This is a genomic window from Brevundimonas sp. (assembly GCF_965227765.1).
Classification (GTDB): domain Bacteria; phylum Pseudomonadota; class Alphaproteobacteria; order Caulobacterales; family Caulobacteraceae; genus Brevundimonas.
The window spans coordinates 2305706-2497500 of the sequence record NZ_OZ245778.1 but is presented as its reverse complement, the minus strand read 5'-3'; the positions used below and the strand labels follow the sequence as shown (position 1 = coordinate 2497500).

The following is a 191795-nucleotide window of genomic DNA, read 5'->3' as shown; positions in this document are numbered from 1 at the left end:
AGTTCGACGTATGACGACCCGAAACTAGGTGATCTATCCATGAGCAGGTTGAAGGTAAGGTAACACTTACTGGAGGACCGAACCCGTGAATGTTGAAAAATTCTGGGATGACTTGTGGATAGGGGTGAAAGGCCAATCAAACCTAGACATAGCTGGTTCTCCGCGAAATCTATTTAGGTAGAGCGTCCGACGAATTCCTTAGGGGGTAGAGCACTGGATGGTTGCGGGCTGCGCGAGCGGTACCAATACTAACCAAACTCCGAATACCTAAGAGAAATATCGGGCAGACACACGGCGGGTGCTAACGTCCGTCGTGAAAAGGGAAACAACCCTAACCATCGTCTAAGGCCCCCAAGTACTGGCTAAGTGGGAAACGATGTGGGATTGCTTTGACAATCAGGAGGTTGGCTTAGAAGCAGCCATCCTTTAAAGAAAGCGTAACAGCTCACTGATCAAGCGATCCTGCGCGGAAAATGTAACGGGGCTCAAGCCAGTCGCCGAAGACATGGGTTTGCACTTTGTGCAAGCGGTAGCGGAGCGTTCCGTAAGCCGGTGAAGGTCAGGCGTGAGCCTGGCTGGAGGTATCGGAAGTGAGAATGCTGACATGAGTAACGATAGGAGTGTGAGAGACACTCCCGCCGAAAGACCAAGGGTTCCTGCGTAAAGCTAATCTGCGCAGGGTTAGTCGGCCCCTAAGGCGAGGCTGAAAAGCGTAGTCGATGGGAAGCAGGTAAATATTCCTGCACCAGCTGGAAGTGACGGATGGCGTAACTCGTCAGGGCTTATTGGATTGCTCCTGGCGGGGAAGTTGTCCCTGGAAATAACTCCAGCAGAGACCGTACCCGAAACCGACACAGGTGGTCAGGTAGAGTATACCAAGGCGTTTGAGAGAACTGTGCTGAAGGAACTCGGCAAATTGCACGCGTAACTTCGGAATAAGCGTGACTCTCCTTGCGCAAGCAGGTGAGAGTGGCACAAGCCAGGGGGTAGCGACTGTTTAGCAAAAACACAGGGCTCTGCGAAGCAGCAATGCGACGTATAGGGTCTGACGCCTGCCCGGTGCCTGAAGGTTAAAGGGAGTTGTGAAAGCGACGAACTGAAGCCCAGGTAAACGGCGGCCGTAACTATAACGGTCCTAAGGTAGCGAAATTCCTTGTCGGGTAAGTTCCGACCTGCACGAATGGCGTAACGACTTCCCCACTGTCTCCAGCACAGGCTCAGTGAAATTGAATTCCCCGTGAAGATGCGGGGTTCCCGCGGTCAGACGGAAAGACCCTATGAACCTTTACTATAGCTTCGCCTTGGCGTTAGCGACCGTATGTGTAGGATAGGTGGGAGGCTATGAAACCGGGGCGCCAGCTCTGGTGGAGCCATCCTTGAAATACCACCCTTACTGTCGTTGACGTCTAACCGAGGGCCGTTATCCGGTCCCGGGACATGGCGTGGTGGGTAGTTTGACTGGGGCGGTCGCCTCCTAAAGTGTAACGGAGGCGCGCGATGGTGGGCTCAGACCGGTCGGAAATCGGTCGTCGAGTGCAATGGCATAAGCCCGCCTGACTGCGAGACTGACAAGTCGAGCAGAGACGAAAGTCGGCCATAGTGATCCGGTGGTCCCGAGTGGAAGGGCCATCGCTCAACGGATAAAAGGTACTCTAGGGATAACAGGCTGATTTTGCCCAAGAGTCCATATCGACGGCAAAGTTTGGCACCTCGATGTCGGCTCATCACATCCTGGGGCTGGAGCAGGTCCCAAGGGTTCGGCTGTTCGCCGATTAAAGTGGTACGTGAGCTGGGTTCAGAACGTCGTGAGACAGTTTGGTCCCTATCTGCCGTGGGTGTTCGAAGCTTGAGAGGATCTGTCCCTAGTACGAGAGGACCGGGATGGACATACCTCTGGTGGACCTGTCATGGCGCCAGCTGTGCAGCAGGGTAGCTAAGTATGGAATAGATAACCGCTGAAAGCATCTAAGCGGGAAACTAACCTCAAAACAAGGCTTCGCTGAGGATCGTGGAAGACTACCACGTTGATAGGCCAGGTGTGGAAGTGGGGCGACCCATGAAGCTTACTGGTACTAATAATCCGATCGGCTTGATCGTTTCTCAGCAAAACTCATTCGATTTTCGAATACGACAATGTCTTCTCTCATTACAGTCTGATATCCGCCTGGTTGACCCGGTGGTTATGTCGGAGGTTCCCCACCCGATCCCATCCCGAACTCGGTCGTTAAGCCCTCCAGAGCCAATGGTACTATGTCTCAAGGCATGGGAGAGTAGGTCGCCGCCGGGTCTACCAGCCGGATATCTCACTGTAATGTCTCTCGAACATCTTCCTTCACACTACCGTTTGCCGCGGGATGGAGCAGCCCGGTAGCTCGTCAGGCTCATAACCTGAAGGTCGTAGGTTCAAATCCTACTCCCGCACCCAAGATTCTAACCCGCTATCCTCAAGGATAGCGAGTTTTTCTTTGACCAAATTCCAGACCCAAATCCCCCGCTGGAAGCCTCGGGGAAGCGGCAGGGCTTCAAACCCAGGCGGCGACGGGCCCAGATCACGTCTGCGAGAGGGCGTTATCAGCGCCGCCCTGCGTCGTACGGTCGCTCCCGGTCGCTAGAGGCCTTCACCCTCAGCGGCACATGTCGAAGCCAGCGAGATCTCGGTAAGACTGACTCTGGCTCGTAGAGGACGGTGGGAAGGTCCGCTTGCTCGATGGAGGTGCGGAAACGCTGTGCGCCGCCCTGCCCGCGACATTCCCGCTGGTCCGTCTCGGATGCTCAGCTCACCTCAACCGCAATCAGCGGTCGCTTGAAGTGGGGCTTTTGTTGCCGAGCCTCCGGATCTGTCGGCGTTTGATGCCGCCATCTGACCGACCTGGTCGATCGCTCTGATCGGCGTCAGTCCCGGATGAAGTGGGGCAGGAAGCGCGAGGTGTTGCGGGTGATCAGGCTGGTGTCCTCGCGCAGGCTCATGCCCGCAGCCTGATCGCCGACGACCCAGGAGCCGACGATGACGTGGTTGCCGTCGAAGCTGGGCGGGTTGCTCAGGGCCTGGCGGATGAAGCGTCCCTCGCCATAGCCGCCGTCGATGACCTCGGCGGTGCTGCGGCCCTGTTCGATCAGTTCGACGTTGGCGCCCTCGCGTGAGAACAGGGGCTTTCTGACATAGGAGGCGCCCAGCGCCGTGTGGGCCGGATCGTCCTCGAAATAGGCTTCTAGCAGGTTGGGGTGACCCGCGTGGCGTTCCCACAACAGGGGCAGGATGGCCTTGTTGGACAGGATGCTTTTCCACGCCGGTTCCAGCATCGTCACGTTCGCCGTCGGCAGGGGCGCGGCGTAGTCGTCGCGCAGCATCTGCTCCCACGGATAGAGTTTGAACATCGCCTGGATGACCCAGTTCTCGTGGTCCACGAATTGGCCCTCGGCGTTCAGGCCGATCTGGTCGATGGCGACGAACTGCGGCTCCAGCCCCGCCTGCTGGGCCAGGTCCTCGAGGAAGCGCACGGTCTGGCGGTCCTCGACGAAGTCGGCGTCCGAGCTGAAGTGGACGAAGCCGCCGTTGGGGAAGATGGCGCGGAAGCGGTCGACCAGCTTTTCGTGCAGGCTGTTGAACTGATCGGCGTCGGCGGGCAGGACGCCGGCCTTGATCTGATCCTCCAGCCACAGCCACTGGAAGACGGCGGTCTCATAGATGCTGGTCGGGGTGTCGGCGTTGTATTCGTACAGCTTGGCCGGGCCCGTGCCGTCATAGGCGAAGTCGAACCGGCCATAGAGGGAAGGGTCGCCCCGGTTCCAGCTGTCGGCGACGTAGTCCCGCATGGGCTCGGGGATATCGAGCTGCTCCATCAGCCGCTCGGACTGGACCGCCTCGGCGACCAGATCGAGGCAGAAGCCGTGCAGTTCCTCGGTCGGCGCTTCGATCCCGTCCTCGACCTCGGCCATAGTGAAGGCGTAGGCGGCGGTTTCGTCCCAATAGAGCTCGCCGCCGGTGTGCCGCCAGGTGAAACCCAGGCTGTCGGCCTGGGCGTCCCAGTCGGGGCGGGGATCAAGGCGCAGACGCTGCATGGATCAGGCCGGGTCCTTGTCGGGCGTGGATTGGCCGATGCGGGGGGTGACGATGGTCACGTCCTTTTGCGTCAGGCGCGCCAGAACGTCGTCGGCCGACGAATGGCCGGGCAGGATGCCGGCGTCGCGCAGCTTAGCGTCCAGATCGGCGCCGGTGCGGCGGTCGTCCAGGGCCTGGTTCTCGCGCAGCTTCTCTTCCTGCACGGCCTGGCGCTGCTTGATGCGTTGCAGGCTGTCGGCGGCCGAGCCGATGCGCGAGTTGGCGCCGGCCGAGTTCAGGGCGACCGAGGTCTGGGCGCGCTGGACGGACTCGTTGACCTTGACGATGTCGATCTCGCGACGAAGCGTCTCGATCTTCTGGTCGGTCGAGGCGATGGCGGTACGCAGGCGCGTCTCGGCCGTCTTCATGTCCTCGATCAGCGGGCCGCGGCTGTTGATCTCGACTTCCAGCTCGGCGATGCGCGAGGCGACTTCGCGGGCCAGATCGGTCTTGCCCTGGCCCAGGGCCGAGCGGGCCGAGCTTTCGTATTTGGCGATCTGGTCGTTGAAGCTGGCCATCTCGTTTTCGGCCATGCGGCGACGCGCCACCAGGCCGGCCAGGTCGTCGCGCGCCTTGCCCTGGGCATTGTCGGCGTCGCGGATTTCCTGGTCCAGGATCTTCAGCGCATTGGCGTCGACGACGCCCTGGGCCGCGTCATGGGCCGTGCCGCGGAACAGGGCGGAGAGTTTTCTGAGCATGGACATGGTCGTTTTCCGGGATCAGGCGGCGTCGGCGCCGAAGGTTTCACGCAGTTCAGTGGCGTCGATGGCGTTTTCCGCCAGGGTGCGCAACTCGATCAGGATGGTTTGCAGCGTCGTCTTGCACGACAGCTCGCCCATCAGCTCATAGACGTCCTCGCCGCCGACGTTGGTGATGGCGAAGTTCGACAGGGGCACCACGCGCTGGGCCTTGAGCAGGAACTCGTTGAAGGCGTGGCGGTCGGCCTGTTCGGCGACCGGCCACAGCAGGACCGAACAGACGATCTGGGCGCCGCCGACGCTGAGATAGACGGGCAGGTCGCCGTATTCATGCATGGTCGCCAGCAGCACAGGCTCGGCGCCTTCCAGCACGCGCAGGGTCATCTCGCCCTCGCGGACCAGGGGCGAGGCGTCCATGGCCTCCTTGATGGCCGGCACGGTCCAGGGGGTTTCGATCACGGCGTCCATGTGGTGGTCGTCTCCAGAGGGGATGGAATCAGAAGTGGGGCGGCGCGCCCGACCAGCAAGGTCTCGGCCGGCAAGATGGGGGCCGCGCGTGGAATCGGTGACGATGGCGCGGACCGCCGCCTTAACGTCGTCGCGGGCGGCCTCGGGCACCCAGAGCTCAAGCTTGATCAGCCCGGCCTCGCGGCGCGCGTGACGCCACGCACGGATGCGGTCGTTGGCCGTGGAGGAAGGGGCGGGGGACGAGGTCATGTTTCATGTAACGCGTAACATGAACGCTTGACAGCGGGCAAGATGGCATGGAATTTCGGACCATGAACCGCATCATTCGGTCGCAGCGTCCGTGTTCTCTCGCCGTCCGGCCTCGACGCGCCTAGATAGTCGCTCATGTTCAGGAAACTATTCGGACAATCGGACAAGGCGGCGCCCGTTTCGCCGCTGGCGACCGTGCGCAACATCACCGTGGGCCGCACGGTGGCGCTGGACCCTCTGGCCTGGCGCCGGCTGGGCGACGAGACCCATTTCACCCTGGATCGCGACGTGCTGAACATCACGGCTCAGGGACGCGTCAGTCTGGACGGCGGGCAGTACGTCCATCGCTTCTATACCGACGACCACGTCATGCTTCAGGCCATGAGCGACGACGAGGCGGGCGCCGAGGCCTATGACTTCAGCCTGTTCACGCCCTGGACTTCGGCCTATCCGCCGGGCGAGCGCGAGCGTCGCATCTGGCGCGACCGGCTGTCGGCGCCGGTGTTCCATGGCGCGGCGGAAGACCTGCCGGACTATCCGCGCTTCTGGTTCGCCGAGAGCGATGCGACCCAGCCGCCCGTGACCCTGTGGGAGACCATCTGGGACGACCGTGCGGCGACGACGCCCTACGCCAAGATTTTCCAGACCTGTATGCTGTACGCGCGCGATCTGGCGGGCGGGCGTGAACTGATGATCGCTCTGGAACAGCAGCCCGAGGGCGGCGAGACGACGCACGAAATCATGATCGGCATTCCGCTGGAAATGGCCGAGTTCCGCGCCTGACGGGCGCACACGGAGACGCAGACAATGTTCGACTGGTTCGTATTTCAGCAGGGGGCGACCGCCTTCCTGATCGCCTTTGCGGCGGCGGGCGTCTTCACCCTGGGCTTCAAGGTGATCTACCAGTGGGTCACGCCCTATCATGAGCGGACCCTGATCCGCGAAGGCAACCCGGCCGCCGCCATCGCCCTGGGCGGGGCGCTGATCGGCTATGTCTTGCCTCTGGCCTCGGCCCTGTCGCACACGGTCAGCCTGATGGAGTTCGCGGCCTGGGCGCTGCTGGCCGGGGTCATCCAGATCGTGGCCTTCGTCGTCACCAGCAAGCTGGCCTTCAAGAACCTGGTGACCCGGATCGAGGCGGGCGAGATCGCCGCCGCCATCTATCTGGCCGCCATCACCATCTGCGTCGGGCTGCTGAACGCCGCCTGCATGACGGCATGAGCAGCGCGATGACCGATCCCAAGGACCTGCCCCAAACCACGACCATGCGCCGGATGAAGCGTTCGCGCGTCCTGCACGTCAGCAGCCTGATGGCGACCGCCAGCTTCTCCCTGGCCGCCTGTGGCGCGCCTCAGCGCGCGGCGCCGGAGCCTGAACTGGCCCAGGTCTATACCTCGCTGGACGAATGCCGGGCCGCCAACGACATCACCGACGCCGAGTGCGACGCGGCCCAGGCCCAGGCCCAGAAGACCGCCGCCGAGACCGCGCCCCGCTACGCCACGCAGTCCGAATGCGAAGGCCAGTGGGGGCCGTCCCAGTGCCAACCGAACAACAGCGGCGGCGGCTCCTTCTTCACCCCTCTGCTGGCCGGGTTCGTGGTCGGCCAGATGCTGAACGGCGGCGGCTATCGCGGCGGCGGGGCCATGTACCGCGACCGCAACAACCAGTTCTCGAACGGCTATGGAGGGGGCTACGCCTACCGTGACTACCGCACCGGCAAGACCCTGACGAACGGTCGCGAGCATGGCGACGTCGCGCGCCAGGCGCCCAGCCGGGTGCAGAGCCGCACCACCGTGGTGTCGCGCGGCGGCTTCGGCGGCGGCGGACGCGGCTACGGCGGCTAAGGCTGCGCAATTTGGCGCCTTCCAGAGGTCGGTTTTTGCTTTCCAGCTATCGATCAGGCTCACGATGAAGTGGCCCGCGTGGCCCGTTGCCGCCGATAATTGACCTCTCCGGGCCAGCCGCTGTCGCGGGACCGTCATAGCGTTCGTCATCGCCGTTCGTTCTTGCGCCGGCGGATCGACATCTGGAGGGGATATCCATGACGACGAATGCACACCTTAAAACCGCCTTGCTGACCGGCGCGGCTCTGGCGCTGTTCGCCACGCCCGGACTGACGCAGACCGCAAGCTCGAACGAGCCGACCACCTTCCTCGACGAGGTCGTCGTCACGGCCAACAAACGGGCCGAGAATGTTCGCGACATTTCCGGTTCGATCAGCGCGGTCACCGGAGAGCAGCTGGAACAGATCGGCGCCCAGAGCTTGGCCGACTACATCCAGCGCACGCCCGGCGCCGTGTTCAACTCGTATCAGCCCGGCGTCTCCCACGTCGTCCTGCGCGGTATCGCGACCAGCTCGGGCAACGTCCAGGGCCAGGGCACGACGGGCTATTATCTGAACGACATTCCTCTGGCCGAGCCGGGCTTCACCATCGTGATCCCGGACATCGACGCCTTTGATCTGCAACGGGTCGAGGTGCTGCGCGGCCCGCAGGGTTCGCTGTTCGGCGCGGCCTCGATGGGCGGCGCGATCAACTATGTCGCCGCCCTCGCCAATGCCGACGCGTTCGACGCCGCCGTCGAAGTGACCGGCAGCCAGACCAAGAACGCGGACCTCAGCTTCGCCACCAAGGCGATGATCAATGCACCCCTGACCGACAATTTCGCCGTGCGCCTGACCGGGTTCCACCGCCAGGAGCAGGGCTATCTGGACAACATCGGCATCGGCAAGGACGGCTCCAACGAAGTGAGCCAGTCGGGCGGACGCTTCTCGGCCGTATGGACGCCGAACGACGACACCACCGTGACCTGGCTGAGCATGTTCCAGGAAACCGACGCTGCCGATAACTCCTATCAGCAGCCCGCTGTCGGCGACCTGAAGCGCGACACCGCGGTGCCGGAATACACCGACACCAAGGTCGAGATTCACAGCCTGCGCCTGGACCACGACTTCGGCTTCGCCAACTTCACCGCCCTGGCGTCGTTCCAGAAGAAGTCGCAGGACTGGCAGTTCGATTACACGCCGATCCGCGTCTTCTACAACGCCGACCTGGGCATCAACCTGACCAATCCCCTGTTCATCGAGAGCGGCGGTTCGAGCGAAGGCAAGAGCCTGGAAATGCGCCTCGCGTCTCCGTCGGGCAATCGGTTCGAATGGGTGGTCGGCGGCCTGTACTTCGAGACCGACAAGTTCCTGTACGAGCAGATCGGCGCGATGGGAGCCAGAGAGGCGTTCAACAACTCGACGCTGCCCTTCTACGCCGGAGGCGGCAATATCATCGCGCCGGAAGGGGACATCTTCAACGCCTTCATGACGACGGTCGACGGTACCGAAAAGGCCCTGTTCGGTGAGGCCTCCTATCACCTGACGCCGGAATGGAAACTGACGGCCGGAGGTCGTCTGTTCAAGACCGAGATCAGCACCCGCACGACCCAGGTCGGCTTCTCGACCTATCCGGGCGCGCCTGTCATCACGGGTGCGACGACGAAAGACGACGGCTTCTCGCCCAAGGTCGCGCTGACCTACACCCCGAGCGACGACCTGATGGTCTATGGTCTGGTGTCCCAGGGCTTCCGTTTCGGCACGCCCAACGTGCCCGGGATCACGGCGGATCCCATTCCGGCGGGATCGACCAGCGACGAGCTGACCAACTATGAGCTGGGCGTTCGCACCAACTGGCTGAACCGCAGCCTGCAGATCGACGCCACCCTGTTCTATGTCGACTGGAAGGACATCCAGCTTCGCCTGCCGACGACCGACGGCTTCAACTATGCCGCAAACGGCGGTTCAGCCGAGAGCAAGGGCGTCGAACTGTTCGTCGCCTGGGCCCCGACGTCGCAACTGGATCTGACCTCCAGCGTGACCTACACGGACGCCCAACTGACCGAGCCGTATTTCATCTTGTACTACGGTACGGCCCCGGACGGCGCGCAACTGCCGGGTTCGGCGGAATGGTCGGTGTCCAACACCCTGGCCTATCGTTTCCAGACCCAATACGACCCGACGCTGGTGCTGACGCATTCCTATCTGTCCGAGGGATACAGCGACATCAACTCGACCATCCCCGGCGTCGTGCCGAACCTGCAAGGGGACTACAATCTGTTCGACGCGCGTCTGAGTGCGCAGTTCGGCCAGACCCGCGTCACCGTGTTCGGCTCGAACCTGGCCGACGAGCGGGGCGTGACCCGGTCCGTGTCCGAGGTCAATGGTCTGGGGCAGGGCATCGTGCGTCCGCGCACCTTCGGCGTCACCCTGAACTGGTCCCTCTAGGCCTTCGGCCTGTAGAGACTTGGATACCAGTATCCTGACAGTAGCGACCCGCGTATCGGGTCGGGAGCGATAAGATGAACCGGCGGCAGCTTCTGATCACCGCGGCGGCCGCCGCGTTCTCTCCTCGCATAGCGCATGCTCAGGACGCCGGGGCCGTCGCGCCGCCCGTGACCGAGATCCGGCCGCACCGGATCGAGCAACTCGGGCGGGTGCGGATCGACAACTACGCCTGGCTGCGCGATCCCAACTGGGCCGAGGTTCAGCGCGACACCTCGAAGATGCAGCCCGATATCCGTGCCCATCTGGACGACGAAAACCGCTACGCCGATGCGGTGCTGGCCCCGACGCAGGCCAGGCAGCGCGCCTTTGCCGAGGCGATGGCGGCCATGGCCGTGGGCGACATCCAGGCTCCGGCCACGGTTGACGGACCCTGGGCCTATTACCGCTATGTCCGGCCCGGCGAGGATCATACGGTCCACGCGCGCCGGCCTGTCGGCGGCGGCGATGAGCAGATCCTGCTGGACGAGCAGGCCCGGTCCGTGGGGCAGGCCTATTACCGGATCCTTCAGCCGCAACACAGCCCGGACCACAGCCTGTTCGTCTGGGCCGAGGATACCGAGGGTGGGGACCGTCACCGGATCTGTGTCCACGACCTGACGACGGGCCAGGTCACCGTCTCCGACAACGCCGACGCCTATGGCTGGGAGGGTCTGACGGTGTCGCCGGACTCGCAGTGGCTGTTCTGGATCTGGCGCGATCCGCTCAGCCGGCCGGCCAAGGTCTTCCGCCGTCCGGCGCGGGGCGGCGAGGATGTGCTGGTCTATCACGAGCAGGATCCGGCGCTGTTCATGTCGGTGGGCCGGACCAAGGCCAAGAGCCATGTCACGATCCGCATCCAGGGGCCGGACCTGGACGAATGGCGGCTGATCCCCGCGGCGGACCCCAGCGCCGAACCCATGCTGGTCGAGCCGCGCCAGGTCGGGCTGCACTATCAGGTCGAGAGCTGGAACGGCGATCTGGTCATCCTGACCGACGCCGACGACGCCATCGACGGGCGTCTGATGCGCGCCTCCGTGGAGGCTCCGGGGCGGGCCAACTGGCGCGACTGGGTCGCCCATTCGGCCGGGACGCACCTGCTGGAGATGCACCCGTTCGAGAGCCATTTCGTGCGGCTGCAACGGCGTGACGGGCGACTGGAGCTGGTGGCCTCGCCCCGGGACGGCGGCGCGGATGCGCTGATCGCCTTCGACGAGCCCGCCTATGCCCTGTCGGTCGAGCCGGGCCAGGCGTTCGACAGCACAGCGCTGCGGGTCATCCTGCAGTCGCCCCGCCTGCCGCGTCAGTGGATCGACTGCGACCTGAGCGATGGCGAGCGGACGGTCGTCCAGACCCAGGGCGTCGGCGCCGGATACAATCCTGCCGACTATGAGGTCCGTCGTCTGGAAGCCCCAGCATCGGACGGCCAGACCGTGCCGGTGACCGTGCTGATGAAGCGCGGTGCGGCCCTCGACGGCGCGGCGCCCCTGCTGATCTACGGCTATGGCGCCTATGGGGTGAACAGCGAGGCCGAGTTCTCCATCCCCAACCTGGCCCTGGTCGATCAGGGCTGGATCTACGCCATCGCCCATGTGCGCGGCGGATCGGAGAAGGGCAGGGGCTGGTTCCTGGACGGGCGCCGGTTCAACAAGCGCAACAGCTTCACCGACTTCAACGCCTGCGCTGAACATCTGATCGCCCAGGGCTATGGCGCCAAGGGCCGGGTCGCCGGCTATGGCCTGTCCGCCGGGGGTCTGCTGGTCGGGGGCGCGGTCAATCTGCGGCCCGACCTCTACGGCGCCATCATCGCCCAGGTGCCGTTCGTGGACATGCTGAACACCATGAGCGACGCCGACCATCCGCTGGTCCCGGCCTTCCGTCCCGACTGGGGCGATCCGCTGGCCGACCCCGTGGCCTATGACTACATCGCTTCCATCTCGCCCTACGAGAACGTGACGGCCCAGGCCTATCCGCCGATCCTGGCGACGGCGGGCATCCGCGACAACCGGGTCAGCTATTGGGAGCCGGGCAAGTGGGTGGCGAACCTGCGGGCCCACACGACCGGCTCTGCGCCGATCCTGTTCCGCATCGACATGGCCGCGGGCCACCAGGCCGCATCGGGCCTGTCGGACCAGTTCCGCCAGATGAGCCTGTTCTGGGCCTTCGCCGACCAGAGCCTGAAGGCATGACGCGCGACGAGGCCTTCGTGCTCGGACGGCTGGACGGGCATGGTCAATCGGCCCTGATGCGCAGGGGCGAGGTCACGAGCAGCGAATTGGTCGAGGCCGCCATCGTGCGGATCGAGGCGCTGGACCCCCAGATCAAGGCCGTCAGCGCCAAGGACTTCGAGCGGGCGCGCACACGTGCGACAGCGCCCCAGCCTGATGGGCCTCTGGCGGGCGTGCCCTATCTGCTGAAGGATTCGCTGTCCTATCCCGGCATGGTCGGGCGAGGCGGCTCGGCCAGCACGTCGTCGCAGCCTGCGACGAAAGCCTGGCCCTATACCGAGCGTCTGGATGAAGCGGGGCTGATCCCCTTGGGCAAGTCGGCCATGCCGGAGTTTGGCCTGCTGGGCGTGACCGAGCCTCTGATCGGACCGATCACCCGGAATCCATGGCAGGCCGGGCGCTCGCCGGGCGGGTCCAGCGGTGGGGCGGCGGCGGCCGTGGCGTCGGGCATGCTTCCCCTGGCGCACGGTTCGGACGGGGCAGGCTCGATCCGCATCCCGGCCTCGGCCTGTGGGCTGGTGGGCTTAAAGCCTGGGCGGGGAACGACCGTGAGGGTGCGCTCGCGCCATGTGATCGAGGACCTTCTGGTCGGTGATGGCCTGATGTCGCGCAGCGTGCGCGACGTGGAGGCCGGCTTTGCCCTGGGCCATCCGGCGCGGCCTTCGGTGGTTGAGCGGGCGTCCTCGCGGCGGCTGCGCATCGCGGTCAGCACCCGCGCACTGTCGGGTGAGGTCTGCGCCCCCGAACTGGCGGCCGTCACCCAACGGGCGGCGGATTTGTGCGCCGATCTGGGCCACCATGTCGAATGGGCCGAGCCCGATATCGATGGGCCGGCGGCGGACGCGGCCGAACGCACCCTGTGGTCACACATCGGCGCAGACTGCGTCGACGCCGCGCGCGCGTCGGGCCGTGACCCGGAGGCGGTTCTTGAACCCTGGACCCTCTGGCTTGGTCGTCACGCCCACAGCCTGACGACGGATCAGCTCGAAGCCGCCTATGGTCAACTCGCGGCTCTGCCCCGACAGCTCGAGGGCTTCTTCCGGACGTTCGACGTGTTCCTGACCCCGACCCTCAGCCACCTGCCGCCGATGATCGGAGAGATGGCGCCGACCGTGGACGGCGAGCTGTTGATGCAGCGGATGTTCGGTTGGCTGGGCTTCACGCCCTTGCAGAATTTGGCGGGAACCCCCGCGATCAGCCTGCCACTGTTCGAGGCTGAGACCCTGCCCGCAGGCAGTATGTTTGCAGCGGATCGAGGCTGCGAGGATCTGTTGCTGGGCCTGGCGTTCGAACTGGAACAGGCGGCGCCCTGGGCCGATCGCTGGCCGGGACTGTCAGTCGGCCAGTCCTAGGTAGACTGTTCGAAGTAATGGCTGGGGGCGACGCCGAAGGCTCGGTGGAACATGGCGGTGAAGGCGCTGGGGCTGTTGTAGCCAACGTCAAAGGCCACTGACGTCACCGACCGTCCCAATGACAGCAGGGACAGGGCCTCGGCCAGCCGGACCTGCTGGCGCCATTCGCTGAAGCTGATGCCGGTTTCCTTGCGGAAGGTACGGGTAAAGGTCCGGCGCACCATGCCCGCGGCGTCGGCCAGCCTGTCCAGGTCATCCTCTTGCGCCGGGTCCTGCATGACGGCGCGGCAGACCTTCAGCAGGCGGGGGTTGCTCGGCATCGGGACGTGCAGGGCGGATGCGGGGTGTTCGACCGCCTCGGCGATCTCGTCCAGGATCAGCGCCATGATCCGCCCGTCGCGACCGTCCAGATCATATTCGACCGACAGATTGCAGGCTTCCAGGATCAGTTCGCGCAGCAGGGGCGATATCTTGAGCGTCTGACAGCGGTTGGGCAGGCGCGCATCGGCGCCGGGTTCGACGTATAGTGTCCGCAACGACACCGCGCCTCGGCACAACGCCTCGTGTCGCACGCCAGACGGCATCCAGACGCCGCGCTGGGGCGGGATGGTGAAGCTGGCGTCATCGGTCACGACCGACATCACGCCCGAACTCGCGTAAAGCAACTGCGCCCGCGTGTGCGAATGCGGAGGGTCGATGAAGTTGGCGGGATACTCGTCCACCAGCACCGCAATGGGCCGGGTGACGTGTTGATAATCCTCGCCTCTGGTGCTTCTGGGCATATGGCCCAATCTAGACGATTGCGGATCGGTTGGCGATAGCGCGCCAAGCGATGTCGGTTACACTGTCGCCTCTTGGCGAGCGACGAAGCCCGCGGAAATACAGGCGAAAATCTTCATGGCGCACGAGTGGGCGACGCTGAACGGCACGGATGTGGACCCCGATATTCGCCGGTTCATCGACGAAACCAGCGCCGAGTACGCCCGCCATCCGTTGCTGTCGTCCCTGTCCATCCCCGAAGCCCGCAAGGTCGCCGAGGCGGTTCGCGCGCCCTGGACCGCCGGTGGTCCGGTCATGCACAGCACTGTCGAACAGACTGTCCCCACGCCGCATGGTCCTGTCCGCGTGCGGATCCACAATCCTTCGGCCCGCGCCGACAAGCCCGCCCTGATCTATGTCCACGGCGGCGGCTGGACGCTGTTCAGCCTCGACACCCATGACCGGCTGATGCGCGAGTACGCGGCGCGCGCGGACGTTGTCGTGATCGGCGTGGACTACGACCTGTCTCCCGAGGTCCGTTTTCCCGTCGCGCTGGAACAGGTCGTTGCGGTGGTGCGCTGGGCCTCGAAGCAGGCCCAGACTCTGGGCATCGACGCCACGCGGCTGGCGCTGGGCGGTGATTCGGCCGGCGGCAACATGACCTTCACGGCCGCTTTGATGCTGCGTGACGCGGGCGAAGGCGGGCTGCTGAAGGCGCTGCTGCTCAACTACGCGGTGCTGAACGCCGAGACCTCGGACGAGTATCACGCCCGGTTCGGGGGGGAGGGCTATATGCTGGCCAGCGACGAGATGGAGGCCTTCTGGGCCAACTATCTCAGCGCGCCGTCCGACCGAGCCAATCCGCTGGTGTCGCCGATGCTGGCGGATGTCGCGGGACTGCCGCCGGTGTTTCTGGCCATCCCGGAATGTGACCTGCTGACGGGCCAGAGCCTGGACATGGAGCGCCGCCTGATCGCGGCGGGCGTGCCGGTCCAGTCGCGGATCTATCAGGGGGCGACGCACAGTTTCCTGGAGGCCGTGTCCATCGCCCCAGTGGCGGATCGGGCGTTCCAGGACGCCAGCGAGTGGCTGCGCGACACGTTGATTCAGGCTTCTCGCGGCTGAAGCTGCCTTAGGGCTTCGCATCCGGGGGTGAAGTCGCGCTAGAAGCGGTTCGCCCTTCGCCGAATGTTCGCCCATGCCTCCGATCCAGCCCATCCGTATCGCCGCCCTCTATCGTTTCGCCTCGATCGGCGACCGTGAAGTCGTGCGCGACCGGTTGGAGGCGGCCTGTCGGGACAATGATGTGCTCGGCACGCTTTTGGTGGCGCATGAGGGGCTGAACGGCACCATCGCCGGTCCGGCCGACGGGATCGCAGCCGTGCTGGCCGACATCCGCAGCCTGCCGGGGTTCGAGGCGACCGAAGCCAAGATGTCGAGCGCCGACAGCCCGCCTTTCCATCGGCTGAAGGTGCGGATCAAGGCCGAGATCGTCACCATGGATCAGCCGGACATCGACCCGGTCGAGGGCGTCGGCGCCTATGTCGCGCCTCAGGACTGGAACGCGCTGATCTCGGACCCCGCCACCGTCGTCATCGACACACGCAACGATTACGAGGGCGAGATCGGGGCCTTTGCGGGCGCCGTCCAGCCTAACACCCGCACCTTCCGCGAGTTCGCCGATTGGTTCCGGGGCGAGGGACGGGCGCTGCTGGATCGGCCCGAACCCGTGACGGTCGCCATGTACTGCACCGGCGGCATCCGTTGCGAGAAGGCGACGGCCTTCCTGAAGTCCGAGGGCGTCGCCGATGTGCGTCACCTGCACGGCGGCATCCTGCGCTATCTGGAGACCGTGCCCGAACAGGACAGCCTGTGGCAGGGCGACTGCTTCGTGTTCGACGAGCGGGTCTCGGTCGGTCATGGCCTGAGCGTCGGCGAGCACAGCCTGTGTCGCGCCTGCCGGATGCCGGTCAGCGCCGAGGGGCGGGCCTCGCCTCTGTTCGTCGAGGGCGTGTCCTGCGCCCGCTGCCACGCCGACCGCACCGACGCCCAGCGCCAGGGCTATGCCGAACGCCAGAAACAGGTGGCGCTGGCCGAGCAACGGGGCGAGGCTCACATCGCCGCCGCGCTTCCACCGGCCAAACCGGCGCCGGGCTGACAAGCGGAGCCTTTGGCGGCAGGCGGCGTTAGGTCCGCGAACAGCAGAGGTCGTCATGATCCCCACCCGCACCGCCGCAGCCCTGTCCTTTGCAGCCTTGTCCTGCGCCGCCATGTTGGCCGCCTGTTCTCCCGATGCGCCGGAGACGCCCGCGCCGTCGCAGGCGCCGCCCGTCGCAGCCCCCACGCCGGCGACACCCGCGGTCGGATACGCCTGCGAAAGCGGCAAGACCGTCTCGGTTCAGTATCCCGACACCTCCAGCGCCATCCTGACCTATGGCGGCCAGACCCTGATGCTGCAGACCGCCCGGTCGGCCAGCGGGGCGCGCTATTCCGGTTCGGGCGTCGAATGGTGGACCGCCGCGCGAGGCGGGCAGGAGACGGCCACGCTCAGCCGCCTGGGGCCCGATCAGGATGTCGGGGTCGCCGTGCTGGAGCGGTGCAGCCGACCGACGCCTGCGGCCGAGATCCCGGCTGGACCGCTGCCCACACCGATCCCTGCGCCGGGCGGAGTCCTGCCGGCCGCGACGGCCTGCACCAGCAATCAGCTCAAGCTCTCGGCCGAGGGCGGCGACGCGGGCATGGGCAATCGCGTTTCCGTGCTGGGCGTTCAGAACGTCGGCCCCCAGGCGTGCAGCCTGACCGGCTATCCGACCATCACCCTGCTGGACGGCCGCGGCCGGGCCATGACCGCCATCCGCAGCGAGCGTAATCCGGGCAACTATTTCCGCGCCGGAACCGCGCCCACGCCGGTCAATCTGGCGCCCCAGGCCAAGGGCTATTTCGATATCGCATGGAACGTGGTGCCGAATGAGGGGCAGGGCGAGACCGCCTGTCCGTCCGCCGCCACGGTGCGGTTCGCGGCGCCCGGCGACACCGCCGTCGTGACCCTGGCCCAGGCCTTCACCCCCTGCGGCGGGCGGGTCCGCGTCAGCCCCATCCGGCCCGTGCCCGAAGACAGCGGCGCTCCCGCCACCGCCTGAGGATCAGCGGCGTCTTCGACTGGCGCTGTCGCTGAAATGGGCGTAACCGGCGGATCAAACCGCGACGAGGACCCATGTCGACAGAATCCACGGATTTCCACGCCCGCATCGCCGCCGAACTGGCCGACATCGACGCGCAAGGCCTGACCAAGCCCGAGCGGATCATCGCCTCGCGTCAGGGGCCGGAGATCGAGGTCGGTGGGCGCAAGGTGCTGAACTTCTGCGCCAACAACTATCTGGGTCTGGCCGGGGCTCAACGGATCGTGGATGCGGCCAATGCGGCCTCCGAACGGCGCGGCGGCGGGACGGCCTCGGTGCGTTTCATCTGCGGCACGCTGGACATCCACAAGGAACTCGAGCGGTCGATCGCCGACTATCTGGGCTTCGAGGACGCCATCCTCTTCGCCGCCGCGTTCGACGCCAACGGCGGCCTGTTCGAGCCTCTGTTCGGGGCCGAGGACGCCATCGTCTCCGACAGCCTGAACCACGCCTCGATCATCGACGGGGTGAGGTTGTGCAAGGCCAAGCGCTATCGCTTCGCCACCTCGGACATGGACGATCTGGAGACCCAGCTGAAGGCGGCGCGGGCCGAGGGCGTGCGCAACATCGTCATCGCCACCGACGGCGCCTTCTCGATGGACGGCTATATCGCCAAGCTGAAGGACATCCGGGCTCTGGCCGACAAGTACGACGCCCTGATCATGGTCGACGACTGCCATGCCACGGGCTTCCTGGGACCGCAGGGGCGGGGGTCCTTCGCCCACCACGGCGTCGAGATCGACTTCCTGAGCGGCACCTTCGGCAAGGCCCTGGGCGGGGCCATGGGCGGCTTCATCTGCGCCTCGGCCTCGGTGGTGCAACTGCTGAAGCAGCGGGCGCGGCCCTATCTGTTCTCCAACGCCCTGGCGCCCAGCATCTGCGGCGCCTCGATGGAAGCCATCCGCATCGCGCAGGGGTCCGAGGGCGACGCCCTGAGGACGCAACTGACGGCCAACGCCCAACGCTATCGCGCGGCGATGACCGAAGCCGGTTTCGACCTGCTGCCCGGCGAGCATCCGATCATCCCCGTCATGCTGGGTGACGCCAAACTGGCCCAGACGCTGGCGGCGCGGATGCTGGAGCTGGGCGTCTATGTCATCGGCTTCTCTTTCCCGGTGGTGCCGCGCGGCGCCGCGAGGATCCGCACGCAGATGTCGGCGGCGCATACATTCGAACAGATCGATCGCACGGTTGCTGCGTTCAAACAGGCTGGCGCAGAATTGGGAGTGATCTAGATGTCGAACACCATGAAAGCCCTGGCCAAGATGCGGCCCGAGATCGGTCTCGAACTGATCGACGCGCCCATCCCCGTCGCAGGTCCCGAGGACGTGCTGATCCGGGTGAAGCGGACGGCGGTCTGCGGCACCGATATCCACATCTGGAACTGGGACGAGTGGTCCCAGAAGAACGTGCCGACGCCGATGATCACCGGCCACGAATTCTCCGGCGAGATCGTTGCCATCGGCTCGGACGTGAACCGGCCGCTGAAAATCGGTCAGCGGGTCTCGGCGGAGGGTCATGTCATCGACCTGAACTCGGAAGCCGCGCGCGCCGGGCATTTCCATCTGGACCCGCATACGCGCGGCATCGGCGTGAACCGTCAGGGCGCCTTTGCCGAGTTCGTCGTGGCGCCGGCCTTCAACGTCATCGAACTGCCCGACGACGTGTCGGACGATGTGGCCTCCATGCTCGATCCGTTCGGCAATGCGGTGCACACGGCCCAGCAGTTCGACCTGTTGGGCGAGGATGTGCTGGTCACGGGCGCAGGCCCCATCGGCATGATGGCTGCGGCCGTGGCGCGTCACGCCGGGGCGCGCACCGTCGTGCTGACCGACATCAACGACTTCCGCCTGGATCTGGCCCAGAAGGTCGCGCCGGGCGTCCGCACGGTGAACACGACCAAGGAAGATCTGCACGACGTCATGCACGAGCTGGGCCTCAAGGTCGGGTTCGACGTGGCGCTGGAGATGTCGGGCTCGCCCATCGCCTTCAAGCAGTGCGTCGACACCCTGATCATGGGCGGCGGCATGGCCATGCTGGGCATTCCGTCCAGGCCGATGGAGACCGATTGGGGCGCGATCATCCTCAAGGCCCTGACCATAAAGGGCGTCTATGGGCGCGAGATGTTCACCACCTGGCGCAAGATGCTGGGCCTGCTGAAGGCGGGTCTGGATCTGGAGCCGCTGATCACCCACCGCATGGCCTATGACCGCTACGCAGAGGGTTTCGAGGCCATGAAGTCGGGTCAGTCGGGCAAGGTCGTGCTGGACTGGGAGAAGGCGGCGTGATTTCAGCTTAAGCCATGCTGTCCGATACCGCCCGTTACGCCGTTCGCGCCCTGATCGTGCTGGCCCAGCGCGCGCCCGATTCCGTCTCGATCCTTGAGGTCGCGGGGGCGGCGGGCGCGCCGCGCAAATATCTGGAGGCGATCCTGCTGCGGTTGAAGCGGGATGACATCCTGTCCAGCACGCGGGGCAGGGCGGGCGGTTACCGCCTGGCGCGGGCCGCCGACCAGATCACCGTCGCCGACATCATCCGCAGCATGGACGGGCCGCTGGCCCTGGCGCCCTGCGCGTCGCGGACCCGCTACGCCGCCTGCAACGACTGCGTCGATGTGGAAGCGTGCCGCATCCGCGACGTCCTTCTGGAGGGCCGCGACGCTCTTGCCGAAGTGCTAGAGCGCCGCACCCTCGCCGATCTGGCGGAGACGCCCGCTAGTACCGTGCCCGTAGCGTAAGGCCGACCGTGCGCGGATCGCCGGGGTTGCCGATGACCAGGCCCGAGTTGCCGGACTGGACGCTGACGAACTGCAGATAGTCCTCGTCGAACGCGTTCTTGACGAAGACGAAGGCTTCCCAGCCGCTCTCGGCGCGGAAACCGGCGCGCAGGTTGACCAGCCCATAGCCGTCGATCTCGGTGTATTTCGAGGCCGAGGCGTCGGAGTTGTAGGTCGAGCGATAGCTGGCGTCGGCGCCGAAATAGGCCTCGCCCGGCCGGCCCAGCAGGGTGGTGTCGGCGTGGAACTCGCCGCCCAGCGAACCGGCCCAGGGCGAAACGCCGGGCAACTCCTTGCCGCTGAGATCGCAGGCCACGGTCGTCGAACCGATCAGTTCCAGCGGGCAGGGGCCGTTGGCGAAGGAGGCGTACTCCGCATCCGTCCATGACACATTGGCATAGAGGTCCAGGTGTTCGTTCGGCCGGGCGAAGGCGTCCAGTTCGACGCCGCGGATCTCGACCTTCTCGGCATTGGCCAGATAGCCGCGCAGCGAGCCCGGGCCGGTGTCGACGACATTGGCCTGATAGTCCTCGACCACGGTGTTGTAGATGGCGAAGTTTGTCGTCAGGCGCCGCTCGAACGCCTGGGCCTTGAGTCCGAACTCCCAGGTCTCCACGGCTTCGGGATCGACCACGGCGTTGGTCAGGGACGGCGACCCGTCCGGCAGGTTGGGGATGCCCGCCATGTTGATGCCGCCCGACTTGTAGCCCCGCGCATAGCTGACATAGGCCAGCACGTCGTCGGTCACGTCATAGGACAGGGCGACCTGGCCCGAGACGTCCGAGTCGTCAAAGGCGGCGGCATAGGCCTGGGGCCTGGCCACGCCCTTGCGGCGCGTGTCCTCGTTCGAGCCGGGGACCACGACCGAACCGCCGGTGACGGTGGCGGCGTATTCGCCTTCCTTGTCCTCATAGGTGTAGCGAAGGCCTGGCGTCAGATGCCAGCGGTCGGTGATGTTCCAGGTGAACTGACCATAGGCGGCGTAGGACTTGGTGTTGATCTTGGAGTCGTTGAACACCGTGTATCCGTCCAGCAGGGCGTCTGGCAGGCCCTGGGTCGGCAGCAGCCAGTAGCTGGCGTCGGCGCCGTATTCGGTGACGCCGTGGGTCTCCACGGTCTGGTCAAAGAAATACAGACCGGCGGTCCAGTCGATGCGGTTATTGCCGTTGGAGGACAGGCGCAGCTCCTGGCTGAACTGGTTCTGTTCGGACGGGTTGGCCGACTGACGGACGATGTCGAGGGCGGTGTAGTCGCGATCGTTCTCCGGGCCCCATTTCCAGTCGCGGTATGCGCTGATGGAGGTCAGGGTGAAGGCGCCGAAATCATAGTCGACAATCGCCGAGACGCCGCGGTGACGCTGGTCCGCCTGGATGCCGGAATCGACGTCCGAGATGCGGTCGCGCCAGTCCAGGCTGCCGGGCGTATAGCCGCGACCGGCGGCCAGGGCCTCAAACTGCTGGCCTGCGGGCTTCAGGGTCTCGCCGGCGGTGACAAAGACCTGCGTGCAGCAGACGGGCGACTGTTCCGAATAGTCGCCGTAGAGGCGGACCTGAAGTTGCTCTGTCGGCTGGTACAGCAGCTGGCCGCGCAGGCTCCAGCTGTCCTGCGAGTTCTGCGCCTCGCCGGTAGTGACATTGTCCAGCAGGCCGTCGCGCTCGGTCTTCACGAACGACAGGCGACCGGCCAGGGTCTCGGCGATCAGGGGACCGGACACCGTGCCCTTGAACTGGAACAGGCCATAGTCGCCAACCGTGACCTCGCCCTGGGCCTCGGGGGTGAAGGAGGCGGCGCGGGTGGTGATGTTCAGGGCGCCGGCGGTGGTGTTCTTGCCGAACAGAGTGCCCTGGGGCCCCCGCAGGATCTCGATCCGGTCGATGTCGACGAAGTCGAGCGTCGCGGTCGCCGGGCGGCCGTAATAGACCTGATCGACATAGATGCCGACGCCCTGTTCCAGACCGTCGTTGGCCAGGCCGTAGCTGGCGCCCAGGCCACGGATGGTGATGGCGGTGTTGCGCGGGTTGGAGGTCAGCAACTGCACCGAGGGGGCTAACTGGGTGACCTGGCCGACGTTATAGGCGCCGGTGCGGTTCAGCAGTTCCTCGTTCACGACCGTCAGGGCGATGGGCACGTCCTGGGCGCGTTCGTTGCGACGGCGCGCGGTGACGACGATGTCGCCGACGCTGGCGAAGCTGGGATCGGTGACCGGTCGTGCGCTCTGGGCAGGCGCATCGGGCGCAGTCGCAGCGATATCGGTCTCGGCAGCCGCAGGTGCGCCGATGGCGCAGATCGCGAGGGTGGACACCGCCGCCATCAGACCGGATCGGGGGGAGAGTTTCGAGATAGGCATGGGATTTCCTGCAGCCGCGTCGTGCGGCCCCATGACGGTCGCATTTAAATCCTATCTGTACAGTCGAGATTTACTGTCGAGTGATTGCAGTTTTTCGACAGACAGCGTTTTGGTTTTTGAAATCTATGACTTGAGGGCTTTCAGAAGCGCCTTTTCGAAGCCTGCGGTATCGGAACCCGGCAGGACCTGGCCGATGCGACCCGACTGATAGAGGTCGAACACCGCCGGGTGGACATAGGAGGCGCGGCAGACGGTGGGGGTGTTGCCCAAGAGGCCGGCGACAGCCTTCACGCAGACATTGAGCTTGCGCTTCGCGTCGGTGGGAGAGGTCGGCGGCTCTGCGTCGCGCAGGGCGCGGGCGGCCGAGACCGTGCCGGCCCAGGTGCGGAAATCCTTGGCCGAGAAGCCGTCGCCCATGGCGTTGTGGATATAGGCGTTCACGTCATCCGAGGTGATCGGACACAGCTCACCGTCGGGCGTGCGGTATTTGAAGATCTGCTGGCCCGGCAGTTCGCGCAGGGACCGGACCACGGTGGCCAGTTTCCGGTCGCGGACGCTGACCTTGTGCTCCACGCCGCTCTTGCCGCGAAACTCGAAGGTCAGGGCCGCGCCGTCCACGTCGAGGTGGCGCTTGTTCAGGGTGGTCAGACCATAGGAGCGATTGGCCTTGGCGTACTGGGCGTTGCCGACCCGGATCAGGGTGATTTCCAGCAATCGGACGGCGGTGGCCAGGACCTTGTCGCGGGTGACGCCGCGCCTGGACAGGTCGGCGTCAACGCGTTTTCTCAGGCGGGGCAGGGCGCGGGCGAAGGCGGACAAGCGGTCGAACTTGGTCTCGGACCGGGCCGTGCTCCAGTCGTCGTGATAGCGGTATTGCTTGCGGCCCTTGGCGTCGCGGCCGGTGGCCTGGATATGGCCGGAGCTGCGCGGGCAGATCCATACGTCGGTCCAGGCGGGAGGAATGGCCAGGGCGTTGATGCGGGCGATGACGGCCTTGTCCTTGATCAGGGCGCCCTTGGCGTCGTGGTAGGTGAAGCCCGAGCCGCTCTTGGAGCGGCGGATGCCGGGGCTTTCGTCGCTGCAATATGTCAGGCCCTTGGGCACCTCGCGGGGGGCGGCGGGCTGGGTCGCGGAGGATTTGTGGGCGGGCATGTCGTCGTCCGATCAAGGGCTTGCGCCGAACGACTCTTCGAGGCGGGCGGTTCCGGCCTTGACCCCGGCGCGTGGGCGGGGGACGAGCCGGGATGAACTATCGACACAGCTTTCATGCCGGAAACTTCGCCGATGTGGTCAAGCACGCCCTGGTGCTCTGGCTGCTGAAGACGCGGCAGGTCGCGGGTCCCGTGACCGTGCTGGACACCCATGCGGGGGCTGGCCTGTACGACCTTGCGGGCGACGCCACGCGGTCTCGCGAGGCCGAGGCCGGGATCGCGCGCCTGATGTCGGCGGATGCGCGTCCGCCTCTGATCGAGGCCCTGGCGGCCGAGGTCGCGGCGCTGAACAGGTCAGGCGATATGCGGTGGTATCCAGGCTCGCCCATGCTGGTCGCGCGCAACCTGAGGCCTGACGATCGCTACGCCGGGTTCGAGATCAGCGGCGACGTCGCCTCCCTGCTGGTCGACAGCCTGAAACGGTATCCGAATGCGACGGGCCGGCCCGGTGATGGCTACAAGGCCGTGCTGAGCGAGGCCGCCAGCGTGTCGGCGCCCCTGGTGCTGATCGACCCCCCGTTCGAGCAGCCGGACGACTATGTGCGGGCGGCGGAGACGACGCTGGCGATCCTGAAGTCGGCCCCGAAAGCGACCGTGGCGATCTGGACGCCGATCAAGGACATGGAGACCTTCGACGGCTTCCTGCGGCGGTTGGGGCCTGCGGGTCCGACGGTGGTGGCCGAGGCGCGGCTCAGGCCCTTGCTCAACCCGATGAAGATGAACGGCTGCGCCATGGTGGTGGTCAATCCGCCCGAGGGAACGGACGAAGCGGCGGTGGAAATCTGCGGCTGGGTGGTCGAACACCTGGGCGAACAGGGCGGCCGATCGGAAATCTGGCGGCTGTAGCGGCTCGCCCCCTTGCGTAACCGGACACTTGTGTCCACTTAGCCAGAATGAGCGAAACGGCCAGAACACGGGCTCCCCGAAAGGACGCGGTCGAACGCCGCGCGGCCCTGATCGACGCCGCCGCCGCCGAGTTCGCCGAGCGCGGCTATAACGTGCCCCTGGACGCCATCGCCGAGCGGGCGGGGGTGGGGCGGGCGACCCTTTATCGGAACTTCGCCGATCGCGGCCTGCTGGCCCTGGCCGTGTTCGAGCAGAAGCTCGAGGACCTGGCGACCGGGACGCGGGCGCGAGGCGACGATCCGCAGGCCTTCTTCTGGTTCGTGGACCAACTGGCCGACCTGTTGGGCCAGAACGCGGGCCTGGATGCGGCTCTGCGCGAGCATCAGGACACGGGCGCGATGGCCCCCATGCGGCACAAGCTGGTGACGGCCGGCGCCGCTGCGCTGGAGCGGGCGCAGTCCGCCGGTCTGGTCCGTGCTGATCTGCAGCCCCAGGATATCCGCGCCATCGCCATGGTTCTGGGCGCCGGAGCCAATCGGCCCAGCGTGGACGAGCGCGATGCCTTCGGTCGGCGCATTCGCGCGTTGTTGCTGGATGGGCTGCGGACACGGCCCCCGGAAGACCGCGCATGAGCAATCCGCACGACCTGCCCAACCCCCACGACCTGCCTTGGGAAGAGTACGAAAAGACTCTTCAGCCGCACGAAAAGCCCCAGATGATGGGCTCTCCGGCCACGCCCGACCATCCGTGGCGGCGGCGCCTGCACTATGGCGCCATCGGCATTCTGGTGGCGATGACGGGCAGTCTGGGCAATGCGGTGGTGACCGCCAATATCCAGAGCCTGGCCGGGCATCTGGGCGTCACCCTGGTCGAGGCGGCGTGGCTGCCGGTGGTCTTCGTCATGACCAATGCCTGCATGAACCTATTGCTGGTCAAGTTTCGCCAGCAGTACGGCCTACAGCTGTTCGCCAAGATCATGCTGGGCGTGTTCGTCGCGGTCTGCCTCGCCAACGTCTTCGCCAGCACCTTCCAGTCCGAGCTTCTGACCCGCGCCATCGCCGGGATCGCGGGGGCGGGGATGTCGACCCTGGGGTTCCTGTATCTGATCCAGGCCTTTCCGGCGGCGCACCGGCTGAAGGGACTGATCATCGGCATCGGCCTGTCCAGTTTCGCCCTGCCGGTGGCGCGACTGACGTCGTCCCATCTGCTGGATGTCGCGGGATGGGAGGGGCTCTATTTGTCGGAGCTGGGGCTGGCTCTGCTGTCGCTGGCGGCGGTGTTCAGCCTGCGACTGCCGCCGGCGCAACGGATCAAGGCCTATGCGCCGCTGGACTTCCTGACATTCGCACTGTTCGCGCCAGGCGTGGCCCTGCTGTGTGCGGTTCTGGGCCTGGGACGACTGGTCTGGTGGACCGAGGCGGCGTGGATCGGCTGGGCCCTGATCGGGTCGATCCTGTTGCTGAGCGCCGCATTTTTTGTCGAGTTCAACCGCTCCAAACCGCTGATCGACCTGAAATGGCTGGGCGGCGCCGACCTGATCCGACTGATCCTGGCCATCCTGCTGCTGCGGGTCGTGTTGTCGGAACAGACGTCGGGCTCTGTCGGGTTCCTGCAACAGATGGGGTTGGGGCTGGATCAACTGCACGGCCTGTTCTGGGTCATCCTGCTCGCCATGATCGCTGGCACGGCGGTCAGCGCCCTCAGTCTGAACATGGCCAAGCTCTACAAGCCGATCGCCATCGCCCTGGCCCTGATCGCGGTCGGAGCCTTTATCGACAGCCATGCGACAGTGCTGACGCGCCCTGCAAACCTGTATTTCAGCCAGGCCCTGCTGGCCTTCGCCTCGGCCCTGTTTATCGGTCCGGCGCTGATGATCGGCATCGTCCAGGTGCTGACCAAGGCGCCCCAGAACATCGTCAGCTTCATCGTCACCTTCTCGGTGGTGCAGAACGTCGGCGGCCTGGCTGGCGGCGCCCTGGTCGGGACGGTGCAGACCATCCGCGAGAAATTCCACTCCAGCCAACTTTCCGAGAGCATCACCCTGGGCGATCCGCAGGTCGTCCTGCGGTTGCAGCAACTGGGCGGCGCCTATTCCCGGACCCAGGGCGACGCCACGCTGCGCGCTACGGACGGGCTGCAATTGCTGCAGCAGCAGGTCAGCCAGCAGGCCCATGTCCTGGCCTACAACGACGTCTTCATGCTGATCGCCGCCGCCGCCGCCATCGGTTCGGCCTGGACGACCTTCATCCATTTCCGCCCCAGAATCGAAGCCCGCCGCGCCGCGCGAAACGCCGACACGACCGTCGCCGACATGAGCCACTGAGACACCCTATGACCGACGCTACAGAAACCACAGCCGCCCCCACGACCGCCCCGGCCGGAGTGGCTCCGACGCCTTCCGGTCCCGATCCGAAAAAGCGCATCATGATCGCTGTCGTCCTGGGCGGAGTGGCTCTGATTGGCATTCTGCTGGTGCTGTTCGCCTGGAAACTGCCGCCGTTCTCTGGCGCGATCCAGCGCACGGACAACGCCTATGTCCGCGGCCAGGTGACCATCATCAGCCCGCAGGTCGCCGGATATGTCACGGCGGTCCAGGTGCAGGACTATCAGGCCGTGACCCAGGGCCAGCTTCTGGCCACAGTCGATGATCGCATCTATCGCCAGCAGCTGGAGCAGGCGACGGCCAGCCTGCATTCCGCCGAGGCCGCCCTGGCCAACTCGGCCCAGACGCAGTCGTCGGCCCAGGGGACGGTGGCGCAACGCCGGGCCTCCATCGCCGGGGCCGAGGCCGCCCTGGTTCAGGCCCAGGCCAACGCCAACCGCGCCCGCACCCTGTTCGCCGGCGGTTGGGTGGCCCAGGCCCAGGTCGACACCACCCAGGCCTCATTGCGCGCGGCACAGGCCTCTCTGGCCGAGGCGCGGGCGGTGGAGGGCGTCGCCCAGACGGGCGTCACCTCCGCCGTCGTCGGGCGGGGCTCGCTGGAGGCGGCGGTCGAGAACGCCCGCGCCCAGGTCCGGCTGGCCCAGATCAACCTGGACAACACCCGGATCACGGCCCCCAGCAACGGGCGGCTGGGCGAGGTGTCGGTGCGTGTCGGCCAGTCGGTGGCGGCGGGCACGCAACTGACGACGCTGGTGCCGCACCTGACCTGGGTGGTGGCGAACATGAAGGAGACCCAGATGCGCGACATCCGGGTCGGCCAGCCGGTCGAACTGTCGATTGACGCCCTGGGCGGCCAGGTGCTGCGCGGCCATGTGGAGCGGATTTCGCCTGCGACAGGCTCCGAGTTCAGCGTCATTCGCCCCGACAACGCCACCGGCAACTTCACCAAGGTGGCCCAGCGCGTGCCGGTGCGGATCGCGATCGACCCCGGTCAGGCCGCAGCGGAGCGGCTGGCGCCAGGGATGTCGTTGACGGCGCTGATCGATACGCGGGGCGGGCGGTAGGGACGGCTTGCCGTACCGCAGAGCGGCTCCTTTGGGGGAGGCTCTGCCTTGAACTCCCGTCAGTTGTCGGCAAGGTCGTGCCGACGACAATGCTGGCGACCTTGCTAAAGGACATACCCTCCAGCAAGGTCGTCGAATGGTCGATGCGCATACGCTGAACATCCTCACCCATGTCGCGACCGGCGGCCTGGCGCTGCTCATCGGTCTCATTCCCTTATTCAGCCGCAAGGGCGGGCGCTTGCATCGTTGGTCCGGGCGGACGACCGCAGGTCTGGGGCTTGTGGTTCTTGCCAGCGCCATTCTGGCGGTAGTCCTTTTCAAGCCGCCTGCGCCGCTGGTCGCGGCGACTCTTACAGCTGGCTATCAGTATCTAAGCGGCCTGCGGACCCTGTCGCTGACCCGGCACGGACCACGGTTCCCGGATACCTTGCTCGCGATCCTGGGCGTGGGCATGGCTCTGCTCATTGCGTTTCAGATGGGCCAGGGCAATGCGTCGTGGACACCGGCTATCGGCTATACGACGATCGGCTACCTTTTGATCATGACCGCTTATGACCTGAGCCGACCCTTGTGGGTCGGGGTCTGGTATCGGCGCGTGCGACCGCTGGATCACGGCGTGAAGATGATCGGCTTCTACTTCGCCATGCTTTCAGCCGGAGCAGGAAATCTTCTCGCTGAATGGCAACCTCTGAGCCAAGTTCTGCCTTCCGCCATCGGAATGGCCGTGATGGTGGGCTTCATTCTTTGGTATAGCTTGCACCCGATCCAACGTGGGGTGGTCAGGCAGACTTGAGACCGCGGTCCACCGGCGGGCGATACTGCGCCGGCCTGTAGTGGGCGTTCAAAACCTCCGTCCGCCCCGCGCCTAATCCCTGTCCGGTGCGCCGAGCGGGAAGTAGTGGCGGAAGGGACGGGCTTCTTCGATGGCGCGGGCGAAGGAAGGGCGTTCCAGCAGGCGGGCGCGATAGGCCAGCAGGTTGTGATGTCGCTCGGGAATCCGGTGGGTCCAGTCGGCGTAGAACAATGAAGGTGCAGCGGCGCAGTCGGCCAGGGTGAAGGTCTCGCCCACCGCCCAGGTGCGTCCCTGAAGCCGCTGATCCAGCCAGGTATAGCTGGTCTCCAGCATCCGGCGCGCATCCTCGACGCCGGCGGGATCTCGGCTGTCGGCTGGGCGCATGGCGTCGACGACGAACTTGCCCTGTGGCGTCATGACGTAGTTGTCGAACACCCGGTCCATCATCCGCGCCTCGATCGCCAGATCACGATCGTCGGGGATCAGCCTGACCGGCCCAGGATGATGGACTTGCAGGTATTCGATGATGGTCGAGGTCTCCAGCACCACCCGCTCACCCTCGCGCAGAAGCGGAAACTTCTTGATTGGCCACAGCGACGCCAGTTCGTCGCCGACGCCGGGGTCCTCGACCATGCGGTAGGTGAAGGCGATGTCGTTCTCATAGAAGGCGATCAGCACCTTCATGCAGTAGGACGAGAACGGGTGGGCGAAGAGTTCGATACTCATGAGGCAGCCCCGGGTTCGCGGCCGTCGAGAACGGCGAGCATGTGTCGATATGCCGGTCTGAAGCGCGCGAATGTCAAGCGGCCGTACGGGCTGTCGATCCACAAGATCGTGAACAAATGCAGAACATAAAGTTTGAGCGCTCGTCCGCGCAGGTCTAATCTGCGCGCAGGAGGCAGGCTCATGCGCGACATTCGCACCGATTGGTACGTTCCCGAGGATCGAGAAAGCAGCGTCGGCGCTCGGCTGATCGTCGCCTGTGATGCGGCCTCGTGCGACCACGCGGTGCTGATGGACCCGCGCCCCCTTTTCGGGGCACGGCGGATGTGGCCGGTGGCGGGTCGGTCGAGCCGCTTTCGCTGTCGCTGCGGGTCGCGCGAGACCAAGCTGTCCTATACGGCCAATACCAGCCAGCGGGACGGCCCGATCTCGCCCGACGCCATCCGGCTTTGGACTTAAGGCCATGGACGCGAGGCCATCGCGCTTGTAGAGCGTCACGCCTACCGAATGCGGATGTGGCGGAACTGGTAGACGCACCAGATTTAGGTTCTGGCAAGCGACTTCCTTTTACTTAGTAACTTCAGTTATTTAACGCGAGAGTCTATCTCCTTTGTGTCTAACTTTGCGTCCATGGGTGCGTAAAACGAGTGATCGAGGAGCGAGGGGCGGATGACGATCGCTTGTATTGGCTGGGGCTCACTAATCGAGAATCCCGGTAGCCTTCCGGTCGTTAGCGTCTGGCGTGCCGACGGCCCAGATCTGCCCATAGAGTTCGCTCGCCAGTCCCAGGACGATCGGCTGACCTTGGTTTTGGTTGAGGGAGTTCCAACATCCAAAGCGCTGTGGTGTTCGCTCGATGCATCGACTCTCGAAGAAGCCGTCCTTGCTCTTCAAGCGCGCGAAGGGGCGAAGACAGGAAAGCACATCGGGCGTTGGCCGCTCTCGGATCCGGATGAATATCTAATGGCGAGCCAGATTGGCGAATGGGCCCAATTGAATGGCTTGCTTGGTGTCGTTTGGACAGCGCTTCCACCCGGAATGAAAAACAGTCGCGGCCAACTGCCGTCACTTGCAGAAGCGGTCGCCCACTTAGGCGGGCTCGATGCGGCCAGGTTAGACGCTGCTTCGAAATACATCCGTACTGCCCCCGCGCAGACCCAGACAGCTTACAGGGCCGCGCTCGAAGCGGAGCTCCTCAGGCTTGGATGCTAGTGTTTGTTGTTGTGGCTAAAACATAGAAGCCGGATGACTTTAGTTCTCGGTTCGATCTAGTCTTACTGTTCAGGCGATGTGTGACTGGTCGTCTCTGATGGAGGCGGTGCTATGAACAAGCAGGCTGTGAAACGCGACCACTGTTCCACTGGTGCCGGGCGGCGAGCCGCTTCCACTCTTTTTGGCAGTCGCGTTGTAGCGTCGGAAAGCACTTCGGCGAGACTGGCAGGGGCAGCATGACCCGTGTTGAGAAGAAAGGGACCTCGAAGCCGAAGCCGAAGCGGCAGAGGAAAGCTTCTGCGACAACCCGATCGACCGGGGGGCCAGGCTACCAATTTGAAGATCTAGTCGCCGCGCGCCTTCTGATCCAAATGCTGCTGGATCGGTCACTTCAGGGCATAGGTGCCGGTGCTGAACGGCTTCAGTTCCAAGCGGACGCGCTCGGTTGGCGGATCGACGATTTGCTGGTCACCGTTGGAGATGGGCCTTCGGAAAGCCGATTGGCTCTATCGTGCAAAAGTAGCCTCCAAGTCTCGGGTAACGGCTTCCCAAACGATTTCATTACTCGGGCGTGGGAGCTTTGGGATGGGGCGGACGCCGGCCCTATGAACCGTTCGTCCGATTTCTTAGGTTTGGTTACTCGAGGACGGCACAATGTGTTCGATCCACTTTGGGCTGACATCGTTCAATGGTGCAATGAAAGCCCCAACGCCGTCGCTTTGGCTCGCATCCGAAAGTCGGCAAAACACCAGAAGATTTTCGAGAGCGTCAAGCGGCCCTCTGGCGGTGTAGAGGCGAGCGACGAGGAGACGGTCGCATTGCTCCGTCGACTTCTGGTTATGCCGTTAGACTTCCAGCTGGAGCCGTCACGCGATTGGGACGACAGCATCGAGTTGAGCCGCACACTTGCTGCTTCCGGCAACCTCGACGACGCACGCGAGATTTGGAAGGAAGTTGTTGGCTTGGCGGCCTCAAAACGGGTCGTCGGCGGCGCGATTACGGTGGACGAGCTTTGGTCAAAGCTCCGAGCCAAGTTCGCCCTCACTCACCGACCAGACTACGCTGCTTCATGGAAAATGCTCGAAGCGGTCACCGATGAATACCGGGCTGGGATCGCTACAACCCTACAATCAGGCCACTCCGTCAGCCGCACGGCGGAGCGAGATCAGCTCGCAAGGCTGGTTGAAGGCCAGACTTTCACCCTCGTGTACGGAGACTCAGGCAGTGGAAAGTCAGCGCTCGTAAAACTTCTGCTCGACGAAAGGAGCGACCGGCAGGTTTGGCTTGGGCCGGAGCAAGTGGCCGTTATGACAAGCGAGGTTCATCGCTCAAAGCTCGGTCTTGCTTTTCCGCTGTCAGAAGTCCTCGCAACCTCGACTAGCGCTCCGAGCGTATTGGTTATCGATGCGGCCGAGAAGCTCACGGTCGCGTCCCTTACAAGTCTCAAAGCCATGCTTGAGAGGCTCGTGCCACTGGCCGCCGATCCGCTTTCTTGGAAGGTGATCATCATCACCCAAGCGGAGAGTTGGATTGATCGAGCGGCCGCTCTCCTAGGTCAACGGACAGTTACGCCTTTCGAGGTAATACCGATCAGTGCGGACGAGGTTCGCAAAGCGCTGCTGTCGACTTCTAATCTTCACTGGCTTGCGAACGACGCGCAGTCAGTCGAAGCGCTCCGCAATCTCAAGATGCTCAGTTGGGCTGTCCAGGCCGAGGGCACCCTGCATCTGGCGCAGGCAGACGTGACCTCCCCCTCCGCGCTAGCCGATCGCATCTGGGGACATTGGACGGCGGGCCGTCCCGACGTGCAACGGCTCTTAATGAAACTCGCCCAGCGCGAAGCGAACTTTGAACGCAGCTTTCCGATAGCTGATCTTGAGTCCGGCGATGCGACGGCTCTGTCAAATGCTCCGGATGTTTTGCCGCTTCGGCCAACCAATCGGAACCGGTTAGTCTTCGAGCACGATATGGCGGCTGACTGGTCGCGGTTTCAATGGCTCAAACAAGTCGCTGAGGACACGACGCAGTGGGCTCCTTTGGCCGTCAATCCGCTCTGGGCTGCGGCCCTCCGCATGCTCGGCCATTTTTTACTTCGGGAACCATCGGGCGCGGCCAGCGCGTGGGATGTCGCTCTGGAGGATTTGGAAAAGAGTGGGGACCGAGCGGCGAGTAGCATCCTACTCGATGCTCTCTGTCTAGATCCGGACGCCCACCGACTGCTCACGGAAAGGGCGCAGACGTTGCTGGCCAACGGCGGCGCAATGTTGGATCGTTTGCTAAAGCGCTTCCTGCACATCGCTACGGCACCAAGATTTCCTTCCGGTGCCCTTACCATCGAGCCGGGTCTTGCGCTCTACATCGAAGCTAACATTCGGCAGCCTATAATTGGGCGCTGGCCAGCTATGGCGGTTTTCCTCTACGCCCACCGCGAACGACTCGCTGAGCTCGCGTCTCCAACCGTGTCGAAGATTTGTGAGTTCTGGCTGACGACTATGCCGCCAGCACTAGCTGATGGCTCCGCGACGCCGTTTAGGAGGGAGTTTGCTGAAATCGCCCTCGCTAACGCCCGCACGGTACAGGTTCACAAGGGTTCAGGCGTTCTCTATCTGGGAGACGACTGGGAACCTCTCTATTCCGCTGCCCTTTCTGCGGCTCGCGATCTTCCCGAGGAAATAGGCGCTTGGATCATGGAAATGGTTCGACGGCGTCCACTCGCTGACGATGTCCGCGAACGTGTTTCCCAAGCCAAAGAACGAAAAGAGCAAGAGCGCGCCCAACAGCCAAAAACTGCTCAAGCTAAGAGGCCATCGCCCCCAATTTCCTTCCGCAACTCAAGGGACCTCCCAGCTTGGCCACTGGGACCCGACGGTCGCATCGACCATCAGTTTCACAAGGTTGCGGTCGTCCCGGCGGCACTTGTCCCGCTGATGCACGTGCGTCCCAAGCTGGCGGCCGAAGCACTTCTCGCCCTTCTTATCGAAGGGCGACCAGTCGAAGAATTCTCTCGGAATGCTTTGCACGAAAAGTTGGGCCTCGAATACGAGAGCACATCTTATCCAACTGCTTTTTGGAAAAGTCCCTTCTTCCAGTTTCTGCAGATCGAACCGGACACCGCACTTTCAACGCTTCTCCAGCTTGTGGATTTCTGCACCGACCGCTGGGTCGCCGGACGGGCGTCCGCCGGTGAGCATGCTCCACCCTCCGTTTCGGTACCGCTGCCCGACGGCCCAAAGGCCTTTCTCGGAAACTGTGCTGTATTCGACTGGACCCAGGACGACGATCACGGCTACGGACAGCTGAACTGCGCTCTCAATGCATTGGAACGTTGGCTTACTCTCCAGCTGGAGGTCGGTGTCGACATAGACGACTACATTTCGAGAATCTTGGCTGAGAGTAAGTCTGTCGCATTCCTCGGTCTGCTGACAAACATAGCGAAATTTCAGCCCGCGCTACTGAGAGGCGTTCTGCGGCCTCTGTTGGCGTCCGAGCCATTGTACTGGTTCGATAACTGGCGGCTCGGCATCGGCAACAGATTTGTTGCGTGGGCGTGGACACGTGAGGGCGATGCAGTATTTGAGATCGCAAAGGATTGGGCCCTCGCCCCGTACCGACAGCAACGTCTCATCGACCTGTCTGTGGCGCTCGTAAAAAGCTCCTCCGAGAGTGCGATATACGTCAAGGGTGCAATCGCCGAATGGCAAAGGCCCGATGAGCCTGATGAAGCCATTGATTTCGACAGTCTTTGCGCTGCTTTGGACCCAGCCAACTACCGGAAGATCCCGGACGAGGAAAATGGCTCCGACCGCGACGAGTTCGTTTTGCCAACCCGGCTAGCTGAAGACATTACGCGGAGAAACTCAGAGGACGCTGAAGCGCGGCGGGAGGCCAACCTTCCCATGCAGCTTTCAAACGTGCTCCGCAGCGCAGCACTGCTGGATGCTGAAAGCTCGGCTTTCCTTGCTGGAATGCTCGACGATAATTCGACCGACAAGCCCAACCCAAATCTTGTTGCTATCGCTAGCACCTTAGTTGCCCGCGCCGGCGACTGGCTGCTGGATCACCCAGATGCGGAGACCCAGGCGCACTCAGTCCTTCTTCAGGCGACGATCGAGGTCGCGGATGATCACGACAAAATTCGAAATGACCGGATAAGGTCTTCTCGCGGCGACATGGATTTCGCGGCCTTTGGCGTGGCGCACCTCTGGATCCATAACGGTGATGACGGCCGGTGGGATGAACCGCTTTTGCGCCTACTCACCAGCGGTCATTCCGCCGCGGTGCGCGTTATTGCAGTTGACGTGACCCCCGTTTCTCATCCAGCCATAACGAGAGTCCTTTGGTGATCTGAACTGGTGTTGGCGGGGTTGGCAATAGGCCGGTCTGAGCAGCCATCAACCAGCGCAGCAGACCGGCCGCTGTGTCCGGTGAGCGCCTGTGCGTAGGCCTTGGGCGTCAGCCATCCCAGCTTCGAGTGCGGCCGGGTTTCGTTGTAATCGCGCCGCCAGGCTTCGAGCACGACACGGGCGTGCGGCAGGGAGCGGAACAGCGTCTCGTTCAACAGTTCGTCGCGCAGCCGACCATTGAAGCTCTCGTTGAAGCCGTTCTGCTGGGGCTTGCCGGGCGCGATGTAGTGCCAGCCCACCCCGGTGTCGTCGGCCCAGGCGAGGATGGCGGTGGACGTATATTCCGTGCCGTTGTCGCTGATGATCGTGTCCGGCCGTCCCCGCCCCAAGATGATGGCGTCGAGCTCGCGCGCCACCCGTCGGCCCGACAGAGACGTGTCGGCGACGAGCCCGAGGCATTCGCGGGTGCAGTTGTCGATCACCGTCAGGATGCGGAAGCGCCGCCCGTCCGTCATCTGGTCGGAGACGAAGTCCAGCGACCAGCGCTGGTTCGCGACCAGAGGAATCTCCAGCGGACGCCGCGTGCCCATGGCGCGTTTGCGCCCGCCGCGCCGGCGCACCGTCAGATTCTCCTCGCGGTAGATCCGCTGGACCCGCTTCCTGTTGACCGCATGCCCCTCGCGCCGAAGCATCACATGCAGACGGCGATAACCGAACCGGCGGCGCTCCTGGGCGAGGGCCTTCAGCCGATCCCGCAGGGCGCCGTCGTCCGCTCGTGTCGCCTGATAGCGCACGCTCGTCCGATCCACGCCCAGCACCCGACAAGCCCGCCGCTCGCTCATCGCGTAGGCTGATTGCAGGTGCGCCGCCGCCGCTCGATGCGCAGCGGGCGTCACCACTTTTTTCCCAGCAGATCCTTCAGCGCGACGTTGTCCAGCATCGAGTCCGCCAGCATCCGCTTCAACTTGGCGTTCTCCTCTTCCAACGCCTTCAGACGTCGGGCCTCCGACACGTCCATGCCGCCATACTTAGCCTTCCACTTGTAGAAGGTCGGCGAGCTCAGCCCGTGCTTCCTGCACAAGTCTGCCACCGGAACACCGGCCTCCTGCTCGCGCAAGATTCCGATGATCTGCTCTTCCGTGAACCGTGATCGCTTCATTCTGTCCGTCCTTTCGAGGGGCGGACTCTAGCTATTCCTGGAGGAGTTTCAGGGGGTCACGTCACCGCCATTAAAAGCCTTCGCCAGCATGACCGGCATCGGATTCTGTCGGATCAATCGCACTCGCTCCCGAGGGGTGCCGGCGAGCATCCTTGGGGTTAGCTTTCATTGAGCGTCGCAGCACCGTCTATGTGGAAGTCGCCCTTCGTGAGGAGGGCGATTTTTATTTTGGCGGGAGCGCGCCGCCGGTCTCACTGAGCAAGGTGTTTGCCTGAGGGCCCCGTGGGAAGAAGCCAGAGGCTTGCAACGCCCCTTGCCGAACAGTTCGCTGACGATCGTGCAGCGCGGCGGTAAGGCAGACCCTCCCAACGAAGTTAAGGGGCCGATGCTTCCCATACATTGCAATGTATGGGTCATCTCCTGGGGCTTCCGGGGCGCGGCGAGCGGCCTCGGATTGCGTGCGGGACAACTCCCGCTCCGCCGCTGGGAGCTTGCATAAGCGGCGGATATGCCGGGGTCTGGGGGTGGCATCGGAACGCCCTCTGAGCCGCCCCATGCTGTGTTGCAGCAAAACCCCAACGAGTTGCAATGAGGGAAGCAAATGCAACCCTAAAGCGACTTACTTAGGTGGACACATTCGAAGAATGTATAAGTGCACCCATAGCTCTTTTCTTCCACTTCACTTCGCTTGCGACAAGAGATGGGGATTACTCGGGGTGGCGATCTACCATTTGCGATTAAAGGTCTTGGGACGTGCTCTGGGCCGGGCAGCACGGCCGGGTGGCGCAACGCGCCGGTCGGTCGTTGCGGCGGCGGCCTATCGCTCGGGAGAGCGCCTTTACGACGCGTCGCAGGGTCGCTGGTTTGAGTTCGACAACCCGACGTCGTGCATGCGGAGATCCTCGCGCCGGTCGGCGCGCCGGCATGGGTGTTCGACCGACAAACCCTTTGGAACCAGGTCGAGCGCTCTGAGAAACGCGTCGATGCCCAGCTCATGCGCGAGGTGGAAATCACCTTGCCGCGCGAGCTCGAAAGGGGCGACCAGATCGACCTCGTTCGGCGCTTCGTCTCGGAGCGTTTCGTCGCGCAGGGCATGGTCGCGGACTTCGGGGTTCACTGCCCCGACGCCGTCGATGGGAAGGAACAACCCCACGCCCATGTGATGCTTTGTCTGCGCCGGCTGGACCCGTCGTCAGAGACCGGGTTCGCCCGCACCAAGGAGCGCGACTGGAACGAGCGCGAAGACATTGCGCGCCTCGTGGCCGAGGCGCGCAAGAAGTTCAACAACACGAATGCGCCGGTCGACAAAGACGCGCTGGACGCGGCCGAGGCGCTGCGCAACGTCAACATCTGGCGACGAGAGTGGGCCGAATACGCGAACCGCGCGCTGGCCGATAACGGGTCGGCCGCGCGCATTGACCATCGGACGCTGGAAGCCCAGGGCATCTTCCGATTGCCGCTGCCGAACCTCGGCTTGGCGCGCCATATCGAGAAGGCGTACGACTATCTCAAGGACCGCGTGACGCAGTGGGTCGCGGTCAAAAAACGCGCGGCGTTTCACGCCGACGCGGAACATCTCAAGAAGCGCGATCCGGCAAAGCTGGCGGAGTTCGTCACGCGCCTAGGCGACATGGCCGAGAGTTTCGCTGCGCAATTTCGTCAGCCGGAACGAGCACCGGAGGTCGACCATGACCGATGAATTCGATCGGATGTTTGGCAGGGGAGGAGAGCGCCCTCGCCCGACATTTACGGACCGGGTGATTTCCGGCGAAGCGTTCGGCGGTCGCCACGATCCGCTCCAGGCCATGGCGGTCGAAGCTGCGTCCACCACGCCTGTGCCGGGCGAGTACCGTGCGTTCGGTCATCTACCCTCGGGCAACATCAACCTGTCCTGCGAAGTGCGTTGGTGGCTCGAAGGCACGTCGGTGCCTGAGGGTCTGGCGTTTCCCTACAGGCTACTGATGCAGGTCGGTTTCACCGGAGACGACACACTCCGGTTGATGCTTCCCGACACCGTCATCGAGGTCAGCGGTCGTCAGCTCGAACCGCTTCGTCAGGCCGTGATGCGCCAGCAGGTGCATTTCATCCAGCAGTTCAACTCGAAAGTCTGGTCGGCGAAGCCGAATGGCGAGACTGTCATCGACAGGATCGAGGCACTTCGGCCTTAAACAGCGGATAGGATATCAGCGCACTAATGTCGTTCAATCGGCATCGGCTGCCGATTGTGAAGCGGGGGTGATGCGGCGCTGTACTCACCTGACAATCTGATGCGGTCCACGGAGACCCTCACCCCGGCCAAAAAGCGGTCGAACGCCGATGCTTCGGTCGCACAGGTGTCAGCCAGCCGCTGCTGGGTCACGCTGCTAGTCGAAATCCGGTGAAACTGGACCTCAGTTGGCACTTCGATCCCATTGGCGAACAAGTCTGTGTTTTGCTGTCGGAACTGCGAGAACCGTCTGCGCGCTTCTTCTGGGCTGAAGGCGATAGTCGCGGTCTCTCCGGTCCTGCATTGCGCCAACGCAGACAGCCCCTCGTTTCTGAGAATGCGAACTGCGGTTTCAACATATTCCGCAGCGGAAAGCCGATGGTCGCCGTTTGCGTCCATCATCCGTGCAACACCAAATCTGTCAGGCATAAAAACTCTCCTATCAGCAGATTTTATCTGATTGCGCGAAACATATTGTTACAGTTTTGTTAAGTTACGGGGCGGGACATCTCTCATATTGTTGGCGTACGACTGGAGCAGTATCGCACTGATACTCGATAAACACTTCACAAACGTAGTGTTTCCCATCCAGAAACATGGGGCGGCAGCGGCAGCGGGACGGAATGATCCGCTCTTGGTCATAGGCGACTGATTGGGCATAGTCACCGTGGTACTTGTGACATTGACCATCAACCTTGCTCAAGCTGTTGTGCCAGCTTGCTGCAATCGCGCTGCATGCATTCCACTCGCTCATCGCCGTCGGTTGTGAACGGTCGGTTGCGATATATGGTCCATGGGTGAAGCGTTTCGTGACGCGGCGGCTGACAGTTCTCTGTTCGCGGTTTTGTAGTGCGGCGCTGACGAGATAGCTCAGACGACCTACGGGGTTGCCAGCCACGTATTCTCGTAACGGTTGGCATGCGTTGCTGTTCGCCAGGATTCGCTGATACGAGATATCCCCTGCCGCCAACGCTGCCGCGCGGTCACGGTCTGGTTCCTGATCCATCTCTACAGCTGGGTCCGGTTTGGGCAGGTCTCCGAACCTTGGCTCGTTGACACGCCACCAAGCCTTGTAGGTCGCATCGTCCCACCGGTTCAGCGACATTTGCTGCGGCAACTGGACGTCGAAGCCGATAAATCGGGATGTCGGCCGATCCATCTTCGCAAGGGAATGCCAATCGATATTTGGATCGAATGGAGCCGGCGTGCTGGAGATGCGCGGAGCCGCTGGTTTCGGCACGGCCTTTCGTTCCGGCCACAACGTAAAACGCGGAATGCGGACATGTTGCACAGGCGCGGGCGAATCTGCGCAGTGGCGGGCTGTGCCGAAAATCATGCACGCTGCCGTATCTTCAACACTCTCGCCGAATTCCGCCTGGTACCAAAGCGCAGCCAGCGTGAAGCCAATGCCGACAGCGAGGGCCGCGATAGCGGGTTTAAACCCTTTAGGCAGGCTCGATAGATTAATAGTGGAGAGTAAGATCCCGCTCAGCACCGCCAGGATCACAGCAAGAAGCGTCTTCATCGACCTCGCCTCGACCAATAGCCATGGCAGCTTCACCATTGGTACGGGTTCCGACGGGAACCACAAGAAGGCGGATGCAGATGCCTAGTTCGTGCCAGGCTTCATTAGGCGCAAACAATAGGTGGGCAGTTCCATCGTAGCTGAATTTAGGCTGGTCGAGTGGCGTGCGGCCGGAAGGCAAGCGCTGACCACAGCGGCCTCGCTAGTTTTACGGGCGGATGGCCCGCGAAGCATCCGGACGACCATAGTCAGGAACATGATCGCTGTTCCCACCCAGAACGCGAGGACGGCGAGGTTCATCGCCGGAGTGCTCTCGACGTCCTGAGACATCCAAACGAACCAGCCCCAAATGGCCAGGCCGATCGTGACCTTGATTACCTTGCCGCTCGGAGGCCGGAAGGTTCGCGGCGGCTTCCCGGCATTTTCCCAATCGCGCTGCCAGGCGGCGTAAGCACGGACGCGCTGAGCCGCCTTGGCGACGATGCTCGCCACGATTGCCGCGCACAGGGCCGCCAACCCCGACGCCTGCCCGATCATCCAGAGATAGCCGACATAGATCGCTCCAAGCATGAGCGGGACGCACAGGAAGACATTGCCGACGAAGGCTTCAAACGGGGTGGGACGGCTCATTGTTGGAAGCTCGCATGGAGGTAGTTGCGGCCACTGGCCTGGAACTGTCGACCGGCGCTGAACCAGAGGCCGGTGACACGGCCGCCATTCGCTTGTCCGCCAGTGACGAGGTCGCGGGCGAAAATCGCGGGCTCGATCTCGACATCCATCGTTTCGCTGTAGCCTGCGGAGTTTGAGGTGCCGCTATTCTGGCCGCGATTGCGGCCCCAATTGTCACCGCTTCCGGAGTTGCCGCCGCTGCTCCAGTTGCTCGAACTGTTGCCCTTACCATCGGTCGAGCCGCCATAGCTGTGACTGGCGCCCCGGTTCTCGTTCGCGCCGGAGTTCATGCCCAACGACCAGCCCGACGACTCCCCAGCGCTCTCGTTGTAGCACCGCTGGAGCGAGCGGCCGATCGTGTCGGACGCCCAGCGGTTCGTCGTGAAGTCGGCGTTGTTGTGGAAGATCTTCGTGACGAAGTTCGCCAGCAGCATGTCGGCCTGATGCTGCGGCTGCCCACCGCCCATTTTGGCGTAGTAGGTCGGCAGGGACTGCGACAGGTAGACGGTACACGCACGGGACGATCGGCAGGTCGATTGGTAGTCGGTGTCGTAGGAGTTCACGAAGTACTGCGCTTCGTCGGCCCAGAGGAACACGGGCCGGTCGCGGTGCCGCTGCTCAAGGGCGTTGCGCGCGAGCACCGCGCGCTGCCACATATATTTGAACAGCATATTTCCGATGATGCCGTCCTCGTTCCAGGTGAGTGCGGACATGTCCATGATGATGATCGCGCCGTGGAACGTCAGCTCGGGGACGAGCGTCGTTTCGGTGCAGAAGGCGCGATGCAGCCGGCCGCGATTGAAGCGGTCGAGCGAGGTCGACAAGCTGATGGCGATGTTCGACCGGGTCTTGTTATCGAGCTGGGCGAATTCGTAGCGCCAGTAGTTGGACGTCTTCTCGAAATCGCCAGGACTAATATGCGCGACGGGCCGGTCTTTGGCGGCCAGGAGCGCTTGGAACATGAACGATGACGCCTGCCAATCGTCGGTCTGGAGTTGCTCTACGCTGATGGGCGCGGAACTGACGAAACGGATGATGTCGGGCACACGCACCGTACCGGTGGCGGCGTAGAGCACCGGAATTGAGTTGCGCAGCAACTGACGGGTCGCGTCCTCCCAAAATGGCTCGCTCTTTCCGCCGTCGCCTTTCGACAGGCGGGCGGCTTCCAGGATGCGCATGAGGCATTCGACAACGCTGCCGATGCCGTCCGCTCCATGACGCGCGAGCTCGTAGGTGAGGAAGTTGAAGCCGCCGCCCCGGTCACCGAAAAGCACGACGGAGTTGGCGCGCCCCGCGTCTCGCGCGTAGCGAATCCAGAGTTCCACCTCGTCCGGCTTGGCGGCGAGGATGAGGCCTCCCATGCCCGCTCTCAAATAGGCGGAAGCGAGCGCTTTGCCGCTGCCGCTCGTCTTGCCGGAACCGATGCCGCCGAAGACATGCACGCCCTGACAGGCGTCTCGTAACGTGAAGTAGTCGGCTCCCGACAGCCGAAGAAGCTTGGTGTCGAGATCGCTCACATAGCCCATCTCGGAATCCCCCGATCCGCGAACAGTGTTCAACTGTGAAGCTAATGCGCTGGTAGGTCGCAAATCCAACGACATGCTACCCATGAGAGTCTTTGGCGGCGGGGATGCAGGCGATGGGCGAACGGGGCCTCTGGGGCGCGGCAGGCGATGCGATCGCCGACATCCGCACCAAGTTGATCGATGAAGGCTGGTTCGGCCGGCGCGCTGCGTCTGGTGGCCAGAACCTCGCTCAGGAGTGGGGCGGTCCAAGCATTCACGATACGCCCGGGGCAATGGCGGGCGGCTCCAGCTTCGAGGAAGCCTGGGCGGTGCGGGAGCCCACCAGCGACGGAGAACGAGCTCAAGAGATCGGGATCGACCGATAATCAACGGGGGTAAAAATGGGCTTTCACGGAATACCACTGCCGCTCTGGGCGAAGTTCGGCATTTGCATCGCGTTCGACCTCATCGACATGACGGTCGGTCGCCTGATGATCGGCGTCAGCCTTTTCAGCGAAGGGTTCACCACGCTGGTGATGTTCGCGCTCTGGGGCCCACTTGGCCTTCTCGCGGCGTGGGAAGCGGTCGATGTGACGGAGCAGCTCGACGGCTTCATCCCCACCAACACGCTCATCGCCTGGGCTGCGCATAAGCGGCATCAGCCCGCTAAGGAGAGTGGCCATGGATAATCACTTTCCGAAGGCACCGAGCCTCGGCATGTGGTTACTCGCGGGATCTGCGTGCGCAGTGACCTATGTGACCTTCCATCCAGAAGCCGAAACCTACGGCCTTGCCGTTTTCTTCGGCTGCGGTGCAGCGGCCTTCGTGACGATTGTCGTCTGGCTTATCCGGTGCCTCCTCGCGGGGCTCGGCGCTACGGCGCGTGAGTTTCAAGCGGGCTATCGTGAAGGCTACGACAAGGCGGAACAGCGTAAGCGCGCCGCTGAAGCCGGAACCGATCCGGTTAGTTGAGGGTCGGCAGGCGTTTCCACAGACGAACGGCGAAGCCGCGTTCCTCTTCGCCGACGACATCGACGTAGATGGCGGTCGATTGGAGGTCGGCGTGACCCATCCAGTCGCGCGTTTTCGTCAAAGGCACATGTGCCTGCACGGTCGCCACGCCGAAGCCGTGGCGCAATCCGCGTGGGGTGGCGTGAATGCCTGTGATCCCGGCCTCGGCCATCGCCCAACGCACGCGTCGCCATGCCGTCTGCCGGCACCAAGACCATAACGGCGCGCCAGACTCCCGACCTCGCGCCAGTCGCGCGAGTTCCTGTATCAGGACGCGTGGCACGGGGACCGCTCGAAACGCCCGTTTGCGCCGCTTCAACGTTTGAAACACGACCCGAGAGGTTTCGACGTCAAGGCGCTCGGATGTGAGGGCCAGGCCTTCGCTGATCCGGCAACCCGTGAAGGCGAGCAGCCTACAGAATGCGCGGCTTTCCGCGTCCATGCGGGAGGCAGCGGTGAGGAACCGCGCCGTCTCACCCTGTTGGAGGTATTTGCGTTGGCCTTCTGCGCTGAGAGCGCGGGACAGGTCATGCGAGGAAGTGAACCGGCGGCTCATACGGCGACCTCCAGCCGTGAGCCTGAAACGTTATGCGGGATAGTGTTGCAACCCCGGGGGACCCAGAAAGCTAGGCCAGCCGGGGCATTTTCGGCTGGTTCGCGTCTGAGGTTTCCAAGCATGCCGCATTCCAAAATCATGCCGATAGTCGTTTCAATTCAGAGCCTTTCAATCAACGGAATCCCGCACAATGTTACTTTTTCTCTGACGTTCAGGCTGAACGCAGGGGAAATCCGTGGCCCATCGGCATCTTATTGTAGGCTCGGCTATAGCCACCTTGATTGCACTGGGAGCCGATCCAACCTTCGCGCAAACAACGGCGCGTCGCTCCGCTCTGCCGGACACCTACGAAGCGGCCATGAAGTGTTTTGTTGCAAACGGTCGAGCCCGCTCAATTCGGCAACGCGCAGGCGATGCGCCTGCCGCTAGCCAGTATGAAGCCGGTGCCCGCTCATCTTTCGAGGCGGCTCAGGTCGTCGCAGGTGCGCTTGGATACCAGCAGAGATTCACCGCCGATCTGGATCGGGTTCGCGAACATGAGTTGCCGCTGATGGTGAACGACCCTGCATATTTCCGTTCCGCCGTGAGCACGTGCCGCGCGCTCGGGCTAATGCCGACCGCTTAGACTCCGACCGCCGGGCCAGGCTCCGTTGCTCTTTGGCGGGTCACGCCATGCCCGGAAGCGCTGGCGTCAGACATAACGGTTCCTGTGGATCGTAGAACGGCGATTATGTCCGGCGATACCAAAGTGCTTTCTGTGGGAGCAAGGGCGTCTTCTGCCTGCTGTTGAACAACCGGTTGCCGACCGGCCAGCGCTTGTTCAAGCGGCTGCTGTGCCGCGTCGATCCGGTTGAGCATGGGTTGGTAGTCCGGGCTGTCGGCTGCGCCGTACTTGCCAGCATCCACCAACTGCGCGCGGGAGATCTGAAGGGCACGAAGTTCTCCTTCGGGCGTCCCTTCCGCCCGCGCGGTCTCGATTGCCTTGCGTGATGCTTCTTCCCGTTCGCGATATGCGCGCTCTTCGTCCGCCGAAGCGAAATGCAGGTAGGGGTCGAAGATCTTCTTCTCATAGAAATCGCGCACGAAGTCGCCAGTCACGCGGTGAGCTGCCGCGCTCGCTTCGTGCAAGGCGGCTTCAGCGGCCTGCGCCGTCGTTGCCGACGCGCGCGCCCGCTGCGCCAACGTCTGCGACGCCGCGACCGAAGCCATGACTTCCGCGCGGATGGCGGCCAGTCCGCCGCCCTGGGCGCTCTCGATGCGGTGCTGCAATCCGGAAAGGCGGGACATCTGGTTTTGCGCAGCGGCCAAAGCCCCGCCATCACCACCCATCATCGCCGCGTGGCGAAGCGTCTCGATATCCGATTCCAGCGCAGCCTGCGCCCCGGCGATCTGCTCGATGAGCATCGCTCGAATGCTAGCATTCAGGTCAACGGGAAGGTGCCGTTGACCGTCTGAAACTGTAGGGTCGCCTGCTATAGGTTACCTCTAAGGCTGGTGTTCTCGGATATTATACCTACGCGCTCGTTAAGTTTTCGTTAAGTATAATGAATAGAAGGCCGAGCAGGTTTTTCTGCCCGGGCCTTCTGGTCCTTAGCGACTCCACAGGAGCTGGTGGCGTCCGTCATCGCCTTCGATCATCCGGCAGAAAATTGCTGCCGGGAAGCTCGGGTCATCCAGCTTGACGGAGAGATAGGGGCGCTCGCCTTTGCTGGTTTTCGACCAAGCCGCGCCAATCTCGATGCCGCCGGCATAAACCCGGTAGTCGGGAGCCGCGTCACTCACCTTGGTGTTGGGCTGAAGAGACGCCTTGGCCTTCAGAGCCAGGGTGGTGATGGCGCCGGTGAAGTTTGCGCCGTCGCGAGTGAAAGTTCCGATGTTTGCCATGGTGGCCTCCTTTGCGTTTGAAGCCGCACCGCGCGGCCTCGATGCGCACCGATCGGAGCTGCTGGGCAGCGCCCTCAAGCCGAAGGCGGTACGTGCATTTTGAAGCCACGCGTTCGCGAGGAAGCCCGCAGGGCAGGGGAAAATGCTCGTTGAAGGCGCTGGCCAAGGCTCCAGGTTGCGCGGATGGAGAGGCCGGAGGAGCGGCGACGGACAGGTGCCCGGCTATCGCGGCTTAGCGGGCGGCTCTTCGCGGTCGTCGATGTCTAGTCTCTGTCGAAGTTCCACACTGTCTTTCAGCCCACACACATGCGCAGCAGGGATCGGAGAATGGCATAGTCGGCGTTTCTCAAGGCGCTCGCTTCGGAAACCCTGCAGCTGCGCCCGCCCATGGCGGCTCTGGCCTTGGCGAAAAGCCTGATCCTCATGCCGAGGGCTCCTCATCCCGCGCATTCCGTGCGGGCAAAGGAGGACAGTATGAAACCAGCCAACATCGCCCTGCTGATCGCCGCAGTCGCCCAGCTCATCACCTCTCTGGCAACCGCCTTCTCGATTATCCGGGGCTCACCGTGACGACTGAGCCTCCGAGAGTTCAAAATCGCGCATTCCAGCGTTAGTGCGGTGGCTAATGGTAGCCGTCCTGCCATCGCCTGCGATGGTAAGGACGCCGGAAAACTCATTTCCAGTTCGGCTGAAATCCGTGACCTTGAATAACTTGCCAAGATTGGAGGACGCTGAAGCCATCTGGCGATTCAGTTCCTCAGCTCTCCACTCGGGGTTCTTCACGATGTGGCCTTGGAGGGAGTGGACGTAGTCCCCTAAGTACTCCTTAAGGACGGCGTCGAGGTCTACCGGCATTGCCGCTGGGAGTTCGGTAATTGCTTCAAACAACTCGCCATACCTACCTGCAAGCGAGCTCGCAGGCAACGTCGGCAGCGCGACCAGCTCTGCCGTCACGGCGCGACTTTTTGCGCTGTCTTGAAGACGGTAACGATCCCCGTCAAACAGCGGCAAGAAATGCTCCAAGGCACCTCCGGTTAGTATCCGGACACGTTTGGTAGCAAGCGCCTCCTTGACCTTGGAAAGCCGGCCCGATAGCTCGGCCGCCGCAGTTTTACCGATTACCTCCGTGACGGCCGGACGGTTCGCCGCCATTTCAACGAGGAGCGCCACGCGGGCTTGGTTGAGCGCTTTCTTATCTATGAAGAGGCGGGCTCCCTTATCGACGCCGTTGAGATAATCCGAAAGACTTTGGATTCCTTGGGGCACGGTATTCAGTGCCAAGATCACTTTGATCGCATCCGTTAGTCCCCGATCAAGCTCCCCGCAGACCTTGGTGAAATCCCCGCCAAGGCCAAGATCAGCCAAAAATTCTGAAACTTCATCGTCGTTGCGAATGCACGCACGAAGGTTGCCTGTAAACAGACTGTCCAGATCGTAGACAAAATGCGCTCGCTTACCCAAAAGTTTGCAGAGTTCGAGGTACTTTGTGACTTCCTCGCATCCTCCGGCATCAATGATGCAACTGCCCGCTGCGGCGACAGAGACGTTTCTCTTTTCCTGAATTGCTTCGATCAACTGCGCGTCGGTAATGCCTTCTACAAAAATCGGGTCATCAGCGAAGAATAGTTGCTTATGGTGGACATTAAGTCGCGGAACTAGAGTGCGCAGTCGCACAGACGCCTGATGATCGAGAACGCCTGCGTTCGCCGGTAGCTCGTGTTTTCCAGAAAACGAGTAAATCGACTGAAGATCTTCAACTGTTTTGATGTCGAGGATGAACGGGGAGTGGGTGATCAAAATGATCGCCTTGCGGCGCGCTAGTCCGCGGCCACCATCAGCGACCTGTCGGACTTCTTGCATAAAGAAGCTCTGAAATTGCGGATGGAGATTGAGTTCCGGTTCGTCAATTATTAGGCAGTCATGCTGGTCATCATAGAGCTGCGTCAGCAGGACAATAAGTTCTCTGATCCCGTGGCATTCGTCGCGATCTGCCCGATAGGTCTCTCCGGTGGCCTGCGAAATCGCCTTTGGCACCAAGTTTCCCGAGTCCCATTCGAGGCGAATAGTGCGCTTGAACAGGCTGCTGACGGTAGCTTCAACCAGCACCCGGATGTCTGGCCTCTCTTCAAGGATCACAAATGTGTCGATGCCAGCGCCCTGACTACGCCCTGCGTTCTTGAAGTGATCGAAATACTGCTTCGAGAGGCCAGCACTGAAGTTGTCACCCCACAAGCCAAAGCCAGCGCCACGACCTTGACCTTCGAGCCGATCGGTCCCGAGTAGGCGAGCGTTTGGAACCACTGCTTTTAGGGCTTCCGCGAAACGCGATTTACCGCTGCCATTTGGGCCTACGAAGTAGGTGAGAGACCCGAATGTCTGGAACTGAAACGTCCCGCCAGTCCAGGGTCTGGGAAGGGCGAACGAAACCGGCCCGAGGAGCTTGGCGTCGGGGGAAGTCTCCGTCGATTCAGATGCGCTTAGGCTCGTGTCCATATTCTTCTTCCCCAGTAGCGTTGCGATGGCTACGCCCGTTCGGGCGTTATTCGCCACCGGTTCGACCCGTACGGGTCGCTCCTTCGCTGCGCGCAGAGGACGGCCAGTGCTGGCCTTGAACCCCTGCGCTGGAAGGGTGGTGCGGCTAGAGGGACTCGAACCCCCACGGTCACCCGCTTGGACCTAAACCAAGTGCGTCTACCAATTCCGCCATAGCCGCGCGGTCGATCGTCTATAGCTGGCCGGTCAATTTGAGCAAGGAAATCATCAACCCGGCGCGTGGGTGTCGGGACCGTCAGGGATGGAAGGAGTTCGACGCCGGGACGATTTCCGAGCGGCGATCGGCCGTTGCATGTTGATCGAAGCCGCATCGATGCGGTCTTTGATGTGGGCGGCGTAAAACTGCTCGATCATCTGGACGCTGGTGCGACAGTTGTTCGCGATTTGATAGACGTCCGCTCCCTCCATGAGCCGCATCGAGATGTAAGTGTGGCGAAGGCTGTAGAGGGGCCGGACCTGTCCATCCCGATCATGCTTCAGGCCTTCTTCGCGCAGGATCGCGTTGAAGGCGTCGCGGTCATAGGGATTGAACAGTCGGTCTGTCGGCTTGAGCGCGCGCGGCTCTTGCGGGATCGGCGCAACGCGATGTTCCACCAGCTTTCCGAGTTTGCTGCGCTTCGGCCAAGCCTTGGGAGGGCTTTGGAGCTGCCGGGTACGTCGCTCAAGGATGCGGGTGAAGGGATGGACGGCACCGGGCATGCTCTTGCAGTAGCCGGTCCCGGTTTTACCCCGCACATCGATGACGAGGATCGTCTGCTTGGTCGAGTAATCATCCTCGATGGCCACGTCCCGGAACTCCAGCCGGAACGCCTCGTCGGGTCGGAGGCCCGTGTTGGCCATGAAGAGCACCAGGTCGTGGAGCTCTTGATAGTGCTCTTGCCAACCCACGCGCCCGCCTGAGGCTCCTCCCGCCTTCCGACCCGTCGCAGTGTAAAGCTGCTTGTATTCGTCAGGGGAGAACCAAGCCCGGCGTTGGCGCTTGGTCTGGGTCTTGTAAGGCATCTCAAGGTTCGGGAGATGGGTCAGCCAGCCTTTGCCCTCGGCGTGCTTTAGCACCTGCCGGATCAGCACCATTTCGTGGTCGATGGTGCTGCGGGCTGGCGGCTTGCCTTGGGCGGTGCGCCGGCGCTCGGCGCATTCCGCCACTACTTGAAGGATCTCCTGTTCAGAAGACGCAGCTGCCATCCCGTTTTTCTCATCGCGGTCTATCCGGCGGAGCGACTGCTCAAGGGTCTTGGCAATGGTGTCTTCGGCACGTTTCACCCGGTAGCTCATAACGAGCCCACGGTTGACCTCCGGCAGAGCGGTCTTGCTGAAGAACGGGTCCACATGCACCTTCAGTCGAAGATCCATACCCTCGATATAGGCAGGACTGCGGAGGCCAGCCGCCAGGACGCGGAAGTGCCGCATGTAGTCCTCGGCGGCTTCGCCAAAGGTCTTTTCCTTTTTGACGATCTGGCCATTCCGGAGTTGGCCCCTCAGACCGAGGTACCACTCCTCAGCGACGTCCTTCGCCCGAGCCAACTCGGTCTCGTGAGTGGATTCTCGAAAGCGCTCGCCCCCGACGCGGGCCGCGCATTGCCAGGTTTTGCCATCCGCCCGCCGGTAAACCTGCAAGCGTCCATCGAACATCGTGTGCGTAGTCACAGCGCCTCCTCGACCGGAAGCCCGGTCGGTTGAGAGTGATCAACGGCGCAGCTTAGTTGTGTCCACGGTGTGTCCAGCCAATGCAAGCACCAGACGAAAATACAGCGTTGATTTGACTGATATTTTCATCATATGTGTTGATCTAACACTCGATTTAGGTTCTGGCATCGCAAGGTGTGGAGGTTCGAGTCCTCTCATCCACACCATCTTTTTTTAGGGCGCTAACGCTCGCCGCGCGGCGGCTCGCTGCTTGAGCGCAGGTTGCTTTAGGGCGCTACCGCTTGCGACGCGGTCGCTCGCTGCTTGAGCGCGGGTTGTTTTAGAGCGCTACCCCTCGCGACGCGGTCGCTCGCTGCTTCAGCGCGCCCCCACTCTCTCATCGTCATCCTAGGCCTTGTGCCTAGGATCCAGAGACACCGTCTTCGCCTTAGTCGCACAGACGCTTGGCCCGCCTGTGCGGTTGTCCGCCGCTCGGTAGATGCCGCGCGTCTGGGTGCTCGGGGCAGGCCAGGGGATGAAGAGGCCGCCCATACGAAAAAGGCCCGGGATCGCTCCCGGGCCTTTCGTCTTTTGGACCGTCGATCAGGAGATCGGCGGGACCGGCGGCGGCGGTGCGTCGCTGTCGGTTTCGTGGACTTCGATCAGGCCGCGACCCAGGTGGCTCTTGCGATAGCCATACAGGAAGTAGACCACCAGACCGATGCCGCCCCAGATCGGCAGCACCATCTTGGCGTCGTGCGGCAGGTTCCAGAACAGAAAGGCGCAGCCGAAGGCCGACAGCGGGGCGAAGACCCACACCAGAGGCATGCGGAACGGACGCTTGCGGGTCGGATCCTTGCGCCGCAGGACCAGCACGGCGATCGACACCATGAAGAAGGCGAACAGGGTGCCCGAGTTCGAGATGTCGGCCAGTTGACCAACGGGGAACAGGGCCGCTGCGATGGCCACCGCGATGCCGGTGAAGGCGGTCACGATATAGGGCGTCTTCCACTTGGGGTGGATCTTGGTCAGGCCTTCCGGCAGCAGGCCGTCGCGCGCCATCACGAAGAAGATGCGGGTCTGACCATAGATCATCATCAGGATGACCGAAGGCAGGGCCAGCATGGCGGCCAGGCCCAGGGCGTTGCCCACGCCCGGCCAGTTGATTTCACGCAGGACGTGGGCGAGGGCCTCGTTCGAGCACACCAGCTTGTTGGTGTTCTCGGCCAGGGCGCAGGCGGCGACGAAGGCGGCCGAACCGGGCTGAACCGCTTCACCGGCGGCGCCGACGACCGGCTGGGCGCCGATGGCTCCAACGGCGCCGATGGCGACGAGGAGATAGAACAGGGTGCAGATGGCCAGCGAACCGATCAGGCCGATGGGCACGTTGCGTTGCGGGTTCTTGGTCTCTTCAGCCGCGGTGGAGACGGCGTCGAAGCCGACATAGGCGAAGAAGATCGACGCGGCGGCGCCGACGATGCCCATGCCCGACGACGAGCCGAACAGGCCGTTGGGCGCGAAGGGCGTGAAGTTGGCGGCATTCACCACCGGCAGGGTCAGGGCGATGAAGGCGGTCAGGGCGGCGATCTTGATCACCACCAGCACGGCGTTGACGCGCGCCGATTCCGTCGTGCCGATCATCAGCAGGCAGGTCACCAGCAGGGCCACGACGATGGCGGGAACATTGATGATGCCGGCCGAGAAATCGGGGACGGGCATCATGCCGTTCATGGCCCAGACCGGGCCGGCGGATAAGAGGTCGGGGAAGTCGAACCCTAAGGCGTTTTCTATCAACCCCAATACATAGCCTGACCAGCCGACGGAGACGGCGGAGGCCGCGACGGCGTATTCCAGAATCAGAGCCCAGCCCACGCACCAGGCCAGAAGCTCGCCCATGACGGCGTAGGTATAGGTGTAGGCGGAGCCGGAAACCGGGGCCATGGCCGCCAGTTCCGAATAGCAGAGCGCCGCAACTGCGCACACGGCGCCGGCGATGATGAAGCTGACCGACATGCCCGGACCGGCCTTCTGAGAGGCCGCAGCCGTCAGAACGAAGATCCCGGTGCCGATGATGGCGCCGATGCCGAGTAGTGTGAGTTGAACTGGACCTAGCGACCGGTGAAGTGATTTCTTCTCGGCCGTGGCCAGAATCGCGTCGAGCGATTTAACGCGCCACATGAATTACCCCTCGAAAGTTTTGCCCGACCCCTGTCGGTTTGCGCGGACGCTAACCATGGAATCCGGCATGCGCAACGCGCGATCAATGGGATGAGTGCGACACGACGGTTTCGTGATGGCGGCGGGCGGGACTAGAGCAGGGGTGATGTTGCCCATTCACGCCGTTCTGGAAGACCTGTCGCGCGCGCTGGCGAACCACGACGCCGTGGTGCTTGCAGCGCCGCCGGGCGCGGGCAAGACCACGGTCGTGCCCCTGGCCTTGCTGGACGCGCCGTGGCTGGCTGGGGCCAGGATCCTGGTGCTGGAACCGCGACGCCTCGCCGCACGGGCGGCGGCCGAGCGGATGGCTGCGACCCTGGGCGAAACGGCGGGCGAGACGGTCGGTTATCGCACGCGACTGCAAAGCCGCATTGGGCCCAGGACGCGGATCGAGGTCATTACCGAGGGCGTCTTCATCCGCATGATCCTGGACGACCCCGGCCTGGAGGGCGTGGGTGCGGTGCTGTTCGACGAGTTCCACGAGCGCAGCCTGGACGCCGACCTGGGCCTGGCCCTGGCGCGCGACAGCCAGGCCTTGCTGCGGCCGGACCTGAAGCTGGTGGTCATGTCGGCGACCCTGGACATCGCCGGGATCGCCCGCCTGCTGAACGGCGCGCCGGTGGTCGAGGCGCAGGGCCGGATGTTTCCGGTCGAGACCCGATATCTGGGTCGAAACGCCGCCGAACGGTTCGAGGACGCGATGGCCCGAGCCTGCCGGTTGGCCCTGGCCGGCGAGACGGGCTCGATCCTGGCCTTCCTGCCGGGGCAGGGCGAGATCCACCGGACGGTTCAGCGGCTGAAGGAGCAGGTGCGCGATCCGGCGGTGGACGTGGTCGCCCTGTATGGCGCGCTGGACAAGGGCGAGCAGGATCGGGCGCTGGACCCGTCGCCGCCTGGTCGCCGCAAGATCGTTCTGGCCACATCGGTGGCCGAGACCAGCCTGACCATCGAAGGCGTGTGCGTCGTCATCGACGGCGGCCTGTCGCGCGTGCCGCGTTTCGATCCGGCCGGCGGGCTGACGCGGCTGGCCACCGTGAGAGTGTCGAAATCCTCGGCCGAGCAGCGGCGGGGCCGGGCCGGGCGCACCGAGCCGGGCGTCTGCTATCGCCTGTGGGACGAGGAACAGACGCGGGGCCTGGTCCCACACCAGAGGCCCGAGATTCTGGAGGCCGACCTGACCGGGTTCGCGCTGGATCTGGCGCGGTGGGGCGCGCGGTCTGCCGACGGCTTGGCCCTGCTGGATCCGCCGCCGGCCGGGGCGATGGCCGAGGCCCGCAGTGTTCTGACGCGATTGGGCGCATTGGACGAGGCCGGGGCGCTGACCGAACATGGTCAACGGTTGACGAGCATCCCCCTGTCGCCGCGATTGGCCCATATGACGGCGGTGGCGTCGGATGCGGGCGACGCTCTGTTGGGCGCGCGGATCGCGGCGGTGCTGAGCGAGCCGGGCCTGGGCGGAAACGACGTGGATCTGCGCGACCGGCTGAAGGGTCTGGACCGCGACCGCTCGCCACGCGCCAACGACGCCCGCCGTCTGTCCGACCGCTGGGCGCGGGCGGCGGGGGGCGAAAATGGCGGTGCGGTCGATGTCGGCGCCATGGTCGCCGCCGCCTTCCCCGAGCGGATCGCACGGGCGCGGGGCAGGCCGGGCGAGGTGCTGCTGGCCAGCGGACGCGGCGCCTTTCTGGACCCCACGGAACTTCTGGCGCGTGAGCCGTGGCTGGCGGTCGCCGAAGTCGGGGGCGGTGATGCGCGCGACCGTATCCGCCTGGCCGCGCCGGTCGATCTGGGCGAGATCAAGGACCGGATCACCGTCGAGGACCGGCTGAGCCGCGAGCCCTCGGGAAGAGTAGTGATGCGCCGCATTCGCCGCATCGGCGCCTGCGTCGTGGATGAAAAGATCACCGGCGCGCCGGACCGCGCGGCCCTGACCGGCGCCCTGAAGGCCGAGGTCGAGGCGGGTGGCCCAGGCGGTGGACTGTCGGGACTGAAATGGGGCGAGCGTTCCGGCGGATTGCGGGCGCGGCTGGCGTGGCTGCACGGCATCGACGCGACCTGGCCCGACGTGTCCGATGCGGGCCTGGCGGCCGAGCGCGAGACCTGGCTCTGGCCCTTGCTGGACACGGTGCAGGCCCTGGACGGCATCGCGGATGGCTCGCTGGAACAGGGGTTGCGGACTCTCGTGCCCTGGGACCAGCAGCGGCTGCTGGACGAGGTCGCGCCGCCCCGGCTGACGACGCCGCTCGGTTCGACGGCCATCGACTATGCGGCGGAGGGCGGGCCGCGCGTGGATATCCGGGTGCAGGAATTGTTCGGCGTCACGGCCCATCCCACCGTGGGCGGGTCGGCCAAGGTCCCGCTGACCCTGGCCCTGCTGTCGCCCGCGCGACGGCCGGTGCAGATGACCAAGGACCTGCCTGGCTTCTGGGCCGGAAGCTGGTCGGCGGTGCGGGCCGAGATGCGGGGCCGCTATCCGCGACATCCCTGGCCGGAGAACCCTGCCGTCGCCGAGCCGACCAGTCGGGTCAAGCCGCGCGGAACCTGATCGTCGGGGAACGCCGGTCGTTATCGCCGACGCCCGCCATTGAGGTTTGGCGCGAACCGGGCATAACCGAAGCCATGAGACAAGCCCTGCGCATCACCACCCTGGCAATCACGCTCGCAGTCCTGAGCCTTGCGGGCGCAGGCCATGCGACGGTGGTCGTGCAGGATCAGGCCGAGATCGCGCCGGGCATCCCCCGCCTGGTCCGCACCGCATCCTCGGCCGAGGGCTTCGCGCCTGAAGGCTGGCGGGTCGAGCAGGCGGTTCAGGGCGACTTCAGCCGCGACGGCAAGGCCGACCTGGCCTTTGTCCTGCGCAAGACCGATCCGGTAGGCATCATCACGCGCGAGTATTTCGATCCGACGGACATCAATCCGCGCATCATCGGCGTCGCCCTGGGCAGCCGGCCCGGCGGGGGCTTCACCCTGGCGGCGCAGGATCATCGCCTGATCCCGACGCGCGACGCCGAGGGGCTGAACCTGGAGGACCCGTTCGAGCAGGGGCTGGCGATCAGCAACGGCTCGCTGGTGGTGCAGGTCTATCTGTTCATGAGCGCAGGCGGCGGCGACGCGGGCCCCTATAGTTTTCGCCTGCGCTATCAGGACGGGGCGGTGCGCCTGATCGGCTATGACCATGTCAACGTCCAGCGCATGAGCGGCGCGACCAGGACGATCAGCGTGAACTTCCTGACCGGCCGGATGACCACGGCGACGGGGTCCATCGAGACGGACAAGGAGACCACCGTCGTATCGCGCACCACCACCCCGCCGCTGACCCTGGACCAGATCGGCGACGCCTTCGCCTTTGAACACGACGTCCTGAACCCACCCGCAGAATGATGCCCGCGCAATGACCGACGCAGACCCGTTGATGGCCCCCAGCCGCACCTCCACGCGCCGGGTCCTGTTCGCCAGCCTGATCGGCACGACGATCGAGTTCTTCGACTTCTACATCTACGCCACGGCGGCGGTGCTGGTGTTTCCCGCCCTGTTCTTTCCCGGCGGCGACCCGACCACGGCCATGCTGTCGTCGTTCGCGACGTTTTCAATCGCCTTCTTCGCCCGGCCCGTCGGGGCGCTGGTGTTCGGCCATTTCGGTGACAAGGTTGGGCGCAAGGCGACCCTGGTCGCGGCCCTGATGACCATGGGCCTGTCGACCGTCGCCATCGGCTTCCTGCCGACCCATGCCCAGGTCGGGATCATCGCGCCTCTGCTGCTGGCCCTGTGCCGGTTCGGCCAGGGACTGGGTCTGGGCGGCGAGTGGGGCGGGGCGGTCCTGCTGGCCACCGAGAACGCACCTCCGGGCAAGAAGGCCTGGTTCGGCATGTTCCCGCAGTTGGGCGCGCCCATCGGCTTCATCCTGTCGACCGCGTCCTTCATCATCCTGACCTCGACCATGAACGAGGCCTCATTTGCGAACTGGGGCTGGCGCATCCCGTTCATCTCCAGCGCCCTGCTGGTCTTTGTCGGCCTGTGGGTCCGCCTGAAGATCACCGAAACACCCGAGTTCCAGACGGTCGTCGATCGCCATGAGCGGGTGAAGGCGCCTGCGGTGACCCTGTTCGCCAACCACAAGGCGGCCCTTGTGCTGGGCACCTTCAGCGGGGTGACCACCTTTACGCTCTTCTATCTGATGACGGTCTTCGCCCTGGGCTGGGCGACGACGGGCATGGGGCTGGTGCGGGCGGACGTGCTGCCTGTCCAGTTGATCGGCGTGCTGTTCTTCGCCGCCTTCATTCCGGTTACGGCGCTGCTGGCCGACAGGTATGGACAGGTAAAGGTGATGATCTGGTCGTCGGTGGGCATCGGCCTGTTCGGCCTGCTGTTCGCGCCGCTGTTCGGTCTGGGCCTGACCGGGTTGCTGATCTTCTTCTCTCTGGGGTTCGGCCTGATGGGTTGCACCTATGGGCCGATCGGCGCGGCGATGGCGCGGCCCTTCCCGACGACGGTCCGCTATACGGGGGCGTCGATGGCCTTCAACCTGGCAGGCATTCTGGGGGCTTCGCTGGCGCCCTTCATCGCCCTGAAGCTGGCGGGGACCTTCGGGCCTGGCGCGGTCGGAGGGTATCTGGCCGCGTCCGCCGTCATCAGCATCCTGGCCCTGTGGATGCTGGGCCGTGTCGCGCCCGAGACCGAGCTTTAGCCCGCGCCAATCCTTAGCTCGCGCCAGTGATTAGGCCGCATCCGTCACCGCATAGACCATGACGCCGGTGGCGACGGCCAGGTTCAGGCTGTCGGCGCGACCGCGCATGGGGATCTTGACGTTCACGTCGCAGGCGGCGGCCAGTTCGTCGGTCAGCCCGGCCTGTTCATTGCCCATCAGGATCAGGGCGGGCGTCTGGATCGCCGCGTCGCGATAGCCGGTGGTCGCATCCAGCCGGGTGCCGATGACGCTGCCCGGCCAGGTCTCGCGCCAGGCCAGAAACTCCGTCGGCGAGGCCTTCGAGATCGACACGGCGAAGACCGAACCCATGGTCGCCCGCACCGCCTCGACCGAAAACGGATCGACGCAGTCGCCGATCAGGATCACCCCGCCGCATCCGGCGGCGTCGGCGGTGCGGATGATGGTGCCCAGGTTGCCCGGATCACGCACCTGTTCCAGCGCCACCCAGCAAGGGGCCGATTTCGGGTTCAGGGCCGACAGGGGGGTGAAGTTCTGTTCGAACACCGCCAGCACCGTCTGCGGGTTCTCGCGGCGGCTGATCTTTTCCAGGATCGGATGGGTGACGACGACGATCTCGCCGCCCGCCGCGCGGGTCTCGGCCCTGGCGCGGTCCAGCAGGGGATGGGGCCGCGCCTCCATCCCGACCAGCAGGGTCCTGGGCGTGCGGCCCTGGTCCAGCGCCTCGCCGATGAACTTCAGCCCCTCGGCCAGGAATAGGCCGGTGGTCTCGCGTTCCTTGCGCATATGCAGGGCGCGCACGGCCTTGACCGTGTCGTTGGTCAGCGATGTGATCTCTCGCTCGGTCATTTGGCAGACCAGCGGGCGAAGAAGCTCAGGCCGATGGCGCGGGGATCGACGCCGTTCAGGGGCGCGTCCTCGGACAGGGCCAGTTCGCCCCAGTCGATGCGGCCACCGCGATCATGGGTGGCCTCGGCCATCAGATGGGCCAGGGACAGGCCCGAAATCCGCGCCGCATAGGCATTCAGCAGCAGGAAGGACGCGTCGTCGTCCAGCAGGGCGGCGCAGTCCTTAAGCAGGGCCGGCATGTCCTCGAACAGGCGCCAGACCTCGCCCGTCGGGCCGCGTCCGTATTTGGGCGGGTCCAGGATGATGCCTTGATATTTCGAGCCGCGCCGGACCTCGCGAGCGACGTATTTGCGCGCGTCATCGACGATCCAGCGGATCGGGGCGCCGCCCATGCCCGAAAGCTCGGCGTTGTCGCGGGCCCAGGCGACGGACTTCTTGGACGCATCGACGTGGGTGACCTCGGCGCCCGCAGCGGCGGCGGCCAGGCTGGCGACGCCGGTATAGCCAAAGAGATTGAGCACCTTGGGCTTGTTCAGGCTGCGGATCCGTCCATCCAGCCACTGCCAGTTGGCGGCCTGTTCGGGGAAGAAGGCCAGGTGGCGGAAGGGGGTGAATTTGCCGTGGAAGCGGACATCGCCCCAGCCAAGGGGGAACTGGTCGATGGGCTTGCCTGAGAACCGCCAGCGTCCGGCCTCGTCCTCGTCCTCGGGATCGAACACGGCGTCGGCGCGGCCGAAGGCGTCGGGATCGCGCGGTCGCCAGAAGCACTGGGGTTCGGGTCGCAGCACCGTGTGGCGGCCATACCGCTCCAGCTTCTTGCCATCGCCGCTGTCCAGCAGGGCGTAGTCGGACCAGCCGGTGGTCAGCAGGGTTTCGGGGGTAGTGGACAGTGTGGGGGCCATGCCCCGGTGATTAGGGTTCAGGCGGCCCGTCGTCCAGCGGCCAGTAGATCAGGCGCGGCGAGGCCGGCGTCGGTGTCTTCGACCTGAATGGGGTCGCGCTGGTGCGGGGTCTTGTCCCAGGCGTAGGGCTCGCGGATCAACCGCCAGGCGGCATGGGCGAAGGCCAGGCTGAGCATCGACCAATAGAGCGGGGCCAGGATCATGTCGGCGGCGGAATAGGGGGTATGGGCCTTTCGTGCACCGAGAACGCATTGTAGCCAGGCCGCCGCCAAGCCCAGGATCATGACGCTGAGGGAGAAGGCGCCGACCGTCGGCGGTGCGCCCGCCGCCACGGCCATGACCAGCGACATCGTCACCCAGGCCATGGCGACCGCGTGCATCCCGGCGCTGACCAGAGCCAGACCCAGGCTCATCACCAGGGCCGCGACGCCGCGCCAACCAAGGCCCGTGGGCGTGCGGGTATGAACGCCCCAGGTCTGCATATAGCCCTTCAGCCAGCGCGTTCGCTGGGGCAGCCATATCTCGACGCCATTGGGCGCGGACTCATAGGTTGGTCGGCGAATGACATCGAGACGCCAGCCCCTGCGCCAGAGGCGAAAACCCAGATCCGCATCCTCGGTGACATTATAGGCGTCCCAACCACCCAAGGCTCGCAGCACGTCCGTGCGGAAGTGATTGCTGGTCCCGCCCAGCGGAAAGGGCAGGCCCAGCCGCGCCATGGCGGGCAGGGTGATTTCGAACAGAGCAGCGTATTCCACGGCGAACTGCCGTTGAAGCGCATTGGGCCTGCCGCAGCGGCTGCGTATCCGCAGGGGCGCCTGCAGACAGGCCAGCCGTCCCGCGCCGTCGCCAGCGAAGCGCCCGGCCGCCTCTCGAAGTTGCAAGGGGTCAGGGTCGTCCTCGGCGTCATAGATGACGACCAGGTCGCCCGTGGCCCGGGCCAGGCCGTGGTTCAGGGCGCGGGGCTTGGTGCCGGGCGAGCCTGGGGGCACGACGATGACCTGCATCCAACGGGGCCGATCCGCCGCCATCACCGCATCCAGGGTCTCCAGATCGTGCGCTTCAAGCAGCAGAAGGGCCTCCAGCCGGTCGTGAGGATAGTCGATCTCGGTCAGACGCGAGATCAACTGATGCGCCACGTCGGCCTCGTCATGCAGGGCCGCCAGGATGGTGTAGCGGGGCCAGATGTCGGGCGCCGCAGCCAGAGGTCGCGTCGGGCTCGGCCGGGCGGCGACAACCAGCAGAACCCTCCAGACTCCACAGACCAAAAAGGCCAGATGGAAAGCAAAAACAGCGACATCCCACGGCAGTCGGGGCGAGCGTATCGCCATGGCCGCGACGGCCAGGGTCAGGCTGAGGATGACGACGATCTGGAACGGCGAGAGGCTGCGCCGCAGAGCACCGTGTGCCGACGCGTCACGGTAAGCCTCGCCTGTGCCCATGTCCGCGCAACCCATAGGTGCAACGGCTAAGCTCGAACAGGGTATCTCGCAAGTCCTGGGGTTTAAGTCCTGGTCGTGGCCACAGCGTGGAAATCCAGGTCTGAGGGCGCGACACTTGGCGTCGCCGCGTGAATGCCGCTATTCAGGACGTCCCTTCCCGGAGTTCGCGATTGTCCAGCGCTTCGACCCCGTCTGCCTTGTCCGAACCCGGCTCCCGCTCGGGGCGAAAGCCCAAGGGCGAGGGCCATGTTCGCCGTGCGGAAATTCTGGCCGCCGCCGAGCGGATCTTCGTCGAGCACGGCTATGAGGGCGCGACGATCCGCAAGATCGCAGACGAGGTGGGGCTGTCGTCCACGGCCCTCTACATGCACTTCTCCGAGAAGAGCGAAATTCTGCACGAGATCTGCCGCGGGGCGTTCGAACAGCTGATCAGCGGCAACCAGCGGATCATGGCCGATCATGGTCCGGCCCAGGATCGGCTGCGGGCGATGCTGGAAGCCTATGTCGATTTCGGTTTCGCCAATCCCAACGCCTATCGGCTGATCTATCTGACCCGACCGGTCGAGGCCCGCGACGGTGCGGAAAGCGCGGCCCAGCAGATGGGCGGCGAGCTGTTCCGCTCGTTCGAACAGGTGCTGGAAGAGATCGCCGCTGCGGGCAATCTGAACGCGGAGGCCAGCGTGGCGGCCCAGGTCCTGTGGGGCGGGGTCCACGGCATCGTGTCCCTGGTCATCACCAAACCCTATTTCGGCTGGGTCGAGCCGGCCGTCCTGACCCGGACCATGATCGACGCCCTGTTCGTCGGCCTGCTGCGGACGTGAGACCGGGACGGGTCATCCTTGCGGCTTTGATTGTCACCCTGCTCGCCGGCGCCGCCGAGGCCGATGCCGGCCTGCGCGTCATGTCGCTGGATCAGTGTGCGGATCAGTATGTGCTGGCTCTGGCGCCTCAGGCCGATCTCGCCCTGTCCACCCGCGCCGACGACCCGGACGCCTGGATGCGCGCCGAGGCGCTGGGGCGACGCCAGACACGCGCCACGCTGGAGGCCGCCGTCGCCTTTCGGCCGGACGTGGTGGTGCGTTACTGGGGCGGGGAACCGCGTCTGCTGATCGAGCTGGCGCGGCGTGGCGTCACGGTGCTGACCATCGATGACGCCACCGATTTCGACGGCATCCGAGGCAATGTGCGCCGGGTGGCGGCAGGCTTGAACGCCGGTGAAAGGGGCGAGGCTCTGGTCGCCGACATGAACGCCAAGCTGGCGCGGTCAAGTCGTGGCAAGCAGGCCTCGGCCCAGTATCTGACCGCAGGCGGGTTCACGGCGGGCGAGGGGACCTTGATCAATGCCATGTTCGCCGCCGCAGGACTGGTGAACGCCGCAAACCGGCCAGGCTATGGCCCGCTCAGCGTCGAGCGGATCGCCCTTCAACCGGCCTTGAAATTCGTGCTGGGCTTCTTCGACCAACTGCGTTCGGACTGGCGTGGGGCGGGGCGGCATCCGGTGGTGCGTCGGGCCAGCCGGACCCGCACGGTCGCCAGCCTGTCGGCGGCGGTCCTGACCTGTCCCGCCTGGTTCGCCGCCGACGGCGTGGCGATGATGGCCGCCAAGCCGTGACGGTCACGCGCCTGAACCTTATGTTGCTGCTCGCCATCCTCGGGGCCATCGCTCTGGCCACCGCCGGGGGCGAGGTGGCTTTGAGCGCCGCTCAATATTCTCAGGCCTTTTCTGAGCCGGGATCTGGACCTTGGCAGGTGCTGTGGGAAGTTCGAGCGCCGCGCGCGGTCTGCGCCGTCATGGTCGGCGCGGCGCTGGGGCTGGCAGGCGCGGTCTTGCAGGGGCTGTTGCGCAATCCGCTGGCCGATCCGGGCGTGCTGGGCGTGTCGGCGACCGCCGCCCTGGGCGCGGCCCTGGCCATCGTACTGGGCGCTGCCGCCTTGCCCGGAGCGGTCGAGATCTCGGCATTGGCGGGGGCTGGGCTGGCCGGGCTGATGCTGGTAGCGGCCCAGGTCCGACTGAGGTCGCCCGAGGCCCTGATCCTGTTTGGGGTGGCGCTGTCCAGTTTTGCGGGCGCCGTAACAGCCCTGATCTTCAACCTGTCGCCATCGCCGATCGCCCAGGCGGAGGTCATGTCCTGGCTCTTGGGGTCGGTGCAGAACCGCAGCTGGATCGACGTGGCCTGGGTCACCCCGCCGCTGCTGGTCGCCGGAGGCCTGGCCCTCCTGGCCGCGCCGGGCTTGCGGATGCTGGTGCTGGGCGAGGAGGCCGCCGCCGTGTCCGGCCTGCCGATGCGGCGGATGCGGATGCTGGCCCTGATCGCGGCGGCTGTCGCAGCGGGCGCGGCCGTGGCGGTTGCAGGGGTGATCGGCTTCGTCGGACTGGCCGCGCCGCATCTGGTGCGGGGGCTGGTGCGGGGCGATCCGGGGCGGTTGCTGCTGCCCTCGGCCTTGGCGGGCGGATTGATCCTGGTGCTGGCCGACCTGCTGGCGCGGATCACGCCGACGGATCAGGAGCTGAAGCTGGGCGTCTTCACCGCCCTGATCGGCGCGCCCCTGTTCGCGCTGATCGCCTGGCGCGCGGCGCGGGAATGGCGATCGTGATCCCGGTCGAGCTGACGGGCGCCGTCGCGCGGCTGAACGACCGTGTCGTACTGGACGGGGTCGATCTGAGCCTGAATGTGGGTGAAGCGGTGGCCCTGTGCGGTCCGAACGGCGCGGGCAAGTCCAGCGCCATCCGCGCGGCCCTGGGGCTTCTGCCTCTGAACGCGGGTCAGGCCCGGCTCGGAGGCGAGGACATCACCAAGCTGTCCGAGCGTGCTCGCGCAGAACGGGCCGCCTATCTGGCTCAGGAACGCCGCATCGCCTGGAATATGCCCGCCATCGAGGTCGCCGCCCTGGGCGCGCCCTTCCTGAGTGCGGCGGATGGTTTGCTCCGCGCTAAGGCGGCGCTGGATGAAGTCGGGGCCGGGCATCTGGCGGATCGCGGCGTCGCGGATATGTCGGGCGGCGAGCGCGCGCGCATTCTTCTGGCCCGTGCGCTGGTGTCCGGTGCGCCGGCTCTGCTGGCCGACGAGCCGATTGCCGGACTGGACCCGGACGCGCAGTTCCTGGTGCTGGACCGGCTGAAGGGGCGGGCGCGGTCCGGCCAAGCGGTTCTGGTCAGCCTGCACGACCTGACGCTGGCGGCGCGCTGGGCGGACCGGATTATCGTGCTTCAGGCGGGCAGGGTGGTCGCCGATGCGCCGCCGTTGGAAGCCCTGTCGCCCGAGGTGCTGCGCGATGTCTTCGGCGTCAGCGGGCGCTGGGTCGAGACGCCGTCCGGGCCGCTGCTGGATGCGACCCGGATCGGCTGAGGCCTATTGGTAGGGTCTGGGCCCGGGCAGGGCGCCGCGCGAGATGTCGTTCGACAGGGTCAGGGGCGCCGTGCCGCCGTTCAGCCGGGCCTTGTAGACGCTCATATTCTCCATCACTCGCATCATGTAGTTGCGCGTCTCGGTGAAGGGGGCGCACTCGATATAGTCGATGGCGGCCTCGGCGTTCTGGCGCGGATCGCCACAGCGGGCCACCCATTGCGGCGCGCGGGCGGGACCGGCGTTATAGCCGACGGTGGTCATCAGCATGGACCCGCCGAAATTCCCCATCAGCTCGCCCAGGTGATAGCTGCCCAGGGTCATGTTGTAGTCCGGGTCCCACAGCTGCTCGGCCGAATAGGACATCCCCAGGCGACGGGCGACGCCGGACGCGGTGGCGGGCAGGAACTGCATCATGCCGCGCGCATCGGCGCCGGAGCGGGCGCGGGGGTCGAAGCTGGATTCCTGACGGGTGATGGCCAGGGTGAACTCCAGCGGGGCGGCGCCCCCGACCGAGGGCGGGATGCGGATCGGATACATGCGCTCGGGCATCAGGACGCCGCGCTGGCTGGCCGCGCGACCGACCATCATGGCCGCGAACCCGTCGCCATAGCCGCGCGCCGTATCCATCAGTAGGGCCAGGTCGGTCGGGTTGGGAACGGTGTCGTCCAGCTGATAGGCGAAGACCCGGAACAGGCTCATCTCGCCGGTCTCGCCCAGGATGCGCATGGCGCGGACCACCTCGTTGTTCTCGAAGGCGGCGACGTCGGCGGCGGTGGGCTGGGGGTCGGCGGGCAGGGTGATCGAGGTGTAGCCCGCCTTCTCGGCCGCCAGCTGGCCATAGAAGGTCTGGATGTGCTGGGCGCCGGCCCGGTACCACTGCTGGGCGCCTGCCTGATCGCCCGAGGCCTCATAGGCGCGGCCCAGCCAGTAGAGGGCGCGGCCCTGGGTGATCGGGGTCGAGGAGACGTTGCGCAGGTTCTCGAAATGGGTGGCGGCCAGGCGCGGGTCGTTCAGCTTGGTCAGGGCGACCCAGCCGGCGAAGAACTCGGCGTCCACCTTGCGGTCGCCGCCGGGGAAGCCGTGACCGGCCATGGCGTCATAGGCCGCGCGCCAGTTGCGACGCTCCAGCGCATCGAGGAAATAGTTGCGGCGCTCGCTCCACAGGGTGTCCTGGCCCTCCTTGTGTGAAGGAGCGGCGGGCAGATAGCGCAGCAGGTCGAAACCTTCGCTCTGACGCCCCGCCGAGCGCAGGATGCGGACCCGCTCCAGCGCCACGGCCGGGTCGGTGGCCTGGGACGGGCTGAGGCTGGCGAGCATGGCGTCGGGGCTGTAGGCCGTGCGCAGGCCCATGACGGTGTTGGCGATGGCCGCCCGTTCCGGCGAGACGTAGTTGACCATGGCGCGCGTGGCCGGACCATGCGGGCCCAGCAGCAGCATGTTGAGGCGGGCCTCGTGGTCAGCCTGGCTGAGCCAGCCGCTCCAGCGGTTCAGGATGCGGCTCTGGTCGGCTTCCTCGAACGAGCGGGTCCGCCACCAGTCGGTGATCAAGGCGCGTGCCTCGGCTTGACGGCCGGTCTGTTCCAGCGCCGAGGCCAGGGCGATGGCGCCTGCCGAGGTCGTCGGCGCCGATCCCTGGAAGAAGGCGAGGGCGGCGTCGGGGCCCATACCGGCCCGGTCCAGAGCGATCTCGCCCGCCGAACGGCGTGTGTCGGCGCGCGGCCAGCCGTTCAGGGCCTGATTGTCCTGGGCCAGCTCGGTGTAGGACAGTTGCGAGGCCGAGGTGTCGACCAGGGCCCATTCGACCAGTTTGCGCGCGGTGGGGTCGTTTATGCCCGAGATGGCGTTGCGGGTTCCGATCACGTCTCGCGCCCGCGCCGCCGCCAGACCACGGCGGAAGGCGGCGGTGTCGGCGTCGCTCAGCACCCGCGCCTGATAGGTCCCGCCGCTCTGCACCGGGGTGGGCGCAGCCTCATAGGGGGTGGCTCCGTTCAGATAGGCGGTGGTGGATTGCTGCACGGGCGCGAGCAGGGCCATAGCGGCCGCCAGGGTCGTCACGAGCATGATTTTTCCAATCCCCATTCAACGCAGTTGCGGTACGACGACCGGCAACCTACCCTCTCGCGTCTCTCAATCGGCGCGTGTCGCCGACTCTCCACGCAGGTAACTTGTTCCAATGACCGCCCCCTTGTTCAAGGGCGTGATCACCGCCTTGATCACACCTCTTCGTGACGGAAACGTGGACGAAGATGCACTCATTCGTCTGCTGGAGCGCCAGATCGCCGCTGGCGTCCACGGCGTCGTCGCCGTCGGCACGACCGGCGAAGGCGGCGGCCTGACGATCGAGGAGCACAAACGGGTGACGTCGATCTGTGTCGAAACCTCGGCGGGACGCATCAAGGTCATCGCCGGCGCAGGCTCGCCCGCGACCTATGAATCCATCGACCTGGCCCGCCACGGCAAGACCTGCGGCGCCGACGCCTCCCTGGTCGTCACCCCCTATTACAACCGCCCGTCCCAGGCCGGACTGGTGGCGCATTTCGAGGCGGTCGCTGACGCGGTCGAGCTGCCGCTGATCCTCTACAATGTGCCGGCGCGCACCGGCGTCGATCTGTCGAACGAGAACGTCGCCCATCTGGCCGCCCATCCCAATATCGTCGCGCTGAAGGACGCCACCGGCGACATGAGCCGCGTCAGCTGGATGCACGCCAACATCGGCGCCAATGGCGGACAGTTCGACCTGATGTCGGGCGACGACCACAGCGCCCTGGGCCATATGGCGCATGGGGGAACGGGCGTGATCTCGGTCACCTCGAACGTCGCGCCCGAGGCCATGGTCGCGCTGTATAACGCCGCCGCCGCCGGGGACTATGCGACCGCCCGCTCGTGGCAGGATCGTCTGATCGGCCTGCACAAGGCCCTGTTCCTCGACGCCTCGCCCGCACCCGCCAAATACGCACTGGCCAAGCTGGGTCTGTGTTCGGAGGAGATGCGCCTGCCGATGCTGCCGACCTGTGACGCCGCCAAGCCGGGCATCGACGCCGCCCTGGTGGCGGCCGGAGTGATCTGATGGCCACGACCAAGGAGCAGGCGGCGGCCGCCGCCAAGGCTCCGATCACCAAAGCCAAGACCATCGCCGAGAACCGGCGGGCCAAGTTCGACTATTTCCTCGAGGACAATATCGAGGCGGGCATCATGCTGCTGGGCACCGAGATCAAGGCGCTGCGCATGGGCCGGGCCAATATCGCCGAATCCTATGCGGCGGTGGAGGGGCGCGAGATCGTCCTGATCAACGCCGACATCCCGCCCTATGCCCAGGCCAACCGCTTCAACCACGAGCCGCGCCGGCCGCGGAAATTGCTGCTGCACCGCAAGCAGATCGATAGGCTGATCGGCGCCGTCCAGAAGGACGGCCAGACCATCATCCCGATCCGGCTCTATCTGAACGACGACGGCAAGGCCAAGCTCGAGATCGCCCTGGCCAAGGGCAAGAAGCTGCACGACAAGCGCGAGGCCTCGGCCGACCGCGACTGGGCCAGGGACAAGGCCCGGCTGATGCGAGACAAGGGCTAGGTCGCGTCGAAGGTCCGTACGGACGGCGAGGGCGCGCTCGTCTTTGGCCGGACCCAGTCATCGCGATCCGTCAGGTCGATATAGGCGTCCGCCTGACGCCTCAGGTCGTCGGCGATCATCGGCGGCTGGGACTTCAGGGTCGAGACGACGGTGACCCGCACGCCCTTGGCCTGAACCGCCTCGACCACCCTGCGGAAGTCGCCGTCGCCGGAGAACAGCACCATGTGATCCAGGTGGGGCGCCATCTCCAGCATGTCGACGGCGATCTCGACATCCATATTGCCCTTGGTGCGGCTGTGGCCGGAGGCGTCGGTGAAGCGCTTGACCGGCTTGGTCACCATCCGGAACCCGTTGTAGCCCAGCCAGTCGACCAGCGGCCGGATGGGAGAGAACTCTTCGCCCTCGACCACGGCCGTGTAATAATAGGCCCTCACCAGGACGGCCTCTTGGCGGAACGATCCGAGCAGCTTTCTGAAGTCCAGATCGACGTTCAGCGCCCGAGCCGCCGAATAGAGATTGGCCCCGTCGATGAACAGGGCGACGCGATCGGTCGGATAAAGGGTCATGAGCAGCGCCTCGACGAATGATGAGGGTCCGGTCTCCGTCAATATCGACGGCGATGGGGATCTGGATGATGCGGTCATCGTCGCCCTGGGCTGCAATGACAAGGGCGTCTGGTCGTCCTGCCGCGAGGCGCTGGAGGCGGCCCTGGCGCGGTTCCGCTCCGAAGGCATAGACGTGGTGGCGCGGTCTTCGTGGTGGACTTCGCAGGCCTGGCCCGATCCGAACGATCCCTCCTTCCTGAACGGCGTCGTCATCGTCAGGACGGCGCACGATCCCCACGCCCTGATGGCCGCCCTGGGTCGGATCGAGGAGGCGTTCGGGCGCCAGCGCTCGACCCAGAACGCGCCGCGCACCCTGGACCTGGACCTGATCGCCTATGGTCGCGAGAGCGGCGACTGCAACGGCCTGATCCTGCCCCATCCGCGCGCCGCCGACCGACTGTTCGTCATGGGGCCGCTGGCCGAGATCGCACCGGAGTGGAAGCATCCGGGGGGCGGCAAGGCGTCTGTGCTGGCGAAGACGACGACCGTCGGCCTAGACGCCCGGCCTTTGGGAGATTGACGATGCTGTTGAAGCGCGCGTGTTGTTTCTGCGGTGACCTCATTGAGCGCACGGATGCCGCCGCTGTTGAAATCGTCCTCAGTAATCTCTGGCATCGCGACGCTGTTCAAGGTCTGCAAGCGCACTCCGTCTGCGCATCAATCGCATTTCCCGGTCGGGCCATGGTCGATCCGGAGTGCTTGATCGGCTGAGCCGCCTCAGATTCGCCGCCCTGTGATATCAGTGTGGCGTTGCACAAATCGGCTCTTACCTGTATTGGGCGCGGTTCTCCCGACGACCCCGAAGGATTCCCATGGCTCGCGTTACCGTCGAAGACTGCATCGAGAAGGTCCCGAACCGCTTCGGTCTGGTCCTGCTGGCCGGCAACCGTGCCCGCGCCATCGCCAATGGCGCTGCGCTGACGCTGGACCGCGACAACGACAAGAACCCCGTCGTCGCTCTGCGTGAGATCGCCGAAGAAACCGTTATTCCCGCCGAGCTGCTGGAGACCGTCGTGGTCGCCCTGCAACGCGTCGACGAGCGCACCGAAGCCGAGGACGAGGCTGAAATCGTTGGTCTGCTGGCTGAGCCTCAGCACATGAACATGGCCGAGCAGGAGCTGATCCGCGCCCTGCAGAGCGACCGTGACGGCGGCCAGGAGGAACGTTACTGACGGCGGAACCCGCCAACGGTATCACGATCCAACCGGCGCGGTCCGGCAAGACCCCGCCGCAGCAGAACGTCGCCAATAACAATGATCCCCTCTCGCCGCCCGGTCTTTCCCCGAATGGGGAAACGCCGGCGGCGAAACGCGTTCCGATCCTGCGCCAGTTCGAGCTGATCGAGGCGGTCAAGGCCTATGACCCCACCGCCGACGAGGCCTTGCTCAACAAGGCCTATGTCTATGCGATGAAGATGCACGGCTCGCAGTTGCGGGCCTCGGGCGATCCCTATTTCGCCCATCCGATCCAGGTCGCGGGCATCCTGACCGACTACAAGCTGGATACGGCGACCATCGTCACCGCCCTGCTGCACGACGTGGTCGAGGACACCTCGGCGACGCGCGACGACATCGCCGGCATGTTCGGCGAGGAGGTCGCCGTCCTGGTCGAGGGCGTGACCAAGCTGAGCCGGCTGGAGCTTCAGGCCGAGCACACCCGCCAAGCCGAGAACCTGCGAAAGTTCATCCTGGCCATCAGCCGCGACGTGCGGGTGCTGCTGGTCAAGCTGGCCGATCGTCTGCACAACATGCGGACGCTGAAATACGTCAAGCCCGAGAAGCGCGAGCGGATCAGCCGCGAGACCCTGGAAGTCTATGCGCCGCTGGGCCGCTCCATCGGCATCCATTCCATCGCCTCCGAGCTGGAAGAGCTGGCGTTCGAGCATCTGAACCCCACGGCCCGCACCGCCATCATGCGGCGGCTGGAGGCTCTTAAGCTGGAGCACGGCAGCGCCACCGAGGTGGTCGCTCACGAGATCGAACAGGTGCTCAGCGAGGCAGGCATCGCCGCCCAGGTGTTCGGCCGCCAGAAGACCCCATATTCCATCTGGCGCAAGCTGCAGAGGAAGACGGTGGGGTTCTCTTCCCTGTCCGACATCTATGGCTTTCGCGTCATCGTGCCGTTCGAAGACGACTGCTACCGCACCCTGGGGGTCATTCACCGCGCCTGGCCGATGGTGCCAGAGCGGTTCAAGGACTTCATCTCGACGCCCAAGTCGAACAACTATCGCTCGCTGCACACGACAGTGGTGGGGCCGGGCGGCCTGCGCATCGAGATGCAGATCCGCACCGAGGCCATGGACCGGGTCGCCGAGGACGGTGTCGCCGCTCACTGGGCCTACAAGAACCAGTCCTATGGTCTCGACAAGGAGGCCATGGAGGCCGGCGGCGGCCGCGATCCGCTGCAGAACCTGCGCCACCTCGTTCAGGTCATGGAGCATGGCGAGGGCGGTGAGGACTGGGTCGAGCACGCCAAGCTGGAGATGTACCTTGAACAGGTCTTCGTCTTCACGCCCAAGGGTCGGCTGATCAGCCTGCCGCGCGGCGGCATGGCGCTGGACTTCGCCTATGCGGTCCATACCGAGGTCGGCGACACGGCCGTGGGGGTCAAGGTCAACGGCGAGCTGAAGCCGATGCGGACCGCCTTGCAGAACGGCGACGTGGTCGAGATCATTCGCGGAACCAAGCGCGAGGCGCCCGCCGACTGGCGCTCCCTGACCATCACCGGACGCGCCCGGTCGGCCATCCGTCGACACATCCGGGGCGCCGAGCGCGACGAGTTCATGCGCCTGGGCCGCGCCACCCTGGAACAGACCATCGTCAAGGCCGGCAAGTCGCTGGAGGCAGTATCGCTGACACCTGTGCTGGAAGTCCTGGCCATTGCCAACGAGGCGGACCTGATGGAGGCCATCGGGCGCGGGCGCGTGTCGGCGGTGAAGGTCGCCGAGACCCTGTTCCCAGCCTTGATGGGCAAGATCAAGCCGGCGCATCAGAGGAAGTCGATCCAGGACGCCAAGGCCCGGCTGTTCGTGCGCGGGGGCGGACTGACCCCTGGCGTCAGCATCCATTTCGGCCAGTGTTGTACGCCTCTGCCCGGCGACCGGATCGTGGGGATTCTGGAGCCCGAGCGGGGGCTGACCGTCCACACCATCGACTGTCAGAAGCTGGCCGACTTCGCCGACGACGACAGTGTCTGGCAGGATTTGCAATGGACGCCGCAGGCCGAGCAGGGAGCGCTGGGTCTGGCCAAGCTGAAGGCCACGGTCCGCAATGGCGTCGGCGTGCTGGGCCAGGTCACGACCCTGATCGGCGAGGCGGGCGGCAATATCCGCAACCTGTCCCTCAGCCACCGCCAGGAAGACTTCTTCGACCTGAATTTCGAGGTCGAGGTCGAAGACGCCAAACACGCCACCATGATCATGGCCGCCCTGCGCACCAATCCCTCCGTCGATACGGTGGAGCGGGTCAGGGGCTAGCATCGCTCGGGGAACAGGGGCTATGACGCCCGCATGAACACCGAAGACGTCCTCAACGAGTTCCGAGCCGCCGGCGCCCTGCGCGAGGGGCATTTCGTCCTGTCATCGGGCCTGCACAGCCCGGTCTTCCTGCAGAAGAACCTGGTCTTCATGCACGCCGAACGCTGCGCGCGGCTGTGCAAGGCCCTGGCCGAGAAGATCACGGCGACGGTCGGCCCGGTCGATGTCGCCATCTCGCCGGCCGTCGGGGGCATCATTCCTGGCTATGAGACGGCGCGGCACCTGAACGTGCGGTCCCTCTACGTGGAGCGCGAAGGCGGCGAGTTCAAACTGCGTCGCGGCTTTACCATCGAGCCGGGCGAGAAGGTCGTGATGGTCGAGGACATCGTCACCACGGGTCTGAGCTCGCGCGAATGCATCGCGGCCATCCAGGCGGCGGGCGGCGAAGTGGTCGCTGCGGCCTGTATCGTCGATCGTTCGGGCGGGCGCGCCGACGTGGGCGTGCCCCTGGTCGCGCTGGCGACGCTGGACGTGCCGGCATACCCCGCTGACGCCCTGCCGCCCGAACTGGCCGCCATCCCGGTGCAGGATCCAGGCAGCCGCCGGATCGCAAGATAACCAACGCCCGCCCTGGCGGGGATGCGGAGTTTGACGTGCCAAACCCTCTGAGACTCGGCGTCAACATCGACCATGTGGCCACGGTGCGGAACGCGCGCGGCGGCCAGTATCCCGATCCCGTGCGGGCGGCTGAAGAGGCTCTTGCGGCAGGGGCGGACGGGATCACCGCCCATCTACGCGAGGATCGCCGCCATATCTCGGACGCCGACATCGACGGCCTGTCGACCCTGCTGAACGCCGAGGCGCGGCCGCTCAATCTCGAGATGGCCGTGACCCAGGAGATGCTCGACATCGCCCTGCATCACCGGCCCCACGCCGTCTGCCTGGTGCCGGAAAAGCGCGAGGAGCGGACGACCGAGGGCGGGCTGGACGTGGTCGGCGGCCATAACTGGATCACCCCCATGGTCGGCAAGCTGAACGAAGCGGGATCGCGGGTGTCGCTGTTCATCGGCGCAGACCCTGAACAGATCGCCGCCGCCCACCGCACGGGCGCGGCGGTGGTCGAACTGCATACGGGCGCCTACTGCGACGCCGTGCGCGAGGGCAGGGCGGACGAGGCGGCGCGCGAACTGGCGTCCCTGACGGCGGGTGCGACCCAGGCCGCCGGGCTGGGGCTGGAGGTCCACGCGGGCCACGGCATCGACTACGACACGGTCGCCGCCGTCGCCGCCATTCCCGAGGTCATGGAACTGAACATCGGCCATTTCCTGATCGGCGAGGCCATCTTCGTCGGCCTGGGTCCGGCGATCCGGCGGATGCGCGACCTGATGGACGCCGCCAGAGGCGTCGAGCCGTGATCATCGGGGTGGGCACCGACCTGTGCGACATCCGCCGCATCCAGACCTCGCTGGATCGCTTCGGCGACCGCTTCAAGATGCGCTGCTTCACCGAACTGGAACGCACCCGCTCGGATCGCAAGCCGGATGCGGCCTGGAGCTACGCCAAGCGGTTCGCCGCCAAGGAGGCCTGCGCCAAGGCCCTGGGCACCGGGATGCGGCGCGACGTCTATTGGCGCGACATGGGGGTGGTGAACCTGCCCAGCGGCCAGCCGACCCTGGCCCTGACCGGCCACGCGGCCGAGCATCTGGCCCGTCTGACGCCGGTCGGGCATGAGGCGAAAATCCACCTGACGCTGAGCGACGAACACCCCTACGCACTCGCCTTCGTGGTGATCGAAGCCTTGCCGATGGCTTAATCAGGCTATAGGTCCGCTCATGGTCCTCAGCGAGCGGGCCGGGGACAGGCCTGTCAGATGAGCGAAGAGAAAAAGCCCCACGAGGCCGACGCCGCGCACGATGCGCACGCCGCCGAGCCCGAGGCGCACACCCCGCACGTCGAGACCCATGACGCAGGGCATGAAGAGCCCGCCGTGATCTCGGCCGACGCCTCGGTCGTCGAACCGGCCCACGACGACAGCCATTCCGTCACCGAACCCGATCATGTCGCGCCCGCCGCGGCCGCCACCGCCGCCGCCCGCCCGATCTGGAGCGATCACGGCGACGCCCCCTTCGACGACGGCGACGAAAAGCCGATCCGGGAGAAGAACATCAAGAAGGCCAACATCAAGGCCCCGTCGCCCACCCGCAGCGAAGAGCCTCCGCGCTCGGCCGGCAGCGAGACGCTGGAGGTCATCAAGACGGTGGTCTTCGCCCTGCTGATCGCGTTCGTGCTGCGGGTGATGCTGTTCCAGCCCTTCACCATCCCCTCGGCCTCGATGGAGCCGAACCTGTATGAGGGCGACTACATCGTCGTGACCAAATGGTCCTACGGCTATTCGAAATATTCGAGCGGCCTGCCGGTCAACCTGCCGCTGGGCGAGGGACGCCTGTTCAACACCGCGCCCAAGCGGGGCGACATCGCCGTGTTCAAGCTGCCGCGCGATAACAAGACCGACTACATCAAGCGCGTGATCGGCCTGCCAGGCGACCGTGTGCAGATGATCGCCAACAAGCTCTATATCAACGGCCAGCCGGTCCAGGACGCCATCGTGGACGAAGGTCAGGTCGCCGACGCCTTTGGCCCGCGCTCTATCGTCCGCGCCCGCGAGACCCTGCCCAACGGCAAGAGCTTCATGACCCAGGACTTCGGTCCGGGCGGCGATCTGGACGACACCGGGGTCTATGAGGTGCCGGCGGGCCACTACTTCATGATGGGCGACAACCGCGACAACTCGATCGACAGCCGCGTGGCCGAATATGCCGGCGTGGGCATGGTCCCCGAGCAGAACCTGGTCGGCAAGGCGCAGATCATCATGTTCTCGTGGGAGCCGGGCGCCAGCCTGTTCAACCCGGTCAGCTGGTTCGCCAATATCCGGCCCAGCCGCTTCTTCCGCATCCTCGACTGATGGCGAATCCCCGAGCCGAGGCGGTGGCCGAGCTGGTCCGCCGACTGGGCCATGATTTCCGCACTCCCGCCCTGCTGGAGCGCGCCCTGACCCACGCCAGCGTCAGCGAAGGCGGTTCGCCCCAGACGTCGAAGGCGCCGCGCGACAACGAGCGGATGGAGTTCCTGGGCGACCGGGTCCTCGGCCTGCTGGTCGCCGACCGGCTGCACAACGACTTCCCCGAGGCCGACGAGGGCCAGCTGTCCTCGCGCCTGCACGCCCTGGTCGACAAGGCAGCCTGTGGCCGGGTCGGCGAACGGCTCGGCATCGGCCAGGCCCTGCGCCTGTCGCCCGGTGAGACCAAGTCGGGCGGCCGCCGCAAGGAAGGCGTCATCGCCGACGCCGTCGAGGCGGTGCTGGCGGCGGTCTATCTGGATGGCGGCCTGGACGCCGCCCGCCTGGCCTTCGACCGACTGTGGGCCGAGGAACTGGCGCGGACGCCAGAGCGCGGCCTGGCCAATCCCAAGTCCGCCCTGCAGGAATGGGCGCAAGCTCAGGGTCGGCCGCTGCCGACCTACCGGATCGCCGACCGCAGCGGATCCGACCATGCGCCGACCTTCACCATCGAGGTGTCGGTCGAGGGCGTCGAACCCATATCCGCCCAGGGACGTTCGCGTCAGGACGCGGAAAAGTCAGCGGCGATAGCAATGCTGAAACGAGAAGGCGTGATTTGACCGATATCGACCCCAACACCTCCGAAGCGGGCGTCCGCAAGGCAGGCTTCGCCGCCATCATCGGCGCGCCCAATGCGGGCAAGTCGACGCTGGTCAACCGGCTGACGGGGACCAAGGTTTCGATCGTCACTCAGAAGGTGCAGACGACGCGGTTCCCTGTGCGCGGCATCGCCATCGACAAGGACGCCCAGATCGTTCTGGTCGACACGCCCGGCATCTTCACCCCGCGCCGTCGTCTGGACCGCGCCATGGTCGCCTCGGCCTGGGGCGGGGCGTCGGACGCCGACGTCGTGGTCCACCTGATCGACGCGGCCTCGCACATCGCCTCGGAAGGCAAGGAGGGCACGCCCGCCGACCGCAAGTCCGCCGAGGACACCGAGACCATCATCGAGAACCTGAAGGGCTCGGGCTCGCAGGTCATCCTGGCGCTGAACAAGATCGACGGCATGCGCCGCGACACCCTGCTGGCCCTGTCTCACGCCCTGTTCGAGACCGGCGTCTATTCCGAGGTCTACATGATCTCGGCGGCGACCGGCGACGGGGTGGACGATCTGAAGTCGCGCCTGGCCCTGTCCATGCCCGAAGGCCCCTGGCTCTATCCCGAGGATCAGAGCGCCGACGTGCCGATCCGGGTTCTGGCCGCCGAGATCACGCGCGAGAAGGTCTATCTGCGCGTCCACGAGGAACTGCCCTATTCGGCGGCGGTGGAGACCACGGCCTTTGACGAAAAGGCGGACGGCTCGGCCCGCATCGAACAGACCATCTATGTCGAGCGCGAGAGCCAGCGGCCCATCATCCTGGGCAAGGGCGGCCAGACCCTGAAATGGATCGGCCAGAAGTCGCGCGAAGAGCTGATCGAGCTGCTGGACCGGCCCGTCCACCTGTTCCTGACCGTCAAGGTCGATCCGAAGTGGCAGGACAGCCGGGCCCTGTACGCCCAGTTTGGCCTGGACTTCGACGTCTGATCTTCGGCTATCTGGCTTCCCGAGTAGAGTAAGCGTGTTCACCGTCCCCAAGACCGCCGGCAATCATCCGCGGCTGTTCGCCGGCGTCGTCGCCGCCATCGTGCTGGCCGGTGCAGGCGCCGCCGCCGTCTTCAGCAGCGCGGCGCCGTCCCCGCCGCGTCCCGTGCGCCAGGCGCTACCGCCGCGCCCGCCGGTCGAGGTGGTGCAGGACCTGCCGCAACTGGCCGCCGCCATGCAGGCGCGCCCGCGCTTCATGGGCGGGGTGCTGGTGGCCAAGGGCGACACGGTGCTGTTTCGTCAGGTCTATGGCCCCGCCCATGTCGATCGGGGCGAGCCGCTGGCGCTGGACAGCGAGTTCCTGCTGGCCTCGATCAGCAAGCAGTTCACCGCCGCCGCCATCCTGAAGCTTCAGGACGATGGCAAGCTGAAGATCGGGGATCCGGTCTGTCACTGGATCCAGCCATGCCCGGCCGCCTGGGCGTCGCTGAAGATCCACCACCTGCTGTCGCACACCTCGGGCATCCCCGACCTTATGGCGCGGCCACAATGGGGTCTGGCGCGGGTCACGCCTGTGACGCTGGATCAACTGACCGAAGATTCAAAGGCATATGGGCTGCAGTTCGAGCCGGGTTCGAAGATCCGCTATAACAACGCCGCCTTCAACTTGGCCGCCGCCATCGTCGAGAAGGCCAGCGGCATGGCCTTTTCGGACTATCTGCAAACCACCTTCTTCCAACCCTTGGGCATGACCCGGACGGGCCTGGGCGACGGCGGCGAGACGGTCATGGGATACGCCAACTATCCCAGCGGTCTGGCGGCCCAGACCATTCCGAATGTCAGCGTCGTCATGGGCGCGGGCGCCCTGCATTCGACGCTGGACGACATGCTGGCGTGGGAGCTGGCCCTGCACAGGGGCCATGTGCTGACGCCCTATTCCTACGCCCAGATGACCGGCGACCACGCCCCGGCGGATACGCCCAGCGAGCGCGGGCGGCATCGGCGCGATTGGGGATACGGACTGTTCGCCAACAGGCTGGGCGAGCAGGTGTCGCCGTCGTTCGAAGACCGCCAGATCTATCACACGGGCAGTTGGGCGGGCTTCCGCAACCTGATCAGCTATCAGCCGGATCACGACGTGACGGTGATCGTCCTGTCCAACAACTATCACCAGCGCGACGAGGTCTTCCTGATCGTGCAGCAGGCCATGGCCGAGGCCCTGGGGCGCGACTTCCCCCAGGCGCTGAACCGCAACGGCCCGGCTAGAGGCTCGCCAGCCCCCCAGCCAGCAGACTAGCCCGACCAGCCAGGCTGAGTTCCAGCAGGGCGGCGGCGACCTGGGACACAGGCGCGCCGCAGGCCCTGGCCAGTTCATCGCGCGGCGTCGGCGTCGGCGACAGCAGGGCGGCGACCCGCTCGATCAGGGCGGCGTCGATGTCTTGGCCCATGTCGAAGGGCTCGGACGGGGGCTCGCCCAGATAGCGCAGGGTCTCGAAGGCGCGCACCACGTCGTCCACGCCCTCGCACAGGATCGCCCCCTGACGCAGCAGTTCGTTCGGCCCCCTGGAGCGTGGATCGAGCGGCGAGCCGGGTACGGCGAAGACGTCGCGGCCCTGTTCCCCCGCCAGCCTGGCGGTGATGAGCGAGCCTGAGCGCAGTTCGGCCTCGACCACGATCACTCCGCGCGACAGGCCCGAGATGATGCGGTTGCGACGGGGGAAGTCGCGCGCCTGGGCCCGCGCGCCCATTGGGCTTTCTGAGACGACGCAGCCCCGTTCGGCCAGGCGGGCGTGCAGGTCGGCGTGTTCGGGCGGATAGATGTCGTCCACCCCGCCGCCCAGGACCGCAACGGTCCCGGTCTCGATCGCGCCTTCATGGGCTGCGGCGTCGATGCCGCGCGCCATGCCGGAGACGACGACGAAGCCGGCCTGGCCCAGGCCCTGGGACAGGCCGCGCGCGATCCGCTGGCCGCCCGCCGAGGCGATGCGGGCGCCGACCACCGCTATGGCCTCTCGCGACAGCAGGGCTGGATCCCCCAAGGCCCACAGCACCGGCGGCGGCGGATCGACGGCGGCGAGGGCGGGGGGATAGGCGGCGTCGCCCAGCACGATCAGGGTCGCGCCCCGCCACTCGCCGGCCGCCAGTTCGGCGTCTATGCGGGCGGGATCGGGCAGGGCATAGCCGGTCGAGCCGCCGCGCCGGACCATGTCGGGCAGGGCGTCCAGCGCGCGCTTGGCGCTGCCGAACCGATCCAGCAACTGTTTGAAAGAGACCGGCCCGACGCGGTCGGCGCGGGCGAGACGGAGGCGCGCGATGCGTTCGGCCTCCGTCAGCATGGTCAGGCCTTCTTGGCGCCGATGCGGGGTTCGGCGCCCTTCAGCAGCCGGGCGATGTTCTCATGGTGGCGGATGAAGATCAGCACCCCGGTGAATATGGCCAGGACCACCAAAGGCGGCGCGACGGGCAGGCCCAGGGCCGCGATGGGCAGCACCGCATAGACGGGCGCCAGGGCGGCGGCGACCAGGGCCGCCAGCGACGAATACCTCAGACCGAAGGCCACGATCAGCCAGGTGGCGGCGGCCATCAGGCCCAGCGGCCAATGGGCGGCCAGCAACAGGCCAAAGAAGGTGGCGACCCCCTTGCCGCCCTTGAACCTGAGCCAGACCGGGAACAGATGGCCCAGAAAGGCGAAGGCGCCGGCGATGCAGCCGACCAGATCCTGGGTGGTGTTTCCCTCGAACAGGGCGCGGGCGATCAGCAGGGCGGCGGCGCCCTTGCCCGCATCCAGCAGCAGGGTGGCGATGGCCAGGTCTTTGCGGCCCGTCCTCAGGACATTGGTTGCGCCGATATTGCCCGAGCCGATGTTGCGGACATCGCCGACCCCGGACAGGCGCGTAATGATGACGCCAAAGGGAATCGACCCCAGCAGGTATCCGCCCAACGCCACGAGCGCGAGCGTGCCCAAAGCCGGCCCCACCAAGTCCTGCAACTGATTCTCTCCCCACGGTCGTGTTCGCGGCAGGATGCGTCCCAAGGTCGCTGCGGGCAAGCGTCGTGACACGACTTGACCGGAACCGGGCTAGGAAGAGACTGCAATCCCCAACCGGAGTTCCAGATGCGCCTTGTCCTGCCCGCCGTCATGACCGCCAGTCTCGCACTGGGCGGCTGTTTCGCGGTGTCGGACGCGCCGGCCGGCAAGCCCGAGCTGGCCGCCTATTTCGACTGCGTGCGCGAGCGGGGGGTGATGATCTCGGCCCATCGCGGCCAGTCGGCGGCCGATCAGCCCGAAAACTCCATCGCCGCCATCCTGGCGACCGGCCAGGCCATTCCCGGCGCCATCGTCGAACTGGACGTGGTCAGAACGCGGGATCGCAAACTGGTGCTGATGCACGATCCGTCGGTGGACCGGACCACCACCGGCCACGGCCATCTGGCCGAACTGACGCTGAACCAGGTGCGTCAGATGCGGCTGCGCGCGCCCAACGGCGACCTGACCGACGCGGCGCCGCCCACGCTGGACGAGGCCTTGGCTGCCGCCGGGCGTGTCGGCGCTATCGCGGCGCTCGACTTCAAGGCCGACGACGAGGAGGGCACGCTGGAGCTGGCCCGCGCCGTCATCGCCGAGGTGCGGCGCGTGAACGCCGCCGACCGGGTCATCCTGATCACCTATTCCGACACGGCGGCCCGCGCGATCGCGGCCCTGGCCCCCGAGATGATGATCTCGGCCGGAATGAGCCGGGCGACGGACCTGTCCGGGGTGGACAGCGACCAGATCCTGGCCTGGACCGGTTCGCGCACGATGAAGCCGTCCCAGTGGCGTCAGCTGAAGGCCGAGGGGATCGAAGTTCAGTTCGGCACCCTGGGCGCGCCCGGCGAACGGTTTGACGACCAGTTCGCCCAGGACGGCGATGTCGGCGAGTATCGCGAGCTGTGGCGCAAGGGCGTGACCATCATCGCCACCGACGCGCCTCTGGCCGTGAAGTCGGTCATGGGGCCGGAACTGGCTGCAGCCCAGACCTGCAGCCGCTAGGCGACGAACACCGTCCGCCCGGCGACGATGGTGCGCATCACGCGGCCCTGAAGCCGGCGACCGTCGAAGGGCGAGTTCTTGGATTTGGACTTCAGCTTGGCGGCGTCGATGACGACGGGGGCGTCGGGGTCGAACAGCACCAAATCGGCAGGCGCGCCCGCCTCGATCACACCGCTGTCGAGGCCCAGCAGGGATGCCGGTCCCTGGGTCAGCGGGCGAAGCAGGGTCAGCAGGTCCAGCCCGTCCTCGTGATGCAGGGTCAGGGTGGCGGCCAGCAGGGTCTCCAGCCCCACCGCGCCGGGTGCAGCCTCGGAGAAGGGGCGGCGCTTGTCCTCTGCGGGGGCGGGTGCGTGGGCCGAGGTGATGACGTCGATCAGGCCGTCGCGCACCGCCTCGATCAGGGCCTGGCGGTCGCTCTCGGCGCGCAGGGGCGGATCGAGCCGGTAGAAGGTGCGGTATTCACCGATGTCGAGCTCGTTGAAGCACAGGTGGTTGATCGACACCGAGGCGGCGACCTCCAGCCCCTTGCCGCGCGCGCGAGCCAGGGTGTCCAGCGCACCCTCGGTCGAGATCTGATCGACCAGGAACCGCGCGCCGGTCTGTTCGACCAGGGCCAGGTCGCGTTCCAGCTGGATGCGCTCGGCGATGGCCGGGGCGCCCGACAGGCCCAGGCGCGTGGCCAGTTCGCCCGAGGTCGCCACCGTGCCTTCGCTCAGCCAGGGATCGGCGGGACGGCAGGCGATCAGGGCGTTGAAGGCCCCGGCGTAGCTCATCACCCGTTGCAGGGTGCGGCTGTTGGCGATGACGCGGTCGCCGTCGGTGAAATACAGAGCGCCCGCCTCGTTCATCAGGCCGATCTCGGCCATGCGGACGCCGTCGCGGGCCTTGGTCGCGGCCCCTGCGGCGAAGACGTTGACCAGGTTCAGGGCCGCGCCGCGCCGCTGGATGAAGTCGACCATGGCCGGGTCGTCCACGGCCGGATCGGTGTCCGGCTGGACGACGATGGTGGTGACGCCGCCCGCCGCCGCCGACAGGCTGGCGGACTTCAGCGTCTCCTTGGGCTCGGCGCCGGGCTCGCCGGTCTTGACGCGGATGTCGATCAGGCCGGGCGACAGGCACAGGCCCTGGGCGTCGATGGTCTCGACCTCGCCAAAGCTTGTGGCGCCGCGCACGACTTCGGCGATCCGGCCATCCTCGATCAGGACGCCGCCGGGACCATCATAGTCGGTGGCGGGATCCAGCAGGCGGGCGTTGACGATGGCGAGGCGGCTCATCGGTCGTCTCCGATCCGGGCGGAGAGCGAGGCCAGCACGGCCATGCGGGCGGCGACGCCCATCTCGACCTGATCCTGGATCAGGGAGACGGACAGGTCGTCGGCGACATCGGAATCGATCTCGACGCCCCGGTTCATCGGGCCGGGGTGCATGACCTTGGCGTCGGGATTGGCCCAGGCCAGTTTCTCGCGGTCCAGACCCCAGAAGCGGAAATACTCGCGCGTCGACGGCACCAGGGCTCCGGCCATCCGCTCCAGCTGCAGCCTCAGCATCATGACCACGTCACAGCCGGCCAGGCCCTCGCGCATGTCGTGGAAGACCTCGCAGCCCCAGCGGTCGGCGTCGCCCGGCACCAGGGTCGGCGGGCCGATCAGGCGGACGCGCGCGCCCATCATGGACAGCAGGATGACGTTCGACCGGGCCACGCGGCTATGGGCGATGTCGCCGCAGATGGCGATGGTCAGGCCGCCCACGTCGCCAAAGGCGCGGCGCAGGGACAAGAGGTCCAGCAGGGCCTGGGTCGGGTGTTCGTGGCGACCATCGCCGGCGTTGACCACCGCACAGCCGACCTTTTGCGACAGCAGGTCGGCGGCGCCCGAGGCTCCGTGCCGGATGACCAGGATGTCGGGCTTCATGGCGTTCAGGGTGACCGCTGTGTCGATCAGGGTCTCGCCCTTGGCCACCGACGACGCCTGGACCGGCATGGTGACCACATCGGCGCCCAGACGCTTGGCCGCGATCTCGAACGAGGACGAGGTGCGGGTCGAGTTCTCGAAGAAAATGTTCACGACCGTGCGGCCGTGCAGCAGGTCAAGCGCCTTGGACGACTGGCGGTTCAGGTCGACGAAGACATCGGCCAGATCCAGCAGGGCCAGGGCGGCCGGCGGGTTCAGGGCGCCTGCGGACAGGAAATGCGGGCTCGGGAACGGGATCAACCGTTCGGAGATCAGGTCGGTGACGGCTGTGTCGGTCATTAAAGCCCGCCTATAGGGCGGATTCTCTTCGGATGAAACAGCGGGGCGTCATACCCATGTCGCCTGATCGCGCACCCGGTCCAGCGCGCCCTGCAGGATCCAGGCGGCGGCGGTGCGATCCACCACCTCGGCCCGGCGCTTGCGGTTCAGGTCAAGGTCCTCGATCAGGAACCGCTCGACCGCGCTGGTCGACAGCCGTTCGTCCCAGAAGGCGACATTGGTCGGGCGGATGCGATCGAGGTTGCGGGCAAAGGCGCGGCAGGACTGGGCGCGGGGCCCCTCGGTCCCGTCCATGTTGACCGGCAGGCCGATGATCAGGCCCGAGACGTTCCGCCCATTCATGATCTTGATCAGCCGCTCGACGTCCTGTGAGAACTTGACCTTGCGGATCAGCTCCAGCGGGCTGGCGATCATCCGGCTGGTGTCGGAGGCGGCGACGCCGATGGTCGCCTCGCCCAGGTCGAGGCCCAGCCACGCCGTATTGGGCGGGCAGGCGGCGGGGAGGTCGAGAAGGTCGAGAACGGGCACGGGCGCTGCATAGGCCAGGCCGGGCGCGATGTCGAAGGTTCAAACCTTGTGAATCCGGCTCTGGCCCGCTAGTCACCGGCCCTTGCACTTTGACTATCGGAGGGCCGCATGGCCATCGACGCCGCGACGGTGCGCAAGGTCGCACACCTCGCCCGGATCAAGACCCCTGACGACCGGCTGGAGCCCCTGGCTCAGGAGCTGAACGGCATCCTGAGCTGGATCGAACAGCTGCAGCAGGTGAACGTGGACGGCGTAGAGCCGATGACCTCCAACGTGGCCCAACCCCTGCGTCTGCGCGACGACGTCGTCACCGACGGCGCCAAGGTGGACGCTGTCCTGTCGAACGCCCCGAAATCGGCTGACGGCTTCTATGTCGTGCCCAAGGTGGTCGAATAGTCATGAGCGACCTGACCAAGCTGACGCTGAGCGCCGCCGTCGAGGGCCTGAAGGCCAAGACCTTCTCGTCCGAAGAGATCACCCGCGCCTTCATCTCCAACATCGAGGCCGCCAACCCGACCCTGAACGCCTATGTCGAGGTCACCGCCGACAAGGCGATCGACATGGCCAAGGCCTCCGACGCGCGCATTGCGGCGGGGCAGGGCGGCGTGTTGGAAGGCGCGCCCCTGGGCATCAAGGACCTGTTCTGCACCCAGGGCGTCCAGACGACCGCCGGCTCGAACATGCTGCGCGGCTTTGTGCCGCCCTATGAATCCACCGTCACCGCCAACCTGTGGCGCGACGGGGCGGTGATGCTGGGCAAGCTGAACATGGACGAATTCGCCATGGGCTCGTCCAACGAGACCTCGGCCTTCGGTCCGGTGAAGAACCCCTGGAAGTCCAAGACATCCAACGCCGAGCTGACGCCGGGCGGTTCGTCGGGCGGTTCGGCCTCGGCCGTCGCCGCCGACCTGTGCCTGGCCGCCACGGCGTCCGACACCGGCGGCTCGATCCGCCAGCCCGCCGCCTTCACCGGCACGGTCGGCATCAAGCCCACCTATGGCCGCGCCAGCCGCTTCGGCATGGTGGCCTTCGCCAGTTCGCTGGATCAGGCCGGCCCGATCGCCAAGACCGTCGATGACGCGGCCCTGCTGCTGAAGTCGATGTGCTCGTTCGACATCAAGGATTCGACCAGCCTCGACATCCCGACACCCGACTGGTCCGCCAGCGTCGGCAAGTCGGTGAAGGGGCTGCGCATCGGCGTGCCCAGCGAATATGTCGTCGACGGCATGCCCGAGGCGATCCAGAAGCTGTGGGCCGATGGCATGCAGTGGCTCAAAGACGCCGGTTGCGAGATCGTGCCGATCAGCCTGCCGCACACCCAATACGCCCTGCCGACCTATTACATCGTCGCGCCCGCCGAGGCCTCGTCCAACCTGGCCCGTTACGACGGCATGCGGTTCGGTCACCGGGCCGAGGGCACGACCAGCCTGACCGACCTCTATGAGACCAGCCGCGCCGAGGGCTTCGGCCCCGAGGTCAAGCGCCGCCTGATCATCGGCGCCTATGTTCTGTCGGCCGGATTCTACGACGCCTATTACGTTCGAGCCCTGAAAGTGCGTCGCCGCATCGCCGAGGACTTCGACAATGTCTGGGGCAAGGTGGACGCCATCCTGACGCCGTCGACGCCATCGGCTGCCTTTGAACTGGGCGTTAAACAGGTCGATCCGCTGCAGATGTACCTGAACGACATCTTCACCGTCACCGCCAATCTGGCCGGCCTGCCGGGCATCTCGGTGCCTGCGGGCGTGGACGCCGGCGGCCTGCCGCTGGGCCTTCAGGTCATCGGCAAGGCGCTGGACGAGGCGACCGTCTTCCAGGTCGCCGGCGCGCTGGAGAAAGCGGCCGGATTTACCGGCAAGGCGGAGAAGTGGTGGTGAGCATGACCGACACATCCAAACTGATTCAGGGCCGCACGGGCGCCTGGGAAATCGTCATGGGGCTGGAGATCCACGCTCAGGTGGCGTCGAACGCCAAGCTGTTCTCGGGCGCGGCCGTCGGCTTCGGCGCGGGGCCGAACGAGCAGGTGTCGCTGATCGACGCGGGCTTCCCCGGCATGCTGCCGACGCTGAACAAGCATTGCGTCGAGCAGGCGGTGAAGACCGGCCTGGGCCTGAATGCCCAGATCAATCTGAAGAGCCAGTTCGACCGCAAGAACTACTTCTACCCCGACCTGCCTCAGGGCTATCAGATCAGCCAGCTCTATTTCCCCATCGTGGGTGAGGGCGAGATCGAGGTCGAGGCGGAGGACGGTTCATTCAACACCGTGCGCATCGAGCGGCTGCATCTGGAACAGGACGCGGGCAAGCTCATCCACGACCTGTCGCCGACGGAAAGCTTCGTCGACCTGAACCGAGCCGGCACCGCCCTGATGGAGATCGTCTCCAAGCCGGACATGCGTTCGCCCGAAGAGGCCGTGGCCTATGTGAAGAAGATCAGGACCATCCTGATCTATCTGGGCGCCTGCGACGGGGACATGGAGAAGGGCAACCTGCGCGCCGACGTGAACGTCTCGGTCTGTCGCGAAGGCGGCTATGAGAAGTTCAAGGCGACGGGCGACTTCAAGCACCTGGGTACGCGCTGCGAGATCAAGAACGTGAACTCGTTCCGCTTCATCTCCCAGGCCATCAACCATGAGGCCCGCCGCCAGATCGAGATCCTGGAGGACGGCGGTTCGATCCTGCAGGAAACCCGCCTGTACGATCCGACCAAGAACGAAACCCGGTCGATGCGATCCAAGGAAGAAGCGAACGATTACCGCTACTTCCCCGATCCTGATCTACTGCCGCTGGAACTGGAACAGGCCTGGATCGACGCCATCAAGGCTGATCTGCCGGAACTGCCCGACGCCAAGCGCAAGCGGCTGATGGCCGACTATGGCCTGTCGCAATACGACGCCGTGGTGATCATCTCGGACCAGGCCAAGGCCGACTACTTCGAGGCGGCCGCCAAGGGTCGCGACGCCAAGCTGGTGGCCAACTGGGTGACCAACGAACTGTCAGCCCGTCTGTCGGCGGACCACCTTGAGTTCGACGCCAGCCCCCTGCCGGCCAGCCACGTCGCCGAACTGGTGGCCCTGATCGAAGAGGGGGTCATCTCCTCCAAGATCGCCAAGGAGGTGTTCGATCACGTCTGGAACGGCGAAGGCTCGCCGCGTCAGGTGGTCGAGGCGCGCGGTCTGGTTCAGGTCAATGACACCGGCGCCATCGAAAAGGCCGTCGATGAGTTGATCGCCGCCAACCCCGACAAGGCCGCCGCCGTCGCCGAGAAGCCTCAGGCCCTGGGCTGGTTCGTGGGTCAGGTCATGAAGGCCACCGGTGGCAAGGCCAACCCGGCCTCGGTCAACGAGATCCTGAAGGCCAAGCTGGGTCTGTAATCTTCAGCCCGGCCCTGGTCGGATGACTGGACGAAGAAAAGCCCGCCCGGATCGCTCCGGGCGGGCTATTTAATTCAGACTGTCGGCTTAGTTCGACAGCAGCGACAGGATCACGCCGGTGGCCAGGGCGGCGACCACGATGTCGCCGGTGTCCGTGCGGTAGTAGCCGTAGCCGCGCGGCGGGGGCGCATAACCGTAGCGGTTGTAGTCGCGAATGTACCAGTTCGAACGGTACTGATAGGGCAGGGTGCCGCCCCGGTAGTAGCGGCGCTGGTCCTGACGGTACTGACGATGGTCGTTGCGCCAGTCGCGACGCTGGTCGCGGGCATAGCGACGATGGTCGTTGTAGCGTTCACGTTGGGTGTAGCGTCCGCCGTCGTGGCGGTTGCGGTCGGCACGCCGCTCATGCCGCTCGTAGCGGCCGTCGCGATCCCGGTCGCCATGGTGCCGGGACTGAGCCGAGGCAGCCATGGGGGTTACAAGTGTCGCGGCCACGGCGGCTGCGATAATCATGGTCTTCTTGAACATATCTGCCTCCTTTGAGAAACCGCCGGGCCAAACGGCGAGATGGCCATTCGATCCGCGGGATATCCCGACTGAGGCTCCACTGTGGCTTCGCTCGCGTGAACCGAACTTGAACGGGTCGTTAATCAAGACACTTTTCAGATAAGCTTGGCCCAACGAAAAAGGTCCCGGAAACTGTGTTCCGGGACCTTTGCTATTCACGCCGTTACAGTAGCGCTTACCAGCTCCAGACGTCGCTGATGACCTCGACGATATAGCCGTCGCGCTCATCGATCAGGTAGACCCAGTTGTCGACCAGGACCCACCGTGTGCCGGCGGGCGGATAGCCCAGGCCATAGGTGCGATAGTCGTCAAGCCGATAGCGCCAGAACACCGACGGCAGATAGCTGCCCTCGTAATAGCGCTGGCCCCAATATTGGCTGGGAACGCTGTAGTAGCCGTAGTTGGGCGCGAAATAGTAGCCGTAGCGGAAACCGCTGTAGTTGCGGAACCGGCGGTCGTTGCGCCACCAGTCGTGCGACCGGCCACGGTTCCAGCCACGACGCCATTCGTCGCGGTCGAAGCGATTGCGGAACTCGCGCTGGCGATCGGCGCGATCATCACGACCGCCGCGACCGTTCCAGCCGCCACGGTCGTTACCGCGCCCGTCGCGATCACGGGCGCCGCCACGGCCGTCGTCACGGCGGTTTGGGCGGTCTCGCGTCTGGCCATTTCCGTCTGGGCGGTCCGGACGCTGCCAACGGTCCTGGCCGCCGGAGTTCCAGGCGCCGCCGCCCTGCGAACGGTCGCGATCTGGACGCGTTTCACGGCCCTGATTGGTGCGGCCTTGGCCGCGATCGCCCCGGTTGGTGTTGTCGCGGGCTTGGTCTCCTCGGCTCTGGCCGCGATCCTGACCTCGAGCGTCCTGACCTCGCGTTTGCCTTCGATCCTGCGTCCGATCCTGGGGGCGAGCCTCGCCCCCGCTGGGACGTTCAGGCCGGCTGGGGCGTTCAGCGCGTTCCGGGCGCTGCGTACCGCCTGATCCCTGACCGCCAGACCCGTCGGAACGCGTCGGGCGCGACCAGCCGCTGTCCTGGCGAGCGGACGGCCTTTCCGAGGATTGAGGCCGTTCTGCCCGGTCGGCCCGGCTGCCGCGATCACCGCGCTGGGGACGTTCCTGAGCCAGAGTGGCCATGGGCGCCAAGGCCGGTCCGACAAATGCGGCGATGGCGGCGAAAACCATCAGTGAGCGTTTCATGGTCTGTAAGTTCCCGGCACGTCCTTCTGGACGGCTTGGCTTGAAGATCGGTCCGGCCGCATGAACTGTGTCTGAACAGAATAGTCAGCCGGCAGGCGCGGGCAGGCGCCTGTAAAACAAGACAAAAAGCCCCGCACCGATACGCGGGACCTTTGACCGGATCGCGAGAGCCTCGACAGAGGCCGGAGGATCATGACGAGGTCGTCACCGGAATGGCGCGGGGTGCGTTCTCGCTGCCGTCGCCCGGCGACCAGCGGCTTTCGTAGCGATATTCACGCCGGTCGTTCTGGCGTTCCTGACGATAGTCGCGGCGGGTGTCGCGACGCTCTTCGCGGCGTTCCGGGCGGGCCTCGCGGCGTTCGTTGCGATTGTCCTGGCGATATTCGCGGTTGTTGCGATTGTCGCGCTCGGGCTCGGTCCGCCTTTCCTGGCGCGCTTCGTTGCGGTCGCGGGTCTGGCTGGCGTCATGGGCCTGGGCCGCCAGAGGCGCGGCGGTGGCGGCCAGAGCGATGGCGATGATGGCGGCGCGCGAGAAAGGATTCATGGGCTGTCTCCTGGGGCGCGCGCGGTCGGGGAGGTCGCGCGAAGCCGTTTAACAGGCCTGTACCTTTCCTGAACGGACATGAACTCTCGCTGAACAGACATCAGACTTCGCTTGCGCGTGCAGAGGGGCCACCCCAGATCAGGGTCGCACCGGCCTGTCGGCGTGCGTGAGGGGCTGAAGACATGACGCGACCGATCGAGCTCTGGTACTGGCCCACGCCCAATGGTTGGAAAGTCTCCATCGCCCTGGAAGAGATGGGTCTGCCCTACGAGATGAAGCCGATCAACATCGGCGCGGGCGAGCAGTTCGGGGACGCCTTCCAGAAGATCAGCCCCAATGGACGGATGCCGGCTATCGTGGATCCCGATGGGCCGGACGGAATGCCGCTGTCGATCTTCGAGTCCGGCGCCATCCTGCAGTATCTGGGCGCCAAGTCGGGCCAGTTCTATCCGCGTGACGCCCGCGGCAAGGCCGAAGTCGATCAGTGGCTGTTCTGGCAGGTCGGAGGTCTGGGGCCGATGGCGGGACAGACGCATCACTTCCGTCAGTATGCCCCGGCCATCGTCGCCGATCAGCGCCACATCGCCTATGGCGTGCGCCGTTACACCAACGAGACCAACCGGCTTTACGGCGTGCTGGATCGGCGGCTGGCGGATCGCGACTATCTGGCGGGGGACTATTCCATCGCCGACATGGCGACCTGGCCCTGGATCCTGCCGTCGCATCAGGGGCAGTCGCTGGACGACTTCCCGCATCTGGCCGCCTGGATGGAGCGGGTCGGGGCGCGGCCTGCGGTGCAGGCGGGCAGGGCGCTGGGCGAAGAGTTGCGGCGTAACCTGGCCGCTCCGGGCAAGGCCGCGGAGGAGGCCCGAAAGGTGCTGTTCGGGCAGCGCGCGCGTTAAACCGCGCGCGCCCTCAGGCTTTCGAAGCGCGTGTGAACGCGGTCTTACCTGCGTCTTCACAAGGTCTGAACGGGGTCTGCGGCGTTGGTAAAGCGTTTACACAAAAGGGGTTTTCGACCCCGGCGCCGTTAACTTTAACTTCAAACCGCGGGTATTTGATTGGGTCATCAAAGGCGGGTCCAGAATGGGCGTCGCGCTAGAGGATACGACGATGACCGCGCAAGAAATGGCGCCTGAATTTGTTGAAGCGGTTCTGCCGCTTCCCACCGCCGACATGGACGGTGACGCCCTGTTCCACCTGGGCATGATGTATTCCGCCGGTTCGGGCGGATGCCCGATGGACCGGGTATCGGCCCACATGATCTTCAACCTGGCCGCCATGAAGGGCTCGATCGAAGCCCGGGTCTATCGCCGCGAGATGTCGCAGGAGATGGAGCGCGAAGAGATCGCCGAGGCCCAGAAGGCCGCGCGCCGTTACATCGACGCCGGCGTGGTCAGCCTGGCCGCCTGACGCCTAGAAGTTGGCGAAGCCGTTGCCGTTCGATCCGTTGAACGAATAGCTGAAGCCGATGGGCAGGGCCGCCCTGAACTGGGTGAAAAAGGCCGCCAACTCGCCCAGTGTCGAACGCGGCACGAAGATGATGTCCCCGCGACGCAGCGCGACGACCTCGCCCCGGCGTGGCCGCAAGTCGATCTCGCGCAGCATTCGCGTGCCGCCGGGTCCGCGACGGATCAGGGCCACACGTGTCGATCCTGCGGTCGGCAGAACCCCGCCCGCCATGACCAGCGCCTGATAGGCGTCGATGTCGCCGGGCATGTCATAGACGCCCGGCGTCCGGACCTCGCCGTCCACCCAAACCTTCATCGGCCCCGCCTGCCTCAGCGTCACCTCGACCAGGGGGCGGATCAGTTGGGTGGAATAGAACTGGCTGACGTCGCGTTCCAGCTCGGCGATCGTGCGGTCCGCCGCCATCACCTGACCGACCAGGGGCAGGGCCACCCGACCGTCGGGGCCGATCTTCAGCGTGCGGGTCAGTTCCGTCGCCGTGGGGGTCGCGACCTCGATCTCGTCGCCGGGATAGAGCAGATACTCAGGCTCGGCGTCGGTCCAGTCGGCGAAACCGATGTCCTGAAAGCCGTCCCGCGTCACGCGCTCGCCGGCAGGAGCGCGGGATTGGGCCCCGGAGGAACCGGACGCGCATCCCGTCACCGCTACGGCTCCGAGGGCGAGCAGGATGTGGCGACGATCAGGGATCATGGGAATCGGACGGCCAAATAATGAGGTCTGAAACGCGAGCGTGGCGTCTTATGGTTAACTAGTGGGTAACGCCGCTGGGCGAAGGATCATCCATCGTAACGCCTTCCATGGATTCGCCCCCTCATGCGCTCGACGGCCTATGTTGCAGCCCGCCCGCGCTACGGCCTGCTCGACATCATCGGTCTGATGTTCCGCGAGCTGGGGCTGATGATCCTGATCTTCCTGCTGGTCTTCGTGCTGGGCGCCGCCGCCGTGATGACGGTCAAGAAGACCTATACGGCCGGGGCCAGCCTCTACGCCGGGACGGGCCAGGAGTATGTCTATGAGCCGCGCGTCGGCGGCATGCAGCAGCAGCAGTCGGCCGCGCCGCCCCAGGCCGGCGAGGTGGCCCAGTCCGAGGCGACCATCCTGGGCAGCCGCGAGGTCAAGCTGAGAGCCGTGCGCGCCCTGGGGGTGCAGACCTTCCAGAAGAAGCCCTCGACGGCCCCGATGGCCAAGCAGGAAGGCGACGCCATCAAGATCATCAACGACAGTCTGAAGATCGGCACCCAGCCGCTCAGCGCCATCATCGGCATCAGCTATGAGAGCGACAGCGCCGAGACTTCGGCCAAGGTCCTGAACGCGGTGATCGACGCCTATCTGGAATACCGCCGCGAAGTCTTCCGCGACAACGCCGGCGCCGTGATCGACAGCCAGCGGACCGTGTTCGAGAAGGAACTGTCCGATGTGGACGGGGCCTATGAGCGGTTCCTGTCGTCCAACGACATCGGCGACTTCGCCACGGCCAAGGCCACGGCGGCGGCGACCTATCAGTCCATATTCACCGACCGGATGTCGGTCGCGGCCCAACTGAGCCAGGCCAGTCGTCGTCTGCAGACCCTGATGGCCCAGCAGGTCGACACGCCTGCCGAGATCGCCTTGCAACAGGACCTGAACATCTCGGCCCAGGACCAGATCCTGACCCTGAGGACCGAGCGCGAGCAGTTGCTGGCCCGCTATCAGCCCGGCTCGCAACCGGTGCAGGACATTGAGGCCCGCATCCAGCAGCTTCGCGACTACGTTGCCGGTGGCGATACGGTCGGCCCCAAAGAGGTCCGCACAGGGCCCAACCCCGTCTGGACCGAGCTGGAAAGCAGCCGCATCAACGCCGCCGCCGACCGCGACGCCCTGGCCGCACGCCTGACCGCCCTGGACCAGCAGCTGACCATGCTGCGCGACCGCCAGGCCAACCTGACGCGGCTGGAGTCCGAGAACGCCATCCTGTCGGGCAACCGCGAGGTCCTGACCGCCTCGATCCGCGAGTTCCAGCAGCGCGGCTCGCAGAACCGAGCCGACAACGACCTGGTGGCCGGCGGGGCGGACAATGTGCGGGTCATCGAACGGGCGGCTGCGCCGTCGCGGGGCTCCAGCCTTAAGCTGCCGCTGCTGATGCTGGTCTTCCTGTTCGCCGGATTTACCGCTCTGTGCGTCGGCCTGTTGCGGGTGTTCACGCGCCGCGGTTTCGTCACCCCGGCCTCGGCGGGGCGGACCCTGCAGATGCCCGTTCTGGCGGTCGCGCCCATGAAGACCGCGTGAGCATGAAGAGGCTGACGAAACACCGTGTTAGGCTGAGGGCCGTGGTCAGCGCGTAACCGATTCGATGGTCGATCTCACATCTGAAATGGCAGGCCTCTGGGCCGCCCTTGGATCGCCCCCGGCGCATCGCGGGCGCGTGATCCAGTTCGCCTCGGCCAACAGCGGCGAAGGGGTCTCGACCGTGGCTCGCGAGTTCGCGCGTCTGGCCGCCGTTCGGGCGCGAAAGCCTGTCTGGCTGATCGACGCCGACCTAGCCAATCAGGGCCAACAGGAAACCATCGCCGCCGATGTCGAACGGTTCGGCCGGATCAGCCCGCCGGCCGCAGCCTCGCCTGACGGAACGATCTTCTATGCCGTGACGCCGCCCATCATGGGACGGGACGGCAAGCCCGTCGATCCCGGCCGGCTGATGACGGCCCGCGCCTGCCTGGGCGGGCGTCTGTGGGTCACGCGCTTCAGCACCGAAAGCCTGCGCTCGGGCCAGAAGGCCGAGCCCCTGTCGGATCCGCGCTATTGGGACGCCATGCGTCGCCACGCCGACACCATCGTCATCGACGCCCCCGCCGCCGACCGCAATGACGCGGCCATCATTCTGGCCCCCTATGTGGACGCCACCATACTGGTCGTCGCCGCCGAGACCACGGCGGCCAACGAGCCGGTCATCCTGCGCGACGAGATCGAGGCCGTGGGCGGGCGGATCGCCGGGGTCGTGGTCAATCGCTCGACCTACAAGGCGCCCGGCTTCCTGAAGCGACTGGTCGGCTGAAGGCCTACCGGGACGCGCGGGCCAGTTCGTCCGCTAGCGCCGCCGTCAGATAGCCGTCGGCCAGCCTTCCATTGGCGATCTGCCAGCGTTTCAAAGCCGCACGCGTATTTGCGCCGATCACCCCATCCACGCCCTGGGTGTCGTAACCTAGCCGGGTGAGGCTGGCCTGTGCGCCGATCCGCTGGTCGCGCGACATGGCGGCGTCTGCGGGCCAGGTCGCGACCAGACCGGGCTTGCCCGCTGCGCCGTCCGCCGTCAGGCCGATGGCCAGGGCGTAGGACACCGAGTTGTTGTAGCGGCGGATCACATAGTGGTTGGGCAGGGCCAGGAAAGCCGGTCCTCGCGCGCCCTGAGGCAACAGGATCGTCGCGCCCTCGGCCGCTTCCTCGCCGGTCGGTGCGCCGCTACGGGCCAGGGTGACGCCGCGTGCCCGCCAATAGGCCCAGGGCTGGCGCTCGCCGTCGGCCAGGCCGTAGTCGAAGCCCTGAGGCAGGACGACCTCATAAGCCCAGGTCTGGCCGCGCTTCCAGCCCGCCTGCGCCAGCAGGTTGGCGGCGGAGGCCAGGGCGTCGGAATCCGTGCCCCAGATGTCCACCTGGCCGTCGCCGTTCTGGTCGACGCCGAGGCGCAGGTAGTTGTCGGGCATGAACTGAGTCTGGCCCATGGCGCCCGCCCAGCTGCCTTTCAGGCCCGCACGGCTGCGACGGCCGTCGACGACGATGTTCAGGGCGTCGCGCAGCTGGCCCTCGGCCCATTCGCGGCGTCGGCCTTCGTAGGCGAGGGTGGCCAGAGAGCGAATCACGTCGCTGTTGCCCTGGACGCGGCCGAAACTGGATTCCTGGGCCCAGATGGCGACCAGGATCTCAGCCGGGACGCCATAACGCTGGGTCACCTCCCACGGGACGGCGCTGATCCGCTGGCGCGCCTCGGCGATTCGCTGGGCCGAGACGGCGTTCTGGACATAGGCCCCGGCAGGGCGGCTGAACTCGGGCTGGTTGCCGTCCAGGCGGATGACGTCGGGATCCGGCGTCAGCCCGGCCATTTCGCGCGCATAGGCGTCGCGGCGCGCACCGCCCATGCGGTTCAGGAAGCCTTCCTTCCAGCTGTCGAAGCCGGCCTCGTCGGACTGGAAATAGTTGCCCGGCTGCTGCTGGGGCCCTGGCTGGCTGGGGTAGGGCGTGGGATCGGGCGCAGGCGCGGCCGGTGTCGCCGACGGAAGCACCGGCGGCGGGGGCAGCATCGGCGCACAGGCTGCGACGCTGAGGATCAGGGCAAGTCGATAATCAAAACGCATTTGAATGGTCTAATGTCCCGGGACTCTTCCGCGCAATCACAAGCACGTCACAGGGGCGTAGCGCGTGACCGGCTCAAGCGTTGCCATGAGGGCGCTAATGGGGGTTAACGTCATCGGGGCGGAAGGCTGAGACAGCAGGCGGCTGCTGGTTGACGTATCCCGGGACGTTCTCTATACGCACCGCTCCGCCGCAGGCTCGATCTTGCGGCTCTTTTATTTTGATTTGCCTCAGGACATCCGACCATGAAGGTCCGTAGCTCGCTCAAAGCGCTCAAGACCCGCCACCGCGACTGCAAGGTCGTTCGCCGCAAGGGCGTCGTCTTCGTGATCAACAAGACCGACCCGCGCTTCAAGGCGAAGCAGGGCTGATTGTCTTAGGGCGCTAAGGCGTGCGACGCGGTCGCACGCTGCTTGAGCGCTGATCTATCGACAGGCTGCGGATTTTGTCCGCAGCCTTTTTCGTGCCTGCGGTTGAGCGCTCGCCCCCGACGTGGTTAGCGTCCGCACCCAAACCCACTCTCCGATCGCGCTCAAGCCGCGAGGCTCCGCGAGCCGAGCGACAGCGCCCCAAGAAAGATGCTCACCATGGCCGACGACGGCTCCTTCGACGCCAGCGGCGACATCCTGAACTCGGCCGCCCAGGGCCGCCTGCGCACCATCATCGAGCGCATCGAGCGTCTGGAAGAAGACAAGGCCGCCATCATAGCCGACCAGAAGGAAGTCTTCCTGGAAGCCAAGGGCGAGGGCTACGACGTCAAGATCCTTCGCAAGGTCATCCGCATCCGCAAGCAGGACAAGGCCAAGCGTCAGGAAGAGGACGCCATCCTGGACCTGTATCTGTCGGCGCTCGGCGAGATCTGACACTGAAGCGGACGCCCATCGACGGGGGTCCAAAGGCCGGCCCAGGCAAGATGGGCGGCGGCAAGCCGCTGACCCGCAAATCTGGTTTCAAGACACAGGCCGCCGGCTCGGGGATGACCCGGTCCGGCGGCCTTTCTGCATCCAAGCCCAAACCCAGCCCCTATGAGGCCGAGCGCGAGGCCAACCGCCGGGCGGCGCTGAACGCGCTGAAACGCGCGCGCCGGGCGGCGGACAAGGCGGGCATCGACCTGTCCGACTGGGAGGGCGAGTTCATCGAATCGGTCAGCGAGCGGATCCAGACCCACGGCCGCGCCTTCGGCGACCCCGAACTGGGCCGACCGGGTCAGGCCCTGTCGTCCATGCAGGGCAGGAAGCTCAAGGAGATCACCGCCAAGGCCAATGGCGAAGGGCCCAGGCGGCGGTGGGGGCGCAAGGCCAAGACGGACGAGCCGGAGACCTGACGCCGCGACCCCTTTGCAGGGCCACGGCGTCCGCCGAATCTAGCGCGCTGCGCGGGCGGCCAGCAGGCCCATGACCCGGTAGGCCATCTTGAAGCCCAGCGGCCCGACCACCAGGGTGAAGCAGAAGGCGATGGGCCAGGCGGTGATGAAGGCCTTGGGCCATTCCATCAGCCAGTCTCGGGTAGGGCCCAGCGCAATCAGGCTCATGACGCCGGACATGGAAAAGGCCATCATCATGGTGATGAAGCCCTGGGCCAGCAGGAGGACTTTTTTCTCGTTCACGTCGTTCTCGCGGTTGCGGACGGCGGCCGAGGATCGAACTTTCCCCGGGCGCCCTCCTGTTCAGAAGGCGCCGCGGGTTCGCGCAATGACTGCGCGACTAGATCTCGCTGAGCGAGGGCCGGAATAACCACACCGACCTGAAATCTTTTCGACGCGGTCTGGTAAAAACCGACTGCGGCGGGGTCAAGGCGAAGGCGACCGTTTGGACGGGATAAGTCCCCGGCCGTGCGTCAGCCGGCTTCCTTGATCGCGCCTTCCAGCCCCTGTTCGCGGACCTTGCGATACAGGGTCGAGCGGCCGATGCCCAGGCGACGGGCGATCTCGGACATGTGGCCGGCATAGACCTCGATGGCGTGCTGGATCAGGTCGCGCTCGATGTCCTCCAGCGTGCGCAGGTGGCCGCGCTCGTCGAGGATGCGGATCGGCTGTTCGGGCAGGGGCGGCAGGTCGGCATACGAAGGCTGTTCGCCCTGCACCGCCGCCGAGAGGTTGGCTTCCAAGGGCATGGCGACGCCCGAGATGGCGGGGAAGTCGTGCGGTTGCAGATAGGGGGCGTCGGCCAGGACGATGGCGCGATAGACGCTGTTCTCCAGCTGACGGACGTTGCCGGGCCAGTCGAAGGCGGTCAGCAGGTCCAGGGTTTCGGGCGAGGCGGCGACGACGCGCTTGCCCTCTTCGACGTTGAAGCGGGCGATGAAGTGATCGACCAGGGCCGGGATGTCCTCGCGGCGCTGGCGCAGGGCCGGGGCCTCGATCGGGAAGACGTTCAGGCGATAGAACAGGTCCTCGCGGAAGGCGCCGGCGGCGACCTGGGCGGCCGGGTCGCGGTTGGTCGCCGAGACGATGCGGACATCGACCTTGACCGAGCGCTTGGAGCCGACCGGGTCGATCTCGCCCTCCTGCAGGGCGCGCAGCAGCTTGACCTGCATATCCAGCGGCAGCTCGCCGATCTCGTCCAGAAACAGCGTGCCGCCATTGGCCTCGGCGAACTTGCCCAGGTGTTTGTCGGTGGCGCCGGTAAAGCTGCCCTTCTCGTGGCCGAACAGGATGGACTCGACCAGGTTGGCGGGCAGGGCGCCGCAATTCACCGCCACGAAAGGCTTGCCGGCGCGCTCGGATGCGCCGTGCAGGGCGCGGGCGATGACTTCCTTACCCACGCCGCTCTCGCCCGTGATCAGCACGGGGATGGCCGATTTGGCGGCGCGGGCGCCAAACGCCTTGACCAGGCGCATGGGCGGGCTCTCGCCGACCAGATCGTCGAAGCCGACGCGGCCCGCGACATGTTTCTTCAGCCGCCCGACCTCTGCGGTCAGCTGGGTCATCTGCAGAGCGTTGCGGATGCCGACCAAGATACGTTCGGGGCTGGCGGGCTTGATGAAGAAGTCCTGGGCGCCCGCCTGCATGGCCTTGACCACGGTCTCGATCCCGCCCGATGCGGTCAGGACGATGACGGGGGTGGTGACGCCGGCGGTGCGGATCTCGGCCAGGGCTTCCAGGCCGCTCATGCCGGGCATGACCATGTCCAGCAGGACCACGTCGGCGCCCCCGCCCTTGGTCAGGCGGTCGATGGCCTCGCCGCCGCTCTCGGCGTGGACGACGGCATAGCCTTCACGATCCAGAACTGCCTGCACGAGGCGGCGCTGGGTCGGATCGTCGTCCACCACAAGAACGGTCTTGGCCATCGGGCACCCTCGAGAATTCATCACCGTGGGCCGCCGCATCTCAGAAGCGCGACTGACCCGTTTCGGGACGTTTCTAGGCCCGATGCGGTGAAGATCGGGTTGTGGAGCGTGGTGTTCGAGGGGTTAAGGCGAGGGGCGAGCGTCCTCGCAGCGCGCCTCGGACCTCAGCCGCATGGCGTTGCGATTGCCCAGGTCGAGGTCCGGCCAGCGTTCCGTCATGGGCCTGATGGCGTCGGTCTTGAGCCGCTCGCGAGCGTCGTTGACCACGCTTTCGCCGGGGCACCGTTCGTCCTGATACTCGCCCTGCGGCGCCCACAGGTCATCCTCGCGGGCGAAGAGGGTGATTGTGTAGCGCTGCGCCAGCAGGACCTCGACCTGACCGTCGCCGTTAAGGTCGCGCATGACCGCGACGCAGGGGGCACTGGCGTCGCAGTCCTTGCGCGCATCCTTGTATATGGCTTCTGAGCCGAAGTCGGCGGGCAGGGCGGCATCTGCGGGCCAGGCGGAAATCGCGGGTCTCATGCGCTGAAGATTGTCCTGGGCTCCGACATCATATCGGCTGGTCGCCGCCTTAACCTTGGCGACGTTGGCGGCGACGACTGGGTCTTTGGACTGGCTCAGCCGCTCAAGCGCCTGTTCGCCGACCTTGCCGCTCTCGAAGCGGAGGAAGGCGTAGTCGAAGGCGGCGGGTGACACCGCGCCGCGCTCCAGCCGGCCCATCTGGTCCTTGACCGACATGCGCGCCGGGTCGGCCAGGGGGCTGAACAGGGCCAGGATGACGCAGACCTCCAGCACGGCGGCGGCGACGTTGGTCGGCTCCAGCGCCTTCATCCAGGGCGAGCCGCGGCGCACGAAGGGGACCAGCGCCCCCAGGCCATATCCGGCGGCATAGAGGGCGCCGATCAGGGCGCAGGCGCTGGCGATGATCCGGTCCGGCGTCAGCCCATGCTGACCGATCCGCAGCATCAGGCCCCAGACGGCGATGACGATCAGCGGCGTCAGCAGGACCGAGGCCACCCGCACCGCGATCCGCAGCACGGCCGGCGGCAGGTTGTCCTCGCGGCCGTCCTGATAGGCGGTGTTGATCAGGATGATCAGGGCGCCCGCCGCCGACAGCACCAGGGCCGTGGCGCTGCCCGTCTTCCACAGGCCTTCCAGGCCGGTGAAGGGCAGGGCGGCCAGGAAGCCCGCGACCAGCACGGTCAGCACCAAGAGCAGCCACGACAGCAGCATCAGGGCCACGGTCCGGACCCCCCGAATCAGGCCGTCGCGGACATCGGTCAGCTGAACCGCCGTGGCGAAGACCAGGCCGGTGACGGGGAAGGCGAACCAGCTTTCGGTGATCAGGTCGCCCAGGAAGGTCAGGCCGATGACCTTGAACAGGGCCGAGCCCAGGAACAGCAGCAGCCAGAAGGCGCCGGTGAAGCCGATCGACAGGGCCAGTTGCACGCCGGCCATCCAGGCGGCGTCGAAATAGCCGTGGTAATCGGCGATCAGCCGCCTCTGCCGGTCGGCGGGGACGATCAGGTGGTGAGCGATGAACAGGGCGGCGGCGGCGAAGACGAACAGGCCGGGCGTGAGGACCAGGTCGTCGCGTTCGGCGCCTTGGCGGGCGATGTCGTGCAGGGCCAGGCCGGCCAGTGTCAGGGCCAGGACGCCGGTCCAGATCAACAGGGTCCGCAGCCTCAGGCGGCCTATACCGGCCAGCACGACGATGGGCAGATAGGCGGCGACCAGCAGCAGGGGGCCGAACGCCAGCGGCTGGGTATAGGGCCAGGTCTCGTTGGCCCCGTCCGAGGCGCCGCCCGCGCTGCGAAACAGCCAGTATAGGGCAAGGCCCTGCACGAACCCGACGACCAGCCGGGCCAGGGCGGTTCGCCTCTGGGCGTCGTCGCGCCTCAGGCCCGAACGGCCGGCTGCGGCCTCGGCGTCGATGGTGCTCATGGCGTGGTCTCCCTGACCTCAGTCTGGACGGTTCGGCGTCATAGGCAATGGGGGTCGAGGCGTTGCGCCGGGCGGTCCGCCTCCCCACAACAGGAGCATGAACGCCCCCTTCAAAGCCCCCGCCCAGCCTGCCGATCCGTCCGAGCCGCCGCTGTGGGACCTGAGCGATCTCTACGCCGGCCGCGAGGATCAGGCGGTCGCCGCCGATCTGGAGCGGGGTCGGGCCGCTGTCGCCGAGCTTCAGACCCTGCAGGGCCGGTTGCTGGCCAGCCGGTCCGATCCGGTCGCGCTGGGCGTCGTGCTGGATCGCGCCATTGCCCTGTACGAACAGGCGACCAATGCGTTGGGCGGTCTGGGCGCCTATGCCTTCCTCGCGGCCTCGACAGCGCGGGACGACGCCAAGGCTCAGGGTTTTGAGGCCGACATCCGCGAGAAGGTCACGGCGGTCTCGACGCCCACCGTCTGGCTGACGCTGGAGATCAACCAGCTTGAAGAGGCCGAGATCGAGGCGGCCCTGGCGAGCGACTTGAATGCCGCGCGCTGGCGGCCCTGGCTGCGTCGCGTGCGGGCGGGCAAGCCGCATGAACTGTCGCAGGAGCTGGAGACTTGGCTGGCCGAGTATTCGCCGGTGGCCACGCAATGGGGTCGTCTGTTCGACGAGACCCTGGCGGCGATGCGGGTCGAGGTCGGCAAGGAGAAGCTGACCCTGGCCCAGGCGCTGAACGGCCTGTCCGATCCCAAGCCGGCGCGGAGGAAGGCGGCGGCCGAAGGCTTGAACGCGGCGCTGTCCGAACGGTCATCGACCCTGGCGCTGGTCCTGAACACCGTGGTGGCGGACAAGCAACTTGAGGACCGCAAGCGCGGCTTCGCCCGTCCCGCCGATAGCCGCCACATGGCCAATGAGGTCGACGGCGACGCGGTCGATGCGATGGCCCAGGCGGTGGGCGACGCCTATTCGAAACTGTCGCACCGCTACTACGCCCTGAAGGCCAGGGTTCTGGGCAAGGCCAAGCTGGATCAGTGGGATCGCAATGCGCCGCTGGACACCAAGGCGCCGCGCGGCTTCGACTGGGCCGAGGGCAGGGCCATCGTGCTGGACAGTTTCGGCGACCTGGGGCCCGAGTTCCGCGAGCGGGCCTCGGCCTTCTTCGACAATCCGTGGATCGACGGGCGGGCACGACCGGGCAAGCAGTCGGGCGCCTATTGCCACCCGGTGACGGCGACGCGGCACCCCTATGTCTTCATGAACTGGATGGGCGAGCGGCGCGACGTCCTGACCCTGGCCCATGAGGTCGGGCACGCCGTTCACAACAGCCTGGCCGCCGATCAGGGCACGCTGCTGGCCAACACGCCCCTGACCCTGGCCGAGACCGCCTCGATCTTCGCCGAGGGCCTGACGTTCGACCGGCTGCTGGCCACCGCGCCCAGGGCCGAGCAGCGCGGCCTGCTGGCCGGCCGCATCGAGGACGGGCTGAACTCGGTCATCCGCCAGACCGCCTTCCATCGCTTCGAGACCCGTTTCCACGACGAGCGGGCAGGGGGCGAGGTCTCCGCCGACCGTATCGGCCAGATCTGGCTGGAGGAGATGGGGGCGTCCCTGGGGCCGGCGATCACGCTGAACCCCGGTTACGAGCACTGGTGGAGCTATGTCAGCCACTTCGTCCACTCGCCCTTCTATGTTTACGCCTATGCGTTCGGGGACCTGCTGGTGGCGGCGCTGATGGAGACGCGAAGGAAAGACCCGACGGCCTTCACGCCCCTGTATCGCGACCTGCTCGCGGGCGGCGGGACGCGGACCTATGTCGAGGCTTTGGCGCCGTTCGGTCTGAACCCGCGCGACCCGGCCTTCTGGAGCATCGGCTGCCAGCGGCTGGAGCGGCTGATCGACCAGTTCGAGCAAACCGTCTGAGGCCCGACTTGAGCCTGACGCCGACCTCGCTATAAGTCGGCCAACTTTTCTCGACTCTCTGGACGAACTCTCCATGGCCGACCCGCACCACGCTACCGACGCCGCCGACGCGGACGCCCACGCCTATGTCCGTGGCGAGATGCAGATCAACGAGCAGGTCTCGACCTGGAAGCTGGTCCAGAATCTATTCTCTTGGGGCTCGCTGGCGCTGGCCTCGCTGCTGCTGTTCCTGGTGCTGTGGTTCCAGCCCAACGGCAGCTTCTTCGCCGGCCTGATCGGCGGCGTGGTCCTGTTCGTGGCCGGCTTCGTCTTCCTGCGGTCGGGCAAGAGCCACTAGCGGCGGATCGCCGATGCGATCGTGGCATGGCTTTCCTCGGTTTGGCCATTGCGAGCACGGCTTATGCGCAGTTTGAGGCCTTTGAGCCTTTGACGAGGCTTTCCATTCCATCCTAAGGGTCTCCTCACGAAACGTTTCTGGGGAGAATCGCTTGGCTGTCACTATCGCCGTGACCCGCGAACGCCGCGAAGGCGAAACGCGCTGTGCCGTCACGCCTGAGACGGTGAAGAAATTCGTCGCCATGGGCGCCGATGTCGTGGTCGAGGCCGGGACGGGCGCAGGCTCGTCCTTCCCCGACGCCGACTATGTCGCGGCCGGAGCGGTGGTGAAGCCGGACACCCGCGCGGTGCTGGATGGCGCCGATATCGTGCTGAAGGTGCGCGGTCCCAATGCCCAAGAGACCAGTGCCCTCAAACCCGGCGCGGTCGTCGTCGGCCTGCTGGACGCCTATCGCGACAAGGCCGGGGTCGCCGACCTGTCGAGCGCCAACGCCACCGCCTTCGCCATGGAATTCGTGCCGCGGATCACGCGGGCACAGGTCATGGACGCCCTGTCGTCACAGGCCAACCTGGCCGGCTATCGCGCCGTGATCGAGGCGGCCGCCGCCTATGGCCGCGGCTTCCCGATGATGATGACGGCGGCGGGCACGGTCGCCCCGGCCAAGGTCTTTGTCATGGGCGTCGGCGTCGCAGGCCTTCAGGCCATCGCCACGGCCCGGCGCCTGGGCGCGGTGGTCACGGCCACCGACGTTCGCCCCGCCACCAAGGAACAGGTCGAGAGCCTCGGCGCCAAGTTCCTGGCCGTCGAGGACGAGGAGTTCAAGAACGCCCAGACGGCCGGCGGCTACGCCAAGCCGATGTCGCCCGAGTATCAGGCCAAACAGGCCGTTCTGACCGGCGAACATATCAAGAAGCAGGACATCGTCATCACGACGGCTCTAATTCCGGGTCGCGCCGCGCCTGTCCTGGTCACCGCCGAACAGGTGGCGACGATGAAGCCGGGTTCTGTGCTGATCGACCTGGCCGTCGAGGCCGGCGGCAATGTCGAGGGCGCCAAGTCGGGCGAGGTCGTCACGACCCCGAACGGCGCGCAGATCGTCGGCATCGCCAACCTGCCCGGGCGGATCGCCTCGGATGCGTCGAGCCTCTACGCCAAGAACCTGGTCGCCTTCGTCGGTCTGATGCTGAAGGACGGCGTGCTGAACGTCGATCTGGAAGACGAGATCCTGAAGGCGGCGGTCGTCACCCACGGCGGGGCCGTGGTTCATGAAGGAGTGAAGGGCTGATGGAACACGTTGATCCCACGGTCTTCCGGCTGGCCATTTTCGTGCTGGCGATCTTCGTCGGCTATTACGTCGTCTGGTCGGTGACGCCCGCGCTGCACACGCCGCTGATGGCGGTGACCAATGCGATTTCCAGCGTCATCATCGTCGGCGGCCTGATCGCCGCAGCGGCGGTGTCGGGCGATGTCGCCGGTCCCAACGCCTGGATCGCCAAGGGCGCCGGCGTCGCCGCCGTGACCCTGGCCAGCGTCAACATCTTCGGGGGCTTCATGGTCACCCGGCGGATGCTGGCGATGTACAAGAAGAAGGAACGGCCCGCCAAGGTCGAGGCCGTGAAGGCCTGATGACCGCCGACGCGGCACAACTGGCGTGGACCGCGTCCTGGCTCGGCACCGGCCTGGGCGCGGGCCTGTGGCTGTGGAGCTGGGTACGGGTCAAGGATCCGATCCAGAAGCTGCGTTTCCTCGACTGCGGCACCGCCCTGGTGTTCGCCTCCATCCTGGTTCGGGTGGTGGTTCAAGACCGGGCCATGTCGGTGTTCGACTGGGTCTGGGTCGTGGTGTCGCCGCTGTTCATCGCCGGCGCCCTGTGGCGGCTGGCGCGGACCAGCGGGCCGCCGGACGGGAATTGACGATGCGGCGCGGGGTCATCGCGACGCTGATGCTGGCGGCGAGCGTCGTTCCGGCATCGGCCCAGACGCATCTGGGCAAGGATTGGCAGAGCGGCCTTCACTGGTCCGTGGCGGCGCCTCAGGGCGCGACATGGGCCCTGGAGTGCCGGTTCCAGCCGGTGACATACGAGGCCAGTCCGTATGATCTGCGGCACTGGTCCAACCGGATCCGCACCAGCGGAACCGGCGCCGACCGGGGGCGTCTGCCCGGACAGGACGGCCGCTGCGCCCTGACCAAGACCGGCGGCGCCGGTCCGGTCGGGATCGCACTGGTAAAGGGCGGTGTCGCAACCGCCCAAGGCACGAATGACCCGGCGCGACCCGCCGTGGTGACGGTATTCTGATGAGGGGATCAGCATGAACGCATCTTTAGCGGCGCTCGCCTATCTGGTTTCGGGCGTTCTGTTCATCCTGTCGCTGCGGGGGCTTTCCAGCCCCGAGACCAGCCGCCAGGGCAATATCTTCGGCATGGTCGGCATGGCCCTGGCCGTGGGCGTGACCCTGCTGACCCTGTGGGGTTCCGGCGCGGTCGATCTGGCCACGGCCGCCCTGATCATCGGCGGCGTGGTGGTCGGCGGCGGTTTCGGCGCGGGCATCGCGGCCAAGGTCAAGATGACCGACATGCCGCAACTGGTCGCGGCCTTCCACAGCCTGGTCGGCATGGCCGCCTGTCTGGTCGCCATCGGCGCCGTCTATGCACCCGAAGCCTTCGGCATCCTGAGCGCCGATGGCGTGGGCATCAAATCCCTGTCGATCGTCGAGCTGAGCCTGGGCGTGGCCATCGGCGCCATTACCTTCACCGGCTCGGTCATCGCCTTCGCCAAGCTGAACGGCAACATGAGCGGCGCACCGATCATCCTGCCCGCGCGTCACCTGATCAACATCGCCCTAGCCTTCGCCCTGGTCGCCCTGATCGGCGTCATGATCGCCTCGGGCGGCACGGCCATCTGGGCCTTCTGGGCCGTGTTCGTCCTGGCCCTGATCCTGGGCGGCACGCTGATCATCCCCATCGGCGGCGCGGACATGCCGGTCGTGGTGTCGATGCTGAACTCCTATTCCGGCTGGGCGGCGGCGGCCCTGGGCTTCACGCTGGAGAACGTCGCCCTGATCATCACCGGCGCCCTGGTCGGGTCGTCGGGGGCGATCCTGAGCTACATCATGTGCAAGGCCATGAACCGCAGCTTCATCTCGGTCATCCTGGGCGGCTTTGGCGGCGCGGACGCGGCCAAGGGCGGCGAAGGCCAGGCCGAGACGCGCCCGGTCAAGCAGGGTTCGGCCGAAGACGCCGCCTTCATCATGAAGAACGCCTCCAAGGTCATCATCGTCCCCGGCTACGGCATGGCGGTGGCCCAGGCTCAGCACGCGCTTCGTGAAATGGCCGACAAGCTGAAGGAAGAGGGCGTCGAGGTGAAATACGCCATCCACCCCGTCGCGGGCCGGATGCCGGGTCACATGAACGTCCTGCTGGCCGAGGCCAACGTCCCCTATGACGAGGTGTTCGAGCTGGAAGACATCAACGCCGAGTTCGCCACCGCCGACGTCGCCTTCGTCATCGGCGCCAACGACGTGACCAACCCGGCGGCCAAGACCGACCCGACCAGCGCCATCTACGGCATGCCCATTCTGGACGTGGAAAAGGCCGGTACCGTCCTCTTCATCAAGCGGGGCATGGCGGCGGGTTACGCCGGGGTCGAGAACGAGCTCTTCTTCCGCGACAACACCATGATGCTGTTCGCCGACGCCAAGAAGATGGTCGAGGGCATCGTCAAGGGTCTGTGATCCGTCTGGTCCGCCGAAAAGAAGGCGGACCCAGATGCGTTGCCCGACTCCGTGCGGGGCGTTAAGGCTCTCGCCTTCCTGAACGCCTGCCGAAAACCAGTCCCATGCACGACATCAAAGCCATCCGCGACAACCCCGCCGTCTTCGTTGCGGGCTGGTCGTCGCGCGGCGTCGCGGACGCCCAGGCGATCGTCGACCAGATCCTGGCCCTCGATATCGAACTGAGGGCGGCGCAGACGGCGGGGCAGGACGCCCTGGCCAAGCGCAACGCCGCGTCCAAGCTGATCGGCGCCGCCATGGGCAAGAAGGACATGGCCGAAGCCGACCGGCTGAAGGCCGAGGTCGAGACGCTGAAGGGCGAAATCTCCGCGCAGGGGCAGGTCGAGGCCGACAAGGGCAAGACCCTTCGCGACCTGCTGGCGGCGCAACAGAACCTCGCGGCCGACGATGCGCCGGACGGGGACGACGAGGCCGGCAATGTGGAAACGACACGCTGGGGCGCGCCGCGCCAGACCAATCTAAAGACCGACCACGCCGATCTGGGCGAGGCCATGGGTCTGCTCGACTTCGAGGCGGCGGCGCGGATGTCAGGCGCGCGGTTCGCGGTGCTGAAGGGCGGGCTGGCCCGGCTGGAACGCGCCATCGGCCAGTTCATGCTGGACCTACAGACGACCGAGCACGGCTATCTGGAGGTCAATCCGCCGTATCTGGTGCGGGACGAGGCGATGTTCGGGACGGGGCAACTGCCGAAGTTCTTCGATGATCAGTTCAAGGCGGGTGACGACCACTGGCTCATCCCCACCGCCGAAGTCTCCCTGACCAACCTCGTGCGTGAGCAGATCACGCCGGAGGAGGAACTGCCTCTGCGTCTTACGGCGCTGACGCCCTGTTTCCGGGCCGAGGCGGGGTCTGCGGGGCGCGATACGCGCGGCCTCATCCGCCAGCACCAGTTCCACAAGGTCGAGATGGTCTCCATCACCACGCCGGATAAGTCCGACGAGGAGCATGAGCGGATGACCACCTGCGCCGAGGCGGTGCTGCAGAAGCTGGAACTGCCCTATCGCCGGATGCTGCTGTGCAAGGGCGACATGGGCTTTTCGGCCAAAAAGACCTTCGACCTGGAGGTCTGGCTGCCGTCGCAGGACACCTATCGCGAGATCAGCTCCATCTCCAACTGCGGGGACTTCCAGGCGCGCCGCATGGATGCGCGGTTCAAGCGGAAAGAGGGCAAGCCCGAGTTCGTCCATACGCTGAACGGCTCAGGGCTCGCGGTCGGCCGCACCCTGGTGGCGGTGATGGAGAACTATCAGGACGAAAACGGGCGCATCGCCGTGCCCGCCGCCCTGCTGCCCTACATGGGCGGGCTGACCCATGTGGGGTGACGCAGAGTTGTTCGTCATTCCGGGGGCTTTCGTCATTCCGGGCGCAGCGCAGCGGAGACCCGGAACGGGGCGGCGCCGTAGCAAAGCGAAGGCGATCTTCACCACCCGATCCGCGACAGGTTCGCGCTCTCGCGCGCCGCTGGGTTCCGGGTCTGCGGCGCTTGCGCGCCTTCGCCCGGAATGACGAAAGCAAACATGAGAATACTCCTCACCAACGACGACGGGATCGAAGCCGAGGGCCTGGCCTGCCTGGAGCGGATCTCGCGGACCCTGTCGGACGATGTCTGGGTGGTGGCGCCGGCGACCGAGCAGTCAGGCAAGGGCAGGGGCATCACCCTGACCGAGCCGCTGCGCATCAACAAGCTGGGCGACAAGCGGTTCGCCGTGACCGGTACGCCGACCGACTGTGTCGTCCTGGCCTTCAGCGACATCCTGCCGGGCAAACCCGATCTGGTGCTGTCGGGGGTGAACCGGGGGCATAATGTCGGCGAGGATTGCTCTTATTCCGGCACGGTTGCGGGCGCGCTTCAGGGCATGGCCTTCGGCGTCCGCTCGATTGCGATCAGCCAGTCGCTGGAGCGGTTCCACGACGCGGTCGTCGCCCACTGGGAGACGGCCGAGACCTATGCGCCAGGCATCATCGCCAAGCTGCTGGCTCAGCCGTCCCAGCCGGGCGTGATCATGAACCTGAACTTCCCGGCCCGTCCGCCTGAAGAGGTGAAGGAGGTCGAGGTGACGGTCCAGGGTTTTCGCGACATCGGCGAGATGTTCGCCGAGAAACGCACCGACCTGCGCGGCCGCGACTATTTCTGGATGAGCTTTCGCGGCGCCAAGCAGGACCATGCCGCGGGCACGGACCTGCGCGCCATGGACGAGGGCCGCATCTCGGTCACCCCCCTGCACATCGACCTGACCCACAGGACCAGCGTCCACGACCTGAAGGGCGTGCTGGGCGGGGCGCCGCCCAAGGCGCACGTCGCATGACTTTGAGGGGCGCATGAACCTGAAGGACGATCGTGCGGGGCGGTTGATCCTGAGCCTTCGCAGGCAGGGGGTCACCGATCCAAAGGTGCTGGCGGCGATGGAAAGCATCGACCGCGCCGTCTTCGTGCACGAACGTTTCCTGGATCAGGCGTGGGAGGATCAGGCCCTGCCGATCGACTGCGCCCAGACGATCAGTCAGCCCTATATCGTCGGCCTGATGACCCAGGCTCTGATGGTCGAGCCGCGCCACCGGGTGCTGGAGATCGGCACCGGCAGCGGATACCAGTGCGCCGTGCTGTCGCGACTGGCCCGCTATGTCTATTCGGTCGAGCGGTATCGGTCCCTGATGCTAGAGGCGGAAGCCCGGCTGAAGACGCTGGATATCGACAATGTCATCACCCGCCATACGGACGGGGGTCTGGGCTGGCCCGAACAGGCGCCGTTCGACCGGATCATGGTCACGGCGGCATCCCCGACCGAGCCGACCGAACTGCTGAAACAGCTTAAGCCCGGCGGGGTGCTGGTCGCGCCGGTGGGACGAACCTCGGTGCAGATGCTGCATCGCTATACCGGCCAGCCAGACGGATCGTTTCGCCGCGAAAGCCTGTGCGAAGTGCGGTTCGTGCCCCTGGTCGAGGGGACGGCCAAGGAAGGCTAGGCGGGGGAAACCGGGGACCATTAACCTCTCCGCCCAACTTCTGCTGACTTTCCCAGCTTGGCTAATGGCGCGACGCGGGGCACACCATGCGGGGCAAACCGGGGCGGAATCTATGGAGCGCGGCATGAGCATCAATCGCTGGATCAAGGGCGTGGTCATCGCGGGCGCGGCGCTGACGGCGGCGGCCTGTTCGACCTATCCCGACGCGCCTCGCTATTCGACTCGACCGACGACGCCGGGCGTCCCCCAGATTCAGGGGCAGGGCACCAACGTCCCTGCCTATCCGACCAACCCCATGCCCGCGCCCCGGCCCTATGAGGCGCCGCCGCCCATCGCCGCGCCCTATGAACCCATCCAGGGCGGGGCCTTGCCGCCGCCGTCGTCCGGTTCCGTCGGCCCGACCTATCTGCCTGAGCGGCCGGTGGCGCCGCCGGTGTCTTCGGGCGCTTCGCTCGGGGCCAGCGGCACGGTCGCCTATACGATCCAGCCCGGCGACACGATCTCGGGCGTCGGGCGCCGGTTCCAGGCCCCGGTGCAGAGCCTGATCGACCTCAATAGCCTGGGTCCGCGCGGCGCCATCACGCCGGGGCAGAGAGTGATCCTGCCCGACAACGCCGTCGACCTGGGGCCTGATCCCTATGCGACTGGACCGGCCCCGATCGGGGTCGCCGTGACCAATGCGGGAACCGCCCCTCCGCCTCCGCCGCCGCCGCCCGCCATGGCGTCGGTCGCCCCACGTCCGGCGAATGTCGTGCCGACGACCCCTGCTGCGCCCGTCGCCAGCGCGCCTTCGACCCCGACCAGCGTGGCCCTGCAATGGCCGTTGCGTGGCGAGGTCGTGCGCCGCTTCGGCCCCGTCGGCATGGGCGAACGCAACAACGGCATCAATATCGCGGCCTCGGCCGGAGCGGAGGTGGTGGCTTCCGCCGCTGGACGCGTGGCCTATGTCGGCGACGATCTGGTGGGGCAGGGGCTGACCGTCCTGATCGTCCACCGCGACGGCTGGCGCACGGTCTATGGACACCTGGGCTCGGCGACCGTCGATGACGGCGACGACGTGCGCGCGGGCCAGCAGATCGGCACGGTCGGACTGACCGCCGGCGACGGACGGCCCTCGATCCATTACGAAACCCGCCGCATGTCGGGCGACGAACCGGTGGCCGTCGATCCGCTGACGGTCCTGCCGCGCTGATTTCAAGGGGCTGGGACGCGATCGACACAGGGTCGCGCTCAGCCCAAAAGGCCGCGTTGCATATTGGGACGACCGGCCCTAGGTTCCGCGCCTTGTTTTCAAAGGGCGCCCGACTGAGGCTCGCCCAAGTCGGGGAATACCGAAATGCCTGTTGGTGAAGGTGGTCTGATGGCCGCGATCGTACAGTTCCTGCCGTTCGTCGCGATCTTCGTCCTGTTCTACTTCCTGCTGATCCGTCCGCAGCAGAAGCGCGCCAAGGAGCACGCCAACCTGATCGCCGCCGTGAAGCGTGGCGACACCATCGTCCTGTCGTCCGGCCTGATCGGCAAGGTGACCCGCGTCGAGGACGCCGAGGTCAACGTCGAGATCGCGCCGTCGGTCAACGTGCGCGTGGTCAAGGGTATGATCGCCGAGGTGCGCAACCGCACCGCCATCGCCGCCAACGACGCCAAGCCCAAGGCCGTCACCAAGGCCTGACGTCCCTCGTCGTCGCATTCGGTAAAATAGACCCATGGTTCAGCTCTCTCGCTGGAAGATCATCGTCCTGGCGCTTTCATTGGTGCTGGGGCTGTTGTTCGCCTTCCCCAACGCCCTTTCGCCCGCTCAGCGAGAGGCGCTGCCCGGCTTCCTGCCCAAGAACGCCCTGAACCTGGGGCTGGACCTGCAGGGCGGGTCCTACCTGCTGCTGGAAGTCGACGTGCCGGCCATGCGCACCAAGCGGGTCGACAACCTGGTCGAGGACGTCCGGGTGTCGATGCGTGAGGCGCGGATCAACATCAACGCCCTTCAGCGCGAGGCGGGCGGCGTGGTCATCAGCCTGGCCGACCAGAGCCAGGCCGATGCCGCCTTCAAGGCCTTGCAGCAACTGGCGGGCGGACCGAACCAGCAGGGCGTGCAGGAGCGCACCGCGACCCGTCAGAGCGGCAACCGCATCCGCTACGGCTTCACCCAGGCCACGCTGGACAGCATGGGCGCGACCGCCGTCGACCAGTCGATCGAGGTGGTTCGCCGCCGGGTCGACAGCACCGGCACCAAGGAAATCTCGATCACCCGCCAGGGCGCCGAGCGCATCGTGGTCCAGGCTCCGGGCCAGAACGATCCCGCCGCGCTGGAACGCGTCATCGGCCAGACGGCTCAGCTGACGTTCCAGATGGTGGATTCGGAAAACTCGGTCGCCGACGCCATCGCAGGCCGCGTGCCGCCCGACGCCCAGTTGCTGTACGGCGACGACGGCATCACCCCCTATCTGGTCAAGCGCCGCATCCTGGTGTCGGGCGAGAACCTGACCCGCGCCTCGGTCGATTCGGATCAGGCGGGCCGTCCGGCCATCGGCTTCCGCTTCGACGGCGTCGGCGCCCGCCGCTTCGGTGAGGCGACGGCCGCCAATATCGGCAAGCCCTTCGCCATCATCCTGGACGGCAAGGTGATCTCGGCCCCGCGCATCAACAGCGCCATTACGGGCGGCAGCGGCATCATCGAGGGCGATTTTTCGATCCAGACCGCGTCTGAAATGGTCAATCTGTTGAACGGCGGCGCCCTGCCGGCCCCGTTGCGGGTCGAAGAGCGTCGTGTCGTCACCGCCGAGTTGGGGGCCGATGCGGTCGCCGCCGGCGCCCTGTCGACCGCGGTCGGTTTCGCCATCATCGTGGTCTTCATGATCCTGGCCTACGGCTTCCTGTTCGGCGGCATCTCGGTCATCGGCCTGGTCCTCAACGGTCTGCTGATTGTGGCCGCCATGTCGTTGTTCCAGGCCACGCTGACCCTGCCGGGCATCGCCGGTCTGGTGCTGACCTTCGCCGTCGCCGTTGACGCCAACGTTCTGATCTACGAGCGGATGCGTGACGAGGCGCGGGCCGGCCGCTCGGTCATCGCCTCGATGGACGCCGGGTTCAACAAGGCCATGGGCACCATCGTCGACGCCAACCTGACCACCCTGGTCGCCGCCGGGATCATGTTCTTTGCTGGCCAGGGACCGGTGCGGGGCTTTGCTTGGACCCTGACGATCGGGGTTTTCACCTCGATGTTCTCGGCCGTTCTGGTCGCCCAGGTCTTGCTGGCCTACTGGCTGAAGACGGCCCGGCCCAAGAAACTGCCCATCGCTGATGCGGAGACGGTCCGATGACCTGGTGGCCCCTGATCAAGATCCTGCCGCACAAGACGAATCTTCACTTCGTCAAATACTCGCGGGCGGCTGGCGTGATTTCGGTCGTGCTGTGCATCGCCTCGATCGTGGCCTGCTTCTATCCCGGCCTGAATATGGGCATCGACTTCCGCGGCGGCGCCGTGATGGAGATGACCAAGACCGATAATTCCGCCCTCGATATCGGGGCTGTGCGCGAAGCCGTCGGCGAACTGAACCTGGGCGATGTCGGGGTGCAGGGGATCGACAGCGCCGCCAGCGCCATCGTCCGCTTCCAGGTGCCGGATGGCGAAGGCCAGAGCGCGGTGGTCGAGCGGGTGCAGAGCGCCATCAGCGAGGCCGTGGGCGAGGTCCGATACTCGGGTGTCAGCGTCGTGGGTTCGAAGGTGTCGGGCGAACTGTTCACCTCTGGCCTCATCGCCCTGGGCTTGGCCATCGCCCTGATGTTCGCCTACATCTGGTTCCGGTTCGAGCCGCAGTTCGGCTTCGGCGCCGTCGCCGGCCTGTTGCACGACGTGGTCCTGACCTTCGGACTGATCGTGCTGTTCAAGCTGGAGTTCAGCCTGAACATGGTCGCCGCCATCCTGACCGTCATCGGCTATTCGATGAACGATACGGTTGTCGTGTTCGACCGCCTTCGCGAGAACCTGCGCAAGTACAAGTCCATGCCCCTGCGCGAGGTTATCGACCTGTCGCTGAACGAGACCCTGTCGCGGACGATCATCACCGGCGTCACGGCGGTCATGGTGTTGGCGGCCCTGGCCATCTTCGGCGGCGAAGCCCTGTTCGGCTTCTCCATCGCCCTGATGTTCGGCATCATCATCGGCACCTATTCGTCGATCTATGTCGGCGCGCCGATCATTCTGCTGTGGGGCGTGAAGCGCGGCGAACTGGCCGAAGACGCCAAGCCAATCAAGCTGGGCATGGCAAGCCGCCCCTAGCCGACCCAGCCTCCCTCATCCCCCTCGGGGGATGGTGGGCTCCCAGAGGGCAGGGGTGCTCGAGTCCTGGCCAGCGGGCGCGTTGGCCAGAGCGCGCGTTCATGCTTTGCATCAACGCCCCTCCCGCGACAGGGAGGGAGATGTATAGTGCCGGTTCAACGATTCACCCTGGGGAGGGCTGACACTTGGCCAATCTGCTTTCGAACTTTCGCAACACCATCATTCTGAGCCTGCTTCTGGCGGCGCTGATGATCTTCGCCTTTGGCCGCGTGGCGCCGGGCGGTTTCGACCTGGGCTTCTGGCAGGCGGTCCTGCGTTGGGCCCACGTGGGCTCCGGAATCCTGTGGATCGGGCTGCTCTATTATTTCAACTTCGTGCAGATCCGGGTCATGCCGTCGATCCCGGCTGAGCTGAAGCCCGCGGTTGGCAAGCATATCGCGCCCGAAGCCCTGTTCTGGTTCCGCTGGGCGGCGCTGGCGACCGTGGTCTTCGGCGTCGGCGTGCTGTTTACGCGCGGTCACGCCTATGCCGCCGAGGTGCTGAGCTTCGGTCTGGCCGGCGGTCTGGTCCAGGGCGACCAGGGCTTCATGCTGATGGGTGTCGGCGTCTGGCTGGCCATCGTCATGTTCCTGAACGTATGGGGCATCATCTGGCCGAACCAGAAGCGCGCCCTGGGCATCGTGGTCGTCGATGACGACAAGAAGGCCAAGGCCGCCCGCGTCGCCATGCTGGCCAGCCGCACGAACCTGCTGCTCAGCCTGCCGATGCTGACCTCGATGGCCATGTATCAGACCCTGTTCGGCTAGGCCGGATGACGGCGACGGGGCAGTCGAGAGCGGGCGGGCTGATGATCAGTCGGCTGGCGCTTGGCCTGCTCATCGTCGCCGAGGTCCTGTTGCTCGCCATGGTCGTGGTCGGCGGCGCCCGCTATCCCGGCTACGATCACGTCCTTCAGTTCATCAGCGAACTGGGGGCGACGGGGGCGCCGGACGGGTGGGCCGTCAGTTGGCTGGCCTTCCTGCCCATCGGCGTTCTGGTCATGGCCGCCTGTCTGTTGATCGCCTGGCGGATGCGGTCCAGCGCGCTGGCCCTGCTGGGTTTCCTTCTGCTGGCCTTCAACGCCTATGCCTACGTCAACAGCGTCTGGTTCCGGTGCGAGTTCGAGTGCGCCGGGACGTCGGTCGCCCAGGGGATGCACAACCTGATCGGCCTTCTGGGTTATCTGGCGGGATGTCTCGGCCTGTTGCTGGCAGGACTGTCGGCCAAGGGCCACCGGGGCTTGAGGGTCTTCGGGCTGGTGTGCGCCGGACTGGCCTTCATCGGCTTCATGGGTTTGGCCGCCACCGCCGAGACGGGCGGGCCGGCGGGCGCCTTCCAGCGTCTGACCGAGGCGGCGATCGCGCTCTTCATGCTGGCCTACGCCTGGGTTCTGGCGACGGGACGCGATCCGGTCGCAGCGCAATCCTGATGCCGGAGGATGCGACGCCCGCAGGGGGCCTTGATGCTCAGGTCCGCGCGGCCGATCCCGACCGCTGGCTGTCCAGCCGCTTTGTCGGAGACCTTCAGGCGCGTGGCGATCTGATCGCCCTCTACGCTTTCGAGGCGGAGCTGCTCAACATTCCCACCCGCGTCACCCAGCCGATGCTGGCCGAGATGCGCTACGTCTGGTGGCGCGATCAGATGGACGGCGTCTTTGCCGGTGTGGCGCGCAAGGGCCATCCGGTGCTGGAGGCTCTGACCGACATCGTGGCGCGGCGCGGGCTGCGGCGTGCACCCTTCGACGCCTTGATCGAGGGCCATATCGGCCGTGTCCAAGGCGAGCCGCATGATCTCGACGCCTTCTACGTCGGGCCGATGCAGACGGCGGTGCAGGTGCTGGCGGGGCCGGCGCATGAAGCGCGGGTGGTCGATGCCGGGCGCGTGTGGGGTCTGATCCAGGTCGGGCGGGCGGAGGAGGCGAGGGTCTTGCGCCCTGCAGCCAATGCAGCGCTGAAGGGCCTGCCAACGGCGGCCTTCCCGGCAGTGGCTCATGCCGCCCTTACAGGCTCTGAACGCGGTGAGGGCGGTAAGCGTCTGAGGCTGATGTGGGCCAGCCTTAGAGGCCAGGTCTAGGCCGTTCCGGCCTCACCTTGACGGCTGTCATCTTCCCCGTGTCAGATGCCCGCCTGACTAGCGTGGGGCGCATCAAGTGACATTCTCATTGAAAGATATCCTGCCATTCTGGTGGGCTTGGGCGTGGCGCTCGTTCTTACTCGGCTTTGCTGGCGGCGTCGTTCTGGGTTTTGTCGTGGGGTTCGTGCTCGGATTGTCCGGCTTGTCGGACCTCATTCCGCTTGCGAGCGGACTGGCCGGCTACGTCTGGGGGCTTGCAGCTTCGCTTCTCATGCTGGCCGTGGCGCTGCGCAAAAAATACAAGGGCATCAGCATCAACATCGTCGTTGGATCGCCAAACCAGGGCGTTAGCGATCCGGCCACGTCGTGATGTTGTCCGGCCAGACCTGACGGTTTGGCGAGCCGGTATAGACCCAGTCCAGGGTGCGCCGCATCGTTCGGGCGCCATTGCGGACCATAGGCGAGGCCTTGGGCAGGCGGTGCATCTGGCGAGCCCAGTCGGGCAGAAGGTCGGCGCCGGCCTTCATGATCAGGTCCGCAGCGATGTCCTCGCTGAAGCCGCCGACCTTCTGGCGCATGACCAGGGCGGCGACCTCGGTCGTGCGGGCGTCGGCCTTGAGCTGGGGCCGCATCGACTGAATGAGGGCCTCGGCTGCGGCGCGGTCGGTGGGGACGGGATCGGCGCCAAGGGCGCGCCCGACGCGAGCCATTTCGGCGAAATAGGCGTCCTGATCGGCCAGGGGCATGCCCGGCTCGGCATATCGGACCCAGGCGTCGAGGAAGCTGATTGTCTCGGTGACATGAACCCAGGCCAGCAACGCCGGGTCGCTGACGCGATAGGGCGCGCCGTCGGCCGTCGTCCCGGACAGCTTGTCGTGAATGCGCCGGACCTTGTCGATCACGGTCTGGCCCGCCGAGGCGTGGTCATAGGTGGTGACAGCGATGAACTTCGCCGTGCGGCGCAGGCGGCCGTGCATGTCGGCGCGGAAGTCGGAGTGGTCCCATACGCCCGCCAGCACCGCAGGATGCAGCATCTGCAGCAGCAGGCCGGATACACCGCCGATCATCATGGTGACGATGTCGCCATTGACCCGCCAGGCGACGGAATCGGTGGGGAACAGGGCGTCCGCGCGTCTCAGGGCCGGACGTTCGCCACGCTCATAGTCATTGAACAGCTGATTGATGCGCTGGCGGATGGCGACCTTGGCGAACTCCATCGCTCAGCCCGCGTCCCGCCATGCCTTCAGGCTTTCGATCGCCCGGATGCTCATCAGCCGCTTCTTGGCGCGGCCGCGTTCCTTCAGCGGAATCTTCTTGCCGTCCTCGTCGACCTTGGGCGTTTCGAGCGGCGGCAGCAGGCCGTAGTTGATGTTCATCGGCTGGAATTTCGAGCCGGTCAGGTGACCGCCCGTGATGTGTTCGACCAGGGCGCCGATGGCGGTGTGGGCCTCGGGCGCGTCCAGGGATTTGCCCAGCCGTTCGGCGGCGGCGAGACGTCCGGCCAGCAGGCCCGTGGCGGCGCTCTCGACATAGCCCTCGACGCCCGTGACCTGGCCGGCGAAGCGCAGGCGCGGCATGGACTTCATGCGCAGCTGGCGGTCCAGCAGATGCGGGCTGTTCAGGTAGGTGTTCCTGTGCAGGCCGCCGAGCCGCGCGAACTGGGCGTTCTGCAGGCCCGGGATCATGCGGAAGGTCTCGGCCTGCGCCCCGTGTTTCAGCTTGGTCTGGAAGCCGACGATGTTGAACAGGGTGCCGAGCGCATTGTCCTGGCGCAGCTGGACGATGGCGTAGGATTTCACCAGCGGATCGCGCGGATTGGTCAGGCCGACCGGCTTCATCGGGCCGTGGCGCAGGGTCTCGCGTCCACGCTCGGCCATGACCTCGATGGGCAGGCAGCCGTCGAAATAGGGGACGTTCTCCCACTCCTTGAACTCGGCCTTGGGGCCGTCGATCAGGGCGTCGATGAAGGCCTCGTACTCGGCCTTGTTCATAGGGCAGTTGACGTAGGCGGCGGCGTCTCCGCCTGGGCCTTCCTTGTCATAGCGCGACTGACGCCAGGCGATGTCGAAGTCGATGCTGTCCGCATGGACGATCGGCGCGATGGCGTCGAAGAAGCTGAGGCTTTCCTCGCCGGTCAGCTTCAGGATGGCCTCGGCCAGGGCGGGCGAGGTGAGGGGACCGGTAGCGACGATGACATTGTCCCACTCTTCGGGGGGCAGTCCGGCGATCTCCTCGCGGCAGATGGTGATCAGGGGGTGGGCTTCGAGCTTGGCCGTCACGGATTGCGAGAAGCCGTCGCGATCGACAGCCAAGGCGCCGCCCGCGGGGACCTGATGGTCATGGGCGCTGGCCATGATGATCGAGCCCAGCTCGCGCATCTCCTGATGCAGCAGGCCCACGGCGTTATGCTCCCAGTCGTCCGAGCGGAAGGAGTTGGAGCAGACCAGTTCGGCCAGGCCATCGGTATGGTGGGCGTCGGTCTTCACGCCCGGCACGCCGCGCATCTCGTGCACGATGACGGGGACGCCCGCATTGGCGATCTGCCAGGCGGCTTCGGAACCGGCGAGGCCGCCGCCGATAACGTGAATGGGTTTGAGGTCTGGGGACGTGGTCATGCGGCCTTCTAGGGCGACGCGAGGCTTTCGTCAGCAACGCTCTGGTCGCAGAGGCCGACTTCGGGTTAGGTTAATCCCGGATTTGCCGGGGGGCGCATGAGCCACGAACACGCGACCCCGCAGCGGGCGTCGAAACCCACCTTGAATCTGGTCGGTGCGCTGGGCGAGACCCTGCGCGGGCTGACGCCGGCTTGGTGCGGCGCGTGGGGCGCCATGGCCGTCTGCGCCGCCTTGATGGCGGCGATGATATTCCTGCCTGCCGGGAGTTGGAGCGGCGGCTGGACGTGGCTGGTGGGCCTGGCGGTGATCGCTTCAGGCCTGGCGCTGAAGGGCGGTCTGCTGAGAATCGCATTGAAGCAGCCATCGGGCCTGGGGCCGGCCGGTCTGCAACTGGGCAAGCCTGAGGCGAGGTTGTTGGGCGCGGCCCTGCTGTGCCTGCTGCTAATCGTCATGATCGCATCGGTGCTGGGGCTGGTTCTGCTGGCTGTCGCAGGCATGGCCGAGCTGGACGCCGACGCCATTGCGCGACGCAACTGGGCGGCCGCGGGCGAGGGCTGGAAACTGGCGGTCGTGACCCTCGCAGGACTGGCCACCGTGTTCGTCGTCCTGTCCCTGTTCGTGCGGCTTTCGCTCTATGCGCCGGCCACGGTGGCGCGCGGGCGAATGGTGTCGCTGGACAGTTTCATCATCGTAAGGGGCGCGGGCTGGCCCCTGTTCGCGGGACTGCTGCTGACCTCAGCGCCGGTCATTATCCTGGCCCTGCTGTCATCTGGGGGGATGCTGGAGGGGCCGGGGGGCGCACTGGTCTGGGCGCTGGTGCTGGCAGGCCTGCAGGCTCCGCTCACCACGGGATTTGTCGCGGCCGCCTATGGGCGGCTGGACAGGGGCTGACACGAGAACACTGATCCGGAACGTGAACCCTGGGGAGGGGGCGATATGGGACGAGTTTCAAAGCGTAGGTTTTCGATCGGAGAGGCGCTGAATGCGCCCTTTGCCCTGTTGAAGCGACGGCCGGTGACGATCTTCGTCTGGGGACTGTTGCGGTTCGTACTGGCCGCCGGAGTGCTGGCGGTGCTGGCGCCCGTCTTCATTCAGATCATGGGCACGGCCGAAACGGGCGTCGAGCCTGATCTGAGCCAGTTCATGGCGCTGGAAGCTGGCGTACAGGGCTTGAACCTTCTCAGCCTGGTGCTGGGCGTGGTGATCTTCACTGCCGCCATTCGCGCCACATTGGCCAAGCGCGGCGACGGTTTCGGCTTCCTGCGCCTGGGCATGGATGAGTTGCGAGTGGCCGTGACCAGCATCGCGGTCGGGGTCGGCGTCTATCTGGGCGTGATCGTGCTCGGTCTGGCGGGGCTGGCCCTCGCCGCCGCGATCTCCGGCCAGGGTGCGCAGGTCGTGATCCCGGTCATGGTCGCCTATGGCGGATTGGTTGCTCTGCTGGCGATATGGGTGCTGGCGCGGGTCATCCTGATCATTCCCGTCAGTGTGCTGGACAAGACATTCGCTTTCGAGCGGGGCTGGGCGCTGGGGCGTGGTCAGGCAGCCAAGTTGGCTGTCACCGGCTTCCTGGCCTGGGTCATCCAGATACTGATTCAGCTTGTGTTCTTCGCCGTCGCTGGCGGGGTTCTATTCGTGGTGGCCCATCAGGCGGGCGTGATCTGGCCGGACTTCGGCACGGCGACGCCGACCCTTGCCCAACTCACCGAGCTGGCGCGTCCCTTCGCGATCCCTGCCGCTGTGCTGGCCGTTCCGGCCATCCTGTTGACGGGGTTTTCGAGCGCCCTGTTCAGCGCCCCTCTGGCCAGCGCGGCGCGCCAATTGAGCGATAGCGGAACGCCGCCGCCCCCGGTCGTGGCGGATCCGCACGACGACGGCCTGTCACCCATCCTGGCCCCGACCGTAGCCGCTGCTGCAGCCACGCCGGCTCATGCCGAACCGGATCATGGTCATGCGGGGGATCATGCCGCCCAAGGTCCTACCGATTCGGCGCACGATGAAGCAGGGCCCACCCACCATGACGAGGCCCACCATGACGAGGCCCATCACGAGCCGGGACATGGCTCGGCTGAGCATCAGCATGATGTCCCGGCGGACCATGGCCACGACCAGGCTGGCGACCATGGCCATGACGACAGTGATCACCATGCATCGGGCCATGATGACCCTCCTCACGATGACCACTCTCATGCCAAGCCTGCCGACGGCCACTGAGCCGAAAGGATGGCGGGGGCTGCGCACGGCCCCCCGCCGCGCGCTAGACTGGTTTCAGCGACTCACGGAGCGACAAGATGAAGTTCTCGGCGACCGACGCGGCCTTCGAAGGGTTCCGCATCATGCGGCGCAACCCGGTGGCGGTGGGGCTGTGGGCCTTGGCCTATCTGGTCTTCTTCGGCCTGGTCTTTGCGGTGTTTGGCGGCTCCATCGCTCAGATCACGGCGGTGTCGGCGGATATGCAGTCCGGTGGCGAGCCGACCCTGCAAGACTTCGAGGCCCTGGGCCTGGGGTATGCGGTGATGGCCTCAGTGGTCGGGCCGCTGAGCCTGGTGCTCAGCGCGGTGCTGAGCGCCGCCGTGGTCCGCGCCGTCTTGACGCCCGACCAGAAGGGCTTCGGCTATATGGGGCTAGGCGGGGACGAGCTCCGTGTCCTGCTGGTCAGCGTGGTGGTGGTGATCCTGATCTCCCTAGCGGCGATCGTGGCCTTCGGCGCCGTCGGCCTGCTGGCCGGGTTCACGGCCGCGAGCGGGCTCAATATCCTGTGGCTCCTGGTGACCTTGCTGGGCCTGGCCGCCGTGGCCTTCGTAGTCTGGCTGTCGCTGCGGCTCAGCCTGGCCGTGCCGATCACCGTCGACGAGCGCCGCGTCGCGATCTTCGACTCCTTCGCAATGACCAAGGGGCGCAGCCTGCCGCTGCTGGGCATGATGATCATCGCCTGCATCATGGCCATGCTGTTGAGCGCGGTCAGCAGCATCCTCGCTCTTCCGCTGACGTTTGCAGCCGGCGGACTGGACAGTCTCGTTGCGCTGGAGGGGGAGCCGACCCTGACCGTGTTGCGGGCCGCTGGACCGGCCATCGCCGTATGGGTGGTGCTGAACGCAGTGTTTTCCGCCCTGCAGATGGTGGTGCTGTCCGCACCCTTCGCAGCGGCCTATCGCGATCTGAAGGGAGCGTCCGTCCATGGCTGATTCAAAAGGGCTAGAACTCTATGCCCCGCGCGGGTTGCGGTATCGGCGCACCTGGACGGCGGCGGCCCTGGTCCTGGCGGTGGTCTTCATCGCCCTGGGCCAGACCATTGCGGTCATTCCCGGCATCCTGCTGGGCTTCATCTCTCCACAAGGTCAGGGCATCGGCTGGCAGGGCACCGCTTGGACGCTGTTCGGGTTCGCGGCGATCAGCGCGCTTGTCGTGCTGTGGGTTAAGTTCTTCGAGCGGCGCAGCCTGAAGACGATCGGTTTCAACGGCTCGGGCCTGAAGCGGTTCGCGCGCGGATATGCCGTGGGACTGCTGTTCCTTTTGGGCGTCGTCGGGGTGATCGCGGCGTGCGGCGGCTATAGCGTGCAGGGCGGCGGCGCCTTTGGGACGGCCAATGTCGCGGGCGCCCTTTTCCCCATCCTGGTCCTGCTGTTGGGCTTCATCATCCAGGGCTCGACCGAAGAGATCGTCACGCGCGGCTGGCTGATGTCGGTCATTACGTCTCGGCACGGCCTGGCCTGGGGTATCGGCCTCAGCTCCATTCTGTTCGGACTGCTGCACGCCGCCAATATCAAGCCGTCGCCGGAACTGCTGACCGGGGTGCTGAACGTGGTGCTGTTCGGCGTCTTCATCGGTCTGTACGCCGCGCGCGAGGGCTCGCTGTGGGGTGTGTGCGGCTGGCACGCGGCGTGGAACTGGCTGCTGGGTCTCGGCTTCGGACTGGAAGTGTCCGGTCAGGTGGTGGAGACCACGCCCCTGGTCGTCGATCTGGCGACGCGGCCCGAGACGCCCTGGTGGATCACCGGCGCGGCCTTCGGTCCCGAAGGCGGCATCGTGACGACCGTCTTCCTGCTTGTCGGCTCGGCCGTGCTGATCTGGCGCGGCCGGACCAAGGATCACGGCGTGGTGGCGACGGGAGAAGCCTGATCCGAACGCTCGATCATCCCGGCCGCATGGCCGAGATGATCGACGGCCTCAGGCTGAGGCCTTGGTCTTAGCCTTCGAAGGTTTGGCCTCGGCGGTCAGGGCGGCGACCCGCGCCTTGCGACGCGTCTCGTGCCGGTCCAGCACTTCCTTGAGGTATTTGCCGGTCCAGCTGTCGGTGTTGGCCGCGACCTGTTCGGGCGTGCCGACGGCGACGATCTGGCCGCCGCCTTCGCCGCCCTCGGGGCCGAAGTCGAGCAGGTAGTCGGCGACCTTGATGACATCCAGGTTGTGCTCGATCACCACGATGGTGTTGCCGGCCTCGACCAGTTCCTGAAGCACCTCCAGCAGCTTGCGCGTATCCTCGAAATGCAGGCCGGTGGTCGGCTCGTCGAGGATATACAGGGTCTTGCCGGTCGCCCGTTTCGACAGTTCCTTCGACAGCTTGACCCGCTGGGCCTCGCCGCCCGACAGCGTCGTCGCCGACTGGCCGACCTGGACATAGCCCAGGCCGACGCGGGCAAGGGTCAGCATCTTGTCGCGGATCGGCGGGACGGCCTTGAAGAAACTGCCGGCCTCCTCGACCGTCATGTCCAGCACGTCACTGATCGACTTGCCCTTGAAGACGATCTCGAGCGTCTCGCGGTTGTAGCGTTTGCCCTTGCAGACGTCGCAGGTGACGTAGACGTCGGGCAGGAAATGCATCTCGATCTTGATCAGGCCATCGCCCTGACAGGCTTCGCAGCGGCCGCCCTTGACGTTGAAGCTGAACCGTCCGGGCCCATAGCCGCGCGCCTTGGACTCCGGCAGGCCCGCGTACCAGTCGCGGATGGGACCGAATGCGCCGGTATAGGTCGCCGGGTTCGAGCGCGGGGTGCGGCCGATCGGCGACTGGTCGATGTCGATGACCTTGTCGAAATTCTCCAGCCCCTCGATCCGGTCGAAGGGGGCAGGGGCGTCGGACGCATTGTGCAGGCGGCGCGCGGCGGCCTTGTACAAGGTCTCGATGGTGAAGGTGGACTTGCCGCCGCCGGACACGCCGGTGACGCAGGTGAACAGGCCGACCGGAATCTCGCCGGTGACGCTCTTCAGGTTGTTGCCGGTGGCGCCCGAGATCTTCAGCATCTTCTTGCGGTTGATGGGCCGGCGACCCTCGGGCGGCAGTTCGATCTCGCGCACGCCGGTCAGATACTGGCCGGTCAGGGATTTCGGGTTGGCCATGACCTGTTCGGGCGTGCCCTCGGCGCAGATCGTGCCGCCGTGGACGCCGGCGGCCGGGCCCATGTCGATGACATAGTCGGCGGTCATGATCGCCTCCTCGTCGTGCTCGACGACCAGGACCGAGTTGCCGAGATCGCGCAGGCCGCGCAGGCTTTCCAGCAGGCGGGTATTGTCGCGCTGGTGCAGACCGATGGAGGGTTCGTCCAGCACATAGAGGACGCCGGTCAGGCCCGAGCCGATTTGTGACGCCAAGCGGATACGCTGGCTCTCGCCGCCCGACAGGGTGCCCGAGGCGCGCGACAGGCTGAGGTAGTCCAGGCCGACATTGTTCAGGAACCGCAGGCGGTCGCCGATCTCTTTCAGGATACGCCGGCCGATCTCCAGCTGCTTATCCGTAAGTTGGTCTGGAAGGCTGGAGACCCAGGCGAAAGCCTTCTTGATGGAGAGGGTAGAGATGTCGGCGATGTCGGAGCCGTCGATCTTGACTGCAAGGGCTTCGGGCTTCAGCCGCTTGCCGTTGCAGGCGTCGCAGGGGGTCTCGGATTGGAACCGGCCCAACTCCTCGCGCACCCAGGCCGAATCCGTCTCGCGCCAGCGGCGTTCGAGGTTGGGCAGGACGCCTTCGAAGGTCTTGGTGGTCTCGAACTTGCGGGCGTTGTCGTCATAGACGAACTTGATCTTCTCTGATCCCGTGCCGTTCAGGATCACGCCCTGGGCCTTGGCCGGAAGCTCGCGCCAGGCCACATCCATCGAGAAGCCGAAATGCTGGCTCAGGGCCTGCAGCGTCTGGGTGTAGAGGGGCGAGGGGCCGCGCGACCAGGGGGCGACGGCGCCCTTGTGCAGGGTCTTGTCGCGATCCGGGATAACCAGGTCTGCGTCGAAGGCCAGCTTGACCCCCAGGCCGTCGCACACCGGACAGGCGCCGAAGGGGTTGTTGAACGAGAACAGCCGGGGCTCGATCTCGCTGATCGTGAAGCCCGACACCGGACAGGCGAACTTCTCCGAGAAGGTAATGCGGCGCGGCTCTTCGCCCTCTGACGGATTGGCCCATTCGGCCACGGCGATGCCATCGGCCAGGCCCAAGGCGGTCTGGATGCTGTCCGCATAGCGGGGTTCGAGGCCCGCCTTGGTGACGATCCGGTCCACCACGATGTCGATGTCGTGCTTGAACTTCTTGTCGAGCGTGGGCGCGTCCTCGATGGCGTAGAACTCGCCGTCGATCTTGAGCCGCTGGAAGCCCGAGCGTTGCCACTCGGCCATCTCCTTCTTGTATTCGCCCTTCCTGCCGCGCACGACGGGCGCCAGCAGCAGCAGGCGTTCGCCGTCGGGCAGGGCGGTCAGCTTGTCGACCATCTGAGAGACGGTCTGGCTCTCGATAGGCAGGCCGGTGGCGGGCGAATAGGGCACGCCGACGCGCGCCCACAGCAGGCGCATATAGTCGTGGATTTCCGTCACAGTGCCGACGGTCGAGCGCGGGTTCTTGGACGTGGTCTTCTGTTCGATGGAGATGGCCGGCGACAGGCCCTCGATCAGGTCCACGTCCGGCTTGCCCATCAGCTCCAGGAACTGGCGGGCATAGGCCGACAGGCTCTCGACATAGCGACGCTGGCCCTCGGCATAGATGGTGTCGAAGGCGAGCGAGGATTTGCCCGAGCCCGACAGGCCGGTCATCACGACCAGCTTCTCGCGCGGGATATCGACGTCCACGCCCTTGAGATTGTGCTCGCGGGCGCCGCGAACGCGGATGAAGTTGTGCTTTTCGGTCATGTGTTCCGGAAACGCGGGAGGGCCGGACAGGGTCCGGTGCGACGACGCTATATGGGGATGAATCGGCCGAGTTCAGCAAGAACAATGTGGGAACATTGTGGTCTTGTCAGGTCGAGAGGTCTCACGGGCGCAAGTAGCGCTCGTCGCTGCGCAGCAGGACGCCCGCGGCCCCTGCGATGGCGAGTTCAAAACTCTGGGCGATGCGCTCGGCGCGTTCGATGAAGTGATTGGCGGCGACGGGCGGGCACAAGGCTTGCGCCGTCTCGCGGAACAGTCTCAGCCAGCGGTCGAAATGACGGGCATCAATGGGCAGGGGGAGGTGCTTGGGCATGGGGCGACCCTGATAGGCGCCGGTCGACAGGGCCACCGACGACCAGAACAGCTTCATCTGGGCCAGATGCGGCGCCCATTGCGTGATGTGCGCGGCGAAGACGGGGCCGATCAGGTCATCGTCGCGCACCCGGGCATAAAAGCCCTCGACCAGGGCGTCGATCATCGGCTCGTCTATGCCTGTGACCTGGCGGATCTCCTGAGAGGCGGAGGCCCGGCGTGCAGCGGCGATGTCGAGGTCGCGTTCCATGCCCTTCCCTGTAGGGAAGGCCGGCCTATTGGTCGAGGAAGTCGCCGGCGTTGAAGGTGATGACGCAACGCGCATCGTCGCCCGCCTCGGTCGCGGAACAGTAGTCCGCCCCGATCAGGTTGCGCTGGACTACGGCGGTCGAGCGCCAGACCCGGCCCTGGGCTCGCCATTCGGAGCCGATCTGGGCGCTCCATGGGCCGAGCGCCGTGAACATGGCGTGGGCGGCGTCGCCGGTACAGGTGTGCAGCAGCAGTTCGTCGCCGCCCTCGGCGGCGCGGCGATAGGTCTGATTGCGGATCGCCTGGCCAAAACAGTCAGCATAGAGGCGCGCATTGGCTGGCGCGGGTTGGGTTGCGATCTCCGCATAGTCGGGCGGAGACGGCTGTGCGTCCGGCGTCGTCGCGCAGGCGGCCAACAGAACAGCCGGGGCGAGGGTCAGAAGGGTAATGCGGATCATGGCGGCGCCTCCGATCGCCAACCTGTCACGCGGTGGTGATGTCGCAAAGGTCCAATAGTCTTGCGCCTCGGGACGGCTGGACCCATGTTCACATCTTCGAGCACCCACTGGAGGCCTGACTGCCATGATCATCGCGCTGGAAATCGGTATCGCCCTTTCCCTCGTCGCCATGGTCGCTGGTTATGTCTCGTCCCTCCCCAAGCCGAAGCGCGTCCCCGTCCGGGTACGCAACACTGGACCGCGTCAGCGCTGATACGCCTGACGGAGTTCGCCTCCTCGACACTCTGAGCCTGGCCTTCGGGCCTGAGCGCACCGGCCTAGTGGGCCGCAATGGCGTGGGCAAGTCCACGCTGCTGCGCCTGATCGCGGGCCTGCAGGCTCCCTCGCAAGGGACGGTCGCGCGCGACGGCGCCATCGGAGTGCTGGAGCAACGCTACGAACCCGCCGAGAGCGAGCGGGTGGTCGGCACATTGGGCGTCGGGGCGGCGACGGCGATGGTCGAGCGTGTGCTGGCTGGCGAAGGCTCAGCCGACGACCTGGCCGGAGCGGACTGGAGTCTGCCGGAGCGGATCAGGGACGCTCTGGGGCAGGTGGGGTTGGGCGGGCTGGCGCTGGACCGGCTGTCCGCAAGCCTGAGCGGCGGTGAACTGACTCGGCTGCGGCTAGCGGGGCTGCTGATCGCAGAACCGGACCTGCTGCTACTGGACGAGCCGACCAATCATCTGGACAGCGAGGCCCGCAAGATCGTGGCCGAGGTTCTGGGGCGCTGGAAGGGCGGGGCGGTGGTGGTCAGCCACGACCGCGACCTGTTGCGGCGGATGGACCGTATCGTCGAGCTGTCGAGCCTGGGCGCCGCTGTCTATGGCGGCGCCTACGACCTTTATGCCGAGCGCAAGGCGGTCGAGCGGGCGGCGGCGGAGCGCGACCTGGCTTCGGCGGAACGCGATGTCGACCGCACCGCGCGCGAGAACCAGATCGCGACCGAAAGGAAGGCGCGCCGCGACAAGGCTGGGCGGGCCTTTGCCGCCAGGGGGTCCGAGCCAAAGATCCTGCTGGGGGGCATGGCCGAGCGGGCCGAGAACACGGGCGCGCGTGAGGGGCGGCTGGCCGAGCGGCGGGCGGAGGAGGCGGATGCGGTCCTGGCCGACGCCCGGGGGCGGGTCGAGCGGGTGCGTGGACTGGTCATCCCTATGCCGCCCTCACGTCTGGCGGCCGGGCGCACGGTGCTGCGGATGGACCGCGCGACGTGGGCGACGCCGCAGGGGCGACACATTCTCGGCCCCCTCGACCTGTCAATTACGGGGCCTAGACGCGTGGCTGTCACCGGGCCGAACGGTGCGGGCAAGACGACCCTCTTGCGGCTGGCGGTCGGTTTGCTGGAGCCGACTTCTGGCCGGGTCGAGCGGCCGGTCAGAGCGGCGTTGCTGGATCAGGAGACCAGCCTGCTGCACGCGGGCGAGACCGTGATCGAGGCGTTTCTGCGGATCAATCCCGAGGCCCGCCCCAACGGCGCGCGCGCGGCCTTGGCGCGCTTCCTGTTCCGCAATGTGGCGGGCGACAAGCGGGTGGAGGTTCTTTCGGGCGGCGAGAGGCTGAGGGCCGGGCTGGCCTGCGTCATCGGCGGCGAACGACCGGCGCAGTTTCTGGTGCTGGACGAACCGACCAACCACCTGGACCTGGACGCCATCGCGGCGATTGAGACGGCCCTGCAGGCCTTTGACGGCGCCCTCCTGGTCGTCAGCCATGACGCGGCGTTTCTGCAAGCCATCGGGATAGAAGAGACGGTTCACCTGTCCTGACGGGCAGGGCACGCAGGTCATCCGCGCGGGGGGCGTCTAGCCCCAGGCCTCGACCGTGCCGCGTCGCCGGATGGGCGCGACCGTCTGCGCGACGGTTCGGGGTTCGGCCTCGGCCTTGCCGAACAGCCAGCCCTGGCCGTAGTCGACCCCCAGGCCCTTCAGGATGTCGGCCGCGCCCTGGGTTTCGACGAACTCGGCAATGGTGGTCAGCTTCAGCGAGGCGCACAACTCGACCAGATGGGTGATCAGGGTGCGGGCCTTGGCGTCGCGTTCCAGGTTCTGGACGAACTTGCCGTCGATCTTGACCGTGTCGACCGCCAGGCCGTGGATATAGTCCAGAGAGGCGGCGCCAGCGCCGAAGTCGTCGATGCAAAGCTTGATGCCCGCTTCGCGAAGGGCGCCCAGGCGACGGTTGGCGGCGGCGAGGTCGGCGACGGCCGCCGACTCCGTGACCTCGATGATCAGGCGGCGGCGCTCGTCCGGGTTCGACGCGGTCATTCTCAACAGGCTGTCGACATAGGCGTCGTTGGCCAGAGACGCGCCGGAAACGTTGATGGCGATCTTCAACAGGCCCGAGCCGCGCTTTCTGAGTTGCATCAGGGCGCGTTCGGCGACGGCCAGATCGAAGGCCTCGATCAGGTCCAGCTCCTCGGCCATGCGGACGATGCCGGCCGGGCCGCCGTCGTTGGAGAAGCGCGCCAAGGCCTCGAAGTGATGCACGGCGCCGGTCTTCAGATCGACGATGGGCTGATAATGCAGAGCGAAGTCGCGGTTGCGAACCATGGTCTGGAAGCCCTCGGCCTCCTTGATCGTGCGGGCCAGGGCGGTTTCGAACGTCACATCCGGTCGGGCCAGGCCGCCGTCCTGCAGGCAGGCCTCGACGGCGAAGCGCATGGCGCGCAGGGCGTTCACGGGCGGCTGGGTGACGGTGGTGCTTGAGCCGATGACCTGGACGTCCAGACCCTCGGCCTTGGCCGTTTGCCGGACCTCTTCTTCAACATCGCGCTCGTTCGATCTGTCGCACAGCAGGGCGTAGCGTTCGGCGGTTAGACGGGCTGCACTGGCGCCCCCGACCGAGGCCGACTGCATGACGGATTCGATCCGGGCCGTCGCGCGTGCAGCAGTCTCTGGAGCAGCGGCCAGGCCCACGATGTCGATGAAGGAGACGGCGACCGATCCCCGGGCGGCTGTCTGCAGCACATCGCGGGCGCGAGCCAGCAGGGCGTCAGGCGTCAGGATCGGTTGCGCCGGCGCAACGGCGAAGGCAGGCCCCTCATAGCGGATCGAGCAGGAGGCGTTCGGCGCCAGTTCAGGCAGGAGAAAGGCGCTGAAGGCGGCGCGACGTTCCCGGCCTTCGCCGCAGTCCAGGGTGATCTCCAGCGGACCCAGCCTGGCGCCGGGTTTCAGGCCCTCGAGGCGAGAAGACAGGGCCGCGGCGCTGGCTAGCGTCAGGCGATCCGTGAAGGGTCGATTCTGGAATGTCTCCGGCCCCGTTGTCGCCGATGGGCCCGAGCCCAGGGCCATGGCGACAACGCCCTGCGGCGTCAGCTCGACCAGAAGGTCGGCCGAGGCGAAGGCGAAACCGAGCAGGCGCTTGCGGATGGGCATGACCATCGCTTAAGCCCAAGGTCTTAAGCGCAGCCGTAGCGGAAACGGTTAACGGCCGGGTTCCATTACGATTTCAGAGTTGTGGAAGCGACAGGGCTGAGCGTCAGGCGCTGCGGTTCAAGGTGATGGCGCGACCGTCGCCGGGGGCGGCATGACCCTTGGCGCCATAGCCCGTGCCCATGGCGCGACCGGCCGAGACCTCATGCGCAATGGCGCGGACGACGCCTTCGGAGACGATGCGGGCCGCCTCGACGGCCTGTGCATGGCGAGCCAGGACGGTCTCGAACCGACGTGTAGCCTCAATCAGAGAGGTCTTCTCCGCCTTGGACGCGGCGGCGATGACGCCGGGCGCGGCCTTCACCTGCGCCGAGTCGCGACGGTACTGGTTGGCCAGTTCCTGGGTCTGGGGCAGGCTGGCGACCACGTCTTGCGGGCGTCGCTCGGCGAAGGCGGCGGTCTCGGCTTCCAGCCGATCCGTCAGGCGGGTGGTCAGATCGGTCAGGCGGCGCGCCTGGATGCCTGCCGAAACCGGGTCGTTGGCGGGGATGTTCATGCGGCGGGCTCCGACTGCATCTTGATCATCTCGGCCATGACCGTATCGGCCAGGCCGACGCCGCCGGCGGAGACAGTCTGTTTGGCCATGGCGTCGATCATGAAGCTGCGCCACATCCCCTCGGCCTGACCGCCGCCGAAGGGGCCGTCGGTCTTCAGGCCCTCGAACATCGGCTTCATCATCTGCGACAGGAAGCTGGCCTCGAAGTCCTCGGCGGTCTTGCGCATCCGCTCGCGCTGGGCAGGCGAGACGGCCGACAGGGGCGAGGCGGCGCCGCCGCTGAGCAGGTCGGGAGAGACAGACAGGTCGGCCATTACATCACCTCGATTTCGGCCTGGAGGGCGCCGGCGGCCTTGATGGCCTGGAGGATGGAAATCATGTCGCGGGGCGAGACGCCCAGGGCGTTCAGGCCGTTGACGAGGGTGGATAGCGAAGTCGAGCCGTTGACGATGCGGATCTCGCGGCCAAGCTCCTCTTCCACTGTCACGGCGCTGTCGGGAACGACGACGGTCTGTCCCTGGCTGAAGGGGGCGGGCTGGCTGACCTGGGGCGTTTCCTGGACCGAGATGGTCAGGTTGCCCTGGGCGATGGCGACGGTGGAGACGCGCACCGCATCCCCCATGACGATGACGCCATTGACCTCGTCGATGATGACCTTGGCCGGAACATCGACGGCGACGGGCAGGTTCTCGACGCGGCTGATGAAGCCCGCCATGCCCATCTGCGGCGGCGCGCGCAGGGCGACGACCGAGCCGTTCTCGGCCAGGGCCGTGTTGGGGAAGGCGGTGTTGATGGCGGCGGCGACGCGCTGGGCGGTCGTGAAGTCGGGGTTGCGCAGGGTCAGGCGGACCTCCTGCATATTGCCGAACTGAAAGCCGGTCTCGGCCTCGACCGTGGCGCCCGAGGCGATGCGGCCGGCGGTGGGGACGCCGCGTGTCACCGACGAACCGGAACTGCCGGAGCCGGAAACGGAGCCGGTCTGCACGGACCCTTGCGCCACAGCATAGACCTGCCCGTCCGCGCCTTGCAGGCTGGTGACGATCAGGGTGCCGCCCAGCAGGCTCTTGGCGTCGCCCAGGCTGGCCACGCCCACGTCGATGCGGGCGCCCGGCGTGGCGAAGGCGGGCAGGTCGGCGGTGACCAGGACGGCGGCGGTGTTCTTGGTGTTGGCGTTGGCGCCGCGGATGTTGACGCCCAGACGCTCGGTCATGCCTTCCAGAGACTGGCGAGTGAAGGGCGCGTTGCGAAGGCTGTCGCCCGTGCCGTTCAGACCGACGACAAGGCCGTAGCCGACCAGTTGGTTCGTCCGCACACCCTCGATGGCGGCGATGTCCTTGATGCGCGACTGCGCCGCCACCGGACCTGAGAACAGGGTCGTGGCGGCGAGGGCGAACAGGACGGTAAGCAGCTTTTGCATCGAGGATGTTCCGAAGATCACGATCAGAAGGCGCGATGCGAGGATCATGCCGCTGGAAAAGCTATTTGATTTCAATGGAGGGCTGGCCGATTGGAGCGTCGGCCCCGGCAGTTTCTGCCCGGCCGTTAACCAAACGGTGACTCTCCTCGGCGAGGGTTGGCTCATGCACCGGAGCGTCCAGTCATGAAGGTCACCGGCCCTACCGGACCCGCCACGACCCCCGCGGCTCGGCCTGTCCGAACTGCAGGATTTTTCAGCGTGTCGAGCGCGGGCGCGTCCAGCGCTCCGGCCACGGCTTCCGCAACCTCATCCGCCGGCGGCGTCGCCGGCCTGTCCGCCCTGATGGCCCTGCAGGGCGTAGAGGATCCGCTGGAGCGACGGCGCCGTGCGATCCGACGTGGCGGCGGGCTTCTGGATCGGCTGGACGAACTGAAGCTGGCCTTGCTGGCTGGCGAGGCAGGCGAGGGCGTTCTTGATCGCCTCGGCCGCACCCTGCGCGAGGAACGAACCGACGCCTCGGATGAGGATACGGGCCTGAGCGGTCTGCTGGATCAGATCGACTTAAGAGCTGCGGTAGAGCTTGCTAAGGCGGAAGTTCGCCGCAGTGCAGCATAAAACCATTCGAAATCGTTGAGCTTTTTCGCCTGAAGCCACTTATGGTGATGAAGAATTGTCACGGTTCGCCGCTACAGAGCCCGCCTGTCATCACGGATCCGCGAACCGCGTTGCTCCGACTCTGATGATCGGACTATAGGCGGATTGCGCCACAGGGGGGCGTCTTGGTGATGAGCGTAAATGCGATGAACGCCGTAGCGTCCATTGTCGCCGAAGAGCCGGTCCAGTACCGGCCCACCGACGACGAGCCGTTCATGAACGAGCGGCAACTTGCCTATTTCAAACACAAGCTTATGGCCTGGCGCGATGACATCCTGCGCGAGTCCAAGGGCACGGTGGTCAACCTGAAGGCCGAAACCGAGAACCACCCTGATATCGTGGACCGGGCCTCTTCCGAGAGCGATCGGGCGCTGGAACTGCGGACTCGCGACCGTCAGCGCAAGCTGATCTCCAAGATCGAGGACGCCATCCGCCGTATCGAGGATGGCTCATACGGTTACTGCGAGGACACGGGCGAACCCATCTCTCTGGGCCGTCTGGAAGCGCGTCCGACCGCGACCCTGTCGGTCGAGGCCCAGGAGCGTCACGAGCGCCGCGAACGCGTCCACCGCGACGACTGATTGATCAGCCGCCGACCAGGGCCTTGCGCTCCTCGGCGGTGATCATGCGCCACTGGCCCTCGGGTACGCCGTCCAGGCGGATGGGGCCGATGCGGACGCGGATCAGGTCGATGACCTCAAGATCGACCATCTCGCACATCCGGCGGATCTGCCGATTGCGGCCTTCGCGCAGGATGAATTTCAGGCGGAAGCTTTCCATACGGCTGACATAGGCGGGGCGCAGTTGGCGACCGTCCAGCATCAGGCCGTGACGCAGGATCTTCAGCTTCTTCTCGGTCACGTCACCCGCGACGCGAACCAGGTACTCCTTGTCGAGGTCGCTGTCGGGGCCGATCACGGCCTTGGCGACCACGCCGTCCGACGACAGCAGCAGCAAACCGCGCGAATCCTCGTCCAGTCGGCCGATGGGGGGCAGGGAGGCGTCCTTTGCCGGCGCCGCGCCCTCGCCCAGACGGTTTTCCTCGGTCAGCAGTCGAACGGCTGGAATCTTGTCAGGCTCGGGCTGGCCCGAGACATAGCCGATGGGCTTGTGCAGCAGGATGGTGACGCCCGCCGCCAAGGTCTGGGACGCCGCGTCGGACAGGGTCAGGGTCTGGCCTGTCTCGATCTTGCGGCCAGCGTCGGCGACCACGACGCCATCGATGGAGACCAGACCGGCGGCGATCAGGGCGTCGGCCTCGCGTCGGGAGCAGATGCCCGACTGGCCCATCCACTTGTTCAGTCGCTGAGGTTCGTCGCCGTCATAGGTGCGGGTGATGGTCATGGCCGTCCGTAGCGGGTTCCTCCCGCGTGGGGCAAGCGGGTCGGGACAGGCGAAGCCCTATGGCAGCGTCGCGATGGCGATCTCGGCGATCTCATGATCCTGTGCCGCTGATCCGCCCGAGACGCCTATGGCGCCGATGACGCGGCCCTCGACGACGATCGGCACGCCGCCGCCCAGCGGAAGCGCTTCGGCCGTACCCAAAAGCACGATCCGGCCGTCCATGACTCTTTCTTGCTGGGTCATCGTGGCCTGGCGAAAACGAGCGGACGAGCGGGCCTTGTCCTGGGCGAGGGTAAGGGAGACGTACTGGACATCGTCCATGCGGGCGAAGGCCACCAGCTCGCCAGAGGGCTCGACGACGGCGATGGCCATCAGCAGGTCGGCGTCGCGAGCGGCCTGGAGGGCTGCGGTCAGCAGGGCCTGGGCGGTCTCAAGGCGGATGGGTTCGCCATAGGCGCGCAACGGCGCGGAGGCCTGGGCGGGGGTGGGCGATGGGGCAGTCTGCGCGCCGGCCGTGGAAGCGAGGCCGGACAGGGCTGCGGCAAGAATCACAGGCTTCATCGGCGTTTCCTCGTGGTCAGACATGGCGAAAGATCAGCGACAGGTTGTTGGCTGGCATTTCGATCCTGCGCGTCAGATGCAGGCCGTGACGGCGAGCCTCGGCGACGACGGCGTCGAGATCACGCAGGCCCCAGTCGAGGTTCCGAGCCTTCAGGCTGTCGTCGAAGGCGGCGTTGGAAGGCGCAAGGGGGATGCCCGCCTCACGATAGGGGCCATAGAGAAACAGGAGCCCGCCCGGCCTGCGCAGGACGGCTGCGGCGCCCGCCATCAGGCCCTGCGTCGCCGCCCAGGGGCTGATGTGGATCATGTTGATGCAGACCACGGCGTGGTGAAGCTCGCTCGGCCAGGTTTCAGGCCTAGCAGCGTCCAGATCGACGGCAGCGGCCAGGTTCGCGGTCCCGATCTGATCGCGCCAGGCGTCGATGCTGGCGCGGGCCTCTGTGCTTGGGTCGCTGGGAATCCATGACAGGCCGGGCAGGGCGGCGCTGAAGGCCAGGGCGTGCTCGCCGGAACCGGCAGCGATCTCCAGCACCTGGCCCGACGCCGGGAGGTGGGCTTTCAGCACGGCCAGGATGGCAGCTGTGTTGCGCGCCACGGCAGGCGAGGCCAGGGCGCCGGTCGGTGTCTGGGTGACGGAATCGAGGGTCTGCACGACCGAGGTTCTAACGCGCCGGGCCCTCGCTCAGGAAGGACAATCGGTCCCCCCAGCCCACGCAGGCCGCGAAACCACGGGTAAATTCATGCCGCAGTTGACGCAGGGGCCGGGCGCGTGGTTCTGAAGCCGTAACGATGCGTGAAGACACGTAACAATACCGCCTAGAGCGACGTCAGATCGCCGGGCCGCTTCAGGAGCTCAGCCGTTGTCAGCCGTTCAGGTCGAATCCCGCAATTCCGTACCGGGCCTTCATCCGGCCCCCACCAAACACAAACGCCTGGTCGCGTGGGTCGAGCATATCGCCGCCCTGACGCGACCCGACCGCATCCATTGGTGTGACGGTTCCGAGGCCGAGAAGGCCGCCATCGTCGCCGACCTGATCGCCAAGGGCACGCTGAAGGCTCTGGACCCGATCAAGAAACCCGGCAGCTTCTATGCCGTTTCCGACCCGCTGGATGTGGCCCGGGTCGAAAGCCGCACCTTCATCTGCTCTGATGACGAACTGGACGCCGGCCCGACCAACAACTGGGCCGATCCCATCGAGATGCGCGATCGTCTCGACGGCCTGTTCGACGGCTGCATGGTCGGCCGGACCATGTATGTCGTTCCCTTCTCGATGGGGCCGCTGGGCTCGAAGATCTCCGCCCTGGGCGTCGAGATCACCGACAGCGGCTATGTCGCCGTGTCGATGGGTATCATGACCCGCATGGGCAAGCCTGCGCTGGACGTGCTGGGCGAGGACGGCGTGTTCGTGCCCGCCGTGCACACCTTGGGCGCGCCTCTGGCCGAGGGGCAGGCCGATGTGCCCTGGCCCTGCAACCCCGACAAGTGGATCGTGCACTTCCCGGAAACGCGCGAGATCTGGTCCTACGGCTCGGGCTATGGCGGCAACGCCCTCTTGGGCAAGAAATGCTACGCCCTGCGCATCGCCTCGGTCATGGCCCGCGACGAGGGCTGGCTGGCCGAGCATATGCTGATCTTGAAGCTTACGAGCCCTGAGGGCGCGGTGAAATACATCGCCGCCGCCTTCCCCAGCGCCTGCGGCAAGACCAACCTGGCCATGCTGCAGCCGACCCTGGCCGGCTGGAAGGCCGAGACCATCGGCGACGACATCGCCTGGATGCGCTTCGGCGACGACGGCCGCCTGTACGCCGTGAACCCGGAGGCGGGCTTCTTCGGCGTCGCGCCGGGCACCAGCCATGCGTCCAACACCAACGCTATGGCGACGCTGGCCTCCAACACCGTCTTCACCAACACCGCCCTGACTGCCGACGGCGACGTCTGGTGGGAAGGCATGTCGAAGACGGCGCCGGAAGGCCTGACGACCTGGAAGGGCGCGGCCCACGACCCGGCCTCGGGCGAGCCCGCCGCCCACCCGAACGCCCGCTTCGCCTCGCCGGCGTCCCAGTGCCCGACCATCGCGCCGGAATGGGAAGACCCCAGGGGCGTGCCGATCGACGCCATCCTGTTCGGCGGCCGCCGCGCCTCGGCCGTGCCTCTGGTGACCGAGGCCTTCGACTGGGAGCACGGGGTCTTCATGGGCTCGACCGTGGCGTCCGAAGGGACCGCCGCCGCCGAGAACGCCATCGGGACCCTGCGCCGCGACCCCTTCGCCATGCTGCCCTTCTGCGGCTACAACATGGGCGACTATTTCAAGCACTGGCTGAGCCTGGGCGAGAAGGCCGACGCGTCCAAGCTGCCGCGCATCTATTTCGTCAACTGGTTCCGCAAGAACGAGGACGGCCAGTTCGTCTGGCCGGGCTTTGGCGACAACTCGCGCGTGCTGAAGTGGATCGCCGGCCGTCTGGACGGTCAGGCCGAGGCGGTGGACACGCCGGTCGGTCGCGTGCCGGCGCCGGGCGCGCTGGACCTGTCGGGCCTGGACCTGTCCGAAGCCGATCAGTCGATCCTGTTCGACGTCGACAGCGCCGTCTGGAGCGAGGAAGCCGCCCTGATCCCGGCCTTCTACGAGACCTTTGGCGACCGCCTGCCTGCGCCCCTGTGGCGTCAGCATGAGGCCCTGGTCGAGCGGCTGAACGCCGAGGGCGCACTGGCCGTGTCGGCCTGAGGCTCACAAGCGTCGGCCAGGGTGTCTTGAAATCATGGGACAGGCGGGGGAAGGGACGAATGTGCCTTCCCCCGCTTCCGTTTCCGCTCCGTTATCGACCGATGTCGTGATCGTCGGCGCGGGGGTGCTTGGCCTGTGCACGGCCGTCACCCTGAAGCGGCGAGGCCATCGGGTTGCGGTCATCGACCCGGGCGGGCGCAATGCCTCGGCCGTGGCGGCGGGGATGATCGCGCCGGCCCTGGAGGCCGCGCTCGATGATGTGACGCCCGAGCGCGCCGCCCTGTTCCGCTCGGCGCGGCGGGTGTGGGACGATTTCGGCGTCGATCTGGAGCCGGGACCTGCGGCCTGGCGCGGACCGGGCGGCGAGGCGGTCGCGGCGCGTCTGAAGGCCCTGGGGTTCGCTGTCCGTGTCGAGGGCGCCGACGTGCTGACGCCCGAAGACGTGCGGATCGAGCCGGAAACCGTTCTGGCCGCCTGGCGCGAGGATCTGCAGGAAGGCTGGATCCAGGACACTGCTCGTCAGATGGAGCGGGTCGGCGAGGGCTGGCGCGTGACCGGGGCCGACGGCGGCGTCATCGAGGCTCCCTTTGTGGTGCTGGCCAGCGGGACGGCGACGGCGCCTGGCGGGTCGCCTCGGGCGGTCGCGGGATTGATCCAACAACTCCAACCCATTCGCGGCCAGATCGGCTGGACGGCCGAACGGCTGAGCGACCGGGTGATGCGGGGCGAGGGGGCCTATGTCGCGCCAAGCCAGGGCGGAACCCTGATCGGGGCGAGCATGGAGGCGGGGCGTCGCGATCTGGAACCCGAGGCCGAGACCGGCCAGCGGTTGCTGGCGGCGGCCGGGCGTCTGGTCGGGCGCGACCTGTCGGGCACGGCGATGGACTGGCGCGTCGGCATTCGCGGATCAACGATTGATGGCCTGCCCCTGGCCGGCGCGACGGGCGAGGCGGGGCTGTTCCTGGCCCTGGCGCCGCGGCGCAACGGCTGGCTGCTGGGGCCCCTGATCGGGCAGGTGGTCGCCGATGGGATCGAGGGCCGCGCGACCTCTGTCGAAGCCGCCGCCTTCGATCCCCGACGATTCTTCTGAGCGTCAGTCCGCCAGGTTGAAGCGGATGGTGACGTTGACCGTGGCCCCGTCCACCGCCTGGCCGTCCACCGTGCGCGGGCTCATGCGGAAATAGCGGCTGAGCTGAACGCCCGCCCGACCGAAGCCCACGCCCTGGGGCGTTTCCGAAGTCGCCGCGCAGCCATTGAGCGTCCCGTCCACTTTCACGGTGCAGCGCAGGGAGGTCGAACCGGATAGGCCGCGATCTATGGCCCTTTGCGGATAGGCCCGCATCAGCTGGTCGGCATTGGGCCGGGCGACCCACTGGGGATTGGTGATGACCGAGGCTCTGGGCGGCGTCTCAGGCTCGGCCACGCCGGTGGGCAAGGCGTCGGGCACGGGAACGCTCAGGGTGATCGGGCCCGTGGCGGCAGGCGCGTCCGTGACGGCCGCCGTCAGCACCTCAACCGGCGTCGACGGCAGGGGCGTGCGGTGGACTGCCGTGTTGGGCCTGGGCGGCAGGGGCGAGGGGGTGGGATCGACCTCGACCGGCTTGGGCAGGTGCATGGTCACCAGAACCGAGGGCGGCTCGGCCAGGGGTGGCGCGCTGTCGGTCTGGACCTTCTGGTAATAGAGAGCCACGCCGACCGCGATATGGGCGGCGCTGACCAGACCGATGGCGATCCAGGTCTCGCGCTTGAGCGGCTTTCTGCGGTCTGCGAAGTCGATGGGGCTGACCAGTCCGGGTCCGCCCGCTGTCTGTATCATCATGGCCGTCACTCCGTATCGAAGCGCCGCTCCCCAGCTGGCCCGTGAAGACAGGATCGCGCGGCCTATGTGGCTGGTTTGAGGCGCAAAATGAGTGATCAAGCGTCACCTTGCGGGTGTGACATACGGGTCTCAGGTCGCTCGATATTAAGATTCAATTAACTACGTTCATCCAGCCTGCCGGCATTATGACCATCGGAGCGATTCCCTCTTCTGGCGGCGTGGAGGCGGCCATTCGGCGCGCCTCGAGCGCGACCGGAGTCGACTTCGATTTCCTGATGAAGACGGCGCGTCGTGAGAGCGCGATGAACCCCTCGGCGCGGGCGCGGACCTCTTCGGCGGCGGGTCTGTTCCAGTTCATCGAACAGACCTGGCTGGCGACGGTGAAGTCCTCGGGCGCCAAGCATGGCTATGGCCAGTACGCGGACCTGATCCACCGGGGTAACGACGGGCGCTGGCGCGTCGAGGGCTCGGCCCGGAACGTGGTGATGGACCTGCGATTCGACCCCCAGGCCGCCTCGACCATGGCGGCGGAGCTTACAGCGTCCAACGCCTCCTACCTGCGGGGCCGCACGGGGCAGGAACCTGGGGCCGGCGACCTGTACGCCGCCCATTTCCTGGGACCGGCCGGGGCGGCGCGATTGATGGAGGCCATGGGCAGTCGGCCGGGCGCCAGCGCCGTGGCCATGTTCCCAGACGCGGCTTCGGCCAACCGTTCGATCTTTTATCGCGACGGCCGGGCGGCGACGGTGGCGGAGGTGCACGCCAATCTGCAGCGCACGGCGGGGCAGGGCGCGCCCGCCGCCACCTCGGCAAGCCCCGCCACCCCGCCGACCGACGCTCAGCGCGACATCATGATGGCGGCGCGGCTGGACCGGCTGAAGCAGGAGCAGACCCTGTTGGCCATGCTGCTGGGCCAGGACGGAGAGGGCGGAAAGTCGGGCTTTGGCGGCGCCTTCGGACCCGACCCCGACCGCGCGTGACATCCGGTGTTTGCCCAGAGGGTAAACCGGGCGTTAAGCATGATGGCCCAGGGTTCGTGACACGCTTCCGATTCTCGCCAGAGCCTCATTCATGACCGCCTTCCGCGCCCGTCTGACAGAGATCGACATCCGCCGCCTGATCAAGGCGACGGACGACGACGACCGCGCCGCCGCCGCACACAAGCTGTGCCGCAGCATGGATCGCGGCGAACTGACCCAGGAGGACCGCGAGGCGGCCCAGAAGATCATCCGCGTCCTGGCCAACGACGCCGCCGAACTGGTGCGCCGGGCCATGGCGGTGACGCTGAAAGCCTCTGATCTGATCCCCAATGACGTGGCGCGGCGGCTGGTGCTGGACGTGGACAGTGTCGCCCTGCCGATCATCGGTTCTTCGCCGGCCTTCACCGACGACGACCTGATCGAGATCATCCAGGCCGGCTCGGCCGCGCGTCAGATCGCCATCGCCGCCCGGTCCAAGGTATCACGCGACGTGGCGGACGCCCTGAGCGTCGACGGCTGCGAGCCCGCCGTGCGGACCCTGGCGTCCAATGACAACGCCGATCTGTCGGAAGGCAGCATGGGCCAGATCGTCGACCGGTTCGGCGACACGCCCGAGATCATCACCGCCCTGGCCTATCGCCAGGTGTTGCCGCTTGAGATCACCGAGCGGCTGATCGCCCTGGCCGGAGAGGCTGTGCGCGAACATCTGGTCAGCCGCCACGCCGTGGCCCCCGAGACGGCGATCCGGCTGGCGACCTTTGCGCGCGAGCGGGCGACCATCGATCTGGTCGATCAGGCGGCGCAGAGCGCGGACCTGCCGCAGTTCGTGGCCCAGCTGAACGCCCGCAAGGTGCTGACCAGTTCGCTGCTGCTGCGGGCCCTGGCGCGCGGGCAGATGGTGATGTTCGAGCATGGTCTGGCCGAGCTGGCGGCGACGCCACACGCTCGTGCCTGGCTGATGATCCACGACGCCGGTCCGCTGGGGCTGAAGGCCATCTACGACCGGGCGGGAATGCCGCCGCGGCTGTTCCAGGCTTTCCGCGCTGGCGTGGATACCTGGCGCACCCTGCAGGCCGAGGGTGTCGATACCTCGGGCGACGCCTTTCGCCACAAGATGCTGGAGCGGTTCCTGACCCAGCGTCCCAATGCGCCGCGCGACGACCTGGCTTATCTTATGGAGCGGCTGGACCAGAAGCCCGCGCCGGTGGTGCGAGCTGCGAACGCCGCCTGAACCGGCGTGCGGGCTCGGCCCCAGCAATCGGGCCCAGCAATCAGCCCCAGTAATCAGCCTCTGTGGGCGGCGACCTGGGCTTCCAGAGCCTCGGCCAGGATGCGGCCTGTCGGGTGTTCGTCGGTCTTGATCTCGTCGCGAACGACAGCCTTGATCGCATCCACATGGGCGTCCAGCAGCACCGGCGGCACATCCATCCGGCGCGTTGAATCGTCGAGCAGCTTGCACAGCGATCCGGCCATGCGGGTCACCAGCGGATACTGGTAAGTCGTGCCCAGCCCCTTGAGATCATGGGCGCGAAAATAGAGGGCTTCGGCGGTGGCCGGGGTGAAACCTTCGGTGCGGATTGCGGTCTGGGCGGCGTCCAACTTGACGATCTCGTCCTGCAGCCACTGGCCGAACTGGGCCGACATGGCCTCCAGCGCAGCCTCAGCCTTGGCGATGGCATTGGCGTCGATGCCGCCAAAGCCGCCGCCGACCTTCATGCGCAGCATGTTGGGGGGACGGATCACCTGAACCGGATTGCTCACTGCAGACTCCTTCGACGAACCGCCGAAGGTTGCGCCAAGGGGTTTAAAAAACCGTGACCCGGTTAGGGTTAGCCGCTGAACTGTTCCGAGAGCACCCGTTCCTCGAACGAGCGGCCGGCTTCGAACAGCATGGTCAGGCCGACGTCGCGGCGCTCGCGAACTTCGACCCGAGCCACGCTGCGGACCTCCAGGCCGTCGGCGACGGCGCTGACGGGGCGTTTGTCTGGCTCCAGCACCTCGAAGGTGACCTTGGCCTCGTGCGATAGCAGAGCCCCCCGCCAGCGACGGGGCCGGAAGGCGCTGATCGGCGTCAGGGCCAGCACCCGAGCGTCCAGCGGGATGATCGGGCCGTGGGCCGACAGATTATAGGCCGTAGATCCTGCGGGGGTGGCGACCATGCAGCCGTCGCATGACAGGTCTTCCAGCCTGACCTTGCCGTCCACGCTGATGCGCAGCTTGGCGCTCTGGCGGGTCTGGCGCAGCAATGACACCTCGTTGATGGCCAGGCCGCTGACGACCTCGCCTGCCTCGGTCCAGGCGTCCATCTGCAGCGGGTGGATGATGGCCCGTCCGGCGCCGGCGATCCGCTCGACCAGATCGTCTTCCTCGAAGTCGTTCATCAGGAATCCGACCGAGCCCCGGTTCATCCCATAGACGGGCGTGCGCCGGTCCAGATGGGCGTGCAGGGTTTCCAGCATGAAGCCGTCTCCGCCCAGGGCGACGATGACCTCCGCCTCGGACGGCGGCACGGAGCCATAGCGCTGCATCAGGCGCTTGCGCGCGAACTGGGCCTCGGGCCGCTCACTGGCGGTGAAGGCGAGCGCGAGCTGGCGGGTCACGGAAAGAATGGGGTCAGGCGAGTGTTCACCGCGCCACGCAAGCCGAGCCGGAGGGCGAAGTCAAACCGTTCTCTGCGACAGAGGTCAGGCGGCGCCGATCAGGGCGCGGAATTCCTGCGCGGCGGCGGCGGGCGACAGGGTCATCTGGGCCCAGTTCGCGCCCTGTGTCTTTCCGGGCCAGCCATCGGTGAGCTTGCGGACCTCGTCCAGCACGGCGGGCAGCACGGCGCGGTCTATGCCGACGGCGTTGCAGGCCAGGCAGAGGGCGTCTGGCGAGGAGCGCATCACGGCGCTGCGCACCTGGGCCACCGAAAACCCGCCTAGGGTGGCCAGGCCGTGCTCGAACAGGGTCAGGCGCTTTTCGCGGATGGCGCGGATCAGGAAGCCGGCGCGCAACTGGCCCGCGCTCTGCAGCTTGGCGACCAGGCGTCGCTCCATCTCCTCGCGCTCGGCGACATTGGGTTCGTCGACCGAGACCGAAGGCGTCCTCTGCGGGCCGACGGACAGGACAGCGGCGTCGATGGCCTCGCCCACGGAGGCGTCATCGACGCGGAAACGTTCGCTGATCGCCTGGCGCAAGGCCTGGCCGACCCAGGAATAGAGCTGTCCAGCCAGCACATCGTTGAGCCGGGGGTGGCGGGTGAGGGGCGCGCGCAGGGCGGCGATGCGGCGCGATTGCTCGACCAGGCGGCGCAGGCCGTCTTCGCTGATCTCGGCGGTGCGGTTCGAGGCCAGGGCCGTCATGGTCGCCGGTTCTGCGGCGTCGATCACCGCATCGGCGACAACGCCCGACAGGCGAGGACGGCGTGCGACTTCGATATGGTGCTCCAGAGTCGCCTCGACGAGGATCTTCAGCAGGTCCCTATCTTGCAGCAGCGGGCTGCGGGCGATGATAGGGCGGGCGATCTCGATGTCGTCCAGCGCCAGCATATTGATCAGAGCGGGCGGCGCCCATTCGGCCGAGGCGAGGCTTTCCGACAGGCAGCGGCGAATATCGTGCTCGGCCTGTGCGGCCAGGGCCATGAAAATTTCGCCCATGACCGGCGAGACCTGACCCTGGGGCGGCGTCGCGTCGCACATGGCGGCCAGGGCCAGCAGCAGGCGTTGGCGATCATCGGTGGTACGGCTGCGCGCCAGACTCAGCAGGTCGGACGGCGACACGGCGGCCGCACGGGCTGCGCCGGTCGGGGCGGCCGGACGGGCGCTGAAGGTCTGCAACGAGGCGGCTGCGGTCACAGGCACGGTCCAGGTCGGAGGAGTCCGATTGCCCCAGAATGGGACCGCCTAGTGAAAACGGGGTTAACGAAGCCTGAAGCAGCTTTGCCGTGCCGCTTGACGCCGATCCGGGCCGGAGCGACCTTGCCGGACAGAACAAGAAGACGAGGAAAGCTCCATGGCCGACGGTTCAGCTCCATCCCTGAAGTCCCGGGTCTCCGACGCCGAATGGCAGGTTCGCGTCGAACTGGCCGCCCTGTATCGCCTAGTCGCCCTGCATGGCTGGGACGACATGATCTTCACCCACATCTCGGCCCGCGTGCCGGGGCCGGAGCATCATTTTCTGATCAACCCCTACGGCTGGTATTTCGAGGAGATGACGGCGTCTTGCCTGGTCAAGGTCGATCTGGACGGCAAGATCGTTCAAGACACCCAGAGCTTCATCAATCCGGCTGGCTTCACCATCCATTCCGCGGTTCACGCGGCGCGCGAGGACGCGCATTTCGTCCTCCACCTGCACACGACGGCGGGCGTGGGCGTTGCGGCCCAGCAGGAGGGCCTGCTGCCTATCGGTCAGAACGCCTGCCTGCTGCAGCATCAGGTCGCCTATCACGGCTATGAGGGTCTGGCGCTGAACCACGACGAGCGCGAGCGGCTGGTGGCGGATCTGGGCGACAAGCCCCTCATGCTGTTGCGCAACCACGGCACCCTGGCGGTGGGCCAGACGGCGGCGGCGGCCTGGATCGGAATGTTCTTCCTCGAGCGCGCCTGCGCCCAGCAGGTGGCGGCCCTCTCGGGCGGTCGCGAACACGTCCTGATCGCTCCGGATGCGGCGCAGGAGGAAACGAAACAGCAGGGCGGCGGGCTGCCGTTCGTCGCGGCCCTGGCCTGGCCGGGCGCGCTGCGGATGCTGGATCGCAAATCGCCGGGCTACGACGTCTGATGATCCGGGCGGCGCCTTTGACCGGCGCCGTTCTGATGATGGCCATCCTGTTCGTCCCGGCCATTGCGGCTGCGGGGCCATGGACCCTGCCCAAGGGCAAGGGGCAGGTGATCGTCAAGTATGAGGACATGCGGGCAGACGAGGGCTTCGATCCCTCTGGCCTTCGCTTGCCGCTGTGGGCCGAGCAGCGCGATCAAGCCCTGCGGTCCTTCACCGAATACGGTCTGACAGATCGGCTGACCCTGCAACTCAAGGCGGACTGGCAGGAGGGGGAAGACGCGTTTTCCAGCTATGAAGGACGGGGGCCCATTGAGGTCGGAGCCACCTGGCAGGCGTGGCGCACCGATCGGTCCGCCGTCAGCCTCTACGCCGGATACGCCTCGAACGGAGACGGCCGCAACGCCCTCTATGCCGAGCCTGGGGTAGGCGAGGATGATGTCGAAGTCAGGGTCTCGGCAGGCCGATCGTTCGACGGCGGCTTCGGTTGGAAGGGGCGGGGATCCCCGGACCGCAGCTTCGCCGAGATTCAGGCCGCCGCCCGGTCGCGCGACGGCCTTCCCGACGAGGTCCGCATCGACGCGACGTTTGGCAGTCATTTCGGAGATCGCTGGATGGTGCTGGGCCAGGCCTTTGGCGGGTTTGCCGATGGCGAAACGGGGGCGCGCTGGTTGTCGGTGGAGACCACGGTGGTGCGGCATTTCGGCGCCTGGAGTGTGCAGGCGGGGTGGCGACAGGCGGTTACGGGTCGCGAAGCTCCGGTGTCGCGAGGGCCGGTCCTGGCGCTCTGGCGGCGTTTCTGAAGAAATCTGCGCATTCAACGGCCGCGCGCGACGGAATACCGGGCCGGTAACGTTACAGACACGTCATTTGCCTCGGCGGCAGGACTCGTTAAGGCCACGCCATTCAGTTTTCGGAGTTCACCCCGCGTGATCAAACGCCACTTTTTCCTCGTCGCCGCCGGTATTATTCTGGCGCTGATGGTCCTGGCGGCTGTGCTGCGAGTGGTGTTTGCATCCAATGACGAAGGTGGGCCGGGTGGACCCGGCGGCGGCCCAGGTGGCGGCAGAGGCCAGGTGGTGTCCCAGGCTGTCATCGCCGACCGCCCCTTCAGCGACCAGATCCGCGTTCTTGGCGTCGCGCGGGGACAGCGATCGGTCAATATCACATCCTCGACCACCGAACTGATCACCCAGGTCCTGTTCACGGACGGCCAGCGTGTCGCCGCAGGCGCCCCTCTGGTCAGGTTGCAGGCGCGCGAGGAAGACGCCGGGATCATCGAGGCGCGGGCCAATGTCGTGCAGGCCGAGCGTGAGTACGAACGCTATCGCGTCCTGGCCGAGCGGGGCGTGGCCCCGCGCGTCACGGCGGAACAGGCAGAGACCTCGCTGGCGACGGCGCGGGCGTCGCTATCCGCCGCAGAGGCCCGGCTGGGCGACCGCACCATCCGTGCGCCGTTCTCGGGCGTGCTGGGCCTGACCTCGGTGACGGCGGGGACGCTGATCAACCCCGGCGCGGTGATCGCCACCCTGGACGACATCAGCGTCGTGCGCGTCGATTTCCCAGTGCCCGAGCGGTATCTGGGCGTCCTGCGTGCGGGCCTGCCCCTGACGGCGACGGCGGACGCCTATGCGGGAGAGGTCTTCTCTGGCCGCATCGCCCTGATCGACACCCGGATCAACGAGACCACCCGCGCCGTGACCGCGCGCGCCGAGTTCCCCAATCCCGGCGGTCGTATCCGGCCTGGCATGATGATGCGCGTGGCGGTGACCCAGGGGCTGCGCCAGAGCGCCGCCGTTCCAGAGGCTGCGGTCCAGTACGAGGGGCAGGGCGCTTTCGTCTATCGGATCGCACCCGGCGAGAAGGGCTCGACCGCCCAGCGGGTCGAGGTCCAGACCGGCGCCGTCGAGGGCGGCTTCGTCGAGATCCTGTCCGGCTTGACCGCCGGAGACAAGGTCGTCGGCTCGGGCTTGAACCGTATCCAGCCTAATGCGCCGATCCGGGTGAATGAGCCGAGCAGGGCGGGAACGGCCGGCGCTGCCTCCAACCCGGCTTCAGCACGATGATGTTGTCGGATGTGGCCGTCCGCCGGCCGGTGTTCGCGGCTGTGGCCGCGATCGTGCTGTGCGTCATCGGTCTGGCCGCCTTCTTCTTCCTGCCTGTGCGCGAACTGCCCGATGTCGATCCGCCGGTCGTCTCTGTCAGCACGACCTACGCCGGCGCCTCGGCGGAAGTCATCGAGAGCCGGATCACCGAGCCTGTCGAACAACAGGTGGCCGGCATCCAGGGTATCGAGCGGATCACCTCGGCCAGCCGTGACGGCCGCTCGAACGTGACCATCGAGTTCTCGCTGGACCGCAACATCGACGACGCCGCCAACGACGTGCGCGACCGTGTGGCGCGCGTGGTCGGCCGTCTGCCGGACCAGGCAGACCCGCCCGAGGTGTCCAAGGCCGACAGCGATTCCCAGCCCATCATGGTTCTGTTCCTGCGTTCGACGGGCATGAACCGGCTGGAGCTGACCGACTATGCGGACCGCTATCTGATCGACCGCCTGGCGACCGTCCCCGGCGTGGCCCAGGTCCAGATCTATGGCGAGCAGCGCTACGCGATGCGGATATGGCTGGACTCCAAGGCGATGGCGGCGCGTGGCCTGACCGTCTCCGACGTCGAGAGCGCTCTGACCGCCCAGAACGTCGAACTTCCGGCCGGGTCGCTGGAATCGACGGACAAGGACTATACCGTCCGCGTCGCCCGCACCTATGCGCGGGCCGAGGACTTCATGCAGTTGCCGATCGGCACGGCGGGCTCGGCCTCGACCACCAGCGCGGGTGGGACCAGCAACACCACCAACACCTCCAGCGGTACGCCGTCGGGCGCCGCGTCCGCCTTGCAGGGGCGAGCGACCTATGTGACCCGCCTGGGCGACATCGCCCGGGTGGAAGAGGCGGCTGAGGAATCCCGGCGCCTCTTCCGCGGCAATGGCCTGGATCAGATCGGCCTTGCCGTCACCCGCCAGGCCCAGTCGAACGACCTCGCGATCTCCGAAGGCGTGCGCAAGCTGATGACCGAAATCCAGCCGACCTTGCCGGCCGGGACCGAGCTTGCGGTCGGATCGGACAACTCGGTCTTCACCTCCCACGCCATTGACGAGGTCTGGATCACCATCGGCATCTCGATGGCGCTGGTCGCCCTAGTCAACTTCGTCTTCCTGGGCAGTCTCAGGGCGGCGCTGATCCCGTCGATCGTGGCGCCGATCTGCCTGCTGGCCACCTTCATCATCCTGGCGCCCCTGGGCTTCTCGCTGAATCTGCTGACCCTGCTGGCCCTGGTGCTGGCTATCGGGCTGGTGGTCGATGACGCCATCGTCGTGGTTGAAAACATTCAGCGTCGCCTGGATCACGGCGAGCCGCCGCTGATCGCCGCCGAGCGTGGCGCGCGTCAGGTCTTCTTCGCCGTCGTGGCGACCACGGTCGTGCTGCTGTCCGTGTTCGCGCCGCTGATGTTCCTGCCCGGATATGTCGGGCGGCTGTTCGTCGAACTGGCGGCCGCCATCGCCGCGGCCGTGGCCTTCTCCGCCTTCCTGGCGCTGACCCTGTCGCCGATGCTGGCGTCCAAGATCCTGAAGCCCGCAGGCACGGGCGGTTGGGTCGCCCGCCGCGTCGACAAGGCGATGGACGCACTGAAAGACAGCTATTCGCGGTCTCTGACTGCGATGGTCGGAAGCCGCGCGGCCGTGTTCGGCGTCGTCGCCCTGATCCTGGTGGTCGGGGGCGGGGCGGCGGCGATGTTCGTCCACCTGCCTGACGAACTGGTGCCGCCGGAAGACCGGGGCCGGGTCGGGATCCGCGTCTCTGGCCCCGAGGGCGCGGGCTTCGACTATACGCGCAAGATCATGCTGGGGCTGGAACCCATCCTGGCCGAATACAGGGATGGAGGCGAGGTCGACAGCTATCTGGTCTCGGCCCCCGGATTCGGCGGCGGCAGCTACAACTCCGGCAACGCCTCGCTGACGCTCAAGGACTGGTCCGAGCGCAGCCGCTCGGCCGACGAGATCGCTCGCGAGATCAACGGCAAGCTGCGAAGCCAGACGGACGCCCAGGTCAACGCCAGCGTCCCCGGCGCCTTCCAGCGCGGCGGCGGTGGCGGCGGCGGTTCCAACAGCGTCGAGATGATCGTCACCGGCTCGGAATACGAAGCCCTCTATCGCTGGCTGCAGCCCGTGCTGGCGGCCTCGCTGGAAAACCCCGGCTTTTCCCGCCCGCGCCTGAACTATGAGCCTAACTCGCCGCGCCTGCTGGTCGAGGTCGACCCGGAAAAGGCGGCGGCCCTGGGCGTGTCCTCTCAGGCGATCGGTCGCACGCTGGAGACGATGTTCGGGTCTCGCCGGGCCACGACCTACATCAAGGGCGGCCAGGAATATGACGTCATCCTGCAGACCGACCGTGAGAACCGGCGCGGCGTGAGCGATCTGGAGACCCTTTACGTCGCCTCGGGATCGGGGGCTCTGGTGCCCCTGTCCTCGGTGGTTACGACCAAGACCACGGGCGATACCCCGGATCGCCGTCGCCTGGATCGTCAGCGCGCGATCACGCTTCAGGCCGATCTCAACCCCGGCACCACAATCGCGGACGCCGTCGCCTTCCTCGACGCCGAGGTGGCCAAGCAGCCGCAGGGTGTGGCCACGGTGCGATGGGGCGGCGCCGCGCGCGATCAGCAGGAGGCGGGCGGCGCTGTCGCTGCGGCCTTCGGTTTGGCGTTGCTGCTGGTCTTCCTGGTGCTGGCGGCCCAGTTCGAGAGCTGGATCACGCCTGCGGTCATCATGCTGACCGTGCCTCTGGCGGCGGCGGGCGGGCTGTTCGGTCTGCTGATGGCGGGGTCCAGCCTGAACATCTATTCGCAGATCGGGCTGATCATCCTGATCGGGGTGGCCGCCAAGAATGGCATCCTGATCGTCGAGTTCGCCAACCAACTGCGGGATCAGGGGCGGTCGATCAAGGAGGCGGTGGTCGAGAGCTCGGCCCTGCGTCTGCGGCCCATCATCATGACCTCGATCGCCACGGCCTTCGGCGCCCTGCCGCTGGTGCTTTGGCATGGTGCGGGGGCCGGCAGCCGCCAGACGATCGGCGTGGTGATCTTCACCGGGGCCATGTTCGCGACCCTGCTGACCCTGTTCGTGGTGCCCGTGATCTATGGCCTGCTGGCGCGCTTCACCAAGTCGCCGGAATACACCGCCCGCAAGATCGAGGACTGGGAAGCCCAGGAGATCAAGTCTCCAGCGGGCGAGGATGTTTCGCCCAAGCCGACGGCCTGATCTCCCTGTCGGGCAGACTCAGGTCGGCGGCGCCGCGTCGACGCTGAGGAAGGCGATGACGTCGCGGCGGTCCGTGGCGTCAGGCAGGCCGGGGAAGGTCATCTTGTTGCCTGGCAGGAAGGTGCGCGGGTTCTGCAGCCAATGATCGATCCGCGCGTCGTCCCAGGCGAAGCCTGCGGCCTTCAGGGCGGGCGAGTATTTGAAGCCTGCATGGGTCCCGGCGGTGCGGCCGATGACGCCGTACAGGCCGGGGCCGGTCATATTTGGTCCGTTGGGCGTGATGGTGTGGCAGGACCGGCAGCGGGCGAAGACCCGGCGGCCATTCTCCAGATCGGCGGTGTTGTAGGGGGCGGGCAGGGCGGCCAAGGCCGTCGTGCGTTCCGCCGCCGTCAGAACGCGGGGGGGAGCAGCGGGAGGCGTGGCCTTGGGGGCTTCCGCAGGGCCGCAGCCTGCCAGCAGTCCTCCGATCATCGTGGCCGCCAGAATTACCTGTCGCATAGCATCCTCCCGTGTCGGTGCTGGTGATAGCGCAAGCGCCGCCGGGCGCAATCCGTCGCACCTTCGCGCGGTGGAACCTATGGACGCAGGCCTGTCGCACCTGATAATCAGTCACAGATACGGCGACGCCGCTTCGTGCCGCCTGCAAGTCGAGTGAGCATCCATGACGAACGTCATCAAGCTGAGCGAGGCCCGCGTCGGCCAGCGCGGCGTCATCACCGAGGTCGGCTCGCATTGCCATCACCAGGTCGAGGATGTCGAACTGGAACGCCGCCTGCTTGAGCTGGGCTTCGTTGAGGGCGCGCGCGTCGAACTGATTCATCAAGGCCTGTTCGGCCGCGACCCCATCGCCATGAAGGTGGATGACATGCGCGTGGCCCTGCGGCGCAAGGAGGCCGCCAGCCTGACGGTGGCCCTGGACGCCGCTCCGGACGTCTCCCTCCCGGAAGCCGCCGAATAATGGACATCGCCGTGCGCGCCGCCCGGATCGCCCTGGTCGGCAATCCCAACTCGGGCAAGACCGCCCTGTTCAACGCCCTGACCGGCGCCCACCAGAAGGTCGCCAACTACGCCGGGGTCACCGTCGAGCGGAAGGAGGGCTTCATCCGCTCGACCTCGGGCCGCAGCCTGTCGGTTCTGGACCTGCCCGGCACCTATTCCCTGCGCGCCCGCAGCCCTGACGAAGAGGTCACGCGCGACGCCGTCCTGGGCCGACTGGCCGGAGAAGCGGCGCCGGACGCGATCATCTGTGTCGCCGACGCGACCAACCTGCGGCTGGTGTTGCGGCTGGTGCTGGAGCTGAAACAGGTCGGGCGGCCGATGGTTCTGGCGCTCAATATGTACGACATCGCCCAGCGCCAGGGCCTGCGCATCGACCTGGAAAAACTATCGGCCTCGCTCGGCGTGCCGATCGTGACCACGGTGGCGACGCGCAAACGCGGCATCGACGACCTGATCGCCCAGGTTGAGGCCCTGACTTTGGACGCCATCCGCGTCGGCGGCGCCGAGGGGGAGTGGCACGCGCCCAGCGCCACCGAGATCCGCGAGGCCCACAAAAAGGCCGAACGCATCATGCGCGAATGCGTCCGCCCGCCCGAGCGTCCCGACACCCTGACGGGCCGGGTCGATGCGGTTTTGCTGCATCCGGTCGCCGGCCTGGTCATCCTGCTGAGCCTGTTGTTCGTGATGTTCCAGGCCGTCTTTGCCTGGGCCACGCCGGCGATGGACGGGATCGAGGCGGCGTTCGGCCTGCTGGGTTCGGCGGTAGCGGCGATCCTGCCCGACAGCGGCCCCGTCTGGCCTCTGGTCCAGAGCCTGATCGTCGACGGTGTGATCGCCGGCGTGGGGGGCGTGCTGGTCTTCCTGCCGCAGATCGTCATCCTTTTCGCCTTCATCATCCTGCTGGAAGACTTCGGCTATATGGCTCGCGCGGCCTTCCTGATGGACAGGATCATGGGCGGCGCCGGGCTGCACGGGCGGGCCTTCATTCCCCTGTTGTCCAGCTTCGCCTGCGCTATTCCGGGCGTGATGGCGGCGCGTGTGATCGACGCCAAGCGCGACCGGCTGACCACCATCATGGTGGCGCCTCTGATGACCTGCTCGGCGCGCATCCCGGTCTATACCCTGATCATCGGCGCTTTCATTCCGCAGCAGACGGTCTGGGGCTTCGCCAACCTGCAGGGGCTGGTGATGTTCGGCCTCTATGCGGCGGGGATCGTCAGCGCTCTGCTGGTCTCCTTCGTCATTCGCAAGATCTTCTGGAGAGGCGCGGTCGAGCCCTTCATGATGGAGCTGCCGACTTACAAGATGCCTGACCTCAAGAGCGTCGGCTTCAACCTGTGGCTTCGCGCCAAGATCTTCATGCAGCGGGCCGCTCGGATCATCCTGCCGCTGATGATACTGGTCTGGGCCGCCTCGACCTTCCCCTATCCGCCAGAGGGCGCGACCCTGCCGGCCATCGACTATTCCCTGGCCGGGATGATGGGTCACGCGCTGGAGCCGATCTTTGCGCCCATCGGCTTCAACTGGCAGATGGTCATCGCCCTGATCCCCGGCATGGCGGCGCGCGAAGTCGCCGTCGCCGCCTTGGGCACCGTCTATTCCATCGCCGACGCCGAAAGCGCGGGCAGCCTGCTGGGCGCGACCCTGGCGGCCCAGTGGTCGCTGGCCACCGGCCTCAGCTTCCTGGCCTGGTACGTCTTTGCACCCCAGTGCGTGGCGACCCTGGGCGTGGTCAAGCGCGAGCTGAACAGCTGGAAATGGATGTGGGTGATGGTCGTCTACATGTTCGCCCTGGCCTATGGGGCGTCGCTGGTGACCTATCACACGGCCGTGGCGCTGGGCTGGGGCTAGCGCCCCGTCACCAGCTTGACGACGATATGGGCCGTCGTGTCCAGGATCGTGTCGGGCGCGGTGTCGCCGCGTTTCAGCAGCTCGAACCCGGCGGCCATGCCCTCGACCAGGCTGGCCACCTCGTATGAGGTCAGGCGCGGGTCCAGCCCCTTGGCGTGATAGCCGGTGGCGTGGGCCTGGGCGATGCGCCGTTCCAGCGCCAGGTGAACGCGACGCAGGCGTTTGACGCGGCTCTCGACGAAGCCCGCCTCGCCCTTGTCGGCGAGCATATGCTCGATCCGCAGCATCGGACCATGCTCGTGCCAGAAGTCCAGCACGCCGACGATATAGGCGCGCGCGGCGACGAAGGCCTGTTCGCCAGACCAATCGCCATCCAGATGCCGGGCCAGGGGCTGGAAATCGTTCGAAGCCAGTTCACACAGGGCCAGAACGGGTTCCTCGACCGTCTTGTAGTAGGTGTAGAAATTGGTGGGCGACAGACCCGCCTCGGCCGCCACGTCGGCGACGCGGATCTCGCCCAGGTGCCGTCTCTGCAACAGCGACTTGGTCGCCTCCAGGATGGCGTCCCGGGTCTTGCCGCCGCGCGCACCGATCCGGTGTCCAAGCTTGTTGAGGTTGGCGGGCATGAGGAGCGGACGCTGGCTGATCGGGAGGACGGGATCGGCTCCAGGAATCGAACCGCGCCGTCCACTCTACAGCAAGGTGAAGCTGACTCAGCATTTTTCGTGGAGCTCAGGTGGTTTGAACCCTCCGCAACGGTGCTCTGGATGGCGGCGATATGTGAGCCCGCCTTTGACGCTGGGGGGCTGGGCGCCTAAGGCTTTGATGGCGAATCCGTTCAGGAATCGACCGCCGCCGTCAGCCTTCGGAGACGACACCCCGCACGATGCCAGTCAGCCTGCTCTTGATCATCATCCTGGTGCTGCCCTTCTGCGGGGCGATCATCGCCGCTGGCCTGCCGCGAAACGCCCGTACGGCGGCGGCTGTGCTGTCGTGGGTTGTTGCTCTCGTCAGCCTGATCTGTCTGGGCGCCCTGTGGCCACTGTTCCGGGACGGCGAGATCCTGCAGCACGAAATCCGCTGGCTTCCGTCCCTGGGTCTGAACCTCGTGATCCGGCTCGACGGGCTGTCGTGGTTGTTCAGCGCCCTGATCCTGGGGATCGGCGCGCTCGTCGTCCTTTATGCCCGCTACTATATGTCGCCCAAGGATCCGGTGCCCCGGTTCTTCTCCTTCCTGCTGGCCTTCATGGGCGCCATGCAGGGGGTCGTGCTGTCGGGCAACCTGATCCAGCTCGTGGTCTTCTGGGAGCTGACCAGTCTCTTTTCCTTCCTGCTGATCGGCTATTGGCACCAGAACCCGGCGGCGCGCGAGGGTTCGCGCATGGCGCTGACTGTGACGGCGGCGGGCGGCCTGGCCCTGCTGATCGGCATGGTCCTGATTGGGCAGATCGTCGGCAGCTATGACCTGTCCGTCGTCCTGGCCTCGGCCGCCGTGATCCAGGCCTCGCCCCTCTATGTGCCTGCGTTGCTGCTTGTGCTGGTCGGGGCGATGACCAAGAGCGCCCAGTTCCCGTTCCACTTCTGGCTGCCGCGGGCCATGGCGGCGCCGACGCCTGTCAGCGCCTATCTGCATTCGGCCACCATGGTGAAGGCCGGGGTGTTCCTGCTGATCCGCTTCTGGCCCGTGCTGGCGGGAACCGAGACCTGGCAGATCATCGTCGGGGGCGCGGGTCTTGCGACCCTGTTGCTGGGGGCCTGGTGCGCCATCTTCCAGCACGACCTGAAGGGCCTGCTGGCCTATTCGACCATCAGCCACCTGGGCCTGATCGTCCTGCTGCTGGGGTTGGGCACGCCGCTGGGGCTGATCGCCGCGGTCTTCCACACCGTCAACCACGCCACCTTCAAGGCCTCGCTGTTCATGGCTGCGGGCATCATCGACCACGAGGCCGGCACCCGCGACATGAGGCGGCTCAGCGGCCTGCTGAAATTCATGCCCGTGACCGGCGTCCTGGCCATGGTGGCGGCGGCGGCCATGGCGGGGGTGCCGTTGCTGAACGGCTTCTTGTCCAAGGAGATGTTCCTGGCCGAGACCCTGGCCAGCACCGGCGCCCACCCGCTCGGGTTCGCCCTGCCGGTCCTGGCCACGGTGGCCAGCGCCTTCAGCGTTCTGTACTCGCTGCGCTTCATCCATACGACCTTCTTCGGTCCCCCTCCGACCAAGCTGGACCGCGTGCCGCATGAGCCGCCCGGCTGGATGCGCAGGCCTGTCGAGGTGCTCGTCGGCCTGTGTCTGCTGGTCGGCGCCTTCCCGGCCGTGACCGTCGGTCCCTTTCTGAGGAGCGCAGCCGTCTCGGTGCTGGGGCCGGATCTTCCCTATTACAGTCTGGCGGTCTGGCATGGTTTCAATTTGCCGCTGCTGCTCAGCCTCCTGGCCCTGTGCGGCGGGGTCGGGCTGTATCTGGCCTTTGGTCGCCGGATCAACGCCAACTCGCGCGGCGGGCCCTGGGGCCTGAAGGTCCTGAACGGCGGCTGGCTGTTCGAGCGGACCATGACGAAGCTCTACGACGGGGCGGGGCGGCTGGTCGTGGTGTTCGGCACCGCCCGGTTACAGCCCCAGATCCGCGCCATCGTCCTGTTCGTCATGGTGGCGGCGGGAATCGCCCTGGCGGGCTCAGGCCTCGGCCCTCTGAGACTGCCAATCGGAGGCGTCCAACTGTCGGATGTGGCCTTTGCGGGATTGTGGACCGTGGGCGGGCTGTGCGCCCTGGCCGCCGCCTGGCAGGCCAAGTATCACAGGCTGGCGGCGGTAGTCCTGATGGGCGGGGCGGGACTGGTCAGCTGCCTGTCCTTTGTCTGGCTGTCGGCGCCGGACCTGGCCCTGACCCAGTTGCTGGTCGAGGTGGTGACGACCGTTCTGCTGCTGCTGGGCCTGAGGTGGCTGCCCAAGCGTCTGGAGGCCCTGACCGTCGCACCGCATCTGGAGGCCCGCGCTCGATTGAGGCGCAAGGTCGATCTGGTGATCGCCGGCGGGGCAGGGGCGGCGATGGCGGTCGTGGCCTATGCGGTGATGACCCGTCCCGCAGTTGACCGGCTGTCGCGTTTCTTCGTCGAGCACGCCTACTCCGACGCGGGCGGGCGCAACATCGTCAATGTCATCCTGGTCGACTTCCGCGCCTTCGACACCTTTGGCGAGATCACCGTCCTGGGCATCGTCGGGTTGACGGTCTTCGCCCTGCTGCGGCGATTCCGACCGGCGGGCGACACCCTGCCCGAGCCCAAGCAGAAGCGGGTCCAGGACGCCAGCGACCGCACGCGCGCCAATCGTTCAGAGGGCGACACCCTGCAGGAGACCATGCTGATTCCGCGCGTGGTCATGCGCTGGATGTTCCCCTTCATCGTGCTGCTGGCGGCTCACCTGTTCCTGCGAGGCCATGACCTGCCCGGCGGCGGTTTTGCAGCGGGGATCGCGGTCTCCATCGCCTTCGTGCTGCAATACATGGCCTCGGGCGCGCGGTGGGTTGAAGAGCGGCTGGCCATCGCCCCCATCTTCTGGATCGGCGCCGGCCTGTTGATTGCGGCGGCCAGCGGCGCGGGGGCCTGGATCTTCGGCTATCCCTTCCTGACGTCATGGTTCAGCTATGCCGACCTGCCGCTGCTGGGCCGTGTGCCCCTGGCCAGCGCCGTGCTGTTCGACCTGGGTGTCGTGGTCCTGGTCGTCGGAGCCACCGTCCTGACCCTGGTCGCCCTGGCCCACCAGTCGCTGCGCACGCAGCGCGGGACGGATGAGGAGGGACAGGAGCCATGATGGAATTGGTCCTCGCCCTGGCGATCGGCGTCCTGGCGGCCTCGGGGGTCTGGCTGTTGCTGCGCCCGCGCACCTTCCAGGTCATCATGGGGCTGTCGCTGCTGTCCTATGCGGTCAATATCTTCATCTTCGCCATGGGCCGGCTCAGGTCCGGCGCGCCGCCTGTGCTGATACCCGGCGTCGAGGACCCTGCGGCCTATTCGGACCCCGTGCCACAGGCGCTGGTTCTGACGGCCATCGTCATCAGCTTCGCGCTGACTGCTCTGTTCCTGGTGGTCATCCTGGCCGCCCGCGGGCTGACCGGCAGCGATCACGTCGACGGACGGGAGCCGGGCGCATGACCGATTGGCAGTCCCATATCGTCATCGGCCCCATCATCCTGCCCATGGCGGTGGCGGCGGCGATGCTTCTGCTGGACGAGCGCCGCCGCATCCTGAAAAGCGCCATGGCCCTGGCCGCCATGGCCGCGATTCTGGCTATGGCGTTGATCCTGCTGCACGAGAGCGCGACCGGCGCGACCGGCGGCGGGGACACCGCGCGGGTTTACCGGCTGGGCGCCTGGGCCGCGCCCTATGGCATCGTCCTGGTGGCCGACCGGCTGTCGACCCTGATGGTGGCCCTGACGAGCGTGCTGGGGGCCTGTTCTCTGATCTTCGCCATGGCGCGATGGGACCGGGCCGGACCGCGTTTCCATGCGCTGTTTCTTCTGCTGGTCATGGGGGTGAACGGCGCCTTCCTCACGGGAGACCTGTTCAACCTGTTCGTCTTTTTCGAGGTCATGCTGGCGGCGTCCTACGGCCTGGTCCTGCATGGGTCGGGCGAGGCGCGCATCCGGGCGGGCCTGACCTACATCGCTGTCAACCTGACGGCCTCGCTGCTGTTCCTGATCGGGGTCAGCCTGATCTATGGCGTGACCGGAACCCTGAACATGGCCGATCTGGTCGGGCAGGTTCGCCAGGTCGCGCCCGATGACCGCGGACTGCTGCACGCCGGGGCGACAATCCTGGGCGTGGCCTTCCTGATCAAATGCGCCGTCTGGCCGCTGGGCTTCTGGCTGCCGGTGACCTATTCCGCCGCCAGCGCGCCCGCCGCGGCGGTCATGGCCATCCTGTCCAAGGTCGGGGTCTATGTGATCCTGAGGCTCAGCCTGCTGCTGTTCAGCGCAGACGCGGGCGCCTCGGCCGGGTTCGGACAGACCTGGCTGCTGATCGGCGGCCTCATCACCCTGGTGTTCGGGACCCTGGGTCTGATCAGTTCAGGCGACCTGCCTCGCGCCGCCGGGTTCGCCGTCATGATCTCTTCGGGCACCATCCTGGCCGTGGTCGGTCTGGGTGGGACGGCGGTGCTGGGCGGCGCCCTGTATTATCTGGTCGGGTCCACCCTGGCCTGTTCGGTGCTGTTCCTGCTGGCCGAGATCCTCCAGCGCGGTCGCGAGCCTGACGCGGGCGGCGAGAGGGCTGTGTTCGACGACGAATATCGTGATCCGTTCGAGGACGATGAGCGCAACGAGCCGGGCCGGGTGATACCCGCCGCCGTCGCCCTGCTGGGCGGGGCCTTTTTGGCCTGCACCCTGATGGTCGCGGGCCTGCCGCCTCTGGCCGGATTTATCGGCAAGCTGGCCATGATCCAGGCCCTGATCGGCGATGGGCGAGCATCGGCCTGGGTCATCGTCGCCTGTCTGTCGCTGTCCAGCCTGGGCGCCCTGATCGGCCTGACCCGGCTGGGCGTCGGCGCCATCTGGGCTCGTGCGGAGGACGCGCCATCGGTGGTGGTGGGATCGGCGGAGTTGACGGCCATGATCGGCCTGCTGGGGGCGTGCATACTGCTGACCCTGTTCGGGGAGCCCGCCATGCTGTTCGCCCAGCATACGGCAGACTGGCTGGCGCGGCCCGAGGCCTATGTCAGCGCCACCCTGGGCGGAGGCGCACGATGAGACGAATCCTGCCTCACCCCATCCTGTCGGTCGGGCTGTTCGTGGCGTCGATCCTGATGAGCGCGTCCGTTGCGCCGCCCTCGATTGCACTGGCGGTGATCGCGGCCCTGACGGCGCCCTGGATCATGATCGCGCTTCGCGTGGACCCCATCCGTGTCCGGGCGCCTCTGACCATGGTTCAACTGGCTCTGGCTGTCGCCGCCGACGTGGTGCGGTCGAACTGGGCCGTGGTGCAGATCATTCTGGGCGGGCGCAAGCGCGAGCGGGTCTCGGGCTTCGTCCATGTGCCCCTGACCCTGCGCGACCGCTACGGTCTGGCCGTCCTGGCCATCATCGTCACCAGCACGCCGGGCACCCTGTGGGTCGAGTATGAGGCCGCGACCGGGCGACTGCTGCTTCACGTCCTCGACCTCGTTGATGAAGAGGTCTGGGTGCGGACGATCCAGGAACGCTACGAACGCCGGCTGAAGGAGATCTTCGAATGAGCGGGGCCGTGCTCGCCTGGGGACTGGGTCTGGCGCAACTGATGTTGATCGCCGCCATGGGGCTGTCGGCCTGGCGCGTCGTTTCCGGTCCGCGCGCCCAGGACCGGATCCTGGGGATGGACACCCTGTATGTGACGGGAATGCTCCTGGTCGTCGTCTTCGGCATCCGCACCGGCAGCGGGCTGTATTTCGAGGCGGCGCTGATCATCGGTATGCTCGGGTTCGCGGCCACGGTCGCCCTGGCCAAGTTCCTCATGCGCGGCGAGGTGATCGAATGACCGGCGCCGACCTGCCGCTATGGGCGGCGATCCTGGTGACCGCCTGCGTCTTGGCGGGCTCTGCCTTGACCCTGTTAGGGACGCTGGGGCTGGTGCGATTGAGTACCTTCTACGAGCGGGTTCATGCGCCGACGCTGGGCGCGACCCTGGGCATGGCGCTGATCCTTCTGGCGTCGATCGTCTATTTCACGCTGGCCGATGGGCGCTTCATGCCTCGCGAACTGCTGATCGGACTGTTCCTGACGGTGACCACGCCCGTGACCCTGATCCTGCTGTCCCGCGCCGCCCTGTTCCGGGATCGGACCGAGGGCGCCGAAGATGTGCCGGATCAGACTGAAGACGCCTGAGACCGGTCAGACGCGGATGATCCAGTTCCTGCGGCGCAGATAGGCCATGCACAGCCAGATGAAGGCGATGAACAGCGTGATCGGGATCAGGGCCGCTGCGGGTTCGCCGATGACGGGCCGGGCCATCTCGAACGGGGCGACCAGCGGCCGCCAGCCGACCATGGGCCCTGCCAGGGCGTGCAGCACATAGGCCGCGATGGCGTTGACGCCAAAGGCCGCCGGAATGCCGATGACGAAGGCGGCGGCTCGACCGTCGACTGTCTTGCCGTCCAGCAGACCATGCAGCCCCGCCAGCGCCAAGGTCGTCAGCCCGCAGGTCGTCAGGACGAAGCTGCTGGACCAGATGTCCTTGACGATGGGGAAGACCAGGCCCCAACCGATCCCGATTGCCAGCATAAGAGCGCCCGCCGCCGCAAGCCGCCAGGCCGCGCCGGTCCCCTGTCTGCGTGACAGGAACTCTCCGACCATGACGCCGATGAGGCCGTGGGCGATGGCGGGCAGGGTGCTGAAAAGCCCCTCTGGATCGTAGCCTGCCGGGCCTTTGACATAGTTGTGATCGCCCAGCAGGACCCGGTCCAGCGAGGCCCCGAAATTGTGCCCCGGCTGCCAGATGTCGGTGGCCAGACCGTCCAGTGAAGGCATCAGCGACAAAGGCCAGTAGAGGGCCAGAACCGCCACGATCAGGCCAAGCCTCACCTTCGGCCCTGTCAGGTGAAACAGGATCGCACAGGCGCCATAGACCAGGCCGATCCGCTGCAGCACGCCCCAGAACCGCCAGCTCATTCCATCCGGGTTCTGGATCCAGAACAGGTTGGACAGGAGCAGACCTAGCAGGAACAGCCGCGCGACACGCCACAGGATCGGGGCCAGTGGCAAGGGGCCGTGACGGCCCTCCGTGTTCTGAGCCATGGCCAGGGGGATGGAGACCCCGACGATCATCAGGAAGGCCGGGAAAACCAGATCGGCCAGGGTCAGCCCGGCCCATTGTGCATGAAGCAGCAAGGGATAGACCGCGACGCCGTCGCCGTAGTGCAGGCCGGCGGCGGCATTGACCATGATCATGCCGATCACCGTCAGGCCCCTGAGCACGTCGAGGGACAGCAGGCGGTGCGTGGTCTTCGCAGCCGAAGCCGTCGTCATTCGGCTCATGCCAGCAGTTGCAGGCGTCGGTCGCCCGTATGCACGAAGCCGCGCGGCAGGGCCTGGCTCAGAGCGGTTTCGTCGACGGCCTCTGGGGCCTTCACGGTGACGCAGATGCGGCCGGCTCGGCTTTGCGCAGCTTCGATGTTCGTCGAGCCGCCCAGCGCAGCCAGAAGATCGGCAGACAGGGTGGCCGCCGCACCCTTGGCGGGGGTGGCGATGACGGCGGGCTGACGGCCCAGGGCGTCGCGGATGTCCTGGGCTACGGCGTCGGCGATGGGACCCAGAACCACCTGCAGGGCCTCGGGCGATGGCGCGATCATGCCGCGCGCGCCGAGCCGTTTGAGCCCAGGCTCGTCGACCCGGTCGCGCGCCACGATCTCAAGCCTCAGGCGGGTGGTGCAGGCGGCGACGGCGCGCAGGTTGTCGCGACCGCCCAAGGCCGCGATGAAGGCCTCGCCACGATCACTGGACAGGCTGCCCGAGGCTGGGCTGGCGACTGCGACCCCTTCGTCGTCCTCGCGACCCGGCGTTTTCAGGTCGAACCAGCGGATGAACAGCCGGAACAGGCCGTAGTAGGCGAGCGAATAGACCAGACCGACCGGCAGCAGAAGCCAGGGCCGCGTCGACCTGCCGAAGTTCAGCACATAGTCGAACAGGCCGGCGGAGAAGGTGAAGCCCAGATGGACCTCCAGCAGGTTCATGATGACCATGGACAGCCCTGTCAGAACCGCGTGGACGGCGTACAGCACGGGGGCCAGGAACATGAAGCTGAACTCGATCGGCTCGGTCACCCCGGTCAGGAAGGCCGTCAGGGCCAACGAACCCAGCATCCCGCCGACGGCTTTGCGGCGCTCTGGCCGGGCGGCGTGGTACATGGCCAGACAGGCGGCGGGCAGGCCGAACATCATGACCGGGAAGAAGCCGCTCATGAAGGCCCCCGCGCTCGGGTCTCCGGCGAAGAAACGGTTCAGGTCGCCGGTGGCCCCGTTGAAGTCGCCGACCACGAACCAGGCGACATTGTTCAGGATGTGATGCAGGCCGGTGATGATTAGCAGCCGGTTCAGCACGCCATAGATGAACAGGCCGACCTCGCCCGAGCCGACGACGGCGCGGCTGAACACCTCAAGGGCCTGGTCGATGGCCCCGAAGGACAGGCCGATGATCGCCGCCAGCAACACGGCCGCGACGCCCGAGACGATAGGCACGAACCGACGGCCGCCGAAGAAGGCCAGATATTCAGGCAGGTCGACCCTGGAAAAGCGGTTGTAGGCGGCCCCGGCGATCAGGCCGCACAGGATGCCGACCGGAACCTCCAACCGCGTCATGGCGCTGTCGCGGAAGGCGGTCAGGGCGGCGGTGGCGGCGTCGGGGTCCAGCCCGGCCAGCACATCGGCGGGCGCCGCGATCAGGGGGTTGGCCGCCTCGATGGTGATCAGATAGGCGACCAGCCCGGCCAGACCCGCCGCGCCGTGGTTGTCGCGCGCCAGACCGACCGCCACCCCGACCGCGAACAACAGGCCCAGGTTGGCGAACACCGCCTGGCCCGCGGCCGACAGAAAGGCGATGTCCAAGAGATCCGGCTGACCCAGTCTGAGCAACAGCCCGGCCACCGGCAGGACCGCGATGGGCAGCATCAGGGCCCGGCCCAGGGGCTGCAGGCTGGAAAGGCCGATCTTCATGCGACAGCTCCATTAGCCGAACGAAGGACAGGGGCGGGCCGATGTTCGGCCACCAGGGCGCGGACGGCCTCGGCGCTGTCCAGTGTCAGGGCCTCGGCGGCCAGGGCCTGGCAATCGGCCAGGGTATGACTGCGCACAACGGACTTGATCTCGGCCGTCATCGACGGGGTGGTCGAAAGCTCGCGCACGCCCAGGCCGATCAGGATGGGCGCCGCCGCCGGATCCGAGGCCAGGCCGCCGCAGACGCCGATCCACTTCAGCGGCGCGTCCGAGACTGCCCCCGCGACGGACTGGGCGATCAGGCGCAGGACGGCGGGATGCAGGCTGTCGAGATCGGCGGCCAGGGCCGGATTCTGACGGTCCATCGCCAGCGTGTATTGCGTCAGGTCGTTGGTGCCGATGGAGATGAAGTCGATCGCGGGCGCCAGAAGGTCGGTGGTGACGGCGGCGGCCGGGGTCTCGATCATAATGCCCACAAGCGGCGTCTTCTCGGCCGTCGCGGCGGTCGCCATCTCTAGCAGGGCCCGCACCTGACGCACCTCGGCGACCGAGGCGATCATGGGCAGAAGGATGGCCACTGGGCCCTTGGAGCGAACGCGGCAGATGGCGCGCAACTGGGTCAGCAGAAGGTCTGGTCGGTGAAGGCCCGAGCGTACTCCGCGCAGGCCCAGCGCCGGGTTCTCCTCCGGCGGCGTCACCAGATAGGGCAGGGGCTTGTCGCCTCCGGCATCCAGGGTGCGGATGATCAGCGGCCGCCCGTCCAGGGTGTCGGCGATGGCCTGATATTGGGCGAGTTGCTCGTCTTCGTCCGGCGCGCTCTCGCGGTCCAGGAACAGGAACTCGGTTCTCAGCAGGCCGCAACCCTCGGCGCCGCCCGCGACCGCCGGCCCAGCCTCCGCCACGTCGCCCAGGTTAGCGAAGACCTCGATGCGGACGCCGTCGGCGGTGTGACAAGGATCTTGAGCCTGGGCCAGGGCGTCGGCGCGGCGACGCTGACGCGCAGCGAATGCGCTCTGGGCGGCGGCCTGCCGCGTGGCGGAAGGCGATGCGATCAGGCGGCGCGCATCGGCGTCCAGCACGACCAGGGCGCCGTCCTCGACCGCATCAAGTCCCTGGCCGACTGCGACCAGGGCGGGCACGCCCATGGCGGCGGCCAGGATGGCGACATGGGAGGTGGGGCCGCCGCGCGAGGTGCACAGGCCGGCAACCTTGACCGCATCCAAGGCCATCAACTGCGACGGCAGAAGATCGTCGGCGATGACCACCGATCCGGCGCCCAGCGCGGTCACGGGGGGCGCCTCTCCGGTCAGGGCGCTGAGCACCTGTCGCTCCAGATCCAGAAGATCGTCGGCCCGCTCGGCCATGCGGGGATCGCCCAGGGCGCGGAACAGGTCGGCGCCCGCGCGTGTCGCCTGTCGCCACGCGAACCCGGCGCTGCGACCCTCGCCGATCGCGCGTTCGGCCTCGTCGATCAGGCCGGGGTCGTCCAAGAACGCCAGGTGGGCCGCCAGGATGGCCTTGCGGTGGGCGCCGCCCGTCGCCGCCGCCTTTTCGACCCGCCCGCGCACCGCGTTCAGGGCGTGGCCCAGGGCGGCGGATTCCTCAGTCGCGCTCAGGCCGTCGGCGGGGACGGTGATCTCGATCTGGCGTAACCGGATCGCGCGCCCGATCACCAGGCCGGGTGCGGCGGTCACCCCGGTCAGGATCAGTTCGCCCGCCTCGGCGACCTCTGCGGGGGCTGACCGTGAAGGCGTTGCTACAGCGATAGGGGCGGGGGCGGCGGTCTCTTCCAGCCCGGCGGCGATCAGGGCGCAGACTGCATCAAGGGCCTCTGCGGCCTGAGGCCCGCTGGCCGTCAGGTGGAGCTCCTCACCGTCCTGGACGCCTAGTCCCATCATCGCGATCAGGCTGGAGGCATCGGCCTGACGGTCCTCGCGGCCCAGCGTGACCCGAGCGTCGAACGCCCTGACACAGGCGAGGATACGCGCCGCCGGGCGAGCGTGAAGGCCGTGGGGCAGGGCCGCGCGGAGGGTTCGGGCGAGGTTCGTCGTCGGGCCAGTCGCTGGGCCAGAGACTGGCCGGGTCGTTTGCAGACCCGCCGCCTTCTGAACGGCGACGGTCATGACGGGATCACCCGCCCTGACGCTGCGCCCCGGCGACAGGGGGCGAATGTCGGCGCCGCCCGCGACCACCACCATGGGCGAAATCAGGCTGGTCGCCATGGTCGCGATGAGGTCCAGGTCCAGCGTCAGCAGAGGATCGCCGGTGCGGACGTGAGCGCCCTGGGCGACATGGGCGGTGAACCCCTGACCGTTTAGGGCGACGGTCTCCAAGCCCAGATGGATCATGACCTCTACGCCTTCGGGCGACCGGATCGTGACGGCATGAAGGGTCCGAGCCAGACCCGCCACGACGCCGTCGAATGGCGCCCGGACCACGGTGTCGGTCGGGTCCAGGGCCACCCCTTCGCCGACCATGCCGCCGGCAAAGGCCTCGTCGGGCGTCTCGTCCAGCCGGCGAAGCCAGCCGTCCATGGGCGCGTGGACGGTCAGTTCGCTCATCGGGCGGCGTCCAGCGTGATCCAGTCGATGCCCCACATCGGGTCCAGCCCCGGTTGGGCGAAGCGCAGGCACAGGTCATGGCGCCCCTCGCGCGCCGGAAGCTCGCCGGTCAGGATGGTGACGCCCGGATCGGCAGAGGCGGCGGCCAGGGGCAGGACCAGGGCGATCTCGCCCTCGCAGCCGCCGATGCGGACCTCAAGCTCGCCCTCGGCCGTGCGTGGCGTGGGCAGGCGGATATTGTCGCGTGCTGCGCCGATCTGGAAGTTCCACGGCACCTGACCCACGGCGACCTCGAACGACACGGGCCGCGTCAGGTCGGCGGACTGATAGAGCCAGCAGGGGTTCATCACATCCATCACGAAGGCGGGGCGTTCACCCTTCAGCGGGTAGTCGTCGATCATCGACAGGCCCAGACCCTCGGTGCACATCTTCAGCTGGCGGCTGTAGCGACGCTCGCCGTCGGGCGGCGGGATGGTTACGGCGTCGCGCAGGCCGGTTTCGGCATAGCGGATGCCCAGGGCGCGATAGCGGGCCAGTTGCGGCTCCAGCCGGGCGCGGAAATCGGACCAGTTCAGCCGCTCGTGCGCGGTCCAGGCGATCTCGGCCAGGGCGCTGGCGCGGGGGAAGGCCATGTATTCGATCCGGCTTTCGTCGATCATGTGCTCGGTGAAGAGATTGGCCTGAACCCCCAGGACGTGACCGGCCTGTTCGGGCGTCATGGCGTCAGGCGTCGGGTCGAAGTCGTAGATGTCGCGCAACGACACCGCTGTGCTGCGACCAGGCGCGCCGTCGTCGGTGTTCTGGCGATAGTCGAAGTACAGGGTCGGTCCGGGCGTCATCACCGTGTCGTGGCCCAGGCGCGCGGCTTCGATAGCGCCTTCGACGCCGCGCCACGACATGACGGTGGCGTTGGGAGCCAGGCCGCCCTCAAGGATCTCGTCCCAGCCGATCAGGCGGCGATCACGCGCGTTCAGGCGCTTTTCCAACTGCGCGATAAACCAGCTTTGCAGCTCTTCCTCGTCATGCAGGCCCAGTTGGACCATGCGGGCCTGGGTGCTGGGCGAGGCCTTCCACTCGTCCTTCACCGCCTCGTCGCCGCCGACGTGGACATAGAGGCCGGGGAACAGGTCCATGACCTCGTCGAAGACCTTGGCGAAGAAGGTCAGGGTGACCTCGTCGGTGTTGAACAGGGTGGGATAGATGCCCCAGTCGGACGGCACGGCCGGAACCGCCGATCCCGGCGCATCAGTCACGCCCAGTTCGGGATAGGCCGCGACCGCAGCGCTGGCGTGACCCGGCGCGTCGACCTCGGGCACGATGACGATGTTGCGCGCCTGAGCATAGGCGACGATCTCGCGCACCGTGTCCTGAGTATAGAAGCCGCCGTACAGGCGCGGGCGGCCGGTCGCGGGGTCGATGTCCATCTGGGCGCCGGCGCCGGCGGGCACGCGCCAGGCGCCGATCTCGGTCAGGCGGGGATAGGCCTTGATCTCCAGTCGCCAGGCCTGGTCGTCGGTCAGGTGCCAGTGAAAGACATTCAGCTTGTGGATGGCCATCCAGTCGATGAAGCCCTTGATGAACTCGGGCGACTGATAGTGGCGCGCGGAATCCAGCATCATGCCGCGCCAGACGAACCGGGGCGCGTCCTCGACACTGACAGCCTGGATCGTGATCTCGCCCGGCTGGGTCGCGGCGGGGGCGCCGAGTTGCCACAGGGACACGCCGCCATACAGCAGGCCGCCAAAGTCGGTGGCCGTGATGACCGCGCCCTCGGCGCCGACCTCCAGCACATAGGCGTCCTTGGCATGGCCTGGGTCGCGACGCAGGACTATGGCCCCCGACCGGGGGTCGCCCTCGCTCGCTGTCAGGGTGACGCCCCAGGTGCGGGCCGCCAGCTCCGCGAACCGAGCCGCGGCCTGGGCGGCCTCGGCGTCTCCGACCGGGGTCAGGACCGGCGTTGCGGCCGTGATCTGGAAGGTTGTCGGGCCTGGTGTGACTCTTAGGGGCTGAGGGATGATGGCCGGGTTCGGGGCGGCCTGATCGGCGTGCGCCGGACCTCCCGTCAGGGCCGTTGTGGCGACGGCGATGGCAAGGAGGGGACCCATCATGAAGGTCGGGGCGATCCGGATCACAGGCGGCCTCGGCGGTTATGGAAAAAGGGCGCGTGGGTCCCGTCGTGCCACGCAGGTTCGGCCCTGACCGAACGCAGTGTCGGCTTTGGACCTGGGGAATGTCTCCACCGAATGAGGCGCGACGCAAGCCTGCGCGACCATCGGTCCCGGAACAGGGGGCGGGAACGACGTCGTCGTCCCCGCCCGCCGCATCAGAAGGAGACGCTGGCGGTCAGCATCAGCCTGCGCCCGGTGCGATACAGGCCGCGCACCAGCTTCTCGGTATTAGCCACGCCGTCGACCTGGGCATAGGTATAGTATTCGGAGTCCAGCAGGTTCATGCCGTCCAGCTTAATGCCGACCTGCTCTGTGACCTGGTAGCCCAGGCTGGCGTCCAGCGACTTGTAGTCGTCGGTGACCAGGAAATTCCCTCGATCCACCTGGGTGTAGTATTTCGAACGCCAGGAATAGCTGACGCGCGCGCTCCAGGGGCCGGCCTCATAGAAGGGGCTGATGCTGTACTGGTTTTCGGAGGTCCAGGGCATGGGGCCGCCGTTGTCAGACTCGGCATCCGAGTAGGTGTAGTTGGCCAGCAACCCGAACCCGTATGCCAGGTCCTGCTGATAGTTCAGCGACAGCCCCTTGATGGTCGCCGATCCCGCATTGTTGGGGCGCGAGATGGTGAACTCGGTGTCCGTCTGGGTCGACTGGTTGAAGTGGGTCTCGGTCGCCGTCGTCGTCAGGATGTAGTTGCCCACGTCCTTGTAGAAGAGGGTGCCGGCCAGGATCGAGTTCGGGGCGAAATACCACTCGGCCGAGACATCCAGGTTGGTGGATTCGTAAGGGTCGAGGTCCGGATTGCCGCCGCCGCCGGTCAGGGTCTGCGGACCCAGCCACAGGTAGTTGGACATATCCCCGTAGTTCGGCCGCGAGATCACCTTGGCCGCCGAGAAGCGCAGCACCAGATCATCGTCGAAGTCATAGGCGATGTTCAGGTTCGGCAGGACGTTTTCGTACTTCTTGACCACGCTGACGAGGTCGTAGCCGTCCGCGGCGCAGACCGTGCCGGTGGTGCACTGATAGCCCTGGCTGTCGGATTCGGTGCGGACGTAGCGGACGCCCAGATTGCCTCGGAAGCCGTTCCACTCGAAGTCGGCCTGGCCGTACAGGGCGGTGACATCCTCGGTGACCGTCCAGGTGTTGGCCACGAACGACGGATCGTTGAAGGTGCCGGGCTCGGGCATGGTCTGCCAGGGCGCCAGCCACTCGCCGCCCAGGATGTAATCGGCCAGGGCCCAGCCATCGATGGTGAAGCGCTCGGACAGGTCGCCGGTATCGCCGAAGCCGCTCAGATAGTTGTCAGGCAGGGAGCGCGGGTCGAACTGAGAGGCGCGTGGGTTGCCGTAGCCGGCGACGGAGGCCAGGGCCACGCCGGACATGGACTGGCCGGTCTCGTGCTCACGCCGCTTGGCGCCGAAGCGTACCTGGGTGACGGGACCGTCCAGGCGGATGCCGAAATCGACCTGGCCATAGGTCTCCTCGTCCCAGGTCGGCTTGCTGACGATATTGCCGCCCCAACCCGGGGCCCAGTTGGTCTCCGTCGGCGCATCCGTGTGCCACGGGCTGGCGTAACCGCCGTCGATCTGGAAGGCGTCGGGATTGATGAAGGGATTGGCGCCGGTGAAGGTCAGGCTGGGCGTGCCGCTGATGTCGTAGGAATAGTCGGCCCAGTTCAGGAACTCGCCGAAGACCTGACGGCCGGTGCCGCCCGTGGCCTTGGTTGTGCCGATATGGGCCGAGGCGAACCAGCTATCCTGGTCCCATTTGGCCTTCAGGTCGTAGGAATCGGTTTCGACCGTGGCCTGGCGGTTGATCAGGTCATAGGCCGTCAGGGCGTTCCTGAAGGTGCCGCCGGTGATGACTCCGCCGTCCACGGTGACGTCCGTCATCCGCATCAGGGCGTTGTAGGCGTTGCCGTTGAAGGCGAACATGGAGTGGCTGATGTTGTCGTAGCCCGCCTTGACCTTCAGGGCGTTGAACTCGATGTCGAGGTGGTCGTTGGGCCGGAACTGCAGGGCCAGGGACAGGGTGTCGCGCTTGCGCTCCTGTTCGAAATAGTGGGCGCTGATCGAGTTGGGACCCACCGCGTCCAGATTGGCCAGCAGGGTGGTCTCGCACTCACCGCCGCAGGTGCCGGGGAAGGTCTGCCACTCGCCGTCAGGCCCGGCCGGCAGGGACCAGTCGATCGGCGTATTGAACACCGAGCCGCCGCCACCCTGGCCATAGGCATAGTCGCGGCCGGTGACGGTGCCGTAGGATTCGATACCGTCGCGACGGATGTTCTCGGTCGAGGTCTGGGCCGAGAAGATGACGCCGAAGGTTTCGGCCTCGTTCTTCCAGCCGAACAGGATCGAAGCCTGCGGATCGCCGCTCTCGATCCGGTCATTGTAGATGTAGCTCACCTGGCCGGAAACCGTGGTGTGATCCAGGTCCAGAGGCTTGCGCGTATAGACGATGACGGTGCCGCCGATGGAGCCTTCGTCGATATAGGCCTCAGGCGACTTATAGACCTCGATCTTGCCCACCAGTTGCGGCGCCAGCAGCGAGTAGTTGAAGGTCCGCCCCGGCTGGTCGCTGATGAACCAGTCGGCTGAGGCCACGGTCTGGCCGTTCAGCAGAGTGCGGCTGAGCGCCGGGTCGGTGCCCAGGATCGACACCTTCTCGCCCTGACCAAAGGACCTGTCGATGGTGATGCCGGGCAGGGAGACCAGGGCCTCGGCCACGTTCGAACTTGGGAACTTGCCCACGTCCTCGGCGGTGATGACATCGATGATGGCGTTGGCGTTGCGCTTGGTTTCCAGCGACTGCGCCAGCGAGGCCCGAATGCCGGTTACGACGACTTCATCGACGGTGCTGACCGTTTGGTCGGCGTCCTGAGCGAAGGCGGAACCGGCGAACAGCGCCAGGGCGCTGACAGATCCCGCAAGCATGGCTTGGCGAAAACACATAAGAAATTCCCCTCGAAAGGTCTGCCCCCGCAGACCATGAAAAGCCCAATTAGATACCAATCAAGACTCTGCTTCCGGCGATGAATGCTTGAACTCGCCGTTTGCTGGCCTAGGCTTTCATCAATCTGTTGCACGATGCAAGACCAAAATGTAAATTGGGCCTAGCCAACTGCATATTGGCTCTGTATTGGTATTATTGCGTTCACGGCGAGCGAGGCGAAAGCGCTGTGACGGCAGATCTGGAGGGGGCGATGTCATTTGTCGAAGCGATCGGTCCGTTGGACGCGCAGCGTCCTGCGCCGCTGTATCAGCAGCTTCAGCACGCCGTCCGCGAGGCGATCGATCGCCAGGCGTTGAGGCCCGACGAGGCTTTGCCGCCGGAACGCGACCTGGCGCTGGATCTGTCGGTATCGCGCATCACCATCCGCAAGGCCTTCGACGGGCTGGTCGCCGAGGGTCTGCTTACCCGTCGTCAGGGGGCCGGAACCTTCGTGGCCGCGCGGGTCGAGAAGAACTTCTCCAAACTGACCTCCTTCTCGGAGGACATGGCGGCGCGGGGGCGCAAGGCGTCCAGTTCCTGGCTGAGCCGCAGCCAAGGCACGGTGACGCCTGAAGAGGCCCTGACACTGGGGCTCAGCCCCGGCACCGGCGTCTATCGCTTCAACCGGATCCGCTATGCCGACGGCCTGCCGATGGCGCTGGAATACTCGACGGTGCCGGCGGCCTGTCTGCCCAGTCTGGATTCGGTCGAGGCCTCGCTCTATCGCGCCCTGTCCGACAACGGCCACCGGCCGAACCGCGCGTTGCAGCGGCTGCGGGCCGTGTTGTTCGATGCAGAGCAGGCCCAGCTTCTGGGCACGGCCGACAGCGCCGCCGGCCTGCTGATCGAGCGCCGCGCCTTCCACAACGGCCAGGCGGTCGAGGTGACCAAGTCCTACTATCGCGGCGACGCCTATGATTTCGTCGCCGAACTGAACGACGGACCCGTTTGATGCGAGCGACACCTGTTTTGCGCGTCGAGGATACGCGGATGTTCGCCGAGGCCGCTGAGGTCCCGGCCATCGTCGCCGCCCAACTGCGCGACAACGCCGACATCATCGCTCGGGCCGTTGAACGGCTGCGCGCGCATCCGCCGACCCTGGCCCTGATCTGTGGCCGGGGCAGTTCCGACAATGCGGGCGTCTATGCCCGCTACCTGATCGAGACCCGGATGGGGGTCGTGACCAGCCCCGCGCCCCTGGCGATCAGTTCTGTCTATGGCGGTGCGCCCCGTGTCGACGGCGGCGTCTGCCTGGCCATCTCACAATCTGGCAAGAGCCCCGATCTGGTCGCCGCGGCATCGGCGGCCCGCTCGGGCGGGGCCTTCGTCATCGCCCTGGTCAATGCCGAGGGCTCGCCCCTGGCCCAGGTCGCCGACATCACCATCCCGCTGCGCGCGGGGCCTGAGCTGTCGGTCGCGGCGACCAAGAGCTTCATCACCAGCCTGACCGCCATCGCTCACCTGGTGGCCGAATGGTCGGGCGACGCGGAACTGAAAGCCGGCCTCGCCGCGCTGCCGGAGCAACTGGACGCCGCCTGGAAACAGGACTGGTCGCCCGCCTTGGCCATGCTGGAGGCGGCGACCAACCTCTATGTCGTCGGGCGCGGCGTGGGCTTTGGCGCTGCGCGCGAAGCGGCCCTGAAGCTGAAGGAAACCTGCGGCCTGCACGCAGAAGCCTTCAGCGCCGCAGAGGTCCGGCACGGCCCGATGGCCCTGGTTCAGGCCGGCTTTCCTGTGCTGGTCCTTGCCCAGTCCGACGTCACGCGCGACGACGCCGAGGATCTGGCGTCCGAGTTCGCGGCGAGGGGCGCGCAGGTCTGTATCTCAGGCAAGATCGCCGGTCCGCGGGTCATCTCCCTGCCGTCGACGCCTGGGCATCCGATGCTGGAACCCATCCTGCTGACCCAGAGTTTCTACGGCCTGGCGGCGCGGCTGTCCGTGGCGCGCGGATTCGATCCGGATCGTCCGCCCTATCTCAACAAGGTGACCGAGACGGTCTGATGCGAACCGAGCTTGTAAACGGGCGGGTCCTTACCGCTGCGGGCCTGCGCGACGACGTCAGTGTGGTCATCGAGGACGGCTGCATCGTCGCGGTCGGTCCTTTTGGCGACGCCGGGGATGCAGACATCCACGATCTTGAGGGCCAGACCCTGGTGCCGGGCTTCATCGACACCCAGGTGAACGGTGGCGGCGGCGGCCTGTTCAATGACGATCCCAGCCCAGACACCATCGCCAGGATCGGGCGTGCACATCGCCGGTTCGGCACGACGGGGTTTTTGCCGACCCTTCTCAGCGACGACCTTGAGGTCATCGACCGCGCCATCGACGCCGTGGATGCGGCGATCGCGCAAGGCGTGCCTGGTGTGCTGGGCATTCATATCGAGGGGCCGTTTCTGAATGCACGCCGCAAGGGCATTCATGACGTGTCCAAGTTTCGTGTGTTGGAAGATGAGGGGATCGAGCGGCTGACGCGACTGAAGTCCGGCCGCACCCTCATCACCCTGGCGCCGGAAATGACCTCGCCGGAGATGATCAGTCGCCTGACGGCTGCTGGGGCCATCGTTTCCGCCGGTCACACCGACGCCGACTACGCCACCACCCGCGCCGCCCTGAGCGCCGGAGTGACCGGCTTCACCCATCTGTTCAACGCCATGTCGGGTTTGCAGAACCGGGCGCCCGGCGTGGTCGGGGCCGCGCTGGAGGACCAAGACGCCTTCTGCGGCCTGATCGTCGACGGGCATCACGTCGATCCGGTGATGCTGAAACTGGCCCTGCGCTGCCGGCCGGTCGACCGTTTCATGCTGGTCAGCGACGCCATGCCCAGCGTGGGTTCGGATCAGGATCACTTCTATCTTCAGGGACGTCGCATCACCGTGAAGGACGGCACCTGTCGTGACGTCAACGGGGTTCTGGCCGGGTCCGATCTGGATATGTCCGCCGCCTTGCGCAACGCCATCGGCCTGCTGGACCTCGACCTGGCCTCGGCCTCGACCATGGCCAGCACGGCGCCGGCGGCCTTTCTGGGAATGTCGGCCAAGCGGGGGCGGATCGAAGTCGGTCAGGCCGCCGACCTGGTGCTGCTGGATGCTCAGCTGGCGGTTTCCGACACCTGGATCGCCGGTCAGCGCCTCGACTAGATCGAGGTTCTGGCGCGCCTAGAAGGCCTGGCTTCAGCCCGATCTCGCTGTCCATATCCGACGGCCAGAATGTCCGTTGGGCCCTGTGTGTCTGTGGCGAACCAGCGATGTCTGAAACTGCGGCAATCGGGACGGCCAGGGTTGCGGGAGTGCAATCGGTAAGCGTAACTGTTCCTGGGCGACAGGGAACTTCGGATGGCATTCTACCCCGTGATCATGTGCGGAGGGGCGGGGACGCGTCTGTGGCCAGCGTCACGTCCCTCGCGTCCCAAACAGTTCATCAACCTGGCGGGTAATCGGTCCCTGTTTCAGGATACCGTGGATCGCGTCGCCGGCCTGGCCGCAGGGGGCGGAAGTCTGGTCGTCATCGGCGGCGTCGCCCACGGCGAGACCATTGCGGACCAACTGGCCCAGATCGGGATAGAGGCTCAGGTCTTGCTGGAGCCCCAACCGCGCGATTCCGCTGCGGCCATGGCGGCGGCCTCAGCCTGGGTCGCGCGCATCGACCCCGAGGGCGTAATCGCCTTCGTGGCGTCGGATCACTACATTCCCGACGCCACGGCTTTCCGGCGCGCCGTGGTCGAGGCCGCAATGGACGCCCGGAACGGTCGCATCGTGACACTGGGCGTCAAGCCGACCGAGCCGTCCTCCGCCTATGGCTATATCAAGCCGGCCGGCGATCATCTTTCAGCCGTCGAGTCCTTCCACGAGAAGCCGGATGCGCAGACGGCCGCCGAACTCATGGCGTCGGGCTATCTGTGGAACAGCGGCAACTTCATCGTCTGCGCCAGCACGATGATCTGTGAGCTCGAGGCCTACGCGCCCGAGGTGCTGGACGCGGCATTGCGGGCCTTGCCGCCGCTGGGAGCATCGCCATCGACCCGGACCCTGGACGAGAGCTTCCTGGCCGCCCCCAAGATCTCGATCGACTATGCGGTGATGGAGCGGACCCGCAAGGCGTCGGTCCTGCCCGTCGACTTCGCCTGGTCGGATCTCGGCGCCTGGGATGCGGTCGCCGTCAGCGGGGAGGGCTCCACGGGCATCCGTATCCTGGAAGACGCCGAACGTGTGCTGACGCGCGCGCCTGACGGCGTCCTAGTCGCCGCGATCGGCGTCAGCGACATCGCCATCGTGGTCGAGCAGGACGCCGTTCTCGTCTGCAATCTGGATCGTTCTCAGGAGTTGAAGGGGCTGGTCGATCGTGTGCGGGCGATCTCTCCTCAGCATCTGGACTTCCGGGTTGAACCGCCTGAGGGGCTGGTCGAGGGCGCGCGAGGATTCGCAGAGTGGCTGCGGTTGAGGGCCCTGCCTCTCTGGTCGTCAGTCGGCTTGGGCGCGGATGGCGGCTTTCGGGAATCCCTGACCTTGCTCGGCAAGCCGACGACAAGTCCGCGACGCGCGCGGGTCCAGACCCGCCAGATCTTCGTCTACGCCAAGGCTGGCGAACTGGGTTGGCAGGGGCCCTGGCCGATCATCGTGCAGTCGGCGCTCAAGCGCTTGAGCGCCTCCTACCTCCGGCCCGATGGCGCATCCCGCGCGCGCCTTTCGGCGGACTGGAGCGTCCTGGACGATGAGCCCTCGGTCTACGACCAGGCCTTTGTCCTGTTCGCGCTTGCCGCCGCCCAGCGGTCGGGCAGTCATGAAGACGAGACGTTCGAAAAGCGCGCGGCCGATCTGCGCGACCTGATCGTCGCCCAGGCCTTGCCCAACGGCGCCATGCTGGAGGCCGGCGACCATCCGCAGCAGTCGAACGCCCATATGCATATGCTCGAGGCTGCACTCGCCTGGTCCGAGATCAGCGAGGATCCGGCCTGGATCGACCTCGCGAACCGCATTGTCACCCTGGCCCTGGATCGCTTCATTGACGCCGAGGGCGGATTCCTGCGTGAGTTCTTCACACCGGATTGGGCGCCTGCCGAGGGTGACGATGGCCGGATCGTGGAGCCCGGACATCAGTTTGAATGGGCCTGGCTGCTGGAACGGTATGGTCGGCGACAGGAAGACCCGCGCAGTCTGGCGGCGGCGCGGGCGCTGTACGCAGCGGGCCGAAAAGGGGTGATGCATCGGCCCTTGGTCGCGATCGACGCCATGGCCGACGATCTCAAGCCGCGCATTCGCCGCGCGCGCCTCTGGCCTCAGACGGAGTGGCTGAAGGCCTCTCTGATCCTGGCGGAAACCGCTCCGGAAGAAGAGCGCGCCGCTCTGCTCGAAGACGCGGCCTCGGCCTTGCGAGCGGCTAAACTCTATCTCCTGGACGACGGTCTCTGGCGCGACACTCGCCTGCCCACGGGTGAGTTTATCGACGGGCCGGCTCCGGCGAGCTCATTCTACCACCTGATCGCCGCGTTCGACCAACTGGCCAGGACCCTGAACATCCTCGAGCTCGATGGCGGAGATGCATTGAACCTGGCCTGAGCCGATGGCGGGAGTCCCGACCCGCTCCGAGCGCGGCTCGACGGATGCCGTCAGCAATCGCCTTTGAACCCTAGAAGAAGCGTTCGCCGATCCGGATCGTATCGCCCGGTGCGACCTGGGTCGCGGTGGTGAGCGGGAAGGGCTGTTCACCGATGCCGTCCGCGCGCTTGATGTAGACCCGACGAGTGTCGGCCCGGTAGGTGAAGCCTTCGGCCGTGGCGACCGCGTTCAGCACCGTGAGATTGTTGGTGTAGGGATATTCGCCAGGCTTGTTCACCTCGCCCAGAATGTAGAAGGGGCGGTAGTTGAGCACTTCGGCGCTGACGCGCGGCTCGTTGATGTAGCCCTGACGAAGGGCGATAGCGATTTCTTCTTGGAACTGGGAAATTGTCAGGCCGGCAGCCTGAATTTCACCGACCAAGGGCAGAGAGATCTTGCCGCTGCCGCCGACCAGGAACTCGCCGGTCAAAGCTTCCTCGCCGAAAACATTGACCCGCACCTTGTCGGCAGCGCCCAGGCGATATTCGGGAACCGTGCGAACCCCTTCGGCCAGAGCTTCGCCAGCCGAGGCCTGTGAGATGTCCGGCGCGGATGCGCAGGCTGTCGCACACAGCAGAAGCATGGTTCCGAGAAGCAGAGCGCGCAGCGAGCGGAGCATGGGCAATTCCTAGGTGTGACAAGGGTTCATAGCGAACTGAGCCGTATTTTCCAAACGCTACGCTGTCGGAGCGAGAAACACGAAAACAAGCTTAATTTGAAAGTAACCTTACCTTCCCAGCAACCAATTAGCTACACACGACAGCAACCTAGTTTGTAAGCCGAGTTTTATACTGAAGATGAGAAGTTCTCTCTAAGACGAGAGGACAAGAAATGTCGAAATCAAATGTTTGGCGCCGCGCGCTGGTGGCTGCTTTGATCACCAGTGGCGCCGCCGGCGGCACGGCGCTGGCGCAAGCTGCACCGTCAGCCCGGCAGCCTCTCATCACCTCTTCCTCCATGTCCTTGGGATCACCAACGTCGGCTCCACGCGGCTTTCTGGACTTCTGCCGTCGGCAGCCGGCGCATTGCGCCGAATCCGGCGCCGTTGCGTCGATCCAGGTTGTCGAGCAGCGGGCGAACACTCTGTATTGGGCCGCCGTGTTCAGCCCCACGCAGCCATCGACCGCCCCCGCAGCAACGCGCCGGGTTGGAAGAGATCGTGACGTCGACTGGGCGGCCGTGTTTTCCGAGCGCCCGGCGTCGCCCACAAGTTCGCACGCCCGTGCCGAAGTCCCCGTCTCCTCGGCGCCGCTTCCCGCACCCGTGTCGGCTATGATGCAGCGGCGGCCTTGGCCCGTAGGCGCGACAGGCGCTCACACGATTTCCTGGGCTCCGCGCTCAACTCCAACCTACGCTCAGCCTGCCTTGTTGACCGCAGAGACCCCCATGACGCGGGCCATGTCGGCCTATCGTTCGGCGGACCGCGACATCAGCCCAAAGCCGTTCCAACCCGCTGTTCGCCGCGTGGCTCCCTTGATGGTCTCCGGCGTCACGGGACGGCCGCTGCTGGCTGAACCTCAGCCGTCGAAACCCTTCATGAGCGACAGCTCCGTGGCTTCCTTGACGGGCGTCGCGCCGCGGGTTCTCGAAGTTCCGCCGGCGATCGTCGGAGACGAAGCTCTTGCAGCCCCCGAGGTTGTCGATATCGCCCCGCCGAAGGTCAGGCTCGACAGCGCCTTGTGGGCGGAGGTCAACCGGGTGAACCGCGAGGTCAATCGGCGCATCCGGCAGACTTCGGACGAACGCAACTTCGGTGTCGAGGACTTCTGGCAGTTGCCGGCCGGAGCCAATGCGCGGGGCGACTGCGAGGACTATGTTCTGGCCAAGCGCCAGGCCTTGATCGAACGCGGCGTCCCCTCGGGCGCACTTTCGATCGCCATCGCCAAGACCCGCTGGGGCGAAACCCACGCCGTTCTGCTTCTGGCGTCTGAAACGGGCGAATATGTCCTCGACAGCCTCAGCCCCTGGGTCTCCCGCTGGGACCGGGTCGACTACGCTTGGGAGGAACGCCAGGCGCCCGGCAAAGTGTTTGAATGGGTCCGGCTGTAGCGACCGATTGAGGTCGTCGTTGAGGGGTTTGCGAACCCCTTGACCCGTCGATCGGGCGCGGAGACCGTCGCCGACTGCCCGGCTGTGAGTGGCCTCAGCCTGCGGGGACGCTCGACTGTTCGAGAGCCTGCTTGATCGCCTGCGCGCGCCTGGCCTTTTCATAGAGCAGGACGGCGGCAAGACGACCCGACGGGTTGTTGATCAACTTGGGCCTGAAAGGCCGCTTGGCCATGATGAGGGCGTCAAGTTCCTGCGCCGCCTGTTGGCGCAGCGAGGGCGTGACCTCTCCCCAGTGCTCGAAGATGAAGGCGAGGCGCCAGTGCGCAGAGCCCGATCCAAACGGCTCAACGGTGTAGGAGCGCTCCAGCGCGTCCAGACTGGCCGCATCGAGAGGGGCTCCCGATCGGGTCTGGACATAGGCCTGGCGAAGATAGGCGTCCGTGTTGAGGGGAGAGGTTCTGAGCACGGCCGCGTTGTGTTCAAGGGCCAACGCCTGTCCGCCGGGTGTCTCGGCCAAGAGCCGGGCGCGCGCTTCGCGGGCCGGGGTCAGGTCGGACGCCAGCGGAATGTCCATGGTGGCCAGGCTGGCGGACAGCGCCGTTGCGCCTGCGCAGATCAGGGCGATCGCGCCGAGCGCCACGGCTGTGGCCAGTTTGATCCGGTATTTGAGCGCGGAGGTCATGATGTTTCCGGTTCTCGATCCAGCCTAGCTGCGGCTCTGGCCGAAGGCGAACTGGACGCCGAGGATCATGGCCCAGAAGGCCGCGATCGACGGCACCTGAAGGCCGAAGTCCGTTATGCCGTGGATGAGAATGACGAGATTGGACACGATGAGACCACGCATCAGTCCCTGGCCCGATCGCACGCGAAACGTCTGTTGGATCGCGCAGCCGATGATGAGCGCGATGAGCAGGAACATCGGCGTGGCCCCGATGACGCCGGCCTCTTCCAGCCATTGGAGATAGACATTGTGCGCCGCTCTGACGTTCCAGAGATCGCTATAGGTCTCGCCCGTCATGAGCAGGTGGTTGATCTTGTCGAACGACCCCAGGCCGTAACCCATCAGGGGGGAGGCCAAAAAAGCATCCCAATGGGCGCCGAAGATCGACGTGCGCACGACCAGGTCCTGGTTCAGGGTGTCGGCCCGCCGCCAGACGAGATCATTGCCGCCGGCAAGCAGGATGGGCCCCACCAGCAGCAGCGCGAGCCCGCCGAGCAGTATGGGAAGGCGGTTTCCTCGGGTCTCGAAGACTTCCCAGACAAGAAGAACCCCACAGGCGACGACGGTCGCGGCAAGACCCATTCGCGACGCGGTCAACAGCAGGCAGGTCATGAACAGCAAGAGACAGGCGGCCGGCGTGGCGACGCGGGACGTCAGCTCGCTGAACCCCAACCCGGCGCCCTGACGCCAGGCGCGGAGCACGGCGGTCAGGCCGAGAACGCTCAGGATGCCGAAGACCGTCGCGGCGCTGTTGGCGCTGAGAAAGCCGCCGCTGAGCCGGGAGCCCTGCATGATCTGCGCACCGGATAGGAAGGTGAGCAGCGCAATCGCTGCATACGCCGCGCCGATATAGACGATCAGATCAAAGGTCGCCCGCGCCCGATCGGGCCTGGCCGCCTGCAGGCAGCCGACCACGAAGACGCAGGCAAGGCCGAGGAGCTTGATGATCTCTATCAGGGTCGCCGATTGATCAATGGTCGAGGCGCCGACAGCCGCGCCCGCCCATAACCAGATCGGATGCGGCCCGCCGGGCACCGAGGGGGTCAGGGACCACAGAGCTATCGCGATGACGGCGAAGAACAGGATCGCGACCGGAGCCGTGGGACGTAAGTCAAACAGGCCGATGCGGGCCTGTGGAATGGCGATCGTGATCAGCAAGGCTGCGGCCAGGATCGCCGACAGCCACAGTGCGGCAAGCGTCTGGTTCGCGCCGTATGCCAGATGGGCGAGATACAGGATCGAGGGGACCAGCCCGAGGGCCGCCCAGGTGGCGATGCCGATCTTGACCTTGGCCTTGGTCGAGGGTGCGAAGGCCTTGGATCGACGCCGCCGTCGCGTGGAAGGGGAGGAAGATCCGTCGGTCATTTTGCTCGCGCCTCGACGCCCCGGCGCGGGATCAGCATCCATCGCAGCATCGGCGCATCGCATCGCGACAACCCGACGCGACCCGCTCCCAGTGAAGCGTGAAGCGGCTCGCGACCTGTTCTGAGCACAAACCGCGAGCTTCTTGGAAATTTCAAGATCACCCCGGACTAGGCGGCGTAGTATTTCTTGTAGTCGGCATAATAATAGCCGGCGTCGCCGTAGCCGTATCGGGCTTGAGCATTCATGTCGACTTGGGTCATGGCGATGCCAGCGACATGGGCGCCCGATTGATCGAGCAACTTGAGCGCGGCGGAGACCGCCTTCTCAGGCGTCTTGCGCCAACGGGTCAGGAAGACGGTCGCATCCGAACGGGCGGCCAGCACCCGGGTGTCGGCGACAGCCAGAACCGGTGCGGTGTCCAGGATGACGAGGTCGAAGGTCTCGCGCAGTTGCTGAAGAAGCTCGGTCATGGTCGAGGAACCGAACACATCCTTGGGCGTGAAGCTGTTCTTGGCCAAGGGCAGCACATAGGCGCCGGAGGCTTCGTCCAGATGCAGGACATCGTCCAGCTTGGCCGTGCGAGTCAGGACTTCCAGCAGGCCGCGTTCCGGCTCGATCCCCAACAGGCGGTTGACGTTACGGCGACGCAGATCGCAGTCCACGATGACGACGCGGGCCCCGGACTGAGCCGCGACCCGGGCCAGGCTGACCGATGTGGTGGTCTTGCCTTCGGCCGGCAGAGCGGAGGTCATGGTGATGACCTTAATCTCATGGCCGATCCGCGAGTAGAGGATGGACGCGCGGAGCGCTCGCACCGCTTCGCTGAAGCTCGAGAGTGGTCGTTTCAGCACATAGTCGACCGGGGTCTCGTCGCGGTCGACAGGGTCCGCCACGGAAGCCAGGGTCGGCACCGAGCCCAGGTGGGGCAGGTTGAACTTGCGCTCGATGTCTTCGCCAGTGGTCAGGCCCGAGTCGAGCATTTCGGCCAGGACGATACCCGCCAAGCCCGCGCCCAGGGCCAGAAACAGACCGAGAGCCAGGTTCAGGGGAATATTGGGCGAGCTGGGCTCTGTAGGAATGGCGGCGCGGGAAACGATCCGGGCGTCCGACTGCTGGATGCCTTCTGACGAGCTGGTTTCTTTGAAGCGGTCGAGGAAGCTCTGGTACAGGGTGCGCACGGACTCGGCGTTGCGAGACAGTTCGTTGAGCCGAACGCCCGCGGCGTTGTTGGCGGCCAATGTGCCCCGGGCGTTGCCCAGGCTGCCTGCCATCGAACCAGTGCGTTCGCGCGCCACCTGAGCCTCGGCTTCAAGATTGGAGATGATCCGGCGGATTTCAGCCTGGATCTGGGCGTCGATATCGGCAAGTTCGCGCTGCGCACGCAGCATATCGGGGTGGCGAGGGCCGTAGCGGCTCGACAGATCGGCCACGCGGCCGCTGACCTCTGCCCGGCGAGCACGCAACTGTTGAACCACGGCGGAGCCGAGCGCTTCCCCGACATCGTCGCCGGCGGACCCCGCCGCCAGTTGGGACCGCGCGGTGCGAAGACGGGCCTCGGACTCGGCCTGTTGCGCCCGCACTGTCGCCAGTTGTTGATTGTAGGCGGAAATCTCCTGTTCGGTCAGGGTCGCGCCCGACGAGCTCAAGAGGTTGTTCGCCGTACGGTACTGCTCCACCGCCGCCTCAGCCTGCTGGACCTCGGTGCGAAGTTCACCAAGACGCGTGTTGAGCCAGGTGTTCGCCTGACGAGTGGCGTCGAACTTGGCTTCAAGTTGCTCGAGCAGGTAGCGATCGGCGAAGGTGTTGGCGATCCGCGACGCCTTGGCGGCGTCCTCGGATTCGAAGCCTACGTTCATCACATAGGTCAGGCCGGCCCGACGGATCGAGAGGCGGCTGAGAACGACGTCGACGACGCGTTCCTTCTCTTTTTGCGCTTCAACTTCCGAGAGGCGGCTGCGCGCTGCATCCGGCGCGGCGGCGCCAAAGAGAACAGCAACCCCGCCGACGACGGATTTGATGGGGCCCGGCTTCTGCAGGGCGCGATTGAACTCGGGATCCTCGTCCAGGCTCAGCACCTCGACTACCCGCTCAGCGAGACGGCGCGACTTGAGAATCTCGACCTCGGTGTCGACCACGCCGGAATCTGCCGACAGGCCCGACAGCACGGCCTGGGTATCGACCACCTGCTCCGTGCGGGTGTCGATCATGATGCTGGCCGTCGCCGTGTAGAGTGGCGTGGCGCGCAGGGTCACGACGATCGTCACGACCAGGACCAGGATGACGATGGCCAGGAACAGCTTCAGCCGCCGCCGGAAGACGGCGATGAGGCGGTTCAGATCGATATGCTGACCCAGGCCTGTCTGCCAGCCGTCATCGGGACCATGACCCTCAGGCGGTCGCGGAGCAAAATCAGCACTTTGGGTCATGTATACTCAGCTACTCTCGGCGATGGCGAGGTCGAGTTAAAACTGGCCGACCAGCGAAACGGTCAAGCGGTTGACCGTGAAGTCGCGGCCGGGGGCGACGCCATCGGACGACTGGTCGAGCCGGCTGGCGGCGAGGCTCACGCCCAGCCTGCGGTTGACCAGATAGGTGGCGTTCGCAGACAGGTTCAGACGTTCGTCTTCACGGTCGATGTCTTCGTAATCGTCGAATGTGTAGCTCAGGCCGGCGCCGAGGATGATGTTTCGGCGCAGTTCGTGGTCGACGCGAACGCCGGCCGACGAGGCCAGGTAACCGCCCGCTCCATTGACGCCTGCATCTTCAACGCTGCGGCCGCCGGTAAAGGTGACCGTGGTCAACTGCGTCGGGAACCACTCGACCTGGGCGCGGGCCGCAAAGCCGTCGACGTCCGAGTAGGCGGCATTGTCGAAGTCCTGGCTGACATAGCCGACGGCGACTTCACCGCGCGACGTGGCCCCAAGCTCGAAATTGGCGCCGCCCAGGACTTCGTAGCCGGAAGAGTCGCGTGGCGCGAAGCCGGGGCCGCTCGCGTCGCCGTAGTCGCGTTCATTGCCGCCGACCTGAACGAACAGGGCGGTCGCCGGGCTGATGGCGTAGTCGACGCGGCCCGCCAGCGAATAGAGGTCGCGGTCGCGATTGTCCTGGTCGATCGGCAGTCCGGCAACAGTCTCGGCGTCTTGGTAGTCGAAGTTGCGCCAATCCGCGCGGCCGGAGAACTTGGTGCGGCTGAAGGTGCGCGCGGCGGCGAGATAGGTCTGCGCGGTCGAATACTCGATCGGCTCTGCGGCGCGGACATCGGTGCTGGCAGCCGAGCGCGGCTCGGTCAGTTCCGAATAGGACGCGCCTGCGTTGAGGATGGTGCTGCGGGTGACGTCGACGCGGCCGTCGAAACCCGTGGACCAGTTGTTGTGATCCTCGGAACCGAAGTCTTGGTAGCGGTTCAGCGCCGCTTCAGCGAACAGGTCGAGCGCATGGCGCGACCAGTTGGACACGACGGAAACGCTCGGCTTGGCGAAAAGGATTATATCGTCCTGTTCGCCGGTCTTCACCGCAAAGATGTTGTCGTTGAACTCGGCGCCCAGCTCGAGGCGGGGGAAGGCCATGAAGGCGCCCAGAGGAAGGCCAAGCGCTTCATATTCGGGGTGCGGGCGCTCGCGGACCGCCAGGTTGCGGTCTCGCGCAAACAGGTCGGCTCCGTTGCTCGCGCTGTTCACGGCGCTGCCTGCGGTCTGAGCCGACGCGGCGCTGGCGCCCGCAGCGGCGCCCAGAACGACAAAGGCCGTCAAACTCTTGGTCAGGATCGACATGTCCGTGTCTCGCACACAGGCGCAGGACGCGAACGCCCTGTCACCATGAATATCAGGAAGATGACAGCCCGTCCGCCGGACAGGCTGTCGTTTGCGGCTTAGCCGACGGGCGGCACGTAGTCCGAACCGCCGCCGCCGCCACCGCCGCCAGGGCCCGAGCCAATGGCAGCGCCGCCACCGGGAGCGCCGCCAGCAGCGGGAGCGCCGCCTGGAGTAAGCATTGCGGTCTTGACCTGACCCGACACCGCAGCGAAGGCGAGGGCTGCGGTTGGCGTCAGATTGCCTTCCGCCTGGAGCTGGGCGAGCGCCTGGGCCAGAGCCGCGTCAGCCACTTGCAGCGAAGCGCCGCTCGTGGCGACGGCGGCCTGGATAGCAGCCTCAATAGCGGCCTCGGTTTGCTCGGCCGAGTAGCCGTTCGTCGTAGCGCTCGCTTGTGCAGCCGCGGCAGCCGACTTGATCGACGCGACCAAGGAGGCCACTTCGCTCTGCGATTGAGCGACGGCGATTACTGGCACGGCGGCAAGCGACACAGCGCTCAAAGCAGCCATGCCCCGCACAGCCATCGCAACAAAAACTGATTTCGTCATCTGGGGTCCCCTCATCAGAGACCGCCAACGATCTCGCAACTGCGATCATGATCCTGGCAACGGCAAAGGTAAACACTGCTCGCCCACTTCGGGAAGTTTTGAAGCGGTTCGAGCGCGCCTGTGTCTCGGAAGACACTGTGATCTGAAAACTTGGAGGCCGGCTTTTGTCGGCGATAGAGCTGCAGTTCCATAAGGCTGGCTAGGTCCCGACGCCCGCTTTCGTCGATGGGGCTTGCGCGACTGTAACGCGCTAGGACTGTCAAGCCGCCTGGGTGATCTTAAGGATTGCTGCGCCTCGCGTGTATCCTGAGTGTGCGCCGCACCAAAATGAATCGCCCTTCTTCGACGACCTTGTTATGTAAACGCCGCAGCCCGTTGGATTGGCTGCAGTCGGGGGACTTATGCAGGCGAAACTAAACGGCAAGGTCGCGCTCGTGACGGGCGTGACGGGGCAGGACGGGGCTTATCTTTCGGAATTGCTTCTGGAAAAAGGATACATCGTCCACGGGGTCAAGCGGCGGTCTTCGTCGTTCAACACAGGCCGGATCGAGCATCTGTACCAGGATCCGCACGAGAAAGACCCGCGGTTCATCCTGCACCACGGAGATCTGACGGACTCCACCCATCCGACGAGCTCGGGAGCGTAGTTGAGCGCGACGATCAGGATGCGGAGTTGTTGAGCAGGCGCCGGTTGAAGACGCTCGGATACATCGACCGATAGCCCCGTGAGGCCCTGAACAGCCGAGGACGACGGAGCGAGCCTGGCGACACTATCCATTTTCGTAGGACCGCCACCATTGGACGAACCGCTCGAGTCCGTCCTTCAAAGGCACCCTGGGTGCGTAACCGGTCAGGGCGGACAACTTCGACACATCGGCGTAGGTGGCTGTGACATCCCCGGGCTGCATCGGGCGCATGATCTTTTCGGCCTGGCAGCCCAGCGCCGTTTCCAGCGTGCGGATCATTTCCATCAACCCGACCGGCTGGCTGTCGCCGATATTGTAAACCTCGTGCCCGCCCTGGGCTGGAGGGCGATCCAGGACCCCGACGATCCCGTCCACGATGTCGTCGATATAGGTGAAGTCCCGCGCCATGCGTCCTTCGCCATAGACCTCGATCGGCTCACCCCTGACGACCTTCCGGGTGAAGCTGAAATAGGCCATGTCGGGCCGACCCCAGGGGCCATAGACCGTGAAAAAGCGCAGGCCCGATTGCGGGAAACCGTAAAGGGTCGCGTAGCTCTGGCTCAGCAGCTCGCATGAGCGCTTGGTGGCGGCGTACAACGAGACGGGATTCACGGTGGGGTCGTCTTCGCGGAAGCCTGCGCCCTCCAGCGGACGGTCGCCATAGACCGAGCTGGACGAGGCATAGACCAGGTGGCTCACGCCATTATGGCGCGCAGCTTCCAGGATCGAGAGATGGCCCGCCAGATTGGAGCGCTGGTAGGCAAAGGGATTATCGATGGAGTACCGGACGCCGGCCTGGGCCGCGAGATGGACGATGCGGTCGATCTTGTTGACTGCGACAAGGTCCTTGATCTGCTCGTGATCGGCGATATCGGCTCGGACCATTCGGAAGCCCGGTCGGGCTTCCAAACGCGCGGCGCGAGCTTGCTTTAGTTGAGGGTCGTAATAGTCGTTGAAGTTATCGACCCCGATCACTTCCTCGCCCCGGTCGAGCAGGCGTTCGGCCGTGTGCATACCGATGAAACCGGCAGCGCCGGTCACAAGTATAGGCTTTGCGCCAATCGAAACCACAAAAACCCCCCTAGGCCCAAGCTGGGCCATATCCCTCTATACTGACATCTTGCCGCACGCGCGACTAAAATTGCTGCGGCGCAGTGTAGTGACGGTGGTATCGACATGGGGGCTTCCGGCTCATCGCCGCCGGGATGCTTTCGGCGCCCCGTGTACCGAAGTCCCCGCGATCTGGTTCGCGAGAGCGTCTCGACAATCTGCTCGCAAGATTGGCGTCGCAGCAAGCTGCATCCGCAGCGCACTAAGGGTGCTGCAGGCTCTTACACGCAAGATCGAGGTGAGGATGGTGCCGGCTGCAGGAATCGAACCCGCGACATCCAGTTTACAAAACTGGCGCTCTACCAACTGAGCTAAGCCGGCCCGGAGATGTGTCCGTGCGGTGCGCCTTATGCTGAGGGAATCCCCAGGGGGCAAGTAGCTCAACGCGCGCGAGCGATCTCTGAGCCACAAGTTTTCCCAGGAATGCCGCCTAATCCAGGGCGGCGGCGATGCGGGCGGCCAGCGTCTTGAGCTGGTCGGTGTCCGCCATCGGCGCGTGGCCATGGCCCTTGATCTCTCGGCCCGCCCAGCGTGGGATGATGTGGAAATGCAGGTGGAAGACGGTCTGGCCGCCAGCCTCGCCATTGAACTGCATGATGCTGAAGCCGTCGGGGTCGAGCGCCTTCACCACGGCCTTGGCCGTTCGTTGGGTCGCCGCCGTCAGCGCGGTCAGCACCTCGGGCTCGATCTCCAGCAGGTTTCGGGCGGTGGAGGTTTTCGACACCACCAGCACATGGCCCTCGGACTGCGGAAAGACGTCCATGAAGGCCAGGACCTGATCGTCCTGCCAGACCGTGACGTTGGGGATCTCGCCGCGCAGAATCCTGGCGAAGATATTGTCGGTGTCATAGGCGCCGGTCAGGCTCATGGGCGGTCTCCTTCAGCGGGCCCTGAGCTAGCAGAGGTTGCGCCTGAGGGGGAGGCGGTGTTTTGGCGCCGCCGGTCTGTGTGGGCGTCTTTGCTTCGCGTGCGTTGAACCCCTAAAGCAGCCTCAGTCCCAGGAGCCGACGCATGTCCGACAAGAACCCCACCGAAGCCGACCTCAACGCGCTCGACATCACCGACGCCGAAGCGGGGATCATCAACAGCATCGCCCAGCCCCTGGTGCCCGGCGCTGCGCCCGACGCCGACGACGACCTGGTCCAGATCGACGGAACGACGGACGGGGTGGTCTTCATCACCATCAACCGCCCGGCCAAGAAGAACGCCTTCGACGCCGCCGTCATCGCCGCCCTGCACGAAGCGTTCGAGACCCTGCATGGGGCCGACAATGTGCGTCTGGTCTTCCTGCGCGGAGCGGGCGGCACCTTCTGCGCCGGCGCCGACATCAGCTGGATGCGCGATGCGGTCGAGTGGTCGGAAAGCGACAACCGCGACGACGCCATGGGCCTGGCCAAGATGCTGAAGGCCCTGCACGACATTCCGGCCCTGACGGTGGCCCTGGTCGAGGGCGCGGCCATGGGCGGCGGGGCGGGCATAGTCGCCGCCTGCGACATGGCCGTGGCGGTCGAGGGCGCACGCTTCGCCTTTTCCGAGGTCAAGCTGGGCCTCATCCCGGCGACCATCGCCCCCTATGTCATCGACGCCATCGGCTCGCGCCGGGCGCGCCAGCTGTTCCTGACGGCCAACATCTTCGATGCCGACTATGCGGCCCACGCCGGGCTGATCGACATGGTCCTGCCCGAGGGGTCGATCGATGAGTTCATCTCCATGCTGACCGACAGCCTGACGATGAATGCGCCGGGCGCGATGGGCGACGCCAAGCGGCTGGTCAACGACATCGCCGGCAAGCGGATCGACCATGGGCTGATGGAGGACACCGCGCGCCGCATCGCCCGCGCCCGTGTTTCGTCTGAAGGCCAGGAGGGCGTCCGCGCCTTCCTGGAAAAGCGTTCGCCGAATTGGGCCGAATAGGGTGAGGGCTCCTCGCGCCTTCGCAGCCCTGGCCCTCGGTCTTGCGCTCGTGACATCAGGGCCCGTCGCCGCACAGCAGGTCGGCGATGCGGACAGGGCCGACCTGCAATGTCTGGGCGTCTTCATCTACATGGGCGGGCAGGGCGAGGATGCGGCGGCCAAGGCCTGGTTCACGGGTCAGGCCCAGCACTATCTCGGGCGGCTGGAGGGGCGCAGTCCGGGCGTCGTCTGGCTGGATCGCCTGACCGACTATTTCGCCGGGCCCTTCCCGCAGGAGTTCGAGGCCCAGCGCGCCCGTTGCGGGCCCGAGGCCGAGGCGCGCGACGACGCGCTGGAGGCCTGGAGCGTGGCCTTCATGGCGAGAGTGGCGGCGGCCCGATCGGCCGACTGACGCCGCCGCCTTTCCCCCGCCGCGATGGTGGGTGTATGGCGGGACCATGCGCCAGTCCTTTGATGAAACAACCGATCCTTCCTTTGGAGCCCGGCATCTGCCGCTGCTTCGCGAACGCCTGGCCGAACAGGGGCTGGACGGGTTTCTGGTCCCGCACGAGGACGAACATCAGAACGAATACCTGCCTGAGGCCAATGACCGCCTGGCCTGGCTGACCGGCTTCACCGGCTCGGCGGGCGCCGCTGTGGTGCTGGCGGATCGGGCGGCGGTCTTCGCGGACGGGCGCTATACGGTTCAGATGCGCGCCCAGGTCGATGCGGGCCAGTTCGAGATTCTCGGCCTCGAAGGCAAGGGTGTGTCGGCCTATCTGGTCAAGGCGCCCCAGGGCGCTGTGATCGGCTTTGATCCTCGGCTGCATAGCCCGGATTCCCTGGCGGCCCTGCGCAAGGCGGCGGCCGCAGCGGGCGCGACGCTGAAACCGGTCGAGGCCAACCCGCTGGATGCGGCCTGGGGCGCCGACCGCCCGGCCCAGCCCCAGGCGCCCGTCGTTCCCCACGAGGACCTCTATTCGGGCGAGAGCCATGCCTCGAAACGCGCCCGGATCGGCGCCGCGATCGCCGCGGCGGGTGCGGATGCGGCGGTGCTGACCGCGCCGTCCTCCATCGCCTGGCTGTTCAATGTGCGGGGCGGTGACGTGATCCGCTCGCCCCTGCCGCTGGGTCAGGCCATCGTGAAGGCCGACGGGTCCGCCGAGCTCTTCCTCGATCCGGCCAAGGTCACCAACCAACTGCCGGCATGGCTGGGCGACGATGTCGTGCTGAAGCCATCGGACGCGCTGGACGCCGCACTGGACGCTCTGGCGGACCACAAGGTGCTGATCGATCCGGCCCAGTCCTCCGCCTGGTATTTCGACCGGCTGGAAGCGGCGGGGGCGACGATCGTCCGCGCCATGGACCCCTGCGCCATCCCGCGCGCCGCCAAGAACCCCGTGGAGATCGAGGGCAGTCGCCAGGCCCATATCCGCGACGGCGCGGCCCTCAGCCGGTTCCTGCACTGGGTGGGCACGACGGCGCAGGAGACCCTGCCCGACGAGCGCGAGGTCGCCCAGACGCTCGAGCGGTTCCGTGAAGAGACGGGCGCGCTCAAGGACCTGTCTTTCGACACCATCGCCGGGGCCGGCCCCAATGGCGCCCTGCCGCACTACAAGCCCGTCGGCGACAAGATCCGCCGCATAGAGAAGGGCTCGCTGCTGCTGGTGGACGGCGGCGGCCAGTATCTGGACGGCACCACCGACGTGACCCGCACTATGGCCATCGGAGAGCCGACCGATGAACAGCGCCGCATGTTCACCCTGGTGCTGAAATCCCACATCGCCATGGCCGTGATCCGCTTCCCGGTAGGCACCAGCGGGCATCAGCTGGACGCCATCGCGCGCCAGCCGATGTGGATGGCGGGCCTGGACTATGACCACGGCACCGGCCACGGCGTCGGCTCATATCTGGGCGTCCATGAGGGGCCGCAGCGCATCGCCAAGGCGGTCAACAGCCAGCCCCTGCTGACCGGCATGATCCTGTCGAACGAGCCCGGCTATTACCGCGAAGGCCATTGGGGCATCCGCATCGAGACCCTGCAGGTGGTCACCCCGCCCGAGCCCATTCCCGGCGGCGAGCGGCCCATGCACGGGTTCGAGCAACTGACCTTCGCCCCGCACGACCGACGCCTGATCGAGGTTTCGATGCTGACCCCGGACGAGCGCGTCTATGTCGACGCCTATCACGCCGAGACCCTGGCCAAGGTCGGGCCGCTGCTGGACGGGGAGGCTCTGGATTGGCTGAAGGGCCAGTGCGCGCCGCTGTGACGCCGCCTTGCGGTTGACCCCCTGAGTGACGACCTGAGACCTGCACCCATCCAAGGAGATCGCCCATGAAGACCCGTCGTCTCGGCAAGAACGGACCAGAAGTGGGCGCTGTCGGTCTGGGCTGTATGGGGATGGCGTCCTCCTATGGTCAGGCCTCGGATCAGGCCCAGGTGGACGCCGTGATCCATCGCGCGCTGGACCTGGGCGTCACCCTGTTCGACACGGCCGAAATCTATGGTCCGCACGTCAACGAGACCCAGGTCGGCACAGCCCTCAGCGGTAAAGGAGGGGCCGGCCGGCGCGACAAGGCCTTCATCGCCACCAAGTTCGGCATCGGTTGGAAGGCGGACCGGTCGGGGCTGACGGTCGACGGCTCGCCCGCCAATGTGCGCCGCGCCATCGAGGGCAGCCTGAAACGGCTGAACGTGGATCACGTCGATCTCTATTACCTGCACCGGGTCGATCCCGACACGCCGATCGAGGACACGGTCGGGGCGATGGCCGAGCTGGTGAGCGAGGGCAAGGTCCGGTTCCTGGGCCTGTCCGAAGCGGCGCCCGCGACGATCCGCAAGGCCCACGCGACCCACCCCATCACCGCCTTGCAGACCGAATATTCGCTGTGGAGCCGTGACCCCGAGGACGAAATCCTGGCCACGGTGCGCGAATTGGGTATCGGCTTTGTGCCCTACAGCCCGCTGGGGCGCGGCTTCCTGTCCGGCGATATCAAGTCTATCGACGACCTGGCCGAGGATGATTTCCGCCGCTCGAACCCGCGCTTCCAGGGCGATAATTTCCAGAAGAACATGGACCTGGTCGAGGCGGTGAAATCCATCGCCCACGACCGGGGCGTCACCGCCGCGCAACTGGCCCTGGCCTGGGTGCTGCACCAGGGCGACGACCTTGTGCCCATCCCCGGCACCCGCCGCATCGCGACGCTGGAGGACAATATCGCCGCCGCTCGGGTCGTGCTGACGGCTGAAGACGTCGCGGCGATCGAGGCGGTCTTCCCGCGCGATGCCGCGGTGGGCGACCGCTACGCCGTCGCGGGGCAGGCGGCCTTGAACCGCTAGCCGATCAGGGCCAGCCACTCGTCCTCGGTCAGGACGGCGACGCCGTGCTTTTCCGCATCGGCCAGCTTCGAGCCTGCGCCCGGGCCGGCGACGACATAGTCGGTCTTCTTGGACACCGAGCCCGACACCTTGGCGCCTAGGCTCTCGGCCCGCGCCTTGGCCTCGTCGCGGGTGAAGCGCTCCAGCGAGCCTGTGAAGACGACGGTCTTGCCCGCGACCGGACTGTCGTTCCTGGGGCGTTCGGCGTCCTCGACGGTGGTCAGTTCGGCGATCAGGGCGTCGACGACCTGACGATTGTGATCCTCGTGGAAGAACTCGGCCAGGGCGCGGGCGGCGACGGGGCCGACGCCGGCGATCCCCGCGATCTCGCCCAGGGTCATGGACGGACCGTCCTCGCGCGCGATGCGGGCCAGTTCGACCACGGACGCCCAGTCGGTCGCCAGCAGAGCCAGGGCGCGGCGTGCGGGGGTGGCGACGCCGGGGAAGGCGAGGGCGAGCTTCTGGTCAATGGGGGCCTCGGGCCACGGATCGCCAACGGGCAGCCTGGCCTCGCACATGATCGCCAGGGTGCGGGCGGAAACGCCGTGACCTTCGGACAATTGGGTCCATTCTGGCGAGGGAATGCCGGACGCCGCCTCCAGTCCTGCGGCGTAGAATGCCGTCCATGAACCAAAGTGGCGGGCCAGCAGCAGCGAGGTCTGGTCGCCGATATCGCGGATGCCCAGGGCGAAGATCAGCCGTTCCAGCGAGATGACGCGCCGCGCGTCGATGCCGGCGATCAGGTTCTTCACGCTGGTCTCGCCATAGCCGTCCTCGGCGCGCAGAGCGTCGAGCTTTTCAGCGTCGCGGGCCAGGCGGAAGATGTCGGCGGGCTGAGTGATCCAGCCACGCTCATGGAAGGCGATCAGCTGTTTCTCGCCCAGGCCTTCGATGTCGAACGCCCGGCGCGAGACGAAATGCTTGAGCCGCTCGATCAGCTGGGCGTTGCAGATCAGGCCGCCGGTGCAGCGCCGACGCACGTCGTCGCCCTCGCGCACGGCCTCCGAACCACAGACGGGGCAGTGGGTCGGGAAGACGTAAGGCGCCGCATCGGCAGGGCGACGCTCCCGCACCACCTCGACGATCTGGGGGATCACGTCGCCGGCGCGTTGCAGGACGACGGTGTCGCCGATGCGAAGGTCCTTGCGGGCGATCTCGTCCTCGTTGTGCAGGGTGGCGTTCCTGACCACGACGCCGCCGACCGTGACCGGATGCAGCCGGGCGACGGGGGTCAGGGAGCCGGTGCGGCCGACCTGGATGTCGATGCCTTCCAGAACCGTCGTCGCCTGTTGCGCGGGGAATTTGTGGGCGATGGCCCAGCGGGGGCTGCGCGAGACGAAGCCGAGGCGGGCCTGCCAGTCCAGCCGATCGACCTTGTAGACCACGCCGTCGATGTCATAGCCGAGGCTGGCGCGGTCGGTTTCCAGCCCGCGATAGATGTCGATCAGGCCATCGGCGCCGTCCACGCGTTGCGATCGCGGATTGACCTTGAACCCCCAGGATTCGAAGGCCGCCAGAGCCTCGGCCTGGGTTTCGGCGAAGGGGGCGGACACCTCGCCCCAGGCATAGGCGAAGAAGTTCAGCGGGCGCTGGGCCGTGACCTTGGGATCGATCTGGCGCAGGGACCCGGCGGCGAAATTGCGCGGGTTGGCGTAGGTTCGGCGGCCTTCAGCCTCAGCGGCGGCGTTGAAGGCGTCGAAGCCCTCGTTGGGCGCATAGACCTCGCCCCGCACCTCGATCAGGTCGGGCCAGCCGGAGCCCGAGAGGCGGGCGGGGATGTCGCGGATG

General features: G+C 66.2%; 174 protein-coding genes, 3 tRNA genes, 2 rRNA genes and 1 pseudogene (2 of these 180 running past the window's edge). 110 read left to right on the top strand and 70 right to left on the bottom strand.

What is annotated here, in order from left to right; translation table 11 throughout:
• The 3 genes from ACO05L_RS12050 to ACO05L_RS12040 all read left to right on the top strand — a co-directional run.
• Positions 1-2097 (top strand): 23S ribosomal RNA (locus tag ACO05L_RS12050) (it extends 688 nt beyond the left edge of the window).
• 75 nt (positions 2098-2172) lie between these two features.
• Positions 2173-2287 (top strand): 5S ribosomal RNA (gene rrf, locus ACO05L_RS12045).
• Between the two features lie 61 nt (positions 2288-2348).
• Positions 2349-2425 (top strand) — tRNA-Met (locus tag ACO05L_RS12040).
• Positions 2426-2892: 467 nt separating this feature from the next.
• Here the strand turns inward: ACO05L_RS12040 and ACO05L_RS12035 are convergent.
• From ACO05L_RS12035 to ACO05L_RS12025, 3 genes are read right to left on the bottom strand one after another with little or no spacing between them, the layout of a single operon-like run.
• Positions 2893-4059 (bottom strand): glutathionylspermidine synthase family protein, encoded by a 1167-nt coding sequence (locus ACO05L_RS12035; RefSeq protein WP_421729410.1) that lies wholly within the window; start codon positions 4057-4059, stop codon positions 2893-2895.
• Positions 4060-4062: 3 nt separating this feature from the next.
• Positions 4063-4803 carry a PspA/IM30 family protein gene (locus tag ACO05L_RS12030; protein ID WP_421729409.1) on the bottom strand — a complete coding sequence of 247 codons (741 nt, stop codon included), beginning with the start codon at positions 4801-4803 and terminating at the stop codon, positions 4063-4065.
• Positions 4804-4818: 15 nt separating this feature from the next.
• A complete protein-coding gene (locus tag ACO05L_RS12025) occupies positions 4819-5514 on the bottom strand; it encodes a YjfI family protein (RefSeq protein ID WP_421729408.1) in 696 nt (231 codons plus the stop codon).
• Positions 5515-5649: 135 nt separating this feature from the next.
• On the opposite strand from ACO05L_RS12025, the gene ACO05L_RS12020 reads away from it, so the two are divergent.
• The 6 genes from ACO05L_RS12020 to ACO05L_RS11995 all read left to right on the top strand — a co-directional run bounded on the left by ACO05L_RS12020 (position 5650) and on the right by ACO05L_RS11995 (position 13400).
• Entirely contained in the window at positions 5650-6297 is a 648-nt protein-coding gene (locus ACO05L_RS12020) for a DUF2491 family protein (protein ID WP_421729407.1), read from the top strand.
• Positions 6298-6321: 24 nt separating this feature from the next.
• On the top strand, positions 6322-6735 hold the full coding sequence (locus tag ACO05L_RS12015) for a DUF350 domain-containing protein (RefSeq protein WP_421729406.1): 414 nt from the start codon (positions 6322-6324) through the stop codon (positions 6733-6735).
• Positions 6736-6743: 8 nt separating this feature from the next.
• Positions 6744-7358, top strand: a complete 615-nt coding sequence (locus tag ACO05L_RS12010) for a DUF1190 domain-containing protein (protein WP_421729405.1) — start codon at positions 6744-6746, stop codon at positions 7356-7358.
• 197 nt (positions 7359-7555) lie between these two features.
• The gene (locus ACO05L_RS12005) at positions 7556-9784 is read left to right on the top strand and encodes a TonB-dependent receptor (RefSeq protein ID WP_421729404.1); all 2229 of its coding nucleotides are present in this window, start codon (positions 7556-7558) and stop codon (positions 9782-9784) included.
• A 74-nt stretch (positions 9785-9858) separates the two neighbouring features.
• A complete protein-coding gene (locus ACO05L_RS12000; protein WP_421729403.1) occupies positions 9859-12009 on the top strand; it encodes a S9 family peptidase in 2151 nt (716 codons plus the stop codon).
• Positions 12006-13400 carry an amidase family protein gene (locus tag ACO05L_RS11995; RefSeq protein WP_421729402.1) on the top strand — a complete coding sequence of 465 codons (1395 nt, stop codon included), beginning with the start codon at positions 12006-12008 and terminating at the stop codon, positions 13398-13400. The genes ACO05L_RS12000 and ACO05L_RS11995 overlap by 4 nt, the downstream gene beginning before the upstream one ends.
• Here the strand turns inward: ACO05L_RS11995 and ACO05L_RS11990 are convergent.
• The gene (locus ACO05L_RS11990; protein WP_421729401.1) at positions 13397-14182 is read right to left on the bottom strand and encodes an AraC family transcriptional regulator; all 786 of its coding nucleotides are present in this window, start codon (positions 14180-14182) and stop codon (positions 13397-13399) included. The genes ACO05L_RS11995 and ACO05L_RS11990 overlap by 4 nt on opposite strands.
• 115 nt (positions 14183-14297) lie before the next feature.
• On the opposite strand from ACO05L_RS11990, the gene ACO05L_RS11985 reads away from it, so the two are divergent.
• The 6 genes from ACO05L_RS11985 to ACO05L_RS11960 all read left to right on the top strand — a co-directional run bounded on the left by ACO05L_RS11985 (position 14298) and on the right by ACO05L_RS11960 (position 20075).
• On the top strand, positions 14298-15284 hold the full coding sequence (locus ACO05L_RS11985; RefSeq protein ID WP_421729400.1) for an alpha/beta hydrolase: 987 nt from the start codon (positions 14298-14300) through the stop codon (positions 15282-15284).
• An 82-nt stretch (positions 15285-15366) separates the two neighbouring features.
• Positions 15367-16317, top strand: coding sequence for a rhodanese-related sulfurtransferase (locus ACO05L_RS11980; RefSeq protein WP_421731687.1), 951 nt, complete (start codon positions 15367-15369; stop codon positions 16315-16317).
• 55 nt (positions 16318-16372) lie between these two features.
• Positions 16373-17299: a DUF4232 domain-containing protein gene (locus ACO05L_RS11975; protein ID WP_421729399.1), complete on the top strand. Its 927-nt coding sequence runs from the start codon at positions 16373-16375 to the stop codon at positions 17297-17299.
• A gap of 74 nt (positions 17300-17373) precedes the next feature.
• The gene (locus ACO05L_RS11970) at positions 17374-18573 is read left to right on the top strand and encodes a glycine C-acetyltransferase (RefSeq protein WP_421729398.1); all 1200 of its coding nucleotides are present in this window, start codon (positions 17374-17376) and stop codon (positions 18571-18573) included.
• Positions 18574-18585: 12 nt separating this feature from the next.
• Complete coding sequence (tdh, locus tag ACO05L_RS11965; protein WP_421731686.1) at positions 18586-19626, top strand: L-threonine 3-dehydrogenase; 1041 nt, start codon at positions 18586-18588, stop codon at positions 19624-19626.
• Between the two features lie 14 nt (positions 19627-19640).
• Entirely contained in the window at positions 19641-20075 is a 435-nt protein-coding gene (locus ACO05L_RS11960; RefSeq protein ID WP_421729397.1) for an RrF2 family transcriptional regulator, read from the top strand.
• Here the strand turns inward: ACO05L_RS11960 and ACO05L_RS11955 are convergent.
• Together ACO05L_RS11955 and ACO05L_RS11950 are read right to left on the bottom strand one after the other, a co-directional pair.
• On the bottom strand, positions 20053-22461 hold the full coding sequence (locus ACO05L_RS11955) for a TonB-dependent receptor (protein ID WP_421729396.1): 2409 nt from the start codon (positions 22459-22461) through the stop codon (positions 20053-20055). The two genes, ACO05L_RS11960 and ACO05L_RS11955, sit on opposite strands and share 23 nt — an antisense overlap.
• 123 nt (positions 22462-22584) lie before the next feature.
• The gene (locus ACO05L_RS11950; RefSeq protein WP_421729395.1) at positions 22585-23613 is read right to left on the bottom strand and encodes a DNA topoisomerase IB; all 1029 of its coding nucleotides are present in this window, start codon (positions 23611-23613) and stop codon (positions 22585-22587) included.
• Between the two features lie 92 nt (positions 23614-23705).
• Here ACO05L_RS11950 and rlmJ point away from each other — a divergent pair, with 92 nt between their 5' ends.
• The 5 genes from rlmJ to ACO05L_RS11925 all read left to right on the top strand — a co-directional run bounded on the left by rlmJ (position 23706) and on the right by ACO05L_RS11925 (position 28758).
• A complete protein-coding gene (gene rlmJ, locus ACO05L_RS11945) occupies positions 23706-24518 on the top strand; it encodes a 23S rRNA (adenine(2030)-N(6))-methyltransferase RlmJ (protein ID WP_421729394.1) in 813 nt (270 codons plus the stop codon).
• A 47-nt stretch (positions 24519-24565) separates the two neighbouring features.
• Positions 24566-25150, top strand: coding sequence for a TetR/AcrR family transcriptional regulator (locus ACO05L_RS11940; protein ID WP_421729393.1), 585 nt, complete (start codon positions 24566-24568; stop codon positions 25148-25150).
• Positions 25147-26841 carry an MFS transporter gene (locus ACO05L_RS11935; protein WP_421729392.1) on the top strand — a complete coding sequence of 565 codons (1695 nt, stop codon included), beginning with the start codon at positions 25147-25149 and terminating at the stop codon, positions 26839-26841. Before ACO05L_RS11940 ends, ACO05L_RS11935 begins: the two co-directional genes overlap by 4 nt.
• 8 nt (positions 26842-26849) lie before the next feature.
• The gene (locus ACO05L_RS11930; protein ID WP_421729391.1) at positions 26850-27965 is read left to right on the top strand and encodes an HlyD family secretion protein; all 1116 of its coding nucleotides are present in this window, start codon (positions 26850-26852) and stop codon (positions 27963-27965) included.
• 136 nt (positions 27966-28101) lie between these two features.
• Positions 28102-28758 (top strand): hypothetical protein, encoded by a 657-nt coding sequence (locus ACO05L_RS11925; protein ID WP_421729390.1) that lies wholly within the window; start codon positions 28102-28104, stop codon positions 28756-28758.
• Positions 28759-28830: 72 nt separating this feature from the next.
• Here the strand turns inward: ACO05L_RS11925 and ACO05L_RS11920 are convergent, their stop codons facing one another.
• A complete protein-coding gene (locus tag ACO05L_RS11920; protein ID WP_421729389.1) occupies positions 28831-29484 on the bottom strand; it encodes a glutathione S-transferase family protein in 654 nt (217 codons plus the stop codon).
• 180 nt (positions 29485-29664) lie between these two features.
• Here ACO05L_RS11920 and ACO05L_RS11915 point away from each other — a divergent pair, with 180 nt between their 5' ends.
• From ACO05L_RS11915 to ACO05L_RS11905, 3 genes are all read left to right on the top strand, one after another.
• Entirely contained in the window at positions 29665-29940 is a 276-nt protein-coding gene (locus ACO05L_RS11915) for a hypothetical protein (RefSeq protein WP_421729388.1), read from the top strand.
• A 210-nt stretch (positions 29941-30150) separates the two neighbouring features.
• Positions 30151-30693 carry a hypothetical protein gene (locus tag ACO05L_RS11910; RefSeq protein WP_421729387.1) on the top strand — a complete coding sequence of 181 codons (543 nt, stop codon included), beginning with the start codon at positions 30151-30153 and terminating at the stop codon, positions 30691-30693.
• Positions 30694-30929: 236 nt separating this feature from the next.
• On the top strand, positions 30930-35036 hold the full coding sequence (locus tag ACO05L_RS11905) for a hypothetical protein (protein WP_421729386.1): 4107 nt from the start codon (positions 30930-30932) through the stop codon (positions 35034-35036).
• Here the strand turns inward: ACO05L_RS11905 and ACO05L_RS11900 are convergent.
• A protein-coding gene (locus tag ACO05L_RS11900; protein WP_421729385.1) for an IS3 family transposase occupies positions 35006-36195 on the bottom strand; the annotation gives its coding sequence in 2 pieces (ribosomal slippage) (positions 35006-35943 and positions 35943-36195; 1191 coding nt in all). The two genes, ACO05L_RS11905 and ACO05L_RS11900, sit on opposite strands and share 31 nt — an antisense overlap.
• An 886-nt stretch (positions 36196-37081) precedes the next feature.
• On the opposite strand from ACO05L_RS11900, the gene ACO05L_RS11895 reads away from it, so the two are divergent.
• Both ACO05L_RS11895 and ACO05L_RS11890 read left to right on the top strand, forming a co-directional pair.
• Positions 37082-37894, top strand: a complete 813-nt coding sequence (locus ACO05L_RS11895; protein WP_421729384.1) for a MobA/MobL family protein — start codon at positions 37082-37084, stop codon at positions 37892-37894.
• On the top strand, positions 37884-38363 hold the full coding sequence (locus ACO05L_RS11890) for a hypothetical protein (RefSeq protein WP_421729383.1): 480 nt from the start codon (positions 37884-37886) through the stop codon (positions 38361-38363). The genes ACO05L_RS11895 and ACO05L_RS11890 overlap by 11 nt, the downstream gene beginning before the upstream one ends.
• 23 nt (positions 38364-38386) lie before the next feature.
• Here ACO05L_RS11890 and ACO05L_RS11885 read toward each other — a convergent pair whose 3' ends face one another.
• The 4 genes from ACO05L_RS11885 to ACO05L_RS11870 form a co-directional block, all read right to left on the bottom strand.
• Positions 38387-38830: a hypothetical protein gene (locus ACO05L_RS11885; protein ID WP_421729382.1), complete on the bottom strand. Its 444-nt coding sequence runs from the start codon at positions 38828-38830 to the stop codon at positions 38387-38389.
• A 64-nt stretch (positions 38831-38894) separates the two neighbouring features.
• Complete coding sequence (locus ACO05L_RS11880; protein ID WP_421729381.1) at positions 38895-39926, bottom strand: hypothetical protein; 1032 nt, start codon at positions 39924-39926, stop codon at positions 38895-38897.
• An 84-nt stretch (positions 39927-40010) separates the two neighbouring features.
• Entirely contained in the window at positions 40011-40556 is a 546-nt protein-coding gene (locus tag ACO05L_RS11875; RefSeq protein WP_421729380.1) for a hypothetical protein, read from the bottom strand.
• The gene (locus ACO05L_RS11870) at positions 40553-42121 is read right to left on the bottom strand and encodes a type IV secretory system conjugative DNA transfer family protein (protein ID WP_421729379.1); all 1569 of its coding nucleotides are present in this window, start codon (positions 42119-42121) and stop codon (positions 40553-40555) included. The genes ACO05L_RS11875 and ACO05L_RS11870 overlap by 4 nt, the downstream gene beginning before the upstream one ends.
• A 104-nt stretch (positions 42122-42225) precedes the next feature.
• Here ACO05L_RS11870 and ACO05L_RS11865 point away from each other — a divergent pair, with 104 nt between their 5' ends.
• From ACO05L_RS11865 to ACO05L_RS11855, 3 genes are read left to right on the top strand one after another with little or no spacing between them, the layout of a single operon-like run.
• The gene (locus tag ACO05L_RS11865; protein ID WP_421729378.1) at positions 42226-42486 is read left to right on the top strand and encodes a hypothetical protein; all 261 of its coding nucleotides are present in this window, start codon (positions 42226-42228) and stop codon (positions 42484-42486) included.
• Positions 42487-42501: 15 nt separating this feature from the next.
• Positions 42502-42789, top strand: a complete 288-nt coding sequence (locus ACO05L_RS11860; RefSeq protein ID WP_421729377.1) for a hypothetical protein — start codon at positions 42502-42504, stop codon at positions 42787-42789.
• A complete protein-coding gene (locus tag ACO05L_RS11855; RefSeq protein WP_421729376.1) occupies positions 42782-43072 on the top strand; it encodes a hypothetical protein in 291 nt (96 codons plus the stop codon). The genes ACO05L_RS11860 and ACO05L_RS11855 overlap by 8 nt, the downstream gene beginning before the upstream one ends.
• On the opposite strand, the gene ACO05L_RS11850 is transcribed toward ACO05L_RS11855, so the two are convergent.
• The 7 genes from ACO05L_RS11850 to ACO05L_RS11820 form a co-directional block, all read right to left on the bottom strand.
• The gene (locus ACO05L_RS11850) at positions 43065-43667 is read right to left on the bottom strand and encodes a tyrosine-type recombinase/integrase (RefSeq protein WP_421729375.1); all 603 of its coding nucleotides are present in this window, start codon (positions 43665-43667) and stop codon (positions 43065-43067) included. The genes ACO05L_RS11855 and ACO05L_RS11850 overlap by 8 nt on opposite strands.
• Before the next feature lie 621 nt (positions 43668-44288).
• Positions 44289-45071 (bottom strand): hypothetical protein, encoded by a 783-nt coding sequence (locus tag ACO05L_RS11845; RefSeq protein ID WP_421729374.1) that lies wholly within the window; start codon positions 45069-45071, stop codon positions 44289-44291.
• Between the two features lie 186 nt (positions 45072-45257).
• The gene (locus tag ACO05L_RS11840) at positions 45258-45551 is read right to left on the bottom strand and encodes a DUF736 domain-containing protein (protein WP_421729373.1); all 294 of its coding nucleotides are present in this window, start codon (positions 45549-45551) and stop codon (positions 45258-45260) included.
• 561 nt (positions 45552-46112) lie between these two features.
• Positions 46113-48101 (bottom strand): ATP-dependent nuclease, encoded by a 1989-nt coding sequence (locus ACO05L_RS11835; protein ID WP_421729372.1) that lies wholly within the window; start codon positions 48099-48101, stop codon positions 46113-46115.
• 80 nt (positions 48102-48181) lie between these two features.
• Positions 48182-48264, bottom strand: a tRNA-Leu gene (locus ACO05L_RS11830).
• 47 nt (positions 48265-48311) lie between these two features.
• Entirely contained in the window at positions 48312-49751 is a 1440-nt protein-coding gene (locus tag ACO05L_RS11825; RefSeq protein ID WP_421729371.1) for a site-specific integrase, read from the bottom strand.
• A gap of 582 nt (positions 49752-50333) precedes the next feature.
• Complete coding sequence (locus ACO05L_RS11820; RefSeq protein WP_421729370.1) at positions 50334-51908, bottom strand: amino acid permease; 1575 nt, start codon at positions 51906-51908, stop codon at positions 50334-50336.
• Between the two features lie 145 nt (positions 51909-52053).
• Here ACO05L_RS11820 and hrpB point away from each other — a divergent pair, with 145 nt between their 5' ends.
• The 3 genes from hrpB to ACO05L_RS11805 all read left to right on the top strand — a co-directional run bounded on the left by hrpB (position 52054) and on the right by ACO05L_RS11805 (position 56631).
• Complete coding sequence (gene hrpB / locus ACO05L_RS11815; protein ID WP_421729369.1) at positions 52054-54492, top strand: ATP-dependent helicase HrpB; 2439 nt, start codon at positions 52054-52056, stop codon at positions 54490-54492.
• Positions 54493-54566: 74 nt separating this feature from the next.
• Positions 54567-55328, top strand: coding sequence for a hypothetical protein (locus ACO05L_RS11810; protein ID WP_421729368.1), 762 nt, complete (start codon positions 54567-54569; stop codon positions 55326-55328).
• Between the two features lie 10 nt (positions 55329-55338).
• Entirely contained in the window at positions 55339-56631 is a 1293-nt protein-coding gene (locus ACO05L_RS11805) for an MFS transporter (protein ID WP_421729367.1), read from the top strand.
• A gap of 30 nt (positions 56632-56661) precedes the next feature.
• Here the strand turns inward: ACO05L_RS11805 and ACO05L_RS11800 are convergent, their stop codons facing one another.
• From ACO05L_RS11800 to ACO05L_RS11790, 3 genes are read right to left on the bottom strand one after another with little or no spacing between them, the layout of a single operon-like run.
• The gene (locus tag ACO05L_RS11800) at positions 56662-57459 is read right to left on the bottom strand and encodes a TrmH family RNA methyltransferase (RefSeq protein ID WP_421729366.1); all 798 of its coding nucleotides are present in this window, start codon (positions 57457-57459) and stop codon (positions 56662-56664) included.
• Positions 57456-58361, bottom strand: coding sequence for a class I SAM-dependent methyltransferase (locus ACO05L_RS11795; RefSeq protein ID WP_421729365.1), 906 nt, complete (start codon positions 58359-58361; stop codon positions 57456-57458). The genes ACO05L_RS11800 and ACO05L_RS11795 overlap by 4 nt, the downstream gene beginning before the upstream one ends.
• A 17-nt stretch (positions 58362-58378) precedes the next feature.
• On the bottom strand, positions 58379-59803 hold the full coding sequence (locus ACO05L_RS11790; RefSeq protein WP_421729364.1) for a glycosyltransferase family 2 protein: 1425 nt from the start codon (positions 59801-59803) through the stop codon (positions 58379-58381).
• Positions 59804-59973: 170 nt separating this feature from the next.
• Here ACO05L_RS11790 and ACO05L_RS11785 point away from each other — a divergent pair, with 170 nt between their 5' ends.
• The 4 genes from ACO05L_RS11785 to ACO05L_RS11770 are packed head-to-tail and all read left to right on the top strand — an operon-like array spanning position 59974 to position 63150.
• Entirely contained in the window at positions 59974-60624 is a 651-nt protein-coding gene (locus tag ACO05L_RS11785) for a TetR/AcrR family transcriptional regulator (RefSeq protein WP_421729363.1), read from the top strand.
• Positions 60621-61415 carry an ABC transporter substrate-binding protein gene (locus ACO05L_RS11780; RefSeq protein ID WP_421729362.1) on the top strand — a complete coding sequence of 265 codons (795 nt, stop codon included), beginning with the start codon at positions 60621-60623 and terminating at the stop codon, positions 61413-61415. Before ACO05L_RS11785 ends, ACO05L_RS11780 begins: the two co-directional genes overlap by 4 nt.
• Positions 61412-62398 carry a FecCD family ABC transporter permease gene (locus ACO05L_RS11775; protein WP_421729361.1) on the top strand — a complete coding sequence of 329 codons (987 nt, stop codon included), beginning with the start codon at positions 61412-61414 and terminating at the stop codon, positions 62396-62398. The genes ACO05L_RS11780 and ACO05L_RS11775 overlap by 4 nt, the downstream gene beginning before the upstream one ends.
• Positions 62386-63150, top strand: a complete 765-nt coding sequence (locus tag ACO05L_RS11770) for an ABC transporter ATP-binding protein (protein WP_421729360.1) — start codon at positions 62386-62388, stop codon at positions 63148-63150. Before ACO05L_RS11775 ends, ACO05L_RS11770 begins: the two co-directional genes overlap by 13 nt.
• Before the next feature lie 3 nt (positions 63151-63153).
• Here ACO05L_RS11770 and ACO05L_RS11765 read toward each other — a convergent pair whose 3' ends face one another.
• Positions 63154-65211: a transglycosylase SLT domain-containing protein gene (locus tag ACO05L_RS11765; protein ID WP_421729359.1), complete on the bottom strand. Its 2058-nt coding sequence runs from the start codon at positions 65209-65211 to the stop codon at positions 63154-63156.
• 112 nt (positions 65212-65323) lie between these two features.
• Here ACO05L_RS11765 and dapA point away from each other — a divergent pair, with 112 nt between their 5' ends.
• Both dapA and smpB read left to right on the top strand, forming a co-directional pair.
• Positions 65324-66217, top strand: coding sequence for a 4-hydroxy-tetrahydrodipicolinate synthase (gene dapA / locus ACO05L_RS11760; RefSeq protein ID WP_421729358.1), 894 nt, complete (start codon positions 65324-65326; stop codon positions 66215-66217).
• Entirely contained in the window at positions 66217-66720 is a 504-nt protein-coding gene (gene smpB, locus ACO05L_RS11755; RefSeq protein WP_421729357.1) for an SsrA-binding protein SmpB, read from the top strand. Before dapA ends, smpB begins: the two co-directional genes overlap by 1 nt.
• Here the strand turns inward: smpB and ACO05L_RS11750 are convergent.
• Positions 66717-67286 (bottom strand): NYN domain-containing protein, encoded by a 570-nt coding sequence (locus ACO05L_RS11750; protein WP_421729356.1) that lies wholly within the window; start codon positions 67284-67286, stop codon positions 66717-66719. The two genes, smpB and ACO05L_RS11750, sit on opposite strands and share 4 nt — an antisense overlap.
• Here ACO05L_RS11750 and folK point away from each other — a divergent pair.
• From folK to ACO05L_RS11700, 10 genes are all read left to right on the top strand, one after another.
• Positions 67285-67845, top strand: a complete 561-nt coding sequence (gene folK, locus ACO05L_RS11745) for a 2-amino-4-hydroxy-6-hydroxymethyldihydropteridine diphosphokinase (protein WP_421729355.1) — start codon at positions 67285-67287, stop codon at positions 67843-67845. The two genes, ACO05L_RS11750 and folK, sit on opposite strands and share 2 nt — an antisense overlap.
• Positions 67846-68137: 292 nt before the next feature.
• Positions 68138-68497 (top strand): DNA-directed RNA polymerase subunit omega, encoded by a 360-nt coding sequence (gene rpoZ, locus ACO05L_RS11740; RefSeq protein ID WP_421729354.1) that lies wholly within the window; start codon positions 68138-68140, stop codon positions 68495-68497.
• Between the two features lie 236 nt (positions 68498-68733).
• Complete coding sequence (locus tag ACO05L_RS11735; protein WP_421731685.1) at positions 68734-70800, top strand: RelA/SpoT family protein; 2067 nt, start codon at positions 68734-68736, stop codon at positions 70798-70800.
• 33 nt (positions 70801-70833) lie between these two features.
• Positions 70834-71418, top strand: coding sequence for an orotate phosphoribosyltransferase (pyrE, locus tag ACO05L_RS11730; RefSeq protein WP_421729353.1), 585 nt, complete (start codon positions 70834-70836; stop codon positions 71416-71418).
• Between the two features lie 35 nt (positions 71419-71453).
• Positions 71454-72215: a pyridoxine 5'-phosphate synthase gene (locus tag ACO05L_RS11725; protein WP_421729352.1), complete on the top strand. Its 762-nt coding sequence runs from the start codon at positions 71454-71456 to the stop codon at positions 72213-72215.
• Positions 72212-72613: a holo-ACP synthase gene (gene acpS / locus ACO05L_RS11720; protein WP_421729351.1), complete on the top strand. Its 402-nt coding sequence runs from the start codon at positions 72212-72214 to the stop codon at positions 72611-72613. Before ACO05L_RS11725 ends, acpS begins: the two co-directional genes overlap by 4 nt.
• A 366-nt stretch (positions 72614-72979) precedes the next feature.
• The gene (gene lepB, locus ACO05L_RS11715; RefSeq protein WP_421731684.1) at positions 72980-73762 is read left to right on the top strand and encodes a signal peptidase I; all 783 of its coding nucleotides are present in this window, start codon (positions 72980-72982) and stop codon (positions 73760-73762) included.
• Entirely contained in the window at positions 73762-74475 is a 714-nt protein-coding gene (rnc, locus tag ACO05L_RS11710; protein WP_421729350.1) for a ribonuclease III, read from the top strand. Before lepB ends, rnc begins: the two co-directional genes overlap by 1 nt.
• Positions 74472-75440 (top strand): GTPase Era, encoded by a 969-nt coding sequence (gene era / locus ACO05L_RS11705; protein WP_421729349.1) that lies wholly within the window; start codon positions 74472-74474, stop codon positions 75438-75440. Before rnc ends, era begins: the two co-directional genes overlap by 4 nt.
• Positions 75441-75474: 34 nt before the next feature.
• Positions 75475-76734 carry a serine hydrolase domain-containing protein gene (locus tag ACO05L_RS11700; protein WP_421729348.1) on the top strand — a complete coding sequence of 420 codons (1260 nt, stop codon included), beginning with the start codon at positions 75475-75477 and terminating at the stop codon, positions 76732-76734.
• Here the strand turns inward: ACO05L_RS11700 and dprA are convergent.
• Together dprA and plsY are read right to left on the bottom strand one after the other, a co-directional pair.
• On the bottom strand, positions 76700-77773 hold the full coding sequence (gene dprA / locus ACO05L_RS11695) for a DNA-processing protein DprA (protein ID WP_421729347.1): 1074 nt from the start codon (positions 77771-77773) through the stop codon (positions 76700-76702). The two genes, ACO05L_RS11700 and dprA, sit on opposite strands and share 35 nt — an antisense overlap.
• Positions 77774-77775: 2 nt before the next feature.
• Entirely contained in the window at positions 77776-78426 is a 651-nt protein-coding gene (gene plsY, locus ACO05L_RS11690) for a glycerol-3-phosphate 1-O-acyltransferase PlsY (protein ID WP_421729346.1), read from the bottom strand.
• 126 nt (positions 78427-78552) lie between these two features.
• Here plsY and ACO05L_RS11685 point away from each other — a divergent pair, with 126 nt between their 5' ends.
• A complete protein-coding gene (locus tag ACO05L_RS11685; RefSeq protein WP_421729345.1) occupies positions 78553-79467 on the top strand; it encodes a glycerophosphodiester phosphodiesterase family protein in 915 nt (304 codons plus the stop codon).
• Here ACO05L_RS11685 and pyrC read toward each other — a convergent pair.
• From pyrC to ruvX, 3 genes are read right to left on the bottom strand one after another with little or no spacing between them, the layout of a single operon-like run.
• Positions 79464-80741 (bottom strand): dihydroorotase, encoded by a 1278-nt coding sequence (gene pyrC / locus ACO05L_RS11680; RefSeq protein ID WP_421729344.1) that lies wholly within the window; start codon positions 80739-80741, stop codon positions 79464-79466. The two genes, ACO05L_RS11685 and pyrC, sit on opposite strands and share 4 nt — an antisense overlap.
• Positions 80738-81715 (bottom strand): aspartate carbamoyltransferase catalytic subunit, encoded by a 978-nt coding sequence (locus ACO05L_RS11675; protein WP_421729343.1) that lies wholly within the window; start codon positions 81713-81715, stop codon positions 80738-80740. Before ACO05L_RS11675 ends, pyrC begins: the two co-directional genes overlap by 4 nt.
• 48 nt (positions 81716-81763) lie before the next feature.
• On the bottom strand, positions 81764-82243 hold the full coding sequence (ruvX, locus tag ACO05L_RS11670) for a Holliday junction resolvase RuvX (protein WP_421729342.1): 480 nt from the start codon (positions 82241-82243) through the stop codon (positions 81764-81766).
• A gap of 108 nt (positions 82244-82351) precedes the next feature.
• Here ruvX and gatC point away from each other — a divergent pair, with 108 nt between their 5' ends.
• From gatC to gatB, 3 genes are read left to right on the top strand one after another with little or no spacing between them, the layout of a single operon-like run.
• Positions 82352-82639, top strand: coding sequence for an Asp-tRNA(Asn)/Glu-tRNA(Gln) amidotransferase subunit GatC (gene gatC, locus ACO05L_RS11665; RefSeq protein ID WP_421729341.1), 288 nt, complete (start codon positions 82352-82354; stop codon positions 82637-82639).
• A gap of 2 nt (positions 82640-82641) precedes the next feature.
• Positions 82642-84120 (top strand): Asp-tRNA(Asn)/Glu-tRNA(Gln) amidotransferase subunit GatA, encoded by a 1479-nt coding sequence (gatA, locus tag ACO05L_RS11660; RefSeq protein WP_421729340.1) that lies wholly within the window; start codon positions 82642-82644, stop codon positions 84118-84120.
• A 2-nt stretch (positions 84121-84122) separates the two neighbouring features.
• Positions 84123-85616: an Asp-tRNA(Asn)/Glu-tRNA(Gln) amidotransferase subunit GatB gene (gatB, locus tag ACO05L_RS11655; RefSeq protein ID WP_421729339.1), complete on the top strand. Its 1494-nt coding sequence runs from the start codon at positions 84123-84125 to the stop codon at positions 85614-85616.
• Positions 85617-85703: 87 nt separating this feature from the next.
• Here the strand turns inward: gatB and ACO05L_RS11650 are convergent, their stop codons facing one another.
• The 3 genes from ACO05L_RS11650 to ACO05L_RS11640 all read right to left on the bottom strand — a co-directional run bounded on the left by ACO05L_RS11650 (position 85704) and on the right by ACO05L_RS11640 (position 87922).
• Entirely contained in the window at positions 85704-86144 is a 441-nt protein-coding gene (locus tag ACO05L_RS11650) for an RcnB family protein (RefSeq protein ID WP_421729338.1), read from the bottom strand.
• A 214-nt stretch (positions 86145-86358) separates the two neighbouring features.
• On the bottom strand, positions 86359-87378 hold the full coding sequence (locus ACO05L_RS11645) for an RcnB family protein (protein ID WP_421729337.1): 1020 nt from the start codon (positions 87376-87378) through the stop codon (positions 86359-86361).
• A 190-nt stretch (positions 87379-87568) separates the two neighbouring features.
• Entirely contained in the window at positions 87569-87922 is a 354-nt protein-coding gene (locus tag ACO05L_RS11640) for a hypothetical protein (protein ID WP_421729336.1), read from the bottom strand.
• 182 nt (positions 87923-88104) lie between these two features.
• Here ACO05L_RS11640 and ACO05L_RS11635 point away from each other — a divergent pair, with 182 nt between their 5' ends.
• Both ACO05L_RS11635 and ACO05L_RS11630 read left to right on the top strand, forming a co-directional pair.
• Positions 88105-88824: a glutathione S-transferase N-terminal domain-containing protein gene (locus ACO05L_RS11635; RefSeq protein ID WP_421729335.1), complete on the top strand. Its 720-nt coding sequence runs from the start codon at positions 88105-88107 to the stop codon at positions 88822-88824.
• 211 nt (positions 88825-89035) lie between these two features.
• Positions 89036-89335, top strand: a complete 300-nt coding sequence (locus tag ACO05L_RS11630; RefSeq protein WP_421729334.1) for a sel1 repeat family protein — start codon at positions 89036-89038, stop codon at positions 89333-89335.
• A gap of 3 nt (positions 89336-89338) precedes the next feature.
• On the opposite strand, the gene ACO05L_RS11625 is transcribed toward ACO05L_RS11630, so the two are convergent.
• Positions 89339-89974, bottom strand: a complete 636-nt coding sequence (locus ACO05L_RS11625; protein WP_421729333.1) for a polysaccharide biosynthesis/export family protein — start codon at positions 89972-89974, stop codon at positions 89339-89341.
• A gap of 231 nt (positions 89975-90205) precedes the next feature.
• Between ACO05L_RS11625 and ACO05L_RS11620 the strand changes: the two genes are divergently transcribed.
• Together ACO05L_RS11620 and ACO05L_RS11615 are read left to right on the top strand one after the other, a co-directional pair.
• On the top strand, positions 90206-91657 hold the full coding sequence (locus ACO05L_RS11620; RefSeq protein WP_421729332.1) for a GumC family protein: 1452 nt from the start codon (positions 90206-90208) through the stop codon (positions 91655-91657).
• A 136-nt stretch (positions 91658-91793) separates the two neighbouring features.
• Complete coding sequence (locus tag ACO05L_RS11615; protein ID WP_421729331.1) at positions 91794-92423, top strand: hfsB; 630 nt, start codon at positions 91794-91796, stop codon at positions 92421-92423.
• A gap of 4 nt (positions 92424-92427) precedes the next feature.
• On the opposite strand, the gene ACO05L_RS11610 is transcribed toward ACO05L_RS11615, so the two are convergent.
• Positions 92428-93717 (bottom strand): lytic murein transglycosylase, encoded by a 1290-nt coding sequence (locus tag ACO05L_RS11610; protein WP_421729330.1) that lies wholly within the window; start codon positions 93715-93717, stop codon positions 92428-92430.
• Positions 93718-93960: 243 nt separating this feature from the next.
• Between ACO05L_RS11610 and ykgO the strand changes: the two genes are divergently transcribed.
• The 3 genes from ykgO to ACO05L_RS11595 all read left to right on the top strand — a co-directional run bounded on the left by ykgO (position 93961) and on the right by ACO05L_RS11595 (position 95039).
• Entirely contained in the window at positions 93961-94086 is a 126-nt protein-coding gene (ykgO, locus tag ACO05L_RS11605) for a type B 50S ribosomal protein L36 (RefSeq protein WP_292087262.1), read from the top strand.
• A 216-nt stretch (positions 94087-94302) separates the two neighbouring features.
• Positions 94303-94578, top strand: coding sequence for a DUF2312 domain-containing protein (locus tag ACO05L_RS11600; protein WP_421729329.1), 276 nt, complete (start codon positions 94303-94305; stop codon positions 94576-94578).
• A gap of 113 nt (positions 94579-94691) precedes the next feature.
• Complete coding sequence (locus ACO05L_RS11595) at positions 94692-95039, top strand: hypothetical protein (RefSeq protein ID WP_421731683.1); 348 nt, start codon at positions 94692-94694, stop codon at positions 95037-95039.
• A gap of 39 nt (positions 95040-95078) precedes the next feature.
• Here the strand turns inward: ACO05L_RS11595 and ACO05L_RS11590 are convergent, their stop codons facing one another.
• From ACO05L_RS11590 to ACO05L_RS11580, 3 genes are all read right to left on the bottom strand, one after another.
• Entirely contained in the window at positions 95079-95321 is a 243-nt protein-coding gene (locus ACO05L_RS11590; protein ID WP_421729328.1) for a DUF2798 domain-containing protein, read from the bottom strand.
• Positions 95322-95551: 230 nt separating this feature from the next.
• Positions 95552-97003, bottom strand: coding sequence for a sigma-54-dependent transcriptional regulator (locus ACO05L_RS11585; protein ID WP_421729327.1), 1452 nt, complete (start codon positions 97001-97003; stop codon positions 95552-95554).
• Positions 97004-97126: 123 nt separating this feature from the next.
• Positions 97127-98947, bottom strand: coding sequence for a DUF4153 domain-containing protein (locus tag ACO05L_RS11580; RefSeq protein ID WP_421729326.1), 1821 nt, complete (start codon positions 98945-98947; stop codon positions 97127-97129).
• A gap of 97 nt (positions 98948-99044) precedes the next feature.
• Here ACO05L_RS11580 and ACO05L_RS11575 point away from each other — a divergent pair, with 97 nt between their 5' ends.
• From ACO05L_RS11575 to ACO05L_RS11490, 18 genes are all read left to right on the top strand, one after another.
• On the top strand, positions 99045-100856 hold the full coding sequence (locus ACO05L_RS11575; protein WP_421729325.1) for a M3 family oligoendopeptidase: 1812 nt from the start codon (positions 99045-99047) through the stop codon (positions 100854-100856).
• 73 nt (positions 100857-100929) lie between these two features.
• Complete coding sequence (locus ACO05L_RS11570; protein WP_421729324.1) at positions 100930-101193, top strand: aa3-type cytochrome c oxidase subunit IV; 264 nt, start codon at positions 100930-100932, stop codon at positions 101191-101193.
• Positions 101194-101344: 151 nt separating this feature from the next.
• The gene (locus tag ACO05L_RS11565; protein ID WP_421729323.1) at positions 101345-102478 is read left to right on the top strand and encodes a Re/Si-specific NAD(P)(+) transhydrogenase subunit alpha; all 1134 of its coding nucleotides are present in this window, start codon (positions 101345-101347) and stop codon (positions 102476-102478) included.
• The gene (locus tag ACO05L_RS11560) at positions 102478-102819 is read left to right on the top strand and encodes an NAD(P) transhydrogenase subunit alpha (RefSeq protein ID WP_421729322.1); all 342 of its coding nucleotides are present in this window, start codon (positions 102478-102480) and stop codon (positions 102817-102819) included. Before ACO05L_RS11565 ends, ACO05L_RS11560 begins: the two co-directional genes overlap by 1 nt.
• Positions 102819-103106, top strand: coding sequence for a hypothetical protein (locus ACO05L_RS11555; protein ID WP_421729321.1), 288 nt, complete (start codon positions 102819-102821; stop codon positions 103104-103106). Before ACO05L_RS11560 ends, ACO05L_RS11555 begins: the two co-directional genes overlap by 1 nt.
• A gap of 2 nt (positions 103107-103108) precedes the next feature.
• Complete coding sequence (locus ACO05L_RS11550) at positions 103109-103489, top strand: hypothetical protein (protein ID WP_421729320.1); 381 nt, start codon at positions 103109-103111, stop codon at positions 103487-103489.
• Between the two features lie 13 nt (positions 103490-103502).
• Complete coding sequence (locus ACO05L_RS11545) at positions 103503-104924, top strand: NAD(P)(+) transhydrogenase (Re/Si-specific) subunit beta (RefSeq protein WP_421729319.1); 1422 nt, start codon at positions 103503-103505, stop codon at positions 104922-104924.
• A gap of 104 nt (positions 104925-105028) precedes the next feature.
• A complete protein-coding gene (serS, locus tag ACO05L_RS11540; RefSeq protein ID WP_421729318.1) occupies positions 105029-106306 on the top strand; it encodes a serine--tRNA ligase in 1278 nt (425 codons plus the stop codon).
• Between the two features lie 195 nt (positions 106307-106501).
• Positions 106502-107290, top strand: a complete 789-nt coding sequence (gene surE, locus ACO05L_RS11535; protein ID WP_421729317.1) for a 5'/3'-nucleotidase SurE — start codon at positions 106502-106504, stop codon at positions 107288-107290.
• A gap of 13 nt (positions 107291-107303) precedes the next feature.
• Entirely contained in the window at positions 107304-107948 is a 645-nt protein-coding gene (locus ACO05L_RS11530) for a protein-L-isoaspartate(D-aspartate) O-methyltransferase (protein ID WP_421729316.1), read from the top strand.
• A gap of 124 nt (positions 107949-108072) precedes the next feature.
• Positions 108073-109140 (top strand): peptidoglycan DD-metalloendopeptidase family protein, encoded by a 1068-nt coding sequence (locus ACO05L_RS11525; protein WP_421729315.1) that lies wholly within the window; start codon positions 108073-108075, stop codon positions 109138-109140.
• A 168-nt stretch (positions 109141-109308) separates the two neighbouring features.
• Entirely contained in the window at positions 109309-109617 is a 309-nt protein-coding gene (gene yajC, locus ACO05L_RS11520; RefSeq protein WP_421729314.1) for a preprotein translocase subunit YajC, read from the top strand.
• A 34-nt stretch (positions 109618-109651) separates the two neighbouring features.
• Positions 109652-111262: a protein translocase subunit SecD gene (secD, locus tag ACO05L_RS11515; protein ID WP_421729313.1), complete on the top strand. Its 1611-nt coding sequence runs from the start codon at positions 109652-109654 to the stop codon at positions 111260-111262.
• Positions 111259-112221: a protein translocase subunit SecF gene (secF, locus tag ACO05L_RS11510; protein WP_421729312.1), complete on the top strand. Its 963-nt coding sequence runs from the start codon at positions 111259-111261 to the stop codon at positions 112219-112221. Before secD ends, secF begins: the two co-directional genes overlap by 4 nt.
• 185 nt (positions 112222-112406) lie before the next feature.
• Positions 112407-113027, top strand: a complete 621-nt coding sequence (locus tag ACO05L_RS11505) for a hypothetical protein (RefSeq protein WP_421729311.1) — start codon at positions 112407-112409, stop codon at positions 113025-113027.
• A 41-nt stretch (positions 113028-113068) separates the two neighbouring features.
• Complete coding sequence (locus ACO05L_RS11500) at positions 113069-113689, top strand: DUF998 domain-containing protein (RefSeq protein ID WP_421729310.1); 621 nt, start codon at positions 113069-113071, stop codon at positions 113687-113689.
• Positions 113689-114333 (top strand): squalene/phytoene synthase family protein, encoded by a 645-nt coding sequence (locus ACO05L_RS11495; protein WP_421729309.1) that lies wholly within the window; start codon positions 113689-113691, stop codon positions 114331-114333. Before ACO05L_RS11500 ends, ACO05L_RS11495 begins: the two co-directional genes overlap by 1 nt.
• A gap of 88 nt (positions 114334-114421) precedes the next feature.
• The gene (locus tag ACO05L_RS11490) at positions 114422-114703 is read left to right on the top strand and encodes a hypothetical protein (RefSeq protein ID WP_421729308.1); all 282 of its coding nucleotides are present in this window, start codon (positions 114422-114424) and stop codon (positions 114701-114703) included.
• On the opposite strand, the gene ACO05L_RS11485 is transcribed toward ACO05L_RS11490, so the two are convergent.
• Entirely contained in the window at positions 114681-115550 is an 870-nt protein-coding gene (locus ACO05L_RS11485) for an oxygenase MpaB family protein (RefSeq protein WP_421729307.1), read from the bottom strand. The genes ACO05L_RS11490 and ACO05L_RS11485 overlap by 23 nt on opposite strands.
• 3 nt (positions 115551-115553) lie before the next feature.
• Positions 115554-116948, bottom strand: a complete 1395-nt coding sequence (gene trmFO, locus ACO05L_RS11480) for a methylenetetrahydrofolate--tRNA-(uracil(54)-C(5))-methyltransferase (FADH(2)-oxidizing) TrmFO (RefSeq protein ID WP_421729306.1) — start codon at positions 116946-116948, stop codon at positions 115554-115556.
• Positions 116949-117044: 96 nt separating this feature from the next.
• Between trmFO and ACO05L_RS11475 the strand changes: the two genes are divergently transcribed.
• From ACO05L_RS11475 to ACO05L_RS11460, 4 genes are all read left to right on the top strand, one after another.
• A complete protein-coding gene (locus ACO05L_RS11475) occupies positions 117045-117839 on the top strand; it encodes a hypothetical protein (RefSeq protein ID WP_421729305.1) in 795 nt (264 codons plus the stop codon).
• 123 nt (positions 117840-117962) lie between these two features.
• Complete coding sequence (locus ACO05L_RS11470; RefSeq protein WP_421729304.1) at positions 117963-119162, top strand: hypothetical protein; 1200 nt, start codon at positions 117963-117965, stop codon at positions 119160-119162.
• A gap of 77 nt (positions 119163-119239) precedes the next feature.
• Positions 119240-120133, top strand: coding sequence for a hypothetical protein (locus ACO05L_RS11465; RefSeq protein ID WP_421729303.1), 894 nt, complete (start codon positions 119240-119242; stop codon positions 120131-120133).
• On the top strand, positions 120126-121067 hold the full coding sequence (locus tag ACO05L_RS11460) for a CPBP family intramembrane glutamic endopeptidase (protein ID WP_421729302.1): 942 nt from the start codon (positions 120126-120128) through the stop codon (positions 121065-121067). The genes ACO05L_RS11465 and ACO05L_RS11460 overlap by 8 nt, the downstream gene beginning before the upstream one ends.
• Before the next feature lie 48 nt (positions 121068-121115).
• Here the strand turns inward: ACO05L_RS11460 and uvrA are convergent, their stop codons facing one another.
• The 3 genes from uvrA to ACO05L_RS11445 form a co-directional block, all read right to left on the bottom strand.
• Positions 121116-124052, bottom strand: coding sequence for an excinuclease ABC subunit UvrA (gene uvrA / locus ACO05L_RS11455; RefSeq protein WP_421729301.1), 2937 nt, complete (start codon positions 124050-124052; stop codon positions 121116-121118).
• A gap of 121 nt (positions 124053-124173) precedes the next feature.
• Positions 124174-124632: a group III truncated hemoglobin gene (locus ACO05L_RS11450; RefSeq protein ID WP_421729300.1), complete on the bottom strand. Its 459-nt coding sequence runs from the start codon at positions 124630-124632 to the stop codon at positions 124174-124176.
• Between the two features lie 25 nt (positions 124633-124657).
• Positions 124658-125089 (bottom strand): hypothetical protein, encoded by a 432-nt coding sequence (locus ACO05L_RS11445; RefSeq protein ID WP_421729299.1) that lies wholly within the window; start codon positions 125087-125089, stop codon positions 124658-124660.
• Between the two features lie 124 nt (positions 125090-125213).
• Between ACO05L_RS11445 and ACO05L_RS11440 the strand changes: the two genes are divergently transcribed.
• Together ACO05L_RS11440 and ACO05L_RS11435 are read left to right on the top strand one after the other, a co-directional pair.
• On the top strand, positions 125214-125342 hold the full coding sequence (locus ACO05L_RS11440; protein ID WP_421729298.1) for a hypothetical protein: 129 nt from the start codon (positions 125214-125216) through the stop codon (positions 125340-125342).
• 82 nt (positions 125343-125424) lie between these two features.
• Positions 125425-126888 (top strand): ABC-F family ATP-binding cassette domain-containing protein, encoded by a 1464-nt coding sequence (locus ACO05L_RS11435; protein ID WP_421729297.1) that lies wholly within the window; start codon positions 125425-125427, stop codon positions 126886-126888.
• A 36-nt stretch (positions 126889-126924) separates the two neighbouring features.
• On the opposite strand, the gene ACO05L_RS11430 is transcribed toward ACO05L_RS11435, so the two are convergent.
• From ACO05L_RS11430 to ACO05L_RS11415, 4 genes are all read right to left on the bottom strand, one after another.
• Entirely contained in the window at positions 126925-128496 is a 1572-nt protein-coding gene (locus ACO05L_RS11430) for an EAL domain-containing protein (protein WP_421729296.1), read from the bottom strand.
• A 103-nt stretch (positions 128497-128599) separates the two neighbouring features.
• Positions 128600-129049: a flagellar basal-body protein FlbY gene (locus ACO05L_RS11425; RefSeq protein ID WP_421729295.1), complete on the bottom strand. Its 450-nt coding sequence runs from the start codon at positions 129047-129049 to the stop codon at positions 128600-128602.
• Positions 129046-129363, bottom strand: coding sequence for a rod-binding protein (locus ACO05L_RS11420; RefSeq protein ID WP_421729294.1), 318 nt, complete (start codon positions 129361-129363; stop codon positions 129046-129048). The genes ACO05L_RS11425 and ACO05L_RS11420 overlap by 4 nt, the downstream gene beginning before the upstream one ends.
• Entirely contained in the window at positions 129363-130466 is a 1104-nt protein-coding gene (locus ACO05L_RS11415) for a flagellar basal body P-ring protein FlgI (RefSeq protein ID WP_421729293.1), read from the bottom strand. Before ACO05L_RS11415 ends, ACO05L_RS11420 begins: the two co-directional genes overlap by 1 nt.
• A 183-nt stretch (positions 130467-130649) precedes the next feature.
• Here ACO05L_RS11415 and ACO05L_RS11410 point away from each other — a divergent pair, with 183 nt between their 5' ends.
• Together ACO05L_RS11410 and dksA are read left to right on the top strand one after the other, a co-directional pair.
• A complete protein-coding gene (locus ACO05L_RS11410) occupies positions 130650-131081 on the top strand; it encodes a flagellar assembly protein FliX (protein WP_421729292.1) in 432 nt (143 codons plus the stop codon).
• Positions 131082-131266: 185 nt separating this feature from the next.
• Positions 131267-131701: an RNA polymerase-binding protein DksA gene (dksA, locus tag ACO05L_RS11405; RefSeq protein WP_421729291.1), complete on the top strand. Its 435-nt coding sequence runs from the start codon at positions 131267-131269 to the stop codon at positions 131699-131701.
• Between the two features lie 4 nt (positions 131702-131705).
• On the opposite strand, the gene ACO05L_RS11400 is transcribed toward dksA, so the two are convergent.
• From ACO05L_RS11400 to ACO05L_RS11390, 3 genes are read right to left on the bottom strand one after another with little or no spacing between them, the layout of a single operon-like run.
• On the bottom strand, positions 131706-132464 hold the full coding sequence (locus ACO05L_RS11400; protein ID WP_421729290.1) for a pseudouridine synthase: 759 nt from the start codon (positions 132462-132464) through the stop codon (positions 131706-131708).
• Between the two features lie 57 nt (positions 132465-132521).
• Complete coding sequence (locus tag ACO05L_RS11395) at positions 132522-133025, bottom strand: GlcG/HbpS family heme-binding protein (RefSeq protein WP_421729289.1); 504 nt, start codon at positions 133023-133025, stop codon at positions 132522-132524.
• Positions 133026-133041: 16 nt separating this feature from the next.
• The gene (locus tag ACO05L_RS11390) at positions 133042-133677 is read right to left on the bottom strand and encodes a DUF938 domain-containing protein (RefSeq protein ID WP_421729288.1); all 636 of its coding nucleotides are present in this window, start codon (positions 133675-133677) and stop codon (positions 133042-133044) included.
• 208 nt (positions 133678-133885) lie between these two features.
• On the opposite strand from ACO05L_RS11390, the gene ACO05L_RS11385 reads away from it, so the two are divergent.
• Positions 133886-135748 (top strand): phosphoenolpyruvate carboxykinase (GTP), encoded by a 1863-nt coding sequence (locus tag ACO05L_RS11385; RefSeq protein ID WP_421729287.1) that lies wholly within the window; start codon positions 133886-133888, stop codon positions 135746-135748.
• A 61-nt stretch (positions 135749-135809) separates the two neighbouring features.
• A complete protein-coding gene (locus tag ACO05L_RS11380) occupies positions 135810-136838 on the top strand; it encodes an NAD(P)/FAD-dependent oxidoreductase (RefSeq protein ID WP_421729286.1) in 1029 nt (342 codons plus the stop codon).
• A gap of 3 nt (positions 136839-136841) precedes the next feature.
• Here ACO05L_RS11380 and ACO05L_RS11375 read toward each other — a convergent pair whose 3' ends face one another.
• On the bottom strand, positions 136842-137567 hold the full coding sequence (locus ACO05L_RS11375; protein WP_421729285.1) for a TonB family protein: 726 nt from the start codon (positions 137565-137567) through the stop codon (positions 136842-136844).
• A gap of 185 nt (positions 137568-137752) precedes the next feature.
• Between ACO05L_RS11375 and ACO05L_RS11370 the strand changes: the two genes are divergently transcribed.
• Both ACO05L_RS11370 and ACO05L_RS11365 read left to right on the top strand, forming a co-directional pair.
• Positions 137753-138547 (top strand): transglycosylase SLT domain-containing protein, encoded by a 795-nt coding sequence (locus tag ACO05L_RS11370; protein ID WP_421729284.1) that lies wholly within the window; start codon positions 137753-137755, stop codon positions 138545-138547.
• A 91-nt stretch (positions 138548-138638) separates the two neighbouring features.
• Positions 138639-139778: a DUF2336 domain-containing protein gene (locus ACO05L_RS11365; protein WP_421729283.1), complete on the top strand. Its 1140-nt coding sequence runs from the start codon at positions 138639-138641 to the stop codon at positions 139776-139778.
• Between the two features lie 53 nt (positions 139779-139831).
• Here the strand turns inward: ACO05L_RS11365 and ACO05L_RS11360 are convergent, their stop codons facing one another.
• The 3 genes from ACO05L_RS11360 to ACO05L_RS11350 form a co-directional block, all read right to left on the bottom strand.
• Positions 139832-140308 (bottom strand): Hpt domain-containing protein, encoded by a 477-nt coding sequence (locus ACO05L_RS11360; RefSeq protein WP_421729282.1) that lies wholly within the window; start codon positions 140306-140308, stop codon positions 139832-139834.
• A 68-nt stretch (positions 140309-140376) separates the two neighbouring features.
• Positions 140377-141075 (bottom strand): NAD kinase, encoded by a 699-nt coding sequence (locus ACO05L_RS11355; protein ID WP_421731682.1) that lies wholly within the window; start codon positions 141073-141075, stop codon positions 140377-140379.
• Between the two features lie 156 nt (positions 141076-141231).
• Complete coding sequence (locus ACO05L_RS11350) at positions 141232-142383, bottom strand: DUF2336 domain-containing protein (protein ID WP_421729281.1); 1152 nt, start codon at positions 142381-142383, stop codon at positions 141232-141234.
• A 157-nt stretch (positions 142384-142540) separates the two neighbouring features.
• Here ACO05L_RS11350 and ACO05L_RS11345 point away from each other — a divergent pair, with 157 nt between their 5' ends.
• From ACO05L_RS11345 to ACO05L_RS11330, 4 genes are all read left to right on the top strand, one after another.
• Positions 142541-143305 carry a class II aldolase/adducin family protein gene (locus ACO05L_RS11345; RefSeq protein ID WP_421729280.1) on the top strand — a complete coding sequence of 255 codons (765 nt, stop codon included), beginning with the start codon at positions 142541-142543 and terminating at the stop codon, positions 143303-143305.
• Positions 143306-143322: 17 nt separating this feature from the next.
• Positions 143323-144105, top strand: coding sequence for a hypothetical protein (locus tag ACO05L_RS11340; protein ID WP_421729279.1), 783 nt, complete (start codon positions 143323-143325; stop codon positions 144103-144105).
• A 126-nt stretch (positions 144106-144231) separates the two neighbouring features.
• Positions 144232-145368 (top strand): efflux RND transporter periplasmic adaptor subunit, encoded by a 1137-nt coding sequence (locus ACO05L_RS11335; RefSeq protein WP_421729278.1) that lies wholly within the window; start codon positions 144232-144234, stop codon positions 145366-145368.
• Positions 145368-148616: an efflux RND transporter permease subunit gene (locus tag ACO05L_RS11330; RefSeq protein WP_421731681.1), complete on the top strand. Its 3249-nt coding sequence runs from the start codon at positions 145368-145370 to the stop codon at positions 148614-148616. Before ACO05L_RS11335 ends, ACO05L_RS11330 begins: the two co-directional genes overlap by 1 nt.
• An 18-nt stretch (positions 148617-148634) precedes the next feature.
• Here ACO05L_RS11330 and ACO05L_RS11325 read toward each other — a convergent pair whose 3' ends face one another.
• Complete coding sequence (locus ACO05L_RS11325; RefSeq protein WP_421729277.1) at positions 148635-149114, bottom strand: c-type cytochrome; 480 nt, start codon at positions 149112-149114, stop codon at positions 148635-148637.
• 163 nt (positions 149115-149277) lie between these two features.
• On the opposite strand from ACO05L_RS11325, the gene ACO05L_RS11320 reads away from it, so the two are divergent.
• Complete coding sequence (locus tag ACO05L_RS11320; RefSeq protein ID WP_421729276.1) at positions 149278-149574, top strand: FeoA family protein; 297 nt, start codon at positions 149278-149280, stop codon at positions 149572-149574.
• Positions 149574-151466, top strand: coding sequence for a ferrous iron transporter B (feoB, locus tag ACO05L_RS11315; RefSeq protein WP_421729275.1), 1893 nt, complete (start codon positions 149574-149576; stop codon positions 151464-151466). The genes ACO05L_RS11320 and feoB overlap by 1 nt, the downstream gene beginning before the upstream one ends.
• On the opposite strand, the gene ACO05L_RS11310 is transcribed toward feoB, so the two are convergent.
• Positions 151463-152092 carry a TetR/AcrR family transcriptional regulator gene (locus ACO05L_RS11310; protein ID WP_421729274.1) on the bottom strand — a complete coding sequence of 210 codons (630 nt, stop codon included), beginning with the start codon at positions 152090-152092 and terminating at the stop codon, positions 151463-151465. The two genes, feoB and ACO05L_RS11310, sit on opposite strands and share 4 nt — an antisense overlap.
• Positions 152093-152352: 260 nt before the next feature.
• On the opposite strand from ACO05L_RS11310, the gene ACO05L_RS11305 reads away from it, so the two are divergent.
• Genes ACO05L_RS11305 through mnhG form a run of 6 tightly spaced genes read left to right on the top strand, consistent with a single transcriptional unit; the run spans position 152353 to position 158314 of the window.
• Positions 152353-155271: a monovalent cation/H+ antiporter subunit A gene (locus ACO05L_RS11305; RefSeq protein WP_421729273.1), complete on the top strand. Its 2919-nt coding sequence runs from the start codon at positions 152353-152355 to the stop codon at positions 155269-155271.
• Positions 155271-155612, top strand: a complete 342-nt coding sequence (locus ACO05L_RS11300) for a Na+/H+ antiporter subunit C (protein ID WP_421731680.1) — start codon at positions 155271-155273, stop codon at positions 155610-155612. The genes ACO05L_RS11305 and ACO05L_RS11300 overlap by 1 nt, the downstream gene beginning before the upstream one ends.
• Entirely contained in the window at positions 155609-157204 is a 1596-nt protein-coding gene (locus ACO05L_RS11295; RefSeq protein WP_421729272.1) for a monovalent cation/H+ antiporter subunit D, read from the top strand. Before ACO05L_RS11300 ends, ACO05L_RS11295 begins: the two co-directional genes overlap by 4 nt.
• Positions 157201-157689 carry a Na+/H+ antiporter subunit E gene (locus ACO05L_RS11290; RefSeq protein ID WP_421729271.1) on the top strand — a complete coding sequence of 163 codons (489 nt, stop codon included), beginning with the start codon at positions 157201-157203 and terminating at the stop codon, positions 157687-157689. The genes ACO05L_RS11295 and ACO05L_RS11290 overlap by 4 nt, the downstream gene beginning before the upstream one ends.
• Positions 157686-157967: a K+/H+ antiporter subunit F gene (locus ACO05L_RS11285; protein ID WP_421729270.1), complete on the top strand. Its 282-nt coding sequence runs from the start codon at positions 157686-157688 to the stop codon at positions 157965-157967. The genes ACO05L_RS11290 and ACO05L_RS11285 overlap by 4 nt, the downstream gene beginning before the upstream one ends.
• Positions 157964-158314 (top strand): monovalent cation/H(+) antiporter subunit G, encoded by a 351-nt coding sequence (gene mnhG / locus ACO05L_RS11280; RefSeq protein ID WP_421729269.1) that lies wholly within the window; start codon positions 157964-157966, stop codon positions 158312-158314. The genes ACO05L_RS11285 and mnhG overlap by 4 nt, the downstream gene beginning before the upstream one ends.
• A 6-nt stretch (positions 158315-158320) precedes the next feature.
• On the opposite strand, the gene ACO05L_RS11275 is transcribed toward mnhG, so the two are convergent.
• From ACO05L_RS11275 to ACO05L_RS11255, 5 genes are all read right to left on the bottom strand, one after another.
• On the bottom strand, positions 158321-159454 hold the full coding sequence (locus ACO05L_RS11275; protein WP_421729268.1) for an acyltransferase family protein: 1134 nt from the start codon (positions 159452-159454) through the stop codon (positions 158321-158323).
• A gap of 5 nt (positions 159455-159459) precedes the next feature.
• Positions 159460-161136: an N-acetylglucosamine-specific PTS transporter subunit IIBC gene (gene nagE, locus ACO05L_RS11270; protein ID WP_421729267.1), complete on the bottom strand. Its 1677-nt coding sequence runs from the start codon at positions 161134-161136 to the stop codon at positions 159460-159462.
• Entirely contained in the window at positions 161133-163697 is a 2565-nt protein-coding gene (gene ptsP, locus ACO05L_RS11265) for a phosphoenolpyruvate--protein phosphotransferase (RefSeq protein WP_421729266.1), read from the bottom strand. The genes nagE and ptsP overlap by 4 nt, the downstream gene beginning before the upstream one ends.
• A complete protein-coding gene (locus ACO05L_RS11260) occupies positions 163694-165829 on the bottom strand; it encodes a family 20 glycosylhydrolase (RefSeq protein ID WP_421729265.1) in 2136 nt (711 codons plus the stop codon). The genes ptsP and ACO05L_RS11260 overlap by 4 nt, the downstream gene beginning before the upstream one ends.
• Positions 165830-166020: 191 nt before the next feature.
• Positions 166021-168816 (bottom strand): TonB-dependent receptor, encoded by a 2796-nt coding sequence (locus ACO05L_RS11255; RefSeq protein ID WP_421729264.1) that lies wholly within the window; start codon positions 168814-168816, stop codon positions 166021-166023.
• A 251-nt stretch (positions 168817-169067) separates the two neighbouring features.
• On the opposite strand from ACO05L_RS11255, the gene ACO05L_RS11250 reads away from it, so the two are divergent.
• The 4 genes from ACO05L_RS11250 (at position 169068) to ACO05L_RS11235 (ending at position 174408) form a co-directional block, all read left to right on the top strand.
• Positions 169068-169808 (top strand): GntR family transcriptional regulator, encoded by a 741-nt coding sequence (locus ACO05L_RS11250; RefSeq protein ID WP_421729263.1) that lies wholly within the window; start codon positions 169068-169070, stop codon positions 169806-169808.
• Positions 169808-170857: an SIS domain-containing protein gene (locus ACO05L_RS11245; RefSeq protein ID WP_421729262.1), complete on the top strand. Its 1050-nt coding sequence runs from the start codon at positions 169808-169810 to the stop codon at positions 170855-170857. The genes ACO05L_RS11250 and ACO05L_RS11245 overlap by 1 nt, the downstream gene beginning before the upstream one ends.
• A complete protein-coding gene (gene nagA / locus ACO05L_RS11240; RefSeq protein ID WP_421729261.1) occupies positions 170857-171993 on the top strand; it encodes an N-acetylglucosamine-6-phosphate deacetylase in 1137 nt (378 codons plus the stop codon). Before ACO05L_RS11245 ends, nagA begins: the two co-directional genes overlap by 1 nt.
• A 195-nt stretch (positions 171994-172188) precedes the next feature.
• On the top strand, positions 172189-174408 hold the full coding sequence (locus ACO05L_RS11235) for an AGE family epimerase/isomerase (protein WP_421729260.1): 2220 nt from the start codon (positions 172189-172191) through the stop codon (positions 174406-174408).
• A 70-nt stretch (positions 174409-174478) separates the two neighbouring features.
• On the opposite strand, the gene ACO05L_RS11230 is transcribed toward ACO05L_RS11235, so the two are convergent.
• Positions 174479-175066 carry a polysaccharide biosynthesis/export family protein gene (locus ACO05L_RS11230; protein WP_421729259.1) on the bottom strand — a complete coding sequence of 196 codons (588 nt, stop codon included), beginning with the start codon at positions 175064-175066 and terminating at the stop codon, positions 174479-174481.
• A gap of 767 nt (positions 175067-175833) precedes the next feature.
• On the opposite strand from ACO05L_RS11230, the gene ACO05L_RS11225 reads away from it, so the two are divergent.
• Positions 175834-176496 carry a transglutaminase-like cysteine peptidase gene (locus ACO05L_RS11225; protein WP_421729258.1) on the top strand — a complete coding sequence of 221 codons (663 nt, stop codon included), beginning with the start codon at positions 175834-175836 and terminating at the stop codon, positions 176494-176496.
• Between the two features lie 94 nt (positions 176497-176590).
• Here the strand turns inward: ACO05L_RS11225 and ACO05L_RS11220 are convergent, their stop codons facing one another.
• The 5 genes from ACO05L_RS11220 to ACO05L_RS11200 all read right to left on the bottom strand — a co-directional run bounded on the left by ACO05L_RS11220 (position 176591) and on the right by ACO05L_RS11200 (position 182939).
• A complete protein-coding gene (locus ACO05L_RS11220) occupies positions 176591-177178 on the bottom strand; it encodes a hypothetical protein (protein ID WP_421729257.1) in 588 nt (195 codons plus the stop codon).
• 24 nt (positions 177179-177202) lie between these two features.
• On the bottom strand, positions 177203-178582 hold the full coding sequence (locus tag ACO05L_RS11215; RefSeq protein WP_421729256.1) for an O-antigen ligase family protein: 1380 nt from the start codon (positions 178580-178582) through the stop codon (positions 177203-177205).
• Between the two features lie 167 nt (positions 178583-178749).
• On the bottom strand, positions 178750-181008 hold the full coding sequence (locus ACO05L_RS11210) for a GumC family protein (protein WP_421729255.1): 2259 nt from the start codon (positions 181006-181008) through the stop codon (positions 178750-178752).
• Between the two features lie 36 nt (positions 181009-181044).
• Complete coding sequence (locus ACO05L_RS11205) at positions 181045-182352, bottom strand: outer membrane beta-barrel protein (RefSeq protein WP_421729254.1); 1308 nt, start codon at positions 182350-182352, stop codon at positions 181045-181047.
• Between the two features lie 98 nt (positions 182353-182450).
• Positions 182451-182939: a hypothetical protein gene (locus ACO05L_RS11200; protein WP_421729253.1), complete on the bottom strand. Its 489-nt coding sequence runs from the start codon at positions 182937-182939 to the stop codon at positions 182451-182453.
• Positions 182940-183340: 401 nt separating this feature from the next.
• On the opposite strand from ACO05L_RS11200, the pseudogene ACO05L_RS11195 reads away from it, so the two are divergent.
• Positions 183341-183565: pseudogene (locus tag ACO05L_RS11195) on the top strand (GDP-mannose 4,6-dehydratase); the annotation flags it as partial.
• 144 nt (positions 183566-183709) lie between these two features.
• Here the strand turns inward: ACO05L_RS11195 and ACO05L_RS11190 are convergent.
• The 3 genes from ACO05L_RS11190 to ACO05L_RS11180 all read right to left on the bottom strand — a co-directional run bounded on the left by ACO05L_RS11190 (position 183710) and on the right by ACO05L_RS11180 (position 185603).
• The gene (locus ACO05L_RS11190; RefSeq protein WP_421729252.1) at positions 183710-184726 is read right to left on the bottom strand and encodes an SDR family NAD(P)-dependent oxidoreductase; all 1017 of its coding nucleotides are present in this window, start codon (positions 184724-184726) and stop codon (positions 183710-183712) included.
• 254 nt (positions 184727-184980) lie between these two features.
• A tRNA-Thr gene (locus ACO05L_RS11185) sits at positions 184981-185056 on the bottom strand.
• A gap of 109 nt (positions 185057-185165) precedes the next feature.
• Entirely contained in the window at positions 185166-185603 is a 438-nt protein-coding gene (locus tag ACO05L_RS11180; protein WP_421729251.1) for an HIT family protein, read from the bottom strand.
• A 143-nt stretch (positions 185604-185746) separates the two neighbouring features.
• Between ACO05L_RS11180 and ACO05L_RS11175 the strand changes: the two genes are divergently transcribed.
• The 4 genes from ACO05L_RS11175 to ACO05L_RS11160 all read left to right on the top strand — a co-directional run bounded on the left by ACO05L_RS11175 (position 185747) and on the right by ACO05L_RS11160 (position 189968).
• Positions 185747-186649: an enoyl-CoA hydratase-related protein gene (locus tag ACO05L_RS11175; RefSeq protein ID WP_421729250.1), complete on the top strand. Its 903-nt coding sequence runs from the start codon at positions 185747-185749 to the stop codon at positions 186647-186649.
• Positions 186650-186698: 49 nt separating this feature from the next.
• On the top strand, positions 186699-187040 hold the full coding sequence (locus ACO05L_RS11170; RefSeq protein WP_421729249.1) for a hypothetical protein: 342 nt from the start codon (positions 186699-186701) through the stop codon (positions 187038-187040).
• Between the two features lie 46 nt (positions 187041-187086).
• Positions 187087-188898, top strand: coding sequence for an aminopeptidase P family protein (locus tag ACO05L_RS11165; RefSeq protein WP_421729248.1), 1812 nt, complete (start codon positions 187087-187089; stop codon positions 188896-188898).
• A 65-nt stretch (positions 188899-188963) separates the two neighbouring features.
• Complete coding sequence (locus ACO05L_RS11160) at positions 188964-189968, top strand: aldo/keto reductase (protein ID WP_421729247.1); 1005 nt, start codon at positions 188964-188966, stop codon at positions 189966-189968.
• Here ACO05L_RS11160 and ligA read toward each other — a convergent pair.
• Positions 189965-191795, bottom strand: partial view of an NAD-dependent DNA ligase LigA gene (gene ligA, locus ACO05L_RS11155; protein WP_421729246.1) — the 3' portion only. It continues 497 nt past the right edge of the window; the window shows 1831 of its 2328 coding nt (coding positions 498-2328); its start codon lies beyond the right edge, outside the window; its stop codon occupies positions 189965-189967. The genes ACO05L_RS11160 and ligA overlap by 4 nt on opposite strands.

Excerpts from the sequence above, each read along its gene's own strand:
- ACO05L_RS11960 (WP_421729397.1), top strand. The coding sequence starts at position 19,641 with ATGCTGTCCGATACCGCCCGTTACGCCGTTCGCGCCCTGATCGTGCTG.
- ACO05L_RS11295 (WP_421729272.1), top strand. The coding sequence starts at position 155,609 with ATGACCGATTGGCAGTCCCATATCGTCATCGGCCCCATCATCCTGCCC.
- ACO05L_RS11805 (WP_421729367.1), top strand. The coding sequence starts at position 55,339 with ATGACCGACGCAGACCCGTTGATGGCCCCCAGCCGCACCTCCACGCGC.
- ACO05L_RS11970 (WP_421729398.1), top strand. The coding sequence starts at position 17,374 with ATGTCGACAGAATCCACGGATTTCCACGCCCGCATCGCCGCCGAACTG.
- ACO05L_RS11545 (WP_421729319.1), top strand. The coding sequence starts at position 103,503 with ATGAACGCATCTTTAGCGGCGCTCGCCTATCTGGTTTCGGGCGTTCTG.
- ACO05L_RS11925 (WP_421729390.1), top strand. The coding sequence starts at position 28,102 with ATGGTCGATGCGCATACGCTGAACATCCTCACCCATGTCGCGACCGGC.
- ACO05L_RS11440 (WP_421729298.1), top strand. The coding sequence starts at position 125,214 with ATGATCATCGCGCTGGAAATCGGTATCGCCCTTTCCCTCGTCGCCATG.
- ACO05L_RS11885 (WP_421729382.1), bottom strand. The coding sequence starts at position 38,830 with ATGCCTGACAGATTTGGTGTTGCACGGATGATGGACGCAAACGGCGAC.
- ACO05L_RS11425 (WP_421729295.1), bottom strand. The coding sequence starts at position 129,049 with ATGAACATCCCCGCCAACGACCCGGTTTCGGCAGGCATCCAGGCGCGC.
- ACO05L_RS11310 (WP_421729274.1), bottom strand. The coding sequence starts at position 152,092 with ATGCCCGCCAACCTCAACAAGCTTGGACACCGGATCGGTGCGCGCGGC.
- ACO05L_RS11395 (WP_421729289.1), bottom strand. The coding sequence starts at position 133,025 with ATGAAGCCTGTGATTCTTGCCGCAGCCCTGTCCGGCCTCGCTTCCACG.
- ACO05L_RS11610 (WP_421729330.1), bottom strand. The coding sequence starts at position 93,717 with ATGCGTTTTGATTATCGACTTGCCCTGATCCTCAGCGTCGCAGCCTGT.
- ACO05L_RS11285 (WP_421729270.1), top strand. The coding sequence starts at position 157,686 with ATGAGCGGGGCCGTGCTCGCCTGGGGACTGGGTCTGGCGCAACTGATG.
- ACO05L_RS11215 (WP_421729256.1), bottom strand. The coding sequence starts at position 178,582 with ATGACCGACGGATCTTCCTCCCCTTCCACGCGACGGCGGCGTCGATCC.
- ACO05L_RS11465 (WP_421729303.1), top strand. The coding sequence starts at position 119,240 with ATGAAGTTCTCGGCGACCGACGCGGCCTTCGAAGGGTTCCGCATCATG.
- folK (WP_421729355.1), top strand. The coding sequence starts at position 67,285 with ATGAGCAGCGCCTCGACGAATGATGAGGGTCCGGTCTCCGTCAATATC.
- ACO05L_RS11935 (WP_421729392.1), top strand. The coding sequence starts at position 25,147 with ATGAGCAATCCGCACGACCTGCCCAACCCCCACGACCTGCCTTGGGAA.
- secF (WP_421729312.1), top strand. The coding sequence starts at position 111,259 with ATGACCTGGTGGCCCCTGATCAAGATCCTGCCGCACAAGACGAATCTT.
- ACO05L_RS11420 (WP_421729294.1), bottom strand. The coding sequence starts at position 129,363 with ATGGCCGACCTGTCTGTCTCTCCCGACCTGCTCAGCGGCGGCGCCGCC.
- ACO05L_RS11430 (WP_421729296.1), bottom strand. The coding sequence starts at position 128,496 with ATGCCCATCCGCAAGCGCCTGCTCGGTTTCGCCTTCGCCTCGGCCGAC.
- ACO05L_RS11250 (WP_421729263.1), top strand. The coding sequence starts at position 169,068 with ATGTCATTTGTCGAAGCGATCGGTCCGTTGGACGCGCAGCGTCCTGCG.
- dprA (WP_421729347.1), bottom strand. The coding sequence starts at position 77,773 with ATGCTGACGGAGGCCGAACGCATCGCGCGCCTCCGTCTCGCCCGCGCC.
- ACO05L_RS11230 (WP_421729259.1), bottom strand. The coding sequence starts at position 175,066 with ATGCTCCGCTCGCTGCGCGCTCTGCTTCTCGGAACCATGCTTCTGCTG.
- ACO05L_RS11500 (WP_421729310.1), top strand. The coding sequence starts at position 113,069 with ATGATCAGTCGGCTGGCGCTTGGCCTGCTCATCGTCGCCGAGGTCCTG.
- ACO05L_RS12030 (WP_421729409.1), bottom strand. The coding sequence starts at position 4,803 with ATGTCCATGCTCAGAAAACTCTCCGCCCTGTTCCGCGGCACGGCCCAT.
- ACO05L_RS11255 (WP_421729264.1), bottom strand. The coding sequence starts at position 168,816 with ATGTGTTTTCGCCAAGCCATGCTTGCGGGATCTGTCAGCGCCCTGGCG.
- dksA (WP_421729291.1), top strand. The coding sequence starts at position 131,267 with ATGAACGCCGTAGCGTCCATTGTCGCCGAAGAGCCGGTCCAGTACCGG.
- ACO05L_RS11355 (WP_421731682.1), bottom strand. The coding sequence starts at position 141,075 with ATGCAGCGCTATGGCTCCGTGCCGCCGTCCGAGGCGGAGGTCATCGTC.
- ACO05L_RS11955 (WP_421729396.1), bottom strand. The coding sequence starts at position 22,461 with ATGCCTATCTCGAAACTCTCCCCCCGATCCGGTCTGATGGCGGCGGTG.
- ACO05L_RS11560 (WP_421729322.1), top strand. The coding sequence starts at position 102,478 with ATGGAACACGTTGATCCCACGGTCTTCCGGCTGGCCATTTTCGTGCTG.
- ACO05L_RS11475 (WP_421729305.1), top strand. The coding sequence starts at position 117,045 with ATGAGCCACGAACACGCGACCCCGCAGCGGGCGTCGAAACCCACCTTG.
- ACO05L_RS11880 (WP_421729381.1), bottom strand. The coding sequence starts at position 39,926 with ATGAAGACGCTTCTTGCTGTGATCCTGGCGGTGCTGAGCGGGATCTTA.
- ACO05L_RS11210 (WP_421729255.1), bottom strand. The coding sequence starts at position 181,008 with ATGACCCAAAGTGCTGATTTTGCTCCGCGACCGCCTGAGGGTCATGGT.
- surE (WP_421729317.1), top strand. The coding sequence starts at position 106,502 with ATGAGAATACTCCTCACCAACGACGACGGGATCGAAGCCGAGGGCCTG.
- ACO05L_RS11870 (WP_421729379.1), bottom strand. The coding sequence starts at position 42,121 with ATGGGCTATGTGAGCGATCTCGACACCAAGCTTCTTCGGCTGTCGGGA.
- yajC (WP_421729314.1), top strand. The coding sequence starts at position 109,309 with ATGGCCGCGATCGTACAGTTCCTGCCGTTCGTCGCGATCTTCGTCCTG.
- rnc (WP_421729350.1), top strand. The coding sequence starts at position 73,762 with ATGGCGAATCCCCGAGCCGAGGCGGTGGCCGAGCTGGTCCGCCGACTG.
- nagE (WP_421729267.1), bottom strand. The coding sequence starts at position 161,136 with ATGAAGATCGGCCTTTCCAGCCTGCAGCCCCTGGGCCGGGCCCTGATG.
- ACO05L_RS11770 (WP_421729360.1), top strand. The coding sequence starts at position 62,386 with ATGGCGATCGTGATCCCGGTCGAGCTGACGGGCGCCGTCGCGCGGCTG.
- ACO05L_RS11530 (WP_421729316.1), top strand. The coding sequence starts at position 107,304 with ATGAACCTGAAGGACGATCGTGCGGGGCGGTTGATCCTGAGCCTTCGC.
- ACO05L_RS11890 (WP_421729383.1), top strand. The coding sequence starts at position 37,884 with ATGACCGATGAATTCGATCGGATGTTTGGCAGGGGAGGAGAGCGCCCT.
- ACO05L_RS11160 (WP_421729247.1), top strand. The coding sequence starts at position 188,964 with ATGAAGACCCGTCGTCTCGGCAAGAACGGACCAGAAGTGGGCGCTGTC.
- ACO05L_RS11580 (WP_421729326.1), bottom strand. The coding sequence starts at position 98,947 with ATGAGCACCATCGACGCCGAGGCCGCAGCCGGCCGTTCGGGCCTGAGG.
- ACO05L_RS11450 (WP_421729300.1), bottom strand. The coding sequence starts at position 124,632 with ATGGAACGCGACCTCGACATCGCCGCTGCACGCCGGGCCTCCGCCTCT.
- ACO05L_RS11795 (WP_421729365.1), bottom strand. The coding sequence starts at position 58,361 with ATGGCCCCCACACTGTCCACTACCCCCGAAACCCTGCTGACCACCGGC.
- secD (WP_421729313.1), top strand. The coding sequence starts at position 109,652 with ATGGTTCAGCTCTCTCGCTGGAAGATCATCGTCCTGGCGCTTTCATTG.
- ACO05L_RS11940 (WP_421729393.1), top strand. The coding sequence starts at position 24,566 with ATGAGCGAAACGGCCAGAACACGGGCTCCCCGAAAGGACGCGGTCGAA.
- ACO05L_RS12000 (WP_421729403.1), top strand. The coding sequence starts at position 9,859 with ATGAACCGGCGGCAGCTTCTGATCACCGCGGCGGCCGCCGCGTTCTCT.
- trmFO (WP_421729306.1), bottom strand. The coding sequence starts at position 116,948 with ATGACCACGTCCCCAGACCTCAAACCCATTCACGTTATCGGCGGCGGC.
- ACO05L_RS11810 (WP_421729368.1), top strand. The coding sequence starts at position 54,567 with ATGAGACAAGCCCTGCGCATCACCACCCTGGCAATCACGCTCGCAGTC.
- ACO05L_RS12005 (WP_421729404.1), top strand. The coding sequence starts at position 7,556 with ATGACGACGAATGCACACCTTAAAACCGCCTTGCTGACCGGCGCGGCT.
- ACO05L_RS11850 (WP_421729375.1), bottom strand. The coding sequence starts at position 43,667 with ATGAGCCGCCGGTTCACTTCCTCGCATGACCTGTCCCGCGCTCTCAGC.
- ACO05L_RS11410 (WP_421729292.1), top strand. The coding sequence starts at position 130,650 with ATGAAGGTCACCGGCCCTACCGGACCCGCCACGACCCCCGCGGCTCGG.
- ACO05L_RS11750 (WP_421729356.1), bottom strand. The coding sequence starts at position 67,286 with ATGACCCTTTATCCGACCGATCGCGTCGCCCTGTTCATCGACGGGGCC.
- rlmJ (WP_421729394.1), top strand. The coding sequence starts at position 23,706 with ATGAACTATCGACACAGCTTTCATGCCGGAAACTTCGCCGATGTGGTC.
- ACO05L_RS11950 (WP_421729395.1), bottom strand. The coding sequence starts at position 23,613 with ATGCCCGCCCACAAATCCTCCGCGACCCAGCCCGCCGCCCCCCGCGAG.
- ACO05L_RS11175 (WP_421729250.1), top strand. The coding sequence starts at position 185,747 with ATGTCCGACAAGAACCCCACCGAAGCCGACCTCAACGCGCTCGACATC.
- gatC (WP_421729341.1), top strand. The coding sequence starts at position 82,352 with ATGGCCATCGACGCCGCGACGGTGCGCAAGGTCGCACACCTCGCCCGG.
- ACO05L_RS11200 (WP_421729253.1), bottom strand. The coding sequence starts at position 182,939 with ATGACGAAATCAGTTTTTGTTGCGATGGCTGTGCGGGGCATGGCTGCT.
- ACO05L_RS11975 (WP_421729399.1), top strand. The coding sequence starts at position 16,373 with ATGATCCCCACCCGCACCGCCGCAGCCCTGTCCTTTGCAGCCTTGTCC.
- ACO05L_RS11675 (WP_421729343.1), bottom strand. The coding sequence starts at position 81,715 with ATGACCGACACAGCCGTCACCGACCTGATCTCCGAACGGTTGATCCCG.
- ACO05L_RS11275 (WP_421729268.1), bottom strand. The coding sequence starts at position 159,454 with ATGACGACGGCTTCGGCTGCGAAGACCACGCACCGCCTGCTGTCCCTC.
- ACO05L_RS11845 (WP_421729374.1), bottom strand. The coding sequence starts at position 45,071 with ATGCTCATCGAGCAGATCGCCGGGGCGCAGGCTGCGCTGGAATCGGAT.
- ACO05L_RS11400 (WP_421729290.1), bottom strand. The coding sequence starts at position 132,464 with ATGACCATCACCCGCACCTATGACGGCGACGAACCTCAGCGACTGAAC.
- ACO05L_RS11735 (WP_421731685.1), top strand. The coding sequence starts at position 68,734 with ATGAAGATGCACGGCTCGCAGTTGCGGGCCTCGGGCGATCCCTATTTC.
- ACO05L_RS11645 (WP_421729337.1), bottom strand. The coding sequence starts at position 87,378 with ATGAAACGCTCACTGATGGTTTTCGCCGCCATCGCCGCATTTGTCGGA.
- uvrA (WP_421729301.1), bottom strand. The coding sequence starts at position 124,052 with ATGACCGAAAAGCACAACTTCATCCGCGTTCGCGGCGCCCGCGAGCAC.
- pyrE (WP_421729353.1), top strand. The coding sequence starts at position 70,834 with ATGAACACCGAAGACGTCCTCAACGAGTTCCGAGCCGCCGGCGCCCTG.
- ACO05L_RS11990 (WP_421729401.1), bottom strand. The coding sequence starts at position 14,182 with ATGCCCAGAAGCACCAGAGGCGAGGATTATCAACACGTCACCCGGCCC.
- ACO05L_RS11595 (WP_421731683.1), top strand. The coding sequence starts at position 94,692 with ATGACCCGGTCCGGCGGCCTTTCTGCATCCAAGCCCAAACCCAGCCCC.
- ACO05L_RS11245 (WP_421729262.1), top strand. The coding sequence starts at position 169,808 with ATGCGAGCGACACCTGTTTTGCGCGTCGAGGATACGCGGATGTTCGCC.
- ACO05L_RS11460 (WP_421729302.1), top strand. The coding sequence starts at position 120,126 with ATGGCTGATTCAAAAGGGCTAGAACTCTATGCCCCGCGCGGGTTGCGG.
- ACO05L_RS11985 (WP_421729400.1), top strand. The coding sequence starts at position 14,298 with ATGGCGCACGAGTGGGCGACGCTGAACGGCACGGATGTGGACCCCGAT.
- ACO05L_RS11860 (WP_421729377.1), top strand. The coding sequence starts at position 42,502 with ATGGGCTTTCACGGAATACCACTGCCGCTCTGGGCGAAGTTCGGCATT.
- ACO05L_RS11840 (WP_421729373.1), bottom strand. The coding sequence starts at position 45,551 with ATGGCAAACATCGGAACTTTCACTCGCGACGGCGCAAACTTCACCGGC.
- ACO05L_RS11320 (WP_421729276.1), top strand. The coding sequence starts at position 149,278 with ATGACGAACGTCATCAAGCTGAGCGAGGCCCGCGTCGGCCAGCGCGGC.
- ACO05L_RS11685 (WP_421729345.1), top strand. The coding sequence starts at position 78,553 with ATGCGCCTTGTCCTGCCCGCCGTCATGACCGCCAGTCTCGCACTGGGC.
- ACO05L_RS11235 (WP_421729260.1), top strand. The coding sequence starts at position 172,189 with ATGGCATTCTACCCCGTGATCATGTGCGGAGGGGCGGGGACGCGTCTG.
- ptsP (WP_421729266.1), bottom strand. The coding sequence starts at position 163,697 with ATGAGCGAACTGACCGTCCACGCGCCCATGGACGGCTGGCTTCGCCGG.
- ACO05L_RS11570 (WP_421729324.1), top strand. The coding sequence starts at position 100,930 with ATGGCCGACCCGCACCACGCTACCGACGCCGCCGACGCGGACGCCCAC.
- ACO05L_RS11800 (WP_421729366.1), bottom strand. The coding sequence starts at position 57,459 with ATGACCGAGCGAGAGATCACATCGCTGACCAACGACACGGTCAAGGCC.
- ACO05L_RS11525 (WP_421729315.1), top strand. The coding sequence starts at position 108,073 with ATGAGCATCAATCGCTGGATCAAGGGCGTGGTCATCGCGGGCGCGGCG.
- ACO05L_RS11345 (WP_421729280.1), top strand. The coding sequence starts at position 142,541 with ATGGCCGACGGTTCAGCTCCATCCCTGAAGTCCCGGGTCTCCGACGCC.
- ACO05L_RS11875 (WP_421729380.1), bottom strand. The coding sequence starts at position 40,556 with ATGAGCCGTCCCACCCCGTTTGAAGCCTTCGTCGGCAATGTCTTCCTG.
- ACO05L_RS11445 (WP_421729299.1), bottom strand. The coding sequence starts at position 125,089 with ATGATCCGCATTACCCTTCTGACCCTCGCCCCGGCTGTTCTGTTGGCC.
- ACO05L_RS12025 (WP_421729408.1), bottom strand. The coding sequence starts at position 5,514 with ATGACCTCGTCCCCCGCCCCTTCCTCCACGGCCAACGACCGCATCCGT.
- ACO05L_RS11370 (WP_421729284.1), top strand. The coding sequence starts at position 137,753 with ATGACCATCGGAGCGATTCCCTCTTCTGGCGGCGTGGAGGCGGCCATT.
- ACO05L_RS12010 (WP_421729405.1), top strand. The coding sequence starts at position 6,744 with ATGACCGATCCCAAGGACCTGCCCCAAACCACGACCATGCGCCGGATG.
- dapA (WP_421729358.1), top strand. The coding sequence starts at position 65,324 with ATGACCGCCCCCTTGTTCAAGGGCGTGATCACCGCCTTGATCACACCT.
- ACO05L_RS11905 (WP_421729386.1), top strand. The coding sequence starts at position 30,930 with ATGACCCGTGTTGAGAAGAAAGGGACCTCGAAGCCGAAGCCGAAGCGG.
- ACO05L_RS11650 (WP_421729338.1), bottom strand. The coding sequence starts at position 86,144 with ATGTTCAAGAAGACCATGATTATCGCAGCCGCCGTGGCCGCGACACTT.
- ACO05L_RS11585 (WP_421729327.1), bottom strand. The coding sequence starts at position 97,003 with ATGGCCAAGACCGTTCTTGTGGTGGACGACGATCCGACCCAGCGCCGC.
- ACO05L_RS11300 (WP_421731680.1), top strand. The coding sequence starts at position 155,271 with ATGGAATTGGTCCTCGCCCTGGCGATCGGCGTCCTGGCGGCCTCGGGG.
- ACO05L_RS11225 (WP_421729258.1), top strand. The coding sequence starts at position 175,834 with ATGACGCGGGCCATGTCGGCCTATCGTTCGGCGGACCGCGACATCAGC.
- ACO05L_RS11820 (WP_421729370.1), bottom strand. The coding sequence starts at position 51,908 with ATGTGGCGCGTTAAATCGCTCGACGCGATTCTGGCCACGGCCGAGAAG.
- gatB (WP_421729339.1), top strand. The coding sequence starts at position 84,123 with ATGACCGACACATCCAAACTGATTCAGGGCCGCACGGGCGCCTGGGAA.
- ACO05L_RS11865 (WP_421729378.1), top strand. The coding sequence starts at position 42,226 with ATGCAGGCGATGGGCGAACGGGGCCTCTGGGGCGCGGCAGGCGATGCG.
- hrpB (WP_421729369.1), top strand. The coding sequence starts at position 52,054 with ATGTTGCCCATTCACGCCGTTCTGGAAGACCTGTCGCGCGCGCTGGCG.
- ACO05L_RS11635 (WP_421729335.1), top strand. The coding sequence starts at position 88,105 with ATGACGCGACCGATCGAGCTCTGGTACTGGCCCACGCCCAATGGTTGG.
- ACO05L_RS11600 (WP_421729329.1), top strand. The coding sequence starts at position 94,303 with ATGGCCGACGACGGCTCCTTCGACGCCAGCGGCGACATCCTGAACTCG.
- smpB (WP_421729357.1), top strand. The coding sequence starts at position 66,217 with ATGGCCACGACCAAGGAGCAGGCGGCGGCCGCCGCCAAGGCTCCGATC.
- mnhG (WP_421729269.1), top strand. The coding sequence starts at position 157,964 with ATGACCGGCGCCGACCTGCCGCTATGGGCGGCGATCCTGGTGACCGCC.
- ACO05L_RS11190 (WP_421729252.1), bottom strand. The coding sequence starts at position 184,726 with ATGGCCCAGCTTGGGCCTAGGGGGGTTTTTGTGGTTTCGATTGGCGCA.
- ACO05L_RS11485 (WP_421729307.1), bottom strand. The coding sequence starts at position 115,550 with ATGGAGTTCGCCAAGGTCGCCATCCGCCAGCGCATCAATCAGCTGTTC.
- ACO05L_RS11330 (WP_421731681.1), top strand. The coding sequence starts at position 145,368 with ATGTTGTCGGATGTGGCCGTCCGCCGGCCGGTGTTCGCGGCTGTGGCC.
- ACO05L_RS11910 (WP_421729387.1), top strand. The coding sequence starts at position 30,151 with ATGACGATCGCTTGTATTGGCTGGGGCTCACTAATCGAGAATCCCGGT.
- gatA (WP_421729340.1), top strand. The coding sequence starts at position 82,642 with ATGAGCGACCTGACCAAGCTGACGCTGAGCGCCGCCGTCGAGGGCCTG.
- ACO05L_RS11305 (WP_421729273.1), top strand. The coding sequence starts at position 152,353 with ATGCCAGTCAGCCTGCTCTTGATCATCATCCTGGTGCTGCCCTTCTGC.
- ACO05L_RS11415 (WP_421729293.1), bottom strand. The coding sequence starts at position 130,466 with ATGCAAAAGCTGCTTACCGTCCTGTTCGCCCTCGCCGCCACGACCCTG.
- pyrC (WP_421729344.1), bottom strand. The coding sequence starts at position 80,741 with ATGAGCCGCCTCGCCATCGTCAACGCCCGCCTGCTGGATCCCGCCACC.
- ACO05L_RS11205 (WP_421729254.1), bottom strand. The coding sequence starts at position 182,352 with ATGTCGATCCTGACCAAGAGTTTGACGGCCTTTGTCGTTCTGGGCGCC.
- ACO05L_RS11930 (WP_421729391.1), top strand. The coding sequence starts at position 26,850 with ATGACCGACGCTACAGAAACCACAGCCGCCCCCACGACCGCCCCGGCC.
- rpoZ (WP_421729354.1), top strand. The coding sequence starts at position 68,138 with ATGGCTCGCGTTACCGTCGAAGACTGCATCGAGAAGGTCCCGAACCGC.
- ACO05L_RS11790 (WP_421729364.1), bottom strand. The coding sequence starts at position 59,803 with ATGGGCACAGGCGAGGCTTACCGTGACGCGTCGGCACACGGTGCTCTG.
- ACO05L_RS11180 (WP_421729251.1), bottom strand. The coding sequence starts at position 185,603 with ATGAGCCTGACCGGCGCCTATGACACCGACAATATCTTCGCCAGGATT.
- ACO05L_RS11995 (WP_421729402.1), top strand. The coding sequence starts at position 12,006 with ATGACGCGCGACGAGGCCTTCGTGCTCGGACGGCTGGACGGGCATGGT.
- serS (WP_421729318.1), top strand. The coding sequence starts at position 105,029 with ATGCACGACATCAAAGCCATCCGCGACAACCCCGCCGTCTTCGTTGCG.
- ACO05L_RS11920 (WP_421729389.1), bottom strand. The coding sequence starts at position 29,484 with ATGAGTATCGAACTCTTCGCCCACCCGTTCTCGTCCTACTGCATGAAG.
- ACO05L_RS11220 (WP_421729257.1), bottom strand. The coding sequence starts at position 177,178 with ATGACCTCCGCGCTCAAATACCGGATCAAACTGGCCACAGCCGTGGCG.
- ACO05L_RS12020 (WP_421729407.1), top strand. The coding sequence starts at position 5,650 with ATGTTCAGGAAACTATTCGGACAATCGGACAAGGCGGCGCCCGTTTCG.
- ACO05L_RS11165 (WP_421729248.1), top strand. The coding sequence starts at position 187,087 with ATGCGCCAGTCCTTTGATGAAACAACCGATCCTTCCTTTGGAGCCCGG.
- ACO05L_RS12015 (WP_421729406.1), top strand. The coding sequence starts at position 6,322 with ATGTTCGACTGGTTCGTATTTCAGCAGGGGGCGACCGCCTTCCTGATC.
- ACO05L_RS11290 (WP_421729271.1), top strand. The coding sequence starts at position 157,201 with ATGAGACGAATCCTGCCTCACCCCATCCTGTCGGTCGGGCTGTTCGTG.
- ACO05L_RS11765 (WP_421729359.1), bottom strand. The coding sequence starts at position 65,211 with ATGCTCGTGACGACCCTGGCGGCCGCTATGGCCCTGCTCGCGCCCGTG.
- ykgO (WP_292087262.1), top strand. The coding sequence starts at position 93,961 with ATGAAGGTCCGTAGCTCGCTCAAAGCGCTCAAGACCCGCCACCGCGAC.
- nagA (WP_421729261.1), top strand. The coding sequence starts at position 170,857 with ATGCGAACCGAGCTTGTAAACGGGCGGGTCCTTACCGCTGCGGGCCTG.
- tdh (WP_421731686.1), top strand. The coding sequence starts at position 18,586 with ATGAAAGCCCTGGCCAAGATGCGGCCCGAGATCGGTCTCGAACTGATC.
- ACO05L_RS11620 (WP_421729332.1), top strand. The coding sequence starts at position 90,206 with ATGCGCTCGACGGCCTATGTTGCAGCCCGCCCGCGCTACGGCCTGCTC.
- ACO05L_RS11365 (WP_421729283.1), top strand. The coding sequence starts at position 138,639 with ATGACCGCCTTCCGCGCCCGTCTGACAGAGATCGACATCCGCCGCCTG.
- ACO05L_RS11495 (WP_421729309.1), top strand. The coding sequence starts at position 113,689 with ATGCCGGAGGATGCGACGCCCGCAGGGGGCCTTGATGCTCAGGTCCGC.
- ACO05L_RS11630 (WP_421729334.1), top strand. The coding sequence starts at position 89,036 with ATGACCGCGCAAGAAATGGCGCCTGAATTTGTTGAAGCGGTTCTGCCG.
- ACO05L_RS11375 (WP_421729285.1), bottom strand. The coding sequence starts at position 137,567 with ATGATGATACAGACAGCGGGCGGACCCGGACTGGTCAGCCCCATCGAC.
- ACO05L_RS11915 (WP_421729388.1), top strand. The coding sequence starts at position 29,665 with ATGCGCGACATTCGCACCGATTGGTACGTTCCCGAGGATCGAGAAAGC.
- ACO05L_RS11325 (WP_421729277.1), bottom strand. The coding sequence starts at position 149,114 with ATGCGACAGGTAATTCTGGCGGCCACGATGATCGGAGGACTGCTGGCA.
- ACO05L_RS11550 (WP_421729320.1), top strand. The coding sequence starts at position 103,109 with ATGCGGCGCGGGGTCATCGCGACGCTGATGCTGGCGGCGAGCGTCGTT.
- ACO05L_RS11640 (WP_421729336.1), bottom strand. The coding sequence starts at position 87,922 with ATGAATCCTTTCTCGCGCGCCGCCATCATCGCCATCGCTCTGGCCGCC.
- ACO05L_RS11555 (WP_421729321.1), top strand. The coding sequence starts at position 102,819 with ATGACCGCCGACGCGGCACAACTGGCGTGGACCGCGTCCTGGCTCGGC.
- feoB (WP_421729275.1), top strand. The coding sequence starts at position 149,574 with ATGGACATCGCCGTGCGCGCCGCCCGGATCGCCCTGGTCGGCAATCCC.
- ACO05L_RS12035 (WP_421729410.1), bottom strand. The coding sequence starts at position 4,059 with ATGCAGCGTCTGCGCCTTGATCCCCGCCCCGACTGGGACGCCCAGGCC.
- ACO05L_RS11855 (WP_421729376.1), top strand. The coding sequence starts at position 42,782 with ATGGATAATCACTTTCCGAAGGCACCGAGCCTCGGCATGTGGTTACTC.
- ACO05L_RS11575 (WP_421729325.1), top strand. The coding sequence starts at position 99,045 with ATGAACGCCCCCTTCAAAGCCCCCGCCCAGCCTGCCGATCCGTCCGAG.